The 213,409-nt window shown below is 72.8% G+C and carries 184 protein-coding genes, 2 tRNA genes, 3 rRNA genes, 7 pseudogenes and 1 riboswitch (1 of these 197 running past the window's edge); of the genes and pseudogenes, 63 read left to right on the forward strand and 133 right to left on the reverse strand.

Annotation, left to right across the window (positions count from 1 at the left end; genetic code table 11):
• The 12 genes and pseudogenes from PVK37_RS30655 to dnaG form a co-directional block, all read right to left on the reverse strand.
• On the reverse strand, positions 1 to 517 hold the beginning of the coding sequence (locus PVK37_RS30655) for a Gfo/Idh/MocA family protein (RefSeq protein ID WP_275031327.1). Its footprint begins 701 nt before the window's first position; only the first 517 of its 1,218 coding nucleotides appear in the window; the start codon lies at positions 515 to 517; its stop codon lies off the left edge, out of view.
• Positions 518 to 537: 20 nt separating this feature from the next.
• Positions 538 to 1,590 (reverse strand): substrate-binding domain-containing protein, encoded by a 1,053-nt coding sequence (locus PVK37_RS30660; protein WP_275031328.1) that lies wholly within the window; start codon positions 1,588 to 1,590, stop codon positions 538 to 540.
• A gap of 189 nt (positions 1,591 to 1,779) precedes the next feature.
• A complete protein-coding gene (locus PVK37_RS30665) occupies positions 1,780 to 2,901 on the reverse strand; it encodes an ABC transporter permease (RefSeq protein WP_275031329.1) in 1,122 nt (373 codons plus the stop codon).
• Positions 2,898 to 4,421, reverse strand: coding sequence for a sugar ABC transporter ATP-binding protein (locus PVK37_RS30670; RefSeq protein ID WP_275031330.1), 1,524 nt, complete (start codon positions 4,419 to 4,421; stop codon positions 2,898 to 2,900). The genes PVK37_RS30665 and PVK37_RS30670 overlap by 4 nt, the downstream gene beginning before the upstream one ends.
• Positions 4,418 to 5,731, reverse strand: a complete 1,314-nt coding sequence (locus PVK37_RS30675; protein WP_275031331.1) for an ROK family transcriptional regulator — start codon at positions 5,729 to 5,731, stop codon at positions 4,418 to 4,420. Before PVK37_RS30675 ends, PVK37_RS30670 begins: the two co-directional genes overlap by 4 nt.
• 210 nt (positions 5,732 to 5,941) lie before the next feature.
• Entirely contained in the window at positions 5,942 to 7,120 is a 1,179-nt protein-coding gene (locus PVK37_RS30680) for an ROK family transcriptional regulator (protein ID WP_275031332.1), read from the reverse strand.
• Between the two features lie 184 nt (positions 7,121 to 7,304).
• The gene (locus PVK37_RS30685) at positions 7,305 to 8,549 is read right to left on the reverse strand and encodes a YihY/virulence factor BrkB family protein (RefSeq protein WP_275031333.1); all 1,245 of its coding nucleotides are present in this window, start codon (positions 8,547 to 8,549) and stop codon (positions 7,305 to 7,307) included.
• A gap of 63 nt (positions 8,550 to 8,612) precedes the next feature.
• Positions 8,613 to 9,419, reverse strand: coding sequence for an ABC transporter permease (locus PVK37_RS30690; protein ID WP_275031334.1), 807 nt, complete (start codon positions 9,417 to 9,419; stop codon positions 8,613 to 8,615).
• Between the two features lie 10 nt (positions 9,420 to 9,429).
• On the reverse strand, positions 9,430 to 10,245 hold the full coding sequence (locus PVK37_RS30695) for an ABC transporter permease (RefSeq protein WP_275031335.1): 816 nt from the start codon (positions 10,243 to 10,245) through the stop codon (positions 9,430 to 9,432).
• A gap of 1 nt (position 10,246) precedes the next feature.
• Positions 10,247 to 11,179 (reverse strand): ABC transporter ATP-binding protein, encoded by a 933-nt coding sequence (locus PVK37_RS30700; protein WP_275031336.1) that lies wholly within the window; start codon positions 11,177 to 11,179, stop codon positions 10,247 to 10,249.
• A 166-nt stretch (positions 11,180 to 11,345) separates the two neighbouring features.
• Positions 11,346 to 11,879 carry a hypothetical protein gene (locus PVK37_RS30705; protein ID WP_275031337.1) on the reverse strand — a complete coding sequence of 178 codons (534 nt, stop codon included), beginning with the start codon at positions 11,877 to 11,879 and terminating at the stop codon, positions 11,346 to 11,348.
• A pseudogene (dnaG, locus tag PVK37_RS30710) lies at positions 11,879 to 13,769 on the reverse strand (DNA primase). The gene PVK37_RS30705 and the pseudogene dnaG overlap by 1 nt, the downstream one beginning before the upstream one ends.
• A 112-nt stretch (positions 13,770 to 13,881) precedes the next feature.
• Between dnaG and PVK37_RS30715 the strand changes: the two are divergent.
• Entirely contained in the window at positions 13,882 to 14,529 is a 648-nt protein-coding gene (locus PVK37_RS30715; RefSeq protein WP_275031339.1) for a hypothetical protein, read from the forward strand.
• Between the two features lie 112 nt (positions 14,530 to 14,641).
• Positions 14,642 to 16,525 (forward strand): glycerophosphodiester phosphodiesterase family protein, encoded by a 1,884-nt coding sequence (locus PVK37_RS30720; RefSeq protein ID WP_275031341.1) that lies wholly within the window; start codon positions 14,642 to 14,644, stop codon positions 16,523 to 16,525.
• 185 nt (positions 16,526 to 16,710) lie between these two features.
• On the opposite strand, the gene PVK37_RS30725 is transcribed toward PVK37_RS30720, so the two are convergent.
• The 3 genes from PVK37_RS30725 to PVK37_RS30735 are packed head-to-tail and all read right to left on the reverse strand — an operon-like array spanning position 16,711 to position 19,714.
• Positions 16,711 to 17,556 carry a peptidoglycan DD-metalloendopeptidase family protein gene (locus PVK37_RS30725; RefSeq protein WP_275031342.1) on the reverse strand — a complete coding sequence of 282 codons (846 nt, stop codon included), beginning with the start codon at positions 17,554 to 17,556 and terminating at the stop codon, positions 16,711 to 16,713.
• A 52-nt stretch (positions 17,557 to 17,608) separates the two neighbouring features.
• A complete protein-coding gene (locus tag PVK37_RS30730) occupies positions 17,609 to 18,445 on the reverse strand; it encodes a siderophore-interacting protein (protein ID WP_275031343.1) in 837 nt (278 codons plus the stop codon).
• Positions 18,446 to 18,460: 15 nt separating this feature from the next.
• Positions 18,461 to 19,714 carry a deoxyguanosinetriphosphate triphosphohydrolase gene (locus PVK37_RS30735; protein WP_275031344.1) on the reverse strand — a complete coding sequence of 418 codons (1,254 nt, stop codon included), beginning with the start codon at positions 19,712 to 19,714 and terminating at the stop codon, positions 18,461 to 18,463.
• A gap of 279 nt (positions 19,715 to 19,993) precedes the next feature.
• On the opposite strand from PVK37_RS30735, the gene PVK37_RS30740 reads away from it, so the two are divergent.
• Positions 19,994 to 20,488: a roadblock/LC7 domain-containing protein gene (locus PVK37_RS30740; RefSeq protein WP_275031346.1), complete on the forward strand. Its 495-nt coding sequence runs from the start codon at positions 19,994 to 19,996 to the stop codon at positions 20,486 to 20,488.
• Positions 20,489 to 20,575: 87 nt separating this feature from the next.
• Here PVK37_RS30740 and ppdK read toward each other — a convergent pair whose 3' ends face one another.
• Entirely contained in the window at positions 20,576 to 23,272 is a 2,697-nt protein-coding gene (gene ppdK, locus PVK37_RS30745) for a pyruvate, phosphate dikinase (protein ID WP_275031348.1), read from the reverse strand.
• 444 nt (positions 23,273 to 23,716) lie between these two features.
• Between ppdK and PVK37_RS30750 the strand changes: the two genes are divergently transcribed.
• Positions 23,717 to 25,375 (forward strand): beta-N-acetylhexosaminidase, encoded by a 1,659-nt coding sequence (locus tag PVK37_RS30750; RefSeq protein WP_423791124.1) that lies wholly within the window; start codon positions 23,717 to 23,719, stop codon positions 25,373 to 25,375.
• Between the two features lie 58 nt (positions 25,376 to 25,433).
• Here PVK37_RS30750 and dusB read toward each other — a convergent pair whose 3' ends face one another.
• Complete coding sequence (dusB, locus tag PVK37_RS30755; protein ID WP_275035285.1) at positions 25,434 to 26,597, reverse strand: tRNA dihydrouridine synthase DusB; 1,164 nt, start codon at positions 26,595 to 26,597, stop codon at positions 25,434 to 25,436.
• 138 nt (positions 26,598 to 26,735) lie between these two features.
• Here dusB and PVK37_RS30760 point away from each other — a divergent pair.
• Positions 26,736 to 27,476 (forward strand): annotated as a pseudogene (locus tag PVK37_RS30760) (class I SAM-dependent methyltransferase); the annotation flags it as partial.
• A 46-nt stretch (positions 27,477 to 27,522) separates the two neighbouring features.
• On the opposite strand, the gene PVK37_RS30765 reads toward PVK37_RS30760, so the two are convergent.
• From PVK37_RS30765 to PVK37_RS30775, 3 genes are all read right to left on the reverse strand, one after another.
• Positions 27,523 to 28,902 carry a glycine--tRNA ligase gene (locus tag PVK37_RS30765; protein ID WP_275031351.1) on the reverse strand — a complete coding sequence of 460 codons (1,380 nt, stop codon included), beginning with the start codon at positions 28,900 to 28,902 and terminating at the stop codon, positions 27,523 to 27,525.
• Positions 28,903 to 29,104: 202 nt separating this feature from the next.
• Complete coding sequence (locus tag PVK37_RS30770; RefSeq protein ID WP_275031352.1) at positions 29,105 to 29,653, reverse strand: Rv0361 family membrane protein; 549 nt, start codon at positions 29,651 to 29,653, stop codon at positions 29,105 to 29,107.
• Between the two features lie 24 nt (positions 29,654 to 29,677).
• Complete coding sequence (locus PVK37_RS30775; RefSeq protein WP_275031353.1) at positions 29,678 to 30,019, reverse strand: antibiotic biosynthesis monooxygenase family protein; 342 nt, start codon at positions 30,017 to 30,019, stop codon at positions 29,678 to 29,680.
• A gap of 27 nt (positions 30,020 to 30,046) precedes the next feature.
• Between PVK37_RS30775 and PVK37_RS30780 the strand changes: the two genes are divergently transcribed.
• The 8 genes from PVK37_RS30780 to PVK37_RS30815 all read left to right on the forward strand — a co-directional run bounded on the left by PVK37_RS30780 (position 30,047) and on the right by PVK37_RS30815 (position 34,799).
• Positions 30,047 to 30,304: a DUF6703 family protein gene (locus tag PVK37_RS30780; protein ID WP_275031354.1), complete on the forward strand. Its 258-nt coding sequence runs from the start codon at positions 30,047 to 30,049 to the stop codon at positions 30,302 to 30,304.
• A gap of 162 nt (positions 30,305 to 30,466) precedes the next feature.
• A complete protein-coding gene (locus tag PVK37_RS30785; protein ID WP_275031355.1) occupies positions 30,467 to 31,459 on the forward strand; it encodes a metal ABC transporter substrate-binding protein in 993 nt (330 codons plus the stop codon).
• A complete protein-coding gene (locus tag PVK37_RS30790; protein ID WP_275031356.1) occupies positions 31,456 to 32,220 on the forward strand; it encodes a metal ABC transporter ATP-binding protein in 765 nt (254 codons plus the stop codon). The genes PVK37_RS30785 and PVK37_RS30790 overlap by 4 nt, the downstream gene beginning before the upstream one ends.
• Positions 32,217 to 33,083 (forward strand): metal ABC transporter permease, encoded by an 867-nt coding sequence (locus PVK37_RS30795; protein ID WP_275031357.1) that lies wholly within the window; start codon positions 32,217 to 32,219, stop codon positions 33,081 to 33,083. Before PVK37_RS30790 ends, PVK37_RS30795 begins: the two co-directional genes overlap by 4 nt.
• A gap of 43 nt (positions 33,084 to 33,126) precedes the next feature.
• Positions 33,127 to 33,426 (forward strand): ArsR/SmtB family transcription factor, encoded by a 300-nt coding sequence (locus tag PVK37_RS30800; protein ID WP_275031358.1) that lies wholly within the window; start codon positions 33,127 to 33,129, stop codon positions 33,424 to 33,426.
• Between the two features lie 67 nt (positions 33,427 to 33,493).
• The gene (locus tag PVK37_RS30805) at positions 33,494 to 33,895 is read left to right on the forward strand and encodes a Fur family transcriptional regulator (RefSeq protein ID WP_275031359.1); all 402 of its coding nucleotides are present in this window, start codon (positions 33,494 to 33,496) and stop codon (positions 33,893 to 33,895) included.
• A 121-nt stretch (positions 33,896 to 34,016) separates the two neighbouring features.
• Positions 34,017 to 34,622 carry a hypothetical protein gene (locus tag PVK37_RS30810; RefSeq protein WP_275031360.1) on the forward strand — a complete coding sequence of 202 codons (606 nt, stop codon included), beginning with the start codon at positions 34,017 to 34,019 and terminating at the stop codon, positions 34,620 to 34,622.
• Positions 34,623 to 34,631: 9 nt separating this feature from the next.
• A complete protein-coding gene (locus tag PVK37_RS30815) occupies positions 34,632 to 34,799 on the forward strand; it encodes a hypothetical protein (protein WP_275031362.1) in 168 nt (55 codons plus the stop codon).
• Between the two features lie 99 nt (positions 34,800 to 34,898).
• Here PVK37_RS30815 and PVK37_RS30820 read toward each other — a convergent pair whose 3' ends face one another.
• The 5 genes from PVK37_RS30820 to PVK37_RS30840 all read right to left on the reverse strand — a co-directional run bounded on the left by PVK37_RS30820 (position 34,899) and on the right by PVK37_RS30840 (position 40,400).
• On the reverse strand, positions 34,899 to 36,995 hold the full coding sequence (locus tag PVK37_RS30820) for an acyl-CoA dehydrogenase family protein (protein ID WP_423790973.1): 2,097 nt from the start codon (positions 36,993 to 36,995) through the stop codon (positions 34,899 to 34,901).
• 204 nt (positions 36,996 to 37,199) lie between these two features.
• On the reverse strand, positions 37,200 to 37,682 hold the full coding sequence (locus tag PVK37_RS30825) for a DUF6328 family protein (protein WP_275031364.1): 483 nt from the start codon (positions 37,680 to 37,682) through the stop codon (positions 37,200 to 37,202).
• A 166-nt stretch (positions 37,683 to 37,848) separates the two neighbouring features.
• Positions 37,849 to 38,679: an alpha/beta fold hydrolase gene (locus PVK37_RS30830; protein WP_275031365.1), complete on the reverse strand. Its 831-nt coding sequence runs from the start codon at positions 38,677 to 38,679 to the stop codon at positions 37,849 to 37,851.
• 36 nt (positions 38,680 to 38,715) lie between these two features.
• A complete protein-coding gene (locus PVK37_RS30835) occupies positions 38,716 to 39,435 on the reverse strand; it encodes a TIGR03943 family putative permease subunit (RefSeq protein ID WP_275031368.1) in 720 nt (239 codons plus the stop codon).
• Complete coding sequence (locus PVK37_RS30840; RefSeq protein WP_275035287.1) at positions 39,432 to 40,400, reverse strand: permease; 969 nt, start codon at positions 40,398 to 40,400, stop codon at positions 39,432 to 39,434. Before PVK37_RS30840 ends, PVK37_RS30835 begins: the two co-directional genes overlap by 4 nt.
• Positions 40,401 to 40,762: 362 nt before the next feature.
• Positions 40,763 to 40,870: riboswitch (TPP riboswitch) on the forward strand.
• Between the two features lie 76 nt (positions 40,871 to 40,946).
• Here PVK37_RS30840 and PVK37_RS30845 point away from each other — a divergent pair.
• The 3 genes from PVK37_RS30845 to PVK37_RS30855 are packed head-to-tail and all read left to right on the forward strand — an operon-like array spanning position 40,947 to position 43,948.
• Positions 40,947 to 41,540, forward strand: a complete 594-nt coding sequence (locus PVK37_RS30845) for an ECF transporter S component (RefSeq protein WP_275031370.1) — start codon at positions 40,947 to 40,949, stop codon at positions 41,538 to 41,540.
• Between the two features lie 12 nt (positions 41,541 to 41,552).
• Entirely contained in the window at positions 41,553 to 43,151 is a 1,599-nt protein-coding gene (locus PVK37_RS30850) for an ABC transporter ATP-binding protein (RefSeq protein WP_275031371.1), read from the forward strand.
• Positions 43,148 to 43,948 (forward strand): energy-coupling factor transporter transmembrane component T family protein, encoded by an 801-nt coding sequence (locus PVK37_RS30855; protein ID WP_275031372.1) that lies wholly within the window; start codon positions 43,148 to 43,150, stop codon positions 43,946 to 43,948. The genes PVK37_RS30850 and PVK37_RS30855 overlap by 4 nt, the downstream gene beginning before the upstream one ends.
• 286 nt (positions 43,949 to 44,234) lie before the next feature.
• On the opposite strand, the gene PVK37_RS30860 is transcribed toward PVK37_RS30855, so the two are convergent.
• The 10 genes and pseudogenes from PVK37_RS30860 to PVK37_RS30905 all read right to left on the reverse strand — a co-directional run bounded on the left by PVK37_RS30860 (position 44,235) and on the right by PVK37_RS30905 (position 52,779).
• A complete protein-coding gene (locus tag PVK37_RS30860) occupies positions 44,235 to 44,510 on the reverse strand; it encodes a hypothetical protein (RefSeq protein ID WP_275031373.1) in 276 nt (91 codons plus the stop codon).
• A gap of 578 nt (positions 44,511 to 45,088) precedes the next feature.
• Positions 45,089 to 45,286: a hypothetical protein gene (locus tag PVK37_RS30865; protein ID WP_275031375.1), complete on the reverse strand. Its 198-nt coding sequence runs from the start codon at positions 45,284 to 45,286 to the stop codon at positions 45,089 to 45,091.
• A gap of 184 nt (positions 45,287 to 45,470) precedes the next feature.
• Positions 45,471 to 46,280 (reverse strand): isoprenyl transferase, encoded by an 810-nt coding sequence (locus PVK37_RS30870; protein ID WP_275035288.1) that lies wholly within the window; start codon positions 46,278 to 46,280, stop codon positions 45,471 to 45,473.
• A gap of 8 nt (positions 46,281 to 46,288) precedes the next feature.
• Positions 46,289 to 47,130: pseudogene (gene recO, locus PVK37_RS30875) on the reverse strand (DNA repair protein RecO).
• Between the two features lie 128 nt (positions 47,131 to 47,258).
• On the reverse strand, positions 47,259 to 48,395 hold the full coding sequence (locus tag PVK37_RS30880) for an acyltransferase family protein (RefSeq protein ID WP_275031379.1): 1,137 nt from the start codon (positions 48,393 to 48,395) through the stop codon (positions 47,259 to 47,261).
• A gap of 174 nt (positions 48,396 to 48,569) precedes the next feature.
• Positions 48,570 to 49,472, reverse strand: a complete 903-nt coding sequence (gene era, locus PVK37_RS30885) for a GTPase Era (RefSeq protein ID WP_275031381.1) — start codon at positions 49,470 to 49,472, stop codon at positions 48,570 to 48,572.
• Positions 49,469 to 49,846 carry a cytidine deaminase gene (locus PVK37_RS30890; RefSeq protein ID WP_275031383.1) on the reverse strand — a complete coding sequence of 126 codons (378 nt, stop codon included), beginning with the start codon at positions 49,844 to 49,846 and terminating at the stop codon, positions 49,469 to 49,471. Before PVK37_RS30890 ends, era begins: the two co-directional genes overlap by 4 nt.
• Complete coding sequence (locus PVK37_RS30895) at positions 49,839 to 51,257, reverse strand: hemolysin family protein (RefSeq protein WP_423790974.1); 1,419 nt, start codon at positions 51,255 to 51,257, stop codon at positions 49,839 to 49,841. Before PVK37_RS30895 ends, PVK37_RS30890 begins: the two co-directional genes overlap by 8 nt.
• Entirely contained in the window at positions 51,233 to 51,706 is a 474-nt protein-coding gene (gene ybeY / locus PVK37_RS30900; RefSeq protein WP_275031386.1) for an rRNA maturation RNase YbeY, read from the reverse strand. The genes PVK37_RS30895 and ybeY overlap by 25 nt, the downstream gene beginning before the upstream one ends.
• A gap of 14 nt (positions 51,707 to 51,720) precedes the next feature.
• Positions 51,721 to 52,779, reverse strand: coding sequence for a PhoH family protein (locus tag PVK37_RS30905; RefSeq protein ID WP_275031387.1), 1,059 nt, complete (start codon positions 52,777 to 52,779; stop codon positions 51,721 to 51,723).
• A gap of 292 nt (positions 52,780 to 53,071) precedes the next feature.
• Here PVK37_RS30905 and PVK37_RS30910 point away from each other — a divergent pair, with 292 nt between their 5' ends.
• Positions 53,072 to 53,632: a snapalysin family zinc-dependent metalloprotease gene (locus tag PVK37_RS30910; protein ID WP_275031388.1), complete on the forward strand. Its 561-nt coding sequence runs from the start codon at positions 53,072 to 53,074 to the stop codon at positions 53,630 to 53,632.
• Between the two features lie 155 nt (positions 53,633 to 53,787).
• Here PVK37_RS30910 and PVK37_RS30915 read toward each other — a convergent pair whose 3' ends face one another.
• Both PVK37_RS30915 and PVK37_RS30920 read right to left on the reverse strand, forming a co-directional pair.
• A complete protein-coding gene (locus PVK37_RS30915) occupies positions 53,788 to 55,140 on the reverse strand; it encodes a serine hydrolase domain-containing protein (RefSeq protein WP_423791125.1) in 1,353 nt (450 codons plus the stop codon).
• Between the two features lie 61 nt (positions 55,141 to 55,201).
• Positions 55,202 to 55,591 (reverse strand): histidine triad nucleotide-binding protein, encoded by a 390-nt coding sequence (locus PVK37_RS30920; RefSeq protein ID WP_275031392.1) that lies wholly within the window; start codon positions 55,589 to 55,591, stop codon positions 55,202 to 55,204.
• 10 nt (positions 55,592 to 55,601) lie between these two features.
• Between PVK37_RS30920 and PVK37_RS30925 the strand changes: the two genes are divergently transcribed.
• Both PVK37_RS30925 and ppk2 read left to right on the forward strand, forming a co-directional pair.
• Positions 55,602 to 56,363 carry an SDR family NAD(P)-dependent oxidoreductase gene (locus PVK37_RS30925; RefSeq protein WP_341483408.1) on the forward strand — a complete coding sequence of 254 codons (762 nt, stop codon included), beginning with the start codon at positions 55,602 to 55,604 and terminating at the stop codon, positions 56,361 to 56,363.
• Between the two features lie 87 nt (positions 56,364 to 56,450).
• Complete coding sequence (gene ppk2, locus PVK37_RS30930) at positions 56,451 to 57,362, forward strand: polyphosphate kinase 2 (protein ID WP_275031395.1); 912 nt, start codon at positions 56,451 to 56,453, stop codon at positions 57,360 to 57,362.
• Between the two features lie 33 nt (positions 57,363 to 57,395).
• Here ppk2 and PVK37_RS30935 read toward each other — a convergent pair whose 3' ends face one another.
• The 3 genes from PVK37_RS30935 to hrcA form a co-directional block, all read right to left on the reverse strand.
• The gene (locus PVK37_RS30935) at positions 57,396 to 58,130 is read right to left on the reverse strand and encodes a 16S rRNA (uracil(1498)-N(3))-methyltransferase (protein WP_275031396.1); all 735 of its coding nucleotides are present in this window, start codon (positions 58,128 to 58,130) and stop codon (positions 57,396 to 57,398) included.
• Entirely contained in the window at positions 58,131 to 59,270 is a 1,140-nt protein-coding gene (gene dnaJ / locus PVK37_RS30940; protein WP_275035289.1) for a molecular chaperone DnaJ, read from the reverse strand.
• Between the two features lie 73 nt (positions 59,271 to 59,343).
• Positions 59,344 to 60,366 (reverse strand): heat-inducible transcriptional repressor HrcA, encoded by a 1,023-nt coding sequence (hrcA, locus tag PVK37_RS30945; protein WP_275031397.1) that lies wholly within the window; start codon positions 60,364 to 60,366, stop codon positions 59,344 to 59,346.
• Between the two features lie 246 nt (positions 60,367 to 60,612).
• On the opposite strand from hrcA, the gene PVK37_RS30950 reads away from it, so the two are divergent.
• Positions 60,613 to 61,563, forward strand: a complete 951-nt coding sequence (locus PVK37_RS30950; protein ID WP_275031398.1) for a DUF4870 domain-containing protein — start codon at positions 60,613 to 60,615, stop codon at positions 61,561 to 61,563.
• A gap of 58 nt (positions 61,564 to 61,621) precedes the next feature.
• On the opposite strand, the gene hemW is transcribed toward PVK37_RS30950, so the two are convergent.
• Positions 61,622 to 62,845: a radical SAM family heme chaperone HemW gene (gene hemW / locus PVK37_RS30955; protein WP_275031399.1), complete on the reverse strand. Its 1,224-nt coding sequence runs from the start codon at positions 62,843 to 62,845 to the stop codon at positions 61,622 to 61,624.
• A gap of 19 nt (positions 62,846 to 62,864) precedes the next feature.
• Here hemW and PVK37_RS30960 point away from each other — a divergent pair, with 19 nt between their 5' ends.
• The 3 genes from PVK37_RS30960 to PVK37_RS30970 all read left to right on the forward strand — a co-directional run bounded on the left by PVK37_RS30960 (position 62,865) and on the right by PVK37_RS30970 (position 65,805).
• Positions 62,865 to 63,656, forward strand: coding sequence for an enoyl-CoA hydratase-related protein (locus PVK37_RS30960; RefSeq protein ID WP_275031400.1), 792 nt, complete (start codon positions 62,865 to 62,867; stop codon positions 63,654 to 63,656).
• A gap of 123 nt (positions 63,657 to 63,779) precedes the next feature.
• On the forward strand, positions 63,780 to 64,643 hold the full coding sequence (locus PVK37_RS30965; RefSeq protein WP_275031401.1) for a hypothetical protein: 864 nt from the start codon (positions 63,780 to 63,782) through the stop codon (positions 64,641 to 64,643).
• 259 nt (positions 64,644 to 64,902) lie between these two features.
• Positions 64,903 to 65,805, forward strand: a complete 903-nt coding sequence (locus PVK37_RS30970; protein WP_275031402.1) for a phytanoyl-CoA dioxygenase family protein — start codon at positions 64,903 to 64,905, stop codon at positions 65,803 to 65,805.
• 97 nt (positions 65,806 to 65,902) lie between these two features.
• On the opposite strand, the gene PVK37_RS30975 is transcribed toward PVK37_RS30970, so the two are convergent.
• Positions 65,903 to 66,553, reverse strand: coding sequence for an MOSC domain-containing protein (locus tag PVK37_RS30975; protein WP_275031403.1), 651 nt, complete (start codon positions 66,551 to 66,553; stop codon positions 65,903 to 65,905).
• Positions 66,554 to 66,632: 79 nt separating this feature from the next.
• Here PVK37_RS30975 and PVK37_RS30980 point away from each other — a divergent pair, with 79 nt between their 5' ends.
• Positions 66,633 to 67,418, forward strand: a complete 786-nt coding sequence (locus tag PVK37_RS30980; RefSeq protein ID WP_275031404.1) for a hypothetical protein — start codon at positions 66,633 to 66,635, stop codon at positions 67,416 to 67,418.
• Here PVK37_RS30980 and PVK37_RS30985 read toward each other — a convergent pair.
• From PVK37_RS30985 to PVK37_RS31060, 16 genes are all read right to left on the reverse strand, one after another.
• On the reverse strand, positions 67,396 to 68,874 hold the full coding sequence (locus PVK37_RS30985) for an MFS transporter (RefSeq protein WP_275031405.1): 1,479 nt from the start codon (positions 68,872 to 68,874) through the stop codon (positions 67,396 to 67,398). The genes PVK37_RS30980 and PVK37_RS30985 overlap by 23 nt on opposite strands.
• Positions 68,871 to 69,752 carry a sulfotransferase domain-containing protein gene (locus PVK37_RS30990; protein ID WP_275031406.1) on the reverse strand — a complete coding sequence of 294 codons (882 nt, stop codon included), beginning with the start codon at positions 69,750 to 69,752 and terminating at the stop codon, positions 68,871 to 68,873. The genes PVK37_RS30985 and PVK37_RS30990 overlap by 4 nt, the downstream gene beginning before the upstream one ends.
• A complete protein-coding gene (locus PVK37_RS30995; protein ID WP_275031407.1) occupies positions 69,749 to 70,531 on the reverse strand; it encodes a class I SAM-dependent methyltransferase in 783 nt (260 codons plus the stop codon). Before PVK37_RS30995 ends, PVK37_RS30990 begins: the two co-directional genes overlap by 4 nt.
• Positions 70,532 to 70,572: 41 nt before the next feature.
• Positions 70,573 to 71,448, reverse strand: coding sequence for an alpha/beta fold hydrolase (locus tag PVK37_RS31000; protein WP_275031408.1), 876 nt, complete (start codon positions 71,446 to 71,448; stop codon positions 70,573 to 70,575).
• A gap of 21 nt (positions 71,449 to 71,469) precedes the next feature.
• Positions 71,470 to 72,702 (reverse strand): SGNH/GDSL hydrolase family protein, encoded by a 1,233-nt coding sequence (locus PVK37_RS31005; protein WP_275031409.1) that lies wholly within the window; start codon positions 72,700 to 72,702, stop codon positions 71,470 to 71,472.
• Positions 72,699 to 73,214 carry an adenylyl-sulfate kinase gene (locus tag PVK37_RS31010; RefSeq protein WP_275031411.1) on the reverse strand — a complete coding sequence of 172 codons (516 nt, stop codon included), beginning with the start codon at positions 73,212 to 73,214 and terminating at the stop codon, positions 72,699 to 72,701. Before PVK37_RS31010 ends, PVK37_RS31005 begins: the two co-directional genes overlap by 4 nt.
• On the reverse strand, positions 73,211 to 73,975 hold the full coding sequence (locus PVK37_RS31015) for a phosphocholine cytidylyltransferase family protein (protein ID WP_275031413.1): 765 nt from the start codon (positions 73,973 to 73,975) through the stop codon (positions 73,211 to 73,213). Before PVK37_RS31015 ends, PVK37_RS31010 begins: the two co-directional genes overlap by 4 nt.
• A complete protein-coding gene (locus PVK37_RS31020; RefSeq protein WP_275031415.1) occupies positions 73,972 to 74,571 on the reverse strand; it encodes a gamma-glutamyl-gamma-aminobutyrate hydrolase family protein in 600 nt (199 codons plus the stop codon). The genes PVK37_RS31015 and PVK37_RS31020 overlap by 4 nt, the downstream gene beginning before the upstream one ends.
• A 5-nt stretch (positions 74,572 to 74,576) precedes the next feature.
• Entirely contained in the window at positions 74,577 to 76,988 is a 2,412-nt protein-coding gene (locus tag PVK37_RS31025; protein ID WP_275031416.1) for a PEP/pyruvate-binding domain-containing protein, read from the reverse strand.
• A gap of 403 nt (positions 76,989 to 77,391) precedes the next feature.
• Complete coding sequence (locus PVK37_RS31030; RefSeq protein WP_275031418.1) at positions 77,392 to 78,267, reverse strand: carbohydrate ABC transporter permease; 876 nt, start codon at positions 78,265 to 78,267, stop codon at positions 77,392 to 77,394.
• Entirely contained in the window at positions 78,267 to 79,253 is a 987-nt protein-coding gene (locus tag PVK37_RS31035) for a carbohydrate ABC transporter permease (RefSeq protein WP_275031420.1), read from the reverse strand. Before PVK37_RS31035 ends, PVK37_RS31030 begins: the two co-directional genes overlap by 1 nt.
• A complete protein-coding gene (locus tag PVK37_RS31040; RefSeq protein WP_275031422.1) occupies positions 79,250 to 80,539 on the reverse strand; it encodes a sugar ABC transporter substrate-binding protein in 1,290 nt (429 codons plus the stop codon). The genes PVK37_RS31035 and PVK37_RS31040 overlap by 4 nt, the downstream gene beginning before the upstream one ends.
• Before the next feature lie 193 nt (positions 80,540 to 80,732).
• Positions 80,733 to 81,017 carry a GlsB/YeaQ/YmgE family stress response membrane protein gene (locus PVK37_RS31045; protein WP_275031423.1) on the reverse strand — a complete coding sequence of 95 codons (285 nt, stop codon included), beginning with the start codon at positions 81,015 to 81,017 and terminating at the stop codon, positions 80,733 to 80,735.
• Positions 81,018 to 81,332: 315 nt separating this feature from the next.
• Positions 81,333 to 83,210 carry a translation elongation factor 4 gene (lepA, locus tag PVK37_RS31050; RefSeq protein ID WP_275031424.1) on the reverse strand — a complete coding sequence of 626 codons (1,878 nt, stop codon included), beginning with the start codon at positions 83,208 to 83,210 and terminating at the stop codon, positions 81,333 to 81,335.
• Between the two features lie 225 nt (positions 83,211 to 83,435).
• Positions 83,436 to 83,972: a DUF4240 domain-containing protein gene (locus PVK37_RS31055; protein WP_275031425.1), complete on the reverse strand. Its 537-nt coding sequence runs from the start codon at positions 83,970 to 83,972 to the stop codon at positions 83,436 to 83,438.
• Positions 83,969 to 84,583 carry a DUF4240 domain-containing protein gene (locus tag PVK37_RS31060; RefSeq protein WP_275031426.1) on the reverse strand — a complete coding sequence of 205 codons (615 nt, stop codon included), beginning with the start codon at positions 84,581 to 84,583 and terminating at the stop codon, positions 83,969 to 83,971. The genes PVK37_RS31055 and PVK37_RS31060 overlap by 4 nt, the downstream gene beginning before the upstream one ends.
• 54 nt (positions 84,584 to 84,637) lie before the next feature.
• Here PVK37_RS31060 and PVK37_RS31065 point away from each other — a divergent pair, with 54 nt between their 5' ends.
• Both PVK37_RS31065 and rpsT read left to right on the forward strand, forming a co-directional pair.
• Positions 84,638 to 85,639, forward strand: coding sequence for a phosphotransferase family protein (locus PVK37_RS31065; protein WP_275031427.1), 1,002 nt, complete (start codon positions 84,638 to 84,640; stop codon positions 85,637 to 85,639).
• A gap of 221 nt (positions 85,640 to 85,860) precedes the next feature.
• On the forward strand, positions 85,861 to 86,127 hold the full coding sequence (gene rpsT, locus PVK37_RS31070) for a 30S ribosomal protein S20 (protein ID WP_275031428.1): 267 nt from the start codon (positions 85,861 to 85,863) through the stop codon (positions 86,125 to 86,127).
• A 210-nt stretch (positions 86,128 to 86,337) separates the two neighbouring features.
• On the opposite strand, the gene PVK37_RS31075 is transcribed toward rpsT, so the two are convergent.
• Positions 86,338 to 86,883, reverse strand: coding sequence for a hypothetical protein (locus PVK37_RS31075; protein ID WP_275031429.1), 546 nt, complete (start codon positions 86,881 to 86,883; stop codon positions 86,338 to 86,340).
• Positions 86,880 to 87,860 carry a DNA polymerase III subunit delta gene (gene holA, locus PVK37_RS31080; RefSeq protein ID WP_275031430.1) on the reverse strand — a complete coding sequence of 327 codons (981 nt, stop codon included), beginning with the start codon at positions 87,858 to 87,860 and terminating at the stop codon, positions 86,880 to 86,882. Before holA ends, PVK37_RS31075 begins: the two co-directional genes overlap by 4 nt.
• Before the next feature lie 176 nt (positions 87,861 to 88,036).
• Here holA and PVK37_RS31085 point away from each other — a divergent pair, with 176 nt between their 5' ends.
• Positions 88,037 to 88,852, forward strand: coding sequence for an inositol monophosphatase family protein (locus tag PVK37_RS31085; protein ID WP_275031431.1), 816 nt, complete (start codon positions 88,037 to 88,039; stop codon positions 88,850 to 88,852).
• On the opposite strand, the gene PVK37_RS31090 is transcribed toward PVK37_RS31085, so the two are convergent.
• Together PVK37_RS31090 and PVK37_RS31095 are read right to left on the reverse strand one after the other, a co-directional pair.
• A complete protein-coding gene (locus PVK37_RS31090) occupies positions 88,829 to 91,192 on the reverse strand; it encodes a ComEC/Rec2 family competence protein (protein WP_275035290.1) in 2,364 nt (787 codons plus the stop codon). The genes PVK37_RS31085 and PVK37_RS31090 overlap by 24 nt on opposite strands.
• Before the next feature lie 146 nt (positions 91,193 to 91,338).
• Positions 91,339 to 92,397 carry a ComEA family DNA-binding protein gene (locus PVK37_RS31095; protein ID WP_275031432.1) on the reverse strand — a complete coding sequence of 353 codons (1,059 nt, stop codon included), beginning with the start codon at positions 92,395 to 92,397 and terminating at the stop codon, positions 91,339 to 91,341.
• A gap of 396 nt (positions 92,398 to 92,793) precedes the next feature.
• Here PVK37_RS31095 and PVK37_RS31100 point away from each other — a divergent pair, with 396 nt between their 5' ends.
• The gene (locus tag PVK37_RS31100) at positions 92,794 to 93,192 is read left to right on the forward strand and encodes a RidA family protein (RefSeq protein WP_275031434.1); all 399 of its coding nucleotides are present in this window, start codon (positions 92,794 to 92,796) and stop codon (positions 93,190 to 93,192) included.
• Between the two features lie 97 nt (positions 93,193 to 93,289).
• On the opposite strand, the gene PVK37_RS31105 is transcribed toward PVK37_RS31100, so the two are convergent.
• The 6 genes from PVK37_RS31105 to pepN (PVK37_RS31130) all read right to left on the reverse strand — a co-directional run bounded on the left by PVK37_RS31105 (position 93,290) and on the right by pepN (PVK37_RS31130) (position 99,862).
• The gene (locus tag PVK37_RS31105) at positions 93,290 to 94,144 is read right to left on the reverse strand and encodes a DegV family protein (protein WP_275031435.1); all 855 of its coding nucleotides are present in this window, start codon (positions 94,142 to 94,144) and stop codon (positions 93,290 to 93,292) included.
• A gap of 86 nt (positions 94,145 to 94,230) precedes the next feature.
• The gene (locus PVK37_RS31110; protein ID WP_275031436.1) at positions 94,231 to 94,896 is read right to left on the reverse strand and encodes a histidine phosphatase family protein; all 666 of its coding nucleotides are present in this window, start codon (positions 94,894 to 94,896) and stop codon (positions 94,231 to 94,233) included.
• Positions 94,893 to 95,306, reverse strand: coding sequence for a ribosome silencing factor (rsfS, locus tag PVK37_RS31115; protein ID WP_275031437.1), 414 nt, complete (start codon positions 95,304 to 95,306; stop codon positions 94,893 to 94,895). Before rsfS ends, PVK37_RS31110 begins: the two co-directional genes overlap by 4 nt.
• 112 nt (positions 95,307 to 95,418) lie before the next feature.
• Positions 95,419 to 96,012: a nicotinate-nucleotide adenylyltransferase gene (gene nadD, locus PVK37_RS31120; protein WP_275031438.1), complete on the reverse strand. Its 594-nt coding sequence runs from the start codon at positions 96,010 to 96,012 to the stop codon at positions 95,419 to 95,421.
• 167 nt (positions 96,013 to 96,179) lie between these two features.
• Positions 96,180 to 97,349: a serine/threonine dehydratase gene (locus PVK37_RS31125; RefSeq protein ID WP_341483409.1), complete on the reverse strand. Its 1,170-nt coding sequence runs from the start codon at positions 97,347 to 97,349 to the stop codon at positions 96,180 to 96,182.
• Positions 97,346 to 99,862, reverse strand: a complete 2,517-nt coding sequence (gene pepN, locus PVK37_RS31130; protein ID WP_275031439.1) for an aminopeptidase N — start codon at positions 99,860 to 99,862, stop codon at positions 97,346 to 97,348. Before pepN (PVK37_RS31130) ends, PVK37_RS31125 begins: the two co-directional genes overlap by 4 nt.
• A 68-nt stretch (positions 99,863 to 99,930) precedes the next feature.
• Here pepN (PVK37_RS31130) and PVK37_RS31135 point away from each other — a divergent pair, with 68 nt between their 5' ends.
• Complete coding sequence (locus PVK37_RS31135; RefSeq protein WP_067312494.1) at positions 99,931 to 100,149, forward strand: DUF397 domain-containing protein; 219 nt, start codon at positions 99,931 to 99,933, stop codon at positions 100,147 to 100,149.
• 162 nt (positions 100,150 to 100,311) lie between these two features.
• Here PVK37_RS31135 and PVK37_RS31140 read toward each other — a convergent pair whose 3' ends face one another.
• Positions 100,312 to 100,701 (reverse strand): hypothetical protein, encoded by a 390-nt coding sequence (locus PVK37_RS31140; RefSeq protein WP_275031442.1) that lies wholly within the window; start codon positions 100,699 to 100,701, stop codon positions 100,312 to 100,314.
• Between the two features lie 366 nt (positions 100,702 to 101,067).
• Here PVK37_RS31140 and PVK37_RS31145 point away from each other — a divergent pair, with 366 nt between their 5' ends.
• The gene (locus PVK37_RS31145) at positions 101,068 to 102,315 is read left to right on the forward strand and encodes a cytochrome P450 (protein WP_275031443.1); all 1,248 of its coding nucleotides are present in this window, start codon (positions 101,068 to 101,070) and stop codon (positions 102,313 to 102,315) included.
• 110 nt (positions 102,316 to 102,425) lie between these two features.
• Here PVK37_RS31145 and PVK37_RS31150 read toward each other — a convergent pair whose 3' ends face one another.
• Positions 102,426 to 102,632, reverse strand: coding sequence for a hypothetical protein (locus tag PVK37_RS31150; protein WP_275031445.1), 207 nt, complete (start codon positions 102,630 to 102,632; stop codon positions 102,426 to 102,428).
• Between the two features lie 109 nt (positions 102,633 to 102,741).
• On the opposite strand from PVK37_RS31150, the gene PVK37_RS31155 reads away from it, so the two are divergent.
• Positions 102,742 to 103,869 carry a glycosyltransferase family 2 protein gene (locus PVK37_RS31155; RefSeq protein WP_275031446.1) on the forward strand — a complete coding sequence of 376 codons (1,128 nt, stop codon included), beginning with the start codon at positions 102,742 to 102,744 and terminating at the stop codon, positions 103,867 to 103,869.
• A gap of 179 nt (positions 103,870 to 104,048) precedes the next feature.
• Here the strand turns inward: PVK37_RS31155 and PVK37_RS31160 are convergent, their stop codons facing one another.
• The 10 genes from PVK37_RS31160 to PVK37_RS31205 form a co-directional block, all read right to left on the reverse strand.
• On the reverse strand, positions 104,049 to 104,705 hold the full coding sequence (locus tag PVK37_RS31160) for a DUF3618 domain-containing protein (RefSeq protein WP_275031447.1): 657 nt from the start codon (positions 104,703 to 104,705) through the stop codon (positions 104,049 to 104,051).
• Positions 104,702 to 105,220 (reverse strand): phage holin family protein, encoded by a 519-nt coding sequence (locus PVK37_RS31165; protein ID WP_275031448.1) that lies wholly within the window; start codon positions 105,218 to 105,220, stop codon positions 104,702 to 104,704. Before PVK37_RS31165 ends, PVK37_RS31160 begins: the two co-directional genes overlap by 4 nt.
• Before the next feature lie 67 nt (positions 105,221 to 105,287).
• Entirely contained in the window at positions 105,288 to 106,112 is an 825-nt protein-coding gene (locus PVK37_RS31170) for a hypothetical protein (RefSeq protein WP_275031449.1), read from the reverse strand.
• A gap of 445 nt (positions 106,113 to 106,557) precedes the next feature.
• Positions 106,558 to 107,007, reverse strand: a complete 450-nt coding sequence (locus tag PVK37_RS31175) for a GNAT family N-acetyltransferase (RefSeq protein ID WP_275031450.1) — start codon at positions 107,005 to 107,007, stop codon at positions 106,558 to 106,560.
• 66 nt (positions 107,008 to 107,073) lie between these two features.
• Positions 107,074 to 108,639, reverse strand: a complete 1,566-nt coding sequence (gene obgE / locus PVK37_RS31180) for a GTPase ObgE (protein WP_275031451.1) — start codon at positions 108,637 to 108,639, stop codon at positions 107,074 to 107,076.
• Between the two features lie 103 nt (positions 108,640 to 108,742).
• On the reverse strand, positions 108,743 to 109,000 hold the full coding sequence (gene rpmA / locus PVK37_RS31185) for a 50S ribosomal protein L27 (RefSeq protein WP_088982530.1): 258 nt from the start codon (positions 108,998 to 109,000) through the stop codon (positions 108,743 to 108,745).
• Positions 109,001 to 109,011: 11 nt separating this feature from the next.
• A complete protein-coding gene (rplU, locus tag PVK37_RS31190; protein ID WP_275031453.1) occupies positions 109,012 to 109,326 on the reverse strand; it encodes a 50S ribosomal protein L21 in 315 nt (104 codons plus the stop codon).
• Positions 109,327 to 109,588: 262 nt separating this feature from the next.
• The gene (locus PVK37_RS31195; RefSeq protein ID WP_275031454.1) at positions 109,589 to 112,720 is read right to left on the reverse strand and encodes an Rne/Rng family ribonuclease; all 3,132 of its coding nucleotides are present in this window, start codon (positions 112,718 to 112,720) and stop codon (positions 109,589 to 109,591) included.
• A 134-nt stretch (positions 112,721 to 112,854) separates the two neighbouring features.
• Positions 112,855 to 113,574, reverse strand: coding sequence for a TIGR03936 family radical SAM-associated protein (locus PVK37_RS31200; protein WP_275035292.1), 720 nt, complete (start codon positions 113,572 to 113,574; stop codon positions 112,855 to 112,857).
• 180 nt (positions 113,575 to 113,754) lie between these two features.
• The gene (locus PVK37_RS31205; protein ID WP_275031456.1) at positions 113,755 to 115,749 is read right to left on the reverse strand and encodes a TIGR03960 family B12-binding radical SAM protein; all 1,995 of its coding nucleotides are present in this window, start codon (positions 115,747 to 115,749) and stop codon (positions 113,755 to 113,757) included.
• Between the two features lie 101 nt (positions 115,750 to 115,850).
• Between PVK37_RS31205 and PVK37_RS31210 the strand changes: the two genes are divergently transcribed.
• The 3 genes from PVK37_RS31210 (at position 115,851) to PVK37_RS31220 (ending at position 120,076) form a co-directional block, all read left to right on the forward strand.
• Entirely contained in the window at positions 115,851 to 116,525 is a 675-nt protein-coding gene (locus PVK37_RS31210) for a hypothetical protein (protein ID WP_275031457.1), read from the forward strand.
• Positions 116,526 to 116,642: 117 nt separating this feature from the next.
• A complete protein-coding gene (locus PVK37_RS31215; protein ID WP_275031458.1) occupies positions 116,643 to 118,535 on the forward strand; it encodes a hypothetical protein in 1,893 nt (630 codons plus the stop codon).
• A 68-nt stretch (positions 118,536 to 118,603) separates the two neighbouring features.
• Entirely contained in the window at positions 118,604 to 120,076 is a 1,473-nt protein-coding gene (locus PVK37_RS31220; protein ID WP_275031460.1) for a cryptochrome/photolyase family protein, read from the forward strand.
• Positions 120,077 to 120,134: 58 nt separating this feature from the next.
• On the opposite strand, the gene PVK37_RS31225 is transcribed toward PVK37_RS31220, so the two are convergent.
• Both PVK37_RS31225 and ileS read right to left on the reverse strand, forming a co-directional pair.
• Entirely contained in the window at positions 120,135 to 120,812 is a 678-nt protein-coding gene (locus PVK37_RS31225; protein ID WP_275031462.1) for a lysophospholipid acyltransferase family protein, read from the reverse strand.
• 224 nt (positions 120,813 to 121,036) lie between these two features.
• Entirely contained in the window at positions 121,037 to 124,246 is a 3,210-nt protein-coding gene (gene ileS, locus PVK37_RS31230; protein WP_275031464.1) for an isoleucine--tRNA ligase, read from the reverse strand.
• Positions 124,247 to 124,637: 391 nt separating this feature from the next.
• Between ileS and PVK37_RS31235 the strand changes: the two genes are divergently transcribed.
• Complete coding sequence (locus PVK37_RS31235; RefSeq protein WP_275031466.1) at positions 124,638 to 125,075, forward strand: carboxymuconolactone decarboxylase family protein; 438 nt, start codon at positions 124,638 to 124,640, stop codon at positions 125,073 to 125,075.
• Positions 125,076 to 125,178: 103 nt separating this feature from the next.
• Here the strand turns inward: PVK37_RS31235 and ndk are convergent, their stop codons facing one another.
• A complete protein-coding gene (gene ndk, locus PVK37_RS31240) occupies positions 125,179 to 125,604 on the reverse strand; it encodes a nucleoside-diphosphate kinase (RefSeq protein ID WP_275031469.1) in 426 nt (141 codons plus the stop codon).
• Positions 125,605 to 125,747: 143 nt separating this feature from the next.
• Between ndk and PVK37_RS31245 the strand changes: the two are divergent.
• Both PVK37_RS31245 and PVK37_RS31960 read left to right on the forward strand, forming a co-directional pair.
• Positions 125,748 to 126,728 (forward strand): annotated as a pseudogene (locus tag PVK37_RS31245) (glyoxalase/bleomycin resistance/dioxygenase family protein); the annotation flags it as partial.
• A gap of 534 nt (positions 126,729 to 127,262) precedes the next feature.
• Positions 127,263 to 127,568: a VOC family protein gene (locus PVK37_RS31960; protein ID WP_423791126.1), complete on the forward strand. Its 306-nt coding sequence runs from the start codon at positions 127,263 to 127,265 to the stop codon at positions 127,566 to 127,568.
• A gap of 160 nt (positions 127,569 to 127,728) precedes the next feature.
• On the opposite strand, the gene PVK37_RS31255 is transcribed toward PVK37_RS31960, so the two are convergent.
• The 3 genes from PVK37_RS31255 to PVK37_RS31265 all read right to left on the reverse strand — a co-directional run bounded on the left by PVK37_RS31255 (position 127,729) and on the right by PVK37_RS31265 (position 132,208).
• The gene (locus PVK37_RS31255) at positions 127,729 to 128,232 is read right to left on the reverse strand and encodes a DUF4233 domain-containing protein (RefSeq protein WP_275031470.1); all 504 of its coding nucleotides are present in this window, start codon (positions 128,230 to 128,232) and stop codon (positions 127,729 to 127,731) included.
• Positions 128,229 to 129,500, reverse strand: coding sequence for a bifunctional folylpolyglutamate synthase/dihydrofolate synthase (locus tag PVK37_RS31260; protein ID WP_275035293.1), 1,272 nt, complete (start codon positions 129,498 to 129,500; stop codon positions 128,229 to 128,231). Before PVK37_RS31260 ends, PVK37_RS31255 begins: the two co-directional genes overlap by 4 nt.
• 77 nt (positions 129,501 to 129,577) lie before the next feature.
• Entirely contained in the window at positions 129,578 to 132,208 is a 2,631-nt protein-coding gene (locus PVK37_RS31265; RefSeq protein ID WP_275031472.1) for a valine--tRNA ligase, read from the reverse strand.
• Positions 132,209 to 132,278: 70 nt separating this feature from the next.
• Between PVK37_RS31265 and PVK37_RS31270 the strand changes: the two genes are divergently transcribed.
• Positions 132,279 to 132,977, forward strand: coding sequence for a hypothetical protein (locus PVK37_RS31270; protein WP_275031474.1), 699 nt, complete (start codon positions 132,279 to 132,281; stop codon positions 132,975 to 132,977).
• Between the two features lie 68 nt (positions 132,978 to 133,045).
• Positions 133,046 to 133,195, forward strand: a complete 150-nt coding sequence (locus tag PVK37_RS31275; RefSeq protein WP_275031476.1) for a hypothetical protein — start codon at positions 133,046 to 133,048, stop codon at positions 133,193 to 133,195.
• A 17-nt stretch (positions 133,196 to 133,212) separates the two neighbouring features.
• Here PVK37_RS31275 and rrf read toward each other — a convergent pair.
• The 3 genes from rrf to PVK37_RS31290 all read right to left on the reverse strand — a co-directional run bounded on the left by rrf (position 133,213) and on the right by PVK37_RS31290 (position 138,396).
• Positions 133,213 to 133,329: ribosomal RNA gene (gene rrf, locus PVK37_RS31280) — 5S ribosomal RNA — on the reverse strand.
• Between the two features lie 88 nt (positions 133,330 to 133,417).
• Positions 133,418 to 136,524, reverse strand: a 23S ribosomal RNA gene (locus PVK37_RS31285).
• A gap of 357 nt (positions 136,525 to 136,881) precedes the next feature.
• Positions 136,882 to 138,396: ribosomal RNA gene (locus PVK37_RS31290) — 16S ribosomal RNA — on the reverse strand.
• Together the 16S, 23S and 5S rRNA genes form the textbook arrangement of a ribosomal RNA operon.
• 661 nt (positions 138,397 to 139,057) lie before the next feature.
• Here PVK37_RS31290 and PVK37_RS31295 point away from each other — a divergent pair.
• A complete protein-coding gene (locus PVK37_RS31295) occupies positions 139,058 to 139,282 on the forward strand; it encodes a hypothetical protein (RefSeq protein WP_275031477.1) in 225 nt (74 codons plus the stop codon).
• A 30-nt stretch (positions 139,283 to 139,312) separates the two neighbouring features.
• On the opposite strand, the gene PVK37_RS31300 is transcribed toward PVK37_RS31295, so the two are convergent.
• From PVK37_RS31300 to PVK37_RS31325, 6 genes are all read right to left on the reverse strand, one after another.
• Positions 139,313 to 140,110, reverse strand: a complete 798-nt coding sequence (locus tag PVK37_RS31300; RefSeq protein WP_275031479.1) for a carbon-nitrogen hydrolase family protein — start codon at positions 140,108 to 140,110, stop codon at positions 139,313 to 139,315.
• A 78-nt stretch (positions 140,111 to 140,188) separates the two neighbouring features.
• The gene (clpX, locus tag PVK37_RS31305) at positions 140,189 to 141,484 is read right to left on the reverse strand and encodes an ATP-dependent Clp protease ATP-binding subunit ClpX (RefSeq protein WP_275031481.1); all 1,296 of its coding nucleotides are present in this window, start codon (positions 141,482 to 141,484) and stop codon (positions 140,189 to 140,191) included.
• A 205-nt stretch (positions 141,485 to 141,689) separates the two neighbouring features.
• Positions 141,690 to 142,352, reverse strand: coding sequence for an ATP-dependent Clp protease proteolytic subunit (locus PVK37_RS31310; RefSeq protein ID WP_275031483.1), 663 nt, complete (start codon positions 142,350 to 142,352; stop codon positions 141,690 to 141,692).
• A 14-nt stretch (positions 142,353 to 142,366) separates the two neighbouring features.
• Positions 142,367 to 143,008 (reverse strand): ATP-dependent Clp protease proteolytic subunit, encoded by a 642-nt coding sequence (locus tag PVK37_RS31315; protein WP_275031485.1) that lies wholly within the window; start codon positions 143,006 to 143,008, stop codon positions 142,367 to 142,369.
• Between the two features lie 171 nt (positions 143,009 to 143,179).
• On the reverse strand, positions 143,180 to 144,532 hold the full coding sequence (gene tig / locus PVK37_RS31320; protein ID WP_275031487.1) for a trigger factor: 1,353 nt from the start codon (positions 144,530 to 144,532) through the stop codon (positions 143,180 to 143,182).
• Between the two features lie 140 nt (positions 144,533 to 144,672).
• Positions 144,673 to 144,746: transfer RNA gene (locus PVK37_RS31325), tRNA-Pro, on the reverse strand.
• Between the two features lie 341 nt (positions 144,747 to 145,087).
• Here PVK37_RS31325 and PVK37_RS31330 point away from each other — a divergent pair.
• Both PVK37_RS31330 and PVK37_RS31335 read left to right on the forward strand, forming a co-directional pair.
• Positions 145,088 to 145,161: transfer RNA gene (locus PVK37_RS31330), tRNA-Gly, on the forward strand.
• A 109-nt stretch (positions 145,162 to 145,270) separates the two neighbouring features.
• Complete coding sequence (locus tag PVK37_RS31335) at positions 145,271 to 145,768, forward strand: YxiG-like protein (protein WP_275031489.1); 498 nt, start codon at positions 145,271 to 145,273, stop codon at positions 145,766 to 145,768.
• A 423-nt stretch (positions 145,769 to 146,191) separates the two neighbouring features.
• Here the strand turns inward: PVK37_RS31335 and PVK37_RS31340 are convergent, their stop codons facing one another.
• Positions 146,192 to 146,875, reverse strand: a complete 684-nt coding sequence (locus tag PVK37_RS31340; protein WP_275031490.1) for an alpha/beta hydrolase family protein — start codon at positions 146,873 to 146,875, stop codon at positions 146,192 to 146,194.
• Positions 146,876 to 146,994: 119 nt separating this feature from the next.
• Here PVK37_RS31340 and PVK37_RS31345 point away from each other — a divergent pair, with 119 nt between their 5' ends.
• The gene (locus tag PVK37_RS31345) at positions 146,995 to 147,291 is read left to right on the forward strand and encodes a CPCC family cysteine-rich protein (RefSeq protein WP_275031492.1); all 297 of its coding nucleotides are present in this window, start codon (positions 146,995 to 146,997) and stop codon (positions 147,289 to 147,291) included.
• A 212-nt stretch (positions 147,292 to 147,503) separates the two neighbouring features.
• On the opposite strand, the gene PVK37_RS31350 is transcribed toward PVK37_RS31345, so the two are convergent.
• The 4 genes from PVK37_RS31350 to PVK37_RS31365 all read right to left on the reverse strand — a co-directional run bounded on the left by PVK37_RS31350 (position 147,504) and on the right by PVK37_RS31365 (position 150,383).
• The gene (locus PVK37_RS31350) at positions 147,504 to 148,529 is read right to left on the reverse strand and encodes a questin oxidase family protein (RefSeq protein ID WP_275031494.1); all 1,026 of its coding nucleotides are present in this window, start codon (positions 148,527 to 148,529) and stop codon (positions 147,504 to 147,506) included.
• A gap of 138 nt (positions 148,530 to 148,667) precedes the next feature.
• Positions 148,668 to 148,862 carry a hypothetical protein gene (locus tag PVK37_RS31355; RefSeq protein ID WP_275031496.1) on the reverse strand — a complete coding sequence of 65 codons (195 nt, stop codon included), beginning with the start codon at positions 148,860 to 148,862 and terminating at the stop codon, positions 148,668 to 148,670.
• A 76-nt stretch (positions 148,863 to 148,938) separates the two neighbouring features.
• Positions 148,939 to 149,742, reverse strand: a complete 804-nt coding sequence (locus PVK37_RS31360) for a nucleotidyltransferase domain-containing protein (protein WP_275031498.1) — start codon at positions 149,740 to 149,742, stop codon at positions 148,939 to 148,941.
• Positions 149,739 to 150,383, reverse strand: coding sequence for a lipoprotein (locus PVK37_RS31365; protein WP_275031500.1), 645 nt, complete (start codon positions 150,381 to 150,383; stop codon positions 149,739 to 149,741). The genes PVK37_RS31360 and PVK37_RS31365 overlap by 4 nt, the downstream gene beginning before the upstream one ends.
• Before the next feature lie 77 nt (positions 150,384 to 150,460).
• On the opposite strand from PVK37_RS31365, the gene PVK37_RS31370 reads away from it, so the two are divergent.
• Positions 150,461 to 150,976 carry a hypothetical protein gene (locus PVK37_RS31370; protein ID WP_275031502.1) on the forward strand — a complete coding sequence of 172 codons (516 nt, stop codon included), beginning with the start codon at positions 150,461 to 150,463 and terminating at the stop codon, positions 150,974 to 150,976.
• Positions 150,977 to 151,078: 102 nt separating this feature from the next.
• On the opposite strand, the gene PVK37_RS31375 is transcribed toward PVK37_RS31370, so the two are convergent.
• A complete protein-coding gene (locus PVK37_RS31375) occupies positions 151,079 to 151,618 on the reverse strand; it encodes a DinB family protein (protein WP_275031504.1) in 540 nt (179 codons plus the stop codon).
• A 367-nt stretch (positions 151,619 to 151,985) separates the two neighbouring features.
• On the opposite strand from PVK37_RS31375, the gene PVK37_RS31380 reads away from it, so the two are divergent.
• The 3 genes from PVK37_RS31380 (at position 151,986) to PVK37_RS31390 (ending at position 155,951) form a co-directional block, all read left to right on the forward strand.
• Positions 151,986 to 153,221 carry a S8 family peptidase gene (locus PVK37_RS31380; protein ID WP_275031505.1) on the forward strand — a complete coding sequence of 412 codons (1,236 nt, stop codon included), beginning with the start codon at positions 151,986 to 151,988 and terminating at the stop codon, positions 153,219 to 153,221.
• A 77-nt stretch (positions 153,222 to 153,298) separates the two neighbouring features.
• The gene (locus PVK37_RS31385) at positions 153,299 to 154,549 is read left to right on the forward strand and encodes a S8 family peptidase (protein WP_275031507.1); all 1,251 of its coding nucleotides are present in this window, start codon (positions 153,299 to 153,301) and stop codon (positions 154,547 to 154,549) included.
• Between the two features lie 283 nt (positions 154,550 to 154,832).
• Positions 154,833 to 155,951 (forward strand): NAD(P)/FAD-dependent oxidoreductase, encoded by a 1,119-nt coding sequence (locus tag PVK37_RS31390; RefSeq protein WP_275031509.1) that lies wholly within the window; start codon positions 154,833 to 154,835, stop codon positions 155,949 to 155,951.
• A 45-nt stretch (positions 155,952 to 155,996) separates the two neighbouring features.
• Here PVK37_RS31390 and PVK37_RS31395 read toward each other — a convergent pair whose 3' ends face one another.
• The 6 genes from PVK37_RS31395 to PVK37_RS31420 form a co-directional block, all read right to left on the reverse strand.
• The gene (locus PVK37_RS31395; protein WP_275031510.1) at positions 155,997 to 157,199 is read right to left on the reverse strand and encodes an MFS transporter; all 1,203 of its coding nucleotides are present in this window, start codon (positions 157,197 to 157,199) and stop codon (positions 155,997 to 155,999) included.
• Positions 157,200 to 157,272: 73 nt separating this feature from the next.
• Complete coding sequence (locus PVK37_RS31400) at positions 157,273 to 158,178, reverse strand: family 3 encapsulin nanocompartment shell protein (protein ID WP_275031513.1); 906 nt, start codon at positions 158,176 to 158,178, stop codon at positions 157,273 to 157,275.
• On the reverse strand, positions 158,175 to 158,912 hold the full coding sequence (locus tag PVK37_RS31405; protein WP_275031514.1) for a sulfotransferase-like domain-containing protein: 738 nt from the start codon (positions 158,910 to 158,912) through the stop codon (positions 158,175 to 158,177). Before PVK37_RS31405 ends, PVK37_RS31400 begins: the two co-directional genes overlap by 4 nt.
• A 112-nt stretch (positions 158,913 to 159,024) precedes the next feature.
• Positions 159,025 to 160,008 (reverse strand): aldo/keto reductase, encoded by a 984-nt coding sequence (locus PVK37_RS31410; RefSeq protein ID WP_275031515.1) that lies wholly within the window; start codon positions 160,006 to 160,008, stop codon positions 159,025 to 159,027.
• A 17-nt stretch (positions 160,009 to 160,025) separates the two neighbouring features.
• Positions 160,026 to 163,727 carry a non-ribosomal peptide synthetase gene (locus PVK37_RS31415; RefSeq protein WP_275031516.1) on the reverse strand — a complete coding sequence of 1,234 codons (3,702 nt, stop codon included), beginning with the start codon at positions 163,725 to 163,727 and terminating at the stop codon, positions 160,026 to 160,028.
• Between the two features lie 366 nt (positions 163,728 to 164,093).
• The gene (locus tag PVK37_RS31420) at positions 164,094 to 164,891 is read right to left on the reverse strand and encodes a S1 family peptidase (RefSeq protein ID WP_275031520.1); all 798 of its coding nucleotides are present in this window, start codon (positions 164,889 to 164,891) and stop codon (positions 164,094 to 164,096) included.
• A gap of 239 nt (positions 164,892 to 165,130) precedes the next feature.
• Between PVK37_RS31420 and PVK37_RS31425 the strand changes: the two genes are divergently transcribed.
• Positions 165,131 to 167,155, forward strand: a complete 2,025-nt coding sequence (locus PVK37_RS31425) for a hypothetical protein (protein ID WP_275031522.1) — start codon at positions 165,131 to 165,133, stop codon at positions 167,153 to 167,155.
• Between the two features lie 271 nt (positions 167,156 to 167,426).
• On the opposite strand, the gene PVK37_RS31430 is transcribed toward PVK37_RS31425, so the two are convergent.
• Positions 167,427 to 167,984, reverse strand: a complete 558-nt coding sequence (locus PVK37_RS31430; protein ID WP_275031524.1) for a hypothetical protein — start codon at positions 167,982 to 167,984, stop codon at positions 167,427 to 167,429.
• Positions 167,985 to 168,143: 159 nt separating this feature from the next.
• Between PVK37_RS31430 and PVK37_RS31435 the strand changes: the two genes are divergently transcribed.
• Entirely contained in the window at positions 168,144 to 168,473 is a 330-nt protein-coding gene (locus tag PVK37_RS31435; RefSeq protein WP_275031526.1) for a hypothetical protein, read from the forward strand.
• A gap of 128 nt (positions 168,474 to 168,601) precedes the next feature.
• Here PVK37_RS31435 and PVK37_RS31440 read toward each other — a convergent pair whose 3' ends face one another.
• The 4 genes from PVK37_RS31440 to PVK37_RS31455 form a co-directional block, all read right to left on the reverse strand.
• Entirely contained in the window at positions 168,602 to 169,069 is a 468-nt protein-coding gene (locus PVK37_RS31440) for a ribose-5-phosphate isomerase (RefSeq protein WP_275031528.1), read from the reverse strand.
• Between the two features lie 76 nt (positions 169,070 to 169,145).
• Positions 169,146 to 170,348, reverse strand: coding sequence for a DUF1015 family protein (locus tag PVK37_RS31445; RefSeq protein ID WP_275031530.1), 1,203 nt, complete (start codon positions 170,346 to 170,348; stop codon positions 169,146 to 169,148).
• 92 nt (positions 170,349 to 170,440) lie between these two features.
• Positions 170,441 to 170,710, reverse strand: a complete 270-nt coding sequence (locus tag PVK37_RS31450) for a hypothetical protein (protein ID WP_275031533.1) — start codon at positions 170,708 to 170,710, stop codon at positions 170,441 to 170,443.
• A gap of 157 nt (positions 170,711 to 170,867) precedes the next feature.
• On the reverse strand, positions 170,868 to 171,488 hold the full coding sequence (locus PVK37_RS31455) for a DsbA family protein (RefSeq protein WP_275031534.1): 621 nt from the start codon (positions 171,486 to 171,488) through the stop codon (positions 170,868 to 170,870).
• A 211-nt stretch (positions 171,489 to 171,699) separates the two neighbouring features.
• Between PVK37_RS31455 and pepN (PVK37_RS31460) the strand changes: the two genes are divergently transcribed.
• Positions 171,700 to 174,249, forward strand: a complete 2,550-nt coding sequence (gene pepN / locus PVK37_RS31460) for an aminopeptidase N (protein ID WP_275031536.1) — start codon at positions 171,700 to 171,702, stop codon at positions 174,247 to 174,249.
• Between the two features lie 312 nt (positions 174,250 to 174,561).
• Here the strand turns inward: pepN (PVK37_RS31460) and PVK37_RS31465 are convergent, their stop codons facing one another.
• The 3 genes from PVK37_RS31465 to PVK37_RS31475 all read right to left on the reverse strand — a co-directional run bounded on the left by PVK37_RS31465 (position 174,562) and on the right by PVK37_RS31475 (position 176,445).
• Entirely contained in the window at positions 174,562 to 174,969 is a 408-nt protein-coding gene (locus tag PVK37_RS31465) for a DUF5130 family protein (protein ID WP_275031538.1), read from the reverse strand.
• A complete protein-coding gene (ctaJ, locus tag PVK37_RS31470) occupies positions 174,956 to 175,267 on the reverse strand; it encodes an aa3-type cytochrome oxidase subunit CtaJ (RefSeq protein WP_480212892.1) in 312 nt (103 codons plus the stop codon). Before ctaJ ends, PVK37_RS31465 begins: the two co-directional genes overlap by 14 nt.
• A 275-nt stretch (positions 175,268 to 175,542) precedes the next feature.
• Positions 175,543 to 176,445 (reverse strand): tryptophan 2,3-dioxygenase, encoded by a 903-nt coding sequence (locus PVK37_RS31475; protein ID WP_275031541.1) that lies wholly within the window; start codon positions 176,443 to 176,445, stop codon positions 175,543 to 175,545.
• Positions 176,446 to 176,611: 166 nt separating this feature from the next.
• Here PVK37_RS31475 and PVK37_RS31480 point away from each other — a divergent pair, with 166 nt between their 5' ends.
• The 3 genes from PVK37_RS31480 (at position 176,612) to PVK37_RS31490 (ending at position 178,891) form a co-directional block, all read left to right on the forward strand.
• Positions 176,612 to 177,082, forward strand: a complete 471-nt coding sequence (locus PVK37_RS31480) for an Lrp/AsnC family transcriptional regulator (RefSeq protein WP_275031544.1) — start codon at positions 176,612 to 176,614, stop codon at positions 177,080 to 177,082.
• Positions 177,083 to 177,253: 171 nt separating this feature from the next.
• Positions 177,254 to 177,829 carry a hypothetical protein gene (locus tag PVK37_RS31485; RefSeq protein ID WP_423790975.1) on the forward strand — a complete coding sequence of 192 codons (576 nt, stop codon included), beginning with the start codon at positions 177,254 to 177,256 and terminating at the stop codon, positions 177,827 to 177,829.
• 297 nt (positions 177,830 to 178,126) lie between these two features.
• On the forward strand, positions 178,127 to 178,891 hold the full coding sequence (locus PVK37_RS31490; RefSeq protein WP_423791127.1) for a class F sortase: 765 nt from the start codon (positions 178,127 to 178,129) through the stop codon (positions 178,889 to 178,891).
• 181 nt (positions 178,892 to 179,072) lie between these two features.
• Here the strand turns inward: PVK37_RS31490 and PVK37_RS31495 are convergent, their stop codons facing one another.
• A complete protein-coding gene (locus PVK37_RS31495) occupies positions 179,073 to 179,609 on the reverse strand; it encodes an HNH endonuclease (RefSeq protein WP_275031546.1) in 537 nt (178 codons plus the stop codon).
• Positions 179,610 to 179,982: 373 nt separating this feature from the next.
• Between PVK37_RS31495 and PVK37_RS31500 the strand changes: the two genes are divergently transcribed.
• From PVK37_RS31500 to PVK37_RS31510, 3 genes and pseudogenes are all read left to right on the forward strand, one after another.
• A complete protein-coding gene (locus PVK37_RS31500) occupies positions 179,983 to 181,074 on the forward strand; it encodes a mechanosensitive ion channel family protein (protein WP_275035297.1) in 1,092 nt (363 codons plus the stop codon).
• Positions 181,075 to 181,331: 257 nt separating this feature from the next.
• Positions 181,332 to 182,794 (forward strand): annotated as a pseudogene (locus tag PVK37_RS31505) (MFS transporter).
• Positions 182,791 to 183,210: a globin gene (locus PVK37_RS31510; protein WP_275031550.1), complete on the forward strand. Its 420-nt coding sequence runs from the start codon at positions 182,791 to 182,793 to the stop codon at positions 183,208 to 183,210. The pseudogene PVK37_RS31505 and the gene PVK37_RS31510 overlap by 4 nt, the downstream one beginning before the upstream one ends.
• A gap of 383 nt (positions 183,211 to 183,593) precedes the next feature.
• Here PVK37_RS31510 and PVK37_RS31515 read toward each other — a convergent pair whose 3' ends face one another.
• The 4 genes from PVK37_RS31515 to ettA form a co-directional block, all read right to left on the reverse strand.
• Complete coding sequence (locus PVK37_RS31515; RefSeq protein ID WP_275031551.1) at positions 183,594 to 184,181, reverse strand: type III secretion system chaperone family protein; 588 nt, start codon at positions 184,179 to 184,181, stop codon at positions 183,594 to 183,596.
• Between the two features lie 131 nt (positions 184,182 to 184,312).
• Positions 184,313 to 185,044 (reverse strand): DUF8185 domain-containing protein, encoded by a 732-nt coding sequence (locus PVK37_RS31520; RefSeq protein WP_423790976.1) that lies wholly within the window; start codon positions 185,042 to 185,044, stop codon positions 184,313 to 184,315.
• A complete protein-coding gene (locus PVK37_RS31525; protein ID WP_275031553.1) occupies positions 185,041 to 185,499 on the reverse strand; it encodes an acyl-CoA thioesterase in 459 nt (152 codons plus the stop codon). The genes PVK37_RS31520 and PVK37_RS31525 overlap by 4 nt, the downstream gene beginning before the upstream one ends.
• Positions 185,500 to 185,509: 10 nt before the next feature.
• Positions 185,510 to 187,186 carry an energy-dependent translational throttle protein EttA gene (ettA, locus tag PVK37_RS31530; protein ID WP_275031555.1) on the reverse strand — a complete coding sequence of 559 codons (1,677 nt, stop codon included), beginning with the start codon at positions 187,184 to 187,186 and terminating at the stop codon, positions 185,510 to 185,512.
• A 295-nt stretch (positions 187,187 to 187,481) separates the two neighbouring features.
• Here ettA and PVK37_RS31535 point away from each other — a divergent pair, with 295 nt between their 5' ends.
• Together PVK37_RS31535 and otsB are read left to right on the forward strand one after the other, a co-directional pair.
• Complete coding sequence (locus PVK37_RS31535) at positions 187,482 to 188,882, forward strand: alpha,alpha-trehalose-phosphate synthase (UDP-forming) (protein ID WP_275031557.1); 1,401 nt, start codon at positions 187,482 to 187,484, stop codon at positions 188,880 to 188,882.
• Between the two features lie 35 nt (positions 188,883 to 188,917).
• Complete coding sequence (gene otsB, locus PVK37_RS31540; protein ID WP_275035299.1) at positions 188,918 to 191,479, forward strand: trehalose-phosphatase; 2,562 nt, start codon at positions 188,918 to 188,920, stop codon at positions 191,477 to 191,479.
• Positions 191,480 to 191,614: 135 nt separating this feature from the next.
• On the opposite strand, the gene cobA is transcribed toward otsB, so the two are convergent.
• From cobA to cobC, 3 genes are read right to left on the reverse strand one after another with little or no spacing between them, the layout of a single operon-like run.
• Positions 191,615 to 192,868: a uroporphyrinogen-III C-methyltransferase gene (cobA, locus tag PVK37_RS31545; RefSeq protein ID WP_275031559.1), complete on the reverse strand. Its 1,254-nt coding sequence runs from the start codon at positions 192,866 to 192,868 to the stop codon at positions 191,615 to 191,617.
• Positions 192,865 to 194,064, reverse strand: a complete 1,200-nt coding sequence (locus PVK37_RS31550) for a nicotinate-nucleotide--dimethylbenzimidazole phosphoribosyltransferase (RefSeq protein ID WP_275035300.1) — start codon at positions 194,062 to 194,064, stop codon at positions 192,865 to 192,867. The genes cobA and PVK37_RS31550 overlap by 4 nt, the downstream gene beginning before the upstream one ends.
• Entirely contained in the window at positions 194,064 to 195,239 is a 1,176-nt protein-coding gene (gene cobC / locus PVK37_RS31555; RefSeq protein ID WP_275031561.1) for an Rv2231c family histidinol phosphate aminotransferase CobC, read from the reverse strand. Before cobC ends, PVK37_RS31550 begins: the two co-directional genes overlap by 1 nt.
• Before the next feature lie 132 nt (positions 195,240 to 195,371).
• Between cobC and PVK37_RS31560 the strand changes: the two genes are divergently transcribed.
• Entirely contained in the window at positions 195,372 to 197,501 is a 2,130-nt protein-coding gene (locus tag PVK37_RS31560; protein WP_275031563.1) for a transglycosylase domain-containing protein, read from the forward strand.
• Between the two features lie 163 nt (positions 197,502 to 197,664).
• On the opposite strand, the gene PVK37_RS31565 is transcribed toward PVK37_RS31560, so the two are convergent.
• Positions 197,665 to 198,234 carry a GNAT family N-acetyltransferase gene (locus PVK37_RS31565; RefSeq protein WP_275031565.1) on the reverse strand — a complete coding sequence of 190 codons (570 nt, stop codon included), beginning with the start codon at positions 198,232 to 198,234 and terminating at the stop codon, positions 197,665 to 197,667.
• Positions 198,231 to 199,958, reverse strand: coding sequence for a cobyrinic acid a,c-diamide synthase CobB (locus PVK37_RS31570; protein ID WP_275031567.1), 1,728 nt, complete (start codon positions 199,956 to 199,958; stop codon positions 198,231 to 198,233). The genes PVK37_RS31565 and PVK37_RS31570 overlap by 4 nt, the downstream gene beginning before the upstream one ends.
• Positions 199,959 to 200,399: 441 nt before the next feature.
• Between PVK37_RS31570 and PVK37_RS31575 the strand changes: the two genes are divergently transcribed.
• On the forward strand, positions 200,400 to 201,275 hold the full coding sequence (locus tag PVK37_RS31575) for an SURF1 family cytochrome oxidase biogenesis protein (protein ID WP_275031569.1): 876 nt from the start codon (positions 200,400 to 200,402) through the stop codon (positions 201,273 to 201,275).
• A 12-nt stretch (positions 201,276 to 201,287) separates the two neighbouring features.
• Here PVK37_RS31575 and PVK37_RS31580 read toward each other — a convergent pair whose 3' ends face one another.
• From PVK37_RS31580 to PVK37_RS31595, 4 genes are all read right to left on the reverse strand, one after another.
• Positions 201,288 to 202,871 (reverse strand): ATP-dependent DNA ligase, encoded by a 1,584-nt coding sequence (locus tag PVK37_RS31580; RefSeq protein ID WP_275031572.1) that lies wholly within the window; start codon positions 202,869 to 202,871, stop codon positions 201,288 to 201,290.
• 221 nt (positions 202,872 to 203,092) lie between these two features.
• A complete protein-coding gene (locus PVK37_RS31585) occupies positions 203,093 to 203,299 on the reverse strand; it encodes a hypothetical protein (RefSeq protein WP_275031574.1) in 207 nt (68 codons plus the stop codon).
• A gap of 95 nt (positions 203,300 to 203,394) precedes the next feature.
• Positions 203,395 to 204,759, reverse strand: a complete 1,365-nt coding sequence (locus PVK37_RS31590; RefSeq protein ID WP_275031576.1) for a dipeptidase — start codon at positions 204,757 to 204,759, stop codon at positions 203,395 to 203,397.
• Between the two features lie 229 nt (positions 204,760 to 204,988).
• On the reverse strand, positions 204,989 to 205,615 hold the full coding sequence (locus PVK37_RS31595) for a uridine kinase family protein (protein ID WP_275031578.1): 627 nt from the start codon (positions 205,613 to 205,615) through the stop codon (positions 204,989 to 204,991).
• Positions 205,616 to 205,856: 241 nt separating this feature from the next.
• Between PVK37_RS31595 and PVK37_RS31600 the strand changes: the two genes are divergently transcribed.
• Complete coding sequence (locus PVK37_RS31600) at positions 205,857 to 206,258, forward strand: rhodanese-like domain-containing protein (RefSeq protein ID WP_275031580.1); 402 nt, start codon at positions 205,857 to 205,859, stop codon at positions 206,256 to 206,258.
• A 4-nt stretch (positions 206,259 to 206,262) separates the two neighbouring features.
• Here PVK37_RS31600 and PVK37_RS31605 read toward each other — a convergent pair whose 3' ends face one another.
• The 4 genes and pseudogenes from PVK37_RS31605 to PVK37_RS31965 form a co-directional block, all read right to left on the reverse strand.
• Positions 206,263 to 206,844, reverse strand: coding sequence for a hypothetical protein (locus PVK37_RS31605; RefSeq protein WP_275031582.1), 582 nt, complete (start codon positions 206,842 to 206,844; stop codon positions 206,263 to 206,265).
• Positions 206,845 to 207,036: 192 nt separating this feature from the next.
• Positions 207,037 to 208,578: a cobyric acid synthase gene (locus PVK37_RS31610; protein ID WP_275035301.1), complete on the reverse strand. Its 1,542-nt coding sequence runs from the start codon at positions 208,576 to 208,578 to the stop codon at positions 207,037 to 207,039.
• A 185-nt stretch (positions 208,579 to 208,763) separates the two neighbouring features.
• Positions 208,764 to 209,717: pseudogene (locus tag PVK37_RS31615) on the reverse strand (cobalamin biosynthesis protein); the annotation flags it as partial.
• 866 nt (positions 209,718 to 210,583) lie between these two features.
• Positions 210,584 to 211,207: pseudogene (locus PVK37_RS31965) on the reverse strand (single-stranded DNA-binding protein); the annotation flags it as partial.
• Between the two features lie 421 nt (positions 211,208 to 211,628).
• Between PVK37_RS31965 and PVK37_RS31625 the strand changes: the two are divergent.
• Together PVK37_RS31625 and PVK37_RS31630 are read left to right on the forward strand one after the other, a co-directional pair.
• On the forward strand, positions 211,629 to 212,063 hold the full coding sequence (locus tag PVK37_RS31625) for an HPF/RaiA family ribosome-associated protein (RefSeq protein ID WP_275031586.1): 435 nt from the start codon (positions 211,629 to 211,631) through the stop codon (positions 212,061 to 212,063).
• Between the two features lie 210 nt (positions 212,064 to 212,273).
• Entirely contained in the window at positions 212,274 to 213,284 is a 1,011-nt protein-coding gene (locus PVK37_RS31630) for an alpha/beta hydrolase (protein WP_275031588.1), read from the forward strand.
• The last annotated feature ends 125 nt before the right edge of the window (positions 213,285 to 213,409 follow it).

The raw sequence follows: 213,409 nt of genomic DNA on the forward strand, positions 1-213,409 counted from the left end.
CGATCCAGTCCTGTAGGTAGACCGCCCGGACGTGCCGGACGACGCCCAGCCGTCCGCTGGCGATGAGGTCCCGCATCATGGTGACCGCGGGCACCCGACGGTAGTTGAACCCGCACATCGACCGGACCCCGGCGGCCTGGGCCTTCGCCGCCGCGGCGGTCATCGCCCGAGCCTCCTCGACCGTGTTCGCCAGCGGCTTCTCGCACAACACGTGCTTGCCGGCGGCCAGCGCGGCGAGCGCGATCTCGGCGTGGCTGTCGCCCGGTGTGCAGACGTCGACCACGTCGATGTCGTCCCGGGTGACCAGGTCACGCCAGTCGGTGGTGTACGCGTCCCAGCCGAGCCGGTCGGCGGCGTCGGCCACCTTTCCGGTGTCCCGGCCGCAGATCAGCGCCATCCGGGCCCGCGCCGGCAGGTCGTACACCCGGTTCACGGTGCGCCACGCCTGCGAGTGCGCGGCGCCCATGAACGCGTAGCCGACCAGACCGACACGCAGTTCTCTGTCTACAGTGGACAAGGTGGGTCTCCCCCCGTGTGTCAGAACCCGAGCTTGAGGTAGTCGCCCGCGTTCTCCTTGGTGATCGTCTCCGAGGCGAGCACGATCTCCTTCGGTACCTGGAGTTCCACCAGGTCGGACATGCCCTTGCCCTGACCGATCAGCCGGGCCAGCGAGATGGCCGAGGAGGCCATCGACGGGCTGTACGTGACGGTCGCCTTGAGCACGGTGTTGTCGGCCTGGATGTCCTCCATCGCCTTCTTCGAGCCGGCGCCGCCGACCATGAAGAACTCCTTGCGGCCGGACTGGTTGACCGCGGCGAGGACACCGATGCCCTGGTCGTCGTCGTGGTTCCAGATCGCGTCGATCTTCGGCAGGGCCTGGAGGAGACCGGTGGCCGCCTGCTGGCCGGAGTCGGCGGTGAACTCCGCCGGCCGCCGGTTGGCGACCTTGAAGCCGGACGCGGCCAGGGTGTCGGCGAAGCCCTTCGACCGCTCCTGGGTCAGCTCCAGCGAGTCGATGCCGGGGATCTCGCCGATGATCGGGTTGCTGACGCCCTTGGCCTGGAGCTGCGCGATGATGTAGGTCGCCGCGGCGACGCCCATGCCGTAGTTGTCGCCCTTGATCTGGGTCCGGTACGCGCGGGCGTCCGGGAAGGCCCGGTCCAGGTTGACCACCGGGATGCCGGCCTTCATCGCCTCCAGGCCGAACGCGTTGAGCTCCTTGCCGTCGTGCGGCAGCAGCACGATCACGTCGGGCTTCTGGGAGAGCAGGGTGGACAGCGCCGCCCGCTGGGCCGCCGCGTCCGCGCCGGCCTCGACGGTCTTGAACTCCACGTCGGAGTACGCGCCGGCCTGGGCCTTGGCGTTGTTGGTGATGGCGGCGATCCAGCCGTGGTCGGCGGCGGGCGCCGAGAAACCGATCGTGACGCGCTTGCCGGGCTCGGCGTTGCCGCCGGTCTCGGCGGCCTTGGTCTGCGCGGCGGTCGGCTCGGCCTCGTTGCTGGTGCAGCCGGCGAGCAGCGCGCCGGCACCGAGCGCGGCCGTGCCGAACAGCAGCCGGCGGCGCGACATGTCGCGGCTCTGCTGGGTCATGATGACCTCCTGTGTGCGGGGTGGTGGAGGAGTTCCGGAGTAAGGGTGTGTGCGTCCCGGCCACCGTCGATCGCGGGTGGCCGCCGGTTTGCTGTGCTGTCTGTCGTGGGTGGTGCGGGTGGAGCGGGGTGGTGGTGCGGGTGGTGCGGGGGTGGTGGAGCGGGGTGGTGCGGGGGGTCGTCGGGTGGGTCAGGCGGTGGTCGCCTTGTTCCGCTTGAGGAACCCGGTGACGCTGCGGAACTGGACCTGCTGGACCAGGACCGCGGCGACGATGATGCCGCCCTTGACCATGTTCTGGGCCTCGGTGGTGAGACCGTTGATGGCGAACAGGTTGGTGATGGTGGAGAAGATGATCACGCCGAGCAGGGAGCCGACGATGGTGCCCCGGCCGCCACTGAGCAGCGTCCCGCCGATGATCGCGGCGGCGATCGCGTCGAGTTCGTAGAGGTTGGCCATGGCCGCCTGGGCCGAGGTGGCCTGCGAGGTCAGCATGATCGCGGCGATGCCGCAGCAGACCCCGGAGAGGGCGTAGAGCATGACGGTGTGCCGCTTGACGTTGATGCCGGCGAGCCGGGCCGCCTCCGGGTTCCCGCCGACCGCGACGGTACGCCGGCCGAAGGTGGTGCGGTTGAGCAGCACCCACCCGGCGATCACCACGGCGGCGAGGATGTAGACCAGCAGCGGGATGCCGAGCACGTTGGTGCTGGCGATGCCGTTGATCGTGCTGTTGTTCGAGACCTGGGTCTGCTTCTGCGAGATCTCCGCCGCCAGGCCCCGGGCCGCGACCAGCATGGCCAGCGTGGCGATGAACGGTACGAGTTTGCCGTACGAGATGAGCAGGCCGTTGACCAGGCCGACGCCGAGCCCGACGACGAGCGCGGTGAAGATCATGCCACCGGCGCCGAAGCTCTGGGTGGCGAGCGTGGTGGCCCAGACCCCGGACAGCGCGACGATCGCGCCGACCGACAGGTCGATGCCGCCACCGATGATCACGAAGGTCATGCCCACGGTGACCACGCCGACCACCGAGGCCAGCTTCAGGATGGTGAGGAAGTTGTTCCACACCCAGTTGGAGTCACCGTAGAGGTCGGGCCGGGTGGCGATCCCGATGATCACCAGCACCACCAGCACGGCGATCAGGCCGAGGTTGCGTCGGGCGCCCTCGCCGCTGTCGCCCTTCCAGAAGGAGAGGCCGCTCCGGGGCGTCTCCCGGTGGGCCGCCGCCTCGGTGCCCGCCTTGCTGACCGGCGGCGACTGGGCCGGCAGGTCGGTGGGTCGCTCGGGGGTGGTTGTACCTGTCGCGTCGCTCATGCCGGCGCGCCTTCCATGAGGGACCCCGCCATCACGAGGTCGAGCACGGTGTTCTCGTCAAGTTCGCCGGCCGGCGCCTCGCGCACGACCCGCCCTTCGCGCATCACCAGCACCCGGTCGGCCAGACCGAGCACCTCGGGCACCTCGCTGGAGACCAGCAGCACCCCGACGCCCCGGGCGGCCAGCTCCCGGATCACCTGGTACAGCTCGGCCCGCGCGCCCACGTCCACACCCCGGGTCGGCTCGTCCAGCAGGAGCAGCTTCGTGTCGCCGAGCAGCCAGCGCCCGACCACCACCTTCTGCTGGTTGCCGCCGGAGAGGGTCCGCACCGGGCGGAGCACGTCCCGGGGACGCAGCTCGAGCACGTCGGCGATCCGGTTGGCCTCGGCCCGTTCCTTGCCGGTGTCGGTGAAGCCCAGCCGGGCGAACCGGCTGAACGTGGCGAGGGTGACGTTGCGGTAGATCGGCTCGCCGAGCAGGAGCGCCTGGCTCTTGCGCTCCTCCGGGGCCATTCCCATGCCGGCGCGGACCGCCGCGCCGACACTGCCCGGCCGCAGGCTGCGACCGGACACGGTCACCGTGCCCGCGTCGGCCCGGCGGGCCCCGAAGATCGTCTCCATCAGCTCGGACCGGCCGGAGCCGACCAGCCCGGCGATGCCGACGATCTCCCCGGCCCGGACCCGCAGCGACACGTCGGCGAACTCGCCGGCGCGGGTCAGCCCGTCCACCCGGAGCAGTTCGTCGCCCGCGGCGTCGTCGGCCGGGCGCTCCGGGAAGACGTACTCGATGCTGCGGCCGGTCATCCGGCTCACCAGGTCCCTGGTGGGGGTGTCCCGGGCGGAGAGGTCGGCCGCGGTGGTGCGGCCGTCCTTGAGCACGGTGACCCGGTCACCGATCTCGCGGATCTCCTCCATCCGGTGCGAGATGTAGATGACCGCGATGCCCTGCGCGGTCAGCTCCCGGATGATCCGGAACAGGTTGCCCACCTCGTCGTGGGCGAGCACCGCGCTCGGCTCGTCCATGATGATCAGCCGGGCCTCGTGGGAGAGGGCCCGCGCCATACTGACGATCTGCTTGCCCGCCGCCGGCAGCGACCGGACCATCCGGCCCGGCGGGATCTCGGCGTGGCCGAGCCGGCCGAGGATCTCCCGGGTCCGGCGGGCCATGTGGCCCCGGCGGACGAAGCCGAACCGCCGCGGCTCGTGGCCCAGGAACGCGTTCTCCGCCACCGACAGGTCCTCGACCAGGTCGAGTTCCTGGTAGATGGTGGCGATCCCGGCCTTCATCGCCGCCTGCGGGTTGGCGAAGGTGGTGGGTTCGCCCCGCCACTCCACCAGCCCGGAGTCCGGCTTGTGCACACCGGCCAGCACCTTGATCAGGGTGGACTTGCCGGCTCCGTTCTGGCCGAGCAGGCAGTGCACCTCGCCGGCCCGTACCTCGAGCTGCACCCCGTCCAACGCACGCACGCCGGGGAACGTCTTGACCACGTCGGTCAGTCTCAGCACCGTCTCTGCACTCATCGCCGTTCCTCCAACTGGTACGGATTGCCGCCGACCGGGGTGACCAGGGTGGGATCGGTCAGCACCCGCTCGACGGCGACGTGCGCGGCACCGAGGGCGGCGGCACCGAAGCCGAGGTCGGACGCGACGAACGCGCACCGCGACTCCTGCCCGGTGACCACCAGCCGGTCCAGTTCGGCCTGGGCGGCGGCCAGCACATGGATCCCGAGCCGGGCGAAGTAACCACCGAGCACGATCACCCGGGGGTTGAACACGTTGACCAGGGTCGCGCCGCCGATCCCGAGCCAGCGGCCGATCTCCTTCAGCGCCTGCGCCACCCGCAGGTCACCGTCGGCCAGCCGGCGTTCGATCTCGGTCAGCCGCTCCTCCGGGTCGGGCACGATCCCGTCCACGCCCAGCCCGTACGCGTGGTCGGGGGTGGCCATCCGCACCAGGGCGGCGAGACCGACCTTGGTCTCCCAGCAGCCGATGCGACCGCACCCGCACCGCTCGCCGTACGGGTCGACCAGCACGTGCCCGACCTCACCGGCGAAACCGTCCGCTCCCCGTACCAGCCGGCCAGCGGAGATGACACCGCCACCGACGCCGACCTCACCGGTCAGGTAGACCAGGTCCGGCACGCCGGCGGCGACGCCCCGGCTGAACTCGGCCAGGGCGGCGAGGTTGGCGTCGTTGTCGACGGTCACCGGCACGGTGGGGCGGGCCAGCGCCGCGGCGAGCCGCCCGACCACCGGGACGCCCCGCCAGCCGAGGTTGGGGGCGAAGACCACGGTGCCGGCGGCGACGTCGATCAGGCCGGGCACCGCGACGGTGATCCCGGCCGCGGTCGCCTTCGCCGCCTCGAACTCGGCGAGCGACGCCTCGGCGACCCGGGTCAACTCGTCCAGCGAGCGTTCGGGGCCGGAGCCCATCGCGTCGAAGCTGGCCCGCCGGTCCACCAGGACCCGTCCGGCCAGGTCGATGCCGTACGCCGCGATGTAGTCGACGTTGATCTCCAGCCCAAGGGCGCCGACCCGGGCGCCGTCCACGGTCACCGTGCGGCCGGGGCGTCCGACCGCGCCGTTGTGCGCGGGACCGGTCTCGTCGACCAGGCCCCGGGCCTGCAACTCGCTGACCAGGCTGGAGACCGTGGTCTTGTTGAGCCCGGTCTCGGTGGCGATCGCGGACCGCGACCGGGGACCGTGCTCGCTGAGGTGCCGCAGGACGAGGGACAGGTTGGAACGCCGCACCGTGGCCTGGTCGGCGGGCTCGCCCGCCGACCGGGCCCGGGCGAAGCCGTCGGCTCCGCCGCGTGCGGGTTCGAAACGCACCTCTGACCTCCGAAGTTAAATATTTTGGTGGGGCAACGAAAAAACTAAGGTCGAGCTGGCAGCCGATCAAGGGGCCGTTTCAGCGAAAGTTCATAACATTTCAGCAACGGGCTGGAAATACGGTCACGCTCTGTTCACCGACCCGGACCCGGGCGGCGGACGACACCGCGACCACGACGGCCAGCCCGGCGCAGCCGGCTCCCGCCGAACTCATGACGCCTCCAGGAAGGCGACGTCACTGGCCAGCACCGCCGCCCCGGCGACACCGGCCCGCTCCCCCAACTCGGAGAGCACCACCGGCAGGTTGCCGGTGGCCAACGGCAGCGACCGGCGGTAGACCACGCTGCGGATCTCGGCGAGCAGGATGTGCCCGAGCTGGGCCAACCCGCCACCGATCACGATCATGGACGGGTTGGTGAAGCTCACCAGCCCGGCCAGCACGCTACCGACCCGCCGCCCGCCGTCCCGGATCAACTGGATGCAGGCCACGTCCCCCTCGATCGCCCCCTCGGCGACGTCGAGGGCGGTGACCTCGCCCCGGGCGGCCAACCGGTCGGCCAGCGCCGGGGACGCGCCGCTGCGCGCGGCGGCCGTCGCGTCCTTGGCCAGCGCGGCACCACTGAACAGGGCCTCCAGGCAGCCCGCGTTGCCGCACGAACACATCGGACCGTGCGGGTCGACCTGGATGTGCCCGATGTCGCCGGCACAGCCGTCGGTGCCCCGGTAGACCTCGCCACTGAGGTAGATGCCGCACCCGATACCGGTGCCGATCTTGATGAAGAGGAAGTCGTCCACCGAGTGGGCGACTCCGCCGTGCCGCTCGCCGATGGCCATGATGTTGACGTCGTTGTCGACCACCGCCGGGCAGCCGTGCTCCCGGGTCAGCAGCTCCCGGACCGGGAACCGGTCCCAGCCCGGCATGATCGGCGGCGAGACCGGCACCCCGTCCCGGAAGCTCACCGGACCGGGCACCCCGACGCCGATCGCGTCGAGCCGCTCGTACGCGCCGTCGGCCTTGGCCTTGTGCAGCAGTTCGTTGACCCGGTGCAGGGTGGTCTTCGGCCCGGACCGGATGTCGGCCGACTCGGCGTACGCGGCGATCGGCTCCAGCCGGCCGTTGACCACCTCGACGTCGATCGAGCTGGCCCCCATGTCGACCGCCGCGAAGCGCAGCCGCGGGTTCAGCTCGACCAGGGTGGACCGTCGACCACCCCGGGACGCGGCCAGCCCGGCCTCGGCCACGTAGCCGAGCGCGACCAGCCGCTCCAACTCGGCGAGCAGCCGTGGACGCGGCATCTGGAGCCGGTCGGCCAGTTCGGCCCGGGACACCGCGCCCTCGTCGCGGAGCAACCGCAACAGGCGCAGGTGCAGGGGATCGACCGTCCGCACCGGGACTCACCTCGATTCGAGCCGTTCACACCGACGTGACGTCGTCGTGTTGTGCTCGACACAGTAGGAGCCTTCCGTAGCACGTGTCTAGAGCTTCGGCCGATCTGCCGCCAACTTTTGTTCGCAAGGACAAAAGCTACCGACACTTTTAGGAAATCCGGGCGCAACCCTCCGTACGACCCCGCTACCGGGTCGGCGTGTTCCGCTTCTTGCGGAGCTTCCGGTCGTCGCGCAGCTCGACGTACGGCTCCTGGTCCGGGGAGTGCCCGGCCGCGATCGCCCGGCTGCGTTCGAGTTCCGCGTCGAACTCCGCGCCGAGCAGGATGGCGATGTTGCTCAGCCAGAGCCAGACCAGGAAGACGATCACGCCGGCCAGCGCCCCGTACGTCTTGTTGTACGACGCGAAGTTGGTGACGTAGAGCGCGAACAGGCCGGAGATCACCAGCCAGATCAGCACCGCGAGCGCCCCGCCCGGACTGACCCAGCGGAACCCGCCGTGCCGGGCGTTCGGCGACGCCCAGTAGAGGATGGCGAACATCAGGCTGACCAGCACCAGCAGCACCGGCCACTTGGCGACGTTCCACACCGCGACAGCCGTCGAGCCGAGCCCGATCGCGTCCCCGGCCGCCTCGGCGAGCCGACCGGTGAAGACCACGATCACCGCGCTGAGCAGCAGCATCACCCCGATCACGGCGGTCACCCCGACCCGGATCGGCAGGGTCTTCCAGATCGGCCGCCCCTCCGGCACGTCGTAGATGGCGTTCGAGGCGCGCATGAACGCGGCGACGTAGCCGGACGCCGACCAGAACGCGGCGAGCAGACCGACCACCGCCGCGACGCTGGCCAGGCCGCCGGCGCTGCCCGCCTGGTCGATGGCGCCCTCGATGATGGTGCGGATGTTCTCCTCCGGAACCGCCTCGGCGACCGTGTCCCGGACCTCGTCGGTGGCGCTCTCGCCGAGCAGCCCGAGCAGGGACACCAGCACCAGCAGACCGGGGAAGATCGACAGCACCCCGTAGTAGGTCAGCGCCGCCGCCCAGTCGGTCAGGCCGTCGTCGGAGAACTCCCGGACCGTACGGCGCAACGCCGCCGACCAGCCGGCGCCGGACAGGTCCGTCGGGCTGTCCGGTCCCTCGTCCGGGCCGACCGGGCGGTCCCGTCCCGCCCCGGGCCGCCCCTCCCGGTGCGGTTCCGCCCGCCGGCCCGGGAGGTCGGTGCCGGACCGCTGGTTCGGGACGTCGCCGTCGGTCCGCCGGCCCGGCACGCCGCTGTCGGGCCGCTGGTTCGGGACGTCGCTCTCCGTCCGCCCGCTCGGGACGTCGCTGTCGGTCCGCTGTCCGGGTGGCCGGTGGTCACCGCGCTCGGTGGCGGTCACGGAGCGGTCGCGGTGCGGCTGCGGCCCACGGCCGGAGGACTCGTCGGAGGCCATCGCCCCTCCCTCGGATCGGCTGACTCCCCCTCGTCATGCCCCCGACCACCCCGCCGGTAACCACTACTTGTAAAGGAGTCCACCCATCCGGCGGGACGCCACCACCAGACACAGCACCAGCAGCGCGCCGAGATAGAGCACGTCGACCAGCCAACCCCACCCCGGGGTGCCCAGCGTCACGTGCCGGATCAGGTGCACCGCGCGGTACAGCGGGGTCACCTCCACCAGCCACCGCAGCAGGGCCGGGTACGCCTGGGCGGGCACGAACGTGCCGGAGAACAGGAACAGCGTGAACTGCGCCGACCCGAGCAGGTCGAAATCCTGCCAGCTCCGCATCAGGGTGGCCACGGCCATGCCCAGCGCGCCGAAGGCGAAGCCGACCAGCACCGCCGCCGGCAACGCGGTCAACGCGCGCAGCACGCTGGTCAGGTCCAACGCCACCATCACCGCGAGGAACGCCGCCGAGTACAGCGACCCCCGGACCATCGCCCAGGCCAGCTCACCGAGGGCGATCTCGAACGGCTGCACCGGGGTGGCGATCACCCCGTCGTACAGCTTCATGTACTTCATCTTGCCGAAGAAGTTGAAGGTGGTCTCGGCGAGCGCGCCGGTCATCGCCGACGCGGCGAGCAGCGCCGGGGCGACGAACGTCGCGTACGAGACGACCCGGCCGTCGGGCAGGGTGAAGTCGCCGACCAGCGCCCCCACCCCGATGCCGATGGAGAACAGGTAGAACACCGGCTCCAGGAAGCCGGAGAACAGCACCAGCCAGTACGAGGTGCCGAGCGTGACGATGTTGCGCTCGGTCACCGAGAGCGCACGACGGGTCGACCCGGGGTGCAGCAGCCGGGGCAGGACCAGAGCGACCATGTGGCCCTCCCTAGACGACGAGCTTGCGGTGGAACCGGCGGCGGGCGAACAGCCAGCCGGCCACCGCCCACGCCGTCAGGTAGAGGACGTGCCCGGGGACCGACCACTGCGCGGCCACCCCGAGCGTGGCGGCCCGGCACAGGTCGACGCCGTGCCAGAGCGGGGTGGCGTACGCCAGCCAGCGCAGCGCGACCGGCAGCGACTCCACCGGGAAGAAGATCCCGGCGAACAGGGTCGCCGGGATCACCGCGAAGCGGAACAGCAGCGCGAGGTAGCTGTCGCCGGGCACCCAGGCGGTGTACGCGAAGACCAGCGGGGCCATCGCCAGCCCGAGCAGCAGCAGCACCGGCAGCACGGTCAGCGCCCACACCGAGTGCAGCACCCCGAACAGGGCGGCCACCGCCAGGAACGCGGCACCGGCGGTCAGCACCCGGAACAGCACGAACAGCAGGTGGCCGCCGAGGATGTCGCCCACCCGCAGCGGGGCGGCGCTCTGCGCGTAGTAGAGCTTGGTCCAGTGGAAGCTGCTGTGCACCGGCCAGGTCGACTCGGCCACCGCCACCTGGAACGCGGTGGAGGCGACCAGGCCGGGCAGGATCCAGTCGAGGTACGGCACCCCGCCCACGCCCTGGTCGACGTACGCGCCGACCCCGACACCGAAGCCGAGCACGGTGAGCAGCGGCAGCAGGAACGACGAGAAGACGCTGGACCGCCAGGTGCGTCGGTAGCCGACCAGGTGGTACGCCAGCACCGCCAGGGCCGGCACCCTCGGCAGCGCCGGCCGGGCCGCCGCCCGCGCCCGGGCCGGGTGGGTACGGATGGTCATGTCAGTCCACCAGGGTCCGGCCGGTGAGGTGCAGGAAGACGTCCTCCAGGCTGCTGCGGCGGACCAGCACGCTGGCCGGGGTGAGCCCCCGCGCGTGCACCTCGCCGACGGCGGCGTCCCCGTCGGCGACGTAGAGCAGGATGCGGTCCGGCAGCACCTCGACCCGCTCGCCGAGCCCGTCGAGCTTGCCGGCGAACGCCTCCTGCGACTCGGCGGCGAAGCGCAGTTCCACCACCTCCCGGGTGGAGTGCCGCTCGATCAGCGCCCGGGGCGCGCCCTCGGCGACGATCCGACCGCCGTCCATCACCACCAGGCGGTCGCAGAGCTGCTCCGCCTCGTCCATGTAGTGGGTGGTGAGCACCAGCGTCACACCCTGCTGTTTGAGCCGGAACAACCGCTCCCACACCAGGTGCCGGGCCTGCGGGTCGAGCCCGGTGGTCGGCTCGTCGAGCAGGACGATGTCCGGCTCGTTGACCAGGGCACGGGCGATCGTCAACCGGCGCTTCATGCCCCCGGAGAGCGGCTCGACCTTGCTGTCGGCCCGCTCGCCGAGCTGCACGAAGTCGAGCAGCTCGGCGGCGCGTTCCCGGGCCACCCGGCGCGGGATGCCGAAGTAGCGCGCGTAGGTGGTGAGATTCTCCCGGACGGTCAGCTCCGGGTCGAGATTGTCCAACTGCGGGCAGACCCCGAGCCGGGCCCGGATCGCCGGGCCGTCACGCACCGGGTCCATACCGAGGATGCGCAGCTCACCGCCGCTGGGTGGGGAGACACAGCCGACCATCCGCATGGTCGAGGACTTGCCCGCGCCGTTGGGCCCGAGGAAACCGAACGCCTCACCGGCCCGGACCTCGACGTCGATGCCGTCGACGGCGGTGAAGTCGCCGAACCGTTTCACCAACCCGCGCGCGCTGATCAACGCCTGCCCCGTCGTCACGTCCCGACCCTAGCCGGCACCCCCGACAACCTCACCGGCTTTTCCGCGCCCGGCCGGCAACCGCCGGCCGCCCGGCTGCCCCGGCGGTGGTCGGATCCCGCTGCGGCGGCGGTGGTCGGAGCTGCCTGCGGAAACGGCGGTCGGCGGGCCCGGGGAGAACGGCGGTTCAGACGTCGGCGGGGGCGGTGGCGGCGCGGGCCTCGGCGACCAGCCGGTCGGTCTCGGCGACCACCTCGGCGTCGTCGGCCGGGGTGCCCGGGTCGTACCGGACGGTCCAGGTCAGACCGTCCACGCCGGCCACCCGGCGGGCCGCGATCCGGCCCGCGCCGCCGGGCACCGGGTGGTGCGTGGTGTACGCCACCGACCGGGTCACCCGGGCGCGTACCTGGTGCGGCAGGTCACCCGGGTCGAGCAGCAGGAACGTCTCGACGGGCGCGTCGGCGACCACCAGGTAGCCGTCCCGCTCGGCGGCCGGCTCGGCCGGGGTGACGGTCAGCTCCCGGCCGGACCAGACCGCCTTGAGGATGTCGTGCCAGCCCAGCCGGGCGTCCCGGCCGGGCAGCCAGAGCCCGAGGTTGGTGGCGACCGCCGCGCCGTCGTCGGCGTCCCCGACGGCGGCCCAGGCGAGCACCCGCTCGGACGGGGCCAGCGCCGGGCGGTGCCGGGCGGGCAGCTTGCGCCGACGGTTGAACAGTCCCATCACAGTCCTCCCGCGGCCTGTTCGCGCAGCGCCCGGGCGTGCTGCTCCAACGACAGCAGCTCCCCGAAGAGCGCGAAGTACTCGTCCTTGTTCGCCACCGGGTTGATCCGCTGGATCTTCGACTTGAGGTCCTTGATCCGGGCGGTCACCGAACCCCACTGCAACTGGGCCAGCGTGATCGAGACGTACCGGGGGTCGGGTTCGCCGTCGATCCGCAGCGGCTCCACGGCCAGTTCGGCGACCAGCGCCTGGGCGGCCAGGTCGGCGCAGGCGTCCTGGACCTGACCGATCCAGACCGCGCCGCTGGCGGCGGCCGTCGCCCCGCCGGCCTCCGCGACCGCCGCCCGCACCACCTGGTGGACCGGGTGCCGGTACGCGTCCGCGTCGACCGCGTCGAACATCGGGCCGGCCAGCACCGGCTCCTGGAGGGCCAGTTTGAGCGCCTCCCGCTCCACCATGGACTGCGGACTGTCCACGCTCGGCTCCCGCCGGGCGGCGGTGGCTCGGCCGGAAGCCTCCCGGCCGGTCGGGGCGGCCCCGGCGGCGAGCACCGCCCGCTGCACCGGCTCGATCTCCATGCCGAGGTCACCGGCGAGCTTACGGACGTACTCGGGGCGCTTCTCGGCGTCCTTGAGCTTCGCCACCAGCGGGGCGGCCCGGCGCATCGCCTCCACCCGACCGTCGACGGTGTCCAGGTCGTACCGGTTGATCACGTGCCGGAGCGCGAAGTCGACGAGCGGCTCACGGCGGGCGACCAGGTCCCGGACGGCCAGGTCGCCCTTTGCCAGCCGCAGGTCGCACGGGTCCATGTTGTCCGGGCTGACCGCGATGAAGGTCCGCCCGACGAACCGCTGGTCGTCCTCGAAGGCGCGCAGCGCGGCCTTCTGCCCGGCGGCGTCCCCGTCGAAGGTGAAGATGATCTCGCCGGCCACGTCGTCGGTGTCGAGCAGCAGCCGGCGCAGCACCCCGATGTGGTCCGCGCCGAACGCGGTGCCGCAGGTCGCCACGGCGGTGGTCACCCCGGCCAGGTGGCAGGCCATCACGTCGGTGTACCCCTCGACCACCACCACCCGGCCCTGCTTGGCGATCTCCCGTTTGGCCTGGTCGATGCCGTACAGCACGTGCGACTTCTTGTAGATCGGCGTCTCGGGGGTGTTCAGGTACTTCGGGCCGTCGTCGTCGTCGAACAGCTTCCGCGCGCCGAAGCCGATCACGTCGCCGGCCAGGTCCCGGATCGGCCAGAGCAGCCGGCGGCGGAACCGGTCGATCAGCGAACCGGACCGGGCCGGGCGGGACAGCCCGGCGGTGACCAGCTCGTCGTGGCTGAAGCCCTGCTGGCGCAGATGCTTGGTGAGCAGGTCCCAGGCGTCCGGGGCGAACCCGCAGCCGTACCGCTGCGCGGCGGCCCGGTCGAAGCCGCGCTCGGCGAGGAACTCGCGGGCCGGTCGGGCCCCGGCGGTGCCGAGCTGGCCGGCGTAGAACTCGGCGGCGGCGGCGTGCGCGGCGACCAGCCGCTGCCGCTGGCCCTGCTGCTGGCGGGCCCGGGGGGCCGGCTTGCCGTCCTCGACGTACCGGAGCTGGATGCCGGCGCGGGCGGCCAGCCGCTCGACCGACTCGACGAAGCTGAGGTGCTCGGCGTCCATCAGGAACTTGATCGCGTCGCCGCCCGCGCCGCAGCCGAAGCAGTAGAAGACGTTGCGGGCCGGCGAGACGTTGAACGACGGGCTCTTCTCGTCGTGGAACGGGCACAGCCCCTTGAGGTTGCCGCCGCCGGCCGACTTCAGCGTCACCGTCTCCGAGATGACGTCCCCGATCGAGGTGCGCTCCCGGACCAGCGCGATGTCCTCGTCCCGGATCCGTCCAGCCATCGGCCACCTCCTCGGCGTACATCCTGCCCTGCCGGACCGGCGATCGGCCCGGCGGGGGCACGGCCGGTGGTGACCGCCACCACCCGCCGTTGCGGATCATGACTACGCTCGTGGGCCGCACGAACGGAGGAACCGTGACCGAGGAACCGGACGTCCCGCTCACCATCGCCCTGGCCGAGTACGAGCACCTGCGCGACGCCAGCCGGGCCGTCCACGAGCAGTCCACCGCCCGGTTCACCTTCTTCCTCACCGTCGCGACGGCCGCCACCGCCGTCTCGGCCGGGCTGGTCACCACCGGTACACCGGGCGGCGCGGTCCGGCCCGCCGTGCTGGCCGGGCTGGGTGCGCTGGTGCTGCTGCTGGGCAGCGCGGTCTTCGCCCGGCAGGTGGAGCTGAACGCCCGGGGCCGCCGGTACGCGGTCGCCGCCACGGTGCTGCGCACCTACCTGGCCCGACGCTCGCCGGAGCTGGCCCCGTTCCTGCTGATGCCGACGCTGGACGATCCGGGGCCGTTCGCGCCGGAGCCGTTCCGCCGGCACTGGCTGCGTGACCTGGCCGGGCAGGCCGGCACCATCGGGCTGATCAACAGTGTGGTGGTGGCGGTGGCCGGCGCGACCGGGCTGGCGGCGGTGGGCCCGACCTGGCTCGCCGGGGTCGGCGCGGTCGCGCTGCTGGCCGGTTCGGTCGCCGGTCACCTGGTGGTGGTACGCCGTCGGGTCGCCCACTCGGCGCGGCTGGTCGGCGAGGTGCTGGACCGGCGGACCGCCCTGCACTCGGGCTGACCGGACCGGCACACCGCCCTGCGCCCGGGCTGACCGGGGTACACGGGCCGTTCGCGCCCAGGTAACCGCAGGTCGCGCGGGTGTTCGCGGGAGGTCCCTAGGGTCGGGCTTCATGATCCTTTCCCGTACCGGGCCGGTGTCGGCCCGTCGTCGCGCGGTCGCCGGACTGGCCGCGCTCACCGTCACCGGTGGCCTGCTCACCACGTTGGGTGGGGCCGCCCCCGCCGTCGCCGGGCCGGGCGACGTCGTCGTCGCGGAGAACTTCGACAGCGGCACGCTGCCGGCCGGCTGGCGGGCGGTCGACGGCGAGTGGAAGGTGGTCGACGGCCGGCTGGTCGGCACCTCCACCAGCGGCAACCGCAAGATCACCTTCGGTCGGCACCTCGAACACTTCCGGTTCTCCGCCACCGTCCGGTTCGAGCAGGTCAACGAGGCGACCCGGTGGACCGCGCTCGGCCTGGACGTACCGGCCAGCGGGGCGACCCCGTGGTGGATCGCCACCATGCGCTCCGGCAGCACCGCCGCGAACGGCCTGGAGTTCGCCCAGCTCACCCCGGCCGGAAGCTGGAACGTCACGAACACCACCGCCGCCCCGTACCCGGCCGGCACCGGCCGGGACCTGAAGGTCTCCATCGAGGTGCACGGCAACCAGGCCCGCTGGTTCCTCGACGGCCGGCAGCTCATGCGGACCAGCAGCCTCCAGCGCTCCACCGACGGCGGACAGGCGCTGGTGGTCAACGGGGCGACCGTCTCCTTCGACGACGTCACCGTCACCGAGCTGGCCCCGAACGGGCTGCTCCGCCCGGAGGGCGCGCCGCTGACCGTGATCGCGCACCGGGGCGCCTCGGCGGCCGCCCCGGAGAACACCCTGGTCGCCCAGGAGGTGGCCCGGCGGGCCGGCTCCGACTGGGTGGAGAACGACGTGCAACCCAGCCGGGACGGGGTGCCGTTCGTGCTGCACGACGGCACGGTGGACCGCACCACCGACGGCTCCGGCGCGATCCGCAACCTCACCTCGGCCCAGCTGAAGGCGCTCGACGCCGGGTCGTGGTTCGCCCCGCACTTCGCCGGGGCCCGACTGCCCACCCTGGCCGAGCAGCTCGCCGACCTGCGGACCCGGGGCGGCAACCTGCTGCTGGAGATCAAGGGCGCGCACACGTACGACGAGGTGGCCCGGATCGTCGAGGTGATCCGTTCCGAGCGGATGACCGGCCGGGTGTTCGTGCAGAGCTTCGACGTGCCGACCCTGCGGCACACCCGCGCCCTCGCCCCGGAGCTGCCGCTGGGTCTGCTGCGCAGCACCCTGGACGCCGACCCGGTGGCGTTGGCGAAGGAGCTGGGGCTGGCCGCGTACAACCCGAGCGACGCCGCGCTGACCACCCGCCCGTCGGTGGTCGCGGACCTGCACGCCGCCGGGGTGGCGGTGATGGTGTGGACCGTCGACTCGGCGACCGCCTGGCAGCGCCTGGAGGGGTACGGCGTGGACGGGATCATCACCAACCGGCCCGCCGAGCTGGCCGGCTGGAACGCCGCGCAGCTGCAGGGCGGGGTGGGCCGGCCCACGGTCACCGTCGCCTCCCCGGCCGACGGGGCCCGGCTGGACCGCGCCCAGCGCCCGGTGCTCGGCGTGGTGACCGGTAACGCCGGCACGGTCACGGTGACCCTGGACGGCGCGCCGGCCACGCCCGGCCAGGTGCTCGACCTGAGCGGGCTCACCGCCGGGGAGCACACGATCCGGGTCGAGGCCACCGGCCCGGCCGGGCGTACCACGGTGACCAGCACGTTCACCGTGGTCGCCGACCGGGTCGGCCTGGGGTACCTGGTGCTCGCCTCCGGCGCGGAGCCGGGCGCGTCGCACGCCATGCTCAACCTGGTGACCAACGGCCAGTACCGGCAGCTCGCCGCGTACGCGCAGCGGCACGCCGGGAAGCAGGTGCCGGCGCCGGCCGCCGCCGTGATCGCCGCCGACGCCACGGCGCTCGCCGCCCAGGGCTGACCGGCCCGTCCGGGGCCTCGGCGCAGGGCTGACCGGCCCGACCGGGACCTCGGCCCTGACCACCATGCCGGTCCCCGGTCGAACCGGTCGTCCGGGCTGCGGCCCGGACCGCAGCCGCGCGGGTCGGTCCCGGCCCGCCTCCCCCTGACGGGTGCGGCGGGCCGGGACCGAACGGGCGGTACCGGTCAGCCGAGGCGGTCGTAGCGGTCCTGGTTGACGAACCGGGCGAAACCGCGCCACGAGTTGGGGCCCATCACCCCGTCGACCGGGCCGGTGTAGCCCCAGCGGGACGCCAGCCGTTGCACCGCCGCCCAGGTGTTCGGCCCGGGTACGCCGTCGATCGGGCCGGTGTAGCCGTACCCGCGCATCGCCCGCTGGAGGGCGGCGTAGGTGTTCACCCCGGGCACCCCGTCGACCGGGCCGGCGTAGCCGTGCTCCATCCGCAGCCAGTTCTGCGCCCGCTGCCACATGATCGGGCCGGGGATGCCGTCGACCTCGGTGTACGTCTTGGGCAGCGTGCCGCCGAGGCCGGCCAGGTAGCTGAGCGGGTTGATCCGTACCCCGGACGGGTTGATCATGTGCCAGTGCACGTGCGGGCCGGTGGACGAGCCGGAACCCGGCGCGCCGGCCGCGCCGCCGGAGAGCCCGACGATGCCACCGGCCCCGACCGTCGCGCCGTTGCCGAGGCTGAACGCGGACAGGTGCATGTACTGCGTGCGGTACCCGTTGGGGTGGTGGATCGTGACGGTGTGCCCGCCGGTGCCGTTGTACGGGATGTTCTGGATGGTGCCGCCGCCGCAGGCGGGCAGCCGGGTACCGACCGCCATCACGTAGTCGATGCCGCCGAGCGAGCCCCGGTCCAGGTGCGCCTGCCAGCCGTCGGAGATCGGGTACCCGGTGAACGGGTTGTGGAAGCCGGAGGCGTGTGCCGGCCCAGCGCCGACCAGCAGTGATCCGCCGACGGCCACCGCGCCGGCCGCGACGCCCCGTAGCAGGGTCCGCCGGTCGATCCCGTCACCCGATCCACACATGGTGCCCCCTTCGATGGAAGGGGGCCAGGATATCGACGATCTTCAAAGAAGATCAAGCGGTCAGCTCAGCGGCCTCCTCCACCTCGACCTGCCGGTTCCAGTCCGGCTTGCTGGACCGCCAGCCCTCGTCGTCGAAGCCGCGCCGCCAGTACCCGGAGATGGAGAGCATCTCCCGGGGCACCCCGCGCTCGATCCGCAGCAGCCGGCGCAGCTCCTTGACGAAGGTCGCCTCACCGTGCACGAAGGCGTGCACCGCCCCGGGCGGGAACTCCAGCGCCCGGACCGCCTCGACCAGCGAATCCCCCACCGGCCGCGTACCCCGGTGCAGCCAGACCAGCTCGACCGCGCCCGGACCGGGCAGCGGCTGTTCGTCCTCGGGGCCGGCGACCTCCACGAAGACCCGGGCCGGCGCGCCGGCCGGCAGCCGCTCCAGCGACGCCGCGATCGCCGGCAGCGCGCTCTCGTCGCCGACCAGCAGGTGCCAGTCCGCCGCCGGGCTCGGCGCGTACGCCCCGCCGGGGCCGGTGAACCGCACCGGGTCACCGGGGCGCAGCGCGGCGGCCCACGGACCGGCCACCCCCTCGTCGCCGTGGTGCACCACGTCGATGGTCAGCTCCACGGCGGCCGGGTCCCAGGCCCGCACGGTGTACGCGCGCAGCCGGGGCCACTGCTCGCGGGGCAGGTCCCGGCGGATCACCGCCGGGTCGAACGGCTCCGGGTACGTCACGCCCGGCTGCGGGAAGAGCAGCTTGACGTAGTGGTCGGTGTACTCGCCCACCGGCAGACCGACCAGTTCGTCACCGCCGAGCACCAGGCGGATCACGTGCGGGGTGGGGCGCTCGGTGCGTACGACGTGGGCGGTGGTGACCTTCTTCGGGCGATCCGTCATGGCGCTTAGGCTAGCCTAAGCAGCTCGGCGGCCCGGGACGAGCCGGTCGTGCCAGGCCACCGCCGCCGGGTCGGTCAGCGAGGCGACCTGGTCGACCACCACCCGCAGCCGGGCGGCGTCGTCCGGGGCGGCCCGCCACACCGGCGCGTAGACCGGGTCCAGGGCGTCCGCGCCCCGGTCGGCCAGCACGGCCACCAGCTCGGCCAGCACCTCCCGCTGGCGGGCGTACCGGGCCTCCGCGCCCGGCCGGCGCATCACGTACCGCAGGGCGATGCCCTTGAGCAGGGCGCACTCGGCGCGGGTCCGGCGGGGCACGACCAGGTCGGCGGCGTACCGGCGGTGCGGACCGGGGCCGTACCGGTCCCGGGTGGCCGACACGGCGGCGGCTACGAACCGCCCGGTGAGCACACTGGTGGTCGCCTTCAGCGCGACCTGGGCGCGGTGGCTGCCGTCGTAGCCGGCGACCGGGGCCAGCGCCGGGTCGGCCAGCAGGTCGACCAGCACCCCGGCTAGGTCGGTGGCGGACTCGGCGGAGTAGACGGCGGCCACGTCGGCGCAGAGGGCGGCCCGCTCGTCGGCGTCGGGCAGCAGCGACCGGAGGGTGAGGTACCCGCCGTGGATGCCGTCCTCCACGTCGTGCACCGAGTACGCCACGTCGTCGGCCCAGTCCATCACCTGCGCCTCCAGGCAGCGCCGCCCGGCCGGCGCGCCGGAACGCAGCCAGTCGAAGACCGGCCGGTCGTCCGGGTACACCCCGAACTTGCGTTCGCCGGGTCGACGCGGCCACGGGTACTTGGCGACCGCGTCGAGGGCGGCCCGGGTCAGGTTGAGCCCGGCCGAACCGCCGTCCGGGGCGAGCACCTTGGCCTCCAGCCGGGTGAGCACCCGCAGGGTCTGCGCGTTGCCCTCGAACCCGCCGCAGGCGGCGGCCAGGTCGTCGAGGGCGTCCTCGCCGTTGTGCCCGAACGGCGGGTGGCCCAGGTCGTGGGCGAGCCCGGCGGTGTCCACCAGGTCCGGGTCGCAGCCGAGCCGGGCGCCCATCTCGCGGGCGATCTGCGCCACCTCCAGCGAGTGGGTCAGCCGGGTACGCAGGAAGTCGTCGGTCCCGGCGGCGTGCACCTGGGTCTTCGTGGCGAGCCGGCGGAACGCCGCCGAGTGCAGCACCCGGGCCCGGTCCCGCTCGTACGGGCCGCGCCCGTGGCCGGTGTCCTTGGGCGGCTCGGCCACCCACCGCGCGGTGTCGCCGGGATCACCGCCGACGCTGCTCATGGCCCTCCTTCGCGGCGCCGGGACCGGGCCCGGCCGGGACGTCGGCGCGGGGCTGCGCCCAGGTTACGCCGGGCCGTCGGTGGCCGGCGCGGCGACGAGCACCGGTGACCGTAGCCGATTCGGTGGACCCGGGCATCGGCCGATCAGCCCCCAGGTGTGGACCGATCGCGGCCAGACCCGGGATCGCGGCAATCGGTGGCCGCCGGTAACGTTCCAGGAGCGGAACGTCACCGGCGCAACGCGGCCCGGTGCACCGGAGCCACCCTGGGGAGGGCGATCGTGAACGCTGGCACCCTGATGGACGCGGAGTTGCGGCGGCTGCGGTCGCGTCGGCCGGAGGTCTCCGGCACCGTCCTGGCCGGTACGGACGGCCTGTTGATCGCGAGTGACCTGGCGGAGACCGCCGCCGCGCACCTGGCCGCGCTGGCCGCCGCCAGCTTCGGCCTCGGCCAGCGGGTCGCCCAGGCCGTGGAGCAGGGCGAGTTCCGCGAGCACGTGGTGCGGACGACGGCCGGGCACGTGGTCATCTACCCGGCCGGCGGGCACGCGCTGCTCGCCCTGGTCGCGGGGGCGGGCACCGACCCGGAGACGCTGCACGACGACGCGCGGGCGGTCGCGGTCCGGGTCGGCCGGGTCTTCGACGCGCACCGCACCGGCTACACCGAGCCCCTGCCGCCGGTGGTGCCCGGCCCGCTGACCACCCGGACACCGATGGCGACGATCCCCGGGCACCTGCGGCGCACCGTGCCGGCCTGGCGTCGTCCGCCGATCTGACCTGACAGGGGGGTGCGGTGGGCCGGTGCGGGAAGGACGAGCCCGCACCGGCCACCGGGCGACCGCCCCCGGTGGAGCGGACCGGGGTCAGCGGCTGTCGGAGCCGTTGGTCTCGATGGCGGCGCGGGCCGCCTCCAGCCGGGCCACCGGCACCCGGAACGGCGAGCAGGAGACGTAGTCCAGCCCGACGTCGTGGAAGAAGTGCACCGACTCGGGGTCGCCGCCGTGCTCGCCGCAGACCCCGAGCTTGAGGTCCGGCCGGGCGGCCCGGCCCTCCTCGGCGGCGATCCGCACCAGCCGGCCCACCCCGTCCCGGTCGATCGACTCGAACGGCGAGATGCCGAAGATGCCCAGCTCCAGGTAGCGCCAGAAGAACGCGCCCTCGACGTCGTCGCGGGAGAACCCCCAGCCCATCTGGGTCAGGTCGTTGGTGCCGAAGGAGAAGAACTGGGCCGCCTCGGCGATCTGGCCGGCGGTCAGCGCCGCCCGGGGTACCTCGATCATGGTGCCGATCAGCACCTCGACCCCGGCGTCCCCGACCACCTCGGCGATGATCTTCTCGGCTTCGGCGCGTACCGTCTCCAGTTCCTGCACCGCGCCGACCAGCGGGACCATGATCTCGGGACGGGCCGCCACGCCGGCGCGGGCGCACTCCACGGCGGCCTCGGTGATCGCCCGGACCTGCATCGCGAACAGGCCGGGGATGACCAGGCCGAGCCGGACGCCGCGCAGGCCCAGCATCGGGTTCTCCTCGTGCATCCGCCGGACGGCGGCCAGCAGCGCCTCCTCCTGGGCGACGTCCTCGCCGCGTTCCTGGGCGACCGCCACGTTGACCGCGAGCTGCTCCAGCGGGGGCAGGAACTCGTGCAGCGGCGGGTCGATCAGCCGGACGGTGACCGGCAGCCCGTCCATCTCGCGGAAGATGTCCACGAAGTCGGCCCGCTGCAACGGCAGCAGCGCGGCGAGCGCGTTCTCCCGCTCCTGGTCGGTGCGGGCCAGGATCAGCCGCTCGACCAGTTCCCGGCGGTCGCCGAGGAACATGTGCTCGGTTCGGCACAGCCCGATGCCCTGCGCGCCGAAGCGCCGGGCCCGGGCGGCGTCCGCGCCGGTGTCGGCGTTGGTCCGCACCGCCAGCCGCCGCCGCTGGTCGGCGTGCGTCATGATCCGGTGTACCGCGTGGACCAGCGCGTCGTCGGTGGCCTCCGGGTCCAGGGTGCCCTCGAAGTACTGCACCACCTCGGACGGGGTCACCGGCACCTCGCCGAGGTAGACCTTGCCGGTGGTGCCGTCGATCGACACCACGTCGCCCTCGACCACGGTCCGCCCGGCGACGGTGAACCGTTTCGCCGGTACGTTGACCTCGATCTCGTCCGCGCCGGAGACGCAGGTCTTGCCCATGCCCCGGGCGACCACCGCCGCGTGGCTGGTCTTGCCGCCCCGCGAGGTGAGGATGCCCTGGGCGGCGATCATGCCGTGGAGGTCGTCCGGGTTGGTCTCCCGGCGGACCAGGATGACCTTCTCCCCCTCCCCGGCCAGCTCGACGGCGCGGGCGGAGGTGAAGACCACCTTGCCGAAGGCCGCGCCGGGGGACGCGCCGATCCCCTTCGCCACCGGCTGGATGTCGTGGTCGAGCTGGAACCGGGGGAACATCAGCTGGGCCAGCTGCGCGCCGGTGACCCGGTGCACCGCCTCGTCCAGGTCGATCAGCCCCTCGTCGACGAGCTGGCCGGCGATCACGAACGCGGCGGCGGCGGTGCGCTTGCCGACCCGGGTCTGGAGCATCCACAGCTTGCCGCGCTCGATGGTGAACTCGATGTCGCACAGGTCGAGGTAGTGCCGTTCCAGCCGGGCCATGATGTCGAGCAGTTCGTCGTACGAACGCTTGTCGATCCGCTCCAGTTCCTGCAACGGCACGGTGTTGCGGATGCCGGCGACCACGTCCTCGCCCTGGGCGTTGGCCAGGTAGTCGCCGTAGATGCCCTGCGCGCCGCTGGCCGGGTCGCGGGTGAAGGCGACCCCGGTGCCGGAGTCCGACCCGAGGTTGCCGAAGACCATGGCGCACACGTTGACCGCGGTGCCCAGGTCGGCCGGGATGCGCTCCTGCCGCCGGTAGAGCACCGCCCGCTCGGCGTGCCACGAGTCGAAGACCGCCCGGACGGCCAGGTCGAGCTGCTCGCGCGGCTCCTGCGGGAAGTCCCGGCCGGTGTGCTTGCGGAAGACCTTCTTGTACGCGTCGACCAGCCCGCGCAGGTCGTCGGCGTCCAGGTCGAGGTCGTTCGTGGTGCCCTTGGCGCGCTTGGCCTCGTCGAGGGCGTGTTCGAACTCCTCGCCGGGCACCTCGCAGACGGTCTTGCCGAACATCTGGATCAGCCGGCGGTACGAGTCCCAGGCGAACCGCTGGTTCCCGTCGGCCTGCTGGGCCAGCCCGGCCACGCTGCGGTCGTTGAGCCCGACGTTCAGGACGGTCTCCATCATGCCGGGCATGGAGAACTTCGCGCCGGAGCGGACGCTGACCAGCAGCGGGTCGGCCGGGTCGCCGAGCCGCTTACCCATCGCCTGTTCCAGCGCGGCGAGGTGGGCGGCGATCTGGTCGGCGAGGCCGTCCGGTTCCCGTCCGGTGGCCAGGTACGCCCGGCACGCCTCGGTGGTGATGGTGAAGCCGGGCGGTACGGGCAGACCGAGGTTGGTCATCTCCGCCAGGTTCGCGCCCTTGCCGCCGAGCAGGTCCTTGAGGTCCCTGTTGCCCTCGGCGAAGTCGTAGACGTACTTGTGTTCCACAGCCACCAGAGCCTCCCACGCGCACACCGTTGGACACTTAACGAAGGTTCAGTTGCCTCATACCCCGCCGCTGACCTCCGTAAATCGAAGGTGGGGCGGGCCATCGGTGGGCGAAGGTTAAGCGACCGGCCGGCCCGGCGGGACCGTTCGGTGACAATCGGCACACTCATCACGACTATCCGCGTTCGTACCGGTTGTTGGGAACGCTTCCACGCGCACGTTCACGCAGCTCAGCCCTCCTCTCGTACGCTTGGCGGACCAGCTCGACGAAGGTGCGTTTTGCCAGAAGCGCCGGAGATACACCCGCCTGCGAGGAGCATCGTGTCCAGCACCCCCGCCCAGCCGCACCACCCGGAGCCGGCCCACCCCGGGGCCGACCAGCCGGCCCTGGCCCACTCCGGGACCGACCAGCCGGGCCTCGCCGGGACCCGGGAACCGCAGCTCACCGAACTGGTCACCAGCGCCGCCGACCAGGCCGCCGAGGCGCTCGGCACGGCCGCCCCGGTCGATCCGCCCCCGCCCGGCGACACCCGGACGGACACCGCCCCGGCCCCCCGGGCCACCGTCGCGCCGGCCCGGGTCGGCGGCGATCCCGCCCGGACCGCCGGGATCGCCCTCGGTGACGTGCTGCCCGCCCCGATGGACGTGCGACCCGACCCCGGCGCGGACTTCACCCTGACCGCCGACACCGCGATCGGCGCCGCGCCCGCCGCCCGGGACGCCGCCGAGCAGCTCGCCGCGCTGCTGCGACCGGCCACCGGCCACCCGCTGCCGGTCGTCACCGACCCGACGGCCGGCCGCGTCACGCTGGCCCTCGCCGACCCCGGCCTCGGCCCCGAGGGCTACCGGCTGGAGATCACCCCCGCCCGGGTACGCCTCACCGCCGCCACACCCGCCGGGCTCGGGCACGGCGTACAGACCCTGCGCCAGCTGCTGCCCGCCGCGGTGGAGGCCCCGACCCCCGTACCGGCCCGCTGGGTGCTGCCCGGCGGGACGATCACCGACCGGCCCCGGTACGCCTACCGGGGGGCCATGCTCGACGTGGCCCGGCACTTCTTCGGCGTACCCGACGTGCTGCGGGTCGTCGACCACCTGGCCCGGTACAAGCTCAACCACCTGCACCTGCACCTCACCGACGACCAGGGCTGGCGGATCGCCGTCGACGCCTGGCCCCGGCTGGCCACCGTCGGCGGGGCCACCCAGGTCGGTGGCGGCCCCGGCGGCTGGTACAGCCAGGCCGACTACCGGCGCATCGTCGGGTACGCGGCCCGGCGGCACGTCACGGTGGTGCCGGAGATCGACCTGCCCGGACACGTCAACGCGGCGCTGACCGCGTACGGGCGGCTCGCCCCGGACGGGGTCGCCCCGCCGCCGTACACCGGCACCGAGGTCGGCTTCAGCCACCTCGACCCGGCCCGCGAGTCGACGTACGCCTTCGTCGCCGACGTGCTGGGCGAGGTCGCCGCGCTCACCCCGGGGCCATACCTGCACATCGGCGGGGACGAGGCGTTCAAGGTGCCGGCCGACGCGTACGCCGGCTTCGTCGACCGGGCGCAGCGGATCGTCGCGGACACCGGCAAGACCGTGCTGGGCTGGCACCAGATCGCCCCGGCCGCCCACCAGCCCGGACGGGTCCTCCAGTACTGGGGACGTGAGGCCACCGACCCGGTGGTGGCCGACGCGGTCCGCCGGGGCGCGAAGCTAGTGATGTCCCCCGCCGACCGGACCTACCTCGACATGCGGTACGCCCCGGACGACCCGTTCGGGCACGACTGGGCCGGCGCCATCGACGTGCACCGGGCGTACGACTGGGACCCGGCCGGATACCTGACCGACGTACCGGCCGAGGCGGTGCTCGGCGTCGCCGCGCCCCTGTGGACCGAGTACGTCACCTCGCGGGACGAGCTGGAGCGGATGCTGCTGCCCCGGCTGCCCGCCATCGCCGAGCTCGGCTGGTCACCCCGGTCCGGTCACGACTGGGCCGGGTTCCGTCGCCGGCTCGCCGGGCAGGCCGCCCGCTGGGACACCGCCGGGGTCGGGTACCACCGCTCCCCCGAGGTGCCCTGGCCGACCGGCACCGCGCCCGCGCCGCGTACCCCGGTGGACTGACCGGCCGTCCCCGGCCGGGGCCGGTCAGCGGTGGACTGACCGCACCCGGCCGGGCCGGTCAGCCGCCCGAGTCGTCCAGTTCGGCGCCTTCGGGGACGGTGTCGTCGTCCCGGCTGGCCAGCCAGCCGTCGGGCAGGAACACCTTGCCCGGCGAGTTGGTCCGGCCGCGCGGCTGGCCGAGGGCGCTGAGCGGGAACGGCTCGGCCGGGTCGAGCTTGCCGAGCAGGTCGTCGAGCTGACCGAGGCTTTCGATCATGGCGAGGGAGCGGCGCAGCTCACCGCCGACCGGGAAGCCCTTCAGGTACCAGGCGACGTGCTTGCGGAAGTCGGTGCAGCCGTCCCACTCGCCCCGCGCTGGGGTACGCGAGCCGGCGGTGAACTGGTCGACCAGCAGCTCGGCGTGCCGGCGCATGGTGGCCGCGACCTCGCCGAGGGTGGGCAGCCGCCGCTCCGCCCGGCCGTCGAACGCGGCGTGCAGGTCGGCGAAGAGCCAGGGCCGACCGAGGCAGCCCCGCCCGACCACCACCCCGTCGACCCCGGTGTGCGCGACCATGCGCAGCGCGTCGTCGGCCTCCCAGATGTCGCCGTTGCCGAGCACCGGGATGTCGAGCGTCTGCTTGAGGGTGGCGATGGCGTCCCAGTCGGCGGTGCCCGAGTACCGCTGCGCGGCCGTCCGGCCGTGCAGGGCCACCCAGGCCACGCCGGCGTCCTGGGCGGCCAGCCCCGCCTCCACGTACGTCAGATGGTCGTCGTCGATGCCCTTGCGCATCTTGACGGTGACCGGCACCCCGGCCGGGGACGCGGCGGCCACGGCGGCCCTGACCAGCCGGGCGAAGAGCCGGCGTCGCCACGGCAGCGCCGACCCGCCGCCCCGGCGGGTGACCTTCGGCACCGGGCAACCGAAGTTCAGGTCGATGTGGTCGGCGAGGTCCTTCTCGACCACGATCCGGACCGCCTTCGCGGTGGTCTCCGGGTCGGTGCCGTAGAGCTGGAGGCTGCGCGGTCGCTCGTCGGCCCCGAACGCGATCATGCGCAGGGTCTTCGGGTTCCGTTCGACCAGCGCCGTCGTGGTGATCATCTCGCAGACGTAGATGCCGCCGCCCTGTTCCCGGCAGAGCTGGCGGAACCCGACGTTGGTGATGCCGGCCATCGGTGCCAGCACCACCGGCGGCCACACCTCGTGCCGCCCGAGGGTCAGCGGGCGCAGGGCGGGAGCGGTCACGGCGGTCACCGGACCAGTGTAGGGAGCCACGAGGGGCTTGCCCTTTGAGCGTGGCGACACATACCGTCGCAACGTATCGGTCCGATACATCGCACCGATGCATCGGACTCGACAGCCAGAGAGGGGCGCGACATGTCCGGCGGGCAGTTGTACGACACCATCGGAGCCAGCTACCCGGTGACCCGGCGTACCGAGCCACGGATCGCCGCCCAGCTCTGGGCCGCGCTCGGCGACGCGCGGACGGTGCTGAACGTCGGAGCCGGCACCGGCTCCTACGAGCCCGTCGACCGGGACGTCACCGCGGTGGAACCGTCGGCGCTGATGCGGGCGCAACGCCCCGCGAACGCGGCCCCCTGCGTGGCCGCCAGCGCGGAGCGCCTTCCGTTCGCGGACGGATCCTTCGACGCGGCGATGGCCTTCGCCACCCTCCACCACTGGACGGACCCGATCGCCGGGCTGCGCGAGCTGCGGCGGGTGGCCCGCCGCGTGGTGGTGTTCACCCACGACACCAGTGCCGCCGGATGGCTCGACCGGTTCTGGCTCACCCGCGACTACCTGCCCGAAGTCGGGAACCTGGTCGCCGGCCGGCCCGCACTCGACGAGTTGGCCGACGCGATCGACGCCCGGACGGAACCGGTGCCCGTCCCGTGGGACTGCGTGGACGGCTTCTTCGAGGCGCACTGGCGCCGGCCCGAGGGGTACCTGGACGAGAACGTCCGGCGCGGGACGTCGGTCTGGACCCGGATCGGGCCGGACGCCGAGCAGCGGGCGGTACACGCCCTCCGGTCCGACCTGGCCTCCGGTCGGTGGGCCGACCGCAACCGCGACCTGCTCGACCTCGAAGCGGCGGAACTGGGCCTGCGCCTGCTCGTCGCGTGACACCGTAGCGCCCGGCCCGGGTGCGAACCCGGGCCGGGCGGACGGCTCAGCAGCCGGGCAGGCGCTCGATCAGGTACCGCTCGACCTGCCCGAGGGCGACCCGCTCCTGGGTCATGGTGTCCCGGTCCCGGACGGTCACCGCGTCGTCCTCAAGAGTGTCGAAGTCGACGGTGACGCAGTACGGGGTGCCGATCTCGTCCTGCCGGCGGTAGCGGCGGCCGATCGCCTGCGAGTCGTCGAACTCGACCACCCAGCGCTTGCGCAGGTCGGCGGCGAGGCCCTTGGCCTTCGGGGAGAGCGCCTCGTTACGGGACAGCGGCAGCACGGCCACCTTGACCGGAGCCAGCCGCGGGTCGAAGCGCAGCACGGTGCGCTTGTCCACGCCGCCCTTGGTGTTCGGGGCCTCGTCCTCGTCGTACGCCTCCAGCAGGAAGGCCAGCACCGCGCGGGTCAGGCCGGCGGCCGGCTCGATGACGTACGGCACCCACCGCTCGCCCTTCTCCTGGTCGAAGTAGGACAGGTCGACGCCCGAGTGCTTCGAGTGCGTGGTGAGGTCGAAGTCGGTCCGGTTCGCCACGCCCTCCAGCTCGGCGAACTCGGTGCCACCGAAGCGGAACCGGTACTCGATGTCGACGGTCCGCTTCGAGTAGTGCGAGAGCTTCTCCTTCGGGTGCTCGTAGAAGCGCATGTTCTCCTCGGAGAGACCGAGGTCGCGGTACCAGTTCCAGCGCTCGCCGAGCCAGTACTCGTGCCACTGCTCGTCGGTGCCCGGCTCGACGAAGAACTCCATCTCCATCTGCTCGAACTCGCGGGTCCGGAAGATGAAGTTGCCCGGGGTGATCTCGTTACGGAACGACTTGCCGGTCTGCGCGATGCCGAACGGCGGCTTCTTGCGGGCCGAGGTCGCCACGTTGTTGTAGTTGACGAAGATGCCCTGGGCGGTCTCCGGGCGCAGGTAGTGCAGGCCCTCCTCGCTCTCCACCGGGCCGAGGTAGGTCTTCATCAGGCCGTTGAACATCTTCGGCTCGGTGAAGGTGCCCTTGTTGCCGCAGTTGGGGCAGTTCAGCTCGGTGAGCGAGGTCAGCGGCTTGCCGTGCTTGGCCTCGTACGCCTCCTCGAGGTGGTCGGCCCGGAACCGCTTGTGGCAGGACTGGCACTCGGTCAGCGGGTCGACGAAGGCGTCCAGGTGGCCGGAGGCGGCCCAGACGTCCCGGGCCAGGATCACCGCGGAGTCGAGGCCGACCACGTCGTCACGCTGCTGGACCATGGTCTTCCACCACTGCCGGCGGACGTTCTCCTTCAGCTCCACGCCGAGCGGGCCGTAGTCCCACGCCGACCGGGTGCCCCCGTAGATCTCACTGGAGGGGAAGACGAAACCCCGGCGCTTGGCGAGGCTGACGACGGCGTCGATACGGTCGGCGGGCATGTTTCCTCCTACGCCGGCTGGCGGTCGGCGGGGACAGGGAATGTTCCGGACATGTTCGGGACAACGGTACGACCACCGCCGCCCCGAGCCCAGCAGAATACTCCCGGTGACCGGGCCACCCGCGTGGCGGTCCGGCCGGTCCGCCGGGTGGCCGTGCGTTCGCCGGTGTGGCCGTTGCGGCAGACCGAGGGTCCGGCCACCGTCAGCTCACCCCGCAGACCTCCAGCTGGCCGGTGCCGCCGTTCTGGGCCAGGGTCACCCGCTGGGTCTCCCGGCCGCCGCCGTCGAGGACCACGTCCACCGGGACGGTGAGGTCGTTGAGGTCGACGTCACCCACCCGGTACGAGGTGATCTCCGGTTCGGCGGTCACCCGGCGTTCGAACTCCGGCCGGGACTCCCGCTCCTTCAGGTCCCGGCAGAGCAGGTCGTACGCCTCGCCGTACTTGTCGTCGGCCAGCGCCCGGTAGTAGTCGTCGGTGACGGCGCGCCCCTGCTCGTCGAGCGCCTCGGTGCCGGCCACCGCCAGCCCGATCACCGCCGCCGTGCCGCCACCGCAGCAGAGCAGCACGGCGAGCGCGCCCGCGCCGAGACCGAGCCACATCCGGGTACCGCGTCCCTCGGTGGGCGGGGCCGCGAACGGCGGGGCCACCCCCGGGCCGGCCGGTGGTGCGGGTACGCCGTGCGTCTGCGGCGGGTTCTGGCCGGGCAGCACGGGGTACGGCGGCGGGGCTGCCGGTCCGGGATCGGTCATACCGGCCAGGGTAGTGCCCGTGGGTCAGCGGTACGGGGCAGTGGCCCGGTCACTGGTGGAGATCGTCAGCTCGCCCCCCGGCGCGGCACTGGCGAGCGTCTCGTACGCCGACGGCTCGTCGAGCGACTCGGCGAGCAACGGGGTGGCGGAGACCTTGACGTCGAACCCGCCCAGCGCCCGCCGGTACGCCCCGACCGACTCCCATTCGGTCACCAGGCACCAGTGACGCGGGTCGTCGAGCGCCCGGACCAGTTCGCCACGCCGGTAGCCGGGACGGGCGGCGAGCGCGGCGAGCGCGGCGTGCGCCCGCTCGGTGAAGGTGGTGGCGACGTCGTCGTCGACCACGAACCGGTTGGTGACGAGCACCGGGTGCCTCCTCGTAGAGTCTGTGGGATGCAGCGTACGCAGCCTCCCCTGCCGGCCCGCCTCGCCCGGCTGAACCCGACCGGGGTGTTCCTGGCCGTGTTGGCCCTGGTGCTGGTGGGCCTGCTCGTGCCCGGTGTGGTCGGTGCGGTGCTGCTGCTGGCGCTGGCCGCCGGCTTGGTGGCGTTGCTGCGGTTGACCTGGCCGGTGCAGACCCCGGCGACCCGGGTGATCCGGCTGCTCATGCTCACCCTGCTCGTCGCCGCCGCCCTGAACAAACTGTTCTGACCGGCGGGCCGCGCCGACTGCGCGCTGCGCGGACCAGCGGGCCGCGCCGACAGCGCGCTGTTCGGATCAGCGAGCCGCTCAGGCCAGCGAGCCGCTCGGACCAGCACGCATGCAAGCATGCGTTTTTGACAATCATTCTCGTTGGGGCGGATCGTGGTGACCATGAACAGCCGCCCGACTCCGCGTGTCCTGGCCGCCACCACCACCGCGCTGCTCGCGCTCGCCGGTGTCACGGCCTGCTCCTCCGACGACGTGGCCGGCGCCGATCCGCAGCGGGTCGACGTGGTGGCCGCCTTCTACCCACTCCAGTTCGTCGCCGAGCGGGTCGGCGGGGACGCGGTACGGGTCACCAACCTCGCCAAGCCGGGCGCGGAGCCGCACGACCTGGAGCTGAACCCGGGGCAGGTCGGCCAGGTCAGCGAGGCCGAGCTGATCGTGTACCTGAAGGGGTTCCAGCCGGCCGTGGACGAGGCGGTCGAGCAGAACGGCGGCGACCGGGCGTTCGACGTGGCGACCGTGCAGCCGCTGCTCGACGCCGCCGCCGGCGGGCACGACCACGACCACGAGGGTGAGCCCGGCCACAGCGAGGAGCCGGCGAACGCCGAGGAGAAGGAGCACGCCGACGAGGGTGGCGGCAAGGACCCACACGTCTGGCTCGACCCGACGCGGCTGGCCACCATCGGTGACAAGCTCGCCGAACGGCTCGGCACGGCCGACCCGGACCGGGCCGCCGACTACGCCAGCCGGGCGAAGGCGCTGCGCACCGAACTGGAGCAGCTCGACGGCGAGTACACCGCCGGCCTGAAGACCTGCCAGCGCCGGGAGATCGTGGTCAGCCACACCGCGTTCGGGTACCTGACCGGGCGCTACCAGCTCGAACAGATCGGCATCTCCGGGCTGACCCCGGAGAACGAGCCGTCGCCGCAGCGGCTGGCCGAGGTCGCCGAGGAGGCCCGGGAACACCGGGCCACCACGATCTTCTTCGAGACGCTGGTCAGCCCGAAGGTCGCCGAGACCATCGCCCGGGAGGTCGGCGCGAAGACGGCGGTGCTCGATCCGATCGAGGGCCTCTCGGCGGAGAACTCCTCGGGGGACTATTTTTCGGTGATGCGCAGCAATCTGGAAAGCCTGCGGACGGCGTTGAGCTGTTCGTGAACGCCCCCGTCATCACCGTCGCGCACGGGGTGGTCGGCTACGACGGCCGCCCCGTGCTGCGGGACGTCTCACTGAGCGTGGCCGCCGGTGAGGTCGTCGCCGTGCTCGGGGCCAACGGCTCCGGCAAGTCCACGCTGATCCGCGCGGTGCTCGGGCTGGTGCCGCTCAGCGCCGGGCAGGTCACCCTCTTCGGCACCCCGCAGCGCCGCTTCCGGCAGTGGCACCGCATCGGGTACGTCCCGCAGCGGCTGGGCGCGGGCAGCGGCGTACCGGCCACGGTGGCCGAGGTGGTCGCCTCCGGGCGGCTGGCCCGGCGGGGCGTCCTGCGCCCACCGGGGCGGGCGGACCGGGCCGCGGTCGCCGAGGCGCTGCGCGCGGTCGGGCTCGCCGACCGGGCCAGCGACCCGGTCGCCACCCTCTCCGGCGGACAGCAGCAGCGCACCCTGATCGCGCGGGCGCTGGCCGGCCAGCCGGAACTGCTGGTACTCGACGAACCGACCGCCGGGGTGGACGCCACCAGCCAGCAGGCGTTCGCCGGGGCGCTGCGCGGGTTCGTCGGCGGCGGCGGGACGGTGCTGCTGGTCGCCCATGAGCTGGGACCGCTGCGCCCGTTGATCAACCGGGCGGTGGTGGTGCACCACGGCGGGATCGCGCACGACGGCGCGGTCCCGGAGCCGGCCGGCCACCACGCCGAGCCCGACCACGACCACGTGCACCCGCACGGTCCCGAGGAGCCCGCCGGGCTGTGGAGCGCGCCGTGAGCCTCTTCCAGTACGACTTCATGCTGCGCGCCCTGGTCGGCGCGCTGATCATCGGCCTGGCCGCGCCGGCGCTCGGGATCTACCTGGTGCAGCGGCGGCTGGCCCTGATCGGCGACGGGATCGGCCACGTGGCGCTGACCGGCGTCGGGGCCGGGCTGCTGTTCCAGACCTCGCCGGTGCTCATGGCGGTGGTCGCCGCCGCGCTCGGCGCGGTCGTCATCGAACTGGTCCGGGAGCGCGGACGTACCTCCGGCGACCTGGCCCTGGCGTTGCTGTTCTACGGCGGCATCGCCGGGGGCGTGATGCTGGTCGGGCTCTCCGACGCCAGCAGCGCCAACCTCAACGCGTACCTGTTCGGCGCGCTGACCACCACCTCGCGCGGCGACCTGGTGACCATCGCGGTGCTCGGGGTGGCGGTCCTGGTGACCATGCTCGTGCTCCGGCCGGCGCTCTTCGCGGTCTGCCACGACGAGGAGTACGCCCGGGTCTCCGGCCTGCCGGTGCGGACGCTGAACCTGCTGCTGGCGGTGACCACGGCGGTGACCGTGACCATCGCGATGCGCGCGGTGGGTGTGCTGCTGATCAGCGCGTTGATGGTCGTGCCGGTCGCCACCGCGCAGCAGGTGACCCGGGGGTTCCGCAGCACGATGGCGGTGGCGATGGGGGTCGGCCTGCTCGCCGCCGGGTCCGGGGTGTGGGTGGCGGCGGTCGCCGACACCGCCCCGGGCGCCTCCGTGGTGGTGCTCGCGATAGCCTCCTTCCTCGTCGTCGCGGTCGCCGCCGGTGCCTGGCGGACCCTGCGCCGACGGCACGCCCCGGCCGCTCCGGCGCAGCCAGAACCGCACGAGGTGGTGCTGAGTTGATCCTGGGCCGCGCGGGCGTGCCGGGATTGGTTACCGTTGCGGAGTGACCAGCAGCAACGGCTACGACGCGTACGAGGGCGCGGGGGACCTGCTGCGCGCCCTGTCCGCGCCGATCCGGCTGGCCATCGTCAGCGAGCTCGCCCAGGGTGAACGCTGCGTCCACGAACTGGTGGAGAAGCTCGGCGCACCGCAGCCGCTGGTCTCCCAGCACCTCCGGGTGCTACGCGGAGCCGGTGTGGTGCGGGGCTCCCGGCGGGGCCGGGAGATCGCCTACACCCTGGTCGACGAGCACGTCGCGCACATCGTGGCGGACGCGGTCAGCCACGCCGGGGAGGGAACATGAGCCAGCGGAACCATCGGTGCGCCGGGTCGGGGACGCCACGCCCGCAGCTCGGCGGCGGGGAGGCGGCGTGAGCGAGACCGGCACCGCCGTCCGCAACACCCGTCAGCGGACGGCGGTCAGCGCGCTGCTGGCCGAGGTGGAAGGCTTCCACAGCGCCCAGGACCTGCACGCGATGCTCCGGGACCGGGGCGAACGGGTCGGGCTGACCACCGTCTACCGGACCCTGCAGGGGCTGGCCGACGCGGGCGAGATCGACGTGATGCGCCCGCCGGGCGGCGAGCACCTCTACCGGCGGTGCAGCGAGGGTCACCACCACCACCTGGTCTGCCGTTCCTGCGGGCGGACCGTGGAGGTGGCCGGCCCGGCGGTGGAGACCTGGGCCGACCGGGTGGCCGCCCAGCACGGCTTCTCCGACGTCAGCCACACCCTGGAGATCTTCGGCAGCTGCCCGTCCTGCGCCGTCACCTGACCCGGCCGGGTCGGTTCGGCGGCTGCCCGACCGGCCGGGTCGGTCCCGTCGCCGGCCCTGGCGGTCGGTCGGCCGTCGGGTGGACTGCGGTGGGACGACCGGGCGTGGCACGCTGTCCGGCGTGCGAATCTACGCCGATCGTTTCCCGACCGCCGCCCGTCAACTCCTCACCGACCTGCTCGTCGTCGCCTGGGTGTACCTCGCGGTCCGGGGCGCGCTCTGGCTGCACGACCTGGTACAGAAACTCGCCGTACCGGGGCAGAAGCTGGAGGGGGCCGGCGGCGGGCTGGCCGACAACCTGGCCGACGCCGGTGGCAAGGTCGGCCGGGTGCCGCTGGTCGGCGACGAGCTGACCGCGCCGTTCGAGCGGGCCGCCGACGCCGCCCGGTCGCTGGCCGAGGCCGGCCGGGACCAGCAGGAGCTGGTCGACCAGCTCGCCCTGGCGCTGACCGTGGCGGTGCTGGTCTTCCCGCTCGGCATCGTGCTGCTCGGCTGGTTGCCGCTGCGGGTGCGCTGGATGCGCCGGGCCGGCGCGGCGGCGGCGTTGCGGTCCGCGCCCGCCGGCCGGGACCTGCTGGCCCTGCGGGCCCTGGCCGGTCAGCCGCTGGGCAAGCTCACCCGGATCGCCCCGGACGTGGCGGAGGCGTGGCGACGCGGCGACGACGCCACGGTCGACGCGCTGGCCGCCCTGGAGCTGCGTGAACTGGGGCTCCGACCGAATCGGTAGGGTCGACCGGTGCTCTACTTCCTGATCGTCATCGCCCTGCTGCTGCTCGGCTACGCCGGCTACCTGGTCAGTTTCGTCCGTCGGGGGCGCCCGATCCCGGCGAAGGCGTACCTGGTGCTGGCGGTACTCAACGGGCTGATCCTCGCGGCGGTCCTGGCCTGGGCCATCGCCCGCTGACCGGCCGGTCCGCGTCCCGGGACACGGACCGGCCCGGCCGGACCGGGACGCGACCGGTCCGGCCGGAACGCGAGCCGGGCCGGGACGGGGGCGGGACGGTCAGCGGGGCGGGATCCGGCGGCGGACGTCCGGCGCGGTCGACGGGCCGGGCGTCCACCGGGCCACCCAGGGCAGGTCGTCCGGCGGGGTGACCACACCCTCCTCCACGAAGGCGTACCGGCCGGCGACGATGCGCTGCGCGGCCACCACGTCCAGCGGGTCGGTGTTCGACCAGAGGCCGGTGAAGAGCTGCTCGATCCGCAGCCGGGCCTGCCGGCAGAACAGGTCGGCCAGTTCCCGGCCCTCCGGACGGGTGTCCCGCTCGGCGTGGGCCCGTACGCACGCCGCGGACATCGCGAACAGTTCCGCGCCGATGTCCACGATCCGCCCGAGGAACGCCTGCTTGCGTTCCATCTTTCCCTGCCAGCGGGACATCGCGTAGAACGTGGACCGGGCCAGCTTGCGGGAGGTGCGTTCGACGTGCCGCAGGTGGCCGGCGAGCGGGCCGTACTCGGCGTACGCCCCGGGGGTCTGGCCCCGGCCGACCGCCAGGGTGGGCAGCCAGCGGGCGTAGAAGGCGCCCGCGCGGGCCCCGGCGCGCGCCTTGCGGCCGAGCCCGGCGTCCGGGTCGATGATGTCACCGGCGACGGAGAGGTGGGCGTCGACCGCCTCCCGGGCGATCAGCAGGTGCATGATCTCGGTGGAGCCCTCGAAGATCCGGTTGATCCGCAGGTCCCGGAGCATCTGCTCGACGGCGGCCGGGCGTTCGCCCCGGGCGGCGAGCGAGTCGGCGGTCTCGTAGCCGCGCCCGCCCCGGATCTGCACCAGCTCGTCGGCGACCCGCCAGGCCATCTCGCTGGCGTACAGCTTGACCAGGGCGGCCTCGATCCGGACGTCGTTGCGGTCGTCGTCGGCGAGCAGGCAGGACAGGTCCAGCATGGCCTCCATGCCGTACGTGGTGGCGGCGATGAAGGACAGCTTCTGGGCGACCGCCTCGTGCTCGGCGACCGGCCGGCCCCACTGCACCCGGTCGGCGGCCCACTCCCGGGCCACGTTCAGCGACCACTTGCCGGCCCCGACGCACATCGCCGGCAGCGAGAGCCGGCCGGTGTTCAGGGTGCTCAGGGCGATCTTCAGGCCGCGTCCCTCGCCGCCGATCACGTTCTCGTTCGGGACGAAGACGTCGTGGAAACGGGTGAGGCTGTTCTCCAGGCCACGCAGCCCGACGAAGCTGTTGCGCCGCTCCACGGTGATGCCGTCGGCGTCGCCGTCCACCACGAAGGCGGTGATGCCGCCGCGCCGCCCCTCGCCGGCCGGCACCCGGGCCATCACCACCAGCAGGGTGGCGATGGTGCCGTTGGTGGCCCAGAGCTTCACCCCGTTGAGCCGGTACCCGGTGCCGTCGGCGGTCGGTTCGGCGGTGGTCGCCAGCCGGGCCGGGTCGGAGCCCACGTCCGGCTCGGTGAGCAGGAACGCGGAGACCTCACCGGCGGCCAGCCGGGGCAGGAAGCGTTGCTGCTGTTCGGGTGTGCCGAACATCTTCAGCGGCTGCGGCACGCCGATGGACTGGTGGGCGCTGAGCAGCGCGCCCAGCGCCGGGCTGACCGAGCCGGCCAGCATCAACGCCCGACAGTAGTGCAGGTTGCTCAGGCCGAGCCCGCCGTACGCCGGGTCGATCTTCATGCCGAACGCGCCGATCCGGGCCAGCCCGTGGAACACCTCGTCCGGGATGGAGGCGGTCCGCTCGATCGCCGCACCGTCCACCTCGGAGTCGAGGTACGCGCGCAGGGTGCCGAGGAACTCCTCGGCGCGGGCGTCGTCGGCCGGGTCGGTACGCGGCCAGGGGGCGACCAGGTCCAGCCGGAACCGGCCGAGGAAGAGTTCCTTGCCGAAGCTGGGCCGGTCCCAGGCCGACTCGCGGGCCGCCTCGGCGACCTGCCGCGCCTCCTTCTCGGTGACCTGGCCCGCCTCCCCGGGCAACGGCCCGGTCCCGTCCGCCTTCCCGGACGTCGGCCCGACCCCGTCGCCCCGGCCGGCGGGTGAGCCGGGCCGGTCCGCCTTCCCGGGCAACGGCCCGGCCCCGTCCGCCTGCCGGGACGGTGGTCCGGGCACGGCCGGGCCGTCGGATGCGGGTCGGTCGTTCTCGGTGACTGTCAAGGCTGCCCCCTCGCACCTCGGTCCGGTCTGCCGTGACGCCCCCCGCAGGCGGGAACGGCGCCACCACCGGGTGGTTACCCAGTGGTAGCGCCGCTCAAGCGCGCCCCGGACCGGCCGGTCCGGCTCGGCTGGTCGGCCCGGCTCAGGCCGCCGGTCCGCCGACCGCGGTCACCGCCGCGCCGCAGTCGGGTCGACCAGCCGTCCTCAGACGTCGTCCTCGTCGTCCAGGTCGTCCTCGCCCCAGTTGCGCCGGGAGAACGGCAGGATCGCCCAGAAGGTGAGGAACCACAGCCCGGTGAGCGCGCTGAGCACGAAGGCGATCGGCCGGTCCAGGATGAAGTCGGTGATCAGCAGCACCGAGCTGACCATCGCGATCAGCATGAACGTCAGGCCACCGCTGGCCATCCGGTGCGCGAAGCGGACCAGTTCCGGTTTGCGCCCCTGCCGGAACAGCGCCCGGTGGAACGCCACCGGTGAGATGATCATCGCGGTGGCCGCGGCGGCGGCGAGCAGCGCCACCACGTAGACGTCCTTCTGGAACGCCGTGGTCCTGGTGAAGCCTGCGCTGAACGGCAGGGTGAGCAGGAACGCGAAGAGGATCTGTACGCCGGTCTGGGCGACCCGCAACTCCTGTAGCAGGTCGGCGAAGTTACGCTGCCAACGCTGCTTCTCGGTTTCCCTGGACAAACCGCCACCTCCGCCTGCGGGTCGAGCCGGCGGTAGGTCCCACGCCGCCGGGCGACAGGGCGATTGCCCCACCGCCACCCGCGCGAAACGCATTCATGTCCATCGCCTCAGGGCGTCGCTGAGCGCGGACCGGCCGTCCCGGGTCCGGGCACCGTGACCGGGCCGCTCAGGGCAGCGCGTCCACCTGGGCCAGGATCGCCTCGGACAGCGCCCCGGGGGCCTCGTCCGGGATCCAGTGGGTCACCCCGGACAGTTCGACGAAGCGGTACTCCCCGGTGACGTGCGCGGCGCAGCCCTCGGCGGCGGTACGGCCGATCGCGACGTCCCGGTCGCTCCAGACGAACGTCGTCGGCACCGGCACCGCCGGGGTGCCGGCCATCTCCCGGCCGGACATCGCCCGGTACCAGTTGAGCGCGGCGATCAACGCGCCCGGCTCCCGCATCGGCTGCACGTACGAGGCGACCCGGTCCCGGTCACCCACCCCGCCGAGCAGCTTGCGCAGGGCGGTCGCCTGCAACGCCAGCAGCACCTTCTCGGCCTTGCCCGGCTTGCGGAACAGCATCATGTACGAGGACCGGGCCTTCTGCTGCGGGTCGGCGCGCAGGGCGTGCGCCATGGCCGCCGGGTGCGGCACGGAAACCGCGGTGAGGGTACGCACCCGGTCCGGATGCCGGGCGGCGAGCGTCCAGGCGACGACCGCACCCCAGTCGTGGCCGACCACGTGCGCCGCGTCGACCTCCAGCGCGTCCAGCACGGCCACCGCGTCGGCGACGCACTCCGCCATCCGGTACGCCTCGACCTCGGCCGGTCGGGCACCGGGCGAGTAGCCCCGCTGGTCCAGCGCGTACGTGCGCAGCCCGGCGGCGTGCAGGGCGGGCAGCACGTCCACCCACTCCCCACTGTGCTGCGGGAAACCGTGCAGCAGCAGCACCGGGTCGCCGTCGGACGGCCCACCGGTGTGCACCTCGAACGTCAGCCCTCGCACGTCGACCCGCATGATCGGCAGCCTACCGCCGGGTCGCCCGGAGCGTACCTACTCGTACTGCTGTTTCGGGGTCGGCACCGGACGCCACGACTCCACCTCCAGGTACGGCACCTCCGCGTCGTTGACGGGGTCCCGGCCGATCCGGTCGGTGTACCGGCCGGTGACCTCGATCCAGGTGTCGTCGGCCAGCCCGGTCGGCACGTCCCCGCTGAGCCCCAGCTTGACCGGGCGTCCGTCGGCGGCGCAGCAGGACAGGATCATGCGGGCCAGGATCGGCTGCCCGTCCGGGCCGGTGGCGACGAACCCGGTGAGCTGGACCCGACGGTCGCCGATGGACCGTCCCCTGTCGAACAACGCCCGGGACGCGTAGTCGAGCACGGTGGTGCGGACCGGATCCCCGGCGGGCAGCGGCGGGTAGTCGGAGGTCTCCTGACTGGGCAGGACGGTGCCCGCCTGCCCGGCCGCGTACGACCCGAGGGCCGGTGGGGCGACCAGCAGCAGACCGACCACCGGCAGCATGAGCAGCCAACCCACCCGGGGCTCGTGGTGCCCGTGCCCGTCGTGGTCGTCGTGGTCGTCCCCTTCCGCGTCGGGGCGTAGTTCGTACCAGAGCGTCATCGCGGCGGCGGCGAGCAGCAGCAGTCCGGAGGCGACCAGGAAGGGTTGCAGCCCGGCCTTGACGTAGCGCAGGTGCAGGTCGGTGAGGCTGGCGCGGAGCACCGCACCGCCGAGCAGCAGCAGCACGACCGCCTGGGCCTGCCGGTTCACCGCAACACCACCACCCCCACGCCGACGGCCACCGTCACGGCGACCGCGAAGGTCGCCGGGGCGAACCGGAACGCGAACCGCCGGCCGAAGACACCGGCCTGCATCGAGACGAGTTTCAGGTCGACCATCGGCCCGACCACCAGGAACACCAGCCGGGAGGTGAGCGAGAACTGCGACAGCGAGGCGGCGACGAAGGCGTCCGCCTCGGAACAGATGGACAGCAGCACCGCCAGCACCGCCAACGCCAGCACCGACAGTACGGCGTTGTCGGCCAGCGTCTGCAGCCAGCGTTCCGGCACCAGGACGTTGATGCTGGCGGCGGCCATCGCGCCGAGCACCAGGAACCCGCCGGCGTGCACCACGTCGTGCCGTACCGCCGACCAGAACGCCGCGCCCCGGCCCAGCCCGTCCAGGTCGGGCCGGCGCGGCAGGCGGATCCAGTCGGCCCGGCCCAACCGCAGCCAGAGCCAGCCCATGATCATGGCGACGACCAGGCTGGCGACGCCCCGGGCGAGGACCATCTCCGGGTCGTTCGGGAAGGCGACCGCGGTGGCGGTGAGCACGATCGGGTTGATCGCCGGGGCGGCGAGCAGGAAGGCCAGCGCCGCCGCCGGCGTGACCCCCCGGCGGATCAGCGAGCCGGCGATCGGCACCGCACCGCACTCGCAGCCGGGCAGCACCACCCCGGCGGCGCTGGCCACCGGCACGGCCAGGGCGGGATGCCGGGGCAGCGCGCGGGCCCAGAACGAGCGGGGCACGAAGACCGCGATCACCGCCGACAGCAGCACCCCGAAGACCAGGAACGGCACCGCCTGGACCAGCACCGAGACGAAGACCGTGGTCCAGGTCGCCAGTCGGGGCGCGGAGAGCGCGGCGGCCACCGGTTCCCGGAAGAGCACCAGCAGCACCAGAAGCGCCGCCAGCACCTCCACCGACCCGACCCGGCCGCCGAGCGCCGCGCCGATCCGGCCGCCGCCCGACCGGCCCGGCCCGCCGGCCGCCGACCCCCGCTGCGGCCCGTCGGCCGTCACTGCCCGCTGCCGTCCGTCAGCCGCCGCTGCCGCTGGCGGCCCGCCGGCTGCCGACCCCCGCTCCGGTACGTCCGGCGCGGTCACGTCCACCGCACCCGCCGGATCAGGGTGCCGGGTCGTCCGGTCGGCTGACGTCACGGCCGCCCCTTCACTCGACGGGGTGCGACGAGAACGTCGCCGTGGGTACGCGGAAGAACGGCCCAGGATAACCCGGACGTGACCCTCGTGACGGGCGACGACGCCGGTAACCCCTGGGTTCCGGCCCCGGTCGGTGCTAGCGTCTGCCGAGACAACTTCACCTCCGACAGGGGAGCGCACAGCGCTGAGAGTGCGGGCACCGTGCCCGCAGACCCTCGAACCTGATCTGGGTAATGCCAGCGCAGGGAGCTCGGTCGACCTCCAGCCGCGCCGCCGTCCGGTGCCCACCGGACGCGGCGTGCGTCTTGCCTGGTTCGTACCTGGACTGGGAGCACCGTACACATGAGCCAACTCGACAACCCCCGCTGGCGCACGATCGACATCGTGGTCGCCTCGGTGATCGCGGTCGCCTTCGGCGTCATCTTCTGGGCCTGGGGCCTGGTCTGGAGCGCCACCGAGGGCGCGTTCGCGTTCTTCCCACCGGCGCAGACCCTGATCTACGGTGTCTGGCTGATGCCGGCCGTGGTCGGTGGCCTGGTGATCCGCAAGCCCGGCGCGGCCCTGTACTGCGAGACGGTGGCGGCGGTGCTCTCCGCGCTGCTGGGCAGCCAGTGGGCCGGCACGGTGATCCCGCAGGGCATCGTCCAGGGGCTCGGCGCGGAGTTGGCCTTCGCCGCCTTCCGGTACCGGTCGTTCCGGCTGCCGACCGCCCTGCTGGCCGGGGCGCTGACCGGCCTGAGCGCGGCGCTGTTCGACTTCTTCGTCTGGAACGCCGCCTACGACCTGACCGGCTACCGCCTGCCGTACGCGCTGTTCACCGTCGTCAGCGCCACCGTCATCGCCGGCGCGGGCGGGTACGCCCTCACCGGGGCCCTGGCCCGGACCGGTGCCCTCGACCGTTTCCCGGCGGCCCCCCACCACCGCACCCCGATCTGACCCGGGGGCGGCGTGGGCGAGGTCACGGTACGGGGGTTCGGGTGGCGGCACGCCGGCCGCCGGGCCTGGGCGGTACGCGGGGTGGACCTGCGGATCGAACGTGGGGAACGGGTGCTCCTGCTCGGCGCATCGGGGGCGGGCAAGAGCACCCTGCTCGCCGCGCTGGCCGGGCTGCTACCGGAGGACTCCGGCGAGCGCGAGGGCCGCATCGAGATCGACGGGCGTGACCCGCGTACCGCCCGGGACCGGGTCGGCATGGTCTTCCAGGACCCGGAGAGCCAGCTCGTGATGGCCCGCTGCGGCGACGACGTGGCGTTCGGGCTGGAGAACCGGGGAGTGCCGGCCGACCGGATCTGGCCCCGGGTGGACGAGGCGCTGGCCCGGGTCGGCTTCCCGTACGGCCGGGACCGCCCGACCGCCGCCCTCTCCGGAGGGGAGCAGCAGCGGCTCGCGCTGGCCGGTGCGCTCGCCCTGCGTCCCGGGTTGCTGCTGCTCGACGAACCGACGGCCAACCTCGACCCGGCCGGGGCGGACCTGGTCCGGCGGGCGGTCGCCGAGGCGGTGGCGACCGACACCACGCTGATCCTGGTCGAGCACCGGGTGGCCGAGGCGCTGCCGCTGGTCGACCGGGTGGTGGTGCTCGCCGCCGGGGGCGGCGTCCGCGCCGACGGGCCGCCCGCGCAGGTCTTCGCCGAGCACGGTGCCGCGCTCGCCGCCGAGGGGGTCTGGGTGCCGGGCCATCCGGTGCCGCCCCGCCGGGCCACCGGGCCGGCCGGGGAGCTGCTGCTCACCGCCGACCGGCTCGGCCTGCCGCCCCGCCTCGCCCCCACCGACCTGCCGGTACGCGCCGGTGAGGTGCTCGCCGTCCTCGGCCCGAACGGGGCGGGCAAGTCCACCCTCGCGCTGCTCCTCGGTGGTCTGCTGCGGCCGGGCGCAGGACGGCTCACCGCCGACCGGGCACTTGCCGGGGCCGACCACCGCACTCCCCCGCACCGGTGGCGGGCGCCCGCGCTGGCCCGCCGGATCGGCTCGGTCTTCCAGGATCCGGAACACCAGTTCGTCACCGGTACGGTCTTCGACGAGCTGGCGCTCGGTCCACGCCGGACGGGCCAGCCGGAGGCGGCGGTACGGTCCACCGTGGACGGGCTGCTGACCCGACTGAAGCTGGACCGGTTGGCGCGCGCCAACCCGTACACCCTCTCCGGCGGGGAGGCCCGGCGGCTGAGTGTGGCGACCGCCCTGGCCACCGCGCCCCGCCTGCTGGTCTGCGACGAGCCCACCTTCGGGCAGGACCGGCGGACCTGGTCGGAGCTGGTCGACCTGTTCGCCGAGCTGCGTGCCGCCGGGCACGGCATCGTGACGGTCACCCACGACCCGGACTTCGTCGCCGCGCTCGCCGACCGGCGGGTCGTCCTGGCCCCGTCCGGTCGTCCCCCGGCGGGCGACGCGCCCGGACCGGTCACCGTCCGTCCCCACGCGGCAGCGGGACCGGCCGACGCCGCCCCGTCTTCGGCCGACACCGCCACGCGCCCGGCCGACGCCGCCACGTCCCCGGCCGCCCCGCACCCGGCCGATGCGGCGGCGGGACCGGGTCGCGGGGCGCGGCCGTGATCAGTGTCGAGCCGGTCGCCGATCCGACCGCGCCGCTGGCCCGCCGCAACCCGGTGGCGAAGGTGGCCGCCGCGCTGGTCTTCTCGTTCACGCTGGTCGCCACCCTCGACCCGGTCGCCCCGGCGCTCGCCCTGGCCGTCGAGCTGGCGGTGCTGCCGCTGTTCGGAATCCGGTACCGGGTGCTCGCCCGCCGGGCCTGGCCGCTGCTGCTCGGCGCGGTGGGCATCCTGGTCAGCCTGGTGCTGTTCGCCGCCGAGCGGGACGGCCGGACCCTGGTCGAGGCCGGACCGGTGGTGGTGACCTCCGGGGTGCTGCTCACCGCCCTCGGGTTGGTGCTGCGGTTGTTCGCGGTGGCGCTGCCCGGGGTGATCGTGTTCGCCACCACCGACCCGACCGACCTGGCCGACGCGCTGATCCAGAACGCGAAGGCCCCGCCCCGGTTCGCGATCGGCGCGCTGGCCGCGTTCCGGCTGGTGCCGATGCTCGGCCAGGAATGGCAGATGATCAGCATGGCCCGCCGGGCGCGGGGGGTGGACGCGGGCCGGAATCCGCTGGCCCGGCTGCGGCTCTTCGCGTCCACCGGGTTCGGGCTGCTGGTCGGGGCGATCCGGCGGGGCACCCGGCTGGCGGTGGCGATGGACGCCCGGGGCTTCGACGCCGGAACTCCCCGTACGGTGGCCCGCCGGCAGCGGTTCACCCCGGCGGACGGGCTGCTGATCGCCGGGGCGGCGCTGCTGGCCGGTGGGGCGCTGGCGGTCAGCGTCGCGCTCGGCACCTTCCGCCCGCTGGTCGGCTGAGCTGCGCCGGCCACCGGCCCGGCGGCGGCGCGACGACCGGTCCGTCGGGTGGGGCGGTCGCCGGCCGCGCCGGGTGGCGCGGTCACCGGTCCGTCGGATGGCGCGATCACCGGCCGCGCCGGGTGGGGCGGTCACCGGCCGCGCCGGGTGGGGCGGTCACCGGCCGCGCCGGGTGGGGCGGTCACCGGCCGCGCCGGGTGGGGCGGTCACCGGCCGCGCCGGGTGGCGCGGTCATCGGTCCGTCGGGTGGGGCCGGGCACGGGTGGCCCGGCCCCACCGGGAACGGTCAGCTCCGCCGGAACGCGTACCGACGGCCGGCTCCGCCGACCCGGCCCTTGCCGTTGGCGAAGGCCGCGCCGCGGGCGGGCGGGCCGGTCTTCGGGGCCGGCGGCGGGGTGAGCCCGGCCGCCGGCACCTCCACGGCCGGCGGAGTGAGCCCGGCCGGCGATGATGCCGCCGGGGCCACCTCGAGCGCAGCCGGATCGGGCGGCGTCAGCTCGGCCAGCGAAGGCTTCGGCGACGGGGTACGGGGCTTCTTCTTCGGATTGCGCTTGGCAGGCATACCGGCCTCCTGGAACAGACGGGAGACCGTCCGGAGACGGTCGGGCGAACGGGGGACGGGGTGCCCCGGGAGTTGGCCCGACCACGACCTGCGCCACGACGGCGACGGGTAGGTATGCGGACGCCCGGAGACACCCGGGCCCACGGCGACAGCGGTGGACCCGACTCGGTTCTGGGGCGTCAGTAACGCATGACCAGGACGCTACCCCGCCCACCGCCGGCCGGCATCCGAATTACCGGCGACCGCCGGCGGCCTGCCAGGCACCGTCTTGTGGATCATGAATCGCGCTCGTCAGGCACCCGGCGTGAGGTGCGCGTCTGCGGCTCCGGAACCACAGCCTGTCCGAAGCCGGGCGGCTATCCTGCCGCTCCCGTATCGAGGATCCCGTGACAACACGACCCTTGGTGGCTGCCTGAGGTGTAATCCGCTCGGCGTGTCGTGTACCTGAGTCACCCAGCAAGCCGGTGCGGCCCCGGCCGCCGTCGCCCGGCGGACGGTGCTGGTACGGCGAGCGGGGCTGCGGAGACCGGTCGGGAACCGGCCGCCACAACCCCGCCGTACGTCGGGTGTCCGGGGCGTCACCGCCCGGGCAACCAGGACAGCCGCCGCTTCGCCCGCCGGGGACGGATGATGTCCGCCCCCTTGCTCAGCATCCGGCTGACGCCGGACGGGCCGCGCCGGGCCTCCAGGGTGTGGCTGAGTCGTCGTGCGCCGGCAGCCGCCAGCGGCACCGCGACCGCCATGACCGCCCACTGCCCAATTCGCTTCTGGATCATTGCCGGTTCACCTCCGTGGATAGCTGCTGACCACACAGGTACCCAGGTGCGCCCGAAGGTAAGCCAGGGGCGGGGCGGGTCACACCGCCGCCAGCGCGGCCCGGCTCACATGGCCGCGAGCGCGGCGGGGGTCACATGGCCGCGAGCGCGGCGCGGCTCACATGGCCCGCCAGCGCGGGGCGGGTCACACCGCCGGGGCGGGTGGGGCGACCGGGTTGGGCAGCGCGCCGCCGAACCGCCGGTCGCGCTGCGCGTACAGCTCGCAGGCGTACCACAGGTGACGGCGGTCGAAGTCCGGCCAGAGCGTGTCCAGGAAGACCAGCTCGGCGTACGCGGTCTGCCAGAGCAGGAAGTTGGAGATCCGTTCCTCGCCGGACGGCCGCAGGAACAGGTCCACCTCGGGGATCTCCGGGTGGTAGAGGTACTTCGCCACGGTCTTCTCGGTGACCTTCGCCGGGTCGAGCTTGCCGGCGGCGACGTCCCGGGCGATCGCGGCGGCGGCATCGGCGATCTCGGCCTGGCCGCCGTAGTTCACACAGAACTGGAGGGTCAGCGTGGTGTTGTCCTTCGACATCTCCTCGGCGGTCTGCAGCTCGCCGATCACGCTCTTCCAGAGCCGACCGGCCCGCCCCGACCAGACCACCCGTACGCCCAGCTCGACCAGTTGGTCCCGGCGTCGCCGGATCACGTCCCGGTTGAAGCCCATCAGGAACCGGACCTCGTCCGGCGAGCGCCGCCAGTTCTCGGTGGAGAAGGCGTACGCCGACAGGTAGGGGATGCCCAGCTCGATCGCGCCCTCGACGGTGTCGAAGAGGGAGAACTCGCCCGCCTCGTGGCCCTTGGTGCGGGGCAGGCCGCGTTCCTTGGCCCACCGGCCGTTGCCGTCCATCACCACCGCGACGTGCTTCGGCACCGCCTCGGCGGGCAGCGCCGGGGGCCGGGCCCCGGACGGGTGCGGCGTCGGCGGTTTCGGCGTACGCGCGCCGGCCCTCATCGATCGGATCACTCGCTGTTCTCCCTGTTCACACCCGCTCCACCGGCTCGTCGCCGCGACGCGACGGCACCGGGCCGGCCGGCGGGGTACCCCGGTCGACCAGCGGCAGCGAGCGTAGCGCGCGCTCCAGGTGCCACTGCAGGTGCGCCGCGACGAGGCCGCTGCACTCCCGGCGTACGCCGGTGGTGGTGGCGTCGGCGACCACCCAGTCGCCGGTGGTCAGCGCGGACATCAGGTCGACGGTGGCCGGGGCGGGGTGGGCCGCGCCGGGTGGGCGGCAGTCCGGGCAGACGCACCCCCCGGCCGGTACGGAGAACGCCCGGTGCCGGCCGGGCGTGCCGCAGACCGCGCAGGCGGTCAGCGCGGGCGCCCAGCCGGCCATCGCCATCCCGCGCAGCAGGTACGCGTCGAGCACCAGGGTGGTGTCGTGGTCACCGCGCGCCAGGGACTTCAACGCGCCGAGGGTGAGCTGGAACAGCCGTAGGGACGGCTCACGTTCGACCGGGGTGAGTCGCTCGGCGGTCTCGGCGATCGCGCTGGCCGCCGTGTAGCGCGGGTAGTCACCGAGGAACCGCTTGCCGTACAGGTCGATCCCCTCGACCTGGCTGACGGTGTGCAGCGAGCTGCCCTGGTTGCCCTTCGGGTCCCCGGCCAACTGGAGGTCGACGTGGCCGAACGGTTCCAGCCGGGCGCCGAACCGGGAGGTGGTCCGCCGGACGCCCCGGGCCACCGCACGCAGCCGGCCGTGCCGGCGGGTCAGCAGGGTGATGATCCGGTCGGACTCGCCGAGTTTCTGGACGCGCAGCACCACCGCGTCGTCGCGGTAGAGCTGTCGGCGGTACCCGGCCATCCACCCATTGTCCCGTCCGCCGGGAGGCGGGGTCTCCGGAGGGTGCCCTGCCACGACCGGCGGCCCCGGGGGAGGCGGGGTGTCCGGCGGACGGCAGCTCAGCGGCAGGGGGTCCGGCGGACCGAAACTCAACGGAGTCGGGCGGTGCTGGCCGCCGCCACGGCGGCGTCCGCGGGCGTCAGGGTCGCGGGGTCGGTCGGCGTCGGCCGGGTCGGGCCGGTCGGCGGTGCGGGGTCGGTCGGCCCGCCGCGGCTGGCGGGCCGGGACCGCCGGCCGCCGGGCAGCAGTTCGGGCGGGCGGCGGGCCGCCACGTCCTCCACCCAGCCGACCATCATGGTGACCAGCCCGACCAGGGCGAAGACCAGGACCACCCGGATGGCCAGCCCGACCGGGTCCTGATGGGACCAGCCGACCACGTCGACCAGCGGGGTGAGGGCCACCACGAAGGGCATGTGCCAGAGGTACACGGTCAGGGCGCGCCGGTTCAGTACGGTCACCGCCCGACCGAGGACCGCGTTCCGGTCGACCCAGGCGGCGGTGGCGGGTGCGCGGCCGAGGGCGATCAGGATGAACGCCGCCGCCCACAGGGCGTTGCCGATCCGGATGTCGTTGAGGTCGTAGCCACGGGCTCCGGGGTGGGTGTAGATCCACGCACCGCCGGCGGTGGCGAGCACCCCGGCGACGGGGAAGAGCACCCGGTTGGACAGTCGGCGCAGCATGCCGTCGTGGTGGGCGAAGCCGAGCAGCCACGCTCCGAAGTAGAGCCCGAAGTCGCGCAGCACGATCGGCGCGCCCGGAAAGCCCAGCTCGACCACGAGCAGCAGGACGTACGGGGCCAGCAGGGTGGGTAGCGGGGCCCGCCGGAACAGCCAGAGCGCCAGCGGCGAGGCGAGCACGAACCAGAGGTAGTCGCGCAGGTACCAGATCACGCTCAACGCGAGCGCCCCCCAGCCGTTGGCCGGCGGGTCGGTGATCGGGAAGAGCCAGAGCAGCACCCGCCAGTTCAGCGCCAGCCCGGTCAGCAGCATCGCCGGTACGAAGACCGCCGCGACCACCCAGAGCGAGGGCAGCAGTCGGCGGAGCCGGCGGCCGACCGCGGCGGTGCCGGAGCGGTCGAGCGACGCGGCCATCAGCGAGCCGGCCAGCGCGAACATCACCGACATGGCCGGGAAGACCAGGGTGAGCGTGGCCCACCCGGTGACGTGGTAGACCACGACCCGAATGATGGCGAGGAAGCGCAGCAGATCCAGGTATCGGTTTCGCATCAGCCTGCATCAATGTCCGGGGGCGGGGACAGGTTGCCATTCCTACCCTGGTTCCCGCCGGCTGCAAACATCCTGCCCGGGGGTATCGAAAGTGACTAATCACACAAAAAATGCGGCAGGCCGGGAGAGATCACCCCCGACCTGCCCACGAACCCCCGGACCGATACGGACCGGTCAGAAGCCCAACCGGCGCAACTGCTTCGGATCCCGCTGCCAGTCCTTCGCCACCCGGACGTGCAGGTCGAGGTAGACCCGGGTACCCAGCAACTCCTCGATCTGCCGACGCGCCCGGGTACCGACGTCCTTGAGCCGGCTCCCCCGGTGCCCGATCACGATCGCCTTCTGGCTGGGCCGCTCGACGTAGACGTCGGCGTAGATCTTCATGACCTGCCCCTCGGGGATCATCTCCTCGACGATCACCGCGATCGAGTGCGGCAACTCGTCCCGGACGCCCTCCAGGGCCGCCTCCCGGACCAGTTCGGCCACCAGCACCTGCTCCGGATCCTCGGTGAGCATGTCGTCCGGGTAGAGCTGCGGCGACGCCGGCAGGTAGCCGGTCATCACCTCGACCAGGGTGTCCACCTGGTGCCCGGAGACCGCGCTGACCGGCACCACGGCGGCGAAGTCGCCCAGTTCGCTGACCGCCAGCAACTGCTCGGCCAGCCGCTTCTTGTCCACCAGGTCGGTCTTGGTCACCACCGCCAGCACGGTCGCCTTCAGCTCGGCCAGTTCGCCGGTGATGAACCGGTCCCCCCGCCCGACCGGCTCGTCCGCCGGGATGCACAGGCCGATCACGTCGACCTCGCTCCAGGTCGTCCGGACCAGGTCGTTGAGGCGCTCGCCGAGCAACGTACGGGGACGGTGCAGGCCGGGAGTGTCCACCAGGACGAGTTGCGAGTCCGGCCGGTGCAGCACCGCCCGGATGACGTGCCGGGTGGTCTGCGGCTTACTCGAGGTGATCGCGATCTTCTGCCCGACGATCGCGTTGGTCAGCGTCGACTTGCCCGCGTTCGGCCGCCCGACGAAACAGGCGAAACCAGCACGGTACGGACGCTCGCCCCCGGTCACGGAACTCACTCGACCACCGTGCCGAGGACCGTGCCGTCCGGGGCCGCCAGGTGGATCGGGGCGCCCACCGCGAGATCGCGGACCGCCGCGTGCCCGGCCGCGTCCAGGGTCGACGCCTCGGTCACCACCACCGCCGCCTCCAGCGAGGACGCGCCGGCCGCCACCGCCGAGGCGACCGCGAGTTGCAGGGCGGTCAGCGTCAACGACGGCAACGCGACACTGGCCGCGGCGTACGTCCGACCGTCCTGGTCGCGTACCGCCGCGCCCTCGACGGCACCGACCCGGCCCCGGGCCCCCCGGGCCAGGATGACCAGCTTGGCGTCCTCGGCGCCCAGCTCGGCCGGGACGGACCCGGTGGATGGTACGGCGGGTGACTCAGGCATCGGCGGGTTGCCTCTCATCGGTTCGGTTCTGGTCGTCTCCCCGGGGCTCGGCGGACTCGCCCCGCCCCGGACTCTCCTGCTCGTCGGCCGGCTCCACCCGACGCACCAGCACCGAGTCGATCCGGTTACGTCGACCGGTGGTGCCCTCGGCGACCAGGTGCAGCCCGGCCACCTCGGCCTCCGCGCCCGGGATCGGCACCCGGCCCAGCGCCTGCGCCAGCAGCCCACCGACCGTCTCCACCTCGTCGGTGGGGAGTTCGGTGTCGAACAGCTCGCCCAGATCCTCCACCGGGAGCCGGGCGGTGACCCGCACCACCCCCTCCTCCGGCAGGTGCTCCACCGGCGGGCGTTCGACGTCGTACTCGTCGGTGATCTCACCGACGATCTCCTCGAGGATGTCCTCGATGGTGACCAGCCCACCGGTGCCGCCGTACTCGTCGACGACGATCACCAGGTGGTTACGGGCGGCCTGCATCTCGGAGAGCAGGTCGTCCACCGGCTTGGACTCGGGCACGAAGGTCGCCGGTCGCATCAGCTCGGCCACCGGGAGCTGCTCGGTGCGGGCGTCGCCACCCTGGGTACGCCGGATCAGGTCCTTGAGGTAGAGCACCCCGAGCACGTCGTCCACGCTCTCGCCGATCACCGGGATCCGGGAGAAGCCCGAGCGCAGGAACAACACCAGCGCCTGGGAGAGCGTCTTGTGCTCCTCGATCCACACCATCTCGGTACGCGGCACCATCACCTCGCGGGCGATGGTGTCGCCGAGCGCGAAGACCGAGTGGATCATCTGACGTTCGCCGTGCTCCACCACCCCGCGCTGCTCGGCCAGGTCGACCAGCTCACGCAACTCCACCTGGGTGGCGAACGGCCCCTCCCGGAACCCCTTGCCCGGGGTCACCGCGTTGCCGATCAGGATCAGCAGCGAGGCGAGCGGGTTGAGCACCCGGCCCAGCCAGCGGACGAACGGCGCGACCACCCGGCCCACCGCGTACGCGTGCTGCCGGCCGATGGTGCGCGGACCCACCCCGACCACCACGAAGCTGATCACGGTCATCGCCCCGGCGGTGACCAGGGCGGCCCGCCAGCCCGCGCCGAAGGTGTCCACCGCGACCAGGGCCACCAGCGTGGTGGCGGTCAGCTCGGCCAGCAGCCGGAGCAGGAGCAGCAGGTTGAGGTGGCGGACCACGTCGGTGGCGACCACCTGGAGGGTGCGCGCGCCGCGCGCCCCGTCCCGGGCCAGTTCGGCGGCGCGCGCCGGCGAGACGGCGGCCAGCGCCGCCTCGGTCGCCGCGATGACCCCGGCCAGCACCACCAGACCGGCGGCGAAGACCAGCAGTTGCAGATCGGGCAGGCCGGCGGCGCGGGCCGCCAGTAGCGGAGTCTCCATCACTGGGCCCGGGTCGACCGCCAACTGGCGAGCAGCCGGGCCTGGAGCCCGAACATCTCGCGCTCCTCCTCCGGCTCGGCGTGGTCGTAGCCGAGCAGGTGCAGCACCCCGTGCACGGTGAGCAGGTGCAGCTCGTCGGCGGAGCTGTGCCCGGCGGTGGCCGCCTGCTTGGCCGCCACCTCCGGGCAGAGCACGATGTCACCGAGCAGGGCCGGCTCGCCCGCCCCGCCGGTGGTCTCCCCCGGACCGTGGTCGACGCTGCCCTCGTCCATGGGGAAGGCGAGCACGTCGGTCGGCCCGTCGCCGCCCATCCAGCGGTGGTTCAGCTCGGTCATGTAGTCGATGTCGACCAGCAGCACGGACAGCTCGGCGAGGGGGTTGACCCCCATCTCGTCGAGGGCGTGCCGGGCGACGGCGAGTACCGCGTCGGTGTCGACGGCGACACCGGACTCGTTGGCGATCTCGATGGACACGGGTTTCCTCTGCTCTAGCGGCGACGGCCGGCCCGGCCGCCCTGGGCGGCCCGGCCCGGCACGGCGTGCACGCTCTGTGCCTGCTGGTTCTCCTGTTCGGCGTCCCAGCGGGCGTACGCGTCGACGATCTCCCCGACCAGCCGGTGCCGGACCACGTCGGAGCTGGAGAGCTGGGCGAAGTGCACGTCCTCGACGCTGGTGAGGATCTCACGGACCACCCGCAGGCCGCTCTGGGTCCCCCCGGGCAGGTCCACCTGGGTCACGTCACCGGTGACCACGATCTTCGAGCCGAAGCCGAGCCGGGTCAGGAACATCTTCATCTGCTCGGGCGTGGTGTTCTGCGCCTCGTCGAGAATGATGAACGCGTCGTTAAGGGTCCGGCCCCTCATATATGCCAGCGGGGCGACCTCGATGGTGCCGGCCGCCATCAGCTTCGGGATGGTCTCCGGGTCGAGCATGTCGTGCAGCGCGTCGTAGAGCGGGCGGAGGTACGGGTCGATCTTCTCGTTGAGGGTGCCGGGCAGGAAGCCCAGCCGCTCCCCCGCCTCGACTGCCGGCCGGGTGAGGATGATCCGGTTGACCTGCTTGGCCTGCAACGCCTGGACGGCCTTCGCCATCGCCAGGTAGGTCTTGCCGGTGCCGGCGGGGCCGATGCCGAAGACGATGGTGTGCGCGTCGATCGAGTCGACGTAGCGCTTCTGCCCGAGCGTCTTGGGTCGGATGGTGCGACCCCGCCGGGAGAGGATGTTGAGGGTCAGGACCTCGGCGGGCCGCTCGGTGCCGCCCTGCTCGAGCATGCTGACGGTACGCCGCACGGCGTCGGTGGTCAGTGTCTCGCCTTTCTCGATCAGTTCGATCAGCTCACCGAAGAGGCGCTCGGCGCGGGCATTGTCCGCCGGGACACCGGTGATGGTGATCTCGTTGCCGCGGACGTGCACGTCGCTGTCGACCGATCGTTCGACGAGCCGGAGGATCTCGTCCCCCGCGCCGAGCAGGTTGACCATGATCTTGGAGTCGGGGACGGTGATCCTGGTCTGCGCCCGGGACGGGCCGGGAGGTGGGGTGCCGGTCATAGGTCGGGCGCGCGGCCCTGCGCCACCTGCTCTCACTCTCGGCGCCGGCCTGAGCTGGCACGGCGTACGGATGTTGCTCCCATCGTATCGGGTCGACCCCTTCGACACCCGGGGCATTTCGGCCCGACGTACCGGGCTGTCCGGAGCGGGAGATCGTCGACAAGCCATGATCACGACAATCATTCGGATTATACCTGATCAACACCAAAACGGGCATCTTGAGATAGACGGACGTCCATATCTAGGATTCGGTTCACCGTCGTCCCTCATCCCCCGGAACGGAGCGTGACCCGTGTCCCCACGAAGGATCGGCCGCCGCCTCACCACCCTCGTCGCCGGCGTCGCCGTCACCCTGGGCCTCGGCCTGGCCCAACCCTCGACCGCCTCGGCCGACGTGGTCGCCACCGCCACGGTCTGCTACAACACCAGCCAGGCCGGCCCGTACGCGGGCGTCGCCGACCAGGCCGCCGGGATCTGGAACGCGTACACCAACAACGTCGACATGTCGAAGTGCGGCTCGAACCTGATGATCTACTACACCACCGGCGGTGGCTCCTACGCCGTCCGGCGCAGCCTCGGCAACGGCTACGTGGTCATCGACACCCAGCAGGCCGCGCAGTACAGCGTGCTGCGGATCATGACCCACGAGATCGGCCACATCCTCGGCCTGCCGGACAACTACAACGGCCAGTGCTACCTGCTCATGTCCGGCGGCAGCGCCGGCACCGGCTGCACCAACCCGTACCCGTACACCACCGAGGCCCAGCAGGTGGACCGGAACTTCGGTGGCTTCGCCGCCACCGGCAGCCAGGTCTTCCGGAACAGCTGGCCGGCGCCGGCCGCCATCGGCTGACCGACGCGACACCCCGGGGGCCGGTCCCGCGCCGGCCCCCGCAGGGGCGTCCCGCACCCGGCCCCGGGGCGGTCGCCGCACCTGCACCCGGGAGCTGTCGCGGACCTGCCCCCGGGACGGTCGCCGCACCTGCTCCGGCCCGTCGGCCGGCCCGGTCAGCCCCGGGTCGGCCAGCGTACGTCGTACCCGTCGAAGGTCTGCTGGTCGCGGGTGAACCGGTAGGTCGCCCAGTGCATCCGGCGCACCGCGCCCCGCTCGTCCCGGGTCAGCCGCAGCAGCTCGCCGACCTCCCGCCCGGAGACCGTCCGCAACACGTCCGGCCGGTCCGGCAGCGGCGCGAACACCGCCGCCGGCTTGCCCGGCGGATCCTCCGCCCGCCGCGCCCGCAGCGCGCCGTCGCGCCAGAAGAAGACGTACTCGAACCCCTCGCCCCACCAGCGCCCCAGCAGGTCCCGGTACGCCTCGGGCGCGGGCTCGCCCGGCGACCACGGCTCGATCTCGGCCGGATCGTGCTCCACCGACGCGGTGAGCAGCCGGTGCGGCAGGTCGAAGATCGCCGCGGCGGTACCCGCCGACCCGAGCACCGCGCAGCCCATCGCCCCCGGTGTCCCGTCGCCGCCGCGCCGGCCGTACACCGAGGCGAGGAAGCCCGGCATCGCCCCGTCGTGCCCGACGTGCACCACCCGGTGCGGCTGCGGCACCAGGATCAGGCCCAGCCCGAAGCCGTCCCCCCAGGTGGCCTCGTCGGTGAGGGTGAGCGGCCAGCGCATCTCGTCCAGGGTGGCCGGGGCCAGCACCGCCGCCCTCGGGTCCAACGCCGCCGGGTCCGCCAGGAAGGCCGCCCACCGGGCCATGTCGGCGGCGGTACTCCACAGCTGCGCCGCCGGACCGACCGCGCCGAAATCCGTCGGCGGCTCCGGCCGGACGTGGTCGGAGTAGGCGTCCACCAGGAACCCGGTGGCCGCGTACGGACCGGGCCGGGTGGTGGTGGCGGCCAACCCCAGCGGGGTGAGGATCCGGTCGGCGAGCACCTCCACCCAGGTCCCGCCGCGCAGCCGCCCGACCAGCTCCCCGAGCAGCGCCATGCCCAGGTTCGAGTAGTGGAACCGGCGGGCCGGCGGCAACACCCGCTCGGCGCGGTCCAGATCGGCCAGGAGCTGGGCCGTACCGGGAGCGCGCAGCGTGTCCCAGATGTCGCCGTACGGCTCCCGTTGCAGGCCGGAGGTGTGCGACAGCAGCCGGCGCACGGTCAGCTCACCGTGCGCCGGCAGGTCGAGATGCCGTCCCACCGGGTCGTCGAGGTCGAGCAGCCCGTCGTCCCGGCACTGGAGCACCAGTACGGCGGTGAAGGTCTTGGTGACCGACCCGATCCGGAACGGGGTCTGCGGGGTCAGCGGGGCGTCGTTGCCGGTGCCGCCGACCGTGAGCTGCCAGAGTGGCCGGTCCGCCCGGTGCAACGCCACCGACAGCGCCGGCACCCGGGCCCCGGCCTGCACCTGCCGCACCATCCGGCCCAGCCGCGCGTTGATCTCCACCACGCCGCCAGTCTAGGGAGGAACCCCGGCGACGTCAGCGGGCGAGCATCGGGCCGAGCGGGGCGCCACCGAGCAGGTGCGCGTGCACGTGGAAGACCTCCTGGCCGCCGTACCCGCCGGTGTTGAACATCAACCGGAAGCCGTCCGCGAGCAGCCCCTCGGCCTCGGCCACCTCGGCGGCCGTGGCGAGCACCTGCCCGGCCAGCTCCGGGTCGCCCTGACCCAGGGTGGCCACGTCGGCGTAGTGCACCTTCGGGATCACCAACACGTGCACCGGGGCCTTCGGGTCGATGTCCCGGAAGGCCAGGGTGGTGTCGGTCTCCCGGACGATGGTGGCCGGGATCTCCCCGGCGACGATGCGGCAGAAGAGGCAGTCGTTGGTCACCGGGGCATGGTAGGCCGTCCCGGCAGCACTGTCCGGCATGATGTGGCGCGTGACTTCACGGGCGGTACTGGTGACGGGGGCCTCGCGCGGGATCGGCCGCGCGGTGGCGCGGGTGTTCGCGGCCGGCGGGGACCGGGTGGCGATCCACCACCGGGACTCGGCGGAGCTGGCCGACCAGCTCCGCGCCGAACTCCCCGGCGACGGGCACCTGGTGGTGCGGGCCGACCTGGCCGACCCGGACGCGGTCCGGGCGATGGTGGACCAGGCGGCCGACCGGCTCGGCGGGCTGGACGTCCTGGTCAACAACGCCGGGGTGTTCGGGCCGGCGGACCCGCCGCACCCGGTCTTCGAGACCAGCTACGAGCAGTGGCGGCAGCGGTGGCGGGAGGTCGTCGACACCAACCTGCTCGGCGCGGCCAACGCCTCCTGGTGTGCCGCCCAGCACATGCGTGCCCGGGGCGGGCGGATCGTCAACGTCTCGTCCCGGGGCGCGTTCCGCGGCGAACCGGGCAACCCGGCGTACGGGGCGAGCAAGGCGGGACTGAACGCGCTGGGTCAGTCCCTGGCGGTGGCGCTGGCCCCGTACGGCATCGCGGTGGCGACGGTGGCCCCCGGCTTCGTCGAGACCGACATGACCAACGAGCACCTCAAGTCGCCCCGGGGCGACGCGGTACGCGCGCAGAGCCCGTTCGGACGGGTGGCCCGGCCCGAGGAGATCGCCGCCGCCGTGCACTGGTTGGCGTCCCCGGCCGCGGAGTGGGCCTCGGGCACGATCGTGGACCTCAACGGCGCGTCCTACCTGCGGACCTGACCGGTTGCCGGCCAGCCGTGCGGTGCGCGTCGTTTTCCCCGTTCCGGGGACGGCTGACCGGGGTCGTCACGGGGTAAGGACTCCGCCATGAGCGACCCTGCCCTGCTGGACCTCACCGCCGACTACCAGGTGGTCGACGGTCACGACGACGATCCGGTCCTGCTCCGCCCGGACGGTGGCCCGGTGGACACCTGGCGGGAGGACTACCCGTACGACGAGCGGATGGCGCGCGACGACTACGACCAGCAGAAGCGCCTCCTCCAGATCGAACTCCTCAAGCTCCAGGACTGGATCAAGGAGAGCGGTGAGCGGCTGCTGATCCTCTTCGAGGGACGGGACGCGGCCGGCAAGGGCGGCACCATCAAACGCTTCATGGAGCACCTGAACCCGCGCGGGGCCAAGGTGGTGGCGCTGGTCAAGCCGAACGACCGGGAGTCCACCCAGTGGTACTTCCAGCGGTGGATCGCGCACCTGCCGGCGGCCGGCGAGATCGTGCTGTTCGACCGGTCCTGGTACAACCGGGCCGGGGTGGAGCGGGTGATGGGCTTCTGCACCCGCAAGGAGTACCTGGAGTTCCTCCGGCAGGTCCCCGAGCTGGAGCGGATGCTGGCCCGCTCCGGCATCCGGCTGGTCAAGTTCTGGTTCTCGGTCTCCCAGAACGAGCAGCGCACCCGGTTCGCCATCCGTCAGGTCGACCCGGTACGCCAGTGGAAGCTCTCCCCGATGGACCTGGCCTCGCTCGACAAGTGGGACGAGTACACCGAGGCGAAGGAGGCGATGTTCTTCTACACCGACACCGCCGACGCGCCGTGGACCGTGGTGAAGAGCAACGACAAGAAGCGCGCCCGGCTGGAGGCGATGCGGCACGTGCTGCACCGCTTCGACTACACCGGCAAGGACCCGGAGGTGGTGGGGGTGCCCGACCCGCTCATCGTCGGCCCGGCCGGTCTGGACCTGCGCCCCGACGAGGAGGTTGTGCAGATCTTCCCCCGGCTGTGACCCGTACGCCCCGCCCGGCCCGCCGGGTGGGCGTCACCAGTGGGCGAGGCGGGTGGCGAGCACGCTGAGGGCGGCCACCCCGGCGGTCGAGGTGCGCAGCACCGTCGGGCCGAGCCGTACCGGCCGGGCACCGGCGGCGGTGAACGCGTCCCGTTCGGCCGGCGCGATGCCGCCCTCCGGGCCCACCACCAGCACGATCTCACCGGTCGGGGGCAGGTCGACGGTGGTCAGCCGGTCCTCGGCCTCTTCGTGCAGCACGAACCCGGCGGTGGCCCCGGAGATCCGCCGGGCCACCGTGGCGGTGGACTCGTCCGGGGCCCCGGCCACCACCGGCAGCCAGGCCCGGCGGGCCTGCTTGGCCGCCTCCCGGGCGGTCGCGGCCCACTTCTCCCGGGCCCGTACGCCCCGCTCGCCGCGCCACTGCGACACCGAACGGGACGCCGCCCAGGGCACGATCTCGTCCACGCCGACCTCGGTCATCGCCTGCACGGCCAGCTCGCCCCGGTCGCCCTTGGCGATGCCCTGCACCACCACCAGCCGGGGCACGGACGCGTCGACGTACCCCCGGGAGGTGATCCTGACGTCCAGGGTGCCCCGGCCGACGGCGGTGACCACGGCGGCGGCGGTGCCGCCCCGGCCGTCACCGAGCAGCAGTTCCTCGCCGACCCGTAGCCGCTGCACGGTGGCCGCGTGGTGGCCCTCCGGGCCGTCCAGGGTGAGCGTGTCGGCGGTGGGCAGCGCCTCGACCAGGAACAGCGGCGCCGACACTCAGGCGTGCCCGTTGAACGCGTCGCGCATCCGGGAGAAGAAGCCGCCCTGCTTGCTCAGCTCGGCGACCTCCTCACCGCGGGTCTTGGCGAACTCGCGCAGCATCCGCTCCTGCTCGGCGTCGAGCTTGGTCGGGGTCCGCACGTCCAGGTGGACGTAGAGGTCGCCCCGGCCGGTGCCGCGCAGGTGCGGTACGCCCCGGGCGCGCAGCCGCAGCGTGCTGCCCGGCTGGGTGCCCGGTTTGACGTCGACGGGCTCCTCGCTGTCCAGCGTCTTGATGGTCAGCCGGGTGCCGAGCGCCGCCGCCGTCATCGGCACGGTGACCCGGCAGTGCAGGTCGTCGCCCTTGCGGGAGTACACGTCGTGCGGGCGCTCGTGGATCTCGACGTACAGGTCGCCGGCGGTGCCGCCACCGGGGCCCACCTCGCCCTGCTGGGCCAGCCGGATCCGCATGCCGTCCTCCACCCCGGCGGGGATCTTGACGGTGAGCGAGCGGCGGGTACGCACCCGGCCGTCCCCGGCACAGGTCGGGCAGGGGTGCGGGATGGTGGTGCCGTACCCCTGGCAGACCGTGCACGGCCGGGCCGAGACGACCTGGCCGAGGAAGGTGCGCTGCACCGACTGCACCTCGCCCCGCCCGCCGCACGCCTCGCAGGTGGCGAGGTGGGTGCCGGCGGCGGTGCCGGCCCCGGAGCAGGTGGTGCAGAGCACGGCGGTGTCGACGGTGATCGGCGCTTCGACGCCGAACGCGGTCTCGTGCAGGTCCAGTTCCAGCCGGAGGATCGCGTCGGCTCCCGGTCGGGTACGCGGACGTGGCCCGCGCGACCCGGCGGCCCCGCCGAAGAAGGCGTCCATGATGTCCTGGAAGCCGACGAACGGCCCGGCCCCGCCGGGGCCGCCCGCGCCGGCCCCGCCGCCGCCCGGGGCGAGCGGGTCCCCACCCAGGTCGACGATCTGCCGCTTCCGGTCGTCCGAGAGGACCTCGTACGCGGCGTTGATGTCCTTGAACTTCTCCTGGGCCTCCGGGTCCGGATTCACGTCCGGGTGGAACTGCCGCGCCAACTTGCGGTAGGCGCGCTTGATCTCGTCGTCGGAGGCGTCCCGGCTGACACCGAGAATGCCGTAGTAGTCCCTGGCCACTGCGTTCCGTGTCCTCATGTTCGTCTCGCGTTGCGCCGGTCGTCGGCCGGGTCGGCCGTCGGCCCCTGACTGGTCAGTTCTGGGCCAGCAGCTCGCCCACGTAGCGTGCCACGGCGCGTACCGTGGCGATGGTGCCGGGGTAGTCCATCCGGGTCGGCCCGAGCACGCCCAGCCCACCGACGATGGTGGCACCCGGACCGTAGCCCGTGCTCACCACCGAGGCACCCCGAAGGTTGTCGATCTCGTTCTCGTCGCCGATGCGGATCCGCGTCGCGCTCGGCTCGACCTCGCCGATCAGCTTGAGCAGGACCACCTCCTCCTCGAGCGCCTCCAGGATCGGCCGCAGCGAACCCTGGAAGTCCAGCAGGCCGCCCCGGGTGAGGTTGGCCGTGCCGGCCAGCGCGATCCGCTCCTCGTGCCGCTCGACCAGCGTCTCCAGCAGCACCGTGGAGAGCGTGGTCATCGCCGGCCGCAAGCCGGGCCGGATCTCCTCGACCAGCGCCTGTACCAGCGGCGGGGTGTCCGAGAGCCGGGTGCCGACGAGCTTCTCGTTGACCAGCCGACGCAGGTCGGTGACGTCCTCGACGGGGACCGGGGCGGGCAGTTCGACCAGCCGCTGCTCGACCCGGCCGGTGTCGGCGATCATGACCAGCATCAACCGGGTGGTGGAGATCGGCACCAGCTCCAGGTGCCGCACCGAGGAGCGGGCCAGCGACGGGTACTGCACCACCGCGACCTGGCGGGTGAGCTGCGCGAGCAGCCGGACCGTACGGTGCACGACGTCGTCCAGGTCGACCGCGCCGACCAGGAAGCGCTCGATGGCCCGCCGCTCGGCCGGGCTGAGTGGCTTGACCCGGGAGAGCCGGTCGACGAAGAGCCGGTAGCCCCGGTCGGTGGGCACCCGGCCGGCGCTGGTGTGCGGCTGGCGGATGTAGCCCTCCTCCTCCAGCACGGCCATGTCGTTGCGGACGGTGGCCGGGGACACGCCGAGCTGGTGCCGCTCGACCAGCGCCTTGCTGCCGACCGGCTCCTGGGTCGCGACGTAGTCCTCGACGATCGCGCGCAGCACGGCGAGCTTGCGGTCGTCGAGACCCACTCTCCCCACCTCCCACGCGTGCCGGTCCACGCCCGGTCCGGCTCCGCCACGCACGGCGGACCTGACCTGGACCGTGGCCCTGGCACTCGACTGTAGCGAGTGCCAGTCTACGTCGGTGCCCCCCGGGAACGCGATGATCGGTGTCGACCTGTGCCGCGCACCGCGCCGCCGTGGTGGCCGATCGGCCGGTGGACCCGACCGGTGTCCCGCTGGTACGACTTGCCGGATGCCCCTACCGTGACCTGCATGACTGAACCGCCTCGCCCGCCCGGAGCGGGCGACTCCGGCGGCTACCCGCCGGAGCCGACCGTCCCGCTCGCGCCCGGGTCCCCGTCGACGCCCGCGGAACCCACCGCACCACTGTCCGGCGCGCCAGGGGCGTCCGGGTATCCCCCGCCCGGCGGCTCCCCGCCGTCCGACGGCTGGCCGGCGCCCTCCTACGAGCCGCCCACCCGGCCCCACGAGGCCCCGTCCTACGAGCCGCCGACGCAGAGCTACGGCGCGCCGGGCCAGGAACCGCCGACCCAGAACTACGGCGCGCCGAGCTACGAGCCGCCGACCCAGAACTACGGGGCACCCTCCTACGAGCCGCCGACCCAGAGCTACGGGGCACCCTCCTACGAGCCGCCCGCCCCGGGCTACGGCACGGAACCGCCCGCGCCGGGGTACGGCGTGCCGGCCGACCACCCGACGTCCGGTGGGCACTTCGCCGCCGGGCAGCCGCCCACCGGCGACCCGGGCTACCCGCCGCCGGGCACCGCGCCCGGGGGTTACCCGCCGCCCGGGGGCCAGCCGCCGCCCGGTGCCGGGTACCCGCCCGCCGGCGGGCCGGCCGCGAGTGGCGCGACCAGCGGCGACGACCGGCTGTGGGCGACCCTCGCCCACGTCGGCGGGCCGATCGGCGTGGTGGTCGGCGGCAGCCTCTTCGGCTGGGTCGGCCCGCTGATCGTGCTGATGGTCCGGGGTCAGCAGTCCCCGGCGGTACGGGCGCACGCGGTGGCCGCGCTGAACTTCCAGATCACCTGGGCGATCGCCATCCTGGTCGGCTGGCTGCTCACCGCGATCACCTGCGGTCTGCTCTTCTTCATCCCGCTGCTGCTCGCCCTGGTGCCGATCGTGCTGGGCATCGTGGCCGCCCTCAAGGCGAACCAGGACCTGCTCTACCGCTACCCGGCGAGCCGGACCTTCGTACGGTGAGCGCCTCCCGGTCGGGTCCGGCACGTCCGGCACCCGACCGGGGGCGGCCGGTCCGCCGTCACGGCAGCAGGTCGCGGACCACGGCGTCGGCGAGCAGCCGGCCGCGCAGGGTCAGCACGGCCCGGCCCTGCGCGTACGCCGCCCCGTCGAGCAGGCCGGCGGCCCGCGCCCGGTCCGCGCCGGCCCGCCCGGCCGGGTCCAGCACGGTCAACGGCAGCCCGCTGGCGAGCCGCAGCCGCAGCATCACGTCCTCCATGTGCGCCTCGTCGGCGGTGAGGACCTCCCGGGCCAGGCCGGGTGACTCCCCCGCGGCCAGCCTCGCCGCGTACCCGCCGGGGTGCTTGACGTTCCACCAGCGTACCCCGCCGACGTGGCTGTGCGCCCCCGGGCCGAGGCCCCACCAGTCGCCGCCGGCCCAGTAGAGCAGGTTGTGCCGGCAGCGCGCCTGCGGCGTCCGGGCCCAGTTGGAGACCTCGTACCAGGAGAAACCGGCCGCGTCGAGGGCGGCCTCGGCGGCCAGGTAGCGGTCCGCCGCCACGTCGTCCGAGGGGTACGGCAGCTCGCCCCGCCGCATCCGGGCGGCCAGCCGGGTGCCCTCCTCCACGATCAGGGCGTACGCGCTGACGTGGTCCGCCCCGGCGGCGACCACCTGGTCGAGCGAGGCGGCGAAGTCCTCGGCCCGCTCCCCCGGCGTACCGTAGATCAGATCGAGGTTGACGTGGTCGAAACCGGCGTCGCGGGCCTCGACCGCGGCGGCGGTGGCCCGGCCGGCGGAGTGGGTGCGGTCCAGCACGGCGAGCACGCCCGGCGCGGCGGACTGCATGCCCAGCGAGATACGGGTGTAGCCGGCGGCCCGCAGCGTCTTGAGCGAGGCCGGGGTGACCGACTCCGGGTTGGCCTCGGTGGTCACCTCGGCGTCGGCGGCCAGCCCCCAGGTGCGGTCGACGGCGTCCAGGATGCGGGCCAGGTCGTCGGCGGGCAGCAGGGTGGGCGTGCCGCCGCCGACGAAGACGGTGTCGACGCGCGGTGGCGGGGTGTCGCCGAGGACCCGGGCGGCCAGCCGCAGCTCGGCCAGCACGGTGTCCGCGTACGTCTCCCGGCTGGCCCCGCCGCCGAGTTCGCTGGCGGTGTACGTGTTGAAGTCGCAGTAGCCGCAGCGGCTGGCGCAGAAGGGCACGTGGACGTACACCCCGAACCCACGGGCGCCGACCGCGCGTCGGGCGGTCGGCGGCAGCGAGCCGTCGGTCGGGACGGGTTCGCCTTCTGGAAGGACTCCGGGCATGGCCACTAGTCTGCCCGGCATGACCTCTCCCGACGCGCTGGTGCGGGTGTCGACGGACCGTGGGGTGACCACGCTCACCCTGGACAGCCCGCACAACCGCAACGCGCTCTCCACGCCCCTGATGACCGAGCTGCTCGACGGCCTCGCGGCGGCGGTGGCCGACGACACGGTGCGGGTGGTGGTGCTCGACCACACCGGCCCGGTCTTCTGCTCCGGGGCGGACCTGAAGGAGACCGCCGCCGCGTACGCCAGCGGGAGCGTGCCGGCCGGGAAGCTCGGCGACGTGCTGGCGGCGGTCTGGGAGTGCCCGAAGCCGGTGGTGGCGCGGGTGGCCGGGCCGGCGCGGGCCGGTGGGCTGGGCCTGATCGCGGCGGCCGACCTGGCGGTCTGCGCGCAGGAGGCGACGTTCGCGTTCACCGAGGTGCGGATCGGGGTGATCCCGGCGGTGATCTCGGCGACCGTGCTGCCCCGGCTGGCCCCCCGCGCGGCGGCCGAGCTGTACCTGACCGGGGCGACCTTCGACGGTCGGCGGGCCGCCGAGGTGGGCCTGGTGACGGCGGCGGTGCCCGCCGCCGAGCTGGACGACGCGGTGGCCGGCTACTGCGCGGCGCTGGTCCAGGGCGCTCCGGGTGCGCTGGCCGGGGCGAAGGAGCTGCTGCGCCGGCCGGCCGGGGCGGACCTGCGCGGGGAGGTGGCGGCGCTGGCCGACCTGTCGACCGGGTACTTCCTCTCCGCGGAGGGACGCGAGGGCGTGCTCGCCTTCCGCGAGAAGCGGCCGGCCCGATGGGTGAGCGCGCTCGACGCGGGGTAGACAGGGACCATCCTGTCGACATTCCCGGCAAAAGCCCAGACACGGCACCTAGTTGGTGTAAGCGGTCAGCGGCCCGGAGTGCTGGCAGCGGGGACGTACGCTTGGCTGACTGCTGTTCAGGGGGTGTGGGTGCGAACTCGGGCAATCGTGGCAACCGGCCTCGTTCTGGCCGTCGTCGCCAGTCTCGGGATCTATCTCGTCGTCCGGAACCTCGGCGGCCAGCTCCGGCTGCCGATGGCGAGCCGGAGCTGCACCGTCCAGGCCGACGGGCAGGTACGCCTCAACGCCGAGCAGATGGCGCACGCCGCCACCATCGCGGCCATCGGCATCCAGCGGAACATGCCCGAGCGGGCCGTGGTCGTCGCCCTCGCCACCGCGTTCCAGGAGTCCGGGCTGGAGAACCTGCCCGACGGCGACCGGGACTCGATCGGGCTGTTCCAACAGCGCCCCAGCCAGGGCTGGGGCACCCCGGAGCAGATCAGCGACCCGCGCTACGCCGCCAACAAGTTCTACGCCGGGCTGAAGAAGGTGCGCGGCTGGGAGAAGATGCGGGTCACCGACGCCGCCCAGGCCGTCCAGCGGTCGGCCTTCCCCGAGGCGTACCAGAAGTGGGCCGACGAGTCCGAGGTGCTCACCCGGGCGCTGCTCGGCGACGCCACCGCCGCGGTCGCCTGCTCGGTCGGGCGTACCCCGGCCATGCGCGGCGACGCCGCCGCCGCGGCGCTGACTGAGGGCCTCGCCCTCGACTGGGGCCTGCCCGCCGCCGGCGGTCTGGCCGAGCTGACCGGGCTCTCCGTCCCGGCCGCCGACCCCCGCGACGGCTGGCGGTACGCGCACTGGCTGGTGTCGCACGCCCAGGACCACGGGGTCAAGCGGGTCCGGTTCGCCGACCTGGAGTGGACCGCCGACGCGGGAACCTGGTCGAAGGTCTCCGACAAGGGACGGCACGACACGAAGGTGGTCGCCGAGGTCTTCGCCGAGGCGTGAGCCGGAGCTGCCGGCGCGGCGCTGGGTCGAGGCGTGAGCCGGAGCCGCCGGCGCGGCATGGGCCGGGGCTTCGTCCCTGGTGAATCTCCGCTGACCTGCGGTTCTTCCGTCGTGCCGGACCGCCGGCCAGCCGGGGTGCCGTCCACCGTCGGGCCAGGGTCCGGTGGGTCGGGTGTCGGACGCACCGCCTCGCGGCACCGCGTTACCATCGGCCGTCTGTGCCAGAAATGACGGGTTCCTCATGGGGAGGGTGGACGGCGTGTTCGACTACGGAGGCCGTACCGGCTACGAGCCGATCAGCGATGTCGATCGCAAGGAGTTCCACGAGCAGGGCTTCCTGCTGCTGCGCAACGTACTGACCGAGGACCACCGGGCCGCGCTCGAGGAGGCGGTCGACCGGGTCTACGCCGAGGAGAAGGCCAAGGGCAACACCACCAAGGACGGAACCCTGCACCTGCTGGGCTTCCTCGAGCGGGACGAACTCTTCGGCGACCTGCTCACCCACCCGATCGCCTTCCCGTACATGTGGGGGCTGGCCGGCTGGAACATCTACACCCACCACAACCACCTCGACGTCACCCCGCCGGCGGCGGAGCCGGAGAAGCCGTACTGGGGTTGGCACCAGGACGGGTACCGGCAGAACTCCGACCCGGAGACGATGGACCCGAACCTGCCCCGGCCGATGTTCTCGCTCAAGGTCGCCTACGTGCTCTCCGACCTGTCCGAGCACGGTCGCGGCGCGACCAAGGTCATCCCGGGCAGCCACCTGTGGAACTCACTGCCCCGCCCGGACGACCTGACCGTGCACAACCCGGACCCGGAGGGCACGGTGGAGATCACCGCCAACCCGGGTGACGCCTTCATCTTCGACCGCCGCCAGTGGCACTCCCGGTCGACGAACCTGTCGACCATCACCCGGAAGATGCTCTTCGTCGGCTACACCTACCGGTGGATCCGTCCGCTGGACGAGCTGCACATCGACAAGGACGGCGAGTGGTGGGCCAACCGCACGCCGGTACAGCGCCAGCTCTGCGGTGAGGGCACCCACACCGCGAACTACTGGGGCATCAACTGGAACGGGTACATCGACGACGAGATCCCGCTCCGCAAGGAACTCAAGGAGCGCGGCCTGCTCAACCGCAACATCCCCTGGCTCCGCTGAGCCGTCCGTCGCAGGCCACCCTGTCGCCGCGTGCCGGGCGACAGGGTGCCCCGGCGGACCCCGGCCCGACGCCCGCGTCGCGCGGCCGGTGCCGTGGTCAGGCCGGCCCGACTCCGGCGACCAGTCGGCGACGGGCCTTGTCCCGGACGGGTTCGGGCAGGTCGGGTACGTCGAGCAGGCGGGGCAGCAGCTCCGGTTCCCGGTTCAGGGCCCGGAACACCTCACCGACGGTGACCCCGTGCGCGGGCCGGCTCACCACCTCGACCGGGTCCCCCACGCCGACCTCACCCGCCCGGAGCACCCGCAGGTACGCCCCGGGCAGCGCCCGCTCGGTGAACCGCTTGATCAGGTCCGGTACGCCCCAGAAACCGGCGAACGTCCGGCAGGGCGTACGCGGCTTGGTGACCTGGAGCAGCGCGGACCCGACCGCCCACTCCTCGCCGATGACCGCGCCGGTCACGTCCACGCCGAACGTGCTGAGGTTCTCGCCGAAGCTCCCCGGCGGCACGGCCCGGCCGAGTTCGGCCGCCCACCGGTCGGCGTCCTCCCGCGCGTAGGCGTACACCGCCTGGTCGGGGCCGCCGTGGTGGGCCCGTTCCGCGATGAAGTCACCGGTCACCCCGGTCGCCCGGACCGGCACCCGGCCGGCCACCGGCCGCTTGTCGATCCCGCTGCGTCCACTCGCGTCGCCGGCCCACTCCGCCTCGGTCACCACACCGACGTTCACCGACACCAACCTGCCCGTCATGCGCGCCAGCCTACGGGCGGGCGTCCGCCGGTCGGCGAGTCGTCCCCGAGGTCCACTCCGGGGAGTCGACAATGCCGGGGTGACCACCTCCCGTACCGGTCCCGGGCCGGTGCCCGTCCGACGGCCCCGGCCGACGCCACGGCCCGCCGCCGGGCCGGTGCCAGAGCTGGACTACTACCTGGTGTGTCCCCGGCAGCCGGACGCCGGGTGGAACGGGTACGGCGGTCCGGTCGAGGGGATCGTGGTCGAGGAGTTCCGGTTCGACGCGGACCACACGGTCCGCCGGATCGACAGCGCCGCCTGGACGCCGGGTGAGGTGGGCTGGTGGACGGCACCGGACCTGAGCCGCCGGCTACGGACCGACCCGGCGCTACGCGGCCGGGTGGTCGGCGCGGCCCGCCCCGACGTCGCGGCCGTCTACCACCGGCTCGGCGGGGGCACGTTGCCGGACGAGGACACCCTGCGCGGCCGGCTGGCCGAGGGCGAGCCCCGGAGGGTGGCCCCGCCGCTGGTGCTGAACCCGACCCCGGTCGCCCCCGGCGGTCAGGCCACCCGGACGTACCGGGTGCTGTTCGCCCACGAGTTGACCCCGGACGGCCTGGCCCGGCTGGCGGACGAGTGGCGGATGGTCCGGCCGGCCGCCACCCGGTCGACGGGGGTGCTCGGCACCGCCCACCGGCGGGTCGGGGCCGACACGTTCCGGTGGGAGCTGCGCCGGATCGGCTCGGTCGGGGCGTACTGCCTGGACGTGACCGTGGACCTGGCGACCGGCCGGGACGGGACGGTACGACCGGTGCTGCGTGAGCTGACCACGTCGTTGCGCCGGCAGGGCCTGGTCCCGGTCACGGTCGAGCGGTTCTGCTGACCCTCGTCGGCCCGCCCGGCCCACCCGGCCTGACCGGATCGCCCGACCCGCCCGGGTCGACGGCCGCCGACCGCTCCGGCTCGGTGTCCCGGCGTGGGACCAGGAGGAAGGTGAGGAGGCCACCGAGCGCCACCACCGCCGCGCCGACCAGTTCGGTGGCGCGGAAGCCGACACCCGCGCCGAGCATCGTCAGGTAGCCGGCGATCGCCACCGCCCCGCCGAGGTGGCTCATCGACTCGAACAGCGCCGAGGCGGTGCCCCGGTCGTCCGCCGGGGCCTCGCTGATGCACTCCCGGGTGAGCCCGACGTAGACCGGCCCGGAGCACAGACCCCACAGCACCAGCCACGGGAGGAACCCGGCGACGCTGTCCCGGGTGGCGATCATCGCCAGCGACAGGGCGCACAGCGCCATCGCGGTGACCACCAGGGTCCGCGAGCTGAACCGGCGCAGCAACGCCGGCCCCAGCAGGGAGCTGACCACGCCGCCGACGAGGACCGGCGACAGGGTCAGCCCGGCCGCCTCGGCGGACAGGCCGTGCCGCTGTTGCAGGGCCAGGCTGCCGATCACGATCACCGCGTTGTAACCGGCGCAGTAGGTGGCGAAGGCGAGGTAGCTGCCGGCCCGGCGCCGGGACCGGAGCAGACGGGGCTTCACCAGCGGGTCCGCCGACCGGCGTTCGACCAGCACCAGCACGGCCAGCAGGACCAGGCCGGTCCCGCCGAACAGCACGGGACGGAGCAGCCCGGCCCGCTCGCCGGTCTCCTGGAGGCCCAGCAGCAGCAGGACGAGTCCGGCGCTGACCAGCAGGGCGCCGGCCACGTCGAGCCGTTCGCCCCGCGCGGCGCGCGGCCGGTCGTCGGGCAGCAGGACCAGTGTCGCGGCGACCGCCGCCACCCCGACCGGCACGGCGCCCAGGAACACCCACCGCCAGCCGAACTGGGTGGTGACGAAACCACCGAGCATCGCGCCGGTGAGGCCCGCCGACCAGGCCGCGAAGGCGATCACCGAGAAGACCCGGCTGCGCCACGGCTCCGTCTCGAACCGGCTGGCCGCGATGGACAGCGCGGCGGGAATGGCGAACGCGGCGGCGACGCCCTGCAGGGCCCGACCGGCCAGCAGCAACGGCAGGGTCGGGGCGAGTCCGGCCAGCAGGGTGGCCCCGGTGCACAGCACCAGGCTCGCCACCAGGAATCGGCGACGGCCGTACAGGTCGCAGACCCGCCCACCGAGCAGCAGGAACGCGCCGATGGCCAGCGAGTAGAGGCTCACCACCCACTGCAGGACGCCGGGACGCAACCCGAACTCGGCACCGATCGCCGGCAGTGCCGTGGCGACGGCCAGGCTGTCGAACAGCACCAGGAACGAGGCGCTCGCCAGCAGCAGGGCCACCGCCCAGGACCGGCCGGCCGGAGGCCCGGTGGCCTCCGGCGCGACCGGCCGCAGGGTCTCGGTCACGGCGCCCCCGGCAACTGGTAGCCGTACTCGGCGGCCACCAGCCGCAGGTCCGGGCCGGTGAACAGGGTCGCCAGCTCGGGCGTCATCCAGCGCTTCCAGCCCTGGGTACGCCCCTCCCGGACGACCCGGCGGGTGGCGGTCGCCGGGTCACCGTCGCCGGCCGCCACCCGGTCCTCGTGGGCCCGCATCCGGTCGAACGAGCTGGCCTCGACGGCGGCGGCGACGGCGTCCCGGTCGACGGCGACGCCGAGCCGGCCCAGCGCCGTGGCGACCACCTCGACCGGGCGGGTCTTCAGGTCCTCGAAGCGCAGCACGTCGACGTGTGCGCAGCTGTCCGCCCGGCGGGCCCACGCCGTGTAGAAGGCGGGCCAGTCGTCGACCGGGCTCGGGCTGAAGTCCCCCGGACCCCGCAGCCAGTCGGGGAAGCTGGCCGGCACCCGGTCCCACTCCTCCTCGGCGAACCCGACCCGCCACTGGTGGCTGGCGTAGATGGCGTCCCGGGGGTCGCGCACCAGGATCCAGACGCCACCGACGGGTGCGTCGCCGAAGACCGCCGGCGGGTGGTGGGTCTTGACGAACCGCGGCCAGCGCCGGACCGGTTCGGCCCCGCCGACGTCCTTGTCGTGCTGGGAGGCGAGATGCCGGCGGTACGGGGTGTGCGCCGCCGCGACGACCGCCCGTCCGTCGCGGTGCAGTTCCTCGGTGTACGCGTCGACGTAGTTCAGGCGCAGTTCGGCCAGGATGTTGCCGATCAACGACTGGCCCGAGCCGCCGTGGCTGGCGACGACGATGTCGTCGGGGCCGAGTCGGCTCACGTTCCGGCGGTACAGGTCACTGACCCGGGCGTCGGCGCGCCGGCTGTCCGGCAGCGTGGTCACGGGCGGTCCACCGCTGCCCGGGACCGGGCCCGCGCCAGCCAGCCGACCGTCTCGTACGGGATGTCCAGCTCGTCCACCCGCAGCGACCGGACGTAGTCGTCGATGTCGGCGAGGATCGCCTCGAACTGGTCGCCGGCCTGGCTCTCCAGGATCCCGTGGGACCGCCAGGCGGCCAACCAGTCCGGCACCGACACCCGGTGCCGCACCGGCTCCCGCAGCACCTCGGGCTCCTCGAACAGGCCGCTGGCCCGGATCACCGGGGCCTGGTCCTCGCGGCGGACCCCGTACCCGTAGCCGGGGATGCGCCGGCGGATGATGTCCTCGACGGCGGCCTGGGTCGGGTCGGTCAGGTCACGGTGGTTCCAGATGCAGGCGAACCAGCCCCCCTCGCGCAGGATCCGGACGGTCTCCCGCAGCGCCAACGGCCGGTCCGTGGTGGCGAACGACGACCCGAACGTCACCAGGTCGTACGTGTCGGAGGGCAGGCCGGTCTCCTCACCGACGGCGACGTGCCAGGTGACCGTGCCGCCGCTGGTGCGTTCGATGCCGATGGCGCGCATGGCGTCGTTGGGTTCGACGGCGTCCACCAGGCAGCCGCGGGCCAGCAGGTCGACCGTCAGGTGGGCGTTGCCCGCCCCGACGTCGGCGACCCGGGGGGTGGGGCGGCCGGTGGTGGCGACGATCCGGTCGATCGCCCTGGGCGCGTAGGCGGGCCGCTGGGTGTAGGTGGCGGCGAGGTGGGTGTAGTCCCACTTGACGTACTGCTGGGTCGAGGTCATCTCAGGGGTGTCCTTTCGGGGTGTCGGGTGGGCTGGGCGGTTCACTCCTTCCGGCTGGGCGGGACGGGTGGGTAGTCGAGGAAGCCGCGGATCACGTCGATGAAGGCCGGGTACTCGTCGTCGGCGACGTTGTGGCCGCTGTTCTCGAACATGCGCAGTTGCGCGCCGGGGATGGCCGCCGCGATCTCCTCGGAGAACTCGGGGGCGCAGATCCAGTCGTGTCGGGCCCCGATCACCTGGGTGGGTACGGTGATGTCGGCGAGCTGCCCGGTGACGTCGTAGGTGTGCAGGTCACGGCCGTACGCCGCGTTGATCGCCTCCGGCGAGAAGATCGGCTGGCGGGAGCGTTCGCGGCTCAGGTCGAACCGCCGGGAGTACAGCGGCCCCATCGTCTCGAAGTACTCCCGCATCTCGTCGGCACTGGCGAAGGCCCCGGCGAACAGTCGCGCGGCCACCTCCTGCTGGGCGGGCGTGCCGCGCTCGGCGACCGTCTCCTGGGCGCGCTTGAGGAACCGGTGGTCCGGTGCGGTCACCACCAGGATCAGGTGGCTGAGCCGGTGCGGGTAGCGGACCGCGTAGGACAGCGAGACCATGCCGCCGTACGAGATGCCGAGCAGGCCGATCCGGTCGAGGCCGAGGTGCTGGCGCAGCGCCTCCAGGTCCGCCACGTGGTCGTCCATGGTGTACGTCTCCGGCGGCGCGGGGTCGGACCGGCCGCTGCCGCGATGGTCGAAGTAGACCAGCTGCGCCTTCTCGCTCAGCGGGGAGTAGGCCGGTTTGAAGCCGCTGTGGTCGCCGCCCGGTCCGCCGGGGACCACGAAGAGGACGGGTTTCTGCCGCATCCCGGCTCCGTCGGGCACCAGTCCGGCGCCCTCGATGTCGAAGAAGATCCGGGTGCCCCGGATGTCCGCGTACATGCGTGGTGCTCCTCTCGCGGGTTATCGGTGGCTCGCGGCCGGCGGCCGGAGCAGGTCCCGGACCACCGGTCCGAGGGCGTCGGCGACCAGGGCGTTGCCGTGCGGGCCGCAGTGCGGCCCCAGCCGGCCGTGCGTGTAGAGCGCGGTGCGGTCCGGTTCCCGCCGGAACCGGGTGGTGAGGTCCACCACCGGCAGCACCGTGCCCAGCTCGGCGAAGGTCCGCTGGTGGGCGGTGCCGCCGTCGGCCCGGTCCAGGTCGGCCAGTTGCGGGACGACCACCAGGACCGGGTGTTTGCCGGCGGTGCGGCAGACCGTGGCGAACCGTTCGACCAGCGCGGCCAGCAGGCGGCGGGCCGCCGGGTCGGCGTAGAGCCGCCGGGTCCACCGGGCGTTGTCCCGCAGGACCACGCCGAACGCGGCCCGCCGGGCCCGCTCCCGCCGCTGCGGGCCACGGCCCAGGCCGGTGAGCAGGTGTCCGAGCACCGGCAGGTGCCGCTGGCCCCGCCGGACGAGCTTGGGCAGGTACGGGAAGCCGAGCACGTCGCGGCGGAACTTCGCGGCGTGGAACGGGTCCAGCGCGGTGATCTCCGGCAGCCGGGCGTGGTAGGTGGCGTAGTCACCGGGCGCGCGGATCGGGCTGGGGTGCAGGGTCAGCCCGCCCGGGTCCAGGGTGAACCGGGGCTTGAAGGCGAGCACGTTGCCGTACTCGAAGAAGTGCTTCCAGTACGAGTGCACCCGGGCGATGGTCTCCGGCACCACGCCCATGATCACCACCTGGGACTCCAGCGTCGGCAGTTCCCGTTCCAGTCGCAGCAGGGCCTGGTCGAGCCCGTAGTTGCCGACGCCGTAGTTCGCCACCCCGACGTCGAGGAGCCGGCCGAGCTGGTGCGGCCAGGTCTGGTCGTCGTCGACCAGCCGGCAGAACGTGAACGAGTCCCCGAACGCCGCGACCGGCGCGGGCCCGTCCGCCAGCCGGGGATCGTGCCGGCGGGCCCGCCCGTCCAGCCGGTAGCCGGTGGTGCCCCGGTCGGTGGGCTCGGTGCCCCGCTCCCCCGGGCGGCGGCACCAGCCCAGCTCCGGGTCGAACGAGCGGGCCACGTGCCGGTCGACCAGGGCCGGCGCGATGGCGGGCGCGGTGTCCCGCGCGGTGACCAGCCAGGGGAAGTCCGGACGCAGCCGGTGCACCAGCGCGGCGACGCCGGCCTCCACGGCGAGATACCCGGCCGGCACGGCGAGAAGCCTGGAAAGTCTCATCCGACCCGCACCGCCAGCGCGTCCAGGATCCGCTCGACCAGGTCCTCCGGCGTACCGTCCCGGCCGGAGCTGTCCAGCACCAGGTCCGGTTCGGCCGGCCGGGGGAACGGGATGTCCACGCCGACGACGTCGCTCGCCGCGCCGGCCAGCGCCGCCCGGTAGAGGCCCTTGGTGTCCCGCTCGACCACCACCTCCATCGGCACGTCCAGCAGCACCTCGAAGTAGCCGTCGAGATGTTCCCGGTTCCACCGCTGCCACTCCGGGAAGATGGACAGCACCGCCGCGACCACGTGGATGTCCTGCTGGTCGAGCATCCGGCACAGCCGGCTCAGCCGCTCGGCGTTCACCCGCCGGCCGGCCACGTCGTGCGACAGCGTGCCGCCCCAGACCTCCCGCAGCAGGTCACCGTCCAGGTAGACCAGGTTGGGGTGGTCGGCGCGCAGCCGGGCGGCGAGGCGCAGCCCCACCGTGGTCTTGCCCGCCCCGGACAGCCCGATCAACCAGACGATCATCTCCGCGCCTCCTGTCCTCCGGCGAACGCCAGCCGTCCCCGCCGGACCAGGTCCGTGGCGACCGCGAGGTCGTCGGCGTCGTCCACCTCGGCCCAGGCGTCCGGGCACGGCACGGTGCCGATCCGTTCCCCGGCGTCGACCAGGGCCTGGAGCAGGCTGGTCAGGTCCAGGGCGTCCACCTGCCGGGGCGGCAGCCCGGCCAGCAGCCGTTCCACCGCCGCCCAGGCCGGTGGGGTGAACCGCAGCAGGCCCAGGTACTGGCCGGTCACCTCGTCCACCGAGTGCGGGGTGCCACCGATCTCGGAAAGCGTGCCGTCCGGCCGCCGCCGGAACGTCTCCGCGTCGTCCAGCGGGTCGGCGAACCGCAGCCGCCACAGCCGCAACCAGTCCGGGTCGTAACTGATGGCGAGGTCCCCGTCGGCGGCGAGGAGGTTCCGCACGGTGGCCGCCGAGTAGACGATGTCGCCGTACGAGACGACGCACGGCCCGGACCGCAGCCACGGCGCGGCGGCGAGCAGCGAGCCGACCATGTTGGTCCGCTCCCACCGGGGGGCCGGGAACACCGGCAGCCCCTGCGCGGCCACCAGGTCGGCGCGGTAGCCGGCCACCACCGCCAGCTCGGTGACGCCGCCGGCGGTCAGCGCCGCGCGCTGCCAGTCCAGCAGCGGTCGCCCGGCCAGCGGCACCAGGCACTTGGGTCGCCGCGCGGTCAGTTCACCCAGCCGGCTGCCCCGTCCGGCGGCCAGCACGACGCCCCTCACCGGAGGGCCCCGAAGTGCGACCGGAACAGCGCGACGTCCTCCCGGGCCAGGTGGTGCGGGAGTCGTTCCGGGTGCCACATCAGGCCCACCACCGGTGCCGTCTCGTGCCGTACCCCCTTCACCACCCCGTCGGCGGTACGGGCCCAGGCCCGCAGCGGCGTCCGGGTGGTGTGCGCGGCCCAGTGGTGGTAGCTGTTGACCACCCGCTGCCGGCCGTCGACCAGTACGGTCTGCCGGGCGGTCACGTGCCCGGCCACCCGGGACAGCGGCACCCCGAACCGGCGCAGCAGCAGTTGCATGCCCCGGCACACCGCCACCACCGGCAGGTTCGCGCCCAGTGCCGCGTCGAGCAGCGCCGCCTCGGTGGCGTCCCGTTCCGGGGCGTCCCCGCCGAGTTCGGCCAGGTCGTTGCCGCCGGTCAGCAGGACACCGTCGGGGCGTACCCGGCGCAGCAGCCGGTCCGCCGTCTCCGGATGGTTCGGTACCGGCACCCCGCACAGGCCGCCGGCCGCCAGCAGCGGCCACCAGCGCTGGTCGACCGCGTCGCTGCGGGTGCCGTGGGTGGCGTCGACCAGCACCCGCGAGGAGACCGCCACGCACCTCATCGCAGCAGCTCCACCCGGCGGTTCAGGCAGTCGATGGTCAGCCGGTTCGCCGACGACCACCGGTCGTACAGGGTCTCGCCGACGCCGATCACCGCCGGCACCCCGAACTGGTGGGCCCGGATCGCCATGTGCGAGTTCGCGCCGCCGTAGCGGGTGACGAAGCCGGCCACCCCCTCGGAGAAGATCCAGTCGTACCCGGGGTCGCCGCTGGGCAGCATGAGGATCCGACCGCGCAGGTCGGTGGGGTGCGTCGACACCTGCGCCACCGGGCCGGTCGCGCGACACTGGGTCACGTAGTTCGGTTCGGTACCGGGCACGTGGAAGGCGGTCACGTCGGCGGGCCCGGTGATGATCGGCGGCAGCACCAGCCGGCGGGTCAACCCGTACTGCTGCCGGCCGTCGGCGGCGCACCGGGCCAGCACCTCCGCCGGGCTGGACGCGCTGCGGTAGAGGGTGTCCACGCAGTCCACGCCCACGTACGACATGTCGTCCGGGGACAGGCCCACGCCGCCGCCGAGCTGCCGCAGCAGCGACAGCGCCTCGCTGAGGTGCCGGGAGAACTCGAACTTGGCGTTCTCCCGGTGCTCGATGCTGGTGACGATGAACGCCAACAGCCCGTACGCGTCCTGGTCGAGGCGGTGCTGGCGAAGCAGGTCGTCGATGGCCCGCATGGTGTCCGCCGGCAGCTCGAACGGCTGTCGCGGGTCGCCGGGCGGCCGCCGGCCGGGCCAGTCGAAGTAGCCGTCGGGGTCCTCGTCGTAGCGTGGGCAGCGGATGTCGTACGTGCCCGGACGCAGGAAGCCGTACCGGTCCAGGAAGTCCTCCCGGCTCAGCAGCGCGCGGTCGTGCAGCATCCGGTTGGTCACCGTGTCCAGGGAGGCCATCAGCCGGGCCACGTCCGCCTCGGTGAGCACCCCCACCGCCACCAGCGAGCGCAGGATCTCGGTGGCGACGAAGCCCAGCCGCGCGAAGCCGGCGAAGGCCAGCGTGCCGAACCGCCGGCAGTCCTCCAGCAGCCAGTAGATCTGGGCCGGCAGGTCCAGCTCCGACCGGCGTACCTGGTCGAGTTTCGCGCCGAGCGAGGTGATGTTGGCCAGGTCCTCGCGGCGGGCCGGATGGTCGGGGTCCATCAGGTCGTTGGTGAGGGTCCGCAGGGCGGCGACCAGGTCGTCGCGTTCCCGCGCGCTGAACAGGTCACCGGTCTGGTCCGCCAGCCGCTGCCGCAGGGTGAACGAGTAGCAGGAGAAGACCACCTCGAACTCGACCTTGTCGTGCAGCTCGGGGCGACGGGTGAGCCGGTCGACGCAGTGGTCGACCAGGCGGGCCGCCAGGTGGTCGTCGACGCTGGCGGGGATCAGCGAGTTGCAGCTCTCCCGCACGTCGACGTAGGGCAGCCCGAAGAAGTCGAGCATCAGCGGGAAGCCCCGCACGTCCCGGTACCCGTACCGGGCCCGCTGGTCGGCCCACTGGGCGTCGGTGATGAGCCGGCGGTACAGCGACAGGGCGAGCGGCCGGGGCCGGGTGCCGACGATCTCGGCGGGGTTCCAGTCCGGCATCACCCCGAAGACGGTCCGCTCGCCCAGCAGCCGGGGGTGCGGCTGGCCGGCGGTACGCACCTTCTCCGCCACCGCGTCCAGGCCCCGCTGGTGCGCCTCGTTGTCGCCGTCCGCCGGCACCACCAGCGGACGCACCTGGAGCAGGTACAGCTCGTCGGCCCGGTCGTAGGCGAACTCGATGTCGAGGTTGGCCTGGCCGAACAGGTCCTCCAGTTCGGCCGCGAGCGCCGTCAGCCGGCGCAGCCGGGGGTCGACCCCGGGTCGGATCGCGCCCCGCCAGGCGTAGTAGGTGTGCAGCCGGGCCCGGTGCCCGTTGGTGACCGCCGACGGGTCACCGCCCTGCTCGTAGTTGACCACCAGGTACGGGGCGCCGGTGTTCGGGTCGCAGGTGAACACCACCCCGGTCATGGTGGCGTCGCAGACGTACGGCTGGACCAGCACCAACTGCTCGTCGAGCGACCAGGCGGCCGGGTCGCCGGGGCGTTCCCGGTAGGACGCGATGACGTCCTCGACAGCGTCCCGCAGCGCGGCGCGTCCCTCGACCCCGCCCACCGAGCGGTAGCCGCCGGGCATCATCGTGGCCGGGTCGTCCTCCTGGCGGGTGCTGCTGCGCACGATCAGTGGCCGGTGCCCCCAGTCGAGGGCGGCCACGTCGTCGAGGACGCGGTCCCGGTCGGCGTGCCAGCGTCCGACCGGGAAGTGGTGCAGCGGCAGGATCCGGGCGGTACGGATCAGCGGCGTGAGCTGTTCCAGCGTCTCGGCCTTGGAGCCGAACAACGCGGCCGGCCGGTCCGGGCCGTGCCCCGGTGGTGGGCCGGAGGACGGGGCCGCGGCAATCAGATCGGACGTCATCGTTATCCTTCGCTTTCCGGGCCGAAGCGGGGAAACGCTTCCGGGCCGAGGCTGGGGATGTGCGCATGTCCTGGTCGACGGTGTGCCGTCGACGGTTCAGCGATTCACGCCGGGAGCGGCCGCTTGCCCGGTGTAACCGCATGAGAAATACGTCCCCGCACCCACTGTGGATAAACCAGACGGTATTCCGTCATCTGAATACGACGCGGATTCACCTGTCGTCGCTGGTCAATGAGGTAAGAGAGAAAGGGGATTGACCGGCGCGTGGCCGTCGCCGGGATGCCCCTGTGCTAAGGTGCGCGGCCCGGTCGATCTCCGGGGCCTGTCGGGCGACCCGGTCCCGCACCCGACGACGACGGGCCCCGGCCGGCGGGTCGCCGGCCGGGGCCCGTACCACCGGACGTCAGCCCTTGACGGCCCCCGCCACCAGGCCGGACACCATCCGGCGCTGGACCAGCAGGAAGAACACGATCACCGGCAGGGTGAAGATGGTGGAGGCGGCCATCACCGGCCCCCACGCGGTGTCGTCGCGACCGAAGAAGAACGTCATCGCGACCGGGAGGGTGTACCGGTCCTGGTCGTTGATGAAGGTCAACGCGAAGATCAGTTCGTTCCAGGCGGTGATGAACGAGAAGATGCTCGTCGCCACCAGGCCGGGCGCGACCAGCGGGAAGAGGACCTTCCGGAAGATCTGCGCCCGGCTGGCGCCGTCGATCGCCGCCGCCTCCTCCAGTTCCTTCGGTACGGCGGCCACGAAGCCGCGCAGCATCCACACCGCGAACGGCAGCGAGAAGCCCAGATAGGTGAGGATCAGGCTGGGCAGGGTGTTGTAGAGCCCGAGTCGCTGGATCATCAGGAACAGCGGAATGACCAGCGCCTCCAGCGGAATCATCTGCACGATCAGCAGCATGATCAGGAAACTGGTCCGGAGTTTGAACCGGAACCGGGCCACCGCGGTCGCGGCGAGCAACGCGACCAGCCCGCTGAGCAGCACCGTCGCCCCGGCGACCAGGACGCTGTTGAGGAAGAAGTCCGCGAAGCTGACGCCCGGGATGAGGTTGCCGGTGAGGATGTCCCGGTAGTGCTGGAGGGTCGGTTCGGCCGGCACCGGGCGGGGCGTCGACGAGAAGATCTCCTGGTTGGGCTTCAGCGACGTGGCGATCATCCAGTAGACCGGGAAGGCCGCGAAGGCCGCCACCAGCAGCCCGGCCGTGTTGAGGGCGATCCGTCCGGCGGGCCGCCGCCGGCGGGACGCACGCGGCGCCGTCGTGCCGGCCATCACTCCTCCTCCTGCTTGAGCACCATGCGGACGTAGAGGCCGGTGACCACGAGCAGGATCAGGGTCAGGATCACCGCGATGGCCGCGCCGAGACCGTACTTCGGCGGCGGCGAGAACGCCTCCGCGTACGAGTAGATGGAGAGCATGAAGGTCGGCCGGTCCTGGGTGCCGCCGGCCAGCACGAACTGCTGGGTGAAGACCTTGAAGTCCCAGATGGTGGAGAGCACGATCAGGATGCCGAACACCGGTCGGAGCAGCGGGAAGGTGACCTTCCAGAAGACCCGCCACGGTCCGGCCCCGTCCACCCGGGCCGCCTCGTGCAGTTCGCTCGGTACGCTCTTCAGCCCGGCGAGCACGCTGACCGCGATGAACGGGAACGAGTGCCAGACCACCACCAGGGTGAGGATGGTGAAGAAGAGCAGCGGCGAGTTGAACCAGCCGTAGCCGGTCCAGTCGGTGCGGCCGAACAGCGCCTGGGACAGCCCGTCGGGCAGGGCGTTGAACAGCCAGGTGACCAGCCCACTGGTGTCGTCGAAGATCCACTTCCAGACGATGGTGCCGGTCAGCGCCGGGGTCGCCCAGGCGAGCATCACGCAACTGGCGACGAAGGTCGCCATCCGCTTGCTCAGCCGGTTGAGCAGCAGCCCGACCAGGGTGCCGAGGATCATGGTGAGGACCACGTTGGCCGCGGCGAAGAGCACGGTGTTGCGCAGCACCGTCCGGAAGAACGGGTCACTGAGGATCTGGACGTAGTTGTCCAGCCCGACCCACGGCCACGCGCGGTCACCGCGGAGTTGGCGGACGTTGTTGAGCCGGTGGAACGACATCCACACGACCTGGCCGAGCGGCCAGAGCAGCAGCACGCCGATGATCGCCAGGCAGGGCAGGAGCAGCAGGTACGGCAGGCGGTCCACCCGGGGCCGCCGCCGCGCGGGGGTCTCCCCCGCGTCGGCGGCGGCCTTCGGTGTGTCGGTCAGGGTGCTCACTTGGCGTTGAGGATGCTTTCCATCTCGGCGGCCGCGTCGGCGGTGGCCTGCTCCACCGTCTTCTGGCCCTTGATCACCGAGCTGTTCATCGCCTGGGTGGTGGTCTTGGTCCGGCTGACCTCCACCCACTTCGGGGTGAGCGGGGTGAGCTTCGTGTTCTGCAACGTGGTGGCGAACGCGGCCATCACCTTGTCGTCGGCGTACCCACCGCCCTGCACCAGGTCGGAGTAGACCGGGAAGAAGCCGAGGCTGTCGGCGAACGTCTTGGCGTTCTTCTTGTTCAGCAGCACGGTGAGGTAGTCCCAGGCGAGGTCCTTGCGCTCGCTGTCCTGCCAGAGCGCAAGGTCGGAGCCACCGGCGAAGGCGGGGGCGGGCTTGCCGTCCGGGCCGGGGATCGGGAACGTGCCCCAGACCTTCTCGATCTCGGGGTTGTCCTTCTTGATCGCGCCCTGCTGCCAGCTACCGGCGAAGGCCATCGCCGCCTTGCCGGTGGCGAACTGCGTCCGGGCGTCGATCTCGTTCCAGCCGGCGGCGGCCGGCGGGGCGACCTTGTGCACGGTCACCAGGTCGGTCCAGAACTTGACCGCCTGCTGGGCCTGCGGCGTGTTGTAGCCGGACTTCCAGGTGTCGCCCTCCTTGGTGGCGATCTCCGCGCCGGTGCTCCACAGGAAGGAGTAGAACGGCAGCTCGGAGTTGCCGGGCAGGGCGAGGCCGTAGGTGCCCGGCTTCTTGGCCTGGACCGCCTTGGCGGCGGCGACCAACTCGTCCCAGTTCGTCGGCGGCTTGACGCCGGCCTCGGCGAACCAGTCGGTGCGGTAGTAGATGGCCCGCACGCCCGCGTACCAGGGGACGCCGTACTGCTTGCCGTCGAGCTGGGCGTTGCGTACCAGGTCGGGCAGGATGTCCTTGCCGTCGGCCCAGCCGTCCATCCGGCCGCTGATGTCGGCCAGCGCCTCCTGCGCCGCCCAGCCCTGGGTCTCGGTGTTGCCCAGCTCGGTGATGTCCGGGCCCTCACCGCCGGCGAGGGCGGCCTGGAACTTCTTCGGCGCCTCGAGCCACGGGATGTACTGGACCACCACGTCGGTCTCGGGGTGCTTCTTCTTGAACTCGGCCTCGACGCCGTCGAGGAAGGCGGTCTGCGCCTCGCTTCCCTCGCCCATCATCCAGACCGTCAGCTTGCTGTTGTCGGCAGCCTCGGTGTCGTCGGAGCCGCCACAACCGGCGATCAGCATCGCGGCCGAGGCCACGACGGCGGTGACCGGAGCCAGCCGCTTCCACCTGTTCACGCCATATCTCCCTCGCGCCGTCTGGCAGTAACCTTCTCCGCCGCACCTTAGCCGGTAAAATTCTTTTACGACAGGGGTGGTGCCCGAGAGGTCCGGCCTGGCGGAGCACGCCCGCTGCGAGGCGACCGTACAACAGCCGGAAGGGGTCCCCGGCCGATCGGCCGGGGACCCCTTCACGGGTGATGCGAGGCTGTTACCGGTGGGTGACGTGGCGGCGACGTCCGACACCGGCGACCAGCGCCACGGCGATGGCGGCGAAGGCGACCTGGAGCAGCAGCTCCCGCCAGTCGATGCCGGCGGTGGTGGCGAACCCGGCGGCGCGGGCCACGATCGTGCCCAGCAGCGCGGCACCGACACCGATCAGCATGTGCAGCCAGATCGGCATGTTCTGCCGGCCCGGGACGACCAGACGGCCGAGCGCGCCGACGATGAGACCAACGATGAGCGCAGTGATGATTCCCCAGACGGTGAGCTCCACGGTCGCCCTCCTCCTCAAAGTGTGTCACTAGGTGTGTCGTTCCTGTGGTGACCGCTAAGTTCCCGAGGGGGCGAAATCTCAAACCGACGCAACCGGACATCCGGCCCCACAGGGTGCCGACCGGAAGGCTGAGAACCGGCTGAGAGAGATTCGAAACCGCAGGTCAGAGCAGCAAAGGGCCGCCCGGCCGGGCACTGGCCGCGTCCGGAAAAATTCTTCGGTACGCGGGGCGCCGGACCAGACGGCCCGTGGGAGCGCTCCGACCGAGCCGCACCGGGCTCGATCTTTCGACACGGAGGGTGACCGCCGCCGGGGCTACTTCTTCCCGGCGGCCTTGCCGTCGCCGGAGTCGGAGGAGAGCGCGGCGATGAAGGCCTCCTGGGGTACCTCCACCCGGCCGACCATCTTCATCCGCTTCTTGCCCTCCTTCTGCTTCTCCAGCAGCTTGCGCTTCCGGCTGATGTCACCGCCGTAGCACTTGGCGAGCACGTCCTTACGGATCGCCCGGATCGTCTCCCGGGCGATCACCCGGCTACCGATGGCCGCCTGGATCGGCACCTCGAACTGCTGGCGCGGGATCAGGTTGCGCAGCTTCGCCGCGATGGTGACCCCGTAGTTGTACGCCTTGTCCTTGTGCACGATCGCGCTGAACGCGTCGACCGGCTCGCCGTGCAGGAGGATGTCCACCTTCACCAGTTCGGACGCCTGCTCGCCGGAGGGCTCGTAGTCCAGCGAGGCGTACCCCTTGGTCCGGCTCTTGAGCTGGTCGAAGAAGTCGAAGATGATCTCCGCCAGGGGCAGCGTGTAGCGCAGCTCCACCCGGTCGGCGGAGAGGTAGTCCATGCCGAGCAGGTTGCCCCGGCGGCCCTGGCACAGCTCCATCACCGCGCCGACGTAGTCGTTCGGGGTGAGCACGGTGGCCCGCACCGTCGGCTCGTACACCTCGGCGATCTTGCCGGTGGGGTACTCGCTCGGGTTGGTGACCACCACCTCCACGCCGTCCTCCTGGATGGCGCGGTACACCACGTTCGGCGCGGTGGAGATCAGGTCGAGGTTGAACTCGCGCTCCAGCCGCTCCCGGATGATCTCCAGGTGGAGCAGGCCCAGGAAGCCGCAGCGGAAGCCGAAGCCGAGCGCGCCCGAGGTCTCCGGCTCGTACGTCAGCGCGGCGTCGTTGAGCTTGAGCTTGTCCAGCGCGTCCCGCAGGTTCGGGTAGTCCGAGCCGTCGATCGGATAGAGGCCCGAGTAGACCATCGGCTTCGGGTCCTTGTACCCGCCGAGCGCCTCGGTCGCCGGCCGCGAGTTGATGGTGACCGTGTCACCCACCCGGGACTGCCGGACGTCCTTCACCCCGGTGATCAGATACCCCACCTCACCGACCCCGAGCGCGTCGGCCTTCTGCATCTCCGGAGAGATCACCCCGATCTCCAGCAGCTCGTGCACCGCGCCGGTGGACATCATCTTGATCCGGTCCCGGGCGCTGATCCGGCCGTCGATCACCCGGACGTAGGTGACCACGCCCCGGTACACGTCGTACACCGAGTCGAAGATCATCGCGCGGGCCGGCGCGTCGGCCACGCCGACCGGCGGCTTGAACTGCCGGACGATCTCGTCGAGCAGGTACGGCACCCCGTCACCGGTCTTGCCGGAGACCCGGATGCAGTCCTCCGGCTGGCAGCCGATCAGGTGGGCCAGTTCCTCGGCGTACTTCTCCGGCTGGGCGGCCGGCAGGTCGATCTTGTTGAGCACCGGGATGACGTGCAGGTCGTTCTCGAGCGCCAGGTAGAGGTTCGCCAGGGTCTGCGCCTCGATGCCCTGCGCGGCGTCGACCAGCAGCACGGCACCCTCGCAGGCGGCCAGCGACCGGGACACCTCGTACGTGAAGTCGACGTGCCCCGGGGTGTCGATCATGTTGAGCACGGCGTGCTCGCCGGCCTGGTCGCCCTCCCGGATCGTCCACGGCATCCGGACGGCCTGGCTCTTGATCGTGATGCCCCGCTCACGCTCGATGTCCATCCGGTCGAGGTACTGGGCACGCATCTGCCGTGGATCGACCACCCCGGTGAGCTGCAACATCCGGTCGGCCAGGGTCGACTTGCCGTGGTCGATGTGGGCGATGATGCAGAAGTTCCTGATCCGCCCCGGGTCGGTGGCACCAGGAGCGTTCGCGCCGGAATCGAGCGTCGGTGGCACAGCGGTCCGTTCTGGTCGGCGTGACGTGGGCAGGCCGGCGGTACCGCCGGCCCCCTCTATGCTCCCACGTCCCCCCGGACCCGATCGGAGCGCTCTCCACGCCACGGGCGAGGACACCCGGCGGCAGGGCCGCGGACCGGCGGCGGACGGCGGACCGGAGAGCCGGCGGCGGACGGGCGACGGGTCCGGAGAGGGCCGGAGCAGACCGGCGGCGGACGGGTCGGGTCACTCGACGGGCGGCTCCACGAAGAGGGCGGCCAGTCGGGGCAGCCGACGGCGGGCCTCCTCCTCGTCGTCGAAGTCCCAGAAGTCGTTCAGGTCCGGCGGGCGGACCGGGTCACGCTCCGCCGGCAGGTCCGTCGCGGTCGCCTTCCGGTACGCGTCCCACGGCACCGCCAGCATGTCCTCGCACTCGAACTCCTCGCCGCTGAGCGCGGCGGACCGGACCCGCGGCAGCTCGGCCAGCGAGTCCGGGTCGGCGACCGCCCCGGCGAACACCGCCCGGCCCTGGGTCATCAACCAACCCCGGAAGTACTCGAAGCCGTCGTCCGAGGCACCCCCGTTGATCAGGTACGCCGCGCCCCACAGGTCGACCCGGTAGGAGGCGGCGAGCACCCGCTGCTGGTGACGGGCGTACCCGACGATGTCCGCCGGATCCCGGTCGGCGAGCAGCTCGACCGCGCGGGCGGCGACCGCGTCGGCGTCCCCCGGCGCGCCCGCCCGCGCCTGGTCGATCAACTGCCAGAAGTCGTCGGTCCTCATGGGGTGGCAGTCTGACAGAACGGGCCGGTCACCGACCGGTTGACGGGGAACAGCTCGGCGAGCCGCGGGAACCGGCGGGCGAACGCGGCCGGGTCCCGCAGGTCCTCCGCCTCGCCCGGCGGGTCGGGCGAGAAACTCCGCTCGACACCGCGCGCGTCGACCGCCCCGTCCAGCCCGTCCGGCTCCCGGGTGAGCCGCTCGTACGCGGTACGGGCCACGTAGTCCAGGCACTCCCAGTCCGGCCACTCCTCGTCGGCCCAGTCGGCGGTGCGCCGGCCGGCGAGTCGGCGTACCTGCGGCACGTCGGCGAGCGCGTCCGGGTCGGCGACCACCCGCTCGAAGGTCTGCCGACCGAGCCCCACCAGCCACGCCTGGAAGTAGTGGAATCCGTCGTCGGAGCAGAGGCCGCCGCAGATCCGCAGGGCGGCGTCCCAGAGCGCCCAGGTGTCGGCCCGGCGGCGCACCTCGTCCAGCCGGACGGCGAAGTCGACCACCTCCGGGGCCGGCCGGGCGGCGAGCTGGTCGGTCAGCCAGGCCAACCGCCCGTCCGGGTGGTCGGTGGCCGCCGCGGAGCCCTCCACCAGGGACCAGAAGTCGTCAAGAGCTAGCACGGGCCGGAGTATGCCGGCGCGGTACGACAACCCCACCGGCGGCATGATGGACCGGTGCCCGCCGTCTCGTTGCCCCCGGTGCCGTACCACGCCACCGCCGACCGGCCGGCCTGGGAGACGCTGCCGGCCGGACTGCGTACCGCGGTCGAGGAGCGGCTCGGCGGGCCGGTCCGGTCGGCCCGGGTCGCCCCGGCCGGTTTCACCAGGGGTTTCGCCGGGGTGCTCGGCACCGCCGAGGGCGGCACGGTGTTCGTCAAGGCGGCCCCGGTGGACCGGCAGCCCCAACTGGTCGACTGGTACGCCCGGGAAGCCGCGATCCTGGACCGGCTGCCCGCCGGACTGCCCGCGCCCCGGCCCCGCTGGACCCTGTACGCGGCCGGCTGGTTCGCGCTCGGCCTGGACGCCGTCGACGGGCGGATCCCCCGGCTGCCCTGGCCCCCCGACGACCTGGCCGCCACCCTCACCGCGTACGCCGAGGTCGTCACCGCCCTGGCCACGCCCCCGGCCGCGCTGGTCGAGCTGGGCCTGCCCCGGCTGACCGACCTGGCCCGCGACGACCTGTCCTGGTGGCGGGAGGTGGCCGCCGGCCGGGAGCCCCGTCCGGACCTGCCGCCCGCCGTCGCGGCGCGGCTGCCGGACCTGGTCGCGCTGGAGGCACTGCTGCCCGGGTACGCGGAGACGACCGGACTCACCCACGGTGACCTGCGGTTGGACAACGTCCTGATCGACCGTTCGGGCCACGCGTGGCTGTGCGACTGGACCTGGCTCTGCCACGGGCCGGCCTGGTTCGACCTGGCCGGCCTGCTGCTCACCGGGTACGCCAGCGGCCTGGCCGTCGACGCCCTCTTCGCGGACCATCCGGCGGCGGCCGGCGCGCCCCCGGACGCCCTGGACGCCGCCCTGGCCGCGCTGTCCGGGTACTTCCTCACCTCCGCCGACGCGCTCTCCGCCACCGACGCGCCGCCGCGCACCGCCTCCCGGCACCTGCGGGCGCACCAGCGCTACAGCGGTGAGCTGGCCCTCGGCTGGCTCGCCGACCGGCAGGGCTGGCACTGAGTCGCCGGCCGGGGTCGCTGCTTCTCCTGCCGGGGTCACTGCTTCCCGGCCGGGGTCACCGCTTCTTCCGCCGGGGTCGCTGCTTTCCCGGACGGGGGTCGCCGGGCTGCTTTTGGCCCGTCCGGGTGGACCTGGTAACCTGGCTCTTCGCGCAGCGATGACGCATGCTCGTCGCGCGCCGAAGCAGACCGAAATCCGAGCTATCAAGACGAGGCTGTCGCGTGGCGAACATCAAGTCCCAGATCAAGCGCAACCGGCAGAACGAAAAGCGCCGGCTGCGTAACAAGTCGGTCAAGTCGTCGCTGAAGACCGCCATCCGCAAGTTCCACGAGGCCGTCGAGGCCGGTGACACCGAGAAGGCCACCACGCTCATGCGTGACGCCTCGCGCAAGCTGGACAAGGCCGCCAGCAAGGGCGTCATCCACGCCAACCAGGCCGCCAACCGCAAGTCCTCGATCGCCAAGCGCGTCAGCTCCCTCGCAGCCTGACCCGCCTGACACCGCGATCGTCGAGCCTGACCGGAACCCCCTGGGCCCACGGCCCCGGGGGTTCCAGGCTTTCCCCGGCCGCCCGGGGTCGGCAGCGGGACCCGGCTTGTGGGCGGGACGGCCAGGGGGCGCTCGCCGCGCTGCCCGAGGTGCCGTAGCTGCCGGCCTCCTGCTCGTCCCAGCGTCCTGCTCGTTCCGCCGTCCTGCTCGTCACCGGTGGGCCGGGCCGGACGGGCGGTACCCCGCCACCGGGTCCTGGCCCCCTGGTCCGGGCCGACCACGGTCGGAATGGCGGCGGTCGTTGCGCGCCGGCGCCGGGGCCGGGGAGCGGTCGGTACGGGGCGGCAGCGAGGAGCGGCGGGTGCCACCCGGGTGTCCGGGACGGCCAGGCAGCTCACCGGTCGCGGTACGGGACGGGACGGTGGCCCGCCCGACGGCCGGCTCCAGTTGTCGCCGGAACCGGTCCCGCTCCTGCTCGGGGACGAGCGCGGCGGAACGGACCACCGACGCGGCGACCATGTCGTTGAGCTTCACCATCAGCGCGACCGTGGCCGGTAACACCAGCACCGCCCACCAGCTGACCAGCTCGGCGAGGGCGAGAAGTGCGGCGAGGGCGATCACGCCCTCGAAGTAGAGGAAACAGAGCACCCCGCCCGGGTTGACGAACCGCAACCCGAGAACCCGCGCGTACAGCGGACGGTAGCGTTCCTCGTCGGCCGCGAGGGTCGCCCAGCCGGTGCGCGGCGGATCGGTCACCGGGCGCTGCCCTGCCGGGCCGCGGCGACCGAGAAGACCGCCCGTTCCAGCGCGTACGCCCGGTCGTCCGCGCCGCCCTTGACCGCCGCGTTGCAGTCGGCCGCCACCCGCATGGCCTGTACCAGCCCTTCCGGGGTCCACCCCCGGGCCTGGCGCTGGGCCCGTTCGATCTTCCAGCCGGGCATGCCGAGGCTGCTGGCGAGCTGGTAGGGGCTGCCCCGCCCGGCGGAGGCGACCCGGGCCACGGTCCGTACGCCGTCGGCGAGCGCGTCCGCGATGGGGACCGGATCCACGCCCACGTGCAGGGCCCAGCGCAGCGCCTCCAGCGCGGCGGGCACGTCGCCGACCATGACGGCGTCGGCGACGGTGAATCCGCTGACCTCGGCCCGTCCCCGGTAGTAACGGGCCACGGTGTCCGGGGTGATCCGGCCGTCGGTGTCGGCCATCAGCTGGGAGCAGGCGGCGGCCAACTCCCGCAGGTCGTTGCCGACGGCGGCGAGCAGCGCGTGGGCGGCGTCGTCGGTGCACCGTCCACCGGCCCGGCGGATCTCCTCCCGGACGAAGGCCACCCGTTCCCGGTCCCCCTTGAGTTTGGCCGCCGGGATCACGGTCGCGCCGGCGGCCCGCAGCCCGTCGGCGAACGCCTTGCCCTTGGCCCCGCCGGCGTGCAGGACGAGCAGCCGGACCTCCGGGTCCGGGTCCTTCGCGTACGCCAGCAGCGCGGCCACCAGGTCCTTGCGGGCGTCCTGCCCGGCCCGCAGCACCAGCACCCGTCGCCCGCCGAAGAGAGAGGGACTGAGCATCTCGGCGATCTCGCCGACGGTCAGGCTGCCCGCCTGGTACTCCCGGACGTCCACGTCGGGGTCGACGTTCCGGGTCTCGGTGACGGCTTCGGTAACGGCGCGCGTGGCGAGCAGCTCCTCGTCGCCGAGGACGAGCAGAATGGGAGCGAGACTGGCGGGGGTCACGTCGCCCATACTCGCACGCTGCGGAAGCGGATCGTGCCTGCTCATCGTCACCGCGACGGCACGGCCCGCACTCTGCGCAATACAGACATAACACTTCTGGCGGTAGCTATCTGACATTTCTCGCCGGAGTCGCGGGTGCCGTCCGTCGACCCCGCACCGGACCCCGACCGCCCTATCATCGACGAATGACGATCACGGACGGGGAACTGGCGATCGCCGCCGCAGAGGCGGGGGCCGCCGTCGTGCGGTCCCGGTACGGGACGGCGGTCACCCGCTTCCAGAAGTCCCCGCTCGACTTCGCCACCGCCGCCGATCTCGAGGCCGAGCAGGTGATCGTCGATCTGCTGCGGGCGGCCCGGCCGGCCGATGCCGTCATCGGCGAGGAGAACGGACGCACCGGCACCGAGACGGCCGACCGGACCTGGTTGGTCGATCCGCTGTGCGGCACCCTGAACTTCGCCGCCCGCACCCCTCTGGTCGCGGTGAACGTGGCGCTGCGTACCGGCTCCGACGTCACGGCGGCCGCCTCGGTCGCCCCCTTCAGCGGCGAGGTGTTCTGGACCGACGGCGGCCAGGCTCACCTTCGCCGCGCCGGTGTGGACGAGGTGCTGTCCCCGTCGGCCGACTCGTTGCTGGTGGACGCCAATCTTGATCCGCCCTTTCCGAACAGCTCCGCCTTCCGGGCCGTCCAGCTACTGGCGGACCCGGAGTTCACGGCTCGGTTCCGACCCCGGGTGGTCTCCACCACCCTGGCGGTGGCCTGGGTCGCCGCCGGACGACGAGCGGCCTACCTGACCGACGGGCAGCTCCACGACAGCGTGCACTTCGCCAGCGGCATCGCCCTGTGTCAGGCGGCCGGGTGTGTGGTGACCGGCCTCCGGGGGCAGCCACTGCACACCGGTGTGGGCGGGCTGCTCGTGGCCGCTGACCAGGACACGCACCGGACCCTGCTGGCCGCCGTGGAGCGACAGTTCGCATCAGGCACCACCACCCACCCCTGACCGTCCCCCGCGCGCCACCACCGCCAGGCGACCGCCGACGACCACCACCGCCAGGTCCCCCTCGGTGTCGGTACGCAGCACCCGCGCCCCGCCCCGGGCGAGCCGGGCCAGCACGGCCGGGTTCGGGTGCCCGTAGTCGTTGCCCGCCCCCACCGGCACCAGGGCCACCGCCGGGCGTACCGCGTCGAGGAAGGCCGGCTCCTGGTAGGCGGAGCCGTGATGGGCGACCTTCAGCACGTCCACGTCGAGCACGCCGGCCGGTGTCCGGTCGAGCACCGCCCGCTGTTCCTCGGTCTCGGCGTCCCCGGCGAGCAGGATCCGCACCCCGGCCACCCGGGCGATCAGCACCAGGGAGTTGTTGTTCGGGTCGGAGCGGGTGCCCCGCATCGGGTACGGCGGACCCAGCAGCGCCAACTCCACCCCGCCGGACCGGTACGTCCAACCGGCGGCGACCGGCAGCAGCGGCACCCCGGCCAACACCGCCGCCGCGCGGACCAGGTCCCGCCCGGCGGCCGGCTCCGGCCACTGAGGAACGACGACGGATCCCACCCGTCGCCCCCGGAACACCCCGGCGACCCCACCGGTGTGATCGACGTGGAAGTGGCTCACCACCAGCAACGACACCTGCCGGACGCCGAGCCGGCGCAGGCAGCCGTCCGCCGCCCCGGGATCCGGACCGGTGTCCACCACCACCGCCCGCCCCGGTGCCACCGGCAGCACCACCAGGTCGCCCTGGCCGACCGCGCACACCGCCACCACCCAGCCCTGCGGCGGCCAGCCGCTCGCCACCAGCCGAACCGGAAGCGCGCCCAGCACCGCAGCGAGCGCCGTCACCGTCACCAGCCGACGCACCACCGGTCGACGGACGGCGACCAGCAACGCCACGGTCAGCGCCGCCAGCAGCAGCGCCCCGGACACCCCACCCGGCCAGGGCAGATTCCCGGCCGGCAGCCGGGCACCGTACCGGGCGACGGTGACCAGCCACCACGCCGGCCAGCTCGCCAGCCAGGCGGTGAACTCGGCCGCCGCCGGCCAGACCGGGGAGAGCACCGCCGCCACCACGCCCAGCACCGTGGCCGGCGCGACCGCCGGCACCACGAGCAGGTTCGCCGGCACGGCCACCAGGCTCACCGTGCCGGACAGCCCGGCCACCACCGGCGCGCAGGCGAGTTGGGCGGCGGCCGGCACCGCCAGGGCCTCGGCCAGCCCGACCGGCACCCCGCGCCGCCGTAGCCCGTCCCGCCACCGGGGCGCGAGCAGCAGCAGCCCGCCGGTGGCCAGCACGGAGAGCGCGAACCCCGGGTCACCGGCCAGTTCCGGGTCGACCAGCACCAGCACGGTGACGGCGGCCGCCAGGGCAGGCAGCGCGGCCCGGGGCCGGCCGGCGGCGAGCGCGGCCAGCCCGATCGCGCCCATGGTTGCCGCCCGCACCACGCTCGGCGACGGGCGTACCAGGATGACGAAGCCGACCAGGGCCACCCCACACAGCGCGACCGCCAGCCAGGGGCCGGCACGCGCCCAGCGGGCGAGCAACAGCACCGCGCCCACCACGATCGCCACGTTGGAGCCGGAGACCGCGTTGAGGTGGGTCATGCCGGTGGCCCGGAAATCCTCCTCGACCTCCGGAAGCAACCGGCTGGTGTCGCCGACCACCAGACCGGGCAGCAGCCCGCCCTGGGCGTCCGGCAGCGGGACGCAGGCACGTTGCAGCCCGGCGCGGAGCGTGCCCGCGGCCCGCTGCGCCCAACCGGGGTCGCCGCCCGGCAGCGGCGGCCCGGTGGCGGTGAGGACCGCGCCGGTCAGGTCACCGCCCCGGGGCTCGGCGAGCCGCCCCTCGGCGGTGAGTCGCTGGCCGGGCAGCAGCCGCCGCCACGCCGGGTCGGTGGCCAGCACCAGCGTGCGGACCGACGCGTCGACCCGCCGCCCGTCCGGCCCGGTCAGGGCGACCAGCTCGGTGCCGACCAGCAGCATGGCCGGACGACCGACGACACCCTTGACCGGTCGCGGGTCGTCGCGGACGACCAGTTCGGCGGTGACCGCCGCGCGCTCCGAGGTCAGGGCACGAATCACGGCCGCGTCGCGGGCGGTCAGCCGCGCGGCGGTCACCGCGCCGCCGCAGACCACGCCGAGCAGCACCGCGACGGCGATCCAGCCGTACCGCCGGACGGGCTCCCGGGGCCGCCCGAGCCGGCCGAGCAGGTGGACGGCGAGCAGACCGGCGAACAGACCCGCCGCCCCGGCCGACAGCAGGCTCGCCGGGGCGGAGAGGCGCAGCCCGGCGAGGGCGGTCAGCCAGGTCGCCACCGCGAGCCCGGCCAACCGCAGATCGGGCGGTCGCACGTCGGACGACTGCCCATCGGAGAGTTGCCCGCCGGACCGCTGCCCGCCGGACGACTTGCTGTCGGACGACTGCCCGCCGGACGACTTGCTGTCGGAGGGCTGCCCGCCGGACGGCCGGTCCTGAGCCGGGGCGGGGATGCGGTCGTTCACACCGTCACCAGGTCCTTGAGCTGCTCGTAGCGGGCGTCCCCGATGCCCTCGACCTGGCGCAGGTCGCCCACCGACCGGAAGCCGCCCTGCTGGTCACGGTGGGCGATGATCCGTTCGGCGAGCACCGGGCCCACGCCGGGCAGGGTGTCGAGTTGCGCCACGGTGGCGGTGTTCAGGTTGACCTTTCCGCCCGGTACCGCGCCGGGCGCACCGGGACCGCCGGCACCAGGACCACCCGCACCGGGACCGCCGGGGGCCGCCGCAGCCGGACCGGGGGTGACGCCGACCGCGATCAGCTCACCGTCGACGACCCTGCGGGCCGGGTTGAGCAACGCGACGTCCACGCCGGGCTGCGCGCCGCCGGCCGCCTCGATCGCGTCGGCCACCCGGGCACCGGCCGGCAGCCGGACCAACCCGGGACGGCGCACCTTACCGGCGACCGCCACCACCAGCTCGGCCGTACCGCTGGTCGCCGGCTGGCCGGTGGCCACGTCGGCCAGCGGCCCCACCGCCGACAGAGACGGTGTGGGCACCGGTTCGACCCGGGGCCGGGACCGCCAGGCCCAGAAGCCGGCTCCGAGCACCACCAGCACCGCCACCACGGCGAGCGCCTTGACGCCCCGCCGCCCGGGATCGAACGGCCCGGGGCCGGGCAGCCGGGACCGGTTGACCCCGGCTGCCGGAGTCGGACCGGCGACGACCGACGACGGCTCGGACCCGTCAGGGTCGTCGGCCCCGTCACCCCGGAACCCGACGGGGCCGGCCCCGTCACCCCGGAACCCGACCGGGCCGGCCCCGTCACCCCGGAACCCGACCGGGCCGGCCCCGTCACCCCGGAACCCGACCGGGCCGGCCCCGTCACCCCGGAACCCGACCGGGCCGGCCCCGTCACCCCGGGTCCCGGCGAGGCCGGCACCGCCGCCCCGGGATCGGGCGGGATCAGCGCCGTCGTCCCAAAGCCCGACAGGCGTCGAGCGGAGCCGTGGCACCGCATCGCGTACGGGAAGCAGCCGCCACAGCCGTTGGCGTACCTCGGTCTCCTGGTCGTCGGACACGCCGCGACGCTAGGCGGACGGCGGCTGCCCGGGTGGTCACCTGTGGACAACCAGGCCCGCTGTGGACAACGCCCTGATCATGCTCTGATGTGGTACGACGACGCTGCGGTGATCCCGTCGAACGAGTCGACGCCTGGTCAGGGGTGATCCACCGTTGATCCACACGATGTCGGCGACACTGCGGCCTTCCGGCGCGCGACAGCACACCTTTGCCGATCTCGTGTACATCAAGGATGGCCCGATGGGACCGGACGCGCCCGGATCCGGCCCGGGGCCGCCCGAGGACGGATGCCGGCCGCCGCCACGGGTACGGAGCCGAAAACGGCTGGACGGGCCGAGCGAGCCGGGTCAGCATCGCCCCGCAGGGAGCACATCCATCCACCGGAAGGATCAACGATGGCGCAGCGCACGGTAGTACCCGGTCTCTTCCCGCCGCCGGACTACGCGCACCTCGCGGTGGTCGAGGCCGGGACGCGACTGGTCTTCGCCGCCGGGGCGGTGCCGCTCGACGCGGACGGCAACCTGGTCGGGCCGGACGACCCGGTCGTCCAGGCCGGCCAGGTGATCGCCAACCTGGCGGAGGCCCTGGCGGCCGCCGGCTGCGGACTGTCGGACGTGATCGCCAGCACGGTGTACGTGGTGGCCTCCGACCCGGAGCCGTTGGGGCAGGTCTGGCAGGTGGTCCGGGAGTCCGAGCTGGCCGCAGGGCCGCACACCTCCACCCTGCTCGGCGTGTCCTGCCTCGGCTATCCGGGCCAACTGGTCGAGATCACCGCCACGGCCGCCGCCTCCTGAGGAACGGCTCACGCCGGCCAGCGAAACGGCTCCCCCGCTCCCGTCGGCCAGCGGAACGGCTTCCTTGCTCACGTCAGCCGGTGGAACGGGTCCCCGCTCACGTCGGCCGGCGGTGCACCACCACAGACGCCAGCCCCGGCCCGGCGTGCGCCGCCACCACCGCGCCCGCCTCGGTCAGGTACGTGTCCCGGACCCGGTCACCGAGCCGGCCGCGCAGGGCGTCGAGGAGCTGCTCGGCCCGGTGCGGGGCGGCCAGGTGGTGCACCGCGAGGTCCACCTCACCGTCACCGGCCGCCGCCACCGCGAGGTCGGTCAGCCGGGCCACCCCCCGGCTGGCGGTACGGACCTTGTCCCGCACCGCGATCGCGCCGTCCACCATGTGCATGATCGGCTTGACCGAGAGGGCCGTGCCCAGCAGGGCCTCGGCGGCGTTGATCCGGCCGCCCCGCCGCAGGAACTCCAGCGTGTCGACGTAGAAGAAGATCGTCGTCCGGTGCACGGCGGCCAGTGCGGCGTCGCGTACCTCAGGCAGGTGCGCGCCCCTCTCGGCGGCTGCGGCGGCGGCGAGGGCCGGGAACCCGATGCCCATCCCGGCGGACCGGCTGTCCACCACGGCGACCCGGTCGTCACCCAGCTCGGCGGCGGCGGCGCGGGCGCCCTCGACAGTGCCGGAGAGTTCCGCCGACAGGTGCACCGACAGCACGGCGTCGGCCCCCTCGGCCAGCAACCGACGGTACGTCTGCCCGAACTGCTCGGGGGCGGGTCGGGAGGTGCTCACCGACACCCGTCGCGCGCCGAGCGCGCGGGCGGCGTCGTCCGGTCGGGTCTCGACCCCCTCCAACCCCTCCGCGCCGTTGAGCACGACGGTCAGCGGCACCACGGTCAGCCGGTGGGCACGCACCAGCTCGGGCGGCAGGTAGGCGGTGGAGTCGGTGACGACCGCGACGGGCATGACCGGCACGCTAGCCGATACCCGGCCGGGCCGCCGAGCCCAGCCAGAACGCCGAGGGCCCGCCCGCCGGACGGGCGGGGTACGGGTCAGACCGCCTCGCCGGGGGCAGCCGCGAAGGCGATCCCCTGCCCGGCCGCCGGCACCGGGGCGGTGAGCACGCCGACGTTGTGGGCGCGCAACTGCCAGCCCCGGACGTCGTCGTGCCGCAGCTCCGTCCAGTGGCAGTTGGCGAGTGAGGTGACGGTGCGCAGCACGGTATGGTCCCAGCCGAGCAGGTGACCGCAGCCCTGCCGGGCCCCGCCGCCGTGGGTGGCGACCACGACGGTGCCGCCCGGCACGGCGTCGGCCGCGGCCTGGAAGCCGGCTCCGACCCGTTTGCCCAGGTCGTCGAGGCTCTCCACCTCGGCGCCCGGGTCCGGGTCACCGGCCCGCCAGCGGGCGTACTCGGCCGGGAAGCGCTCGGCCACCTCGGTGATGAGCAGCCCCTGCCACCGGCCGTAGTACCGCTCGCGTAGCCGCGGGTCGGTGCGTACCGGCAGCCCGGTGAGCGCGGCGAGCGCGGCGGCGGTGTCGGCGGCCCGGCTGAGGTCGCTGGCGACGATGGCGTCCGGGCGGAGCGCGGCGAGCAGCGGCGCGGCGGCGCGGGCCTGCTCCCGGCCCCGGTCGTTGAGGGGTACGTCGCTCTGCCCCTGCACCCGGCTGCCGGCGTTCCAGTCGGTGTTGCCGTGCCGCCAGACGATCAGCCGGGTCATTCGGCCGGTGCCGCGGAACCGGCGGTGGCGTCGGCGTCGACCAGGTCCCGGTCGACGAACGGGATGGTCGGGCAGTCCTTCCACAGCCGGTCGAGGGCGTAGAACTCGCGTTCCTCGGTGTGCTGGACGTGCACCACGATGTCGACGTAGTCGAGCAGTACCCAGCGCCCGCCCCGCTCGCCCTCCCGCCGGACCGGCTTGGCCTTCTCCGGCAGCTCGAGCAGCCGCTCCTCGATCGCGTCCACGATGGCGAGCACCTGGCGCTCGTTGGGGGCCGAGGCGAGCAGGAAGGCGTCGGTGATGGCGAGCTGGTCGCCCACGTCGATGATGACGATGTCCTGCGCCTTCTTGTCGGCGGCGGCCTGGGCGGCCACGGTCGCCAGCTCGTGAGCGCGTTCGGAAACTGTCACCGTTCTCCTTCGATCAACCGTGCGATCCTCCTAGCGTCTCACACGCGGCGGGTGAGCGACTTGTCAGTTCTGGTCGACTTTCCGGCAACACGGGAGGAACAGGACGAGTTTCCTACTGGTACAGGCCGCGTTTGGCGATGTACTGCACCACACCGTCCGGCACGAGATACCACACCGGCTCGCCCCGGCCGACCCGTGACCGGCAGTCGGTGGACGAGATCGCCATCGCCGGCACCTGCACCAGGCTGACCGAGTCGGCCGGCAGATGCTCGTCGGACAGTTCGAAGCCGGGCCGGGTGACCCCGATGAAGTGGGCCAGCTCCAGCACCTCGGCCAGGTCCTTCCAGGAGAGGATCCGCGCCAGCGCGTCCGCGCCGGTGATGAAGTACAGCTGCACCTTCGGGCCGTACTCGGCGTGCAGGTCACGCAGGGTGTCGACGGTGTAGGTGGGACCACCCCGGTCGATGTCGACCCGGCTGACCTGGAAACGCGGATTGGAGGCGGTGGCGATCACGGTCATCAGGTAGCGGTCCTCGGCCGGGCTGACCGGCTCGTCGGCCTTCTGCCACGGCTGCCCGGTGGGAACGAAGACCACCTCGTCCAGCCCGAACCGGTCGGCCACCTCGCTGGCCGCCACCAGGTGGCCGTGGTGGATCGGATCGAAGGTCCCGCCCATGATCCCGACCCGCCGGATGTCGTCCTCCATCCGGTGATCGTATGCCGGCCCGGCCGGGGCGCACCGGTCCCCGAGGTGCGGCAGCGGTCACACCGACCACCGCCGCTCGCTCCCAGGTGGCGGTCACACCGACCACCGCCGGTCACCCCCCAGGTGGCGGTCACACCGACCACCGCCGGTCACCCCCCAGGTGGCGGTCACCCCAGGTCGGTGGGGTCGGTGTTCGCGCCGCAGAGCACCACGGCGACCCGCTCCCCCGGCTCCGGGCGGTACGCCCCGGCGAGCAGCCCGGCCAGCGCCGCCGCCGCGCCGTGCTCCACCACCAGCCGGTACCGGTCCCAGAGCCAGCGTCGGGCGGCTACCAGGTCGTCGTCGGTGACCAGCACCGACGTCACGGCGCAGCGCACCGCCACGTCGTACGCGATCTGCCCGAGCCGGCGTGCCCCGAGCGAGTCGGCCGCCAACCCGGACACCGCGACGTCGGTCGGCCCACCGGCAGCCAGGGCGGCGTGCAGGCTGGGCGCGCCGACCGGTTCCACGCCGACCAGCCGGGCCCGTCCGGCCAGGGCGGCGGCCACCCCGGCCAGCAGCCCGCCGCCGCCCACCGCAACCAGGACGGTGTCCACCCCACCGGTCTGCTCCCACAGCTCCACCCCGAGCGTCCCGGCCCCGGCCACCATGGCCGGCTGGTCGTACGCGTGGCAGAAGGCCGCCCCGGTCGCGGCGGCCCGTTCCGTCGCCGCCTCGTACGCCTCGGCGTACTCCCGGCCGACCTGCACCACGTGCGCGCCGAGGGTGGACAGCCGGCGGACCTTGGCCGCCGAGGACGTGGTGGGCAGGTAGATCTCCGCCGGCACACCGAGCCGGGCAGCGGCCCAGGCCACCGCCAGGCCGGCGTTCCCGCCGGAGGCCGCCACCACCCCGACGTCGGTCAGCTCGCCGGCCTCCGCCGCCGAGCGGAGCCGGTTCATCGCGCCCCGGGCCTTGAACGTGCCGGTGTGCTGGGTCAGCTCCAGCTTGAACCACAGCGGACCGGTGACCCACGACGGGCCGTCGGCGACGGTCGACGCGTCGACGGCGAGGACCGGCGTCCGGCGCACCTGACCGGCGAGCCGGGCCATGGCGGCGTCGACGTCGTCCCTGGTGACGGTCACCGCGCCAGCCCGGCGTCGCCGGACGCCGACGTCGTCCGGGCCGGCGGCGTCGTCCGGGCCGTCCCACCGTCGCCGGCCACCGGTCACGTCCGCGCCGTCGGTCACGGCCGGGCCGTCGGTCACGGCCGGGCCGTCGGTCACGGCCGGGCCGTCGGTCACGGCCGGGCCGTCGGTCACGGCCGGGCCGTCGGTCACGGCCGGGCCGTCGGTCACGGCCGGGCCGTCCCACCGTCGCCGGCCGTCGATGTCGTCCGGGCCGTGAGCGCACGACGCAGGTCGTCGTCGGCGTCGGTGACCACCCGCCGCAACCCGGGCGTCAGGTCGTCCCGGGCCAGCAGCGCCGCGGCCAGCTCCCGGGTCCGCGCGGCCACCGCGTAGCGGGGGAAGGCCAGCTGGGCGACCTCGTCGGCCACCCAGGCGGTACGCCGCCGCGCGGCCGCCGGCATGTCGGCGAAGTACCGCTCGACGTACGGGGCGGTCAGCTCGGCCTGCTCCGGCTGCCAGAAACCGGCCACGGTCGCCTCGACGAGCCGGTTCGACAGCTCGGTGTCGTGGCTGACCACTTCCCACGCGGCCTGCTTGGCCGCCGGGTCGGGTCGGGCCGCCCGGCACCGGGCCGCCTCCTCCGCCCCCTTGGCGCTCGGGTCGGCGGTCGCCTCGGCGGCGATCTCCGCCTCGCCGGCCGCGCCGAGCACCACCAGTCGCCGCAGCAGCAGCCAGCGCAGGTCCGCGTCGACGGCCAGCCCGTCCGGCACGTCCCGCCCGGCCAGCCAACCGCCGAGCAGCCGGGTGTCGGTGCTCGCGGCGATCAGACCACGGGCCGCGGCGAGCTGGAGCGAGCCCCCGGCGGACGCGCCGACCAGCAGTTTCCCGCAGGCACCGGCCACCTCGGTCAGCGCCGCCGCCCTGGCGGCCGGGTCGAGGTACCGGTCGACCAGGGACCGGCTGAGGCTCAGCACGTCCTCGGCGATGACCACCTCGGTCTCGGCGGGCAGCACCGCCGCGATCAACGCGACCAGCTCGGTGACCGGTCGCTCCCCGTCGGTCGCGGCGTGCAGCGCCTCGCCCCACAGCAACGCGCGGGCCAGCGGGTCGGCCAGGCCGGGCAGCACCAGCGGTACGGCGGCCACCGAGGCCGGGTCGAGCCGGACCTTGGCGAAGGTCAGGTCACCGTCGTTGGGCAGCAGCAGGCGGGCCGCCGGCTCGCCGGTCAGCTCGGCCAGGACGCTCCGGTCGCCGTCGAGGTCCACCTCCCGGCGGCGCAGCGTGCCGTCGGTCGAGTACAGCCCCACCCCGATCCGGTGCGGCCGCAGTACCGGATGCGTCGCCGGGGCGGTCTGCACGATCGCCACCTCGGCGTACCGGCCGTCGGAGTCCACCGCCACCTCGGCCCGCAGGGTGTTCACCTGGGCCCGGCGCAGCCAGCGCTCCGCCCAGTCGGTCACGTCCCGGCCGCTGGCGGCGGAGAGACCGGACAGCAGGTCGGCGAGGGTGGCGTTGCCGAACCGGTGTGCGGCGAAGTGCGCGTTCAGCCCGGCGAGGAACGCCTCGTCGCCGAGCCAGGCGACCAGTTGCCGCAGCACGCTGGCGCCCTTGGCGTACGAGATGCCGTCGAAGTTCAGCAGGCCCTCGGCGGCGTCGGCGACCTCCTCCGGAGCCACCGGGTGGGTCGACGGGCGCTGGTCGGCGGCGTACCCCCAGGCCTTGCGTTTCATCGCGAACGTGGTCCACGCCCGGTCGAAGCGGGTCGCCTCGGCGGTCACCCGGGTGCCGAGGTACTCGGCGAACGACTCGTTCAGCCACAGGTCGTCCCACCAGCGCATGGTGACCAGGTCGCCGAACCACATGTGTGCCATCTCGTGGGCGATCGTGGTGGCCCGCTGCTCGCGCTGGGTGTCGGTGACCGCCGAACGGAAGACGTAGTCGTCGCGCAGGGTCACCAGGCCCGGGTTCTCCATCGCGCCGGCGTTGAACTCCGGCACGAACGCCTGGTCGTACTTGCCGAACGGGTACCGCTCGGTGAACATCGCGTGGAACCGGTCGAAGCACTGCTTCGTGATCGCGAACAGCTCCTCGGCGTCGGCGTCCAGGTGCGCGGCGAGGGACCGCCGACAGTAGAGGCCGAGCGGGATGCCGTCGTGCTCGTCGTGCCGGGCATGGTACGGCCCGGCGATCAGCGAGACCAGGTACGTGGACAGCGGCACGGTCGGCGCGAACTCCCAGCGCCCGGGGCGGGGGGTCGCGGCGAGCAGCCCGTTGGCGGCCACCGTCCACTCCGGTGGGGCGGTGACCGACAGGGTCACCGGGGCCTTCAGGTCGGGCTGGTCGAAGGCGGCGTAGAGCCGCTGCACGTCGTCGAGGAAGGACATCGCGTACAGGTACGTCTCGCCGTCGACCGGGTCGACGAACCGGTGCATTCCCTCACCGGTGTTCGAGTACGCCATCTCCGCCTCGACGGTCAGCGTGTTCGTGGCGGCCAGCCCGGCCAGCGGAAGCCGGTTGTCGGCCAGCAGGCCCGGGTCCAGATCGCGGTCGTTGAGGCGTACCCGGACCAGGTGGGCGGGCTTGACCTCGACGAAGGTGGCAGCTCCGGGGGTGGCCCGGAATTCGACGGTGGCGTGGGAGCGGAAGCGGTCACCGGCGGTCAGGTCCAGGTCGACCCGGTACGACTCGACGGTAATCAACGCGCCACGCGCAGTCGCCTCTACACGACTCAGGCTCGGCATCCGCTTATCCTGCCCGATGAGGGAACCGGACCGCGTTCCCAATACTCTCGGCAGTGGAGGAAGTAACAATGGGTCAGCACCCCAAGGGCGATTTCGACCTGTCCCGGGCCGTCTGGCAGCGCGCCGAGGGAGACACCTCCGACAGTGCGGTCGAGGTCGCCTTCGTCGACGACCTGATCGGCATGCGGAACTCGGCCGAGCCGGACGGCCCCGTCCTGGTCTTCACCCAGGCGGAGTGGGACGCCTTCGTCGCCGGTGCCCAGGACGGCGAGTTCGACCTCGACTAGGCCCGGTGTCGACGCGTCCGTTCCCGGTCCTCGGGAACGGACGCGTCGCGTGTTCCTCGGTGGCCGGTGCCGGCTGTCCCGCACCCCCGCTACGAGCTGGTCGTGCCGCCACCGGTCGCGTCGCTGGTCGCCCGCGCCGAGCCGGTGACCGCAGGTGGTGCTTCACCGGTCGCCGTCGCCCCAGCCGAGGGCACCCGGCCCGGCGGCGTGGTGGAACCCCGGATGGCCGGACACGTCGGCACACCGTTCACCGTCCGGCCCGACCGCGCCGCAGAACAACGGCCCGGCCCGGTGCCAGGCCCCGGCCGGGGACAGGGCGGCGGCGCCGAGGAGAAGTTCCGGGCGGAGCGTGCCGAGCGCCTCGGCGTATCCGACCGCCCGTTCACGCGCCTCGGCCAGGTCGGCCGCCTCGAACGTGAGATGCGCGGTGAACCGTCGCCCCGACCTGCCCGCCGCCCCCGTCCCCAGCCCGCCGCCCTGAAGCCGGCCCGACCGGCGGGTGGCGGCGCTGCCCGGGTTCTCCGGCCAGCGTGGCGACCTGTTGTCCTTCATCCGGTTTTCTCCCCATGGTCGACTCTGGTGGTCGGCGACCGGTCCGCGACCGGTCGCCCGTGACCCGTCCAGCTCAGGAGTCCGGACCGGTCACCCGCGACCCGTCCAGCCAAGCAGGATCAGCCGCCACGGGGAGGAGCCAGCGGGGCCAGCCGATGCTGGCCCACACCCCACAGCCCCACCCCCACGCCACCGCTTCCGCCCGCCCGCCGGCCGCTTCCAGCCGTCCCGGGCGACGGTCCCGGGCGGCCGGGCCGGGATTCATCGGGCCCGGCCCGGGTAGACGCAGCCCGGTCGGTCTTCCGCCGCACGTTGCTCGGGGCATCGTCGCCGGCCGCGTCCACCCCGTCCGCACCAGGAGGCGAGATGTCCGGAATTCCCGCCGATCGCAGCCCGGACAGCACCCTCGCCCTGCTCCGGGACGGCTACCGGTTCGTCACGAACCGCTGCGAGCGGTACGGCGGGGACGCCTTCCGGACCCGGCTGCTGCTCACCCCCACCATCTGCCTGCGCGGCCGGGCCGGTACGGAGTTGTTCTACGACGAGGAACTCCTCCAGCGGCACGGGGCGGCACCCACCCGCGTCCAGCGCACCCTGCTCGGACGGGGCGGGGTACAGGGCCTCGACGGCCCGGCCCACCGCAGGCGCAAGGCGATGCTGATGTCGGTGATGACCCCGGCCGGCATCCAGCGGCTCGTCCGGCTGTTCGCCGACGAGTGGCGGGCCCGGATCCCGGCCTGGGAACGGGCCGACCGGGTGGTGCTCTACGACGAGGTGGGGCTGCTGCTCACCCGGGCGGTGTGCGCCTGGGCGGGGGTGCCGCTGGCCGAACCGGAGGTGGCCCGCAGGGCCGCCGACCTACACCACATGATCGAGACACCGGTGACGGTCGGCCCCCGGTACTGGCGGGGGCGCTGGGCCCGGCTCCGGGCGGAACGCTGGCTCGGCGGGATCATCGAACGGGAACGGATCGGGCTGCTGCCCGCACCCGACGGCAGCGCGCTGCGGATCGTCGCCGAACACCGCGACGCCGACGACGAACTGCTCCCCCGGCGGACCGCCGCGGTCGAACTGCTGAACCTGCTGCGCCCGACGGTGGCCGTCGACCGGTACGTGGTCTTCGCCGCGCTGGCCCTGCACGAGCATCCGGCGTGGCGGGAGCGGGTCCGGGCCGGAGAGGCCGAGACCGAGCAGTTCGTCCAGGAGGTACGCCGGTTCTACCCGTTCTTCCCGATGGCCGCCGCCCGGGTCCGGCGGCCCTTCGAGTGGCAGGGGCAGCACTTCCCGCGCGGTCGGCGGGTGCTGCTCGACCTGTACGCCACCAACCACCACCCGGACCTGTGGCCCGAGCCGGGACGGTTCCGGCCGGAACGGTTCGCCGACTGGTCCGGAGACCCGAACAGTTTCGTCCCGCAGGGCGGCGGGGAGCACTGGACCGGGCACCGCTGTGCCGGCGAGTGGCTCACCATCGCCCTGATGAAGGAAGCCGTCACCCTGCTGACCTCGGCGATGCGCTACGACGTACCGCAGCAGGACCTGACGCTCAGCCTGCGCCGGATGCCGGCCCTGCCGGCGAGCCGGTTCGTGCTCGACGGGGTACGCCGGACCGCCTGAACGAACCGCACCCGCCGGTCGGCCTCACACCTGCGGATGCGGCACACCGGCCCTCACGCCTGCGGATGCGGCACACCGGCCCTCACACCTGCGGATGCGGCACACCGGGCTCACGCCTGCGGGTGCAGCACGGTACGCAGGCAGCCGTCCTGCTTCTTCTCGAAGATCTCGTACCCGCGCGCGCCCTGCGTCAACGGCATCGGGTGGGTGGCCAGGTAGCCGGGGTCCATCTCGCCGGCGGCGATCCGGTCCAGCAGCATCGGGATGTAGCGCTGGGCGTGCATCTGGCCCATCCGCAGCACCAGGGCCTTGTTCATGGCCGCGCCGAGGGGGAACGCCGAAACGACCGTGCCGCCCGCCCGTCCATACAGCCGCCCGCCCGTAAAGTCGTGTTTGACCGGGGCGATTACGGGCACGTGGAGCGGCGTGACCGCCCCGGCCCGCCCGTCGCCCGACGTACCCGCCTCCCCCGGGCCGCACCCCGGCCCGGTGGCGGCCGGACCCCACTCCGCCCCGGAGCGGGTCGGGCAGCATCCCGTCCCGGAGAAGGTCGGGCAGCATCCCGCACCGGCGACCGACGGCACGCTGCCCGTGTCGTACGTGCTGCCGCTGCGCTGGTCCGACGACCACGAGCTGGCCGACCTCACCGACTACCTGCGCTGGCTCGCCGCCCGGGTCGAGGTGACCGTGGTCGACGCTTCCCCGCCCGGGGTGTTCGCCCGGCACGCCGCCGCCTGGCGTGGCCTGGTCCGGCACGTGCCTCCGGACCCGGCGCTACGCGGCACCAACGGGAAGGTGCTCGGCGTCCTCACCGGCGTCTGCCTGGCCAGGCACGAACACGTCGTCATCGCCGACGACGACGTCCGGTACGACGACGCGGGGCTGCACGCCGTGCACCGGCTGCTGGACCGGGTGGACCTGGTCCGGCCGCAGAACCACTTCGATCCGCTGCCGTGGCACGCGTACTGGGACACCGGGCGGATCCTGCTCAACCGGGCGTTCGGCGCGGACTACCCGGGCACCCTGGCGGTGCGCCGGAGCACCTTCCGCGCCATGGGCGGCTACGACCCGGACGTGCTCTTCGAGAACCTGGAACTGATCCGCACCGTGCGGGCGTACGGGGGAACCGAGGCGGCACCGCCCGGGCTCTACGTACGCCGGCTGCCGCCGGTGGCCCGGCACTTCCGGGGCCAGCGGGTCCGGCAGGCGTACGACGACCTGGCCCAACCGGTACGACTGGCCGTCTTCCTCGCGGTGCTGCCGGCCCTCGGCGCGGCCGTCCGGGCCCGCCGGACCGGTCTGCTGTTCGGCGCGGTGGCCGCGACGGTGGCGCTGGCCGAGGCGGGCCGCCGGCGGGCCGGCGGCACCCGGGTCTTCCCCCCGGCGACCGCGCTGGCCGCCCCGTTCTGGGTGCTGGAGCGGGCCGCCTGTTCCTGGCTGGCCGTGGGGCAGCGGCTGCTGTGCGGCGGCGTCCGGTACGCCGGCACCCGGATCGCCCGCGCCGCCCACTCCGAACGCGCCCTCCGGCAGGCGCGGCTGAGAGCGCCCCGCTAGCCGATCCCCGGACCGTACGAGGCTTCGACCGCTGACCGCGCGACCACCGCCGCGCCGTCATCCGGCGACCCGGCCGCTGACCGCTGACCGCTGACCCGGGACAGCGAATCGCGGCCACCGACCGGCGGGAAGCCGGGGATGGCCGCGATTCGCGGAGTGTGACGGCGCGGACCGCCGGATCAGTACCGGACCTGTTCGCGCGACTGCTGCGCCTGGTCCCGTACGTCGTGCGCGGCCGACCGGGTGTCCTCCTTGACCGCCTGCACGGCCTCCTGGGCGGTCGACCGCACCGACTCGGTGGCCCGCTGCGCCGGCTCGCGGAGCTGCTCCTTCACCTCGCCGGCGACCTCGCCCAGCTTCTCGGTGACCACGTGGGAGTGCTCGCGGGCCTTCTCCTTGACCTGGGTGGCCGCCCGCTGCTCCCGGTCGGTGGCCGGCAGCAGGGACGAGGCCAGCCAGCCCACGCCGAACGCGATCAGACCGGCGGCGAGCGGGTTGCCCTGGGACTTCTGCCGGATCACCTGGGGCGTACGCTGCGCCGCGTCCTGCACCGACGAGGCGGCCGAGTGCGCGGCGTGGCCGACGCCGGACGCCGCCGACGAGGCGCGGTCGGTGACCGAGTGGGCGGCGTGCCCGCCGGCGTGGCCGAGATCCGACGCGGTTCCCATGACCCTGTCCCTCACATTCTGCAGAGCGCTGCGCGCCCGCTGCTTGCGGTCATCGACGATGCGGCTCGGGCTGACCTTGTACGCCAGGGCGTCCACATCGGAGCTGAGGTTGTTGCGGGTGGCTTCGATCTCCCGGCGGATCTGCTCGGGGTCGGTGCTGGTGCTCATCGGGTGACTCCCTCCGGGTGGGGCTTGAGCGCGTCCGGGATCTGCTGCACGGTGTCGTTGGTGCGCCGCAGGCCGCGGACCCGCTCGGCGTTCTTCTTGCCCATCGAGTAGAGGACGGCGGCGAGGGCGCCCCAGATGACGGCGACGATCAGCGCCGCCCAGCCGGCGTCCATCACGTTGGACAGGCCGGCCCAGAGGGCGAGCGAGAGGAAGAGCGCCACCATGTAGCCACCGAAACCGGCCCCGCCGAAGAGTCCGGCGGCCTTGCCCGCCTTCTTTCCCTCCTGGCGGATCTCGGCCTTGGCCAGCTCCACCTCCTGACGCATCAGCGTCGACAGGTCGGTGGTGACCTGACGCATCAGGTCGCCGAGGGACCGCCCGGTCACCTCCTCGGCCGTGTGCGGATGCCCGTCAGCCGGGTACGGGGGCCCGTCAGCGGTGTACGGGTGCCCGTTGGCGTTGGTGGTCGGCTGGTATCCGGGGTCTGTTCCGTACCCCTGGGTCGGCAGGCTCACGTCGCCGCCTCCTTTCCGTCAGCGCCGGCACGCCCCCGCTCGGCGGCGCACCGGATGGTCATCGGGTTCACGGGCGGGTGACGCCGCTCGACGGGACACCCGGCAGCGGGTCGGTCTGCTGCACCGGCGGCAGCGGCTGGCCGGTACCGGTCGGCGGCAGCGGGTCGACGTAGCCACCCGGCGGCACCGGGTCGGCGTACCCACCGGGGCGGGGCGGCTGGGTGTGCCCGCCGGCCAGCGGGTCGGCGTAGCCGGGATCGGGGGTCGCGTACGTGGTCGGCGGGAGGACCGCGGTCCGGTCCGGGTCGGCGACCGGCTGGTACGCCGGCTGGTGGCCGTTGGCCGCGTGCTGCCCGTCACCGGTGGCGGCGATGTTCTTCGTCAGCCGGCCCGCGAGGACACCCAGCACGGCCGCCCCGACCAGGAAGGTGCCCGGGTTCCGGCGGGCGTAGTCGCGTACCTCGTGGAGGATGTCGCCGGGCTGGCGCTCCTCCAGCCAACCGGCGACGCCGTGCACCCGCTCGGCGGCCTGGTGGGCCAGTTCGGTCACCGGGCCGGACTGGCCGCCCTGCTGCGCCATCGAGCGCATCTCGTCGGCCAACGAGCGCAGTCCGGTCGCGGCCCGACGCTGCTGGTCACCGGCCTGGCTCTGGAGCTGGCTGCGGGCCTCGCCGTAGATGTTGCGGGCCTGGCGGGTGGCCTCACCGACCACCTCCCGGCCCTGCTCCTTGGCGGTCTGGGCGACCTCGCCGCCCGCGTGGGCGGCTTCCGCGCCGACCTGCCGGGCCTGGTCGCGTACACCGTTGTGGGACTCGTGCACCCCGTTGTGCGGCTGCTCGCCGTAGGTGGTGGTGCCGTAGGTCGAAGACGTGGTTGCCGGATCGTAGGACATGGGTTCCCTTCCGCTGGAGAAACTCGTCGCGGTTTTTCACTGGGGGATTTCGCCGGCTTCGCTCGTCGGCTGTCTATTGACCTACCCCCAGCTTTCGGGTCCATGCGCGCTTCTTCTCGGTTTCTGCCGCGCGCCCGGCCGCTCCGGACACAGTGCTTGGTCAGGGCAGTTGACCAGGGCGGACAGCGGGCGCGACCGGCCGCGCCGATGTGACCGACCACACCCGGCAGCCACGCCGGACAGCACCCGGCAGGCACGACGGACGGCATGCGGCAGGCACGAAGAACTGCGCGTGACAGGCACGAAGAGAACTGCGCGCAGGCGGCGCGGCGACGCCACGCACAGGCGGCGCGGCATCGCCACGCGGTGGGCGGCAGCAGCCAGCGCGGATGCTCGGCCGCCGCCGCGTTGAGCCGGGCCGCCAGCTCCAACGCGGTGGGGGACGCTACGCCGCCAGCGGGAGGCGCTTGGCGAAGCAGACGCTGTACGGGTTGTCGACGTACTCCCCGTAGACCGGGATCGGGGCGTACCCGCAGGAGGTGTACAGCCCGATCGCGGCCGGCAGGTAGGTGCCGGTCTCCAGGCACACCGTGTGGTGGCCGAGTTGGAAGGCCAGCTCCTCCAGGGCGGCCAGCAGGTCCCGGGCGATGCCCCGCCCCCGGTACGCCGGGCGGACGTACATCCGCTTGATCTCCCCGGTGTCCCGGTCCAGCGACTGCACGCCGCCGCAGGCCACCGCCCGGCCGTCGAGGACCACCGCGAGGTACCGGATGTCGTGCCGGGTCTCGGTGGCCTGGCCGTCCAGTCCCCCGTCGGCCTCCCGCAGCTCCCGCTGCTGCGCGGTGACCAGCGCGGCGATCTCGGGATCAGTGGCGGGACGGGTCTCGATCAGCATGACGTCACGCTAGGACCGGCAGATTTCCCGCAGGTTTCCAGCGGTGGGACCGGTCACGGAGCGCAGTCAGCTATTCGGCGTCGCCGCCCCCGACGGCTGTTCGGCGTCGTCGGCGGCGTACGCGGGGTCGTCGGCTGCCGCGTCGGTGTCTGCGGGGTCGTCGGCCGGGCCGGCCACCGCCCCGGCCACGGCGGCCCCGGCCACCCCGTCGACCTCGATCTCGTCCGCCGGACGCTGGCGGCGGGCCTTACGCGCGGCCAGCCGCTCGGCCGCCGAGGCCCGGTTCGACTTGTCCTCCAGCCGCACGTCGGTGCCCCGGTTGCCAGGGACGAAGTCGACGCCCGCGTACAGGGTGGGCTGCCAGTCGAACTCCCGGTCGCCGATCCGGACCAGGTCGCCCGCCTCCGCGCCGGCCTTGGCGAGTTTCTCCTCCACCCCGAGCCGGGCCAGCCGGTCGGCGAGATACCCGACCGCCTCGTCGTTGTCGAAGTTCGTCTGCTTGACCCAGCGCTCCGGGCGGGTGCCCCGGACCAGGTACGAGCCGTCGTCCTGCGGCTCGATGGTGAAGCCGGCGTCGTCGACCGCGGTGGGCCGGATCACGATCCGGGTCGGTTCGGTCGGCGGGGCCGCCCGCCGGGCCTGCTCGACCCGCTCCGCCATGGCGAAGATCAGCTCGCGCAGCCCCTCCCGGGTGGCCGCCGAGACCTCGAAGATCGGCCAGCCGCGCTCCTCCAGGTCCGGCCGGACGATCTCGGCGAGGTCCCGCCCGTCCGGCACGTCGACCTTGTTCAACGCCACCAACCGGGGCCGGTCGGCCAGGCCGCCGTACTCGGCCAGCTCCGCCTCGATGGTGTCGATGTCGGCGACCGGGTCGCGGCCCGGCTCCAGGGTGGCGGTGTCGACCACGTGCACCAGTACGGCGCAGCGCTCGACGTGCCGGAGGAACTCCAGCCCCAACCCCTTGCCGGTGGCCGCGCCGGGGATCAGCCCCGGCACGTCGGCCACGGTGAAGGTGTGCTCGCCGGCCTGGACCACGCCCAGGTTCGGCACCAGCGTGGTGAACGGGTAGTCGGCGATCTTCGGCTTGGCGGCGGAGATCACCGAGATCAGCGACGACTTGCCGGCCGACGGGAAGCCGACCAGGCCGACGTCGGCGACGCTCTTCAGCTCCAGTACCACGTCGAGCTGGTCGCCGGGCTCGCCCAGCTCGGCGAAGCCGGGGGCCTTGCGGCGGGCGTTGGCCAGCGAGGCGTTGCCCCGACCGCCGCGACCGCCCCGGGCCACCTCGAAGGTGGTGCCGGCACCGACCATGTCGGCCAGCACGGTGCCGTCGAGGGTCTGCACCACGGTGCCGTTGGGCACCTTGAGCACCAGGTCACGGCCGTTCGCGCCGTCCCGGTTGGAGCCCGCGCCGCCCTTGCCGTTGTCGGCCTTGACGTGCGGACGGAAGTGGAAGTCGAGCAGCGTGTGCACCTGCGGGTCGACGACCAGCGACACGCTGCCGCCGTGCCCGCCGTTGCCGCCGTCCGGGCCGCCGAAGGGCTTGAACTTCTCCCGGTGGATCGAGACACAGCCGTGCCCGCCGTCGCCGGCCTGCAAGTGCAGAACGACCCGGTCAACGAACGTCGTCACGCCGCCAATTCCTCTCCGCGGGAGCCCCGCGACCACCTGTCGAAACCACGAAAAAGGCGAAGCGGGCCGGGACACCAGGTCCGCGGCCCGCTTCGCCGGAAGACTACTGCCCCGCCGGTACGATGCTGACGGTCTTGCGACCGCGCTTGGTACCGAACTGGACCGAGCCGGCGGCCAGCGCGAAGAGCGTGTCGTCTCCGCCGCGGCCGACCAGGTCACCGGGGTGGAACTTGGTGCCCCGCTGCCGGACGATGATCTCGCCCGCGCTGACCACCTGACCACCGAAGCGCTTCACGCCGAGTCGCTGGGCCGCGGAGTCACGACCGTTACGCGAGCTGGACGCACCCTTTTTGTGAGCCATTGGAGGACGACCTACTTCCCGCTGGAGATGCCGGTCACCTTGACCTGGGTCAGCGGCTGGCGGTGACCCTGGCGCTTGTGGTAGCCGGTCTTGTTCTTGAACTTGTGGATCCGGATCTTCGGGCCCTTGGTGTGTGCGGCGATCTCGCCGGACACCGCGACCTTGGCGAGCTTCGCCGCGTCGGTCACCAGGTCGTCACCGTCGACGAGGAGCACCGCGGTGAGCTGCACCGCGTCGCCGGGGGCACCGACGAGCTTCTCGACCTCGATCACGTCGCCCTCGGCGACCTTGTACTGCTTGCCGCCGGTCTTGACGATCGCGTACATCGGAGGCGCACTCCCTGTCGTTGAGGCTGCTAGCGTCGTTTCCCGCCGTCACCGGCAGGTCGTTCCCGCGGCGGCTCACCGGGCGACTGCGGCGCGGCGGCTCGGGCAGCGAGAACTCGGCGCACCAAAGTACGCCGCAGGCTAGCGTACGCCATGCCCGGTCGGAGCCCCAAACCGGGGCCGGCCAGGTACGACACCGGGCCCCGACCACGATGACGTGTGGTCGGGGCCCGGTGGCCGTCGGTGACTCCTCAGCGCCGCCTCACGGCCGGGTACGCCGCCGCGCGCCGCCGCGACGGGACCGGCGACGACCGCCACCCGCCTCGGCCAGCTCGTCGTCGGTCTCCCCGTCGACCAGCGCGTCCGGGTCGTCGGCGGCGGCGAGCCGGGCCGACTCGCCGCGCTGGGCGTCGGCCACCGCCGGGGCCGCCGCCGTGTCCGTCTCGTACCGGGACAGGTCGTAGCCCATGGTGTCGTGGTACTCGGTTTCGGTCGGCGTCTCGGCGACCTCGACCTCGACGGTGCTCCGTTCCGGCGCGGCGGACCGGCGCGCCCGCCGCCGCGAGGAGGTGCCGTTCTGCTCGGTCGGGGCCGGCGGAGCAGGGGCGGCCGCCGCGGCCACCACCTTGGTCTTCTCGCCCGCGCCACCGCGTGGCTTCTCCGGCACCGGCTCGGTGTGGATGATCAGGCCCCGGCCCTTGCAGCACTCGCAGGTCTCGCTGAACGCCTCCAGCAGGCCCGCGCCGATCCGCTTCCGGGTCATCTGCACCAGCCCCAGCGAGGTGATCTCGGTGACCTGGTGCTTGGTGCGGTCCCGGCCGAGGCACTCGGTCAGCCGGCGCAGCACCAGCTCCCGGTTCGACTCCAACACCATGTCGATGAAGTCGATCACCACGATGCCGCCGATGTCCCGCAGCCGGAGCTGCCGGACGATCTCCTCGGCCGCCTCGAGGTTGTTCCGGGTGACGGTCTCCTCCAGGTTGCCGCCGGCCCCGGTGTACTTGCCGGTGTTGACGTCGACCACGGTCATCGCCTCGGTGCGGTCGATGACCAGGTGCCCGCCGGAGGGCAGGAAGACCTTCCGGTCCAGCCCCTTGAGGATCTGCTCGTCGATCCGGTACTCGGCGAACACGTCCGAGGTGCCGACGTGCCGGCGCAGCCGCTCGACCAGGTCCGGCGAGACGTGCGACAGGTACGACTCGACCAGCCCGTACGCGCCCTCGCCCTCGATCACCAGCTCGCGGAAGTCCTCGTTGAACAGGTCCCGCACCACTCGGATGACCAGGTCCGGCTCCTCGTAGAGCAGCACCGGCGCGCCGCCCTCGGTGGCCTTGGCCTGGATGTCCTCCCACTGCGCCTGGAGCCGCTTGACGTCGCGGGCCAGCTCGTCCTCGCTGGCCCCCTCGGCGGCGGTCCGGACGATCACGCCCGCGCCGTCCGGGACCAGCTTCTTCAGCACGTCCCGCAGCCGCTTGCGCTCGGTGTCCGGCAGCTTCCGGCTGATCCCGGAGGCGTTGCCGTTGGGCACGTAGACCAGGTGCCGCCCGGAGAGCGCGATGTGACTGGTCAGCCGGGCGCCCTTGTGCCCGATCGGGTCCTTGGTGACCTGCACCAGCACCGAGTCGCCGGACTTGAGCGCCTGCTCGATCGAGCGGGCCCGCCCCTCCAGGCCGGTGGTGTCCCAGTTCACCTCGCCCGCGTACAGCACGGCGTTGCGCCCGCGCCCCACGTCGACGAAGGCCGCCTCCATGCTGGGCAGGACGTTCTGCACCTTGCCCAGGTAGACGTTGCCGGCCATGGTGCCGGCGGAGTTGCGGGTGACGTAGTGCTCCACCAGCACACCGTCCTCGAGGACGCCGATCTGGGTCCGGTCACCGCGCTGGCGGACCACCATCACCCGGTCGACCGCCTCCCGGCGGGCCAGGAACTCCGACTCGCTGAGGATCGGCGGGCGGGTCCGGCGCTGCTCCCGGCCGTCCCGGCGGCGCTGCCGCTTGGCCTCCAGCCGGGTCGAGCCGGAGACGCCCTGCACCTCGTCGACGGTCTTGCGCGGCTCACGGATCTTGACCACGGTCGGTACGCCGTCGTCGGTGGTGGCCTCGACGTCACCCGAGCCCCGGCGGCGGCGACGACGGCGACGGCGGGTCAGCCCGTCGCCACCCTCGTCCTCCTCCTCGTCGGCCTCGGCTTCGGGCTCCTCCTCGGCCTGGGCCGTCTCCTCGGACTCCTCGTCGTCGGCCTCGTCGGCCCCGCCCTTGCCCCGGCCCCGGCCCCGGCGGCCACGGCGACGCCGCCGACGACCGGCGGCGGTGTCGTCGTCCTCGTCCTCGTGTTCGGCGGCCTCGTCCTCGGCCTCGGCTTCGGGCTCCTCCTCGGGCTCGGTCTCGACCTCGACCGGCTCCGGCTCGCGCCGGGCGCGCCGCCGACGCCGGGTGGTCTCGGCCGGCTCCTCGACGACGGGGGGCTCCTCGACGGCGGCCGGCTCCTCGGCCGGCGGGGTCACCCGGGCCGGCGGCAGCGCCTCCGGCACCGGGGCCATGAACAGCACGGTCGGCGCGGTCAGCGCGGCCCGACGGCGGCGGCTGGCCGGCTTCTCCTCGGCCGGCGCGGCCACGTCCGCCTCGGCGGCCGGCGCGGCGGCCTGGTCGGTCGGGCCGGGTACGGCGACGCCCGGCGGGACCTCACCGGAGCGGTTCTCGGCCCCGCTCGCCGCCGGGGTCTGCCGTCGGGTCCGCCCGCGCGTCGCCCGTACCGGCGCGGCCTCGGCGGCCGGTCCGGCCGCCACCTGCGCTGATTCGCCGGCCGGCGCGGACTCCGCCGGCGGGGTCGGTCCGGCCGCGGTCGGGGTCGGCTGGTCCACCGGGACGGTCTCCTCGACCGCCACCACCTCGCCGGCACCCGGCGGGGTGACCTCCACGGTGGTGGTCTCGGTGGTCTCGATCACCGGCGGGACGGGTTCGGCGGCCGGGGCGGTCGCCTCCGGAGCCGGCTCGGCGGCCGGGGCGGCGGCCTTCTTCCGGCGGGTCCGGGTCACCTTGACCGGCGGTACGACCTCGTCGGTGGTCGGTACCACCTCGGCCGCGACGACCGGTTCCTCGGTCGCCTTCGGGGCGGTCGCCTTGCGCCGGCGGCGGGTGGTCTTCGGGGCGGCCTCCAGGTCACCGGCTACCGGGGCGAGCACCTCCCCCTGGAGGGGCTCCGCGCTGGCTGACGCGGTGCCGACCGACGCGTCCACGGGCGCCTCGGTCTGTTCCGGTTGGTTGAGCGGCGCGGCCTTGCGCCGGGTGGTCCGCCGACGCGTCGGCGCGGCCACCGGGGTGTCAGTGGTCTCGGCGGTCTCACCGGCCGGCTGTGTGCCGGTCCGTTCGCCGCCCTCGGGCTCGTTCTCGAGCATGGACGTTCTCCAGTTCTGGCTGCCCCGGGCGCGGGTGAGCGCTGCCACGCAGGGTTGCCGCAAAGTTTTTCCGCCGGCGCACGAGGTGCACGCCCGCCGAAGTCTGCCTGCCTGAGCACCGACCGGATGTCCGGTCAGCGCTCACCGATGATTACCCCGTCGCGGTCCGCATCCAACGGATCCGCGATCGCGCCCTGCGCGGTCAGCGTGCCCTGTGCCAGCCGGGTCGTTCTCGGCGAGACCGGCGGCTCCAGGTCGGCCACCACGCGGAGGCCGGAAAGGACGTCATCGGGTCGAACGGACGGGGTGACCTGCCGGACGACCAGTTCGAGTATCGCACACGGTACGGCGGTGACCTCGGAAGGCGTCTCCGCCGGCTCCCGGACCTCGATCCGGGCCACCGCCGCACGGGCGTCGAAGGTCCGTCGCCCCTGCTTGGTCATCCGCTCGACCAGCACCTCGTCGGCGGCGGTGAAGGCGGCCACCGCCTGCCGCAGCGTCACCGGTTCGACACCGGGCAGCTCGATCCACCAGTGCGACGCCTGGATCCGCTCGGCCAGGCTGCCGCCGTCGGCGACCACGGCGTCGAGCACGTCGAGGCCGGGCGAGAGCGCGGCGTCCAGCGCGGTGCGCAGCTCGTCCGGGTCGACCGGGGCGCGCAGGCCGATCTCGAGGTACTCCGCCTCGCTGGCCACCCCGGTCGGCGCGGCGCTGGCGTAGGAGATCTTGGGGTGTGGGGTGAAGCCCTGGGAGAAGGCGATCGGTACGCCGGCCCGCCGCAGCGCCCGTTCGAACGCCCGGGCGAAGTCCCGGTGCGAGGTGAACCGCAGGGGCCCCCGCTTGGCGTACCGGATCCGGACGCGCTGGACGACCGGCGCCTGCCCACCCTCCGGCTGTGGTTTCTTGTTGATCGTCGTGCTCCTCGGAAGTCAGGTTCGATTGATCATGGGTTCATTGTCCGTGACACATCGTGTCGAGGACAACACATCCATGATCAATCAAGACCGGCCGCGCCGCGCGTCGGGCGCGACGGGTCACTGCGGGGCGGCCGGGGAGGGGACCTTCAGGCCGGCACCGCCCACCGGGGTCAACGGCAGCAGTTTCTTCCCGGTCGGGCCGATCTGGATCTCGGTGTCCATGGACGGACAGACGCCGCAGTCGAAGCAGGGCGTCCACCGGCAGTCGTCCTGCTCGTACTCGGAAAGCGAGTCCTGCCAGTCCTGCCAGAGCCAGTCCTTGTCCAGCCCGGAGTCGAGATGGTCCCAGGGCAGGACCTCCAGCTCGTCCCGCTGGCGGGTGGTGTACCAGTCCAGGTCCACGCCGAACGTCGGCAGCACCTCGGCGGCGGCGTCCACCCAGCGCTGGTAGGAGAAGTGCTCGCTCCAGCCGTCGAACCGGCCGCCGCTCTCCCAGACCTTCCGGATCACCGCGCCGACCCGCCGGTCACCCCGGCTGAGCAGGCCCTCGATCAGCGACGGCTCGCCGTCGTGGTAGCGGAAGCCGATCGCCCGGCCCAGCGAACGGTCCGCGTTGATCGCCTGCTTGAGCAGCTTGAGCCGGCCGTCGATGACCTCCGGCCGCTCCATCGCCGCCCACTGGAACGGGGTGTGCGGCTTCGGCACGAACCCGCCGATCGACACCGTGCAGCGGATGTCCTTGGAACCGGTCGCCGCCCGCCCGGCCCGGATCACCTCGTGCGCCATGTCCGCGATCTCCAGGACGTCGGCGTCGGTCTCGGTGGGCAGGCCGCACATGAAGTACAGCTTCACCTGCCGCCAGCCGTTGGAGTACGCGGTGACCACGGTCCGGATCAGGTCGTCCTTGGAGACCATCTTGTTGATCACCCGACGGATCCGTTCCGACCCGCCCTCCGGGGCGAAGGTCAGGCCGGTCCGCCGACCGTTGCGGGACAGCTCCTGGGCCAGGTCGATGTTGAACGCGTCCACCCGGGTCGACGGCAGCGACAGCGACACGTTCGTGCCGGCGTACTGCTCGGCCAGGCCGGAGCACATGTCGCCGATCTCCGAGTGGTCGGCCGAGGAGAGCGACAGCAGCCCGACCTCGTGGAAGCCGGAGAACTCCAGCCCCTCCTTCACCATCTGCCCGACGGTGGTGATCGACCGCTCCCGCACCGGACGGGTGATCATGCCGGCCTGGCAGAACCGGCAGCCCCGGGTGCAGCCCCGGAAGATCTCCACCGCGTACCGCTCGTGCACCGTCTCGGCCAGCGGGACCAGCGGCTTCTTCGGGTACGGCCAGGCGTCCAGGTCCATCGTGGTGCGCTTGTGTACCCGGAACGGCACGTCCGCCCGGTTCGGCACCACCCGCTGGATCCGGCCGTCCGGCAGGTAGTCCACGTCGTAGAAGCGCGGCACGTAGACGCTCTCCGTACGGGCCAGCCGCAGCAGCAGCTCGTCCCGGCCGCCCGGCGAGCCCTCGGCCTTCCACTCCCGGACGATCGCGGTGATCTCCAGCACCGCCTCCTCGCCGTCACCGAGCACGGCGGCGTCGACGAAGTCGGCGATCGGCTCCGGGTTGAACGCGGCGTGCCCACCGGCCACGATCACCGGATCGGCGTCGGTGCGGTCGGCGGCCAGCAGCGGAATGCCGGCCAGGTCGATCGCGGTGAGCAGGTTGGTGTAGCCCAGCTCGGTGGAGAACGAGACCCCGAACACGTCGAAGTCCCGCACCGAACGGTGCGCGTCGACGGTGAACTGCGGCACGCCGTGCGCGCGCATCAGCTTCTCCAGGTCCGGCCAGACCGCGTAGGTCCGCTCGGCCAGGGTGTCCGGCAGCTCGTTGAGCACCTCGTACAAGATCTGCACGCCCTGGTTGGGCAGCCCCACCTCGTACGCGTCGGGGTACATCAGCGCCCACCGGACGGTCGCCGCGTCCCAGTCCTTGACCACCGCGCCCAACTCGCCACCGACGTACTGGATGGGCTTGGTGACCTGGGGCAGCAACGGCTCCAGCCGGGGCCAGACGGAGTTCGCCGCAGCAGGACGCGACGTGGTCGACGGGACGCTCATGACGCCCAAGGGTACGCGCCCACCCGACCGCGTCCGCCGGTCCGGGTGCGCCGAGCCGAACGGACGAGGCGGGACCGGCCGACCACCGGAACAATCCCCCGGTGATCACCAGCGTATCCCGTCGCCGGCTCGCCGCCGTCCTGCTCCCGTTCGCCGTGGCGCTGCCCGGGTCCGCCCTGACCGGCTGCGCCGGACCCGGCACCGACGACGGCGCACCCCGGCCCGTCGACACCGGGACGCACCGGGTCGACGCCGACCTGTGCGAGGGGATCGAGTACACCCTGGCCGCACCGGTCTTCGGGAAGCCGGTGGTGACTCCGAAAGCCGCGGACGCGCTCAGCCCGCGCGTCAACCTCGACAAGCCGAACCATCTCCGCTGCGGCCAGCTCTTCCACGGTCGCCCCGCCGGGCCGGGCGGGTACGCCTCGGTCGACGTGCACACCTTCGCCGACGAGCGCTTCGCCCGGGACGAGCACGCCAAACCGAAGGTGGACTACCGCCGGGCGGCCGGCTCGTCGCCCCCGGCCGACACCTTCCCGCCCGGCCTCGCCGGGCCCGCCGACGGGGTCACGCTGCGCCAGTCGGAGGACGGCATGGTCGTCGAGATCCTGTACGGCAACCTCCTCGTCGTGGTCACGCTGGCGGTGATCGGCGGCGCCATCGCCCCGGACGAGTCCGCCATCGCGCTCGTACCCGCCACCGCACTCGCCGCCACCACCGTCACCTTCGCCGAGCAGGCGTTCACTGCGGTACGGGCGGCAGCGACGCAGCGGTAGCCGGCGGATCCCCGCGAACCCGACGACCCGTGGGCGACGGGACGTTCGGGGGGCGCGAATGGCCGGGACTGGCGTACCGGTACTAACCTCGCAACGGCGCGAGAGGAGATTGCCGCGATGCCGGAACCGCAGCCGGGAGCAGAACGACCGGCCGCCGGGAACACGCCGGCTCCACCACCGTCGGCGACGGAGGACCGGGAGCAGACGGTGCCCGGCCAGCCGGGTCCCCCGGTCGTACCCGCCGACGGGCCGACCGGCGGCACCGCCGACTCCCCCACCGAGCGCAACCCGACCGGCGCGACCGGAGACGGCCCGCCGGCCGCTAGAGCTGCCGGAGCCGCCGGAGCCGCCCCGACCGAGCCGGTCGCCGCGCCGCGTACCGCGCCGGATCCCACCCGCGTGGACCGGCCCGGCCCCGACCCGACCCGGATCGACCACTCCGGGTCGGCCCCGGTGCGGGCCGCCGCCCCGGTCGGGCCCGCTGCGGCGGCCGCCGCCCCCACCGGCCCGCAGGTCCACCCGGCCCGCACCGGCCCCGATCCGACGAAACTGGACCGGCCCGGCCCGGACGTCCACCGGGCGTCCGCCGGCCCGGACCCGACGAGGCTCGACCGGCCCGGCCCGGACGCCCACCGGGCGTCCACCCCACCGGATGCCGGACCGGGTGCCGGACCGGACGCCGCCGGACCGGACGGCACGAGGATCGACCGGAGCACCGGTCCGGCGGACGAGCCGGAACCGCCGGCACCCCGGTGGAGCGGTTCGGCCGCCGTGCCGCCGCCCAAGCCGAAGAAGCGCGGCTGGGCCCAGTGGGGGCAGTCGACCGAGCCGACCCCACCGCCCCCGGTCCCGGCTCCCCCGTCCGGCCCGCCGGAGAGCCAGACGCCGGTCGACCCGTGGGCCGGCGCCGACACCGGTAGCTGGGACCTGAACGCCGGCTACGAGCCGCTGCCGCCCACCCGGACCTACCCGGCGACGCCGGAGCCACCGGCCTGGTCGACGCCGCCCCCACCGACCCCGTCCTGGTCGCCGCCGCCGGTCACCCCGCAGCCGCCACCCGCCGCACCGGTCTCCGGCCACCCGGCACCCCCACCGGTCGCCCGGCCGGTCTCCCCACCGTCGTACCCGCCGCCGACCCCGACGTCGGCACCACCGTCGTTCCCGCCGCCGTCGACACCGGTCTCGACGCCACCGTCGTTCCCGCCGCCGCAGGCCCGGCCGGTCTCCGCGCCGTCGTACCCGCCGCCGGCACCCACGTCGACGCCACCGTTCCCGCCGCCGTCGGCCCGCCCGACGTCCGGGCCCTCCTACCCGCCCCCGGTTACTCCGCCGGCCCGGCCGGTCTCACCGCCGCCCGCCCACCCGGTCTCCCCGCCGGTGCAGCGCCGGCCCGCCCCGCCGCCGCACCGGCCGGCACCACCACCCCAGGGGTACGCCCCGCCCCCACCCCGGAAGAAGCGGCGCTGGCCGTCCCGGATGCTGATGGCGACCCTGCTCTCCATCGCCTGCTGCTGCGGCTGCCCGGCGTACTTCGGCAAGCCGATGTGGGAGCAGTACCCGGCCGCCGCGAGCCTGCCGCCGCAGATCGCCGACCTGCAACTGCGTACCGACGCGCGCAGCGAGAACACCTCCCGGGAACTGCGCGGCGACGTGGAGGGCGCGCACGCGCTCGCCGAGGACGCCTTCGCCGGGGTGTACGCCAGTCCGCAGGGCAAGACGGCCACCGTCTTCGGCACCACCGGCTTCCACCTCACTCCGGAGTCCGACGCCGAGGACGAGCTGACCCGGCTGACGCCCACGTACAAGCTGGGCGACCAGCAGGTGGTGGAGACCGACGTACGCGGTGAGCACCAGCGCTGCGCGATCGGCAGCTCGGACGGGGTGGACGTGGTGGTCTGCACCTGGGCCGACCACGGCAGCCTGGCCAGCGGGATCTTCACCCGGCTCTCGCTGGAGGACAGCGCCGCCCTGCTGGGCACCCTGCGGGAGCGGATCGTCACCCGGGAGTGACGACCCGGGACCCACGGGTTCCGCCCATCACGCCCCCGGACGACCCTCCCGACCCGCACAATCAGGACATGTCACGGCGGTGGCTCTTCGCCGACCAGCTCGGACCGCACTTCCTCGACGACCGGCGTCAGCCGGTGCTGCTGGTCGAGTCCAAGGCGGTCTTCCGGCGGCGTGTCTTCCACCGGCAGAAGGCGCACCTGGTCCTGTCCGCGCTGCGGCACCGGGCCGCCGAACTCGGTGACCAGGCCCGCTACCTGCGCACCGAGACGTACGCCGAGGCGCTGCGCACGGTCCGCGAGCCGGTGGAGGTGCACCACCCCACCTCCCGGGCGGCGCTGGCCCTGGTCCGCCGGCTCGACGGGGTGACCGTGCTGCCGGCGAAGGGCTTCGTCACCAGCCTGGCCGACTTCGCCGACTGGGCCGGCGCGCGGCGGGGCGCGCTGCGGATGGAGGCGTTCTACCGGTTCGCCCGGCAGCGGCACGGGGTGCTCGTCGAGGGCGACGAACCGGTCGGCGGCCGGTGGAGCCTGGACACCGACAACCGGCAGCCGCCGCCGAAGGACGCCACCCGGCTGGACGTCCCGCCGCCGCCGACCCCGGCCGAAGACGACATCGACGCCGAGGTCCGGGCCGACCTGGACCGCTGGGAGCGGGAGGGCATCCGGTTCGTCGGCCGGGACGGCCCGCGTCGCTTCCCGGCCACCGGGAAGGAGGCCAAGGCCCGGCTACGGCACTTCCTGAAGCACCGGCTACCGACGTTCGGCCCGTACGAGGACGCGATGCTCGCCGACGATCCGTGGATGGCGCACAGCATGCTGTCGTCCTCGTTCAACCTGGGGCTGCTCGACCCGCTGGAGGCGGTACGCGGCGCGGAGCAGGCGTACCGGAAGGGGCAGGCCCCACTGCCCAGCGCGGAGGGCTTCATCCGGCAGGTGCTCGGCTGGCGGGACTTCGTCTGGCACCTGTACTGGTACTTCGAGCCGGCCTGGCGGTCCAGTAACGCGCTGGCCGCCCGACGGCGGGTGCCCGCCTGGTTCCGGGAGCTGGACGCGGACGCGGTGACCGCGCGCTGCCTGGCCGACGTGCTGGCCGGCGTCCGCGACCACGGCTGGGTGCACCACATCCCCCGGCTGATGGTGCTCGGCAACTACGCCCTGCAACGGGGTTGGCGGCCCGGCGAGCTGGTCGACTGGTTCCACCACAGCTTCGTGGACGGCTACGACTGGGTGATGACGGCCAACGTGATCGGCATGAGCCAGTACGCCGACCTGGGCCGGATGACCACCAAGCCGTACGTGTCCGGCGGGGCGTACGTCAACCGGATGAGCGACTACTGCGGCGGCTGCCGGTACGACCCGAAGCAGCGCCTCGGCGACGACGCCTGCCCGTTCACCGCCGGCTACTGGGCGTTCCTGTCCCGCAACCGGGAGCGGATCCCCGGCAACGCCCGGATGGCCCGGACGATGGCCCAGCTCGGCCGGCTGTCCGACGTGGACGCCGTCGTCGACCAGGAGCGCCGTCGCGGCGACCGGGCCCCCTGACCGGCCCTCCGGCCTCCCGGTCAGCCGGCTTCCCGCCCTCGGCCCCCCGGCCCCTCGGTCAGCCGATGGGCTGGTCGCGCGGCGGGGCGTACCGGGGGACGTACTCCTGGCCGGTGAGCTTCTGGATCTCGGTCATCAGCTCGTCGGTCATCGCCCGCAGCGAGGTGCGGTCGTCGGGGCGGCCGGTGAAGTCGAGCGGCTTGCCGAACCGTACGGTGATCTTCCCCGCACCGAGTCTGGGCATCCGGGCCCCGATCGGTTGCACCTTCTCGGTGCCGATCATGCCGACCGGGACGATCGGCACCCCGGCCGAGACCGCGAGCCGGGCCGCGCCGGTGCGGCCCCGGTACAGCCGGCCGTCCGGGGAGCGGGTCCCCTCGGGGTAGACGACCACCACGTCACCGCTCTTCAGGGCGGGGATCGCCGCGTCGAACGCGGACAGGGCGGCCCGGCCGCCGGCCCGCTCCACCGGGATCGCGCCCAGCCCGGTGAGCACCGACTTGGTCAGCCGACCCCGGAAACCGGTGCCCTTGAAGTAGTCCGACTTGGCCCAGAAGGCGAGGTGCCGGGGCACGGTAGCGCCCAGGAACAGCTCGTCGGCGACGGAGAGGTGGTTGCCGGCGAGGATCACCCCACCCTGCTCCGGTACGTGCTCCAGCCCTTCCACGGTCGGGCGCCACCCCCACCGCAGCAGGTTGCCCACGGTGTACTGGCCGATGGTGTAGAGCAGGGGCACTGGTCCTCCGGCGGTCGTACGGTTCGCCGGCGGTGTCGAGCCGGCGGTGTCACGTTAGCCGACGCCCCACCCTGATCCGGCGGCCCCCGGCGGGTCGTCCGACCGGCGGACACGCCTCGACGGGGAGGGCCGTCACCTGCGGAGACGACCCTCCCTTGTTACCCAACGACCGCCGCCGGCAACCCGCCGTCACCGGTCAGGCCCGGTAGCGGCCCACCGACCGGTCAGGCGCGGCGGACCGCCACCGACACCGGCTCGCCCTCGCCGGCCTCACCGGTGAAGCCGTCGACCCGGTCGGCGAAGTCCACCACGTCCGCCAGCACCTCGCGGGCGACGAAGTCGCGGTACGCCGACACCGCCGACCGGACCTCCGGCGAGGCGGCCAGGACCAGCGTGATCCGGTCCGAGACGTCCAGGTCGGCGTCCCGGCGGGCCTGCTGCACCACCCGGACCACGTCCCGGGCCAGCCCCTCGGCGGCCAGTTCCGGGGTGACCGTGGTGTCCAGCACCACCACCCCCTCACCACCGGGCAGTGGCGCGGAGTGCTCCGCGTCGGCGGCGACCAGCCGCAGCTCGTACTCGCCCTCGGCGAGGGTGACCCCGGCCGCGACCGGAGCGCCCTCGACCAGCTCCCACTCCCCGGCCTTGACCGCCCTGATGACCTGCTGCACCTGCTTGCCGACCCGGGGGCCGAGCGCCCGGGGCACCACGGTCAGCACCTGCTGGCAGTACGTGGCCACCTCGCCGGTGAACTCCACCGCCTTCACGTTGACCTCGTCGGCGACCAGGTCACCGAAGGGCCGCAGCGCGTCGGCGGCCGGCGAGGCCACGGTGAGCTTCGCCAGCGGCAGCCGGACCCGCAGCCCCTTGGCCTTGCGCAGCGACAGCGCCGCCGAGCAGACGTCCCGGGTGGCGTCCATCGCCGCGACGAGGTCGTGGTCGGCCGGGAACTCGTCGGCCGACGGCCAGTCGGTCAGGTGCACCGACCGTTCACCGGTCAACCCGCGCCAGATCTCCTCCGCGGTCAGCGGCGCCAACGGTGCCACCACCCGGCACAGCGTCTCCAGCACCGTCCAGAGCGTGTCGAACGCGTCCGCGTCCCCGGACCAGAACCGGTCCCGGGACCGCCGGACGTACCAGTTGGTCAGCGCGTCCAGGTACGACCGCACGGTGGCGCAGGCCCCCGAGATGTCGTACGCGTCCATCTGTGCCCCGACCGTGGCGACCAGCTCGTTGGTCTTCGCCAGCACGTACCGGTCGAGCAGGTTGCCGGCGGCCTCGCCGCCACCGGCCGGCGCGGCGTCCGTCTTCCGCTTCGCCCGGTACCCGTCGGCGTTGGCGTAGAGCGAGAAGAAGTACCAGACGTTCCACAGCGGCAGCAGCACCTGCCGGACGGCGTCCCGGATGCCCGCCTCGGTGACCGCCATGTCCCCGCCGCGCAGCACCGGCGACGACATCAGCATCCAGCGCATCGCGTCCGACCCGTACGAGTCGAAGACGTGGTACACGTCCGGGTAGTTGCGCAGGCTCTTGGACATCTTCCGGCCGTCCGAGCCGAGCAGGATGCCGTGGCTGAGGCAGTTCCGGAACGCCGGCCGGTCGAACAGCGCGGTGGCCAGCACGTGCATGGTGTAGAACCAGCCCCGGGTCTGCCCGATGTACTCGACGATGAAGTCGCCCGGGTAGTGGCTCTCGAACCAGTCGGCGTTCTCGAACGGGTAGTGCACCTGGGCGAACGGCATCGACCCGGACTCGAACCAGCAGTCCAGCACCTCCGGCACCCGACGCATGGTCGAACGCCCGGTCGGGTCGTCCGGGTTGGGCCGGGTCAGCTCGTCCACCGCCGGCCGGTGCAGGTCGGTCAGGCGGACCCCGAAGTCCCGCTCGATGTCGGCCAGCGAGCCGTACACGTCGACGCGCGGGTAGTTCGGGTCGTCGGACTTCCACACCGGGATCGGCGAGCCCCAGAACCGGTTCCGGCTGATCGACCAGTCCCGGGCGTTGGCCAGCCACTTGCCGAACGAGCCGTCCTTGATGTGCCCCGGCGTCCAGTTGATCTGCTGGTTCAGCTCGACCATCCGGTCCTTGAACTGCGTCACCGCGACGAACCACGACGACACCGCCTTGTAGACCAGCGGGGTGTCGCAGCGCCAGCAGTGCGGGTACGAGTGGGTGTAGGTGTCCTGCTTCAACACCACCCCCCGCTCCTTCAGCTCCCGGATCACCGGCTTGTTGACGTCGAAGACCTGCTCGCCCTGGTACGGCGGGACCAGCGCGGTGAACCGGGTGTGGTCGTCGACCGTCACCACGGTCGGGATGCCGGCCGCGTTGCAGGTGTTCTGGTCGTCCTCACCGAACGCCGGGGCCAGGTGCACGATCCCGGTGCCGTCCTCGGTGGTGACGAACTCCGCGCCGAGCACCTGGTACGCGTGCGGGCCGGCCTGCTCGACCAGGAAGTCGTACAGCGGGGTGTACCGCCGGCCGACCAGGTCCGCGCCCCGGACCGTGCCGACCTGCTGGTACCCCTCCAGTTCCTTCGCGTACGCGGCCAGCCGCGCCGCCCCCACCACGAACCGTTCCCCGTCGCGTTCCAGCACCGCGTACTCGATGTCCGGGCCGACGGCCAGCGCCAGGTTCGACGGCAGCGTCCACGGCGTGGTGGTCCACACGCCGAGCCGCACCGGCCCGCGCACCAGCTCCGGGGCGGTCTCGTCGGGGGTCAACGCGAACCACACCGACAGGGTCGGGTCGTGCCGGTCCCGGTAGACGTCGTCCATCCGGGTCTCGGTGTTCGACAGCGGCGTCTCGCACCGCCAGCAGTACGCCAGCACCCGGAAGCCCTCGTAGACCAGCCCCTTGTCGTGCAGGGTCTTGAAGGCCCACATGACGCTTTCCATGTAGTCCAGGTCGAGGGTCTTGTAGTCGTTGGCGAAGTCCACCCAGCGGGCCTGCCGGGTGACGTACCGCTCCCAGTCGTGGGTGAACTCCAGCACCGACGCCCGGCACGCCTCGTTGAACCGGGCCACGCCGAGGTCGAGGATCTCCGCCTTGCTGGTGATGCCGAGCTGCTTCTCGGCGACCACCTCGGCGGGCAGGCCGTGACAGTCCCAGCCGAAGCGCCGCTCCACCCGCCGGCCGCGCATGGTCTGGTAGCGCGGCACCACGTCCTTGACGTAGCCGGTGAACAGGTGACCGTAGTGCGGCAGGCCGTTGGCGAACGGCGGGCCGTCGTAGAAGACGTACTCGTTGTCGGCGTCACCACCGGCGGCCGGGCCGGTGCCGTCCGGTTGCCGGCTGGAGGCCGGTCGGGCCTCCACGGACGCCTCGAAGGTCTTGTCGGCCGTCCAGTGTTCCAGGACCCGGCGCTCGACCGCGGGCAGGTCCGGGCTCGCCGGGACACCGGCGGCGGTCGGGTCGTGCAACGGATAGCCCATCGGGGGTCGCTCTCCTCAGGCAGCTCACTGTCGTGGGTCTGCGAGGACGAGCCTCCGGGGTACGCCGGTACCGGCGTCGCCCGAGCGGCCCGCGGTACCACCCCGCTTGACGGTCAGGTGCGACCGCCCGCTCATTGGCCGGCTGTGACGGGCCGGACCCGTCCGGTTCTACTCGGGCCGGGGCCCTTTCTTCCGGAGGCTCACCGGTGATGGCCGGGTCGTCGCCTGTGCCGACAAGCGTACTCGACCCGGCCACCGCCGCGCCGCCGAGTAATCCCGCCCGCGTACCGGCCCCTGCGCCCGCCCGTCGGCATGACCGTCGTCACACCCCGTCACATCCGCGTCCCGCCGTCCCGTCCCCCGGACGAACCCACGGCAACGGGAGGACACCATGAGCCGGATCGACCTGACGACGGCGGCACCGGAGGCGTACCGGACCGCGCTCGGCCTGGAGACGTACGTGCGGGCCAACGTCGACCACCGGGTGCTGGAGCTGATCAAGCTCCGCGCCTCCATGCTCAACGGCTGCGCGTTCTGCGTCGACATGCACAGCCGCGACGCGCTCGAGGCGGGCGAGTCGACGCGTCGGCTCTTCGCGGTCTCGGCCTGGCGCGAGGCCCCCTTCTTCGACGAACGGGAACGCGCCGCGCTCGCCCTCACCGACGCGGTCACCCGGCTCGGCGACGAGGGGGTACCGGACGACGTCTGGGACGAGGCGGCGCGGTTCTGGTCGGACAAGGAGCTGGTCGACCTGCTGATGGCGATCTCCGCGATCAACATGTGGAACCGGCTGGGCGTCGCCACCCGCACCAGGCCACCCGCCTCCTGATTCGCAGACCGTCAGGAGGCGGGGCACGGTCGGAGGCGGGGCAGGGCCCGGCGGCGGCCGGGTCGGCGGGGCGGGCGGGCGCGTCGGGTCAGCTGACGGCGCGTCAGGCCAGCTCGGGGAACCAGAGGCTGATCTCCCGCTTGGCGCTGTCCACCGAGTCGGAGGCGTGCACCAGGTTCTCCCGGTTCGACAGCGAGAGGTCGCCCCGGATCGTGCCGGCGGCGGCCTTTCGCCCGTCGGTCGCGCCGATCAGCCCGCGTACCACGTCGATCACCTGGTCACCGGAGAGCACCAGCGCGACCAGCGGACCGCCGGTCATGAAGTCCCGCAGCGGCGGGTAGAACGCCTTGTCCACGTGCTCGGCGTAGTGCTCGTCGGCGAGCGTCACGTCCATCGTCCGGGAGACCATCGCGTCGATCCGCAGGCCCTTGCGCTCGAAGCGGGCGAGGATCTCGCCGACCAGGCCACGCCGGACCGCGTCTGGCTTGATCAGTACGAGCGTGCGCTCGTCCGGGCTGCTGCTGGACACGCTGGTTTCCTCCTGTGCGCGGAATGCGGGACGGCTCGGTACGGTCAGCGTAGCGACCCGGCCCCGGCCCCGGCGCGGCGGATGGACCTTCCGTCCACCGCGGATCCGGCCTAGCCTGGCCCTTGACCCCTGGGAGGTCCACAGTGGCGAATGGCGGGAACCGCACGATCGCGCCGGCCCGGAAGCTGATCGCGGCGGTGCTGGGCACCGTGGCGGCCTTCGTGGTGCTGTTCGGGCTCGGCATGACGAGCTGGTCGATCGTCGCGCTCGGGGTGGCGCTGGTGGCGCTGGCGATCGCCCTGGCGACCTTCAAGACCGGCGGCCGGGCCTGGGTGGTCGGTGTCGGTCACGTGCACAGCGCCTCCGAGCCGCCCACCGCGTACTCGTTCGGCCGCTGCGAGTTGCAGTTGCTGATCGACGCGCCGGGGCTGCCACCCCGGTCCAAGAAGATCATCGAGCCGCGGGTGCCGATCGCCAAGTGGCCCGCCATCGGGCAGACGCTGCCCATCCGGGTGGCCCTGGACGACCAACGGCGGATCCGGGTGCTCTGGGACGAGGTGCCCACCCACAGCGAGACGGCCGCCGCGCTGGCCGACGACCTCCCACCCGAGTACGCCGGTCCCGACCCGCTCGACGAGATGCTGATCCAGCAGGACGCGCCGCCGTGGGCCGAGCGCGGCCCGGACGACGAGTACCGGGACGCCCCCGAGGCCGACCCGCTCCTCGACGACCTCGGCGGGCGACCGGAGGACCGGGAGCCCCTGGTGGTCCACCAGCGGCCGGGCCGCCCGGTGGTGCTGGAGGGCACGCTGGTCGAGCCGGCCGCCCCCGCGCTGCCCCGGCGGGCCACCCCGACCCCGCGCACCCCCGCCGAGGAGCACTTCGACGCGCCACCGCCCGCCACCGGCCGCAACGACCCGTACGCCACCGACTACACCGCGCCGCCCGCCACCGGCTACCGCGACCCGTACGCCACCGACTACACCGCGCCGCCCGCCACCGGCTACCGCGACCCGTACGCCACCGACTACACCGCGCCGCCCGCCACCGGCTACCGCGACCCGTACGCCACCGACTACACCCCGGCCGCGACCGCCTACGGCGACCCGTACGCCGATCCGCCCGGTGACCCGTACCCGGCCCGCCCCGGCGGCGCGTACCGGGACCCGTACGACGAACCACCGGGTGACCCGGACGGCGCGACCTACGCCAGCACGTACGGCGACCCGTACGCCGACCCGCCCACCAGCACCGACCCGACCGGCACCGACCCGACCACCGTCGACCCGGCCGACAGCCACCCGGCCGGCGGTGTCCCGACCGGCGGTGATCAGGCCCGCAGCCACCCGGCCGCCGGCGAGCACGACAGCGCCGACCCGACCGGCGGGCAGGACGGCTCCGGTCCGACCGGCAGCGGGGCCGACGCCACCGGCCGGACCGGCCCCGGTCCCGCCCGGCAGCCCGCCGGCGAACCGATCGTCGACCCGGTCGACATCCCGCTGGACCCGCCGGACCCGGACCGTGCCCCGGCCCCCGACGAGTTGGACCAGGCGATCTTCGGGGACGGCACCGCCGCCGACGCCGCCACCCCGATCAGCGGTGTCGGAATCACCGTGCTGGTCACCGACCTGGACCGGTCCCTCGACTTCTACCAGGACATGCTCGGCTTCACGGAGGTCGACCGGGGCTCGGGCAACGCCGTCCTCGCCTCCGGCAGCACCCGACTGGTGCTGCGCGAGGTCAGCGAGGCCGCCCCGATCAGCCGGCGGCTGGTGCACGTCAACCTCGAGGTCGACGACATCCAGGCGGCGTACGCCCGGCTCCGCGACTCGGGGGTCCGCTTCACGTACGCGCCCCGGGTCGTCAACCGGGGCGCGAAGCTGGACGTGTGGGCCGCCGCCTTCCGCGATCCGGACGGCCACGGCATCGCGCTGACCCAGTGGCGTACCCGCGCCGACGCCTGAACCACCCCGGCCCGGAAGGTGACCTGCCGGCCCGTCGAGGCACGCCCGCCCCACCGGCCGGCGTACAAGGTCCGACGTGACCTGCCGGACGGCATGAAGGGCCCGACGTGACCTGCCGGACGGTGTGACGGGCCCGACGTGACCTGCCGGTCGGCCGGCGTCAGCCCAGGATCACCCGGCGCACGTGCAGCGCGTACGCCCACACCAGTCCGAAGATGATGCCGAGCACCGTCAGCGACAGGTGCAGGAAGCCGCCCGCCAGGAGCACCACCTGGAGGCCGGTGCCCAGGTGCCAGGCCCACCGGCGCCCCATCGTCCCGGCCAGCAGTACCGCCAGCACGGCCAGGCCGACGATCAGGCCGATCGCGGCACCGCTCAACTCCCCCCCGAGCACCCGGATCGGCTGGATCGCCAACAGCAGCACCACCGCCTCCAGGATGAGCACGCCGGAGCCGAGGCCCCGGACCGCGCGTTCCGGGTTGCGCAGCCCGGACCGCCGGGCCGGCTGCTCTCCCGGACCGGTACCCCCGCCGGCATCAGCGGGACCGGAGCCCTCGACCGGGCCCCCGGGACCGACACCTCCGCCGGGGCCGGCGGAGGCGGAGCCGCCGGGAGCGGGCGGCGGGGCACCGGAGCCGTCGCCGGTCCCCGCCTCCCGGCTCACCGCTTCAGCAGCCGACGCGCGTCGGCCACCGTCACCACCGATCCCGTGATCAGCACACCCACCCCGGCCAGTTCCCCCGGTACGTCCGATTCGGCCAGCGTGACCCCGGCCTCGATCGCGTCCGGCATGTCCTCGGCGCTCTCCACCCGGTCCGGGCCGAACACCTCGGCGGCCAGTGCGGCGAGTTCCGCCACCGGCATCGCCCGGGGCGAGCTGTTCCGGGTCACCACCACCTGGTCGACCACCGGTTCGAGCAGTTCCAGCAGGCTGGCCGCGTCCTTGTCGGCGAGCACCGCGACCACGGCGACCAGCTTGCTGAACGCGAACTCCTCCTGCAACGCGGTGACCGTCGCCGCCATGCCGTGCGGGTTGTGCGCGCCGTCGAGCAGCACCGTCGGGGCCGTCCGGACCCGCTCCAGCCGCCCGGGTGAGGTGGCGGTGGCAAAGCCCTCCCGGACGGTCTCCACGTCGAGCTGACGCTTGGCGCCGGCCCCGAGGAACGCCTCCACGGCCGCGAGCGCCACCGCGGCGTTCTGCGCCTGGTGCGCCCCGTGCAACGGTACGAACACCTCGTCGTAGACGCCACCGAGGCCCTGCAACGTCAGCACCTGCCCACCGACGGCCACCGACCGGCGGAGCACCCCGAACTCTGCGCCCTCCCGGGCGACGGTCGCCCCGACCTCGGCGCAGCGTTCCAGGATCGGCCGGGCCGCCTCCTCCTCCTGCGCGGCGGAGATCACCGTGGCGCCCTTGTGGATGATGCCCGCCTTGGCCAGGGCGATGTCCTGGAGCGTGTCACCGAGCCATTCGGTGTGGTCCAGTCCGATCGGGGTCAGCACGCACACCCCGGCCTGGATGACGTTGGTGGCGTCCTCGGCCCCACCGAGCCCGACCTCCACCACCGCGACGTCGACCGGCGCGTCGGCGAACGTGGCGAACGCCAGCGCGGTGGTCAGGTCGAAGTACGTCAGCGGCTCGGCGGACCGCTGGTCGACCAGCCCGGCCAGCGGGGCGACCTCCCGGTACGTGGCGACGAAGCGCTCCTCGCTCACCGGCTCGCCGTCCAGGCTGATCCGCTCCCGGACGGTCTCCAGGTGCGGGCTGGTGTACCGCCCGGTGTGCAGCCCGAACGCCCGCAGCAGCGAGTCGATCATCCGGGCCGTCGAGGTCTTGCCGTTGGTGCCGGTCAGGTGGATCGACGGGTACGCCCGCTGCGGGCTGCCCAGCAGGTCCAGCAGGGTCTCGATCCGGTCGAGTTCGAAGACCATGCGGGTGAACCCGCGCCCGGCCAGCTCGGCCTCGACGGCGGCGAACCCGGACCGGTCCGGGTGCTCGGTACGGTCGGTCACGACGGCAGCGCCTCCAGAGCGGCGTCGATCCGGACCAGGTCGGCCTCGGCCACCGCGAGCCGGTCCCGGATCTTGTTGACCACCGGCTCGGGGGCCTTGCCGACGAAGGCCGGGTTGTCGAGCTTCGCCCGTGCCTGGCTGACCTCCTTCTCGGCGGCCGCCCGGTCCTTGGTCAGCCGGGCCCGCTCGGCGGCCACGTCGATCGACCCCCGGGTGTCCAGGGCCACCTTCACCTCGCCCGGCATGGTCAGCGTGGCGCTGGCCTGGAAGTCGTCCCCGGCCGCGTCCAACCGGACCAGCGAACGGATCAGCCGCTCGTGCGCGGCGATACCCGCCCCGGCCAGCCCGTCGAGCCGGGCGGCGACCCGCTGGGTCGGCCGCAGGCCCTGGTCCGAGCGGAACCGGCGGATCTCGGTCACCACCCGCTGCACGGTGCCGACCTCGCCCTCCGCGGCGTCGTCGACCAGCGTACGGTCGGCGACCGGCCAGGCCGCCGTCATGACCGTCGTACCGCCGGTGAGCGCGATCCACAGCTCCTCGGTGACGAACGGGATGACCGGGTGCAGCAGCCGCAGCAGCTGGTCGAGCACGTGCCCCAGCACCCGGCGGGTCACCTCGGCCGCCGGGCCGCCCTCGGCGAGCACCGGCTTGCCCAGCTCCACGTACCAGTCGCAGACGTCGTCCCAGGCGAAGTGGTACAGCAGGTCGCAGACCTTGGCGAACTCGTACGCCTCGAACTGCGCGTCCACCTCCGCGGTGACGTGCGCCAGCCGGGACAGGATCCACCGGTCGACGGTGGACAGCTCGCCGGCGGCCGGCAGCGGCCCGCTGGTGTGCGCGCCGTTGAGCAGCGCGAACCGGGTGGCGTTCCACAGCTTGTTGCAGAAGTTCCGGGAGCCCTGGCACCAGTCCTCGCTGACCGGCACGTCCCCGCCCGGGTTGGCGCCCCGGGCCAGGGTGAACCGGGTCGCGTCGGCACCGTACCGGTCGATCCAGTCCAGCGGGTCGACCACGTTCCCGAACGACTTGGACATCTTCTTGCCGTGCTGGTCACGGACCATGCCGTGCAGGGCCACCACGTCGAACGGGGGCCGGCCGTCCATCGCGTACAGGCCGAACATCATCATCCGGGCGACCCAGAAGAAGAGGATGTCGTACCCGGTGACCAGCACGCTGGTCGGGTAGAACTTCGCCAGGTCCGGGGTCTGTTCCGGCCAGCCCAGCGTGGAGAACGGCCACAGCCCGCTGGAGAACCAGGTGTCCAGCACGTCCTCGTCCTGGTGCCAGCCCTGACCGTCACCGGAGCTGCTCGGCGGTTCTTCGTCAGGTCCGACGCAGACCACCTCGCCGTCCGGGCCGTACCAGACCGGGATGCGGTGCCCCCACCAGAGCTGCCGGGAGATGCACCAGTCGTGCATGTTGTCGACCCAGGCGAAGTACCGCTTCGACAGCTCGGCCGGCTCGATCCGCACCCGCCCGTCGCGCACCGCGTCGCCGGCCGCCTGGGCCAGCGGGGTGGTGTTGACGAACCACTGCAACGACAGTCGGGGCTCCACCGTCGTCCGGCAGCGCGAGCAGTGCCCGACCGCGTGCACGTACGGCCGCTTCTCCGCCACGATCAGGCCCTGCTCGCGCAGCGCGGCGACGATCGCGGGCCGGGCCTCGAACCGGTCCAGGCCCTGGAACGGGCCGTGCGCGGTGATCACCCCGCGCTCGTCCATGATCGTCAGGGACGGTAGGCCGTGCCGCTGGCCGATCTCGAAGTCGTTCGGGTCGTGCGCCGGGGTCACCTTGACCATGCCGGTACCGAAGGACGGGTCGACGTGCTCGTCCCCGACGATCGGGATGCGCCGGCCGGTCAGCGGCAGCTCCACCTCAGTGCCGATCAGGTGCTTGTACCGCTCGTCGTCCGGGTGCACCGCCACCGCGGTGTCGCCGAGCATCGTCTCGGCCCGGGTGGTGGCGACCACCACGTCGTCGCTGTACCGGATGGAGACCAGCTCGCCGTCGTCGTCGGTGTGTTCCACCTCGATGTCGGAGAGGGCGGTCAGGCAGCGGGGACACCAGTTGATGATCCGGTTGGCCCGGTAGATCAGGCCGTCGTCGTACAGCTTCTTGAAGATCGTCTGGACGGCGCGGGAGAGGCCCTCGTCCATGGTGAAGCGCTCGCGGTCCCAGTCGACCGAGTCGCCGAGCCGGCGCATCTGGCCGAGGATCGCCCCGCCCGACTCCGCCTTCCACTGCCAGACCCGCTCGACGAACTTCTCCCGCCCGAGGTCGTGCCGGGACAGCCCCTGGCCGGCGAGCTGCCGCTCCACCACGTTCTGGGTGGCGATGCCGGCGTGGTCCATGCCGGGCAGCCAGAGCGCCTCGAAGCCCTGCATCCGCTTGCGCCGCACCAGCGCGTCCTGGACGGTGTGGTCGAGCGCGTGCCCCATGTGCAGCGAACCGGTGACGTTCGGCGGCGGGATCACGATCGTGAACGGGGGCTTGTCACTCTCGGCCGACGCCCGGAAGTGGCCGCCGGCTACCCACTGCTCGTACCGTCGCTGCTCTACCTCACCCGGTTGGTACTGGGCGGGCAGTTCGGGTGCGTCGGGGCGTCGGGCATCCAGTCTCTCGGTCACCCGTGAAAGTCTACGGAGCGCTTCCGCGGACCCGACGTGCGCCACCTGGTGTTCGCGTACGGTGGCGGTCATGTCCGACGCACACCTGTCCGCACGCTCGATCGCCGACGACCAGCCACCGTCCGACGGCTCGACGCCGATCGACCTGACCACGGAACCGATCCGGCTGACCCACCCCGGCGTGGACGACGACGAGGCTCGTCCGCCCCGCTCCCGTCGCTGGAAGATCGCCATGGGTGCCGGGCTCGCCGTCGGCCTGGCCGGTGCCGCCGTCTTCGGGACGTTCGGCTGGCGGGTGGCCGAGCAGAAGGACACCACCCTGACCGTACGCCCCGAGGTGGCCGGTCTGCGCGAGGACGACAGCGAACGGGCCCGCAGCACCGCCGACTACCTGCGCAGCGGCTTCGCCGCCAGCATCGAGCTGGACCGCAGCTTCGGTGCGGTCTACCAGGACCCCGCGGACGACAAGAAGTCCGTCCTGGTCTTCGGCGGTACGACCCTGCTCTGGCAGCCCGAACGGGAGTTGGACACCCTCTTCGGGACGATGACCGACGAGACCGGTGCGGTGGAGGGGCTGCGCGACGTACCGGCAGGTCCGCTCGGTGGGGTGATGAAGTGCGGTACCACCAGCGGTGAGGGCGGCGACTTCGCGGTCTGCGGTTGGGCGGACCACGGCAGCGTGGTGATGGGCATGTTCCCCGGCCGCCCGGTGGACACCGCCGCCGGTCTCTTCCGGGACATCCGCGAGGGAATCCAGACCCGTTCCTGACCGGACCCGTTCCTGACGGACGTCACTGCTGGCCGAACCGGGTTCGGCCAGCGGGGTGGTGCACGCCGATGTTCGGCGAAGTCCACCCCACACAACCTGTGACGGACCGCCCGGTGCTGGTGGTGGACGACCTCGTCGTCGATCACGTCGACCGCAGCACCGGCGGGGTCAGCGGGCTGTCCCAGAAACGCAACGAGGGTCACCCCGTGACAGGGTGACCCTCGTTGGAACGATTGTCCGGCGGTGTCCTACTCTCCCACACCCTCCCGGGTGCAGTACCATCGGCGCTGGAGGGCTTAGCTTCCGGGTTCGGAATGTGACCGGGCGTTTCCCCTCCGCCATGACCGCCGTAACTCTATCGACTTATCAAACACCCACACAACTCGAGGTCGGGATGTTCGTTTGTCGTGAATCGCACAGTGGACGCGAGCAGAATCTTTGTAGTCAAGTCCTCGGCCTATTAGTACCGGTCAACTGAACCCGTTACCGGGCTTACATTTCCGGCCTATCAACCCAGTCGTCTAGCTGGGGGCCTTACCCCTCCAAAGAGGGTGGGATACCTCATCTTGAAGCGAGCTTCCCGCTTAGATGCTTTCAGCGGTTATCCCTTCCGAACGTAGCTAACCAGCCGTGCCCCTGGCGGGACAACTGGCACACCAGAGGTTCGTCCGTCCCGGTCCTCTCGTACTAGGGACAGCCCTTCTCAAGTATCCTACGCGCACGGCGGATAGGGACCGAACTGTCTCACGACGTTCTAAACCCAGCTCGCGTACCGCTTTAATGGGCGAACAGCCCAACCCTTGGGACCTGCTACAGCCCCAGGATGCGACGAGCCGACATCGAGGTGCCAAACCATCCCGTCGATATGGACTCTTGGGGAAGATCAGCCTGTTATCCCCGGGGTACCTTTTATCCGTTGAGCGACACCGCTTCCACACGCAAGTGCCGGATCACTAGTCCCGACTTTCGTCCCTGCTCGACCTGTCAGTCTCACAGTCAAGCTCCCTTGTGTACTTGCACTCAACACCTGATTGCCAACCAGGCTGAGGGAACCTTTGGGCGCCTCCGTTACCTTTTAGGAGGCAACCGCCCCAGTTAAACTACCCACCAGACACTGTCCCTGAACCGGATAACGGTCCGAAGTTAGATACCCAAATCAACCAGAGTGGTATTTCAAGATTGCCTCCACCCATACTGGCGTATGAGCTTCACCGGCTCCCACCTATCCTACACAAGCTAATTCGGATACCAATGTCAAGCTATAGTAAAGGTCCCGGGGTCTTTCCGTCCTGCCGCGCGTAACGAGCATCTTTACTCGTACTGCAATTTCGCCGGGCCTGTGGTTGAGACAGTGGGGAAGTCGTTACGCCATTCGTGCAGGTCGGAACTTACCCGACAAGGAATTTCGCTACCTTAGGATGGTTATAGTTACCACCGCCGTTTACTGGCGCTTAAGTTCTCCGCTTCGCCCCGAAGAGCTAACAGGTCCCCTTAACGTTCCAGCACCGGGCAGGCGTCAGTCCATATACATCGAATTACTTCTTCGCATGGACCTGTGTTTTTAGTAAACAGTCGCTTCCCCCTGCTCTCTGCGGCCATACAACGCTCCACCCGCGCGGGGCTTCACGTCTCCGGCCCCCCTTCTCCCTAAGTTACGGGGGCAATTTGCCGAGTTCCTTAACCACAGTTCGCCCGATCGCCTCGGTATTCTCTACCTGACCACCTGTGTCGGTTTGGGGTACGGGCCGCTAAGAACTCGCTAGAGGCTTTTCTCGGCAGCATAGGATCACTGACTTCACCTGAATCGGCTCGGCATCACGTCTCAGCCCCATGTGTTGCGGATTTGCCTACAACACGGCCTACACGCTTACCCCGGCACAACCACCGGCCGGGCTCAGCTACCTTCCTGCGTCACCCCATCGCTTGACTACTACCCGCCAGGTTCCCACGCTCCCCCAGCTCGGTCCGAAGACCTCCCCAGGCTCGGGTGGTTAGCACAACGAGGTTCATCAGGGACGCTCTTTCGCGGGTACGGGAATATCAACCCGTTGTCCATCGACTACGCCTCTCGGCCTCGCCTTAGGTCCCGACTCACCCAGGGCGGATTAGCCTGGCCCTGGAACCCTTGGTCATCCGGCGGAAGGGTTTCTCACCCTTCTTTCGCTACTCATGCCTGCATTCTCACTCGTGCCGCGTCCACAACTGGGTCACCCCGCTGCTTCACCCCCGGCACGACGCTCCCCTACCCATCCACACACCTGCACGCACCATCAAGGGCACGCGAAGTAAAGTATGAATGCCACAGCTTCGGCGGTGTGCTTGAGCCCCGCTACATTGTCGGCGCGGAACCACTTGACCAGTGAGCTATTACGCACTCTTTAAAGGGTGGCTGCTTCTAAGCCAACCTCCTGGTTGTCTATGCGACCCCACATCCTTTTCCACTTAGCACACGCTTAGGGGCCTTAGCTGGTGATCTGGGCTGTTTCCCTCTCGACTACGAAGCTTATCCCCCGCAGTCTCACTGCCGCGCTCTCACTTACCGGCATTCGGAGTTTGGCTGATTTCGGTAAGCTTGTGGGCCCCCTAGACCATCCAGTGCTCTACCTCCGGCAAGAAACACGCGACGCTGCACCTAAATGCATTTCGGGGAGAACCAGCTATCACGGAGTTTGATTGGCCTTTCACCCCTAACCACAGGTCATCCCCCAACTTTTCAACGTTGGTGGGTTCGGCCCTCCACGCGGTCTTACCCGCGCTTCAGCCTGCCCATGGCTAGATCACTCCGCTTCGGGTCTAGAGCATGCGACTACAGCGCCCTATTCAGACTCGCTTTCGCTACGGCTCCCCCACACGGGTTAACCTCGCCACATGCCACTAACTCGCAGGCTCATTCTTCAAAAGGCACGCCGTCACCCCGCAAGGCTCCGACGGATTGTAGGCGAACGGTTTCAGGTACTATTTCACTCCCCTCCCGGGGTACTTTTCACCATTCCCTCACGGTACTCGTCCGCTATCGGTCACCAGGAAGTATTTAGGCTTACCAGGTGGTCCTGGCAGATTCACGGCAGATTTCAGGAGTCCGCCGCTACTCGGGAACACCCACAGAAGGTCAGCAACTTTCACCTACCGGACTATCACCGTCTACGGTCAGCCATTCCAGACTGTTCGACTAGCCACTAACTTTGTAACTCCTCAAACGAGTGTCAGCTCGTTTCGCAGGGTCCCACAACCCCGACCACGCAACCCCTGACAGGTATCACACGCAACCGGTTTAGCCTCAATCCGCTTTCGCTCGCCACTACTCACGGAATCACTATTTGTTTTCTCTTCCTACGGGTACTGAGATGTTTCACTTCCCCGCGTTCCCCCCATACACCCTATGTGTTCAGGTGCAGGTGACATCACATGACTGATGCCAGGTTTCCCCATTCGGACACCCTGGGATCACAGCTTGGTTGACAGCTCCCCCAGGCCTATCGCGGCCTCCCACGTCCTTCATCGGCTCCTGGTGCCAAGGCATCCACCGTTCGCCCTTGACAACTTGACCACAAAGATGCTCGCGTCCACTGTGCAATTCTCAACAAACGACCAACCCACAACCCACACCGTGCGACACCAGCCCGAACACCGTTCAGCGGTATGCCACACCAGGCCGTGCCTGGCAGCTTCTCAGCCATGAAGAACCAACCCATCACAGGTTGTTCCTTCAGGACCCAACAGGGTGCTTATCATTCCCACCAAGCCGCACCATCAACCCGTTCCCTACCAACCGAAGCTGGTCGTACTAGAATCTCAGGCCGTTGCCCAACAGAAACTCACCAGTGTCTCCGCCATATGAGCACCCCGACCTGACATTCGCAGATCGCGGGCTCCATACCAGCTTTCGCTGGATGGTGCTCCTTAGAAAGGAGGTGATCCAGCCGCACCTTCCGGTACGGCTACCTTGTTACGACTTCGTCCCAATCGCCAGCCCCACCTTCGACGGCTCCCTCCACAAGGGTTGGGCCACCGGCTTCGGGTGTTGCCGACTTTCGTGACGTGACGGGCGGTGTGTACAAGGCCCGGGAACGTATTCACCGCAGCGTTGCTGATCTGCGATTACTAGCGACTCCGACTTCACGGGGTCGAGTTGCAGACCCCGATCCGAACTGAGACCGGCTTTTTGGGATTCGCTCCACCTCACGGTATCGCAGCCCATTGTACCGGCCATTGTAGCATGCGTGAAGCCCTGGACATAAGGGGCATGATGACTTGACGTCATCCCCACCTTCCTCCGAGTTGACCCCGGCAGTCTTCGATGAGTCCCCGCCATAACGCGCTGGCAACATCGAACGAGGGTTGCGCTCGTTGCGGGACTTAACCCAACATCTCACGACACGAGCTGACGACAGCCATGCACCACCTGTGACCGCCCCCGAAGGACCTGCCATCTCTGACAGTTTTGCGGCCATGTCAAACCCAGGTAAGGTTCTTCGCGTTGCATCGAATTAATCCGCATGCTCCGCCGCTTGTGCGGGCCCCCGTCAATTCCTTTGAGTTTTAGCCTTGCGGCCGTACTCCCCAGGCGGGGCGCTTAATGCGTTAGCTGCGGCACAGGGAACCGGAGAGGCCCCCCACACCTAGCGCCCAACGTTTACAGCGTGGACTACCAGGGTATCTAATCCTGTTCGCTCCCCACGCTTTCGCTCCTCAGCGTCAGTATCGGCCCAGAGACCCGCCTTCGCCACCGGTGTTCCTCCTGATATCTGCGCATTTCACCGCTACACCAGGAATTCCAGTCTCCCCTACCGAACTCTAGCCTGCCCGTATCGACTGCAGGCCCGCAGTTGAGCTGCGGGTTTTCACAGTCGACGCGACAAGCCGCCTACGAGCTCTTTACGCCCAATAAATCCGGACAACGCTCGCACCCTACGTCTTACCGCGGCTGCTGGCACGTAGTTGGCCGGTGCTTCTTCTGCAGGTACCGTCACTTACGCTTCGTCCCTGCTGAAAGAGGTTTACAACCCGAAGGCCGTCATCCCTCACGCGGCGTCGCTGCATCAGGCTTCCGCCCATTGTGCAATATTCCCCACTGCTGCCTCCCGTAGGAGTCTGGGCCGTGTCTCAGTCCCAGTGTGGCCGGTCGCCCTCTCAGGCCGGCTACCCGTCGTCGCCTTGGTAGGCCATCACCCCACCAACAAGCTGATAGGCCGCGAGCCCATCCCAAGCCGAAGAACTTTCCACCAACAGTCATGCGACCGAAGGTCATATTCGGTATTAGCCCCGGTTTCCCGGGGTTATCCCAAAGCCTGGGGCAGGTTGCTCACGTGTTACTCACCCGTTCGCCGCTCGAGTACCCCGAAGGGCCTTTCCGCTCGACTTGCATGTGTTAAGCACGCCGCCAGCGTTCGTCCTGAGCCAGGATCAAACTCTCCAACAAAAACTTTTGTTGAACAATCGTCCCGGCAACATAATGTTGCCAAAGGAATCTCCCCACCAACAACCACAACCACAGTCATGGCAGCCGGCGCGGGGTATCAAACTACTTGGCACTGGCTTATCAAGCACCCTGTTGAGTTCTCAAAGAACAACCACACACCATCCGAGACCCCCCACCAGGAGGACCCCATCCGGGGCAACCGCTCTAACCTACCTGACTCGACCCTCGGCGGCAAGTCTCTCTTTCGAGATCATTTCCGCTTGTTCGGTCAGACCCACGCTCACGCACACCGCTGAGCGGTGGTCGTTTCTTCCGTGGGGTTCCAGCAGACCGGCCGATCGCCGCTTCGCGGCTCTCCGCCCGGCTCCTGCCGGCTTCGGTACTCTACCCGGTCGGCTTCGCGATCGCAACCCCAACTTTCGGGGAACTTCGCACCGCCCGATCCAGCTCCGGTCAGCGTCGCGGCCTCCCGGTCCTGGTGCCCGCTTCGACCGGTTTGCCCCGGTGTTCCGCGTGCAGAGAGAAAGTTACGCGTCTGGCCGCGGAGACGCAAATCAACGTTCATCGCTACGTGCTCTGTCGTCGGGACAGACCCGACGATCAGGGCACAGACCTTCCTGCGTACCGACAGAAGGCGGTCGCGCGTGCCACAGTGTCTGACATGGCTGACCTACCACGGTCCCCGGCGACAGTGCTCGCCGAAGACGCGCTCACCGGCCTGCTGCTGCCGTTCTGGCAGCTGGTCATCGCGGTCTTCGTGCTCTTCGCGCTGGTGGCCTCGGTACGGCGGCTGGCCCGCCGGGGTCCATCCCGGATGACCACCGCGTTGCTGGTGACCGCCGCGGCGATCGCCGGCCTCACCGTGATCGGCGTGCTGCTCCAGTGAGCCACCGACGCCCGGACCGGGCGCGGATCGTCAGAGGCGACGGTTCGCCAGGCTCGGCAGCTCGGCCCGGATCGTCCGGAGCCGGTCCAGGTCCAGATCGGCGACGGTGAGGCCGGTGCCGTCCGGCACCTGGGTGAGGACCGTCCCCCACGGGTCGACCACCATGCTGCGGCCGAAGCAGGTACGCCCCGGCTCGTGGTCACCGGTCTGACCGGCGGCCGCCACGAAGCACTGGTTCTCGATGGCCCTGGCCCGCAGCAGGACCTCCCAGTGGTCCCGGCCGGTGTGCATCATGAAGGCGGCCGGCACCACCAGCAGCTCGGCTCCCCCGTCGGTGGCGAGTTGCCGGTACAGCTCGGGGAAACGCAGGTCGTAGCAGATGGACAGACCGACCCGGAGCCCCTCGACGGACACCACCACCGGCTCGTCGCCGGGGGCCACCGTGGCCGACTCCAGGTACGAGACTCGGCCGGGGATCTCCACGTCGTACAGGTGGATCTTGCGGTAGCTGGCGGCGAGCGAGCCGGAACGGTCGAACACCAGCGTGGTGTTGTAGGTGTGTTCCGGGTCGGGCCCGCGCTCGTGGAACGACCCGGCGATCACCCACATGCCCAGCCGGCCGGCGATCTCGGCGAAGAAGCTGCCGAACTCCCCGTCGACCGGCTCCGCCGCGGGCAGCCCGGCGGCGGGGCCGAGGTAGTCGACGTACTCGGGCAGCAGCGCGAGGTCGGCGCCGGCCTCGGCGGCCCGGACGAGGAGCCGCTCCGCGCCCGCGAGGTTCGCGGTTCGGTCCTCGCGGGCGTTCAGCTGGCACACGGCGACGCGCATGGGCACCACCCTACGGCCGGAGACCGGGTACGTGCTGCCCCGGTGTGGACGGGGCGACGGACGGCGGCACCGACGCGCTCAGGCCGACTTCTCCTCGCGGTCCCGGCGGGCCCGCCGCCCGGTGAACTCCCGGGGCACGATGGTCGGGTTGACGTTCTCCAGGACGACCTCACGGGTGATCAGCACCCGGGCGGCGTCCGGGTTGCTGGGCACCTCGTACATCACGGAGAGGAGGACCTCCTCCATGATGGCGCGCAGGCCACGGGCCCCGGTGCCGCGCAGCATGGCCTGGTCGGCGATGGCCTCCAGGGCGGGCTGCTCGAACTCCAGCTCGACGCCGTCGAGCTCGAAGAGGCGTTGGTACTGCCGGACCAGGGCGTTGCGCGGCTCGGTGAGGATCTGGACCAGGGCGTGCCGGTCCAGGCTGCGCACGTTCGTGATCACGGGTAGCCGGCCGATGAACTCGGGGATCAGCCCGAACTTCAACATGTCCTCCGGCATGACCTGGCCGAAGATGTCGTCGGTCGACCGTTCGGAGACCGCGCGGAGGCGGGCGCCGAAGCCGGTGCCGCCCTGACCCGTACGGGACTCGATGATCTGGTCGAGGCCGGCGAAGGCACCACCGCAGATGAACAGCACGTTGGTGGTGTCGATCTGGATGAACTCCTGGTGCGGGTGCTTCCGGCCGCCCTGCGGCGGGACGTTGGCGACCGTGCCCTCGAGGATCTTGAGCAGGGCCTGCTGGACGCCCTCGCCGGAGACGTCCCGGGTGATCGACGGGTTCTCGGACTTGCGGGCGATCTTGTCGACCTCGTCGATGTAGATGATGCCCGTCTCGGCCCGCTTGATGTCGTAGTCCGCGGCCTGGATCAGCTTGAGCAGGATGTTCTCGACGTCCTCACCGACGTAGCCGGCCTCGGTCAGCGCGGTGGCGTCGGCGATCGCGAACGGGACGTTGAGCATCCGGGCGAGGGTCTGGGCGAGGTGGGTCTTGCCGCAGCCGGTCGGCCCGATCAGCAGGATGTTGGACTTGGCCAGCTCGACGGCGTCACTGCCGGAGCCCGGCGCGCCGGCCGCCTCGGCCTGGATCCGCTTGTAGTGGTTGTAGACCGCGACCGCGAGGGCCTTCTTGGCCTGGTCCTGCCCGACGACGTAGTTGTCGAGGAACTGGCAGATCTCCATCGGCTTGGGAAGCTCTTCCCACTTCACCTCGCCGGACTCGGCCAGCTCCTCCTCGATGATCTCGTTACAGAGATCGATGCACTCGTCGCAGATGTAGACCCCGGGGCCCGCGATGAGCTTCTTGACCTGTTTCTGCGACTTGCCACAGAAGGAGCACTTCAGTAGGTCGCCGCCGTCACCGATCCGTGCCACCTACGTTCTCCCTGCACTCGTCGGCCGGTACGCCGGCCCTGGGTTGAGGACGTTGATCCCCGTGTCCTGCTCTGTACCCCGCCGATCCGACCAGCGAACGGTACGGATCGACGTTACCCGGTGAAGGGGGTTTCTCCGACCCCCAAAACGGGTGTGTCAGAGGCCGGCCGGGTACGGACCCGGGCCGGCCTCCGACCCGAACGTGTCAGCTGGCGGCGTTGGCGGCCAGCAGGCCCTTCTTGCGGCTGGTCAGGATGGTGTCGACCACGCCGTACTCGCGGGCCTCCTCCGCCGTCAGAATCTTGTCACGGTCGATGTCCTTGCGGACCTTCTCGACCGGCTGGTTGCAGTGCTTGGAGTACATCTCCTCCAGCTGCGTCCGCATCCGCAGGATCTCCCGGGCCTGGATCTCGATGTCCGAGCCCTGCCCGTAGCCGCCCTCGGTGGCCGGCTGGTGCATGATGATCCGCGAGTTCGGCAGCGCCATCCGCTTGCCCGGCGTACCGGCCGCGAGCAGCACCGACGCGGCGCTGGCCGCCTGCCCCAGGCAGACCGTCTGGATGTCCGGCCGGACGTACTGCATGGTGTCGTAGATCGCCGTCATGGCGGTGAACGAACCACCGGGCGAGTTGATGTACATGATGATGTCGCGGTCCGGGTCGGTGCCCTCGAGCGTCAGCAGCTGCGCCATCACGTCGTTGGCCGACGCGTCGTCCACCTGGACGCCGAGGAAGATGATCCGGTCCTCGAAGAGCTTGTTGTACGGGTTGGACTCCTTCACCCCGTACGAGGTGCGCTCCACGAACGACGGAAGGACGTAGCGGTTGTGCACCGGCGCGAACCGCGGCGGCAGGCTCAGATCGGTCATCGTCAGCTCCTCGCTCAGCTCAGGGTCCCGGCGCCTTCCGGAACCTGGGTGGCTCCGGTGATCACCTTGTCGATGAAGCCGTAGTCCATCGCCTCCTTGGCGGTGAACCAGCGGTCGCGGTCCGAGTCCGCCTCGATCTGGTCCTGGGGCTGGCCGGTGTGGAACGCGACCCGCTCCTGGAACATCCGCTTGGTGTAGAGCATCTGCTCGGCCTGGATGGCGATGTCGGACGCCGTGCCGCCCATGCCACCGGACGGCTGGTGCATCATGATCCGCGCGTGCGGGAGGGCGTACCGCTTGCCCTTGGTGCCGGCGCAGAGCAGGAGCTGGCCCATCGAGGCGGCCATGCCCATCGCCACGGTCGACACGTCGTTGTCGATGTACTGCATCGTGTCGTAGATCGCCATACCGGCGTAGACCGAGCCACCCGGCGAGTTGATCCAGAGGAAGATGTCGCGGTCCGGGTCCTCCGCCGCGAGCAGCAGGAGCTGCGCGCAGATGCGGTTGGCCACCTGGTCGTTCACCTCGCTGCCCAGGAAGATGATGCGCTCCTTGAGCAACCGGTTGTAGACCGAGTCGTCGAGGTTGCCAATTGAGTCGCCACCGCGGGCTTCGATCGCCCGGAGCGGCTTCGCTGGGATGTGCATGTCGGTCATGGCAGCCCTTCGCTCTCCGTACCGTCTCACCCGACACTAACCGCTGCGCCGAGTGACAGAGTCCCGGTCGGGGTGCTTTTCGCTCTCAGCGCAGCCACCCGGATCCGTACCCGAAAAAGGGTTTCGGCCGCCGAGCGCCGCACGAGCGGCGGCCGGCGGCCGACCCCGCGATCAGTGCTCGTGGTCGTGGTCGTGCGTCTCGTCGGCCTCGGCCTTGAGGGCGTCCAGGGTGACCGGGTTGCCGGCCGCGTCCTTGATCGTGATGCGCTCCATCACCGAGGCCAGCGCCTTGCCGCGCCGGACGTCACCGAAGACGGCACCCGCCGCGCCGGAGCGGACGAGCTGGTCGTAGTACTGCTGCGGCGGCATGCCGGCCCGCTGCGCCCGGTGCACGATCTCGTGGCCGAACTCGTCGTCGGAGACCTGGACGTCCTCGGCGTCGGCGAGGGTGTCCAGCAGGAGCTGGATCTTGACGCCGTCGGTGGCCGCCGTGGTCAGCTCCTCGTCGATCTGCTCCTCGGTCTTCTCCTCGGCCGCGAGGTACTCCTCCAGCGAGGCGCCGATCCGCTCGAGCTGGTCGATCATGGCCTGCTTGCGGCTCTCGACCTCCTCGCGGACGACCCCCTCCGGCGCGGGCACCTCGGCCGCGGCGACGAGCTGCTCGAGAGCCTTGTCCCGGGCCGCGTAGATCTGCTCGACCCGCTTGCCCTTGGTGATCCGCTCCCGGACGTCGGCGCGCAGCTCCTCGAGCGTGTCGAACTCGCTCGCCAGCTGGGCGAACTCGTCGTCCAGCTCGGGCAGCTCCTTCTCCTTGACCGTGCGGACGGTCACCGTCACCTCGGCGTCCTTGCCGGCGAAGTCGCCGCCGACGAGCTGGGTGGTGAACGTCGCGCTCTCGCCGGCGGCGAGGCCGACGACGGCCTCGTCCAGACCGGGCAGGAGCTGCTGGCTGCCGACCTCGTGGGAGAGGTTGGTGGCCGAGCCGCCGGGCACGTCCTCGCCGTCGACGGTGGCGTTCAGGTCGATCTGCACGAAGTCGCCGTCCTGGGCGGCCCGCTCGACGGTCTTGAGGGTGGCGAACCGCTCGCGGAGGCTCTTGACCTGCTCGTCGATCTCCGTGTCGTCGATCTGGAGCTCGTCGACGGTCACCTCGATGCTGGCCGGGTCCGGCAGGGTGATCTCCGGCCGGACGTCGACCTCGGCGGTGAAGTTGAGGCTGTCACCGTCGTTGAACTCGGTGATCTCCACCTCGGGCCGACCGAGGGTCTTCAGGTCGTGCTCCCGGACCGCGGCCAGGATGTTCTGCGGGATGGCCTCCTGCACCGCCTCGTTGAGGACGGCGCCCCGACCGACCCGCTGGTCGATCACGGCGGCCGGAACCTTGCCCCGACGGAAGCCGGGAACCTGGACCTGCTGGCCGATCTCCCGGTACGCCTTCTTGAGGCTCGGCTCGAGCTCGACGAACGGCACCTCGATGGCGAGCCGCACGCGCGTCGGGCTCAGAGTCTCGACGGTGCTCTTCACAGGCGTACTCCTTGAACGGATCTCGGTTTTGAGTCTGGGCGTGCTTCAGCCCATCGAGTGTAGGCGAGCCGGCCGGGAACTCCGGAAGCCGCCTGGGCACCGCACCGACGGCACCCCGGCGGCCCGGCCGCGGACGACAGTCGGGGTGGCGGGATTTGAACCCACGGCCCCTCGCTCCCAAAGCGAGTGCGCTACCAAGCTGCGCCACACCCCGTGGCGGAAGAAGTGTATGCCGTCGGCGCGCGGCGGGGGCGTCCGGGCGGGGTCACCGGACGACAGATTCCGACAAAGCAGGTTCGACCGGACTCCGCCGGCCCCTTCCGGCCCGCGCCCCCGCCGGGCCGTCATCACCCGCGTACGCCCCGACGCCGCCCCGCCCAGCGGACGAGTTCCGGATCGACGGCATCCTGCCGTCCCGGTCCGCCGGACGCGGCCCCGCCCGTCCGACCCGGCGGACCTCGCCGACCCGCCACCCGCCGCGCAGCGGTATGTGGCTGCGCGGCGGGTGACGGCACGCGGTAGGCTGTCCGCGCATCCCGGGAAGCCGGGGCGCACGCGGGCGTAGCTCAATGGCAGAGCTTCAGTCTTCCAAACTGACGGTGCGGGTTCGATTCCCGTCGCCCGCTCCACACCTTCCGGCCCAGGTCAGCGGCTGGTGTATGAGCGCCGCCCGCCTCTCGCGTTCGGCCTGCTGGGTCTCCGGCCGGCATCGGCCGACGCGGCGGGTAGGCATCGTGGGTGTACGACTACACCGTGGACGTTGCGGTGCTCAGGCAGGCGCTGGACGACGTTTTCGACCAGGCGTTGGTGTACCACGGGTTCACCGACTGCATGCGTGACTACGAGGTCGTCGTGCACGCCACAGCGGATCCTTCCACCGGAATCCGGCCTGCCTACCTTCGGTACCTGTTCCGGTACTGCGTAGAGGCAAGCTGCCGAACGACGGTAGCGCCGCCCACCTGGCGCGAGTCCCTGGACGACCGCCTCATCGACTATGAGACCGGCGTCGACCTGGACGGCTACGTATGGGGCGTGAAGTGGCACTGCCTCTATCCGGGCGCGCAGGTGGTGGACGAATCGCCTTCGGCGCGCAGTTGGGCCGAAGCGGTCGGGATCGAGTTCCACGAGGTGCGGATCGAGACCAACGCGCACGCCCTCACCCTGATCTTCTCCGATCTGCAGGTCAGCGAACTGCCGCCCGGATACAGCCCGTTCGTGGCCGGAGAGGACGTCTAGCCGACATCGATTCCCGTCGCCCGCTCCACACCTTCCGGCCCAGGTCATCGGCACGATCGCCGCGCCTGGGCCGTTCTCGTGCTGCCGGACGCGACGACGTTGCCCCGGGCCGCCCAGCCCCGCGCGACCACACCGCCGGCTTGTGGATCATCGGGATTGCTGTCGCCGGGCTGAGCGGAGTCGGTGCGCCCTTGAGTCGTGCTCGCGCGCTTGCCCGCTCGCAGCGATCAGGGGCGCTTGCGAGGTCGCACCACGTCTCGCCACAGCATGTCCGTCATCGCCTGCCGACGAGCCGTGTCACGGGGCGTCAGCCCGCCGAACACCAAGGCGACCGGCTGGCAGCGAAAGGCCCACGCGAGCAACCAGTACGCCCGGGTACGACGCAGCGGCACAGCTTCCTCAGGGGTGGTGGTCCGTTCCAACTCACCGCTGTGTCAGCTCGTCAGTGATCTCGACCAACGTCGAAGCGACGGCCGCAGGGTCCCACAGCATGTGCAGATGACGACCGTCCAGGATCCGAACCGGCCATCCCCGGGCCGTCGCCTCCCGAAGCTCATCGGCATACGTTCCCCCGAAGGCTACGTAGCCGGCCGGGTTCGTTGCCCAACCGGCAGGGACCTCCACCTCCGCGGTGAGGTAGTCCCAGGGCACCCGGCGCTGATCAGCCTCGACTCGCCGCCGGGTCTGCGGGTCGGGGAACAGGGCGGCGAGATCCTCTTCCGGCCACCACTCGCACCACAGCGGCAGCAGGCCATCGGCACCGACCCGATCCCGGAGCTTCGCGATCAACCCCGCTGGTGCGACCGGTCTGCGTCCGTTCTCCGGCGGCAGCACGGCATCAAGGAACACGGTCGCCCGCACCGGGCGCGACGCGACGAGCGCCGGTACGTACAGGCCAGCGTTGCTGTGCGGCACCAGGATCAGCTCGCCGAGCCCGGGTACGGAGTTCTCCAGCGCGCGTAGCACCTCTTCAGGGGAGAACAGCGGGTCCTGCGGGAGCGAAGGAACGACGACGTCGTACCCGCGCGCCGTGAGTACGGAGGCGACCGGGTCCCACGCCGCAGGACCGAGAAACGGGCTCGACAGCAGTACGAAGGTTCGCTCCATCGCCCACCTCTACCACACGACGCGACACCCGTTGCTCACCGCATCGGCGTACCGCCGGTCTCCCGTCGCCCCACCAGCCGCCCCTCCGTTCCGGCGGGTCATGTGGCAGGCTGCCCGGCGTGACGTCACCCGACGAAGGAGCGTTCGTCAACGTCAGCCGAGGGCCGGAAGAAGGCCCGTACGCGTGTCCGTGCTGCGGTTACCTGACGTTGGGCGAACGCGGCGGCTACGAGATCTGTGACGTCTGCTTCTGGGAGGACGACGGGCAGGACGACCACGATGCCGCACGCGTACGGGGTGGACCGAACCGGAACCTGAGCCTGCTCGACGCCCGCCGCAACTTCGCCCGGTGCGGGGCGAGCGACCCGAAGGACCTCAGGCACGTCCGACCACCCCGACCTGACGAACACCCCTGACGAACCACGACCGGACCTTCTGACCTGCCGTCGTCCCGATACGGGCGCGGTCGCCGGCGTCGGCACCACCGCCACACCCACCGCCGCATCGGGATCACCGCAGGCCCGCCGGACCGACCCGACACCACCGGCTGAACCGCGCAACGTCGAGCATGGTCGCCGCCGACCGGCCGCCTTGGATCTCGCCGGCCACCACGGGGGCCGGCCCTGTCCTAGATCTGCTCGACGGCTTGGGCGGCGATGGCGAGCAGGCCGGGGTTTGCGGAGCGGGTAGCCGTGTCACACAGGGTGTCGACGAACTTGATCGCGTGGGCGTCCCCGGTGTCCGTTGCACGGCGCATGACCTCGTCGAGGCTCAGGTCGGTGCCGGCGGGCGGCGCGGGGCGTGCCTGCGCCGGGGCGTAGGCGGCGGTGACCGCGGCTGTTGCCGCCCAGGCCGCGGCGAGGCTCGGTGTCCAGAGCGCTGGCGGTAGGGCAGGCAGGGCACGCAGGACCGCGTTCGGCGCGGTGGCGGCGTGCACGAGCATGACCGGGCTGGCGTACCCGTGGGTTCCGTGCCGGACCACCGCGGCGTCGACGATGCCGGCGAGCCGGGTCGGCACGTCGCCCGTGCCGGGGCCGGGCACCGCGCCGGCTGCTGGTGGCCACCCGGGCAGGTCGGCCAGTTGAGCGAGGCGGGCCCGGATGCCGGACCGCTGGTCGGGTACGCGGGGCACCGCGTCCAGCGCGGACCGGGCGTCGGCTGCCGGGTAGGGCCCGGTGCCAGGTGGCGCGAGAGGCTGCCAGCGGGCGGCCCAGTACGCCAGGCCCTGACCGAGTTCGGCGACCCGCGGCCCGGTCTCCTCGTCGAGCAGCGCGCGTACTGCGTGGCCGACCCGGATGACTCCGTGGGTCGCGCCGGCGGCTATGCCGGGCAGCAGGCGGGGCCACCAGCGGGCGAGCACGTCCCGCCAGGGTCCTCCGGCCAGTTCGCGGTCGAAGTGGTTCAGCCAGTCGCCGGTACGGACCGGGTCGCCGAGCGGGTCGCGCCATTCGTCAGCCGGGATGGGCCGAATGCCACGTGGTCGCTCCTCCAGCTTGTCCGCGTAGGCATCGATCCATCGATGAACGACCGCCCCATGGCCGCGGTGCACCAGGGCCTCTGCTGCCATCGGGGCGTGGTTGGACAGCCAACCGTCTCGTTCCGGGCCGGTGTGCCGCACCCGTTCGTAGGCCTCGTCGAGGACGGAACTCGTCATGGGTCCGAGCCTTCTAGCTGAAGTCCGGTTGAAGTCAAGGGCTAACGGCCGTGGGTGTTCAGCGGCTGCCGCTGGCGCACCTGGGCGTCACGGACGGTCGGGTCGCGGCCTGCGCAGCGGGCGGACCGGTTCAGGCCGTCATGGCCGAGGTTCGCGGACAGCGGCTTCGATGCGCAGCCCTACCCCTGTCACGACGAGGAGGCCCGCCAGGATGTGCGGCTCGGTCGTCCCGGTGTCCGTCCCCAGCGTGATGGCCGAGACGAGGAGGCCGGCGAGCAGGGCGATGTTCCCGAGCATGCGGACGCCGGACGCCCACCGCGAGACAGGGTTCACCCCTGCATACGGTACTGGTGCGATGCCGGTGACGACGAGAACTCCCACAGCGACGTGAGCTGACCCGCCGAGCGGATCAGGTGCCGAAGCGACGCCAGGCGTCGTCGGCGACCGCATCCACGCTGTTCAGTGCGGCACGCAGGTCGGCGACGGTGAACTGTTCCGGCGTACCGGAGCGCCAGCGGACCGCCCGGCGCGCCAGGTCGGCGTACTCGGGGAACAGCCGCCCGAGGTACTCGCCGGCGGCGGCCTTGGCGATGATGTCACCGTGGGCGAGGGTGTGGTGCAGCCGGGCCGGCCCGAGCACGTACCAGGCCACCGCCTTGGCGGCGTCCGGGTCGGTGACGCCGGGTGCCGTGCCGGTGAGCTGTGCCGCGAGCATCGCGGCCGTCGGCTGCCAGTACCCGCGGATGTTGTCCAGGTTGTACCGGCGCAGCTGCTCGGCATCGACCCGTACGCCCAGCTCCGTGACGGCCGGGCCACGGACGGGGATGCCGTGCCGGCGCAGGGTCAGCCACAGCACCGGCGTAAGTTCCCCGCAGGGCTGGTCGGTGCGGAACTCACCGTTGACCACGAAGGGCAGGGTCCGCCCGTCGGCCGGCCAGGTGCGCGCCAGGGCGGGTTCGAGGTAGAGCCCGTCGAAGCAGGGTGAGCTGGGCATCCCGGCGTGGATCTCCGCGAGCCGGGCCAGGTCGTCGCCGGTGGCGGGACGCGAGGTCAGGATCACGGTGTCGACGTCGCTGACGCCGGGCTGCCAGGCGCCCAGGGCGGCGGACCCGACGAGGTAGAGGCCTCGCACGTAGTCGGGAAGGGCCGCGTCGACGGCCCGGAGGTATCTCGCGGTCAGCTCGTCGACGGCAGGATCGAGCGTGGTGGTCACCGGGTCACGGTGAGGGTTCGCTTGGCGAGTTCGTAGGCGGGCAGCATCTCGGTGTGTTCCTCGCTGTCGGCGCTGTCGAGGGAGACCGCGACGATGCCCCGCGCGGTCTGCACGGCGAACGCCCGCTCCGGCTTCATCCCGTCGTCGAGCGCGCTCTTCGTCTGGTAGGTGACCTCCACGGCGGGACGGTCGCCGATGCGCAGCTCGGTGTAGGCCGGCTCGCGGGCCTCAGTACCGAGGAAGGCTTCCAGACTGGCCCGCGCCTGACCCCCGTCGCCGGTCCACACCCGCAGGAAGCCGATGTTGCCGGCGGGCTTGGCGTCGATCTCGCACACCATGGTCAGCGGCCCGCGCCGGGCCAGCTCGGCCAGCGGGTCGTCCGGTGCCATCGGGGCCACGGCCTCGGCCTGCCAGGACTCCGCGAGCCCGAAGGTGACCGGCAGCTCGCAGCCGCTGCCGGCGGCCCCGATCCGCGCGGCCTCCGCCGCCCCGGCCTGCGTCGACGCGCCCGCTGAGGGGTCCTGCGGCGGGGCGGCCACCTCGGCCCCGCCGCAGGCCGTCAGGGCGAGCGTCGCGGCGGCCAGGACGGTGGCGGAGAGGGCACGGTACGGCGACCGGCCGGCGAGCGTTTCGGTTCTCACGAGCCCAGGAGTGTACGGGTCGTACGCTGGCGAATCGGGGTTGGTCGAGACGGCCGGGTCCGCTAGCGTGCCCGCTCGTGAATCTTGCACGCGTCGCACGCGTCACCTCAGCGGTCGTCCTGTCCGCCGCGCTGTCCACTCTCGCCGCCTGCGGTGGCGAGGACACCACCGACTCGGCCGGGTCCGGGTCCACGACGTCTTCCGTTCCCTCCGCGACGGCCGGCACCGCGTCCTCGGCGCCGTCCGCCTCGACGGCGGCACCGGGTGCCAGCGACAGGGATCTCTGCGAGTCGGTGAAGAAGGCCGGCGACGAGATGAGGGCCGAGTTGGTCAAGGCCATGACCGCCGGCGGCGAGCCGACGGCGGCCACGTTCCGGGAGATCCTGACCGGCTTGGAGAAGAAGGTCACCGACGTGGCGGCCACCGGGGGCGACGGAGCGGTGGCCGCCGCCCTCAAGCAGTTCGGCGCGGAGGCCGCCAAGGCGGCGGCGGCCACGGACCCGGCGGCCGCCGCCGACAACCCGGCGTTCGAGAAGGCCGGGGCGGACATCACCGCCGCCTGCAAGGCGGCCGGGGTGGACGTCAACTTCTGACGTGACCGTCGGCCGTCGACCTGACGGTCCGAACGGTGCCGGCGCCGCCGGTCGGCGGCACCGGCGTCGGGTTGGCCGGTCCCGGGGTACGGCGGGTGGGCCTCACCGGGCCGGGTCGGTCGTCCCGGCGGCGCGTACCAGCCGGAGCTGGCCGATCTCGGCGACGTTCTTCATCAGCTCGGCGTTGACCCAGCCGACCAGGTGGGCGACGGTGTGTTCGGGGTCGTCCGGCCAGGGGAAGGGCGCGGTGCGGTCGAGGTCGGCGTCGGTGAGACGGTCGAGGATCTCCCGCCATTCGGTACGCAGCTCCCGCAGCCACTCGACCGTCGGCGCGCCCGCGCCGGGCCACTCGACGTCGGTGCGCTGGCGTGGGGGCCGCCCCTGGAGGTGGTCCGTGGCCACCGTCCACCACCAGCCGAGGTGCCAGGTCAGCCAGGCGATCGTCGGCACCGGGACCGGGTCGGGTTCGTGGTCGGCCCAGTCGGGCGTCCAGGTGCCGTCCGGGCCGGGGCGCACCGACCAGCACAGCGGGGCGGGTTCCCAGTGGAAGTCGGCCGGTTCCAGCCGGTCCAGGTGGTACTCGAACAGCGACCAGGTCAGGTCGAACTGCCAGCGCAGGATGCTGCGCACCGGTACGGGCATCCGGGCATTGTGTCGCGGGAGGCGCGTCGGGTCGACGGACTTTCCCGGCGACGGCACCGGGTGGCCGGCAGGCCGACGCGGGGCCGCTCCGGCGGCCAGCGGGCCGAGCGGGGCCGCTCCGGCGCACAGCGGGCCGCCGGACGGTAGCCCAGAGAGGTGGGGCCCGGCGACGAACCTTCGTTTTTAACCTGCCGGCCACCTGCCGGGCAACTTCGACGTTTTCATACTCGCCAATATCATCCTCATATCGCGAACATCAAAAACATCCAGGGATGTAAATATCGAGGCTAGGATTCTCCCATCGTCCAGCGCCTCTCGCGTGGGTCACGAGCTGCATGAGAGGCCACCACAGTAGGAGGACCGGGAGATGACACTCCCCCGCACTCACCGGCGTACCTTCGCCGCGGTCGGCGTGTTTGCCAGCGCTGCCATGGTCACCGCCATGGCCGCCGCTCCGGCGACCGCAGCCCCGTCCGTGGGCGAGATCCGGAGCGCCGGTGGCGCGACGGCCGTGGCCGACAGCTACATCGTGGTACTCAAGGACAGCAGTGTCGGTGGCCGCGCCGGCACCCGGCAGGCGGCGGTGAAGAGCACCGCGGGCGCGCTCGCCGAGCGCTTCGGCGGCTCGCTCGGGAACGTGTACGGTGACGCGCTCAACGGCTTCTCGGTGAAGCTCTCGGAGAAGGCCGCGAAGCGGCTGGCCGCCCACCCGGCGGTCGACTACGTCGAGCAGAACCACACCGTGCAGATGGACGCCACCCAGGTCAACCCGCCGTGGGGCCTGGACCGGATCGACCAGCGGAACCTCCCGCTGAGCGCCAACTACACCTACGCCAGCACCGGCACGGGCGTGAAGGCGTACATCATCGACACCGGCATCCGGGTCAGCCACTCCGACTTCGCCGGCCAGGCCATCAACGGCTACGACGCGATCGACGGCGCGCTGCCGGCCGCCGACTGCAACGGCCACGGCACCCACGTCGCCGGCACCGTCGGTGGCAACACCTACGGCGTGGCCAAGAACGTCACCCTGGTCGCCGTCCGGGTGCTCAACTGCGCCGGCAGCGGCACCTGGGACCAGGTCATCGCCGGCGTCAACTGGGTGACCGCCGACCACCAGGCGGGCCAGCCGGCGGTGGCGAACATGAGCCTCGGTGGCGGCCTGAACACCGCCCTGAACACCGCCGTGGCCAACTCGATCGCCGACGGGGTCAGCTACGCGGTGGCCTCCGGCAACTCGAACGCCAACGCCTGCAGCTTCTCGCCGGCCTCGGTGCCGACCGCGATCTCGGTCAACGCGTCGCAGAGCAACGACGCGCGGGCCTCGTTCTCGAACTACGGCACCTGCACCGACATCTTCGCCCCGGGCGTGGGCGTGCTGTCGGCCTGGTACACCAGCGACACCGCCACCAACTCGATCAGCGGCACCTCGATGGCCTCCCCGCACGTCGCGGGTGCGGCTGCCCGGGTGCTCCAGGTCTTCCCGAGCTACACCCCGGCCCAGGTCGAGGCGTACCTGATCAGCCAGGCCACCACCGGTGTGGTCACCAGCCCGGGCACCGGTTCCCCGAACCGGCTGCTCTACCTGGCCCCCACCTTCTGATCACACACCGTCGTTCCACCGGCCCCGAGGCGATCCACGCCCCGGGGCCGGTCCCTTCTGGCGAGGAGACCAAACAGATGACCAGATCACGCGTCCGGGGCCGGGGAGTCGCCCTCGCCCTGGCGACCACCCTGGCGACCGCGCTGACCGCCGCGCTGCTGCCGGTCGGCCAGGCCACCGCCGCCACCGGGACCGCCGTCGAGGGAACCATCCGGCACGCCGGCGTGGCCGACGCCGTACCGGGCAGCTACCTGGTCGTGCTCCGCGACGACCGGGTCGAGGCGGCCCCCGGCACGAACGCCACCGCCGAGGTCACCCGGCTCGCCGACCGGCTGCGGGCCCGCTACGGCGGAACCGTCGGCCACGTCTACGGCAGCGCGCTGACCGGATTCGAGGTACGCCTCACCGAGCGGGCGGCCCGCCGGCTCGCCGCCGACCCGGCGGTGGCGTACGTGGAACAGAACCGGGTCACCCCGCTGGTCGGCCCCGGCGTGCAGATCAACCCGCCGTCCTGGGGGCTGGACCGGATCGACCAGCGCAATCTGCCGCTGGACGGCCGGTACGCCTACCCGAACACGGCGCACAACGTGCACGTGTACGTCGTCGACACCGGGATCCGGGCCACCCACGTCGACTTCGGCGGCCGGGTCACCGGCGGCGTGGACCTGGTCGACGGGGCGCTGCCGGCGGACGACTGCAACGGCCACGGCACCCACCTGGCCGGCACCATCGGCGGTAGAAGCTACGGCGTCGCCAAGGAGACCCAGCTGCACCCGGTCCGGGTGCTGAACTGCCAGGGCAGCGGTACCTTCGCCACGGTGATCGCCGGCATCGACTGGATCACCGCGAACGCCGCCCGGCCGGCCGTGGTCGAGCTGGCCATCGGCGGATCGGCGAACACCACCCTGGACGCGGCGGTGACCAACTCGATCAACTCCGGCATCACCTACGTGACCACCGGTGGCAGCTCGAACGGGAGCGCCTGCAACTACTCGCCGGGTCGGGTGCCGGCCGCGCTGACCGTCGTCGGCACCTCGGCCACCGACGCCCGGCTGTCGAGCGGCAACTACGGCAGCTGCATCGACCTGTACGCGCCGGGGGCGAACATCGCGTCCACCTGGAACACCAGCGACACGGCGGTCGCCACGATCAGCGGCGGCTCGGCGGCATCGGCGCACGTGGCGGGCTGTGCCGCGCTCGCCCTGTCGGCGAACCCGACCTGGTCGCCGGCCCAGGTGTCGAGCTACCTGACCAGCCGGGCCACCACCAACATCGTCTCCGGGGTGCCCGCCGGCACCCCGAACCGGCTGCTGTACTGCGGCCCGTGAGCAAGGTGCGGCGGGGCCGGCGACCGACCCGCCCCCGCCGCACCCCACTCGGCCGACGTGCCACGCCGCCCCGCAAGGACCCGACAGGCCACGCCGCGCCCCCGATGTGGCCGGCAGCCACGCCGCACCTCGCGCAGCCGACCGGCCGCCGCTGGACCCACCCGGCCGGCCGGCCCCGCCGCCGCCTCCACGAGCGGCCGGCACACGCTGCACCGGCACCCGACGGCCACTCCCGCACGTCGGGCGTTGCTCCGGGCGGCCGGGCCGACTACCGTCCCATCCAGTGACGATTGACTATATGGTCGTCGGCGGGGGAATCGCCGGTGCCAGTGCCGGTTACCACCTCGCCCGGTACGGCCGGGTGCTGCTGGTCGAGATGGAACAGGTCCCCGGGCACCACTCCACCGGCCGATCCGCGGCGCTGTTCTCCGAGTACTACGGCGGACCGGTGGTACGCGCGCTGACCCGGGCCAGCCGGGCGTTCCTGCTCGACCCGCCGCCCGGCTTCGCCGCACACCCGCTGCTCACCCCACGCGGGGTGCTGGCCCTCTGCCCACCCGGCGCCGAGGAACTGTTCGACAGCGAACTGCGGGCCGGGGCCGAGGTCGACCCGCCGGCCCGGGAGATCGACCTCGCCGAGGTACCCGGCCGGTGTCCGGTCGTCCGATCGGGGTGGGCCCGCCGGGCGATGGTCAAGCCGGCCGCCCGGGACATCGACGTGGCCGCGCTGCACCAGGGCTACCTGCGGGGGATCCGGGCCGCCGGGGGCACCGTCGCCCGGTTGACCCGGGTACGGTCGCTCCGCCGGGAACGGGACCGCTGGCGGGTCCACACCGACGCCGGGGACCTCACCGCCCGTACGGTGGTGAACGCCGCCGGGGCGTGGGCCGACGAGGTCGCCGTCTCGGCCGGCGTACGGCCGGTGGGGTTGACGCCGCTGCGGCGGACCGCCTTCCTGGTGGACGCGCCGCCGGGCGTCGACGTGGCCCGCTGGCCGATGGTCGCCGACGTGGCCGGCACCTTCTACGTCAAGCCGGAGTCCGGAGGGCTGCTGGTCTCCCCGGTCGACGCCACGCCGGTGCCGGCCGGTGACGTCCGCCCCGACGACCTCGATGTGGCGCTCGGGGTGGCCCGGCTGGAGGAGGCCACCACGCTGACCGTCCGCCGGGTCCGGCACGCCTGGGCCGGGCTGCGGACGGCCGCGCCGGACGACGTACCGGTGATCGGCCCGGCCCCGGACGCGCCCGGTTTCCTCTGGCTGGCCGGCCTGAGCGGGTACGGGGTGCAGACCGCCCCCGCCGCCGGCGCCCTGCTCGCCACCCTAGCCACCGGCCACCCCCTCCACCCCCACACCCCCGACCCCACCCCCTGCTCCCCCGCCCGGTTCTTCGGTCGATCATGAAGTTGTTGTCACCTCACCCGGCGTGTCGGGTCGGTAACTTCATGATCAACGGGGTGGCGGGGCGGGCGGGGTGGCGGCGGGGGGTGGGGTGGGTGGGGTGGGGGTGGGGGGTGTGAGGGCGGAGAGGGTGGCGGAGGCGAGGGCGGCCAGCAGGGTGACCCAGAAGACGGCGGGGTAGCCGGCGGCGCTGGCCACCAGACCGGCCAGCGGGCTGCCGACCACCAGGCCCAGGTCCCAGAACGAGGTGAACGCGCCGAGCGCCGCGCCCTGGTGCGCCGGATCGGTCCGGTTGATCACCAGCAGGGCCAGCGCCGGGAACAGCAACGACAGGCCGGCCCCGACGACCAGGCCACCGAGGATGGCGACCCACAGGTTCGTCGCCACCGCCACCAGCAGCAGCCCGACCGCCTCCACCAGCGCCGACCAGAGCGCCACCCGGCGGGCCCCGAGCCGGTCCGGCAGCCCGCCGACGAACAGGCGTACCCCGACGTAGGTGAAGCCGAAGGCGTTGAACGCGGCGATACCGTTCGCCACCCCCCGGTCGGCCAGGTGCAGCGCGGCGAACGCGGCGAGGCCGGCGTACCCGAAACCGGCCAGCGTCAGCGCGATCCCCGGCGCGACCGCGCTGCGCGGCAGGAGCCCGGCCCGGCCGGCGGCCGGGGCCTGCTCCGGGCGGGGCCGGGTGGCGACCAGCGCCGCCCCGAGCGCCGCCGTGACCACCGCGAAGATCCACACCGGCGGGTAGCCGTCGGCGGCCCGGAACAGCACCGTACCGAGCAGCGCGCCCAGGGTGAGCCCCAGCCACATGTGGATGCCGTACAGGCCGACGATCCGGCCGCGCCGTTCGACCGGGGCGAGCGCCACCAGCCAGGCCGCCCCGGCGGTGTAGACCGCGCCCTCCCCGGCACCGTGCACCAACCGGACCACCAGCAGGGCCGGCACGTTCCCGGCGACCAGGTAGCCGGCCCCGGCCAGGGCGCAGAGTCCCGCCCCGGCCAGCATCACCGTCCGGTAGCCGTGCCGGTCCCCGATCCGGCCGGCGATCGGCCGGCCGATCACCGCGGCCACCGCGAGGGCGGCGATCACCGCGCCCACCTCGATCCGGCTGCCGTCCAGCTCGTCGAGGACCAGGAACGGCAGCACGGCCAGCGACGCCCCGGCCCCCAGCAGGGACAGCAGGATCGCCCCGAACAGCGGCAGGTACGGCCGGTAGAAGGTCAGGCGTCCGCCGATCGTGGTCGCGGTCATGGCTGGCTCTCCCCTGGGCGGGCGGTCATCGGCGGCTCTTCCTGGGCATGGTCGTGGATCCTGACCGGCCCGGTCAGGCCGGTACGACGTGGAAGAAGTGGGTCGGCAGGTGGATGGCGAGTCCTTCGTGGATCTCCGCGCAGACGGCCGGGCCGTCGGTGGCGAAGGTCCCCGGCGGCGGTACGGCGACCCGGATCGCCGAGCGTCCCGCGTCGAGCAGGCGCGCGGCCATCGCGAAGTCCCCGACCACCGCCTCGCCCGGGGCGACCATCCGGGTCCGGCTGATCTGTACCCCGTTGCGGGTCAGGTCGGCCAGCAGGCTGCCCCGGCCGAGCAGGTGGGTGTAGTAGTCCCGGGGATTGACGATCATCGCATGCGGGGTGGCCCCGGTCTGTTCGATCTCGTCGCAGGCGGCCAGCAGTCCGGTCAGCCAGTCGTGCCGGTACGGCAGCTTCGCGATCTCCGGGTGCCGCAGCAGCCCGTGTTCGCCGATGGTCAGCGCCTGGTTCTCGGCGGTGGCGAGCCGGACCAGCAGCCGGTAGTCGACGAAGACCGCCAGGCCCTCCGGGTCCTCGGCGAGTTCGGCGGGAAGCTGCACCCAGGCCCGGACCGGGTGCACCCCGGCCTGGGCCATGCCGAACCGGAACGCGGCCTCCCGGCGCAGCTGCACCTCGTGCACGGTGGCCGCCTCGGCGGCGTCCGGCCGGCGCTCGCACCAGAACCGGACCGGGTCCAGGTCGACCATCCGCTTCCGGAACAGGTTGCGGACGGTCACCCGGGGGCGTTCCTTGGTGGGCTGGAAGGCGTCGGTGATGGTGAAGTCGAAGCGGACCTCGGCGGTGGCCGGGTCGGCGAGGTACGCGGCGGCGAACTCCTCCCCGGGCGAGCGGGTGACGGGCGACCCGCTGACGGGAGATCCGGTGACGGGTGGTCCGCTCGCGGGCGACTGGCTGGCGGGCGGCGCGCTGGCGGTGGTCATGACGGCTCCTCGACCGGGATGGCGTGCTGGATGAGGCGCTGGTAGAACGGCAGGTGGTACGCGTGGTAGGCGCGCAGGGTCGGGTCGTTGTCGACGGTCACCGCGAAGTCCTTGTCGACCGGGCGGAATCCGGCGGTGCGTTCCACGTCGAGGTGCCAGATCCGGGTCCGCCGCCACTCGGCGCGCTCCCCGGGATCCCAGGTCAGTGCCTCCGGCCGGTACGGCAGCCCGACCGCCGCGCACCAGGCCGCCACCACCCGTTCCGGAGCCCGCAGCAGCGCCTCGGCGGAGAGCACCACCGGTGGTCGGTGGGCGGTGGCGCGGACCAGTTCGAACAGCTCCCACTGGTGCTCGTAGCCGATCTCGTGGCACTGCACGGTCGGCTTGATGGCGTGGTGCGAGCTGATCGTCCGGGCCGGGTCGCGGACCAGGAAGGTGTGCGTGGCGTCGGCGATCCGCTCCGGGGCGGCGAACAGGTGCGCGTACCGGTACTCCAGGGTGTCCTTGACGAACACCGGGCGGTCCCGGCCCAGCGCGACCAGGTGCGCGGTGACCTCGTCGGGGCTGGTCACGGTGACGGTGCCGCCGTCGGCGGCGGGCAGGTCGACCCGGCCGGTGTCCACCAGGGTGACCAACGGCTCGTGCACCACCGTGACGTCGCCCCGGGCGATCATCATGCGCAGGAAGGCGGTGGAGACGGCGCGCGGGTGCGCCCACATGGCGATCAGCGCCATGCCGCCCCCGCCGCTCGTCCCCGCCGGCCGGGCCGGGTGGGTGGTGCGGGCGGGACCGGGCGACGCGGCCCGGTCCGGACGATGGAACCGGGCACCGGCACACAGGCGGGGGTCACTGGGACCATCCGGTCGGTTGGCGGTCCCAGCGGTGGGCACGCAGCCGGGCCAGCAGGTCCGGGTCGAGGGGCTGCCCGTCGCTGACCGCCAGGTTGGCCCGGACGTGCTCGGGCCGGCGCATGCCGGGGATCACCGTGCCCACCGCCGGGTGGTGCAGGATGAACCGCAGCGCCAGCTCCGGCATGGTCATCCCGGGTGGTACGTCGACGGCGAGCTTCTCGGCGCGGGCCACGCTGGGGCCGAGGTTCTCCGGGCCGAAGTACGTGCTGCGCCAGTCCTCCGGCGGCCAGTTGCTGTCGGCGGTCAGTGTGCCGGTCAGCGTCCCCTCGTCGAACGGGACCCGGGCGATGATCCCGATGTCGTCGCGGAGCGCCCGGCCGAACAGTTCGTCCTCGGGGGCCTGGTCGAAGATGTTGTAGATGACCTGGACGACGTCGATCAGACCGGTGTCCAGGGCGGCCAGGCAGTTCGTCGGCTCCCAGCGGTTCACGCTGATCCCGACGCCGTCGACCAGGCCCTGCCGTTTCAGGTCGGCGATGGTCTCCTGCCAGCGGCCGTCGGTGGCCCAGCGGTCCTCCCAGACGTGGAACTGCATCAGGTCGATCCGCTCCACGCCCAGGTTCTCCAGGCTGTACCGGGTGTACTCGCGGATGTGCTCGGCCGGGAACACGTCGTCGAGGGTGTCGCCCGGTCGGGGCGGCCACTCCCGGTTCTTCGGCGGGATCTTGGTGGCCACGTACAGTCGCCGGTCCGGGTGGCGGCGCAGCAGGTCACCGAGGAGGCGTTCGCTGACGCCCCGCCCGTACACCCAGGCGGTGTCGAAGAAGTTGCAGCCCCGCTCCACCGCCTCGTCCAGGCAGCGCGGGGCGACGTCGTAGTCCCAGCCGGTGAACCCGCCGGGACCGCCGCCGATCCCCCACATCCCGTACCCGACCTCGCTGACCTTCCAGCCGAGGCGACCCAACCTGCGATAGCGCATCCACTCTTCCCTTCGGTTCACCCGGTCGGCGGCGACGTCGGTCCGCCGCCGTGCCGTTCCCGCCCGGTCAGCCAGCGGCGGTAGGCGTCGATCGACGGGGTCAGCTCCCCGTCGGTGAGGCCACGCCGTCGTTCCAGCCGCGCGCACCCGTCCCGCCGGAACAGCCGGGGGTTGTCGGTGAGCAGCGCGCCGAACACCACCCGCAGCTGCTCCTCGTCCGCGCCGAGGCGGGTCGGGAAGAGCGCCAGCAGCGCGGCGGCGTCCCGGTCGCCGTCGGTGACGGCGTCGCGGAGCGCGGCCAGGAACTGGGCGCAACTGACCCGGGGTACGTGGTCACCGGGCAGTTCGGTGAAGTCCACGCTGGCCGGGTGCAGCAGGTGCAGCGGCCGGCCCCAGGCGGCCCGGTCGACGACGGCGGCGACGATCCGGCGGGCGGCGTAGTCGACGGGCGTCCAGTCGGAGCGGACGGTGGCGTCGGGGCGCATGCCGAGCCGGTGGCAGGCGGCCAGCAGCAGGTGGGTGAGGGCGTGCCGGTTCGGTGTGCCGTTGTCGGCCGCCGGCATCACCTCGCCGAGCCGCAGCACGGTGACCGTGGCGCCCCGCCGGCGGGCGGCGGTCAGGTACCGCTCGGCCACCCACTTGGACCGGCTGTACCCGCTGCGCGGCGGCACCGCGACCGCCGGGTCGTACGTCTCGGGCAGCGGCCGGGTGTGCCTTGCCGCCTCGGTGTCGAGGACGCCGAGGGTGGAGACGTGGTGCAGCGGCTTGGGCCGGTCGGTCAGCGCCAGCCGGAGCAGTTCGCCGGCACCGAGCACGTTGGCCGGCCGGTGGGCCCGGTAGTCGAAGAGGAAGTTGACCAGCGCCCCCGCGTTGAGCAGCAGGTCACAGTCGCCGGCCAGGTGTGCCCAGGTGCGCGCGTCCAGGCCGAGCGCGGGCCGGGCCAGGTCGCCGGCGTACCCGGTGAGCCGGTCGGCGAGGTGGTCCGCCCACAGTCCCCGGTCGGCCAGGGCCCGGACCACCCGGGCGGTGGCCGCGGTGTCGTCGGCGGCCCGGGTCAGGCAGTGCACCCGTACGTCGGTGGTGGTGAGCAGTTCGTGGACCAGGCGGCTGCCGACGAACCCGGTGGCCCCGGTGACCAGTACGGTGCGGACCTCGCGGTGCGGGTCGGCGGCCCGGACCGGCAGGTCGGCCGGGAGCCGGACGTCCCGGGCGACCAGGTCCGCCTCCGGTTCGGCGGGTACGTGCCGGCGGCGGGCCAGCAGGTCGGCCAGCCGGGCCGGGGTGCGCTGCTCGAACAGGTCCTGGACGCCGACGGTGACGCCGTGTTCGCCGGCGAGCGCGGTGGTGACCGCGACGGCCTGGAGGGAGTCGCCGCCGACGGCCAGGAAGTCGGTGTCCACGGTCAGGTCGGGGTCGCCGAGGACGGCCCGGAACACCGCGAGCACCGTCCCGGGCAGGGTGGCCGGCGCGGCGGTGCCGGCCAGCCGGGTGGCCCGGTCGTGGCGGACCCGGTCCAGGTGGCTCTGGAGGGCCCGCCGGTCCACCTTGCCGTTGCGGGTCAGCGGCAGCGCGTCGAGGACGACCAGGTGCCGGGGCACGCTGGTGCGGGGCAGCAGCCGGCGCAGATGCTCGCGCAGCACCGGTTCGGGTACCGCCCGGTCGGCGGCGACGAACAGGGCGAGGGACCGGCCGCCGCCGTCCCGGGCGACGATCACCTTGGCCTGGTGCACGCCGGCCAGCCGGGTCGCCGCGGTCTCGATCTCGCCGGCCTCGATCCGGACGCCGTTGACCTTGAGTTGGAAGTCCCGCCGGCCGACGAAGTGCAGCCGACCGTCGGCGTCGAGACGGCCCAGGTCGCCGGTGCGGTACAAGCGTCGGCCGGGGATCTCCGGCAGCGGGTTGGGGACGAACACCTCGGCGGTGCGGGCGGGTGCGCCCAGGTAGCCGGCACCGAGGCAGGTGCCACCGATGACGATCTCACCGACCGCGCCGGGTGGCAGCGGACGCAGCTGGGCGTCGACCACGGTGGCGTAGCAGTTGTCGATCGGCCGGCCGATCGGGACGGTGTCGCCGTCGGCCGGGGTGACCCGGTGGAAGACCATGCCGATGGACGCCTCGGTCGGGCCGTACCCGTTGGTGACCTCGATCCCGGGCAGCAGTTCGCCGAGGCGGTGCACGGTGGACGGGTCGATCTCCTCGCCGCCGACGATCAGGTGGCGCAGGGTGCCGACCGCCCGGCGGGCCGCCGGGTCGCGGTCCACCAGTGCCACCAGCAGTCCGAGGATGCTGGGTACGAAGTCGGTCACGGTGATCCGCTCGGCGGCGATGGTCCGGACGGTACGGGCCACGTCGAGGAAGCCGCCCTGCACCGGCACCACCACCCGGCCGCCGGTGGTGAGCGGCCAGAACAGCTGCCACACCGAGGAGTCGAAGGTGTGCCGGCTGTTCTGGAGCACCACCTCGTCCCCGGTGGCCCGGAACCAGCGGGTCATGAACCGGAACCGGTTGGCGAGTCCGTCGTGCCGGTTCATCGCGCAGCGGGGGGTGCCGGTGGTGCCCGAGGTGAAGATCCCGTAGATCAGGTCGGCCGGGCCGATCGGCACGCCCGGCCGCTCGTCGGTCGGCGTGATCCGGTCCAGCAGCACCGGCACCGTCGCCACCGCGCCGGCCCCGGCGCCGTTGCCGCCGGCGGCAACGGGCCGGAGCAGGTCGTCGGGCAGCGTGCCGGTCGGGCCGACCACCACCAGCCGGGGGGCGAGCACCGCCAGGGTGGCGCGGGTCCGGTCGTCCGGCCAGCCCGGATCCAGCGGTACGAACGCCGCGCCGAGCTTCATCGCCGCCAGGTACGCCACCGGAAGTTCGAGACCGTCGGCGAGCAGCACCGGCAGCACGTCGCCGTGGCGCACGCCGCGGGCGGTGAGCGTGGCGGCGAAGCCGTTCGCCAGCCCGTCGAGTTGCCGGTAGGTGAGGCGGCGGTCACGGAAGGAGACGGCGACCCGGTCGGGGTGGCGGTCGACGCACTGCTCGATCATCGTCGGGATCGCCGTGAACGGCTCGTCCGGTACGCGTCGCCCGGCCAGCCGGCCGAGGGCCAGCGCACGGTGGACCGGGCCGACGGCCGGGGCCCGGCCGGACGGCAGCAGCGGGTCGGCCAACAGCGCGGCGAACACCTCGGCGAACACCTCGGCCACCGCCGGCACGCTCACCGACCACGGGTCGGCCGGGGCGCAGCGCACCACGACGGCGACGCCGTCCGGGCTGACCGTCGCGCGGACCAGCACCGGTACGGCCTCTAACGCCCGGTGCGGCTCCCCGTCCAGCAGCACGACGAGCGGACCGGCCGGCCCGACGGAGCCGAGCGGGCCGACCGAGCCCAGGGAGTCGAGGGAGTCGAGGGGACCGGGCGGGTCGGGCGGGCTGGAGGGGCCGGGCGGAGCGGTCGCGCTGGCGGCCAGGGCGCGGACGGCGGCCCGGGCCCGGTCGCCGGGCAGCTGGTGCAGGTCCGCCGGCCAGTCCGGCAGGTCCAGGGCGGTGGCACCGGCCAGCACCCGGACGGGCAGGTCCCGGCCGAGCCGGTCGGCCAGTTCGACGGCGGCGAGTCCGGCGACGGCGATCCGGTCGTCGGCACCGCCGGCCACCGGTCGGGCCACGGTGTACCGGTAGGTGGGGCCGGCGGCGACGGAGACCGGTACCGCGGAGCCCGTGTCACCGGATCTCATGCCGTCCCCCCACGTCCCACCGTCCGTGCCCGACGGCGCACCCGATGCCGATCACACGTGACCGACGTCACCCACCGCTGGGGACGGACACTAGAACAGCGATCGACACATGGGAATATGTAACTTTCAGTGATGGGACTGTCGACAATGGAACTGCTGCTCAGCGCGGTTCGCCCCACCGACACGACCACGCCGACGGCCCGGCCGGTGGGAGTTCCCACCGACCGGGCCGTCGGTCGGTCAGCGCCGCGCCGGGTCGGTCAGCGCCGGGTCGGTCAGGGCCGCGCCCGGCCGGGCCCGCTCCGGTCCGGTGGACCGGAGCCGGGACCCGTCGCGGACGGTCGCGACCCGTTCCGGTCGGGTCGGTCAGCCGCCGAGGCTGGCGGCACCCGCCGCGATCGCCGCGGCGAAGTAGCTCACCTGGGTGTAGACCCCGGGGTAGTTGGGCCGGGCACAGCCGTTGCCCCAGCTCACGATGCCGACCTGGATCCAGGCGTTGCTGGCGTCCCGGCGGAACATCGGGCCACCGGAGTCACCCTGGCAGGTGTCGGTCCCACCACTGGCGTAGCCGGCGCAGATCTCCTCGGCCGGGATGAGGTCGCCCCCGTAGTTGGCGCTGCAGGTGGCGTCGCTGACGAACGGCACGTTCGCCTTGAGCAGGTACCGCTGCTGCGCACCGCCCTCGCGGGCGGCACCCCAGCCGGCCACGGTGAAGGTGCCACTGTCGTACGCGGTGGTGGTGGCGATCTTCAGGGTGGGCAGCGAGGTGACCGGGGTGGCCAGCCGGATCAACGCCCAGTCCTTGCCCGAGCCGGTGTAGCCGGGCGCCCGGTAGACGTAGTTCGACCGGACGGTGATCCGGCTCGACGACTGGAGGTCGACCACCCCGAGGGTGGCGGTGATGCTGGTGTTCGCGCCGGTCCGGCCGACGCAGTGCGCGGCGGTCAGCACCAGGGTCGGGCTGTAGAGCGAGCCGCCGCAGCCCATCGAGAGCCGGACCATCCACGGGAACTCGCCCTGGGCGGCCGGGGTGCCGCCGACGACGTACGGGGTCACGTCGGCCGTGGGGCCGGCGGCGGCCGGGGCCGCCACGACGAACGAACCGACGGTCACCGCTGCCAACGCCGCGGCCGTACGGCGGAGGAGTGTGCGCCAACGTGCCATGTGGGGCCTCCCGAGCCTGGATGACACACCTCGTGGGCGTGCCGAGATCACGATGCCCCGGAGCCTACTTTTATCCATAGATGTTTAGCAATGGACGGACGCCATTTCGGATTCGTCATACCGCCCACCGGCAGCAAGCCCGGCAGATGGTGAGCGAACTTTGGTTACGCATTGATGTCGATCTTTGCAGAGTGTGTGCTGACGGGTGACCTGCCGGCAACCTTCACCCCGGAGGCCCCATGCGTCCGCGACGCCCCCGTCCGCTGCTCCGGCCCGCCCTCCTGGCCCTGCTGCTCGCCGTCCCGACCGCCGCCGTGCCCGCCCCCGCCACCGCCGCGCCGTCCGGCAGCAGCCTGGCCGCCGGCTGCGACCCGGTCGACCCGGCCGCCTGCCTGCTGCCCTTCCCCAGCGACCTGTACACCGTCGCCGACCCGACCACCGACACCGGAATCCGGGTCCACATCGAGCGCTCCGCCATGCCGGAGAACATTTTCGGCAGCAACGTCGACCCCACCGAATGGAACCGCAACGACGGATTCTCCCCCGGGTCGATGCTGCTCACCCGGGTACCCGGACTGGACCCGGTGGCGTCCGGGATCGCCCCGGCCACCGACATCGGCCGCTCGCTCGCCCCGGACGCCCCGATCGTGCTGGTCGACACCCGCACCGGCGAACGCCACCCGTACTGGGCCGAACTCGACGCGAACGCCGCCGACGACCCCGACCGGCAGGCGCTGATCATCCGGCCGGCCCGCAACCTGAAGGAGAACACCCGGTACGCGGTGGGCCTGCGTGACCTGCGGACCGCCACCGGTACGCCGATCCCCGCCCCGGAGGTGTTCGACACGCTCCGGGCCGGCACGCCACCGGCCGACCCGGCCCTGCACCGCCGCTGGGAGTACGCGCAACGCGCGGTCAACTCGCTGGCCGAAGCCGGTGTCGACCCGGCCGGGCTCTACCTGGCCTGGGACTTCACCGTCGCCAGCGAGCGCGGCCTGACCGAGCGGATCCGGCACCTGCGGGACGAGGCGTTCGGCCGGCTCGGCGCCCTCGCCCCGGTGGTCACCATCGACAAGGTCACCGACTACCCCACCGACCAGGACCCGGACATCCGCCGGCAGGTGGAGGGGAGCGTCCTGGTGCCCAGCTACCTCGACACCCCGCTCGGCCCGCCCGGCTCCCGCCTGCACTACGGCCCGGACGGGCTGCCCGAACAGCGCGACCTGAACACGCAGGTGGCGAAGTTCTACTGCAACATCCCCCGCTCGGCGACCGCCACCGCACCGGCCCGGCCCGCCCTGTACGGCCACGGCCTGCTCGGCTCACCCACCGAGATCGACTCCCGCAAACTCAAGCAGTACGCCCACGAGTCGAACACCATGCTCTGCGCCACCCCGTGGATCGGCATGGCCACCGGGGACATTCCGAACGTGGTGTACTCCCTCGGCGACTTCTCCCAGTTCGGCTCGATTCCCGACCGTACCCAGCAGGGCTTCCTGAACGTCCTCTACCTCGGCCGGGCGATGATCCACGTACGCAACGGTCTGACCACCCGCAGCGCCTTCCGGGACTCCGCCGGCAAGCCGCTGTCCCGGTCCGGCAGCGGACAGCTCGCGTACCTCGGCAACAGCCAGGGCGGCATCCTCGGCGGAGCCCTCTGCGCGGTCGCCACCGACCTCACCCGCTGCTCGCTCGGCGTACCGGCGGCGAACTACTCCACCCTGCTGGACCGCAGCGTGGACTTCGACCAGTTCCACCCGGTGTTCCACAACGCGTACCCGGACCCGATCGACCGGCAGCTCTGCCTGGCGCTGGCCCAGATGCTCTGGGACCGGGGCGAGGCCAACGGCTACCTGCACCACCTCACCAGCGACCCGCTGCCCGGCACCCCCGCCAAGCGGGTGATCATGATCGAGGCGTTCGGCGACCACCAGGTGGCGAACGTCGCCACCGAGGTACAGGCCCGCACCATCGGGGCACGGCTGCGTACCCCCGCCCTCGCCGCCGGACGGAGCCCGGACGTCGTACCGTTCTGGGACATTCCCCCGGTGCCGGCCCGGCCGTACGCCGGCAGCGTGCTGGTCCCGGTGGACAGCGGGTCACCCGCGCCCCCGGCCGGGAACACCCCGCCCCGCGACGGCCTCGACCCGCACGGGCATCCGGCCAACTCGCCACAGATCCGGGCGATGATCGCGCGGTTCCTGGACACCGGCGAACTGGTCGACACCTGCGCCGGGTCGCCCTGCACCGCCCCCACCGGCTGACCACCCGGGCGGTGTCCGACCCGTCACCCGGTGTCGAGGACCCGGCCGCGCGGGTCGCCTCGCCCCGGGCGGACGCCGAGGGGCACGGCGGCACACACTGATCCCGCCACCACCGGGCCCGGCCGGCTGGGATGAACCGGAGCCGGCCGGGTAAGCCCGGTCGACCTGGTGGAGGAGGACCGCTGTCGCGGTCGACCGCGACACCGACGCCCGGGCGGGCGGCCCACGGCCGACCCTCCCGGGCGTCACGCTGCGCGGGCGGGCCCGCCGGTCAGCCTCCGGTGATCCAGTTCCAGGCGGAGACCACCCACTCGGTCTGCTGGAGGTAGGCGATCCCGACCCCGATCAGGAAGATCGCGGTCACCGCGTGGGCACCCCGGGCGCTGCGCCGTACCCGGCCGAGCTGACGCTCCCACACCAGCCGACCGAGCAGCCGGGACAACGCGAACAGACCAACCGCGACCAGCATGGTCAACAGGTAGGTGACCACCGGGGAGGTGAGGTCGCCCCGCGCGGAGATCGCCCAGATCCCCCAGCAGACGAAGGCGAACAGGACACCGGCGCCGCTCCACTCGGCCCCGTTGCGCCACTGGGCGAGGTACCAGCTCAGGGGGCGGCTCGGACCGGAGGAGAACCAGCCGGTCGGTTCGTGCCCGTGCAGGTGCTCGTCGTGCTCGACCGCCGGGAACGACTCGGTCCGGGGCGGGCGGGACCGGCCCACCGACGCGACACCCCGCTGGAAGCCGTCCCGCGGGGAGGGCACCGCCGGGTCGGCGTCCTTGGGCACCTCGACGGTCCGCTCCGCCCACGGCTGTGTCTGGTCTGACATCTCGTTTCCTCCCCTGACGCCGGCCCCCCGGATCGGTCTGTCCCTTCCGAGGGTAGCCAGCCGCCACATCACCCGACCGCGCGCACTCACCCGACCGCGCGCACCCAGGGACGCAGCGGCACCGTCGCGCGTACCGGCCCCGCACGGTACCGTCGGCTGATGGCGGAGACCGAGCGACGGCGACGGCGACTGCGGCATCCCACCTCCGGGCCGGACCGGGAACGCGCGGCCGGCTCGGCGGCGACCGCCGGGGTGCACGACGGTACGCCCACCCCGCCCCGGCGCGGCGGGCCGGAGGAACGCGACGGTGACCGTGGCCTACGCGGGCTGGTCGGCTCCGGCAACTCCCAGGTCACCGTGGCCGCCGCGCTCCGGGCCCGGGACGCGAGCCGGCCGACCGAGGACGATCTCGCCGAGGCCGCGACCCGGCTGGTGCTGGTCCGCCGTAACTGGGTGCCCCGCGAGGAGCTGCCCCGACCGGGCCGGTGACCCCCGGGCCCTGGCGCGGGGGTCGCCGCGCGCCCGCTCACGAGGGCGAAGAGGGCGACGCCCCGGCCGGTAGAGCGACAGCCGGGGGCGGGACGGCGGCGGACGCCGCCCCGCCGGGCCGGTCACCGTCAGGGCAGCTCGGGCAGCTTCCCCGAGGTCTCGTACGCGGCGACCTGGGCGATCCGGCGGGCGTGCCGCTCGTTGCCGGAGAAGCTCGTACCGAGGAACGCCTCGACGATCGCGGTCGCCTCGTCCAGGGTGTGCTGCCGGGCACCGACGGCCACCACGTTGGCGTCGTTGTGCTGCCGGGCGAGCTGGGCGGTGTCCACGTTCCAGGCCAGCGCGGCGCGTACCCCGGGAACCTTGTTGGCGGCGATCTGCTCGCCGTTGCCCGAGCCGCCGATGACGATGCCGAGGCTGCCCGGGTCCTTCACCACCCGGTCCCCGGTGTGCAGGCAGAACGCGGGGTAGTCGTCGTCAGGGTCGAAGGCGTGCGGACCGACGTCGACCAGCTCGTACCCCTGCTTGGTGAGGTAGCTGGCGAGGTGCACCTTCAACTCGAAACCGGCGTGATCGGATCCCAGGTAGACGCGCATACCGCGCAGTCTGTCAGGCCGGTCTCCGCGGCTTCGCCCAGGGCGGCACCGCGGAGCCGGTACGTCACACCCCGCCTCAGCGGGACAGCTCCGCCACCACCAGCCCGCCCCGGGCCTTCGGGGTGAACCAGGTGCTCTTGCGGGGCATCTTCTCCCGGGCCAGGTTGACCGCCACGAAGTCGTCCACGGTCACCGGGGCGATCAGGATCGCCAGTTCGGCCCGGCCCGCGTCCACCTCGCCGGTCAGCCAGCTCGCCGGGTAGTCCCCACCGACGTAGGTGATCCGCTTGTCACCCGGGTCGAGGCCGAGCGCCTCCCGCAGCAGCAGCCGCTCCACCAGCGCGTGGTCGAGGTTCTCCAGCCGGTCCGCGCCGGCGTCGTGCGGCAGGGTGACCGCGTACCCCCGGCCGGCGAGCCGGAGGTGGACGGTGCCGCCGGTCGCCGGCACCTCGACCGGGCCGTCGATCGCGGTGATCCCGGCACCGGCCGCGCGGAGCCGGTCCAGCAGCTCCTCGGGGGTGCTGGTCAGCTCGCTGACCAGCCGGTTGTAGGGCTGGATCGCCACCGAACGCGGGGTGGTGACCACGGCCAGGAAGCGCGGCAGGCCGCCGGTCTGGGCGGCCAGGCTGCGGTGGTTGCCGTCCGCCACCACCAGCTCGCCGCCCCCGGCCAGCGCGGCCAGCTCGTCCTGCTCCGGACCGGGGCCGAGCAGCCAGATCGCGTGGGTACGCCCGGCCTGGTCGGTGTCGGTGGCGGCCGGCGCGCCGGCGGACTCGGTCGCCGCGGCCAGCCGGGTGTGCAGCTCCTCACCCCGGCCGGTCTGCAGCAGCAGCACCGGCGAGAGGAGATGGCCGAGGGTCTCGGCGAGCGCGACCCGCTCCCGCACCTTGGCGATGAAGACGTCCTCGTTCCGGATCACCAGGCCCGGTTCGTCCCGGCTGGTGGAGATCTGGTCGGTGTCGACCATCGCGAAGATCCCGTACGCCGGCTCCTCCCCCGGTGCGCTGATCCGGTAGAGGACGATCACCTGCTCGGCGGGGGTGTAGCTGCCGTCCGCCTTCGCCTCGGCGAGCCGGGCCGCCGCGTCCGGCAGCGCGTCCAGGAACGACTTCCCCAGGCTCTCCGGCGCCCGGTGCGGCATCTCGATGCCGAGAGCGCTGTGCGGATTCGCCTCGATGATCGCGGTGATCTCCGCGTCGTCGGCGAACTCGTCGTAGTTCTGCGCGCCGGTGCCGCCAGTGGTGATCCAGGCCCGGGCGATCGGATGCACGACCGTCATGTCCGCTGACGCTACCCGGTCCATCAGGTGAAAGGACGGACCCCCGGTTGACGCCCGGTGGAGCGGGCGGGTCCCCGCTCGACACCCACGGCTTACCGCCCGGCCGTCGCCACGGCCCGGCCGGGCACCCGCGCGACCCCCACCACGATCGGCGGGGCCAGCAGGTCGCCCAGGTGCGCGGGCAGGCCCGGCCGGACCGCCGACCAGCCGCACCCGTCCACCGACCAGTACGACTCCCCGGGCTGGTCGACGTACCCCCGGGGCCGGACCGGACCGGTGGACGGCTCGGCGAACGCGGGCCCGGTGGACCCCCGGCCGGGCGTACCGGGGTCACGACGGGACGTACGGCGGTGCTTCGCCATCAGGATGCCTCCGGCAACGGACGCGGCCGGCGTACCGGCGACGGGAGCGACACCGGGTGAAACGACCACGCCCACGCCCGGTGACGAGGGGGCGGCGGACGGAAAGCCGCCCGCCGCCCCCTGGCTCTTGCACCCGCTCCCGGTCGACGCCGGAAGCTCAGTCGAAGCTGGGCTCGACGTCGCGGGACCGCTTCAGCTCGAAGAAGCCGGGGGTGCCGGCGACCAGCAGCACGCCGTCCCAGAGCCGGCCGGCCGCCTCGCCCTTCGGGGCCGGGGTCACCACCGGGCCGAAGAAGGCGACCTTCCCGCCGTCCGGCCCGGGGGCGTGCACGACCGGGGTGCCGACGTCGTAGCCGACCGGGTCCATCCCGGCGTGGTGGCTGGCCTTCAGCGCGGTGTCGTACTCGGTGCCGGTCGCCACCTCGGCGAGCGCCGGGTCCAGCCCGGCCTCGGTCAGCGCGGCGGCGATGGTGCCCGGCTCGCGTTCCTGACCGAGGTGGAACCGGTTACCCAACGCGGTGTAGAGCTTCCGGAGCGCCTCCTGGCCGTACTTCTGCTCGGCGGCGACGCACACCCGCACCGGCCCCCAGGCGGTCCGCATGGCCTCCCGGTACTGCTCGGGCAGTTCCCGTCCCTCGTTGAGCACGGCGAGGCTCATCACGTGGAAGCGGACGTCCACCGGGCGGACCTGCTCGACCTCCAGCAGCCACCGGGAGGTGATCCACGCCCACGGACAGATCGGGTCGAACCACATGTCAACGGCGACACGCTCGGCCACGGTGATTCCCTTCGAGACCCGGCCGCGCCGGCAGCACGGCACCTCCCCCGATCCTTGCCTTCTTCGCCCCGCCCGGCACCAGTAATCCACGTGACCTCGACCACCGGGATCGGGCGCTGCATGGAACACTCGAAACCGCTGTCGGTCCCCGCCCGGGACGGGCAAGCTGGCAAGGACGCCGTCAGAGAGTGGGAGACACACAGTGCCGGGAGTGCGTAACCTGACGCAGGTCGAGGCGACCGAACGGGCCCGACTGCTCGACGTGACCGGGTACGACATCAGGCTCGACCTGTCGTCGGCGACCCAGCCGGCCGACGGTCACACGTACAACTCGGTGACCGAGGTCCGGTTCCGGTGCGCCGAGCCGGGTGCGAGTACGTTCATCGAGGTGGCAGCCGAGCGCGTCCGGTCGGCGACGCTCAACGGCACGCCGCTGGACCTCAGCGACTGGTCCGCTGAGAAGGGACTGACGGTCCCCGGGCTGGCCGCCGAGAACACGCTGGTGGTGGACGCCGATTTCGCCTACTCCAACAGCGGGCAGGGGCTGCACCGCACGGTCGACCCGGTCGACGGCGAGACCTACCTGTACAGCCAGTTCGAGACGGCGGACGCGCAGAAGACGTACGCCTGCTTCGACCAGCCCGACCTGAAGAGCGTCTACACCTGGCACGCCACCGTGCCGGCGCACTGGCGGGTGGTGTCCAACATGCCGGTCGAGCGGGAGGAGCCCGCCGGCGAGGGCTGCAAGACCGTCCACTTCACCGAGTCGGTCCGGATGAGCACCTACGTCACCGCGCTCTGCGCCGGGCCGTACCACGAGGTGCGGGACAGCCACGACGGCATCGACCTGGGCGTCTTCGTCCGGGCGTCGATGGCCCGGTACCTCGACGCGGACGAGCTGTTCCTCGTCACCAAGCAGGGCTTCGACTTCTTCCACGAGCAGTTCGGCGTCCGCTACCCGCTGCCCAAGTACGACCAGCTGTGGGTGCCCGACTTCAACGCCGGCGCGATGGAGAACTTCGGCTGCGTCACGCACGCCGAGGCGCACTACATCTTCCGCTCGCAGGTCACCGACTACGAGTACGAGCAGCGTGCCAACACGATCCTGCACGAGATGGCGCACATGTGGTTCGGTGACCTGGTCACCATGCGCTGGTGGAACGACCTGTGGCTGAACGAGTCGTTCGCCGAGTGGGCCAGCCACTGGTGCAACACCCACGCCACCCGGTTCACCGACGCCTGGACGACCTTCCTCGCCGTCCGGAAGAACTGGGGCTACCGGCAGGACCAGCTCTCCTCCACCCACCCGGTCTACACCGAGATGCCGGACCTGGAGGCGGTCGAGGTCAACTTCGACGGCATCACGTACGCCAAGGGCGCCAGCGTGCTCAAGCAGCTGGTCGCGTACGTCGGGCTGGAGCCGTTCCTGGCCGGGCTGCGGGCCTACTTCGGCAAGCACGCCTGGGGCAACGCCACCTTCGACGACCTGCTGTCCGAGCTGGAGGCGGCGTCGGGTCGGGAGCTGCGCAAGTTCGCCGCCCAGTGGCTGGAGACCGCCCAGGTGAACACGCTGCGCCCGGAGGTGACCGTCGGCACCGACGGCACGTACCAGCGGGTGGTGGTGACCCAGGAGGCCCCGGCGGAGCACCCGACGCTGCGTACCCACCGGATCGGGGTGGGCCTCTACGACCTCACCGACGGCAAGCTGGTGCGCCGGGACCGGATCGAGGTCGACGTGGCCGGCGAGCGCACCGAGCTGACCGAACTGGTCGGCGTGCGCGCCGCCGACGTGCTGCTGCTCAACGACGACGACCTCAGCTACACGAAGCTGCGGCTCGACCCGGCCTCCATGGCGACGGTGGTGCAGCACATCGCCGGGTTCGAGTCGTCCCTGGCCCGGGCGCTGTGCTGGACCGCCGCCTGGGACATGGTCCGGGACGCCGAACTGTCCACCCGGGACTACCTGGCGCTGGCGCTGGCCGGGCTGCCCGCCGAGACCGACGTCAACCTGGTCACCCCGACGCTGCGGCAGGCGGCGAGCGCGCTGTCGTTCTACGCCGACCCGGACTGGGCCCCGACCGGCTGGGCCGACCTGGCCCGGACGGCGAAGGCGGCGGTCCGCAGCGCCGAGCCGGGCAGTGGCCTCCAGTTGGCCTGGGCGCGGGCGTACGCGTCGGCGGCCCGCTCGGCGGAGGACCTGGCGACGGTACGCGGCTGGCTGGACGGCTCGACCGTGCCGGACGGCCTCACCATCGACACCGAGCTGCGCTGGATGCTGCTCCAGTCGCTGGTCGCGAACGGGCGGGCCGGGGCCGCCGAGATCGAGGCCGAGCTGGCCCGGGACAAGACGGCCAGCGGCGAGCGGGAGGCCGCGTACGCGCACGCGCTGGTGCCGACGCCGGAGAACAAGGCGGCGGTCTGGGCGCAGCTCACCGGGGCCGAGGCGCTGCCGAACTGGCGGGCCCGGGCGCTGGTGCAGGGCTTCTCGCACCCGGCCCAGGTGGAGCTGACCGCCCCCTACCGGGACCGGTACTTCGCCACCGTGGCGCAGCTGTGGGCCACCCGGGACAGCGAGCCGGCGCAGGAGTTCACCCAGCTCGCCTACCCGGCGTACCTGGTGTCCGAGGACACCGTGGCGGCGACCGACGCCTGGCTGGCCGGTGAGGGGCATCCGGCCCCGCTGCGCCGGCTGGTGGCCGAGGGCCGCGACGGGGTGGTCCGGGCGCTGAAGGCCCGCGCGAAGGACAGCCAGAGCGCCTGACGGTTTCGGCGGACCCGGGGCCGGCGTGGGTGGTGACCCGCGCCGGCCCCGCTCGTTACGGTTACGCCACGGAGGTGGACCAGATGGCACAGCCGACCGAGCCGTGGCCGATGGCCCTCGACCCCGCCGCCTGGCCGCGCTGACCGGTCCGCCAGCCGTCCCCGGCGGCCTGGCCGGTGCGGACCGCGCCAGCCGATCCGTCCTCGCCCGGCCGGGTTCCGGCTGCCGGCTCGGCTGGGCCGGATGACATGGCGACGCCCGGCCCCGCGTACGGCGGAACCGGGCGTCGGCGTACGGAAGGCGTACGGAGGGTCAGCCCTTGCCGGCGTGGGTGGCGAGCTGGTCGAGACCGTGGATGATCCCGCCGGCCAGGTCGCCGCCGCCGAACGCCGCGACCATGGAGAGCGCGGCGAGCTTGGCGTACGTGTCCGGGATGCGCTTGCGGGCCTGCCGGCCGGTGACGATCTCCAGCCGGCGCTGGTTGGGCGACACGGCGATCAGGACCGAGCGGTCCGGCTCGGCGAGCTGGCGGTGCAGCCGCTCGGCGTGCTCACGGGTCGGCTCGTCCAGGCCACCGACGAAGACCGAGAAGACCAGGCCGGTGCCCTGGTCGGCCAGGCGCAGCGCCTCGTCGATACGCAGGAGCTGCCGGGTGGAGAAGGGGCCGTCCAGCACCTCCGGCGGGTTGCCCGCCTCGGTCTGCTGCTCACCAACGGTCACTTGCGCCTCCGGTTCCCCCGGCCGGCGCCTCGATGCCGGCCTGCTCCTGCTTGCGGCTGGTCAGCGCCGGGGCCTGCGCGCCCGCGGCCAGGGCGGTGCCGGCCGAGTCGGCCAGCTCCTCCGGGCGGGCGAGGAACCAGACCGGCGTGAAGTCGAACGGCCGGCCCGGCCGGTAGCGCTTCGCGCCACCATGCCCGCTGCGACCACCACTGGCGAGCGCCAACCCGGCGATCACCAGCGTCGCCACCGCCGGGATGCCGACGAAGACCAGCAACGTCTCGGTAACAGACAATCCCAACGCCCCCAGGCGGAAAGAGAGACCGGACCAACCGGGCCGCTCGGACGTGGTGTCGCCCGCCGACCCCTTTGCTGTTCACGTTAGCGGAGGCCACGGCCCGGCATATCGCGGGGTGGCGATGATCGCACCCGCCGCCGGGCGGGGACGCGCACGTCACATGGCCGCGCGGACGCCTGACGTGGCGGACGCGAGCCTGCCGCGTGGCCGTGCGGGCGCGTCACAGGGCCGTGCGGCCACGCGGCGGTGCGAACACCTCACACGGTCGTGCGGGCGCGTCACATGGCGGTGCGGGCCGACCAGAGTTCGGGGAAGACCACCCGATCCATGCTTCGGCGCAGCCAGGAGAGCCCGGCCGAGCCGCCACTGCCCACCTTCGCACCCATGGTCCGCTGCACGGCCTTGAGGTGCTGGTACCGCCAGTCGCCGAACTCCTCGGCCACCGTGGTGAGCGCCTCGCCGAGCAGCCGGAGGTGGTTGTCCGGCCCGGGGTCGGCGTAGATCTCCACCCAGGCCGCCTCGACCAGGGGGTGCGACTCGTGTTCCACGCTGACGTCCCGGTCGAGCAGGTCGGCGGGCAGGTCGACGCCCCGGCGGGCGAGCAGCGCGATCACGTCGTCCCACAGGCTCGGCGCGTCCAGGGTGGCGCGCAGCTGCGCGTACACCTCGGTCTGCCGGCGGAAGGGACGGATCAACGCCGGGTCGCGGAGCCCGAGCAGGAACTCCAGGTGCCGGTACATCGCGGACTGGAAGCCGGAGCCCTCGCCGAGCAGGTCGCGGAACCGGTTGAAGTCGGCCGGGGTCATCCAGCGCAGCCCGTGCCAGGCCGCGTTGAGCCCTTCCAGGTGCAGCGCGGTACGCCGCAGCGGGGCCAGCGCGTCCCACACCCGGTCGGCGCGCAGCAGCCGCTGGGCCTCCCGCAGCTCGTGGCAGGTGAGCCCGAAGTACAGCTCCATGATCTGACTGACCATCAGGAAGGACATCTCACCCGGGTCGCCGCTGAGCGGCTGTTGCAGGGTGTGCAGCGTGCTGGCGTGCACGTACGTGTCGTACGGCACCCGCTCGGTGAACTCCAGCGTCGGACGACCACCGTTGCGTGCCGCGCGCGCCGTGCGCTGCCGTGGGGTCGCCGGGCGCACCGTCGCGGTCAGGGTGGGCACCCGCAGGTCCGTCTGCTCCACCTGTGTCTCCCTCCATGAGCCGGATGTCCTCGTGATCTGGACCGGGCCACCTCATGATCTCGCGGCCGGATCGTCGAACGGAATGCCGGACCGATGGTCCTCCCTACCAGTACCCGTCAGAATGACGGTCGAACTCCGGATTCACTTCACGAAGGGAAGGTCAGGCGTGGACGACATGGACTGGGCGTTGCTGCGCGAACTGCAGGCCGATGCGCGGCTGTCGTTCAGCGAGCTGTCCCGACGGGTGCACCTGTCGCCGCCGGCCGTCGCCGAGCGGGTACGCCGGCTGGAGGAGTCCCGGGTGATCACCGGCTACCACGCCCACGTGGACCTGGCCCGCGCCGGCCGGAGCGTACTCGCCCTGATCAGGATGTCCTGCTACGGCAGCCGGTGCATCCTGCACGACCCGGCGGTCCCCGACTGGCCGGAGATCCTGGAGATCCACCGGATCACCGGCGACGCGTGCAGCATGCTCAAGGTGGCCGCCGGCTCGATGGGCGCGTTCGAGGCGGTGATCGACCGGCTCGCCCCGTACGGCCAGCCGTCCAGCACCATGGTCCTCTCCACCCCGCTGGACTGGCAGCCGGTCACCCCGGCCGCCCCCGTCACCCCCGACCCGCCCGCCCCGCGACGCTGACCCGCCCGCCTACCGTCCCCGCGACGCCGACCCGCCCGCCGCCCGCGCCGGGACGCCGACCCGCCCGCCGGTCGCACCCGGGCCGCCGGCCGCTGCGGGGTTTGCCGCCCGGACAGCGGGAACCCAGGGCCCGTCGCCCAGCACAGCACGGGTGCCGGGAAGGGGAGGATCATGCGGGGTCACCGACCCGGCCACGCCGCTTCGGCGGCGCTGGTCATGCTCACGCTGCTCGGGATGCTCGTCCTCACCGCGGGGACGCCCGCCCGCGCCGGGGAGAACGTCTTCGTCGAGGTCAATCCGAGTACGGTCCAGGCCGGCAACCGGGTGAACCTGCGGGCCAGTTGCGACAACCGGAACGACCAGCAGGCGGAGGTCACCTCGGACGCCTTCGGCCGGGTGGTGCTGCGCCCGAACAACGGCGGCTCCGGCACCGGGCGGGACAACGACAATGGTGGCACCAGCCGGGCCGACAGCGGCTTCCTCACCGGCGCGGTGACCGTGCCGGGCAGCACCGCACCGGGTGACTATCCGGTCGACCTGCGCTGTGCCAACGGCAACCGGGCGACCACCACGTTGACCGTGCTGAACATGACCCAGCCGAGCAAGGGTCCGGCCACCGGGGGCGGGGGCACCGCGGGTGGCCGGGGTGCCGGTTCGCTGCTGCTGGTCGGTGGTCTCGTGGTGGCCGCCGTCGCGGCCGGGCTGGGCGTCCTCGGCAGCCGCCCCCGGCGGCCCGGGAGTCCCTGACCGGGGTACGCCATGACCGGCTCACCCCAGCACGACGGTCCGCGCCGGTCGTCGGCCCGCCCCGGCGTCGCCCGGCGGTCCGCGACCGGCCGGCCCGAACGCGGAACCCGGCTCCGGCGCGGCCCGGTCCCGCTGGGCCACGGGCTGGTGCTGCTCCGGCGCGGACTGTGGTACGTCCTGGCGTCGCTCGGCCGGGTGTCGTGGCTCGGCGTACGGCTGCTCTGGCGCGGCCTCGGCGGAGGCGCGAAGCTGCTCTGGCGCGGGCTCGGCGAGGACGCGCGACTGCTCTGGCGGGGGTTGGTCCTGTTCCGGGGGGTTGCGGCCGAGGCCAGCCGGCTCGGGGGGCACCTGGCCGCTCCCGCCGCGCCGGGCACACCACGACAACCGGGCACCGGGGCCGCCCGGGCCCCGGCGACCCCCCGGGGGCCGGCCCGGCGGCTGGCCCGCACCGGACCGGGCGCGCCGGTGCTGGTGGTCGCCACGCTGATGGTGCTGATCATGACGATGCTCGGGGTCGAGCAGGTCACCGGCATGAGCCTGCTGCCGGACCGGCTCACCGCCGGTCTGCGTCCCCCGCCGCGCGCGTTCCCGGTGCTGCCCGCCAGTCCGCCGGTGGAACTCGACATCCAGGCGGTCGACGTGCACGCCCCGGTCCACCGGGTGGGTCTGGCCGCGGACGGCACGATCGGGGTACCGGACGAGAAGCGCTCCCACGAAGCCGCCTGGTACGACCAGGGCCCGACCCCGGGTCAGTACGGCCCGGCGGTGATCGTCGGACACGTCGACAGCTCGACCGGGCCGGCGGTCTTCCACGATCTGAAGCGGCTACGGGCCGGCGACCGGATCGAGGTCGACCGGGCCGACCGGTCGGTGGCGATCTTCGAGGTGAACGCGGTGGAACGGTTCGACAAGGAGCGTCTGCCGGTGGACGAGGTGTTCGGCGACTTCAGCCGACCGAACCTGCGTCTGATCACCTGCGGTGGCCGGTGGGTGGGAGGCCCGACCGGGTACGCGGACAACGTCGTGGTCTTCGCCTCGCTGGTGAAGGCCCGGCGACCGTGAGCGCGGACGCCTGGACGTCGGACCGCCGCAGCGGACCGTGGTCAGACCGCCGGGTCGGGAGACCGGGTCCGGACCGTCGCGGTCAGGCCGCCGGCCGTCAAGCCGCCTGGGTCGGGAGGCCGGGGTCGGGAGACCCGGCCCAGGCCGCTGGGTCAGGACGCCGGGCGTCGGGCCGCCGGGGTCAGGCCGCCGCCTCGGCCTCCCGCAGGTCGAGCCAGTCCGCCCAGCGAGGGTCGGGGGCTCGGTGGCCGAGCACCCGCCACGCCGTGCCCTTCGGGGCGGCCGGCATCGAGTGCAGCCGCCAGCCCAGCTCGGCCGGGGTCTTGTCACCTTTGGTGTGGTTGCACCGGGCGCATGCGGCGACGACGTTCTCCCAGGCGTGCCGGCCACCCCGGCTGCGCGGGAAGACATGGTCGATGGTCTCGGCCGGGCCCCGGCAGTACGCGCACCGCCCGCCGTCCCGGGCGAAGATCGCCCGGCGGGAGAGCCCGACGTGGGTGCGATAGGGCACCCGGACGAACCGGGTCAACCGGACCACCGAGGGGACGGGCAGGGCGTCGAAGGCGCTGTGCAGAACGCCGTCACCGTCGGCCACACAGACCGCCTTGGCGGTGAGCACCAGGATCGCGGCCCGACGCACCGACACGACACACAACGGCTCGTAGGTGGCGTTGAGGACCAACGCGCCGGAGCCCATTGCGGGTCGTATGTCAGGCATCGTGCTCACCCTCCCGGTCCAGCCGCTTCGCGCCCTTCGCGGTCGACCGTGGGCGACGCAGGGTCGACCGCGGCCGGCATCCGGAAGGATCACCGACGTTCCGTGCGCCAATCGTCCCTGATCGGACCCCGGATTGCACGTACTAATCCGGGGTCCCTCGTGAAGCTTTTTCGCCTGTGCAAAGATGACCGGTTTCGGACTTGTTGATCAAGGGTGAACCGGAGCCCGGCGCGGACCGTGGACGGGTGGGTCGGGCGTCACCGCCAGCCGCCGGTGCGGTACGAAAGCAGACGTGACAGTCGCCGATCCGACGCCGCCCGCTCCGCCGGTCACCGGGAGCCTGACGCCCGCCCTGCCGGGCGGGGAACGCCTGATGCTCGCCCTGCCGGCCGAGGAGAGCCCGAAGACGGACCAGCTCAGCCCGGACTGCCTCTCCGACGCGCTCTGCAAGAACGTCTACGAGGTGACCGGCTCGACCTGGTTCGCCGAGGGAAGCTACTGGATTCTGCTCAAGCCGCTGCGGATCGTGCTGATCCTGCTGCTGGCGGTGGCCGCCCGGTTCCTGCTCAGCCGGATGATCAACCGGCTGGTCCGGACCACCACCGACGGGGCGGTGCCGACCCTGCTCAAACCGCTGCGGGAGCGGATCCCCACCGCCGCTACCCAGCCGGGCGAGTTCGTACCGGAACGCCGACGCCAGCGCGCCGAGGCGATCGGTTCGGTGCTGCGCAGCCTGGTCACCGCGTTCGTCTTCGGCATCGCCCTGCTGATGATCCTGCGCGAGTTCAGCTTCGATCTGGCTCCGCTGCTGGCCAGCGCCGGAATCGTCGGCGTGGCCCTGGGCTTCGGGGCGCAGAGCCTGGTCAAGGATCTGATCGCCGGGCTGTTCATGCTGCTGGAGGACCAGTACGGCGTGGGTGACACGGTGGATCTCGGCGAGGCGACCGGGGTGGTCGAGTCGGTCGGACTGCGGGTCACCACGGTCCGCGACGGCCGGGGCGTGCTCTGGTACATCCGCAACGGCGAGATCGTCCGGGTCGGCAACAAGAGCCAGGGGTGGGCGCTGGTCGTGGTCGACCTGCCGATCGGTTTCGCCAGTACCGAGGAGGCGACCGCGGTGCTGCGTACCGCGGCGGCGTCGGTGGCGCTCGACCCGGACCTGGCCCCGGAGATCGTGGAACCGCCGGAGGTGCTCGGCGTCGAGCAGGTGACCATCGACGGCGCGCTGATCCGTACCGTGGTGAAGACCAGTGCCGAGGGGCAGTTCGCGATCGGCCGGGAGCTGCGCCGCCGGTTGGCCGAGGCCCTGGAGAACTCGGGCATCACCGCGAAGATCGCGTTGGCCCGCTTCTATCCGGGCGTGCCGGGTGGCCCGGGCGGCCCGCTACCGGGCGGTCCGGCACCGGGCGGTCCGGCCGGAGGGCCGACCACCACCCCCGCCGCCGGGCCGGGCACCCCCGCCTGAGCTGCGACTTCAGCGGTTCCATTCGGCCGCTCGAGCTGCCCGACCAACAAGGGGTCGCGATCCGCGCGGCCCCTCGGGTATCGTCCGTTCGTTCAGTCGGAGATGCGACGATCTATCCGTTCACCCTAGCCAGCCTTCAGACGATCGGGCAGAATCCGGGAACGAGCTCCTCCGGAGCGTGATCACGTCCTCGCTGCTCCGTAGATCTGACGACGATTCCCGGCCGTGCCACCACGAGTGGCCGCCCGTCGGGAACGATGGAGGCCACGGTGTCCGACGAGCGACCCCTCCACGAAGGTCCGGCCACCTTCGGTGAAGTGTTCGCCCAGACCGAGTACCGGGCCGTTCTGACGGCCACCACCCTGTCCTGGATCGGCGACTACATCGCCAAGGCCGCGGTGACCGTCCTGGTCTACCGGGAGACCGAGTCGGTGGCGCTCTCGGCGGCGGCGTTCGCGGTGAGCTACCTGCCCTGGCTGATCGGGGGGCCGCTGCTCTCCACGGTGGCGGACCGCTGCCGGTACCGGTCGGTCATGGTCAACTCGGACCTGTTCCGGATGGTGCTGGTCGCCCTGGTCGCCGTGCCGAACCTCCCGGTCTGGGCGATCCTCGGTCTGCTCTTCGCCACCACCCTGGCCAACCCACCGAGCCAGGCCGCACGGTCGGCGCTGATGCCGGTGATCCTGACCGGTGACCGGCTGGTGGTCGGCCTCTCGCTGAACAGCAGCGTGGGGCAGGCCGCGCAGGTCACCGGTTACCTGGTCGGCGCGGCCATCGCCACCGCGAACCCCACGGTGGCCCTGCTGGTCAACGCGGCCAGCTTCGGCGCGTCCGCGTTGATCGTCCGGCTCGGTGTCGGCGACCATCCCCGGGTGCTGACCGGTGAGGTACGCGCCTCGCTGCTGCGGGAGACGGCAGCCGGATTCCGCATCGTCTTCGGTACCCCGGTGCTGAGGGCGATCGCGGTGCTGGTGTTCAGCTCGATGCTCTTCTCCATCGTCCCGGAGGGGCTGGCCGGCGCCTGGGCGGGTGAGCGCGCGGGCGGCGGGGTGGACGCGGCCACCACCCAGGCGATGATCATGGCTGCCGCCCCGGTGGGCTTCATCCTGGGCGGCCTGATCATCGGACGGGCGGTACGACCGGCGCGCCGGGTGACCCTGATCCGCCCGTTCGCCGTCCTGGCCCCGCTGGTGCTGGTGCCCGCCCTGTTCGACCCGCCACCGGCCGTGGTGGCGGTGCTCGTGGCGGTCTGCGGCTTCGCGGTGGCCGGCCTGCTGCCGGTCGCGAACGGGCTCTTCGTCCGGGCCCTGCCGGACGGCTACCGGGCCCGCGCCTTCGGCGTGATGGCGACCGGCATGCAGGTGATCCAGGGCTTCGCCGTGATCGTCACCGGGTTGCTCGCCGAACGCTTCTCCATCCCCACCGTGGTCGGCCTGTGGAGTGCGGCCGGGGTGCTGCTGATGCTCGTGGTGGCCGCCCGCTGGCCGAACCCCGGCACCTTCGAGGCCGCCATCGCCGCGGCGAAGACCGGCCCGGCTGGCCCGACGTCCAACCCGCCGGCCGGGGCGGCACGCACCGGACCGGAGCCCCGCGGCGACGGCCCGCTGGCCGGCCGGCGGGCTGCCGCCGGCGGTACCGCCACGCTGTGACCGAGCCCGCACCGCGCCAGCCACGGACGGCCCCGACAGCGGCGTGGGCACCTGGCAGGATGGAACGGTGACTTCCCCAGCCGACGCCGACCGGACGCAACCGACCTTCTTCGAGGCGGTCGGGGGTGAGCCCACCTTCCGGCGGCTGGTCGCCGAGTTCTACGCCGGGATCGCCGCCGATCCGCTGCTGCGCCCGATGTACCCCGAGGAGGATCTCGGCCCGGCGACGGAGCGGATGACCCTGTTCCTGATGCAGTACTGGGGCGGCCCGAACACCTACTCCGCCCAGCGGGGTCATCCGCGCCTGCGGATGCGGCACGCGCCGTTCCGGATCGGGCCGGCCGAGCGGGACGCCTGGCTGCGGAACATGCGTCGGGCGGTCGACACCCTGGACCTGCCGCCGGACCTCGACACGACGCTGTGGGACTACCTCGAGCGGGCCGCGTACTTCATGGTCAACGTGATGGAGGATCCGGCCGTCCACTGACCGCCCCGGCCCACCCGTGGCCCCCGGCGACGCTCCGGCCCTGACGGCCACGGACGCCGGCCCGGACAGGGATGCCGGCCCGGACACCGCCCGGCTGCCAGCCCGGAACCGCTGGCCCACCCGCCCCCGCTGATCCAACCCGGACAGAGTCGGGCCGTCGGGAGGGCCGTCCGGGACAGGTGGTGACCGGCCCGGTGAACGGCGGCGGCCGGTCGGACCGCTCCGACCGGCATCACCGACGACCGTCGTCCCGTCGCGGAACCCGTGCCGCCCGCAGGGCGCACGCCAGCTCGGAGCAGGGTCACGCATGCCCTGAGCAGGGCGCTCGGAGCAGGGTCACGCATGCCCTGGGCAGAGTGCCCCCCGGCGCAGGGCACGGATGCTCAGAGCAGGGCACCCTCGTCGTGCAACCAGTCCACGAAGTTCGTCGCGACCGCCGCACCGCAGTCGAGCATCTCGACCAGCAGGGCGTCGTGGGTTCCCGCCCCCAGCGGCACCTGCAGCTCGGCATAGATCGGCAGTTGCCCGCGCTCGGTCGGGTCACCGATGTACGCCTTGCAGAACCGGCGGGTGTGGTTCCACTCGTTGACCACCCGGTAGGCCCGGTCGGCCCAGTCCGGTGGCACGGTCGCGTGTGGACGGGCCCGCATCACCAGGATCTCGTCCTCCGGGCCCTCGAGGGTGACCAGCACCGCGTGCCGCTCCCACATGGCCAGCAGGTTGCCGTCGCCGTCCGCGAGGTAGCGGACGTCGAGCAGGTCGAGCGCCTCGCAGACCCGGGCGAGGGTGACCGGGGCGACGACGACGGACATTTCCGGGCGCACCGGCCGCTCGGCGGCGGAGAGACAGTCGTCTCCCGGCTCACGTGGTGCCGGTGGTCCGACCCGGACGGTGCCTTCCACTGTGATCCCACTTCGACTTTCCGGTTCGCCACCACCGGCGTGACCGGGGCGCCATGACCACCACGGCATCGCTCGCGCACCTCACTCCCCAGCGGATCCACACGCCTACGGTGCGTTGGACCCGAGGATGGACGGTACCCGGACAGCCGGCGTGAAGCATCCCCCCAACGCCAGCCCCGGGACAGAAGAAGGACTACGGGTCATCCGTTCGGATGATCACTCGATGGCTTTACGACGAGATCTGCTACCTTTTGCGACCATACGGCTCCGTACGGTGCGACCAGTCCCACCCACCGGTTCGTCAGCCGCACCTGGACCGCCTCGGGGCCACCCCCGGCCACTCCGAGGAAACCCATCCGGACGATCCCCTGGACCAGTCGCTGGGTCACCTCGACCCGCTCCCCGCTCTCCGCGGTGACGACCACGGCGACGTGGTCGAGCAGCGCGTCGCGTACCGCCCGCTGACCCACCGCCCGTCCCGCCACCCCGTGCGCGGCGGCGGCCCGCAGCGTACCGGCGGCGGCGTCGGCGACCCGGCGCAGTTCGGCACCGGGGATCGTCTCGACCATCCACCCCGGCACGGCCGGCAGCGGCCAGCGCCACTGCGCGTCCCGCCGCGCCGGCAGGGCCGTCCCGGCCCGGTCCAACTCGGCGAGCAGGTCGGCGGCGGCCACCGTCGCGTCCCCGGGGCCGGGACCGGCCACCGTCCGGGACACCAGCACCGACCAGGGCAACCGGCCCCACAGGGTGGTCCGGCCGGAGGTGCCCGACGAGCGGAGCCGGACCAGCGCCGCCGGGTCGAACCGGACCAGCCGGGCCAGGAACGCACCGCTGTCGGTCACTCCGGTCAGCCCGTGCCCGGCCGCCCCGACGACGCCGTCCACGCCGGACCCGACCGGGCCGGGCCGGCCGTGCAGCTCGGCGCCGGTCACCCGGCCTCCCCGGCCGCCGGGGCGGGCAGGGCGTACGTCGACAGGAAGGTGCGTTCCTCCGGGGTGATCCGGCGCAGCCGCTTCTCCGCCAGGTCGTACGGGACCAGCACCGAACGGGCCCGACTGGCCAGCACCTCGCCGTCGTACAGCTCGTAGCCGATGGTGAAGGAGGCGGTACGGATCTCCTCCACCCACAACTCGATCCGGACGGTCGGGGCGGCGTCGGCGGTGGCCCGGCCCAGCGCGTAGTCCACCGGACGCAGGTAGTCGATCTCGTGCCGGGCGATCACCACGCCCTCGGCGAACGAGCCGACCCCCCACGCCCGGCCACCGGCGAACATCAACGCCACCCGCGCCTCCTCGTAGAGGGTGAGGAAACGCGAGTTGTTGACGTGCCCGTACGCGTCCAGGTCGGACCAGCGCAGCGTGCAGTGGTAGACGAACCGGTCGCTCATGCCGCCCCGATCAGTCGCGGGTGAGCTTGCGGTAGGTGATCCGGTGCGGCCGGGCCGCCTCCGCGCCGAGCCGATCGATCTTGTTCTTCTCGTACGCCTCGAAGTTGCCCTCGAACCAGAACCACTTCGCCGGGTTCTCCTCGTCGCCCTCCCAGGCCAGCATGTGCGTGGCGACCCGGTCCAGGAACATCCGGTCGTGCGAGATGACCACGGCGCAGCCGGGGAACTCCAGCAGCGCGTTCTCCAGGCTGGACAGCGTCTCCACGTCCAGGTCGTTGGTCGGCTCGTCGAGCAGGATCACGTTGCCGCCCATCTTCAGGGTCAGCGCCAGGTTGAGCCGGTTGCGCTCGCCGCCGGAGAGCACCTTGGTCGGCTTCTGCTGGTCCGGTCCCTTGAAGCCGAAGGCGGCGATGTACGCCCGGGACGGCATCTCGACCTTGCCGACCATGAGGTGGTCGAGCCCGTCGGAGACCACCTCCCAGACGGTCTTGTCGCCGGACAGGCCCTGCCGGTTCTGGTCGACGTACGACAGGCTGACGGTGTCGCCGACCCGGACCGTGCCGTCGGTCGGCTGCTCCAGCCCGACGATGGTCTTGAACAGGGTGGTCTTGCCGACGCCGTTCGGGCCGATGATGCCGACGATGCCGTTGCGCGGCAGCGAGAAGGAGAGGTTGTCGATCAGGATCCGGTCATCGAAGCCCTTGGTGAGGTTGGTCGCCTCGATGACCGTGTTGCCCAGCCGGGGGCCCGGCGGGATCTGGATCTCCTCGAAGTCCAGCTTCCGGGTCTTCTCCGCCTCGGCGGCCATCTCGTCGTACCGGTCCAGTCGGGCCTTGGACTTGGTCTGCCGGGCCTTGGCGTTGGAGCGCACCCACTCCAGTTCGTCGGAGAGGCGCTTCTTCATCTTGGCGTCCCGGCGGCCCTCCACGGAGAGCCGGGCGGCCTTCTTCTCCAGGTACGTGGAGTAGTTGCCCTCGTACCCGATGGCCCGGCCCCGGTCCAGCTCCAGGATCCAGCCGGCCACGTTGTCCAGGAAGTACCGGTCGTGGGTGATGGCCAGGACGGTGCCGGCGTACTTGGCGAGGTGCTGCTCCAGCCACTGCACGCTCTCCGCGTCCAGGTGGTTGGTGGGCTCGTCGAGCAGCAGCAGGTCGGGGGCCTCCAGCAGCAGCTTGCACAGCGCCACCCGACGGCGCTCACCACCGGAGAGCTGGGTGACGTCGGCGTCCGGCGGCGGGCAGCGCAGCGCGTCCATGGCCAGTTCGAGCTTGGAGTCGATGTCCCAGGCGTCGGCGTGGTCCAGTTCCTCCTGGAGCTTGCCCATCTCCTCCATCAGCTCGTCGGAGTAGTCGGTCGCCATCTGCTCGGCGATCTTGTTGAACCGCTCCAGCTTCGCCTTGGTCTCGGCGACCGCCTCCTCGACGTTGCCGAGCACGGTCTTGGCGTCGTTGAGCGGGGGCTCCTGGGCGAGCATGCCGACGGTGTAGCCGGGCATCAGCCGGGCGTCGCCGTTGCTCGGCCGGTCCAGCCCAGCCATGATCTTGAGTAGGCTGGACTTACCCGCGCCGTTCGGGCCGACCACACCGATCTTGGCACCGGGCAGGAAGTTCAGCGTCACGTTGTCGAGCACGACCTTGTCGCCGTGCGCCTTGCGCGCCTTCTCCAGGACGTAGATGAACTGGGCCACGGTGCGGGCTACCTCCGTACGTTGCGATTGGGAGCCGGCGAGCGAAGGGGCGGACCGGTCCACCCGCGTGCCGCCGGCCGCCGGCCGGGCGCACGCACGCCATCCTCAATCCTGACAGGTACGGCCGGCTGCGCCCACATCACCCCGCCCGGCCGGGCCGCCGACGTCATCCAGATCACGCTGAGGTTCGCCAACCGGTGATCAGGGAAGTAACAGCCGCACGGGGCCGCATACACCGCAGCTACCCTCAGTACGCTCGTGCGGAGGACCCGTCGTTTACCGGAGGTGGCCGATCGTGACCGTCCGTAGCTCCTTTGTCGTTGTGGCGAACCGTCTACCGGTCGACGAGGTGAGCACCCCGGAGGGACGACAGTGGCGGCGCAGCCCCGGCGGGCTGGTCACCGCGCTGCACCCCGTCCTCGCCGAACATCAGGGCACCTGGGTCGGTTGGGCCGGTGGCACCGGCGCCGCCCCCGAACCGTTCGACCTGGAGGGCATCCGGCTGCACCCGGTGCCGCTGAGCGCCGACGAACTGGAACGCTACTACGAGGGCCAGTCCAACGCGACGATCTGGCCGCTGTACCACGACGCGGTGGAGACACCGGCGTACAAGCGCCGCTGGCGGGACGCGTACCGGCTGGTGAACGCCCGGTTCGCGGAGGCCGCGGCGGACGTGGCGGCCGAGGGCGCGACGGTCTGGGTGCAGGACTACCAGCTCCAACTGGTCCCGGCGATGCTCCGCGAGCTGCGCCCGGACCTGCGGATCGGCTTCTTCCTGCACATCCCGTTCCCGCCGATCGAGCTGTTCATGCAGATGCCGCTGCGCGCCGAGGTGCTGCGCGGTCTGCTCGGCGCGGACCTGGTCGGTTTCCAGCAGCGGCTGGCCGCGCAGAACTTCGTCCGGCTGGCCCGGCACCTGCTCGGGCTGCGCTACGAGGGGCAGATGATCCAGGTCGACGGCCGGCAGGTGAAGGCCGGCGCGTTCCCGATCTCGATCGACGTGAAGGAGATGGAGCGGCTCGCCGCCGACCCGGCGATCCAGGCCCGCGCTAAGCAGATCCGCGAGGAGCTGGGCAACCCGAAGACGATCATCCTGGGCGTGGACCGGCTCGACTACACCAAGGGCATCGAGCTACGCCTCAAGGCCTTCCGGGAGCTGCTCTCTGACGGAAAGTTGACAGTTCCGGACGCGGTGATGGTCCAGGTCGCCACCCCGAGCCGGGAACGCGTCGAGCACTACCAGGCGCTACGGGTGAAGGTCGAACGGGAGGTCGGCCGGATCAACGGCGAGTACGGCAGGGTCGGCGTGCCGGCGGTCCACTACCTCCATCAGTCGTACTCTCGCAGTGAGCTCGCCGCCATGTATGTTGCGGCGGACGTGATGATGGTGACACCTCTGCGAGACGGAATGAATTTGGTGGCCAAGGAGTACGTGGCATCGCGCGCCGACCAGGGCGGCGCGCTCGTGCTCAGCGAGTTCGCCGGCGCGGCGACCGAGCTGCGCCAGGCTTTTCTGTGTAACCCGCACGACCCGGAGGCGGTCAAGGACGCGCTGCTGAAGGCGGTGCACGTGGAGCGGACCGAGGCCCGCCGCCGCATGCGCGTCATGCAGCGGCACCTGCGTACCCACGACGTGGGCCACTGGGCGAAGTCGTTCCTGAGCGAGTTGGGCACCCCGGATACGGAGGCCGCGTGAACACCGCCGTCTCCGAGAACGCACCGGCCGAGGTGATGGACCCCGAACTGCGGGCGGCCATCGGCCGGATCGCCCGGGTCCCCCAACTCCTGGTCGCCTGCGACTACGATGGCACGCTCGCCCCGATCGTCGAGGACCCCAGCAAGGCGGTGCCGCTGCACGAGTCGGTGGCCGCCGTCCGGGCGCTCGCCGCACTGCCGCAGACCAGCGTCGCGGTGGTCTCCGGGCGGGCGCTACGGGACCTGGCCGCGCTGTCCCGGCTGCCCAGCGAGGTGCACCTGGTCGGCAGCCACGGCTCCGAGTTCGACATCGGCTTCGTCGAGCGGCTCAGCCCCGAGCTGATCTCGGTACGCACCCGGCTGCGCAACGAGCTGCGCGAGATCGCCGCCGCCCACCCGGGCGTCCGGCTGGAACGCAAGCCGGCCAGCGTCGCCGTACACACCCGCGGGGTGCCGCCGCAGATCGCCGCGCAGGCCGTCGAGGCGGTCCGCAACGGGCCGGCCACCTGGGACGGGGTAACCGTCACCCAGGGCAAGGAGGTCATCGAGCTGTCGGTGGTCGCCACCCACAAGGGCACCGCCGTGGACCAGCTCCGCACCCAGCTCGCCGCCAGCGCGGTGCTCTTCATCGGCGACGACGTCACCGACGAGAACGCCTTCGGCAACCTGCACGGCCCGGACGTCGGCATCAAGATCGGCCCGGGTGAGACGAAGGCGCACTACCGGGTGGCCGAGCCGATCGAGGCGGCCCGCGCGCTCGGTCTGCTGCTGGAGACCCGGCGGCACTGGCTGTTCGGTGAGCGGGCGGTGCCGATCGAACGGCACTCGATGCTCGCCAACGGCCGGACGGTCGCCCTGCTCACCCCCGAGGCCAAGGTCACCTGGCTCTGCCACCCCAAGCCGGACTCGTCGGCGATCTTCGCCGACCTGGTCGGCGGCAGCCCGGCCGGGCACTTCAGTGTCGCCCCGGAGCGGGAGGGCATCCCGCTGGGGCAGCGGTACCGCAGCGGCACGATGACGGTGGAGACCCGGTGGTCCGGGCTGACCGTCACCGACTGGCTGGACCGCCCGTCCCGCGACGACGTCCCCAGCGGCTCCACGGTGATCTCCGGTGACTCGACCCTGATCCGGGTGCTGACCGGCACCGGCCGGGTCCGGCTGGAGTTCGCCCCCCGGCCGGAGTTCGGCCAGGTCGCCGTGCAGCTCCAGCCGCTCGGTGACGGGCTGCTGGTGCTCGGCTCCAACGAGCCGGTGGCGCTCTACTCCCCCGGCGTGCAGTGGCAGGTCACCAACGACGGCGGGTACGAGACCGCCAAGGCGGTCGTCGACCTTTCCGCCGCCGGTGGGCAGATCACCTGCGAACTGCGCTTCGGCACGCACAGTTTGGAGCACCACCGGGTGCCGGTGCACGAGCGGCAGGCCATCGCCGAGCAGCCGTGGAAGGACTGGGTGGCCTCGCTGCGGCTGCCGCAGACCGCCCGCGACCTGGTCGCCCGGAGCGCGCTCACGCTACGCGGGCTCTGCCACGAGGCGACCGGCTCGATCCTGGCTGCCGCCACCACCTCGCTCCCCGAGGAGCTGGGCGGGGTCCGCAACTGGGACTACCGGTACTGCTGGCTCCGGGACGCGGCGATGACCGCGCGGGTCCTGGTCGACCTCGGCTCCATCGAGGAGGCCGAGGGGCTGCTGCGCTGGGTGGACGGCTGCGTCGAGCGCACCGGCGGGCACCCGGAGCGGCTGCACCCGCTCTACACCGTCGACGGGTACGAACTGGGCGCCGAAGCGGTCATCGACACCCTGCCCGGCTACGCCGGCTCCCGGCCGGTCCGGGTCGGCAACCTCGCCAACCACCAGCTCCAGCTGGACGTGTTCGGCCCGATCGCCGACCTGATCGCCGCGGTCGCCGACGCCCGCGGTTCGGTCCGCGAGACCGAGTGGCGGGTGCTGGAGAACATGGTCGAGGCGGTCCGCCGCCGCTGGCACGAGCCCGACCACGGCATCTGGGAGGCCCGCCTGCCACCCCGGCACCACATCTTCTCGAAGGTGATGTGCTGGATGACCGTGGACCGGGCGCTGCACGTGATCCGGCAGCACGGCGACGGTGACCGGCCGGAGTGGGTCGAGCTGCGCGACCGGATCGGCGCGAACGTCCTGGAACACGGCTGGCACGACGGTGTCGAGGCGTACAGCGTCGCCTACGGCGACGAGGACATGGACGCCTCGTCGCTGTGGATCGGCCTGTCCGGGCTGCTGGCCGGGGACGACCCGCGTTTCCTCTCCACCGTGCTGAAGATCGAGGCGGACCTGCGCAGCGGACCGGTCGTGTACCGGTACCACTGGGACGACGGTCTGCCCGGCCGGGAGGGCGGCTTCCACATCTGCACGGCCTGGCTGATCGAGGCGTACCTGCGCACCGGCCGGCGGACCGACGCGGAGGAGCTGTTCGCCCAGATGATCGACACGGCCGGCCCGACCGGGCTGCTCCCCGAGCAGTACGACCCGCTGGCCGAGCGCGGACTGGGCAACCACCCGCAGGCGTACAGCCACCTCGGGCTGATTCGCTGCGCCCTGCTGCTGGACAACATGCTCAAGGTCTGAGTACGTACCACGGTCGGTGGCGGGGACCTCCAGGTCCCCCGCCACCGCCGTCTCTCTGCCCTGTCCCCGCCGTTTCGCCGGCCGTCCCCCGCCGTTTCGCCGCAGCCGCTCCCAGCCCGACCGGCCGCCGGGTGGTCAGCCGGACGGCGGATCGAGGGCGGTGACCGCGTCCCCGACCACCACGATGGCGGGCGGGCGCATCCCGGCGGCCGTCACGTCCGCCGCCACCGCGTGCAGCGTCGACCGAAGGCTCCGCTGGCCGCTGGTCGTCCCCTCCTGCACCACCGCCGCCGGGGTCGCCGGATCCCGGCCGTACGCGATCAGCGTCGCGGTGATCGCCGACAGGTTCTTCAGGCCCATCAGGATCACCAGGGTGCCCCGCAGCGCCGCCAACGCCGGCCAGCTCACCAGGGAGTCCGGGTGGTCCGGGGCGAGATGCCCGGAGACCACGGTGAACTCGTGCGCGACCCCCCGGTGGGTGACCGGGACCCCGGCCACCGCAGGAGCGGCGATGGAGCTGGTCACCCCGGGCACCACGGTCACCGGCACCCCGGCCGCCGCACAGGCGAGCAGCTCCTCGCCGCCCCGGCCGAACACGTACGGGTCACCGCCCTTGAGCCGGACCACGAACGCGCCGGCCAGCGCCCGGTCGACCAGGATCCGGTTGATCTCCTCCTGCGTGCGCGACGGCCCGTACGGGATCTTCGAGGCGTCCACCAGCTCGACGTCGGAGCGCAGTTCGTCGAGGAGCAGCCCGGGGACCAGCCGGTCGGCGACCACCACGTCCGCCTCGGTGAGCAGCCGCCAGCCCTTGACGGTGATCAGCTCCGGGTCGCCCGGCCCGGCCCCGACCAGCGCCACCCGGCCAGGCCGGGCGTCCACCGGGGCACCCGGCGGCGGGGACAGCGGCTGCGGGCTGCCCTGCCGCGCGTCCAGCAGGGTACGGATGGCATCACGGGTGGCCTTGGCCCGGTGCGGGTCGCCGCCGCCGAGCACGGCGACGGTGACCGGCCCGTGCCGGGTCACGGCGGGGGTCCACGCGGTGGCGGCGGTCCGGTCATCGGCGCGTACGCAGAAGATCCGGCGCTCGGTCGCGGCGGCGCTGACCGCCGCGGCGGCGGCCCGGTCGTCCACCGCCACCTGGACCAGCCAGGCCCCGTCCAGGTCGGCGGGGACGAACCGGCGCGGCTCCCAGTGCAGTCGACCGGCGTCCACGTGCGCCCGCAGGGCGGGGGTGAGTTCCGGGGCGACCAGCAGCACGTCCGCGCCGGCATCCAGCAGCGCCGGCACCCGGCGGGTGGCGACCGCGCCGCCACCCACCACGACCACCCGCCGAACGGCCAACCGGAGGCCGAGCGGGTACGGGCTCGGGTTTCCTGGTGCGGTCACTTCTCGGCCACCCCCGCCGCGTCGAAGGTGGACACCTCGTGCAGGACGCGCGCCGCACCCGTGACCACCGGCAGGGCGAGCAGCGCGCCGGTACCCTCGCCCAGCCGCAGCCCCAGGTCGATCAGCGGGTCGAGCCCGAGGTGGCGCAACGCCACGGTGGCGCCTGGCTCGGCGGAGCGGTGCCCGGCGACCATCGCGCCCACCGCGTCCGGGGCGAACGCGGCGGAGACCAACGCGGCGGAGACCGCGATCACGCCGTCCAGCAGCACCGGGATCCGGTGGGCGGCGGCGGCCAGGATCAGCCCGGCCAGCGCGGCGTGCTCCAGACCACCGACGGCGGCGAGCACCCCCAGCGGGTCCGCCGGGTCGGGCCGGTGCCGGTCCAGCGCCCGTCGCACCACCGCCACCTTCCGCCGGTACGTCTCGTCGTCCACGCCGGTGCCCCGCCCGGTCACCGCGTCCGGGTCGGCCCCGGTGAACGCGGCGACCAGGGCGGCCGACGGGGTGGTGTTGCCGATGCCCATATCCCCGGTGAGCAGGATGCCCGCGCCGGCGGCGATCAGCTCCTCGGCGACCCGGATGCCGGTCTCCACAGCGGCGCGGGCCTCGTCCCGGGTGAGCGCGGCGGTGACGGTCAGGTCCCGGGTGCCCGGACGGACCCGGGCCTCGACCAGCCGGGGTGCGCCGGGAGCGGGTCCCGATGTGTGTGCGGTGTCCGGATCGCCGGTACGGGGACCGGGTCCCGATGTGTCCGGCGTGTCCGGGTCGCCGGTGCGGGGACCGGGGACCGGGACCGGGGCCAGTGTGTCCGGGTCGCCGGTCGGTGGGACGGGACCGGGCAGTGGGGTGGCGACGCCCACGTCGACCACGGTGACCGACGCGCCGGCCTGCCGGGCGAAGGCGTTCACCACCGCCCCGCCGGCCAGGAAGTTGCCGATCATCTGCGCGGTGACCTCCTGCGGCCACGGGGTCACGCCCTGGGCGTGCACACCGTGGTCACCGGCGAAGATCGCCACGGCGGCCGGCTCGGGCAGCGGCGGCGGGCAGGTCCCGGCCAGGCCGGCGAGGCGTACCGAAAGGTCCTCCAGGGCACCGAGGGAACCGGCGGGCTTGGTCAACCGCGCCTGGAGTTCCCGGGCGGCGCTCATCGCCGATCCGTCGAGCGGCCGAATCGCCGCGATCGTGTTCTCCAGCATCACGCCTCCAGGATCTCCGCCAGTGTCGCCACGAACGCGTCGGTGGTGCGCGGGTCGCGGACCGCCACCCGCAGCCAGTCCGGGCCGAGCCCGGGAAAGGTGTCGCCCCGGCGTACCGCCCAGCCGCGCTCACGCAGGACGAGCCGGATCCGGTCCGCGCCGGGGATCTGCAGCAGCACGAACGCGCTGGCCGGGCGGCCTGCCACCCGTACCCCGGGCAGGGCCGACAGGCGGCGGAGCAGGTGGTCGCGGTCGGCGGCCAGGTCGGCGGCGATGGCGCGCTCGGCGGCGACAGCCTGCGGCGTCGCACACGCGGTCGCGGCGGCCAGGGCCGGGGTGGAGACCGCCCAGAGCGGCTGGACCCGGGCGAGGCGGTCCAGCAGCCCGGCCGCGCCGAGCAGGTAGCCGATCCGCAGCCCGGCCAGCCCCCAGGTCTTGGTCAGGCTGCGCACCACGAGCAGGCCGGGCAGGTCGCGCCGGTCGGCCAGCGACTCCGGCTCACCCGGTACGCCGGGCGCGGTGGTGGTGTCGGCGAACGCCTCGTCCACCACCAGGATCCGGCCGGGACGGGCCAGCCCGGCGATGCTGGCGGCGGGGTGCAGTACCGAGGTCGGATTGGTGGGGTTGCCGACCATGACCAGGTCGGCGTCGGCGGGTATCCGGGCCGGGTCGAGCCGGAACCCGTCGGCCGGGTCGAGGAGCACCCGCTCCACCCGGTGTCCGGCGGCGGCGAGGGCGGCCTCCGGCTCGGTGAACTGCGGGTGCACCACCACCGGGCGGCGTACCCCGCGCAGTGCCTGCGCGATCAGCACGAAGCCCTCGGCGGCCCCGGCGGTGAGCAGCACCTCCCCCGGTGGCCGACGGTGCCGGGCGGCGACCGCCGCGCGGGCCGGGGCCGGGTCCGGGTAGGCGGCGAGGTCGGTCAGCGAGGCGGCCAACGGCCCGGCCAGCCAGGGCGGCGGGGCGGCCCGGCGGACGTTGACCGCGAGGTCGACCAGCCCGGGAGCCACCTCGACGTCACCGTGGTGGCCCAGGTCCGGCCCGGCCCCGACGCTCTCAGTGTCACCGCGGCGGCCGGTCTCCGACCCACTCCCAGCACCCTCGGCGTCACCGTGGGGGCGGAGGTCCGGTCCGGGTTCGGCATCCAGGAACGCTCCGCTCGGCTGACCACGCATGTCCGCGATCCTGCCGGGAAGGTGGCGTACGGGACAGCGCATCGGGGCGTGGGGCGCGTCACGGCGCGGATTCCATCGTAAGACTGATGAATATGAACCACCCTTAAACGGGATATGTCATAGCTTGACGGCGTGAGCTTCCGACCCCTTGCCTCCGCCCACCGCTGTGTCCCTCTCCTACGCGCCGGTCTGATCGCCGGCATCATCGTGGCCGCCGTCGCGTACCCGATCGTCGCCGCCGCCGGCATCGGCGCCCAGAGCGGCGCCGAGTTCTCCAAGCACAAGGCCGACCTGCTGCGCACCTCGATGCCCGCCGAGACCTCGTACGTCTACGCCGCCGACGGCACCCTGCTGACGATGTTCTACGAGGAGTACCGGCAGTACACGAAGCTGTCCCAGATCGCGCCGAGCATGCAGCAGGCGATGGTGGCGGCCGAGGACAACCGCTTCTACCAGCACCGGGGGGTGGACCCGAAGGGCGTGGCGCGGGCGTTCGTCGCCAACTCCACCTCCGGCGGGGTCTCCCAGGGCGCGTCGACGATCACCATGCAGTACGTCCGGATGGCCCTGCGGGACAGCGCCACCACCCCGCAGGAGGTACAGGACGCGACCGCCCAGACCAGCCTCCGCAAGATCCGGGAGATGCGGCTGGCGCTGGACGTGGAGAAGGAGATGTCGAAGGAGGACATCCTCGAGCGGTACCTCAACTCGGCGTACTTCGGGCACCGGGCGTACGGCATCTACGCCGCCGCGCAGATCTTCTTCTCCAAGAAGCCCAAGGAACTGACCCCGGTCGAGTCGGCCACCCTCGCCGGCCTGGTCAAGTCCCCCTCCGAGTACGACCCGGTCACCTCCGACCAGAAGGACGCCGTCGGGCGGCGCAACTACGTGCTGGAGCGGATGGGCCAGCTCGGCTACCTGTCGCCCGACGAGGCCACCCGCCTGCGCACCGAGCCGCTCCGGATCGACCAGAGCGACCCGCGCAACGACTGCGCCTCGATCCCCGACAAGTACAACACCCTCGGCTTCGCCTGCGACTACCTGAAGAACTGGTGGAGTTCCCAGCCCGCGTTCGGGGAGAACCGGCTGGAACGGATCGACAAGCTGCGCCGGGGCGGCTACCGGATCGTGCTCAGCATCGACCCGAAGATCCAGGAGGCGGCGGAAAAGAACGTGGGGGCCAAGGACGGCACCGGCAGCCCGTTCGCCAACGGGGTGGTCGTCTCCGAGCCGGGCACCGGACGGGTGAAGGCGATGGCGGTCAACCGGAAGTACTCCCTGGACACCGACGACAACCCGTCGACCTCCAACCCCGAGGCCGACCCGAAGATGAAGGCCAACTACCCGAACACGGTCGCGCCGCTGCTCGGCGGCGGCAGCCTGGCCGGCTACCAGGCCGGGTCGACGTTCAAGATGTTCCCCATGCTGGCCGCGCTGGACGCCGGCATGCCGCTGTCCACCTCGTTCAACGCCCCGCACAAGTACCGGTCCGAGGTCTACGACGGCTGGTCGCCGTCGAACGCCAGCGGGGCGATGAGCGGTACGCAGACCATGTGGTCCGGGTTCGGCAAGTCGGTCAACACGTACTTCGTGTGGCTGGAGGAGAAGGTCGGCGCAGACCGGGCGGTCCGGCTGGCCGAGCAGCTCGGGCTGCGCTGGCGCACCGACGTGGACCGGGCGCAGGCGTCACCGGAGAAGGCGAAGAAGTGGGGCGCGTTCACCCTCGGCGTCTCCGACGCGACGCCGCTGGAGCTGGCGAACGCGTACGCGGCGATCGCCGCCGACGGCCGGTACTGCGAGGCGATCCCGGTGTTGTCGATCACCACGCGGGACGGTACCCCGGCCACCTACCGGACCCCGTCCGGCCTGGAACGGGAGGTCGCCAAGCCGCGCTGCCGGCAGGTGGTCAGCGCCGACGCGGCCCGGGCGGCCACCGACGCGGCCCGCTGCCCGACCGGCGACACCCCGGCACGCGGCAGTTGCGGCGGCTGGTCGACCGCCGACAGCGTCCGCGGCACGGTCGGCCGCCCGGTGGCCGGCAAGACGGGTACCACCGACAGCACCCGGGCGGCCTGGTTCGTCGGGTACACCCCGGAGCTGGCGGCGGCGAGCTTCATCGCCGACCCGGACAATCCGTTCAACGCGGTCGGTGACGGTCAGTCCCAGACCCCGATCGCCGCAGTCGCGAACACCCTCAAGGACGCCCTCAAGGACGCCCCGAAACGCGACTTCACCCCACCCTCCGACCACCTGGTCGGCTAACCCCACCCGGTGCCGCCCGGCCCCACCCGGCCCGCCCCGCCCCGCCCCGCCCCGCCCGAGTTGACCATGAAGTTATTGCCACCTGTACGGCGTGTCGCAGGCAACAACTTCATGATCAACGCATCGGGTGGGTGGGGAGGGGGCAGGGGGTGGGGGGCAGGGGTCAGTGGAGGTCGGCGGCTACGAAAGACCAGAGTTCCAGGTCGGTACGGTTGCCCCGGACGTAACCGGCGTTGCGGAGCAGACCCTCGTAGCTGAAACCGGCCTTCTCGGCCACCCGTCGGGACGCCACGTTGCCCGGGGCCACCCGCAGCTCGACCCGCTGGAACCCGTGCTCCATGATCAGCACGATCGCCAGGGCGAGAACCGACTCGGCGGCCAGCCCGAACCCGCGCGCCTCCGGTGCCAGCGCGTACGAGACCTCGGTGAGCCGGGCACCCCAGTCGGTCCGTTTCGTCCAGAGGCAGCCGACCACCCGGGCGTCCTCCCGGCGCACCACCGCGAAGTGGTCGCCGTCTCCGCTGTCGCGTCGCTGCCGGGCCAGGTCGGTGCACCAGGCCAGCCCGTCGATCTGCCCCGAGTCGTCAGCCAGCGGAAGCCAACGCTGGGTCAACCGGTCACCGAAGATCACCGAGACCGCCTCGGCGTCCGGCGGGGCGTGCCGGCGTACCTCGGTGCGCGGGGTGGAGACGGTCAGCTCCGGGAAGCGGCGTACCGCCACCTGACCGATCACGCCGGAACCTCCGGTCCGAGGTCGGAGCGGGCCGCCCCGCCGGTCCCCGGACCGGCCGGTGCCGGAACAGCGATGGCCGCCGGACCTGCCACAGCCGGAGCAGAACCGGCCGCCTCGGCCGGGCCCGCCGACACCTCCGGCCCGACCGGACCCGGATCAGCCGACACAGCCTGACCCGGACCGTTCGGAGTGGCCGGGACCGGAGTAGCCGGAGCCGGGGGTGGCGATGCCGGCGCAGCCGTACCGGCCGCTGCCGGGCCGGCGGAGGCGGAGGCGGGAGCGACGAACCCAGGAGCGGCAGCGGACCGAGGAGCGGAAGCGGAGGCAGAGGCGGCGGGAGCAGCGGGAGCGGAGGCAGGGGCGGCGGGAGCGGCGGGGAGGGCGGCGGCGCGGACCAGGCGGGCGGCGATCTCCGGTACGCCGGCCCAGTGCAGGGTGAGCTGGGAGGCGTACCCGCCCCGCCAGACGAAGCCCTCGGGCGCGCCGCCCGGCCAGCGCCACGCCGGCTGTTCGCCGGCCCGGGGCGTGAGGACCGCGCTGTGGTGTTTGTAGCCGATCCGGACCGCGCCCCGGGGTGCCACCGGACTGTCCGTGCAGGCGGTCGCCTCCCGGTAGCCGATCACCACCCCGTCCCGGCGTACCCCGGTCGCGTCGAGCACCCCGCACATCGGCAGGCCGTCCAGCTCCCGGGCCAGCCAGAGCAGGCCACTCCCCTCGGCCACCACCGGACGGCCCGCGCGGACCAGCTCCGCGACCGCGTCGCGGAGCCGCCGGTTGGCGGAGAGCTGCTCCGCGTACGCCTCGGGCAGCCCGCCCCCGACGACCAGCGCGACCGTTCCCGCCGGCAGGGCCTCGTCGCGCAGCGGGTCGACGTGTACCACCTCGGCCCCGGCGGCGACGAGCAGCTCGCCGGTCTCCGGGTACCCGTAGCTGCCGACCGTGGTGCCGGCGAGCGCGACCACCGGACGGCCGGCGACGGTCCCCCCAGCCGGCCGGGGTGTCCACGGCTCGACGGTCATCGGTGGCGCGGTACGGGCCAGCCGGAGCAGCGCGTCGAGGTCGACCGCGCCGGCCACCCCCTCGGCGAGCCGCCGGACCGCGCGGCCCACCTCCGGGTCGCCGGTCAGCGCCGGCACCGCCCCGTACCGGCGGGACGGGAACATCGGCGGCAGGTCCCGACGGCGCAGCGACCCGAAGACCGGTACGCCGATGTCGTCCAGTGCCTCCCGCAGCAACTCCTCGTGCCGGGGCGAGGCGACCCGGTTCAGGATCACCCCGCCCAGCCAGAGCAACTCGTCGTACGAGCGGAAGCCGTGCACCAGGGCGGCCACCGACTGCCCCATCGCCGAGACGTCCACCACCAGCACCACCGGGCTGCGCAGCGCGGTGGCGACCGCAGCCGTGGACTCGACCTCGGACGGGCCGGCGACGCTGTCGTACAGCCCCATGGTGCCCTGTACCAGGGAGAGCCCCGCGCCGGCGGCCCCGTACGCGAACAGCGGCGCGATCCGTTCCGGCCCGACCAGCCGGGGATCCAGGTTGCGTCCGGGACGCCCGGCCGCAGCCGCCCCGAGGTACGCGGCGTCGACCTGGTCCGGGCCGACCTTGAAGCCGGCGACGTCCAGGCCCCGCTCGCGGAACGCGGCCAGCAGGCCGATCGAGACGGCGTTCTTGCCGTGTCCGGACGAGGGCGCGGCGACCACGAGACGCGGTAAGGCGCTCATCATCGACTCCTCGGTAGCGGCGGGGGGCGCGGCGGCGGCGAGCGCACCGGGCAGGTGCGGACGCGGACCCGGCGGGTCGTCCGCGTGACGATACCCAACGGGCCGCCCGAATCGCGGTAACCGACCCGCCACGCACCGACAGTGATTCGGCCCGGCGGCGATCACCCCCGGGCGCGGCCCCGGGCCGCCGACCCGGCCGCCCGCCCTCGCCGCCACGACGACCGGCATCCCGGCCTCCGCCCCGGCCGCCGGCCCGGCCGTCACGACGACCGCCAGCATGACCGCCGACCCGGCCGTCACGTCGACCGCCAGCACGACCGCCGCCTTCAGCCGCCACGACGACCGGCGATGCGGCATGTCGGGGATGCCGGGGCCTACCGGAAGGCGCCGGTCACCGACGGTCCGGGGCAGTGGCGTCGGTCATACGAGTAGCCTCGGGGCGTGTACCGGTTCCTCCTGACGCCACGCTGGCTGGGCTATCTCGTCCTGGCGCTGGTCGCCGCCGCGGTGATGGTGCAGCTCGGCAACTGGCAGCTAGACCGCTACCGGGGGCGTTCGGCGATCAACGAGCGCATCGACGCCACCGCCCGGATGACGCCGGTGCCGCTGCGGGACACCCTCGCCGCTCCGACCGGCGCGGCCGGGACGACGGGGACCGCCCCGGCGGACGGGACCGTCTGGACCCGGGTCACCGTCACCGGCCGGTACGATGCGGCGAACTCGATCTGGATCCGGGGCCGCGCGGTCGACCGTCAGGTCGGGTTCGAGCTGGTCACCCCGTTGCTCCTCACCGACGGCACGGCGATCCTGGTGGACCGGGGCTGGGTGCCGCCGGTGGCCTCCGGGGACGCGACCGTCCGGCCGGAGTTGCCGCCCACGCCTGCCGGCGAGGTCACCGTGGTCGGCCGGGTACGGCTGAGCGAGAGCGGCGCGGTCGCCCCGGACCGCCGGGACGGCCGGCTGGAGATGCGCCGCATCGGCGTACCGCAGCTCGCCCGGGAGCTGCCCTACCCGCTGTACGGGGCGTACCTGTTGCTGGACGAGCAGAACCCGGCCGCCGATCCGGTCTTCCAGTCGGTGCCGGTGCGGCACGAGAACAACTGGCAGAACTTCGGCTACGTGGTGCAGTGGTGGATCTTCGCGGGGATGACGCTGGTCGCGTACGGCTGGGTGGCCCGGCGGGAGGCGCACCGGCTCGCCGGCATCCGTCGTCCGTCCGGTGACCGGGCCGACACCGACGACCAGCCGGGCACCGACGGGGACGGACCGGGCGGCGGTGACCGGGCCGGGGTGCCGGCCGGGAGTACGCCGGTCTGAGCCGGCCCCCGGTCAGCCGGGAGCGTACCCGGGGTGCAGGGCCCGGACGGCGTCGATGGTGTCCGCCTCGGCGGCGCTCTTGTCGTCGCGGTAACGCAGCACCCGGGCGAACCGCAGCGCCACCCCGCCCGGGTAGCGCGGACTCGTCTGCACCCCGTCGAAGGCGATCTCCACGACCTGCTCGGGACGGACCCGCACCACGTGCTCGCCCCGCTCCACGGCCAGCGAGAGGAACCGTTCGGTCTGCCAGCGCAGCAGCTCGTCGGTCAGCCCCTTGAACGTCTTGCCGAGCATCACGAACCCGCCGGTTGCCGGGTCGCGGGCACCGAGATGCAGGTTGGACAGCCAGCCCCGGCGACGGCCACTGCCCCACTCGGCGGCCAGCACGACCAGGTCGAGGGTGTGCCGGGGCTTCACCTTCACCCAGGCCGCACCGCGCCGGCCGGCGTCGTACGTCGCGTCCGGCGCCTTCACCACCACGCCCTCCTGGCCGGCGGCAAGCGCGGCGGTGAACGCCTCGGTCGCCGCGTCGGGGTCCTCGACCTCCACCCGGCCGACCAGCAGGCCGGCGTCGACCGTACCGGCGAGCGCGGCCCAGCGTTCCCGGCCGGGCGCGTCGATCAGATCCTCCCCGTCGAGGTGCAGCAGGTCGAAGAAGTACGGGGTCAGCACGGTCGCGCTGGTCGACGCGGCGGCGGCCAGCACGGCCGGGGCGACCGTGGAGCGGCCGGTGGTGCCCGCCGTGGCACGTCGGGCGGCCCGGCTCGACGTCTCCTGGAAGGGCAACGGCCGGCCGGTGGCGTCCAGGCCGATCGCCTCTCCGTCGAGGACCAGCTCGCGGGCGGGCAGGGCGCGCACGGCGGCCACCACCTCGGGCACCCGGGCGGTGATGTCGTCGAGGCTGCGGGTGAACACGGCGATGTCGGAGCCGGAACGGTGCACCTGGATGCGGATGCCGTCGAGTTTGACGTCGACGACGGCGGGGGTGCCGGTGGCGACGAGCGCCTCGCCCACCGTCGGCGCGCTCTGGGCCAGCATCGGGGCGAGCGGACGCCCCACCCGCAGCCCGAACCCGGCCAGCGCGGCGGCTCCCCCGTCGAGCGCCGCGACCGCCACCGCACGCAGGTCACCGGCGACCAGCAGGGCCCGGCGGACGGCGGACAGCGGCACGTCGGCCGCCCGGGCGACCGCGTCGGCCAGCAACCCGGCCTGGGCGCCCTGCCGCAGTTCGCCGCTGAACAGCCCGACCAGCATGCGCTGCTCGGCGGCGGTGGCTGCGGCGAACAGCGCGCCGACCAGCGCCCGGCGGCGGGCCTGGGAGCCCGGACCGTGCACGGCGGCGATCTCGTCGATGGCCGCGTCGACGCCGGCCACGGTCAGCGTCGGCTCGGCCGCCGGTGGTGGCAGCTCGCGCAGGCTGGCCCAGCCGACACCGGTCTGCCGCTGACGCAGCTCACCGGCGAGCCAGCCCGCACCGGCGGGCACCTCGACCGGGTCGAGCGCGCGTAACGCCTCCGCGAGCAGCTCCACCTTGGCCCGCCGGCCGCTGGTGGCGCTGACCGCGGCGGAGGTGGCCGCCAGGTCGAGGAACCGCACGTCTTCATCCTGCCAGCCACCTCCGACAACGTCGGTGCTCCCGACGAGAACCGGAGCCGGCGAGCCGGCGCACGCCGTAGCCGGGACACCGGAGACGGAGACCCCGACCGACGCACACCACAGCCGGCGCACACCGGAGACGGACGCTCCAACCGACGCACACCGGAGAAGGCGGACACCACAGCCGACGCAGGCCGCAGCCGGCGTAGGCGGGCAGCGGCTCAGGCCGAGACCGGCTCCTCGATGCGCAGGCCCCGGTCGCGGACCTGGGCGGCGACCCGGGCCAGCGACGCGTCGAGAGCGACCAGGGCGGTGGAGAGTTCACCGAGCCGCTCGCGCAGCGTCTCCTCGGGCCAGGCGGAGACGTCGACGTCCCCCAGCGCGCTGACGGCGGCTGTCAGCCGCACCATCACCTCGTTCGTACTCATGTTCGAAAGGCTAGCGTACGACCTACCCTGACGTGCGGTGATCCCGGAAATCGGGCGGCGTGTCCGGTCGGGGTCGGGACTCGCCGCCCGACCGGTCAGTGTCCGGTGCCCGCCTCGGCCACCCGGGCCAGCAGCAACGTCTCGGCCAGGCAGACCCGGGCGAACTCGCCGAGGTGCAGGCTCTCGTTCGGCCCGTGGGCCCGCGCGTGCGGGTCCTCGACCCCGGTCACCAGGATCACCGCCTGCGGGAACATCTCCTGGAAGGTGGCGATGAACGGGATCGAGCCGCCGACGCCGATCTCCACCGGCTCGGTGCCGTCCCAGGCGGTACGGAAGGCCGAACGTGCCGCGTCGACCAACGGCCCGGACAGGTCGATCACGCAGGGGTCGCCGTCGTGCTCGAAGGTGACGGACACCTGCGCGCCCCAGGGGGCGTGCCGCTCCAGGTGCGCCTGAACGGCGGCGTACGCGCGCTTGCGGTCGTCGCCCGGCGCCAGCCGTACGCTGATCTTGGCCTTGGCTGCCGGGACCAGCGCGTTCGGGGCCTCGGCGGTGGCCGGGGCGTCGATGCCGAGCACCGCCAGGGCGGGCTTGCGCCAGAGCCGGTCGGTGATCTGGCCGGTGCCGAGCAACGACACCCCGTCGAGCAGGCCGGCCTCGGCGCGGAACCGGTCCTGCGGATACTCGACGGCGGCCGGGCCGGCGTCGGTGAGCCCGTCGACCGCGACGTTCCCCGCGTCGTCGTGCAGGGTGGACAGCAGCCGGGCCAGGGTGGTCAGCGCGTCCGGCACGGGACCGCCGAACATGCCGCTGTGGATGGCGTGGTCCAGGGTGCGGACCTCGACGAAGAAGTTGACGACGCCGCGCAGCGAGGTGGTCAGCGCCGGCACGCCGATGTCCCAGTTGACCGAGTCGGCGATGACGATAACGTCGGCGGCGAGGGCGTCCCGGTGCTCGGCGAGCAGCCGTTCCAGGGAGTCGGAGCCGTACTCCTCCTCGCCCTCGACGAAGATGACCACGCCGACCGGCAGCGCGTCGCCGAAGGCACGCAGCGCCGCCACGTGCGCCATGATGCCGGCCTTGTCGTCGGCCGCGCCGCGACCGTAGAGCCGGCCGTCCCGTTCGACCGCCTCGAACGGCTCGGACTCCCACAGCGACCGGTCGCCGACCGGCTGCACGTCATGGTGGGCGTAGAGCAGGACGGTGGGCGCGCCGGGTGGGGCCGGTCTGGTCCCGATCACCGCGGGCTGACCGCCGGACCGCACGATCCGCACGTCCAGCGAGCAGCCGCGCAGCAGTTCGGCCACCGCCTCGGCGGACCGCTCGACCTGCGTGTGGTCGAAGCCCTCGAACGCGATCCCGGGGATACGGACGAGGCGTTCCAGGTCGGCACGGACGCCGGGCAGTTCCCGCGCGACGGCCGCCCGCAGCTCGGACTCGGTGATGGTCGGAGAGGTCATGACCGGCATCGTATGCCGCCCTCGGCCGTCCCCGGTCGGCGGACGAGGCCGACCGTGGTCACGGGACGAGGGCGGGCACTGCGGCCGAGGCACGCCGGCGGCCCGGTCCGGAGGGCCGGCGGGGAAGGCGGACCGGCGGGAAGGCGGACCGACAGGCCGGCGGGGAAGGCGGGCCGATGGAAGTGCGGGAAGGTGGGAGGGTGGGAAGGCGCGGCCCGGGGGGACGGGGTCAGGCCGGGCGGCGGACGTAGTACCGGGCGGCGTCGTGCGGCAGCGTCGGTGCGCCGTCCACCACCAGGTCGACGCCGGCCGCCGTGTCGTCGGCGGCGAAGTGCGACCGCTCCCCGGCGTGCCAGCGGCGCAGCTCGGGCAGGATCGCCAGGCCGTCCCGGGCCACCGCGCGGGCGGTCCGCAGTTCGGTCGGCGCGGTGACCAGCACGGTCAGGGTCGACTCGGGCCGGATCACGCGGCGGGCCGCGCTCACCCCCTCCACGATCAGCACCGGCGTCACCGGCACCGGCACCGTCCGGGGCAGGAACTCCCGCCGCACCCAGCTGTACCGCCGGTAGCCGCCCGGCCGCCCGGCCCGTACCGGCGTCAGCACCTGCTCCTCCAGCCGCGGCCAGAACGTGAGCTGGTCGGCCCACCCGTCGAGCAGGTCGTCGGTGTGCACCACCGGTGGTCGCCCGCCGTCGGACCGCACGGCCAGGGCGTCCGCGAGGCGGTCGGCGAAAAGGCTCTTCCCCGCGCCGCTCGGTCCGTCGACCGCCACCAGTCGGGTACGCCCCAGCCGCGCCGGCCGGTCCAGCACCCGGCGGGCCAGTTCCGCGTACGCCTCGACGACCGCCACCACCACGAACGCCGACGCTACCGGGCCCGGAACGGCACCTCCGACACCGCACCGACGTGCACCCGGGCGGGAGCGCACAGCAGGTTCCGGCCCGGACCGGTGGTGACCATGGTGCGGGGCGTCCGAGCCTCCCGGGCCCGGGTGCTGGCCACGACGAGCCGCGCGCCACCGATCGGGTGGCGGGACCCGGTTCACCGGGTACGCCACCCCAGTTCACCGGCATGATCGGGCCGTGTCCCATTCCGTGATGAGTCCCGGTGTCGACGCCCTGCTCGAACAGGCGCGGGCCGGAGTGCGTCGGTTGACCCCGCACGAGACGGTCCAGGCCGCCGGTCGTGGTGCGCTCGTCGTCGACACCCGTACCGCTGAGCAACGGCGGGAGCAGGGCGAACTACCCGGCGTCGTGGTGATCGACCGGACCGTGCTGGAGTGGCGGCTGGACCCGGCCAGCGCCTGGTGCGTACCCGAGGCCACCGGGTACGACCTGGAGGTGGTCGTGGTGTGCCGGCAGGGCTACGCGTCCAGCCTGGCGGCGGCGAGCCTACGGGCGCTGGGGCTGCACCGGGCGACGGACATGGTCGGCGGGGTCGAGGGGTGGCTGGCGGCGGGGCTGCCGTTGTCCGACCGCCCCGCCGACGTCCGCCACTGACCGCTCAGCTCCCCATCAGGTGCAGGGTCTCGCGCGCGTAGGCGACCAGGAGGGCCTCGGTGTCGGCGTCGGACAGCAGCTTCCTGGCGTGGTTGGTCCACTGCACCCTGATCCGCGCGGTCCCCTCGACGACGGTCAGTGTGCAGATCCGGGAACTCGTCGGGCCCTCGATGACGGGCGAGTCGAGGTCGGCGGTCAGGGCGGGCGGCAGTTCGATCTGGGCGTGGTCGCCGACGCCGGAAATCTCGCGGTGGTGCGAGTACAGCCTGGGTTCGCCGGTCGGTGGCTCACCGATCTCGGTGTCGACCTGGAGCATGGACACCCCGGTCGACGGCGACCCGGTCGACAGCGCGCACCTCGAGGTGTGTCCCGTCCGGCCGGGCACCGTCCTGGTCTTCACCGGGGTGCCGCCACTCGCGGCGGACAACCGTTCGTGGTCGAGCTGGTCACAGAGGTTCTCGACCAGGTGGAACTCTCGGGCGGGCCGCTCCCCGACCGATGCCCGGCCGGGCCGGTCGGCACAGCCGGCGACAGCGAACGGCAGCATGATCGCGATGATGACCCACCGGACGGTCCGAATCGTCACCAGCGGAGTGTGCCAGCACCATCCTCAGTGGACAGCGGCAGGCCCGATGGCGACGAACGCCCGGACGCCAGGTTTGCCCCTGCCGCACGATGACCCGGCCCGGCCCGGCCCGGCCCGACCCGGGCAGGCGGGCGGGACGCACCCTGACGAGCACCGATCGACTCCGGGCGGTGGTCAGCCGCTCGGCCGCCCTCAGGCGGCGGGGGCACCGGGTGGGACGAAGGGCAGGCCGGGTGGCGGGCCGGTCTCGATCAGTCGCCACAGGGCATCGGTGTCCAGGTGCTCCTCGACCAGATCGCCGAGTACGTCCAGGGTGCGTTCCCGGGCGGCGGCGAACGAGGTGTCCGGGGCGACCCGGAAGCCGGACCGGCCGGCCTGTCGGGCCGCCTCGGTCAGGAAGCGACGGCGGAAGTCGTCGGACTCGAACGTCCCGTGCCAGTGGGTGCCGTACACCGCGCCGAGCCGGGCCCCCTCGCCCCGACCGTCGGCGTGGGTGAGCAGCGGCGGCAGGTCGGGGTCGGCCGTCGACACGTACCCGTGGTGGATCTCGTAGCCGCGTACCTCGGCCCCGCCGGGCCCGGTGCCGACCGACTGGCGGACGGTCTTGCGCGGGTCGAACGTGATCTCGATCGGCAGCAGCCCGAGGCCGGGCACGCTGCCCTGCCGGCTCTCCACGTCGTCGTGCACGGCCCGGCCGAGCATCTGGAAGCCCCCGCAGATGCCCAGCAGCGGCTTTCCTCCCGCCACGTGGGTCGCGACCGCGTCGGCCAGCCCGGTCTGCCGCAGCCAGGCCAGGTCGGCCACGGTGGACTTCGAGCCGGGCAGCACGACCAGGTCGGCGGCGGCGAGTTCGGCCGGCTCCACGGTGAGGCGTACCCGTACGCCGGGTTCGGTGGCGAGGGCCTCGACGTCGGTGGCGTTGGAGATCCGGGGCAGCCGGACCACGGCCACGTCCAGCCAGTCGTCGCCGTGGGGGGCGGCGGGCCGACCGAGCACCCGACCGTAGGCGAGCGAGTCCTCGGCGTCCAGCCACAGGTCGAGCCGCCAGGGCAGCACCCCGTACGTGGGACGACCGGTGACCCGGTGGAGCATGTCCAGCCCCGGCCGGAGCAGCCCGAGGTCACCCCGGAACTTGTTGACCACGAAGCCGGCGACGAGCGCCTGGTCGGCCGGTTCCAGCAGGGCGACGGTGCCGAACATCGAGGCGAACACCCCGCCCCGGTCGATGTCCCCCACCACGATCACCGGCAGCCCGGCGTGCCGGGCCAGCCCCATGTTCACGTAGTCGCCGGCCCGCAGGTTGATCTCGGCCGGGCTGCCGGCACCCTCGCAGATCACCACGTCGTACTCGGTACGCAGTTCCGCGAGGGCGGCGTACGCGGTCGCCGCGAGCCGGGGACGCAGGCTGCGGAAGTTGCCGGCGGTGACCGTGTCGACTGCCTCGCCGAGGAGCACCACCTGACTGGCCAGGTCGCTGCCGGGCTTCAGCAGCACCGGGTTGAACCGCAGGTCCGGGGCCAGTCCGCAGGCGGCGGCCTGCATCGCCTGGGCCCGTCCCAACTCGCCGCCCCGACCGTCCGGGCCGACCACCACCGCCGAGTTGTTGGACATGTTCTGTGCCTTGAACGGCGCGACCTTCGCCCCGCGCCGGTGCAGCCAGCGGCAGATCCCGGCGGTCAGCACGCTCTTGCCGGCATCGGACGTGGTCCCGGCGACCAGCAGCCCGCCACTCACCGAGCTGCCCACCGCCCCGCGACCCACCGGCCCGTAGCCGACCTGGCCACCACCGACCGGGCCGCCATCCACCGGCCCCCAGCTGTGCGGTCCACCACCGAACGGGCCACCATCCACCGGCCCGTGACCGACCGGCCCGTGACCGACCGGGCTGTCGCCGACCGGCTCGTAGCCGACCGGGCCGCCACCCGCCGGGCCGTCGAGGCGACCAGGCCGGCCCGGCCCGACGCGAGGACGACGGCCACACCGAGCGCGGACAGGCCGACCGCGCCGGAGATCCGGGCGGCCCGCTTGAGGTGATGGAACTCCGGTTGCGGCCCGTCGCCGAGGAAGGGCCGCACCTCGGAGCGTCCGAAGTAGACGTTCTGCCCGCCGAGCCGTACCCCGAGCGCCCCGGCCATAGCCGACTCGCACTGTCCCGCGTTGGGGCTGGGGTGGTCGTGCCGGTCACGTCGCCACACCTGCCAGGCCCGCGCCCGCTCACCCCGGGCCACCGGGGCGACCGCGACGGTGAGCAGGCCGGTCAGCCGGGCCGGGATCAGGTTGAGCAGGTCGTCCAGGCGCGCGGCGGGCGTACCGAAGCGGGCGTAGCGGGGCGAGCGGTGGCCGACCATGGCGTCCAGGGTGTTCGCCGCACGGTAGCCGAGCAGACCGGGCAGCCCGGCGACCGCGCCCCAGAACAGCGGCGCGACCACCGCGTCCGAGGTGTTCTCCGCGACCGATTCGACGGTGGCACGGGCCAGTTCCGACTCGTCCAGCGTCGACGGGTCCCGGCCGCAGAGGTGGTTCAGTCGACGGCGGGCGGCCGGCAGGTCGGCCGCCCGGAGTGTCCGGCCCATGAGTTCCGCCTCGTGGCGCAGGGTGCGACCGCCGAGCACCGTCCACGTGCCGGCGGCCACCAGCGCCGCGCGGGCCACCGGTCGCCGCCGGGTCGCCCGGACGGCCGCCGCGCCGAGCAGCACCGGCATCCCCACCGCGAGCGCGGTGAACGCCGCCCCGGAGGCCCGGTCGGGCCGGTACAGTCGCCGCTCCAGGGCACCGGCGGCCCGGCCGAAGCCGGCGACCGGATGCCACCGTCGGGGGTCGCCGAGGAGCGCGTCCAACGCGTAGCCGGCCACCAGCCCTGCCGCGTCGGCCACGGTGCCTATCTGCCGCACCCGTACCACCTCCGGGCGGTCAGCCTAGTCCGCGCTGGCACCTTCCCAGCCCGGGTGTCGTGGACCTACCAGATCCCGGGCCGGTGACGCTCCGAAGTACGCCCACGGCCCGGTGGAACGACCCGAATCTCCGCCTTCCCGCCGGCTCCGCCCGGATGACACCTCATGACCCTGGCTCCGCCCCGATGACGCTCATGGCCGTGGCTCCGCCCGGATGGCACGCTCACGACCCTGGCTCCGCCCCGGTGACACCCTCACGACCCGGGCTTCGGCCGATGACACCGCCTCGGCCCACCCCCAGGCCCGTTCGCCGTGGCACCGCCGGGGACGGCGGCGGTGCCACGGCTTGTCCCCGGCGGGACGGAGAACGGGCTGTCATGCGGGGTGTCGGACCAGGCCGAGTGGGCCCGCCTCCACACCCCGCACGGTCAGGCGGTGAGGTCAGATCCAGACCCGGGTGAGGCCACCCCTGATCCGCAGGGTCAGGCGGGCACCGGCTGCCGGCCACGCCCGCGCCGACCGCGCGGGGCGGGGTTCGTCCCTGTCGGCTCCGTCGGCGGCACCGGCCCCTCGGCGGGTCCGGGCCCCGGGACCTGCCGACCGACCGACGGGAGGCGGTCGTCGTCGTCCGGCTCGGGCAACGGGTCGAGTTCACCGACCGGGGCGGCGACGCCCCCGCCCGGTCCGCCGCCGACCAGCACCACCAGGTCGCCGCCGGTCAGGTCGCCGCCGGTCAGGTCGCCAGCGTTCGGGTCACCGCCGGTTGTCCCACTGCCCGTCACTCCGCTGCCCGTCACCGCGCCACGCGGCACCATGTCGTCAGGCATGTGCCCGTCAGGCGTGTCCCCATCACGCATGTCGCCGTCACGCATGTCGCCGTCAGGCCCGTCGTCCGGCTCCTCGTCGAACGGGTCCGGGCCGAGGTCGGCCACGCTGCCCGGGAAGCCGGGCAGGTGACGCGGTACGCCGAGGGCGGGCAGCTCGAAGTCGTCGTCCAGGGCACGGTCGTCGTGGGTCGGTGCCTGTTGCCCCGGTACCCGTTCGGTCGGTTCGCCGTGTACGCGGCTCTCCGCCTCGGCGTCCTCGACGGTGCTGGTCGCCATGGTCGGGCGGTTCCGTAGGAAGCGGCCCCGGCCCCGGGCCAGGTCGTGCCCGACGGTGACCGCCTCCAGCTCGTACAGGGTGCGGTGGTTGCCGGCGTCGTCGATCCAGTCCCGCGTGTAGAGCCGACCGGCCACCACCACCGGGTCACCCACCATGACCGACGAGGCCACCCCCTCGGCAAGCTTGCGCCAGCAGTTGACGCGCACCCGGAGGCTGTTGCCGTCCACCCAGCGACCGCTGTCCCGGTCGAGGCGGCGGGCGGTCGAGGCGACCTTGAAGTTGGCGACCAGGGTGTTGGTCTGCGTGGTACGCCGCCACTCCGGGGCGGTGAGAACGTTTCCGACAATTGTTACGTAGGTGTCGTACATTGACCCTCCAGACGGAGATCCAGATTGCCGTGGGCGAGTCGACTCAGGTGCCGAGCGTGGCCCCGGAACAGCCGCAGGGGCCACCCGGCACCGCCGTCCTGTGGACAACCGGAGCGCCTGTGGACAACAACCTGATCAAGGTCCCGGTGTGCTAGGACCACCGGCCCTGGGCCGGATACCGCACGGACGGCGACGATCGGTTCAGCCCGGAGTCGCCAGCGCGGTTTCCGGGGGTGGGTCCGCTGGGTATGGACTTGATCACCCCGGCAAGACCCGGCGTACAGAAGGAGGGGGCGGACGTGACCGCGGACCGGAACCACCCGCGCGCGACCGCACCGCGTCGTCCAACGGAAAGGTCAACGACCATGTCGAGAACGTCCGGTACCACGGCCAGCGTCCGCGCCCAGGGCGAGGTGCGGCGATGAGCGCGGTCGCGAACCCCGCCACCGTCGCCGAGTGCCTGCGCGTCGGGGCCGGCTTCTCCCAGGGGGACCGGAACTGGATCGCCGAGCAGTTCGCGACGCTGGACTCCCGACTGGCCGGATTCCACGCAGACGCCACCGAACTCGAGGTGTCGGTGAAGGACCGGGAGGCCCGGGGGCAGAAGGTCACCCTGGAGTGCTGGATCGCCGGCCGGCAGAAGATCGTCACCACCTCCGCCGAGGAGGACCTGCACGCGGCCCTCAACGACGTCCGTGACGACCTGCGGCGGCGACTCAACGACGCCAAGACCCGGCAGGAGCCCCGCCACAACAAGCACCTGCGGGAGACCGTCCAGCCCATCGACCCGGAGCAGCCGGTCGACGCCGAGCGGGACCACCCGGCCGACGTCCGCGCCGACGCCGAGACCGCCTGACCACTCGACCCGACCGACGTCCGTCGCCCCGCCCACCGCCGACCGGCGGGCGGGGCGACCCCTTGTCAGCACCGGCGCGCACCTCGCCGACGGAAGCGGCACCCACGGACGACGCGGCACCGCCGGGGACAGGGGGGCCGCGTCGGGAACCGGACCGGTGCCACCCACAGGGGCTACCGCCGGGTAGCGTGCGGGCGTAGCGTCAGGGGCGTGGAACCGGACGTGCTGGGGCCGCCCTACGAGCGGTACACGATCGACCTGGGCTCCGACGACGAGGGCCCGGTCGTGGCGACGCTGGTCCGCCGCCGCGCGGACCGCCCGAGCCGGCGGGCGGTGCTCTACGTGCACGGCTTCGTCGACTACTTCTTCCAGACCCACCTGGCCGACTTCTGCACCGACCGGGGCTGGGACTTCTACGCCCTGGACCTGCGCAAGTACGGTCGCAGCCTGCTGCCGCACCAGACGCCGAACTTCTGCCGCGACCTCGGCGACTACTTCCCGGAGCTGGACACCGCCGCCCGCATGATCCGGGACGAGGACGGCCATGACGCGCTGCTGGTGATGGGCCACTCCACCGGCGGCCTGCTCGCCGCGATCTGGGCACACGCCCGGCGCGACGCCGGCCTCGTCGACGGCCTCTTCCTCAACAGCCCGTTCTTCGACCTCAACGCCCCCTGGCTGGTCCGTCGACCCCTCGCGGCGGCCGTGGCCAGGCTCGGCCGTAACGCGCCGCACCGCATCCTCCCCTTCGGCCTCAGCACCGTGTACGGCGAGTGCCTGCACGCCGACCACCGGGGCGAGTGGAGCTACGACCTGACCTGGAAGCCGCTTGCCGGATTCCCGGTCAGAGTCGGCTGGCTGAACGCGATCCGCACCGCCCAGCGGCAGTTGCGCGCCGGGCTCGCCATCGACGCGCCGGTGCTGGTGGCCTGCTCCACCCGGAGTTTCCGGGGCAAGCGCTGGCACGAGTCGGCGATGCTCGCCGACGCGGTCCTGGACGTGGAGCACATGGTCCGCTGGGCTCCCCGGCTCGGGCCGCACGTCACCCTGGCCCGGTTCGACGGCGGCGTGCACGACCTGACGCTTTCCGGCCCCGCCGTACGCGAGAAGGTCTTCGCCGAGCTGGCCCGCTGGGTCGACGCCTTCCTGCCCGCCCCGGACCCGTCCCCGCCCGCGGGGACGGAAACCGGGTGCCCGGCCGCCGAGCCGCTGGCAAGGTAGGCGGCGGCACGCCCCCGTACCACCGCGACACCCCCGGTCAGCGGTACCCTCTTGGCGCACCACCCGCACGCCGACCCCACCGGGCCGGCCAGCCATGCGCCTGTAGCTCAGCGGATAGAGCAGGG

The sequence above is a fragment of the Micromonospora cathayae genome, from assembly GCF_028993575.1.
Taxonomy (GTDB): Bacteria; Actinomycetota; Actinomycetes; order Mycobacteriales; family Micromonosporaceae; genus Micromonospora; species Micromonospora cathayae.

What these genes read in the sequence shown, in the direction of transcription:
- PVK37_RS31405 (WP_275031514.1), bottom strand. Translation starts at nt 158,912, where the DNA reads ATGGCGCTGATCGCCATGTGGGCGCACCCGCGCGCCGTCTCCACCGCC.
- PVK37_RS31445 (WP_275031530.1), bottom strand. Translation starts at nt 170,348, where the DNA reads ATGACGGTCGTGCATCCGATCGCCCGGGCCTGGATCACCACTGGCGGC.
- PVK37_RS31960 (WP_423791126.1), top strand. Translation starts at nt 127,263, where the DNA reads ATGCTCGGCTTCACGGAGGTCGACCGGGGCTCGGGCAACGCCGTCCTC.
- PVK37_RS30975 (WP_275031403.1), bottom strand. Translation starts at nt 66,553, where the DNA reads ATGACGGGCAGGTTGGTGTCGGTGAACGTCGGTGTGGTGACCGAGGCG.
- PVK37_RS31400 (WP_275031513.1), bottom strand. Translation starts at nt 158,178, where the DNA reads ATGACCACCGCCAGCGCGCCGCCCGCCAGCCAGTCGCCCGCGAGCGGA.
- PVK37_RS31525 (WP_275031553.1), bottom strand. Translation starts at nt 185,499, where the DNA reads ATGAGCGACCGGTTCGTCTACCACTGCACGCTGCGCTGGTCCGACCTG.
- PVK37_RS30660 (WP_275031328.1), bottom strand. Translation starts at nt 1,590, where the DNA reads ATGACCCAGCAGAGCCGCGACATGTCGCGCCGCCGGCTGCTGTTCGGC.
- PVK37_RS30870 (WP_275035288.1), bottom strand. Translation starts at nt 46,280, where the DNA reads ATGAGGGCCGGCGCGCGTACGCCGAAACCGCCGACGCCGCACCCGTCC.
- PVK37_RS30720 (WP_275031341.1), top strand. Translation starts at nt 14,642, where the DNA reads ATGATCCTTTCCCGTACCGGGCCGGTGTCGGCCCGTCGTCGCGCGGTC.
- PVK37_RS31315 (WP_275031485.1), bottom strand. Translation starts at nt 143,008, where the DNA reads ATGACCGACATGCACATCCCAGCGAAGCCGCTCCGGGCGATCGAAGCC.
- PVK37_RS30690 (WP_275031334.1), bottom strand. Translation starts at nt 9,419, where the DNA reads ATGGTCGCTCTGGTCCTGCCCCGGCTGCTGCACCCCGGGTCGACCCGT.
- PVK37_RS31275 (WP_275031476.1), top strand. Translation starts at nt 133,046, where the DNA reads ATGTTCGGCGAAGTCCACCCCACACAACCTGTGACGGACCGCCCGGTG.
- PVK37_RS31220 (WP_275031460.1), top strand. Translation starts at nt 118,604, where the DNA reads ATGTCACGGCGGTGGCTCTTCGCCGACCAGCTCGGACCGCACTTCCTC.
- otsB (WP_275035299.1), top strand. Translation starts at nt 188,918, where the DNA reads ATGGACCCCGAACTGCGGGCGGCCATCGGCCGGATCGCCCGGGTCCCC.
- PVK37_RS31380 (WP_275031505.1), top strand. Translation starts at nt 151,986, where the DNA reads ATGACACTCCCCCGCACTCACCGGCGTACCTTCGCCGCGGTCGGCGTG.
- PVK37_RS31550 (WP_275035300.1), bottom strand. Translation starts at nt 194,064, where the DNA reads ATGCTGGAGAACACGATCGCGGCGATTCGGCCGCTCGACGGATCGGCG.
- nadD (WP_275031438.1), bottom strand. Translation starts at nt 96,012, where the DNA reads ATGGAGGACGACATCCGGCGGGTCGGGATCATGGGCGGGACCTTCGAT.
- PVK37_RS31085 (WP_275031431.1), top strand. Translation starts at nt 88,037, where the DNA reads ATGACGATCACGGACGGGGAACTGGCGATCGCCGCCGCAGAGGCGGGG.
- PVK37_RS31055 (WP_275031425.1), bottom strand. Translation starts at nt 83,972, where the DNA reads ATGAGGACCGACGACTTCTGGCAGTTGATCGACCAGGCGCGGGCGGGC.
- rpmA (WP_088982530.1), bottom strand. Translation starts at nt 109,000, where the DNA reads ATGGCTCACAAAAAGGGTGCGTCCAGCTCGCGTAACGGTCGTGACTCC.
- pepN (WP_275031439.1), bottom strand. Translation starts at nt 99,862, where the DNA reads ATGCCGAGCCTGAGTCGTGTAGAGGCGACTGCGCGTGGCGCGTTGATT.
- PVK37_RS31140 (WP_275031442.1), bottom strand. Translation starts at nt 100,701, where the DNA reads ATGAAGGACAACAGGTCGCCACGCTGGCCGGAGAACCCGGGCAGCGCC.
- PVK37_RS31300 (WP_275031479.1), bottom strand. Translation starts at nt 140,110, where the DNA reads ATGCGCGTCGCCGTGTGCCAGCTGAACGCCCGCGAGGACCGAACCGCG.
- PVK37_RS31100 (WP_275031434.1), top strand. Translation starts at nt 92,794, where the DNA reads ATGGCGCAGCGCACGGTAGTACCCGGTCTCTTCCCGCCGCCGGACTAC.
- PVK37_RS30890 (WP_275031383.1), bottom strand. Translation starts at nt 49,846, where the DNA reads ATGCCTGAGTCACCCGCCGTACCATCCACCGGGTCCGTCCCGGCCGAG.
- PVK37_RS31415 (WP_275031516.1), bottom strand. Translation starts at nt 163,727, where the DNA reads ATGAGATCCGGTGACACGGGCTCCGCGGTACCGGTCTCCGTCGCCGCC.
- PVK37_RS30920 (WP_275031392.1), bottom strand. Translation starts at nt 55,591, where the DNA reads ATGCCGGACAGTGCTGCCGGGACGGCCTACCATGCCCCGGTGACCAAC.
- PVK37_RS30685 (WP_275031333.1), bottom strand. Translation starts at nt 8,549, where the DNA reads ATGGCCTCCGACGAGTCCTCCGGCCGTGGGCCGCAGCCGCACCGCGAC.
- PVK37_RS31435 (WP_275031526.1), top strand. Translation starts at nt 168,144, where the DNA reads ATGGCGGAGACCGAGCGACGGCGACGGCGACTGCGGCATCCCACCTCC.
- ileS (WP_275031464.1), bottom strand. Translation starts at nt 124,246, where the DNA reads ATGGGCTATCCGTTGCACGACCCGACCGCCGCCGGTGTCCCGGCGAGC.
- PVK37_RS31175 (WP_275031450.1), bottom strand. Translation starts at nt 107,007, where the DNA reads ATGCTGATCGAGACCCGTCCCGCCACTGATCCCGAGATCGCCGCGCTG.
- PVK37_RS31000 (WP_275031408.1), bottom strand. Translation starts at nt 71,448, where the DNA reads ATGTACGCGGACATCCGGGGCACCCGGATCTTCTTCGACATCGAGGGC.
- PVK37_RS30950 (WP_275031398.1), top strand. Translation starts at nt 60,613, where the DNA reads ATGACTGAACCGCCTCGCCCGCCCGGAGCGGGCGACTCCGGCGGCTAC.
- PVK37_RS31195 (WP_275031454.1), bottom strand. Translation starts at nt 112,720, where the DNA reads ATGCTCGAGAACGAGCCCGAGGGCGGCGAACGGACCGGCACACAGCCG.
- PVK37_RS30765 (WP_275031351.1), bottom strand. Translation starts at nt 28,902, where the DNA reads ATGCCCGCCGACCGTATCGACGCCGTCGTCAGCCTCGCCAAGCGCCGG.
- PVK37_RS31600 (WP_275031580.1), top strand. Translation starts at nt 205,857, where the DNA reads ATGAGTCCCGGTGTCGACGCCCTGCTCGAACAGGCGCGGGCCGGAGTG.
- ppk2 (WP_275031395.1), top strand. Translation starts at nt 56,451, where the DNA reads ATGAGCGACCCTGCCCTGCTGGACCTCACCGCCGACTACCAGGTGGTC.
- PVK37_RS31205 (WP_275031456.1), bottom strand. Translation starts at nt 115,749, where the DNA reads ATGAGCGTCCCGTCGACCACGTCGCGTCCTGCTGCGGCGAACTCCGTC.
- PVK37_RS30865 (WP_275031375.1), bottom strand. Translation starts at nt 45,286, where the DNA reads ATGATCCAGAAGCGAATTGGGCAGTGGGCGGTCATGGCGGTCGCGGTG.
- PVK37_RS30960 (WP_275031400.1), top strand. Translation starts at nt 62,865, where the DNA reads ATGACCTCTCCCGACGCGCTGGTGCGGGTGTCGACGGACCGTGGGGTG.
- PVK37_RS31010 (WP_275031411.1), bottom strand. Translation starts at nt 73,214, where the DNA reads ATGATCGTCTGGTTGATCGGGCTGTCCGGGGCGGGCAAGACCACGGTG.
- PVK37_RS31500 (WP_275035297.1), top strand. Translation starts at nt 179,983, where the DNA reads ATGCTCGCCCTGCCGGCCGAGGAGAGCCCGAAGACGGACCAGCTCAGC.
- PVK37_RS31160 (WP_275031447.1), bottom strand. Translation starts at nt 104,705, where the DNA reads ATGAGCACCAGCACCGACCCCGAGCAGATCCGCCGGGAGATCGAAGCC.
- PVK37_RS30725 (WP_275031342.1), bottom strand. Translation starts at nt 17,556, where the DNA reads ATGTGTGGATCGGGTGACGGGATCGACCGGCGGACCCTGCTACGGGGC.
- PVK37_RS31260 (WP_275035293.1), bottom strand. Translation starts at nt 129,500, where the DNA reads ATGGTCTTCGAACTCGACCGGATCGAGACCCTGCTGGACCTGCTGGGC.
- PVK37_RS31515 (WP_275031551.1), bottom strand. Translation starts at nt 184,181, where the DNA reads ATGCCGTGGTGGTCATGGCGCCCCGGTCACGCCGGTGGTGGCGAACCG.
- PVK37_RS30730 (WP_275031343.1), bottom strand. Translation starts at nt 18,445, where the DNA reads ATGACGGATCGCCCGAAGAAGGTCACCACCGCCCACGTCGTACGCACC.
- PVK37_RS31385 (WP_275031507.1), top strand. Translation starts at nt 153,299, where the DNA reads ATGACCAGATCACGCGTCCGGGGCCGGGGAGTCGCCCTCGCCCTGGCG.
- PVK37_RS31350 (WP_275031494.1), bottom strand. Translation starts at nt 148,529, where the DNA reads ATGACGAGTTCCGTCCTCGACGAGGCCTACGAACGGGTGCGGCACACC.
- PVK37_RS30880 (WP_275031379.1), bottom strand. Translation starts at nt 48,395, where the DNA reads ATGCGAAACCGATACCTGGATCTGCTGCGCTTCCTCGCCATCATTCGG.
- cobC (WP_275031561.1), bottom strand. Translation starts at nt 195,239, where the DNA reads ATGCGTGGTCAGCCGAGCGGAGCGTTCCTGGATGCCGAACCCGGACCG.
- PVK37_RS31025 (WP_275031416.1), bottom strand. Translation starts at nt 76,988, where the DNA reads ATGACGTCCGATCTGATTGCCGCGGCCCCGTCCTCCGGCCCACCACCG.
- PVK37_RS30860 (WP_275031373.1), bottom strand. Translation starts at nt 44,510, where the DNA reads ATGCCTGCCAAGCGCAATCCGAAGAAGAAGCCCCGTACCCCGTCGCCG.
- PVK37_RS30845 (WP_275031370.1), top strand. Translation starts at nt 40,947, where the DNA reads ATGAGCCAACTCGACAACCCCCGCTGGCGCACGATCGACATCGTGGTC.
- PVK37_RS31295 (WP_275031477.1), top strand. Translation starts at nt 139,058, where the DNA reads ATGGCTGACCTACCACGGTCCCCGGCGACAGTGCTCGCCGAAGACGCG.
- PVK37_RS31425 (WP_275031522.1), top strand. Translation starts at nt 165,131, where the DNA reads ATGCGTCCGCGACGCCCCCGTCCGCTGCTCCGGCCCGCCCTCCTGGCC.
- PVK37_RS31005 (WP_275031409.1), bottom strand. Translation starts at nt 72,702, where the DNA reads ATGAGACTTTCCAGGCTTCTCGCCGTGCCGGCCGGGTATCTCGCCGTG.
- PVK37_RS30705 (WP_275031337.1), bottom strand. Translation starts at nt 11,879, where the DNA reads ATGGGACTGTTCAACCGTCGGCGCAAGCTGCCCGCCCGGCACCGCCCG.
- PVK37_RS31340 (WP_275031490.1), bottom strand. Translation starts at nt 146,875, where the DNA reads ATGGAGCGAACCTTCGTACTGCTGTCGAGCCCGTTTCTCGGTCCTGCG.
- PVK37_RS31430 (WP_275031524.1), bottom strand. Translation starts at nt 167,984, where the DNA reads ATGTCAGACCAGACACAGCCGTGGGCGGAGCGGACCGTCGAGGTGCCC.
- PVK37_RS31585 (WP_275031574.1), bottom strand. Translation starts at nt 203,299, where the DNA reads ATGAGTACGAACGAGGTGATGGTGCGGCTGACAGCCGCCGTCAGCGCG.
- PVK37_RS31625 (WP_275031586.1), top strand. Translation starts at nt 211,629, where the DNA reads ATGAGCGCGGTCGCGAACCCCGCCACCGTCGCCGAGTGCCTGCGCGTC.
- PVK37_RS31310 (WP_275031483.1), bottom strand. Translation starts at nt 142,352, where the DNA reads ATGACCGATCTGAGCCTGCCGCCGCGGTTCGCGCCGGTGCACAACCGC.
- PVK37_RS30735 (WP_275031344.1), bottom strand. Translation starts at nt 19,714, where the DNA reads ATGAGCAGCGTCGGCGGTGATCCCGGCGACACCGCGCGGTGGGTGGCC.
- PVK37_RS31395 (WP_275031510.1), bottom strand. Translation starts at nt 157,199, where the DNA reads ATGACCGCGACCACGATCGGCGGACGCCTGACCTTCTACCGGCCGTAC.
- PVK37_RS30780 (WP_275031354.1), top strand. Translation starts at nt 30,047, where the DNA reads ATGCAGCGTACGCAGCCTCCCCTGCCGGCCCGCCTCGCCCGGCTGAAC.
- PVK37_RS31495 (WP_275031546.1), bottom strand. Translation starts at nt 179,609, where the DNA reads ATGCCTGACATACGACCCGCAATGGGCTCCGGCGCGTTGGTCCTCAAC.
- rplU (WP_275031453.1), bottom strand. Translation starts at nt 109,326, where the DNA reads ATGTACGCGATCGTCAAGACCGGCGGCAAGCAGTACAAGGTCGCCGAG.
- PVK37_RS30665 (WP_275031329.1), bottom strand. Translation starts at nt 2,901, where the DNA reads ATGAGCGACGCGACAGGTACAACCACCCCCGAGCGACCCACCGACCTG.
- PVK37_RS30785 (WP_275031355.1), top strand. Translation starts at nt 30,467, where the DNA reads ATGAACAGCCGCCCGACTCCGCGTGTCCTGGCCGCCACCACCACCGCG.
- PVK37_RS31105 (WP_275031435.1), bottom strand. Translation starts at nt 94,144, where the DNA reads ATGCCCGTCGCGGTCGTCACCGACTCCACCGCCTACCTGCCGCCCGAG.
- PVK37_RS30915 (WP_423791125.1), bottom strand. Translation starts at nt 55,140, where the DNA reads ATGGTGCGGCAGGTGCAGGCCGGGGCCCGGGTGCCGGCGCTGTCGGTG.
- PVK37_RS30770 (WP_275031352.1), bottom strand. Translation starts at nt 29,653, where the DNA reads ATGACCGATCCCGGACCGGCAGCCCCGCCGCCGTACCCCGTGCTGCCC.
- PVK37_RS30670 (WP_275031330.1), bottom strand. Translation starts at nt 4,421, where the DNA reads ATGAGTGCAGAGACGGTGCTGAGACTGACCGACGTGGTCAAGACGTTC.
- PVK37_RS31235 (WP_275031466.1), top strand. Translation starts at nt 124,638, where the DNA reads ATGAGCCGGATCGACCTGACGACGGCGGCACCGGAGGCGTACCGGACC.
- PVK37_RS31110 (WP_275031436.1), bottom strand. Translation starts at nt 94,896, where the DNA reads ATGACCCGGCTGATCGTCTGGCGGCACGGCAACACCGACTGGAACGCC.
- PVK37_RS31215 (WP_275031458.1), top strand. Translation starts at nt 116,643, where the DNA reads ATGCCGGAACCGCAGCCGGGAGCAGAACGACCGGCCGCCGGGAACACG.
- PVK37_RS31170 (WP_275031449.1), bottom strand. Translation starts at nt 106,112, where the DNA reads ATGTCCTACGATCCGGCAACCACGTCTTCGACCTACGGCACCACCACC.
- PVK37_RS31450 (WP_275031533.1), bottom strand. Translation starts at nt 170,710, where the DNA reads ATGGCGAAGCACCGCCGTACGTCCCGTCGTGACCCCGGTACGCCCGGC.
- PVK37_RS30695 (WP_275031335.1), bottom strand. Translation starts at nt 10,245, where the DNA reads ATGACCATCCGTACCCACCCGGCCCGGGCGCGGGCGGCGGCCCGGCCG.
- PVK37_RS30830 (WP_275031365.1), bottom strand. Translation starts at nt 38,679, where the DNA reads ATGCGGGTCGACGTGCGAGGGCTGACGTTCGAGGTGCACACCGGTGGG.
- PVK37_RS31145 (WP_275031443.1), top strand. Translation starts at nt 101,068, where the DNA reads ATGTCCGGAATTCCCGCCGATCGCAGCCCGGACAGCACCCTCGCCCTG.
- PVK37_RS31375 (WP_275031504.1), bottom strand. Translation starts at nt 151,618, where the DNA reads ATGCCCGTACCGGTGCGCAGCATCCTGCGCTGGCAGTTCGACCTGACC.
- PVK37_RS31570 (WP_275031567.1), bottom strand. Translation starts at nt 199,958, where the DNA reads ATGAGCGCCTTACCGCGTCTCGTGGTCGCCGCGCCCTCGTCCGGACAC.
- PVK37_RS31440 (WP_275031528.1), bottom strand. Translation starts at nt 169,069, where the DNA reads ATGCGCGTCTACCTGGGATCCGATCACGCCGGTTTCGAGTTGAAGGTG.
- PVK37_RS31030 (WP_275031418.1), bottom strand. Translation starts at nt 78,267, where the DNA reads ATGGCCGGCACGACGGCGCCGCGTGCGTCCCGCCGGCGGCGGCCCGCC.
- PVK37_RS31150 (WP_275031445.1), bottom strand. Translation starts at nt 102,632, where the DNA reads ATGAACAAGGCCCTGGTGCTGCGGATGGGCCAGATGCACGCCCAGCGC.
- PVK37_RS31485 (WP_423790975.1), top strand. Translation starts at nt 177,254, where the DNA reads ATGCGGGGTCACCGACCCGGCCACGCCGCTTCGGCGGCGCTGGTCATG.
- hemW (WP_275031399.1), bottom strand. Translation starts at nt 62,845, where the DNA reads ATGCCCGGAGTCCTTCCAGAAGGCGAACCCGTCCCGACCGACGGCTCG.
- PVK37_RS31590 (WP_275031576.1), bottom strand. Translation starts at nt 204,759, where the DNA reads ATGACCTCTCCGACCATCACCGAGTCCGAGCTGCGGGCGGCCGTCGCG.
- PVK37_RS31135 (WP_067312494.1), top strand. Translation starts at nt 99,931, where the DNA reads ATGGGTCAGCACCCCAAGGGCGATTTCGACCTGTCCCGGGCCGTCTGG.
- PVK37_RS31270 (WP_275031474.1), top strand. Translation starts at nt 132,279, where the DNA reads ATGTCCGACGCACACCTGTCCGCACGCTCGATCGCCGACGACCAGCCA.
- PVK37_RS31410 (WP_275031515.1), bottom strand. Translation starts at nt 160,008, where the DNA reads ATGCGCTATCGCAGGTTGGGTCGCCTCGGCTGGAAGGTCAGCGAGGTC.
- PVK37_RS31420 (WP_275031520.1), bottom strand. Translation starts at nt 164,891, where the DNA reads ATGGCACGTTGGCGCACACTCCTCCGCCGTACGGCCGCGGCGTTGGCA.
- PVK37_RS30995 (WP_275031407.1), bottom strand. Translation starts at nt 70,531, where the DNA reads ATGACCTCGACCCAGCAGTACGTCAAGTGGGACTACACCCACCTCGCC.
- PVK37_RS30905 (WP_275031387.1), bottom strand. Translation starts at nt 52,779, where the DNA reads ATGACCGGCACCCCACCTCCCGGCCCGTCCCGGGCGCAGACCAGGATC.
- holA (WP_275031430.1), bottom strand. Translation starts at nt 87,860, where the DNA reads ATGGGCGACGTGACCCCCGCCAGTCTCGCTCCCATTCTGCTCGTCCTC.